The sequence below is a fragment of the Rhodococcus sp. 06-221-2 genome (assembly GCF_002258365.1).
GTDB lineage: Bacteria > Actinomycetota > Actinomycetes > Mycobacteriales > Mycobacteriaceae > Rhodococcoides > Rhodococcoides fascians.
Genome location: NZ_NOYJ01000016.1, coordinates 285,973 through 496,304, shown reverse-complemented (window position 1 = coordinate 496,304; position 210,332 = coordinate 285,973). Strand labels below are relative to the sequence as shown.

Below are 210,332 nucleotides of genomic sequence, written 5' to 3'. Positions count from 1 at the left end.
TCACCATCCCGGCAACAGGAAGCGGTGGCACACACGACGGTGCGTGCCACCGCTTCACCATGCCGTCGTTGACAGGCCGACCTCCATATGAGAGCGGCTGCGCCGCACGTGCACGGAACTTCGTAGCCCACTACGAAGTTCCACGCACGACCCTCGGACGCACATCACTGCACGCGCAGGATGACCTTCCCGATCGTCTCGGCGTCGTCGAGCATCCGATGTCCTTGTGCTGCTTCGGTTATCGGGATTTCGGCATGCACGACGGCGGTGACGCGGCCCTCGGAGATCATCGGCCACAGGTGCGCGGTCATGTCGGCGACGATGTCGGCTTTGCTCGACGGTCCGGTCTCGGGGCGTCCACGCAATCCGGCCGCGTGTACCGAGCCACGCTTGGCGATGAGCTTGCCGAAGTTCAGCTCACCCTTCACGCCGCCCTGCATTCCGATGGTGACGACGGTGCCGTCCATGGCGAGCGCGTCGAGGTTTCGGTCGAGGTATTTAGCGCCCATGTTGTCCAGGATCAGGTCGGCTCCGTGATCGTTCGTCTGTGAACGGATTTCGGTGACGAAGTCTTGGTTCTTGTAGTCGATGAGGATGTCGGCGCCGAGGTCCGCGCACATGTCCAGCTTGTACTTGGATCCGGCGGTCACGGCGACGGTGACGCCCATCTGTTTCGCGACCTGGATTGCGTGCGTACCGATTCCGCTGCCGCCGCCGTGGATCAGCAGTACTTGGCCCGAACGCATGTGCGCATCCATCACCAGGTTGGACCACACCGTGGACGCGACCTCCGGAAGTGCTGCTGCCACATGGAGATCGAGGCCCGCAGGGATCGGGAACAGCTGGGTGGCAGGCACGGCGACCTGCTCGGCGTACCCGCCACCTGCCAGAAGCGCGCAGACCCTGTCGCCGACGTTCCAACCGCTGACGCCGTCACCGAGCTCGGAAATGATTCCCGAGCACTCGAGACCGAGGATCTCGCTGGCACCCGGGGGCGGCGGGTAGTTGCCTTGACGCTGCATCAGATCGGCACGGTTGACGGCGGTAGCCGAAACGTCGACGATCACCTGTCCGCGGGCCGGTCGTGGATCGGGAACCTCGGTCCACTCCATGACGTCGGGATCGCCGAATTCTTTCAGTGTGATTGCACGCATGCATCCATGATGCGCCACCACTGTCGCAGGCGCTTTACAGGTCCCAGAGGTTGATGCCGAAGTCGCCGGCGTGACTGTCGATCTGTCCGAGTTCGGCGTCGGAGAAGTCCAGATTGTCCAGCGCCGCGACGTTGTTCTCGAGCTGCTCGACGCTCGATGCGCCGATCAGTACCGACGTCACTCGCCGGTCGCGCAGAGCCCAACTCAGCGCGAGCTGCGCCAGGGACTGACCGCGGGCCGACGCGATGTCGTTCAATGCGCGAAGGTGCCCGATGTGGTCGTCGGTGAGCCAGTCCGGGTTCAGCGACTTACCCTGTGCTGCTCGCGAATCCGCGGGAATGCCGTCGAGGTACTTGTCGGTGAGCATGCCTTGAGCGAGGGGAGAGAATGCAATGACGCCTGCGCCGATCGCGTCGAGTGTGCCCAACAGTTCGGGTTCGATCCACCGGTTGACCATCGAGTAGCTGGGCTGATGGATCAGCAACGGAACACCGGCGTCGGCGAGAAGATCCGCCATCTTCTGCGTGCCCTCGGGCTTGTACGAGCTGATACCCGCGTACAGGGCCTTCCCCTGCTGGACAGCGCTGATCAGCGCACCGGCTGTCTCTTCGATGGGAGTGTCGTGGTCGGGGCGGTGGCTGTAGAAGATGTCGACGTGGTCGAGTCGCATACGCGTCAACGACTGGTCGAGTGACGACAGCAGGTACTTGCGGGAGCCACCGAAGCCGTACGGGCCGGGCCACATGTCCCATCCCGCTTTGCTGGAGATGATCAGTTCGTCGCGGTACCCGGCGAAGTCCTCGGAGAAGATGCGGCCGAAGTTCTTCTCGGCGCTTCCGTACGGCGGACCGTAGTTGTTCGCCAAGTCGAAATGGTTGATTCCCAGATCGAAGGCGCGACGAAGAATCGCGCGCTGCTTCATCAGTGGAACGTCGTCGCCGAAGTTGTGCCACAGGCCCAGCGACACCGCCGGCAGTACCGGCCCACGCGATCCCACTCTGCGATACGACATGGATTCGTAGCGATCGGCGGCGGCAACGTACGGAGGGTCGATGTAGGGATCTGTCATAACTCGACCCTAGGTCGCATCGGCGAATCGGACCCCGAACCACGGCAAGCTACTCGTGAGTAGATTTCCTGCCTAAGATGACTCGCGTGACGGCCGAATTAGCCATTGGTCCCGGGGGGGACCCGCAGTGGCTCGACACTGCGGAAATGAGAGCTTGGCGTGCCTATGTCGACGGCGGTCAACGATTGATGGAGGTATTGAACAGGGATCTACAGGACAGGCACGACCTGTCGATGGCGGAGTACCGCATCCTGGTGATGCTGTCCGAGGCGGACGACGGCTCCATCCGCATGAGCGAGTTGGCCGACGGGGTTCTGTCCTCCCGAAGTCGCCTCACTCACCAGATCAGGCGAATGGAAGTCCAGGACATGGTGCGCCGCAGTACCTGCGCGCACGACGGCCGTGGCGTCCTCGCCGTCATCACCGAGGAAGGTCGACGACGACTGACGGAGGCAGCACCCACGCACGTCCGCAGCGTCCGGCAACATCTGGTCGATCTCCTCACCCCGGCCGAACTCGAGGTCCTGGGCGACATCTTCCAGAAGGTGGACGCCGCAATGGATGCATCGGCAGCCCGACCCCGACGCTGACAGACCGGCAACGAGGGGCGATTGGGCCGGTGCCGCCCCGGCCGTTAAGATCGCACACGGAAGCGTGGCAGAGCGGCCCAATGCACTCGCCTTGAAAGCGAGAGACGTGTAAAAGCGTCCGGGGGTTCAAATCCCTCCGCTTCCGCCATATGTCGATTGATCGAGCCCGGTACGCCCGCGAGGGTGGACCGGGTTTGTTCGTTTGCGAAGCAGCGAATTCTCGGCGTGGCATCAATACCGGTTCAGTGGGTACTACCTGCCAATGAGCGAAGAAGCGCGGCGCAACGACGGCGACAACGAGGGACCTCTGGAAGAGGAGCTCGAGGAGAGTTTCGACGCTGTCGTCACCGAAGGTGGTGAGCGATTGCACCGCACCGTACGCACCGTGCTGATCACCGGACTATTCGGCGGACTCGAGGTCGCTCTGGGGGTGATGGCGTACCTGGCGGTGCTGGACGAGACCGGCAGTCACCTGCTGGCGGGCCTGGCGTTCGGAATCGGCCTGGTGGCCATCTATCTCGCACACGGTGAGCTGTTCACCGAGGATTTCCTGATGCCGATCGCCGCGATTGTGGCCCGCAACGGCACGCCTGGACAGCTCGCGAAGTTGTGGGTCGGGACGCTGCTCGCGAATCTGCTCGGCGGTTGGTTCGTGATGTGGTTGATCGCGCACGCGTTTCCGCAATGGCTCGAAGTGTTGTCCGAGTCGGCGCATCATTTCGTCTACGCACCCTTGGATCTTCAGTCGATCTGCCTCGCTGTTCTCGGCGGCAGCACGATGACACTGCTGACCCGCATGCAGCAGGGAACCGAATCCGATGTGGCGCGGATCATCGCCGCCATGGCGGCGGGTTTTCTGTTGGCCGGATTGCAGTTGTTCCACTCGGTCCTGGATTCCCTGCTGATCTTCGGGGCCATCCACGCAGGAGCGGATGTGACCTACCGCGAGTGGATCGAATGGTTCGGCTACACAGTGCTGTTCAACATCATCGGCGGCGTCGTGTTGGTCACGGCGCTGCGCTTGGTGCGCACGAAGGAACTCGTGAAGTCCGAGCGTGACCAGAATTCTGAGTAGTGATCGGAGCCGAGAGTCATGGACTTCAGTTCTGCACCCAACGCTCCAGGCTGCGTCGAGTCTCAAAGCGTCGTACAGCTTTCGAGATCGGGTCGATGAATTCGATTGCACTGGCGAGTAATTGGAGTGGAGCTGTGAAATCGTCGACGGCTCGGCCGGTTGCCGTCGGGTAGAGATCGTCACCCAGGATGGGGATGCCCAACGAGTTCATGTGCAGACGTAGCTGGTGGGTTCGTCCCGTCGACGGTGTCAGCCGGTACCGTCCGATGCCCTCGCGGTGGTCCAAGAGTTCGACGACGGTGTGCGCGTTGGGTTCTCCGGTCACTTCGCGTGCAGTGAACTGGCCCTTGTCAGAGACGATTCGACTGCGTACCTCGGTAGGCAGAGCGAGGGTCGGTTCGTAGGCCGCGATGGCCTCGTACTCCTTGCGGACCTTTCGATCCTGAAACAACGTCTGATACGCCCCGCGAAGTGCCGGATCAACGACGAACAGCACCAGGCCGGCGGTGACGCGATCGAGTCGATGAGCAGGCACCAGTTGTGGAAGGCCGAGTTCGAGGCGCAGGCGCACCAACGCGGTCTGCAGAATGTGGCCGCCGCGCGGGATCGTCGGCAGAAAATGCGGCTTGTCGATCACCAGTACGGCATCGTCCCGGTGCACGATCGAGATATCGAAGGGCACAACGGTTTCCGTCGGCAGGTCGCGGTGGAACCAGACAGCCTCACCGGGGACGTACGGCGCATCCGCGGATAGAGGGCCGCCCATGTCGACGACCTCACCCGCAGCGAGCATCTCGTCGATGCGCCGCGGCGAGATGCGTTGCTCGGTCGCCGTCAAGAACTCGCGGACGGTGGGCCATGAGCCGTCCTCGGGCATTCGGACGCGTGCGGGGTCGAGGCCGTAGCGCTTCGCCAGGGGCGGTTGCTGGCGTCGTCTCACCGACCGAGCGTATCCGTCCGCCGAGATCGCACTTGTGCAGACAATCGACAGCGATTCACTTACACAAGTGCGAACTCGCTACTCGCAGCCGATGCCGTCGTTGTCGCGGTCGAGGTGGGGGCCGTAGCCGTACTCGTCGCGATAGACCGGTGCAGCTCCGGCGTCGCGGGCGGCGTCGCAGTTCTGGTACTGGAACCCACCGTTGGGCCGAGGTGCGGGAGCGGGCGCACCCTGAGGTGCGGGCGGGGGAGCGAAAGCAGGCGGCGGCGGAAGGATGCAGAACTGCGCCGAGCCGGCACCGCACAGGAAATCGGTGATCGGATCCGCCGAAGCGAGGGCGGGGGTGGTGACCATGGCTGCCGCAGCGATCGCGCTTCCGATGCCGATTCTGACCAGCAGATTCTTCGTCTTCATGTTGCTCCAGTTCGAGGGGGTGCGATGGAGCTTCCTCGTCGGATCCTTGAACTGTCAACGAAGTCATTCGCGCGACCGACAGCCGTACTGAGCAGGGCGGCACCGACATGCGCAGGATCGACGCGTTTGGAAACCGTCACGACGGCGTATTTACGAACGTATGAGCGAAAACGAGCAGGTCAACCAGAACCCCGAGAAGGATCCCGACGACTGGGTCACCGGCGACGAGCCGATGACCGGTCCGCAGAAGAGCTACCTGAGCACCCTCGCGCAGGAGGCAGGGGAGGAAGTTCCCGACGACCTGAACAAGGCGCAGGCGTCGGAAATGATCGACAAGTTGCAGGGCGAAACCGGCCGCGGTTGAGCCTGCTCCGTCAGAAGTCCACTCGATGTGACATTGACCCCCGAAAAGTCCACCGAATGTCACATTGAGTGCCTTCCGAAGCACCTCCCGACGGCAGCATCCGACCAGGTAGACCGTTATTTCTTCGGTACATGTAACAAAGGATTACGCAGACTTTTGTACCCGGGATTTCGCGGCTACTGTGAGCGGACCCACAGCCCTCGGCGTGTCTGCGTCGCGGTGAGTACGTTGTGGAACGGATGTTGTTTGTGTTGCGCCCGCGAGGGTGCGCCTGGGGAGGATGGCAGATCAGATGCACCGTCGTGTGTTGGCAGTAGCGGGGGCTGCGCTGGCTGTGTCCTTGCTGTCGTCGGGTATCGCCGGAGCGCAGCCGCTTCCGGGTACCGGCAGTGCCGATGGTGGCGGGGCGGCACCTGGCATACAGGCGCAGTCGTTGCCCACGGCAGCGGCTCGTATCGATCGAGTCGACATGTTGACTCCGCGTCGTGCGGCCGTGTGGGTCGATTCGCCGGCGATGGGTCGGGCGATCCAGGTGCAGGTTCTTCTTCCGGCCGCGCAGGCCGTGTCCCGTCCGACGCTCTACATGCTCGACGGGGTCAGTGCCGGCAAGGAATCCGATTACAAGGAAAGCACCTGGACGCAGAAGACCGACATCGTCGACTTCTTCGCGGACAAGCCGGTCAATGTGGTGTTGCCGGTCGGTGGATCGAGTAGCTACTACACCGACTGGAATGTGCCCGACCCCGTTCTGGGCGTCAACAAGTGGGAGACATTTCTGACTGCGGAGTTGCCGCCGCTGATCGACGCGCGGTTCTCCGGTAACGGCACCAATGCCATCGGCGGTGTGTCGATGGGTGCCCAGGCCGCGATGGATCTGATCACGCGCCACCCCGATCTCTACACCGGAGTAGCCGGTTTGAGCGGGTGCTACGACAATTCGCAGAACAACCTCAAGGACGCCGTGCGCGCCACGGTCGCCACCAACGGCGGCAACGCCACCAACATGTGGGGCGAGAACGCCGACGCGAAGTGGATCGAACACGATCCGTCACGCAACGCAGAAGCATTGCGCGGCAAGGACGTCTACGTGTCCGTCGGCACCGGCCTACCCGGCCCGTACGAGCTGGGCCCCGGCGGCGGTGGAGTGCAGGAAGCTGCGATGGGCGGACCGCTCGAAGCTGCAGCGCTGTACTGCACCACGCTCTTCGACACACGCCTGCGCTCGATCGACATACCGGCCACCTTCACCTACCGCCCGTACGGCATCCATCAGTGGCCGTACTGGCAGGACGATCTCCGGGAATCCTGGCCGACGCTCGAGCGCGCGCTAGGACTGTAGAGCGAACTTCAGAAACGCGTCGTTCTCGTGCGGGTCGCCGATGGTGACCCGCACTCCGTCGTTTCCGTAGGAACGCAACAGCACGCCCTGTTCGGCTGCGCCCGAGGCGAATTCACCCGAACGCTCGCCCAGCGGCAGCCAGATGAAATTGGACTGGGATACGCCCACGTCGTAGCCACCCGAGACCAGGGCGTCGCGTACTCGATCACGTTCGGCGATCAGCGCATCGGTCCGGGCCAGTAATTCAGCCGAGGCTTCGAGCGACGCGAGAGCCGCCTGCTGAGCAATCGTGCTGACGGCGAACGCAATTCGAACCTTCGACAGTGCCGTGATCACCTCGGGATCGGCCACCGCGTAGCCCACTCGCAGACCCGCGAGGCCGTACGCCTTCGAGAACGTCCGCAGCACGATCACGTTGCGCCGACCGCGAGCGATCTCCACCCCGTCGGTGTGATTGCCTGCCGCGTCGGGCCGGGTGTACTCGAAGTAGGCCTCGTCCAGAACGACGAGGACGTTGGACGGCACCGCGTCGAGAAAGGCCATGAGCTTGTCGCGCTGAACGACGGTTCCGCTCGGGTTGTTCGGGTTGCAGACGAAGATGAGTCGGGTGCGCTCGGTGATGGCGTCGAGCATTGCGTCGAGATCGTGCACGTGGTCCGAGGTCAGAGGCACCTGAACGGGCGTCGCTCCCGTCACCCGGACGATGATCGGATAGGCCTCGAACGAGCGCCACGCGAAGATCACCTCGTCACCGGGGCCACAGGTGATCTGGACGACCTCCTGGCACAACGCGACCGAGCCGTTTCCGGCGGCCACGTTCTCCGGAGCCACTCCGAGCTTCTTCGCCAACGACTCGACGAGCGCGGTCGCGCGGATGTCGGGGTAGCGATTGACGCCGCCGGCCGCTTCCGCGATGGCCTCACGGACACTCGGCAGAGGGCCCTGTGTCGTTTCGTTACTCGCCAGCTTGATCGCACCGGGAAAGCTGCGGCCGGGTACGTAAGCGGGGATGGCGTCGAGGTCGGGGCGGATGTGCACGGTCACGTCAGTCATTATGCGCCGACCCTGTCGGTAAGCGACTTCTGCCTGTCCGCGTCAAAGCTGTGCAGGACGGCCGCGATCGTCCTATCTTCGTACAGTATGTCGGGAACTTTCAGCGACTTCGCAGTCCTTCGGTCCGCCCCCGCGCCCACAGTCGGCGCGGACGACGAGGTGGATACGGCCGCATCGAAACCCGTCTCGCAGGAGAAAGTGCCGTTGACGGCCGTCGAGCCCGATGGGTCACCGCGCGGCGGGATCGTCGTGTTGCACGAGGCCAGGGAGATACCCGAGTCGCTGAAAGATCTCCTGCGAGCGCTCGCGTTGGAAGGGTGGCTGGCGGTAGCGCCGGACCTGTTCCATCGGGGGCACGGCGACGACAAGGAAGTGTTCGGCGACGACCTCTTCGCCGATTTCGACGCCACCTCCGACTGGCTCGTCCAGCGCGGGGTGTACTCCGATTGCATCGGCGTCATCGGATTCGACGATGCCGGAACGGCCGCGTTGATCGTGGCTACCAGCCGTCCGGTCGGAGCGGCGGTCAGTGTCGCCGCAGCAGGGATCGTGGAGCCGCTCAATTCGGACGCCATCGCATTGGTCGACGCCGCGCCCAAGCTGCAGGCGCCGTGGCTCGGCCTCTACGGCGAGAACGACCCCCACACCCCACCCGAACACATCGAAGCCCTTCGCGATGCCGCCACGCGCGCCTCAGTGGCCACGAACGTCGTCAGCTACTCCGGTGTGGAGCATCGCGCCGATCATCCTCGGGAACAGCCGGGCAGCAGCGACGACACCGACCCCGCCGAGGCCGCTCTCGTCGATGCGCAGACGCGCATCTTCGACTGGTTCGACAGCTTCATGCGTTGACGAGCAACAAGCATCTTTTACGCGAACGCCGCGCGAACCTGGGGCGTCGACCAGCCGTTTTGCCTTCTGGCCTCAGCCGTGTGTAATCTCTTTCCTCGGCGGTCCGAGAGGGCCGGCAGCCTAGGAGGCGTGCCAGAGCGGCCGAATGGGAGTCACTGCTAATGACTTGACCCTTCACCGGGTCCGGAGGTTCAAATCCTCTCGCCTCCGCCACGCTGATCCGCAAGGATCGGCACGTCGGTTCTTCGGAACCGACACAACTGAACATGCGCCCGTAGCTCAACGGATAGAGCACTTGACTACGGATCAAGAGGTTAGGGGTTCGAATCCCTTCGGGCGCACAGGAAAAAGCCCCTGATCTGCGAACATTCGCAGGTCAGGGGCTTTTTGTATGTGCTGGATGTGCCTGCAACTCAACACGAACGACCTGCACTGCGTCGAAAGTATCGAGTGATGTGGACTCGTGTGAACGTTGGTGGCCGATCGATGGATTGCTCCGTGTGGGTGCGCTTTGCCTCGGCACGAGATTTTAAAGCCCAGAGGCGTTCATACGTTCCCGGCGAACTCTGAGCGGACACATGACATCGGAACAAAAGTTTTGACGACGAAGTACTGCTCGACCGGCAGCGTCGAAGCGCGATCGAAAACTTGGTCCAGATGTTGCTGCCATAAGTTGCTTTCAGCGTCGCAGCCCGATTGACCGATGGTCGACCACGATTGCTGTGCCTGCCGTGATGAGACACGTCGCCGCGGCGTACCACGCGAAGACTGTGTAGTTCGATGAGAACGTCTCGCGCAGGCTCGGTGCCGTCCCGCCGATCGATGCAACGGCAACGGCGTAGGGCAGACCGTTACCGACCCCGCGAATCGATCGCGGAAACAGGGCGCTGATAACCGCGGGCAATGCCGCACACAGTCCCGCCAAGGCCACCGTTGCCAGCGACGTGCCTACCAAGTACATCGCCAGTGTCGCCGACGGCCGGGTCAGATACAGCACGGGCAAAGCGAATACTGCATTGGTGACCGCGGAGGCGGCGTACAGACCGGTGCGGGGTCGGTGCCGCATCAGCACTCCGGCGCAAACAACCAGTCCAGCGAAACCAACTGTCTGCACGAGAGATATTGCGACCATGGTCGATTCGCCAACGCCCAAATGTGTGACTGCATAGGGAACGGTGCCTGCGACCCAAATGTTGTAGGACAGAGTGGTTCCCGCGGTGAGCGCGCAGACTGCCGCCATTCGAGCCAGCATCGCCGAACCCCGGAGTTTCGGCGCGGTGCTCACCTCTTCGGATCGTGACCGAGCGGCGTCTGTGCCATGGGTTGCGGTTATCGCCAGCAGCGCACCTGCCACCGCTCCGGCCGCGTAGGGAATCCGCCAGCCCCACCCGGCCATCTGCTCATCACCGAGCGAGGCAATCGTCACCAGGGTGACCGTCAGTGACACCACTTTTCCACCCGCGGCCATCGTGTAGATCAACGCCGACGGGTCCAATTTCCGCCCGACAGAATGCATCTCGTACATATGCGCGTTGACCACCGCGGCCTGTCCGCCGTGTGCGGCACCCAGAATGACACGGAAGATCAACAACAACACCGGAGCTGCCCAGGCCACTCCGTCCATCGCGGGCGTGAAGGCCATTCCGGTAGTCGCGCCGACCCCGATCCACAAAGAGGCGACGAACGCCGTTGTGCGGCCTCGTCGGTCGGCGATACTCCCGAGAAGGTAAGCCCCCACGGGACGAGAGACGAACCCGGCGGCAAAGATTGCGAGGCCTACGGTCATCCCGGTTTCGTCGTCACCGAACAGCTCGCGGGTCATGTAGGGGAGCAGCGTAAGGAACGTCACCCAGTCGTAGCCCTCCACGGCCATCCCCGCCGCGACAACGGCGACCGGTCGTCGGTTCGGTGTCATCGGACCACTATGCGGGCCGAGTATGGAATCGATACGCCAGCAACACATGATGTGCGCCACTGCGAACGCCTGTGCAACAAGTCACTCGGAATTCAGCGATGTGACTTCGCACGCACTCGGTTCTCGGGCGCGACGGAACTCGTTGCGCGCGCTAATCTATTGGCAGTCCGAACAGAGTCGCTTGAGAGCCCCTTGCTTACAAGCCCGAGACCTGCCGGATCGCTTGAGACAAATCGCAGACGATCGGTGTGCAGCAACACCTCTCGTCTGTGTTTCCGTCCGAACCATCAGCAAGGGGCTCACCGTGACATCTACTCTTTACCCTCCACTTTCACATTCGACTCTGGTCCCGCGCGAACACGTGCACCGCGACGCGTTGTCGGAGGTCTATCTCACCGACATCATCTGCGATCGGTACCCCAACTTTCGCGTCGGTATTCATCTTCCGAAGTCGCACAGCTACTACAGCGATCACGTCGGGCCCGCCGCCGGCCGATACGACCCGTTGCTCGTCCTGGAGTGCTTTCGGCAGGCGTCGATCTTGATCGCCCATCGCCACGTGGGAGTCGAGTTCGACCAGTCCTTCATTTTCAATGCCGGTTCCTTCACCGTTGTTTCGGATGATGCGATGACGGTGACGCCCGCCCCTGGCAACGGTGAGCTGAGTGCGGTGATCGTCGGCGAGAAGGTCCGCGACACCACGATCATCGGCATCACACTCGACATGACGGTCACACTTGCCGGGACGACCGCGGTCACCATGACCATGTCGATTCAGTGGATGCCGAAATCTGTCTGGTCTCGGGTCCGAGCATCGGGACGGGCAAAGCTGGGGCTGGCCGAATATCGCAGCGGCATAAGCCCTTTGCCCGGACGTCACCCCCACCCGCTGGTCGGTGCGCATGAGCCGGAAGCCCTCGGCCGTAGCTTGGGTCGCAATGTTGTTGTCGGTGCTGCAAGCCACGTATCGGGCGGCTTCGACGTCGATGTACTCGTCGACCAGCATCACCCGAGTCTGTTCGACCACCCGCTCGATCACATCCCCGGAGCAGTGCTCTTCGAAGCGGTACGCCAGGCCGGGATCATCGGTGCCGACGAGTACTTCGGACTCAGTGCACGACGTCTCCGAATGCGTTCTCTGTCTGCGACATTCACCCGCTTCGGCGAGCTCGACCTACCGACCAATGCGCTTGTCCGGCCGCAGACCGACACCTGCGACCGGGGTGTCGGTTTCGACATCGACATCACGCAGGAAGGTGTAGTCATCGCCTCCTGTGGAGTGCTCTTCGATCGGTCGCACGCAGCCAGCCGCGTGGCGGTTACCCGATGACCGCCTCAGCACACGTCGGGACCGTCCCGCCGGTATCCGCCTCACCGCGATACACGACGGTTTTCCTGGACTTCGGGGGCGTGCTCTCGCCCCCCATCGAAGACCTGTTCGTCGACTACGAGCGCAAGACAGGTATCAGCCCGGCCGATCTCAAGGCCGCGATGGCGGGCGTCGCCGACGGCCTCGGGGTCGATGTGCTCGCCCCCGTCGAACTCGGCCTGCTGACCGAGGCCGAGTGGGTAACTCGTATGCACCTCTGGCTCACGTCCCGAGGGATCGACGTCTCGCGGGCGGAGATCGACTTCGGTCGACAGTGGTTCGCGGGCCATCAAGTCAACACGACGATGCGCGACCTGGTCTACGAGCTGAAGGCGCAGGGCTACCGAGTCGGGATTCTCACCAACAACGTCCGCGAGTGGGAGGCCCACTGGCGCCCGATGGTCGGACTCGACGACGACGTCGACGCGATCGTCGACTCCTACGACGTCGGGTGTCGCAAACCGGAGCCGGAGATCTTCGCGATCTCCGAGGCCCGGATCGGGGCAGCCCCTGGAACCGCCATTCTCATCGACGATCTCGAATCGAACTGTGCCGCCGCACGCAGATCCGGTTGGGGAGCAGTCCGCTTCGTCGACAACGACCAAACCCTCGCCGACCTCGCTGCGCTCCTACGCGAAGACCTCGGTGATATCGAAGACAAGGAGACCAACGAATGACCGCACCCGCATCGTCCTCGACAGTCACATCGTCGGCCAAACCCAACCTTCTCCTTGCGGCCATCCTGCTCGGCGTCGTCGTCGTACCCACCGGTGTGTCCGGAACCGGTGTGGCGCTACCGCACATCGCGGCCGATCTCGGCTCCAATCCGGCACTGCTGCAGTGGGTCGTCAACGGGTTCAATCTCACCTTCGCAGTGTTCAGCCTGGTCGCTGGATCCATCGCCGATCATCTCGGCCGCCGCCGCGGCCTGATCCTGGGCGGCGCGCTGTTCGCCGGTGCGGCGGTCCTCAGCGCTGTTGCACCGTCGTTGCTGCTGCTCGATATCGGTCGAGCGCTCGCCGGCATCGGTGCCGCGATCATCTTCGCCTGCTCTGGAGCACTGTTGGCTATCACCTTCGACGGCGCTGCCGCGGCGCGGGCATTCGCGCTGTTCGGCACCGCCGCCGGAGTGGGACTCGGTCTCGGGCCGACGATCTCCTCGACCGCCATCGCCCTGGTGGGGTGGTCAGGCATTTTTTGGTTCAACGCCGTCGTCATCGCCGTATCGACAGCCTTGGTCATCGCGTCGAAGGTGCACGACACGCCTGCCCAGTCCACCGGCAGGCTGGACTACCCCGGCGCGGTCGCGTTCGCCGCGTCACTCACGTTGGTGATTGCAGCTGTCGTGCAGTCGGATTCGTGGGGATGGCACTCGCCTGCGACACTCGGCACCCTGATCGCCGGGGTGGCACTGTTCGCGGCGTTCATCCGGATCGAACTCACCACCGCTCACCCGTTGCTCGACCTGACGCTGCTGCGATCATCCCGGCTCGTCGGTCTGCTCGCCGTCCCAGTCGCGGGCGCAGTCGGCTTCGTCACGCTGCTGACCTATTACCCGACGTTCCTGTCGACGGTATGGCAGCTGGGCACTGGGACCGTAGGTCTGGTGATGCTGATCATGACCGTGCCGGTCATCGTCGGCCCGCTCATCGCCGGTGCCATGCACACCCGTGGCGTACCGGTGTGGATCATCCTCGGCGGCAGCGTCTTGTTGTTCGTTGCCGGTGCGGCCGCACTCACTCTGGTCGGTACCGAGGAGAACATCGGCACTATCGTCGTCCCGTTCTTGTTGCTCGGCCTGGGGTTCGGGTTGGGCGTAGGGCTGGTGGACGGTCAGGCGATCGGATCGGTGCCTGCCGACAAGTCGGGCATGGTGTCAGGTCTGGTGTCCACGGTGCGGCTGGGTAGTGAGGCCGTCGTCGTGGCGGTGTTTGCAAGCGCGCTGACTGCGGGCGTCGGTGGTCAGGTCCGCGACCGCCTGCCGGCCGCCCTGGGATCCGGCGAGCGGGAGAGCATCGTGGACAAGGTCGTCACCGGGGAGATCGGAGGTATCGACAGCTCCGTGGACACCGGTCTGCTGCGAGCCGCGTTCGCCGACGGGTTCACTCCGTTGCTCTGGGTGCTCGCCGCCTTGTCCCTTGTCCTCGCGGTGACCGTCACACTCCTGTTGCGCCGCCCCGTCGATGCTTCGACGACACCCACCGCGGCCGATCCGGTCCTCGATGCCGATACCGCTCTCGATCGCGAGGAGATCCAGCAATGACCCAGACCATCCATCGACCCGACGGCACATCGACAAACCCTCTGGTGACCGACATTCCGAATCTCGACACCCCGCCGCCGTACGTCCGGGAACTCGCCAGTGACGATGGGCACCAGAGAATAGAGCTACCCAGTGGACACAGTGCGATCTGCCTGACGTCATACGAGGACGTCAAGACGTTGATGCTCGACCGGACTGCCAGCCGCACGCTCTGCAACGTCGATGGCGGTCCGTCGTTCATGCCCACCAACTGGGCACCCGAGGTGCTCATCAATCTCGACGCCCCGGTGCACGGTGTGGTGAGGGAGTTCGTGTCTCACGAGTTCAGTGCCCGCGCCATCGCGGGACTCGAACCCACCATCCTCGCCCTCACCGATGCTGCGTTGGACACGCTCGACGCGATGGCCGATCCCGACGTCATGGCTCAGGTCTTCCGTGTCGTGCCGGCGCAGATGGTGTGCACTCTGCTCGGCATCTCGCTCGACCATGCGCCGTGGATGAACGAGCTCGGTCGACGAATTCAGCTCGCTCGTCGCGACGAGATACCTCTCATCGTCGACTCGTGGGTAGAGCTGTACGGCTGGGTCCAGAAACTGGTTGCCGACGACACCGAACACGACGACACCGGACTGCTCGCCACCTACAAGCGGCGGGCCCGGCAGCCGGAATTCGCCGCCATCGACGACACCCTCATCAGCGGGACCGTGATGGGAATCGTCCTCGGAGGGGACAACAACGTCGCGACGATGCTCGCGAAAACGCTGTATGCCGCACTGGCGCATCGGCATCTGTATTCACAAGTTGTCGACGATCCCTCCCTCGTATCTGACTTGGTGGAAGAGATCATGCGGCTCATGCCGCTCGGAACGCCGGGGTCGTTCCCGCGTGAATTGACCCGTTCTCTCCACACCACGGCCGGTCGGCTTCCGATCGGGGCGATCGTCTACCCACACATCAACGCGGCCAATCGCGATCCGGCGGTGTTCGATGCACCGTTGGAGATCCGGCTGGATCGCCCGCGTGGTCGGCATCTGCAGTACGGGTATGGCATGCATCGGTGCATGGGGTCGGCGCTGGCGCAGACCGAGTTGATCGCGATACTCACCCGGGTCGTCACGCGCTACCCGGACCTGTCCCTGCGTGTGGATCCGTCGAATGTCGAATGGGATCTAGGAACCGGACTGCGGCGACCTGCCGTCCTGCCGGTGGATCTCGGTGCGAGAGGAATTGTGTAGATGTACGACGTGATCGTGGTCGGCGGCGGGCCGGTGGGGATGCTCATTGCCAACGAGCTGGCGCTGCACGACATTTCGGCGGTGGTATTGGAGAGTCGCGATGCCGTGAACGAGTACCCCAAGGCCGGGACTTATCACGCGCGCGCTATCGCGACCCTTGCGCGCAGACAGGTCGTCGCCGTCCCACGCCGGACCAACGATCACACGACCATCTCTTCGGAGCTGTTCCAGTTCGCTGGATACCCGTGGCTGACGCTGCGGTCGCGAACCATCGACGGGCCGGTCATGATGGGCATTGCTCAGGCCGAACTCGAGCGCGCGATCGCAGCGAAGGCCGAAACGCATGGCGCACAGGTGATCCGAGGCATCACGGTCACCTCCGTGCAACAGTCCGCCGACCAGGCACTCGTCATTGCACATGACGCCGATGGCACCGAGCAGCGGTACGCAGCGCGCTACGTGGTCGGTGCCGACGGCGGCCGCAGCACGGTACTGCGTTCGGGTGAGTTCACGACAACCGAATACGCGCCGACGATGCGCGCGATCCTGGGCCTCGCGCAGTTGCCGCACCCCGAGCATCTCCGTGGAGGATGGAACCGCACCGACGCCGGATGGACGCTGCTCAACCTGAACCGCTACGGACACAGCCGGATAATTGTGTTCGAGTTCGACGGTCCAGCCGCCGACCGGCATGCACCGGTCACACCGGAGGAGTTCGGAGCCGCCATCGACCGCGTGGTCGGGTCGCACGTCGAGCTCGAGTCGCCGCACTACCTCAACAGGTTCAGTGACTTCAGCCGGATCGTGCACAACTACCGAGACGGTCGACTGTTCCTGGTCGGAGACGCTGCCCATATCCATTACCCACTCGGTGGGCAGGGCCTCAACACCGGAATCTCCGACGCGGTCAACCTCGGATGGAAGCTTGCCGCTGTGGTGACCGGTGCCGCAGACGACGCCCTGCTCGACAGCTACTCCACCGAACGTCAACCTGTCGGGCAGTGGGTCATCGACAACACTCGTCTTCAGTCGGCGATCATGAATCCAGATCCTGCACAGGACCCACTGCGTCGAATGGTCTCGCAGATGTTGTGCCACAAAGATACTCACGATTGGTTGGGCGACAAGATCAACGGTCACTCCCTGCGCCACGATATCCCTGGACTGTCGGAAAACGAGCTCGACGGGTCGTTCCTGCCCGACCACGAAATCGACGTCGACGGCACACGGACGACCGTGTCGGAGCTTCTCGCCCGCGGCCGAATCGTGATACTTGTCGGTGCGCAAGCACGTTCGGCTCTCGAGGAGACGGCAGCCCTCCCGTTCGCCGACGCAGTCGTCGCCCAGGGATTGCCCGAGCTCTACCCAGAGATCGTCGTCGTCCGACCGGACGGATACGTCGCGTGGGCCGGCGATAGTTCGCAGATCACACTGATGCGCAAGGTTCTGGAGGGCCATTTCGCGCTGCGCTGGATGCAGGAGCACTGATATCGTTGCCGCCCATTGCCGATTTCGTCGACTCGGCTGGAGACTGAGGGTGTCGTGGACAAGGGCTGGTTTCTGGTCGAGACCTCGGGATCGACCCCCGCCGTGGTCATGGTCGGTGCGCGCTCCAAGCAATGGCGACCGGTCTCCAACATGTTCCGCGGCTCGGTCTATACAACGGTGCTGCAACTACTCGATACCGTCCTCAACAACCTGAAACAATCGCAGGTACTCCTCGACGTCGGCGGGCCGCGGTTGGCGCTGGCACAGCCCGTCCTCGGGCCGTCTCGACAAGTACACGCGATATTGATGTGGATCGGCGACGCCACCGAGACGCCACCACCCGAGCCCCCGGTGTGGGCATTCGCATGGGAACTGGCCGATCCGATCTCGCCGAGCTTCGTCGACGACCCGAAGACCGGCACGATGACCGACTGGCTCTCCGGATGCGCTCGACTGTCCGATATCCGTCGCACCGCCGCGGACGTCCACGGTGCCACTGTCGGCGATCGCTTCGCCGGAGACTGGATCCGCACCGATGGGACCGTCGAGCGATACACGATGCGGGTCGTGGCGACCTTCGATGGACCGGCCATCCTTGCAGTATCCGTACGCCTCCCTGAGCCGACCGCCGCCGTAGAAGACGAGCTACTTCCACGCGCCGCACTTCAGGCCACCGCTACCTACGCTGGAACCTCTACGGCGGTGCTGCACGCCGCAAGCGGGCGTGTGCTCGCGTGGCTCACAGACGGGCGCCCTGACTTCCCTCCCGAAGTCGTCTCCGGGCTGATCGCCGCCCCCACGCCATCAGCGACAATTCCGATCGACGAGACCGGACAACTGGCGCTGGGAATCTTCGACCTCGAGCGATCCGAACCGTATCCCGGTTGACCGCTGCAGCAGTGCGCTGCAGATTTGGACACTCTCGCACATCCGACGCCCGGCTGTGCCGCCGGAAATGAAATGGCCGCCGCGCGAAAATTGTTTCCACTTCTCGTGTCGTATTGCGCAGTCTGCGTATCGGCAGGTGCTGCCGGTCGCATCGATCAGCAATCGGTCACGGGGCGCGCCGAGTGTCCAACGCAGTGTTGATATCGACGATAATTTCGTTCTGCGACAGACGATTACGATATTCGGCACGGTGCACGTCGGAAGGAGCGAAGTCGGCCGGCGCACAGCCGAAGATGTCGCACAATGCAATCAACGTTGTCAGGGACACCAGCATCGGACGCCGCGCAACGAGTCTGCGAACCTGTGACTCGGTCAAGAGCACACCGCGGTCGGCCAGATGTGGAAGCAAATCGATACTGTCTCGCATTCCGCGAGCATCCATGAGCTCGGCCAAGCACGGGCTCTGTGGGCCTGTCGGTGTCATCGGTTGCCTTCCCATGCCTGTTGCTGTCGGTCGCGCCTCGGTGGTGTCACTGCTTCGAGTTCGAGAAGAAGGGACTGCACGATGATCAGGCCCGGGGAAGGGAAACGATCATCGTGCAGCCCGATCTCTCGGATTGCGTACGGTCAGAACAAAAGGCCCTTGATCGCGTAGGGGATGACACCGATCACGAGGGCTCCGAGGCCGCCGGCGAGAGTCAGGGTGGTGATGATGGGATCGAACATGTTCTTCTCCTTGTGAAGTCGCCCATCGTGATTCGATGGGACGTGTTGGTGCCCGGGTCCGGACGTCTGGTTCAGAGTCCCAACCGTCGGGTGAGCGACGTGGTGAACAGATTGTGTGGGTCGAGAGCAGCCAACGTATTTGCCGCGATCGACCACTGCGGATACACGTCGGGAATTTCGTGGCTGAGCGCGTGGGGGTCGGTCCATGCACCACCGTCTCCGTGACCCCAGCGCTTCGCCCACTCGGGTCGAACGATTCCGAGTTCGGCTGGGAAGGGCCGAAAGAAGCGCCGTTCGAGGTCCGCGTAGAAGTCCGCATGCCCAGGGGTGCCCGGCAAAGTCAGCGTGTCGAGCCACACCGCTGTATCGAAGTCGGCGCGTCCGGGTACCGGCGTAGCGGGGGAGAGGGCGGGAGCTTTGTCGACCGGGTATCGAGAATCCACCCCGGTCACCCTGATTTCCACACAGCTGTTGATGGGGTACTCGCCGCGTGTGGCGTACTCGTCGAGCATCGTGCTGATCACTTCGGTGAACTCGTGAACCACATGCTGAACATTGTCTCGACGGGTGATCACCGCATGGCTGGCCGCTGTGACGCGTAGCGTTGTGGGTCTGACGAAGTGAATGAAATCTTTGGCCGGACCCCACATGTCGCGAGCACCCGTCAGGGTGAGACCTGCATCGGTGGCAGCGATGACGGCGTCCCCGAATGCCGGCGCGAGTTCGGTATGCCCCTCGATGATCCGGCCGAGAATCTGCGGAATCGGATCGGGCAGGTTGTCGGCGAACGGGAAGTTGAACGGTCCTGTGGTCGGTCGTGATTCGGCCGGGCGAGTGGGTGAGACGGACCATTGTTGAATCCACGGTCGATCGGTGAAGGTATACCAGATGATTCCGACTCGACCTGCGTCGTCGAGCATTGTGGTCAGCGACCGCGGGCCTGCAACGCTGGGTGCTGCGAACAGCTCCCGAGTCGGAATGTCTGTGAAGGTCCGACACCGCAGGTTGTGCGTCGGCACCGTCGACAGACGAACGCGCGTGACCAAAGTACGCCCCAAATGCACGAGTAAAGAGGAACATTCGGGATCGGAACGGGTGAACGTCCTCTCGATATAGGTACCGGTGCGGCTGTCGAACACAACGGCCGAGATGGTTTCGACGAGGTCGCTCACCGAACCGAACGGCAACGACCGGTTGCCCTGTTCGGCGGCCGAAGCGACGGCGCTACCGTGCCCACCCACTGCGAGCACACCTCCGACGGTGACGTCTCCCGGTGCCGGCGCGGAAAGTACTGCGCGACCGTGCGCGTGGAGGTAGGCGAGTAGGTCCTGCATGGAGGCACCTGCCTCGACGTCGACAACGGTGTCATCGACCATCGCCATCGAGTTCAAGGTGGTCATGTCGAGAAGAAGCACTCGTGCCGACGAGGGCGTGCCGGAATCGACGACGAGCGGTGACCAATTGTGTCGAAATCCATGGGGGCGCAACGTATACGAGTTGATTCTAGCCCACTCGGCAACCCTTACCGCATCGTCGGCAGAGCCGATGGCTACTGTCCACAGATCCTCCGTGACAATTGCCTCGTCCCAGTTGCGGAATTGTGCCTTACGCAGGGACAGCCCTTCGGGGAAGGCCGGCAGCACGGTCTCTGCCCGCACCGGTGCAGAGAACCCGGCGAAGAGTAGACCCGTCACGGCAGCGGTACCCGTGAGAAAAGACCGACGGCCCAACACGCTATCGCCCGCTCGGCGCGAGTGCTTCGGACTCATTTCCGGGTGGAGGCGCAGAAAGTGAGAATGTCCTTCACCGTCGCGGGATCGTGAAAGACAACATCGTTGACCGCATACACGGGTACCTGGAGAACGTCGACGAACAACCCCTCGAGAACCTGGTATGGGGAAGCGGAGAACGTGAGAATGGACGTGACGAGAGCCGTGTTCCGCTTGATCGCAGCTTTCACGTCGTTCCCATGGTCTGTGAAATTCGCGTTCAACCAGCTGAACGTTGCGGTCGGTCCACTGCACACGGGAATCAGTGCCAGAGCTTCGTCATGGCTCGGTGCCCAGACGCCGTCTCCTGTCGGTGCAGCTTGCGTGGTGGGGCCTGTCGTTGTCGCAGGTGCTGCGGAAGCGACCGGCGACGCAATAGTTGCCGCTGAGATGGCCACAGCAGTGGCACCGATAACGGTCTTGATCGAACGTTTCATGGGAGCTCCTGAGTCGAAGATTGAGACCAGCTCGGAGAAACCGGCGTGGCCCCTGTATTCAGACACACGAGCTAATTTTGAGCAACCTCTACAGGATTACGGCTGGCACATCGATCCGTTAAAGTGCCCGCCGTATTCGATGCAAAAGGATGGATAGCGGCCGCTTACGGCTCGATTCCGCAAGGAATGCAGCCCGGAAGCTCGGTATAGCAGTGTCGTAGGTCACAGAATTACTAGGTGCTGGAAGTTAACTATCGGTCGCTGAGCCAAGGGCTTCTGTGTGTTGATTCAGTTCGCGCAGCTGTGGTCTGTCACACATCTCGCGGCCGCCAGAGGGGGTGATGCGTATGAAACACTTGCTATTGGAAATGAAATTGAGCAGTACGGGTGCGTCAATCGAGCCTCGGGCGGCAGGCTTGCCGTGCTTCTTGATTCGAAGCGTGGAAGGCGTGCGCCGCGTGTAGTGGACGTACTGCACGTTGCCGAATCATGTTGCAGCGTAAGGCTGCTGATTCGGATTGGCTCGCAAGAACGACATAGGAAGTGCCGGTGTTGGACATCACAGCATCGACGAGTAACGCGATTTACAAGAGCAGCGACACATTTTGTATTGCCGGATGTCCTATCCCGGTCGGTACCACCATCAATCAGGCGGAGGGGCAATGCGCTGCGTGAAAAAGATCGGCACGTGGTCCACGTCTGGGTGGGATCGGTGCCTGCCATGACCTCGATGGGGCGCAAGGTGGGCCTGGCGATCTGTTGTGCGGCCCTCACCTTGGGTGTCTTCGCCATAGCTGTGGCAGGCCAGACCTCGGCGGCCAGCACCATCGAAATATGCATCGGGCGGCCCGGAAAGTGTGGGGAATCGACACCCACGACGAGCAACGGTCCGACCACGACCACTGTCGAGCCGACTACGACGAGCAACGATCCGACCACGACCACTGTCGAGCCGACTACGACGAGCAACGCCCCGACCGCGACGAGCAGCGACCCGACCACGACGAGCAACACCCCGACCGCGACTTCCGCTGACACGCAGAAGACTGCAACAGCCGAGCCGAAAAGCAGTGCCGATGCCGGCCCACCGATCGCCGATGGCGAGCTGCATTCCGACACCCGCTACTCGGAACCCTCGACTGTCGGGAAAACGGTGCACCCGCTCGAACCGCGGGATGCCGAGTCGCCGGCGTCGGATGCTGCAAACTCGCCCGAGTCTTCCGCTGACCAGTCTCCCGCCGACGAGTCTCCTGGCGACGAGGCACCGACGGCTTCCTATTCGCAGACCGAAACCACGAGTACTACCGATCCGTCACCGACGCCGGCGGCGAACGTCGATGGCGTGATCGAAGAGGAGGATCCCGATACCGAATTGTCCTCGGCAACAAGCGGTCTCCATGACGTGGCTCCTCTTCCGGTTGTCGGTGGCGTCGCGGGCCTGGCGCTGGCGGGGTTCGGAGCGGGTGTCATCACCTTTCGCGGTGCGCGCGCTACCGAGGCGCGACGGTCTGCCGCGCGCGCGGAGTTGTTCCCATGATCCGTTCGCACCGCCGCGTGTCTGCCGCAGTTGACGTCGTATTCGACATTGCCTCGGACACAACAGAATTCGATCTCGATGACATAGTTTCCGCAGTCGCCAGAGAGCGGGGCAGGTCGATCGAGGTAGAGATGGCCGAGCTGCCGCCCGGCGTGTGCGGACAACGACGTGCTTTCCCCAACCATGACGTCATCGTTCTGGCCCCGGATCTACCGAACTACGAACGGACGCTGGCGCACGAGCTGGGTCACATCGTGTTTCGGCACGAAGGCACACCGGTAGAGAAATCGTTGCACGTAGTCAGTGACGAGTTGATCGCGTTCATGCTCAGTGAGCGCAGCTTGATGTCCACAGTTCTCGATGGGTCGGACGCCCTGGCAGAGTGGGAGGCGGAAACGTTCGCCGGCCAATTGCTACAGCGGCTGCGGCGGATGAACACCCGAGGCGCTCCATTGTCGGTGTTGCGTTTCGATCAGGCTCTGGGATGACATGGACTGGGTAGCGGCGCTGTTGGTGTGGCTCGCAGTCGGTGCTCGCGTCGGCCGCGTGGTGGTGCGGAGCGCGAATACCGTGCGAGTGTCCATTGTGCTCGCCGTTGGCTTCCTCGCTGTGGGGCAAACATTGCTGGTCGACGATGTCGCGCGACTCCTGACACCGTATGTCGACGTGCCGACCGTCATCGGAATGTGTTGGATCGGAGTTGCCGCAACTTCCGCTGTCATCACTCTGACTGCGCGACCGATGCTCGGCGCGGCGCGAGAGCGTCGATCGATCGCAGCAGTGGTCTTCTTCGCTGTGGCTTCTGGAATTGCCTCCGCTGTGTGGCCTACTGCTGCGTGGGTTTTCGTTCTTCTCATGTTTCCGCTACTCATTGTCACAGGTCTCGGAATGGTCGATCGAACGCCGTTGGGCCGCGCGGTAGCTCTGTTCTGTGTCGGAACGTGTGCACCGGCTTTCGTGGCGGTATCGGTTGTCTTCGGGTCTGCACCCCGACACTCGGTACTCACGGCCGGCGCGCTGCTGATGGCCGCTGCCGCAGTGTGGGTTCTGGTGACGAGCTGGGTTCGTGCGCGGATCCTGTTGTGGCGCATCAGGAACCTTCATCGCACTCTCACTCGCAGATTTCCCGAGGTGGTGGACGACAAACGGTCGGGCGCTCCGACGGTGTTGCGTGCATCGGACCACGTCTCCGAAATCATGGACGCGTTGTACCTTCAGGTCGGTGCCGGGCAATTCGACGACGGAGCGCCTGTGCCTGTGGAATCCGGTGCCCGAGCCGTTCGCGTGGCCCGCACGGTTCGGGATCCGCTTGCCGACCCAGTTATGGGTGGACATTGGATTGCTGTGCCGAGAGATGTGTCGCTGGCCAGGTGGGTGACGACGATCGCTTCGGAATTCGGGCGCTGACGCGATCCGCGACAGCGGAAGGAGTCAGTCCGATCCATCCGGGGGAACTGCGGGCAGCCCCTCGCTGGTTCGCAGCTTCTCCGCCATTGCGGTCAACAGGTTCTGCGATTCCTCGGATAGGTCGAATGCTCGCGTGGACAGTCGTCGCAGGCCATAGCCTTGGAGTTGCGACAATACCTCCAGGTCGCGGTCCACCGACGCCTCGTACACAGGATCGAAGAAGTAGTCGGGCTTGACCTTGAAGAAGCGGGCCAGCGCGGCAACTGTCTCGTTGGAGGGGTTGGTTCGATGACCGGATCTCAACTGCGAAATGTATGGCTTCGAGATCGGGTGACCAGCCGCTGCCAGGGCTTCGGCAACATCGGCATTCGTGTACGGCTTCCGTCCCGAAGGATGAATCGATTCGAACAACTTGTTCAATCGCTCCGCGAAAGACCCTTGCGTCGGCACTGCCCAAGCCCTCCTCGGTGGTGGTGATGAGCGTCGGGATAACCGCCCGATAGCTCCGGGTCGTGATGTTACCTTTTCGAGACCCCGACTTCTCCACCCGCGAGGTAAATGCTGTCGTTTCGACCAGTGGCCGGGTGGAGCGCCGCTAGTGCTGCCCGGTTCGTTTCGACTGCGGGCCGTCAGTGCGGACCGAACGCACAAGACGTCGTCGTTCTTCAGGAGAGAGGATCGAACTGTCGGTCAGTGTGAGCGCCAGGCGCAGCCGCCGCCGGTACTCATCCATTGAGATTCCGAATGTCTCCTCGATGGTCTTCTCGTCTGCCCCACCGAGTCGAGCCCAGCGTATTGCGAAGTTGACGAATGTCTCGGAGCGAATCTTCACCACCTCGATCGATGTGTCGTTCTCGCTCTCGGCACTCAGATGGCAATCGGCGGATCGGCGTCGCAACTGTTGCCACCGCTGGTGCCGTCGCAATGGTTTCGGCGAAAACGCTTGTTGCAGTACAGCTCCGAGTCGGCGATCGATATCAGAATTCCGTACGGGTCCGTTTCGGGCTCGGCAATGGCCACTCCGTAGGACACTTCGACTACATGGCCATCGACCAGCGAGGATGCCAGAGCCTCTGCTTCGGATCGACTGCAACCGGTTGTGAGAACTGCAAATTCGTCACCCCCCAAGCGAACCAACACGTCGGACGGGGCAAGCGACGTCATCCACGACCGCGCCAACTCGACGAGGATGCGGTCGCCTTCTGCATGCCCGTGGCAATCGTTGACGGCTTTGAAATCGTCGACATCGAGCACGATGACGACCAAGTTCTCGCCGCGTTTCCTGGTGCGCGCCAGGAGGTGGCTTGCCGCGTGCGCCGCACCTGCTCGATTGAGTGCACCGGTCAAGGGGTCACGCAAGGCACCATCTATCAGCGTCGCCCCCATCGCACCGAATACTTCGGCCGCCACGGATACGCTCACGAGATAGAAACCGATCCATACCAGAGGTGATGGCGTGGGGGACAGTACTGCCGATATTACGGCTGTCGCCGCCAGTGCACAGACGAGTAAGCGGGCAGTTCGAGCCGGGTAGAAGACTCGAATATATATGGCCAGGAACAGAATCGACACCAGGCCCCACATCTGGAGCATCGCGAGTCCTTGGGTGACCAGGGTGCAGGGCGGCAACGTGGCGGCACACGACAGCGCGATCGAATGGCGGGCATTTCCGGCGTTCGGCGTAGCCAGCGATGCGAGCCCGAGGATAGCGACAACGAGGGCCGCGAAAAACCACCATGAGGTGTACTCCGTGGCCTGCCTGTCGTTGGTAGCAGACCTCGCCAACGTGAGTCCGGCCCCGTTTGCGACAGCCAGCAGGGCGAGCACGGACAGTAGTATCCAGCGGCCACCCTCCCGGAAGTGGATGGTGGGTCGTAGCGTGGTCCGCACTGATTTCACTCCCTGCATATCGACGCAGCTATCGATCCGTTACCGAACATGCATGAACATCTGTCGATGTCGAGCGCCACTGTGCGAAGTAGTTTGTCTGCGAATGCACATCGTTTCATGTGTCAATGTCGCACCATGGTGTCCACATGGCAACCTACCAGCTATTTACACGTCTCAGGCTGATCGCGTGGGTGAGAGAAGGGGCCGTTGGGAAGCCTGTGACATGGAACGCCGACTGCTTGCTGTTTGCTTGCCTGGCTGACGGTGGCCAGTGTGAGGTGTGGAGCAGCCTGTCGATGAGTGTGGTCGTCGTCCGTACGTCGAGAGCGTATGTGTTCTCGACAATGGTTCAGTATGAACATCATTCGACTGGCCGGCCGGGTGCGTATCGATTACGGGCGCCAGGGCGCTTGCGAATGCAAACGAGTGTCGACAGTCGGCTGGCTGATAGCCTAGAGTTAGCTGGAGCAATTTGATTCTTCTGGAGCAAAGGTTTACCCGATGATGCCACGACAAACCGAGGATGCCGTTGTCCTGGACTTCGCCAGAAGGTGGGAGCCTTACGGCGGTGCGGACGCCTCGGAGATTCTGCTGTGCTTCGGCCTGTCTGTCGACGAGTTCCGAGCTCGGCTGCACCGCATCTTGACTCGTACCACGGCGTATGACCTGGACCCCGGCGTTTATCGGCGACTTCTGCGGTACGCGGCGACCAGGTGAGCGCTGCGCGAGGACTGTGATCCGTCCCGTGGCACCATGTAGGTGTCGCTGACTGTTAGCCCGGACCGTGGCCTCGTTGTTCAGGGCTTGGGGTGGTCTGTGCTTCGGTTGTCACACGACGAAGAGTCGGTTCTTCCGAACACAACTCTGTCACTCCGACGATCCGGGTATATCGTTTTTGGTCAGTTTATTTCGGCTACTTGCGCACCGGGTGCGAGTATCGAGACCCCGGGGGAAGGCTCCCCGCGCCCGGTGCGGCCGACGTCGTCTGCGTGTTCGACGCCGACACACATACGTTAGCGGAAAAGTAGCTGTCCGCAAACCGGGTAAGTGCGGCAAGCTGCGGTGACCCTCTTCGCGCAACGTGGAAAGACAACGGGCCGAGCGCCGACTCGTCGACCGAGGGCACGTAGAAGCGAGAGAATCTGTGGTCTCCAAATAGGTATGTGCGTAACAGGACTCGTATGTCTCTGCCGGGCCGGCTAGCGGCCGGCAACGGACGCAAAGGTCGCGTCGAGTCCGTACGGGTGTGAGATAGTCCTTCGTTTTTCACGTCCAATCGCGTTGTGTGGGAGGGCATCATGGTTGTCGTGAGGAAATTGTGGGTGTCGTGGCCGCCTGCGGGCCGCCGAGCCGCACGCGTTCGAATTGCAAAGTTGGTGGTACGAGCGCGAATCGCGTCGATCGAGCACCAAAAATTCGAGCGGAACGCGCGCACCACCGGCCGTACCGATGACTACAGCGCTGAGCCGACACCATTCAGCCCGGGTTGCGACCCGTCGATCATCTCAGCCCCCGGAACACTGTGACCGACCATTTCAATGCCATCCGTGACGGCGACGACGCCCCGATTGCGATGTCGGCCTTCCAGGCCGAAAGAGTGGCGGTCCAGCTCCGGGGGATTTCCGATGGCACGGTCGATCGCGGTGATGCCGAGCTCGCTGCTCGGTTTCTGTACTCGCTGGCTCTCGACGCCCGGCCGCACTTACGAGAGGATTTCGCATACAACCGTGCGCTCGATTCGTACAAGACCTGGGAAGCGGTCGCCTTCCTTCCTCTGCCCCCTCCGTATGGCGACCCCGATTTCACTTCGAGAACGCTGGTTTATGTGGTGACCGGTCGGCCGCGGTTCCGCTCGCGGGATTTTCATGTCCTGATCTGCACGGCGATCAACGCCGCGATGTGGCCACCGACAGCGACTCCCGGCGTCCACGTCGCCTTCCGACTGTCCGATCATGACCAGCCGATCGCACCAGGCTCTGTTGTCTCCATTCCTGGGCGCACCGTGACGAGCACGATCACCCTCTATGCCGGGTCCGGGCGGGTTGGCGACAACGCTGCTCGGGAGGTCGACGTGCTTCACAACCTCGAACGGAGCGTGCGCATCCTCGAATCGAGCGGCGATTGCTGAACAGTGTCCGATCGCAACTGGCTAGGGATCGACGGGTGTCCACCGCCATTCCGGGGGCTGTACTGCTGAGGCCCAGGAATGTGCGCGCGACGACTCAGGCGAGTGCACGGGCCAGTAATCGATCGGTGACAGTGGCGGGCGTGAGGGCCATTGCGTGGATCTGTATGCGGCTGGCAAGGTCGCATCGATAGCGGCGTCGGGGTCGTTTGTCGGTCAGTGCTCGCAGTGTTGCGTCGGCGACGCGTTCGGGGGCAACGGCACTTCGTTGCAGCAGGGGGATGAGTCGACGCATCTTGTCGGTGGCGGGCCGGTACAGGTCCTTGTCGCGGTCGGACCACTGTGCGACGGTGGCATCGAAGTCGTTCGACATGCCGGTCCAAATGTCGGTTCGTGTGGTCCCGGGCTCGATCAAGCTCACTCCGATGCTCCACCGTCGTAGTTCCATACGCAGGGTGTCGGCGAGCCCCTCGACCGCGTACTTCGATGCGGTATACGCACCATTGCCCGGTATCGCGAACAATCCACTCAGTGATGAGATGAAGACAATCCGGCCTGCATTCTCGTTTTCGTTTGCGCGTAGGTTGGGAAGCAGGGCTCGGGTCACTCTGTGGTGACCGACCACATTTGTGGCCAACTGACTCATCAGCTGGTCGGCCGATACCGTTTCGAGTGGTCCCGTCAGCGCGTATCCGGCATTGTTGATCAGCGCGTCGATTCGCGCAGGAACATTTTCTGTGAGTACCTCGCCTGCATCGTCGTCCGTGATGTCGACTCGGATCGGAACAACCCGATCCAGTTGGGACAGTTCCTGCATGTGTGCATCCGAACGAGCCGTCGCATACACCGTCCATCCCTCGCGGCACAATCGGTCGGTGATAGTCCTCCCGATTCCGCGTCCTGCTCCTGTCACTACGGCTGTTCCGGTCATTGCGTTCGCTCCTGTCTCATCTTTCCAATCGGGCTTCTACCAAAGGTTTTGGTGGGTGTGGGGCTGTGCAGCTGCTTTCATCGGGTCGTCGAGATCCCCAGGTTCGGTGGATCAGGGCTACGGTCGGTGTTGGCTTGTGTTGGTCGAATACCGCTCTCGGCGGAGGCGAAGACGTGCCGTCTCGGTTACGCGCTCGAGCACAATCCTGGGCAACTTACGGCGGTACTCCTCGCTGTCGGCCAACGACAGTACTTCTTCGTAGAACGCGGTCACCGTCATCGCATGGACAGCGGCGATGTCGCGGGCTGTTCCGCCGCCGAACGGTGCCCACTCGATAGCTGAGACCATCCGCTTGTCGAAATCAGCTTTGGCAGTGATGGGTTCGTGTTCGGCGCGAATCGGTGAGGACTCGATACTTCGATGTGGACTCGAGTGTCTACGGCGGCGTACGCTTCGATGTGCAGAATCAGGGGTGCCTCTGCGCGCGAGTACGAGTTGCTGTTCGAGAGCGCAATGCATATTTTTCTCCTCGCATTCGAGACAATGAGGGTTGTTGTCGGATGCTGGGTAGATGGGGGCGGTTGCCATGGCATCACGGGTGACCGGGATGTGCTCGGATGTGCCGGTTCTGCGCTGCTGGTGCCGAGGGCCACCAGATTCGGTTGCCGAGCAGGTGCAGTGCTGCGGGGACGATGACGGTGCGCACCACGGCTATGTCGATCAGCAGTCCGACACCGATGGTGAAGCCGGTTTGCAGCAGTAGCACCACCGAACCTGACATCAGGGCGAACATGGTGACTGCGAATACCACTCCCGCAGTGGTGATCACGCTGCCGGTGGTTCCGAACGTTCGCAGAATCCCACTGGTGGTGCCGCCGGCGCTGGCCTCGCGAACTCGTGAGGCGAACAGCATGCTGTAGTCGGCTCCGACGGCGACCAGGCACATGAACGACACCGGTAGAACCGACCAGTGCAGGCCGATTCCGATGAGGTGCTGCCACAGTAGGACGCTGATGCCGGCAGCTGTGGCGAAGGACAGCAATACGGTAGTCACGAGTAGCGCTGGTGCGACGAGACTCCTGAGGAGGCCTGCCAGGATGACGAAGACGGCGACCGCAGCAACGATCGCGATCAGCAGGAAATCGCGTTCTGCTTGATCGATGATGTCGGCCGTGATCGAGGTGAGGCCGGTGGAGCCGACCTCGGAGTCCGCTAGAGTGCTGCCCTGCAACGAGTTTCGTGCGGCCTGGGAAATGTCACCGACAGTGGCAATGTTGTCGGCGCTGTAGGGGTTTCCCTCCTGCATCACCAACATACGTGCGACGTGACCGTCCGGCGACATCAGCAACTTCGCTCCGGTGACGAATCGCTGGTCCTGTAGGGCGCTCGGAGGTAGATAGAATCCCGATCCGGGTCCGGTGGAGGTATCTCGGCTCATGGATGCCAGATAGTTCGCGGCGTCGCCGAGGCCGTCGGAGAGTTGTCCGGTCAGCGCCACGGTGGTGTCTGTGCCGTCCTTGGCCTGAGAGAGGCCACCGGCTATCTGGTCCATTCCTGTTGCCAGTGCCGACATCCCGTCCTGGAGTCGCTCGAGGTCGGACCGGATCGATTGCGGTGTGCGGCCGCCGAGAGATGCGACTAGCGAATCGATCTCGCCCAGTCCGTTGCGAAGTGTCGGCAGGACGCTGTCGATGGTGTCGACGGTGTCGGGTGGCAGCGCGGTGACGGCTTCGGATGCGGACAGGGCTGCGGTCAGTGCGCCCGAGGTTGCGGCGTCGAGCTGATCGAACAGTGCGCGCCCGGCCGTACAGCCCGGGTTCACGGCGCACTGCGGCGACGGTTCGGGAGAAGCGAACGGGGCCAGCGCATTCTGGAAGTCGTTCACCGCACCCTGGTTCGCCTGGATGGCCGAGGCCAGGGTTCCGAGCGTGCCGGTCAGCGACTGCACCTGGCCGAGTACTTGATCGAGGGTTCGGCCGTCGGCAGTGGTGGCGGTGGTCAGAGCCGTGACGGTAGGCAGCAGATCGATTACCGAATTCGAGAGCGCAACAACTTGATTGGTTCCGTCGACCAATTGGGGCAGCTGTTTCTGAGCATCGAGCGCTCCGTCTCGCAGTTCGGTGATGCCGGATGCCAATCGCTCGAGGTCGGGTTGTGCGTTGGCGATCTGGCCCTGCGCCGCACCCAGGCGGCTGCCGATCATGCCGGTTTGGTAACCGGTTGCAGACTCGGGGAGCGGTTCGCCGTTCGGCCGGGTCAACGACCGCACGTACGCAACGTTCGGCAGGTCCGCCACTGCGACGGCGGCGCGGTCCAATGCTGCGAGATCGGTAGTGGTTCGCAGGTCGTGGTCGGCGCGAATCACCAGGTATTCCGGGACGATCTCGTTGGCCGGAAAGTGTTGGTACACCGCGTCGTATCCCGCCGTGGAGTCGGCGTCGCCCATGATCATGGCGCTGTCGTCCCCGTTGGGGACCATGCCGAGCGCTGGTGCGGCCAACGCTACGAGGGCGAGAACCGACACTGCGGTGAGCGCGCCTGCGCGGCGCAGGATTCGGGTACCGCGCTTGCGCCATTGCCGCTCGTGAGAGACTCGCGGCTCTATCCATCCGCGGCGTCCGAAAATCGCGATCAACGCGGGAGTGAAGGTCACAGACACGGCGAGGGTGACCATCAAACCGATGGCGATCGCCGGCCCGGAGGTGGTGAACATTCCGTTCTTGGCGAAGACCATCGACGTTGCGGCGGCGGCGACGGTCAATGCCGATGCCGTCAGAACGGCTCCCACGTTCGAGCCCGCAGCGACGACCGAACGCAGCGGAGTCTCACCGCGACGACGCGCGTCGTGATACGCCGCCGTTTGGAAGATGGCGTAGTCCGTACCGGACGCGAGGACGAGCGCTGTCATCAATGTGACCGTCAGAGTCGAGACCGGAAGAATCGCATTCCATCCCAGTGCAGACACCACTGCCCGTGATGCCGCCAACGCGGTGCCGATGGTCAGAAGGGGAATCAGCGCAGCCACTACCGACCGGAACGCGATGACCAGCATCAACGTGATCAGCAGCACCGACACCGCCGTGATCAGGACCATCGAAGTATCGACCGCAATGAATTCGTCGACCACCGTCGGTGCCGGACCGGAGAAGTGCACATCCAACCCCTCGGGTGCCGCGACATCTGTAATCGTCGAACGGATGGCCTCGGTGGATCGATGCGCGTCGGCGGTACCGATATCGCCCTGCTCACCGACCGTCACGGTGACGGCCTTGCCGTCGGGGCTGACCGCGAAGTCTCGGGTAGCGGGATCGCCGTACATATCGAGAACGAAAGCCACATGGTCGCGGTCCGCCAACAGGCGGGCGATCAGTTCGGAGTAGTACTTCTGCTCTTGCTCACCGAACCCGTTGTCGCTGGCAAGGACGACAGCACCGACGGCCGTCGATGCCGGTGTGTCGAAGTCGTCCGCCATTCGAACCAGGGCCTGGGTCGAGGGCATATCGGAGGGAACGATCGCTGCAGACTTCTCGGTCGCCGTCTGTTCGAGCTGTGGCGCAACGACATTGAGAGCGGCGACCGCGATCAGCCAGATGCCGACGACCCACCAGGAATGCCTCGCGGCGACCGCGGTGATCGCACCGAAACCAAATTTCCCCACTGCGCGACGAACCATCTGACACCCTCCGTAGTGAGACAGTCATACGTAGTCTGTCTCAGTGTCGGTGACGCTAGCATCGAAGAACGACAGGCACAAGAAGGGCTGCCGAGGCGGTTATGTCGTCTGCTCGGCCATGTTGTCGATGGCGCAGGCCACGCCCAAGGGTGGGGTCATCGATGCGAAAAACGTGTTCAAGGCACTACTGCAGCGGGCAGGTCTACGCCTGCCCGAAGTTCGTGGACGGGCGGAACAGAGGCAGCAGATACCGCTGAACGTAGGCACGGGACGCGTCGGGTGCGGTGAAGTCGACGACGGTTTGTGGGTTGGCGATCAACGACAACGTCAGCCGGGTGGTGATCTCACTGACTGTCCGAAGATGCGTCATGACAGATTCGTCGACCGGTGCCTCGCCGTGGAGTTGGGTCTTCCATAGCTGTGCGGAGAATTCACGTCCCATTGCGATCAGGTCGTCGTCGAACAGGGCCTCCAGGAGCATTTCGCGGTCGGTTTCGCGAAGCCTGTTCAGCATGCGGTTGTCACGGACGAATTCGAGCGTAATCGCCAGTGACGAGGTCAGCGCATCCTCCACGGAGGCTGTGCTGGCCCTCGCTCGAGTAGACGCGTCCATGAAGCGGTTGACTTCCCGCAGGAAGATGGCATCGCGCAGTTCGTCTTTGGAGGCGAAGTAGCGGTACAGCGTCGCGCGTCCGATACGGCCGCGTTTGGCCACATCGCTCATCGTCATACGACGCCAACCGAGAACCGCGATCGCCTCGATCGCCTCGTCGACGATTCGCGCGGCAGCCGGATCGCTCAACGAACGCTGAGCAGTCGGATCAGCACCCAGTAGCGACCGAAACACGCACTGCACCTGCTTCACGAACATTCCTGCCCTGTCGGTTCTTCACGACCCAGACCGCGAAGACTACCCGAGCGCCCGCATCACAACAGTCGCGGCGAGATCAGCGGCGGTGCACTACTCACCGACTCTGGGCTCGGATTCCGCAGGCTCGAGGGCGTACCGGATGAGTCGCCCGTGCACATCAAGGGGGACCAGCGCCCGATCGGGCCTGCACAATCGACTGAACAAACGACGCCGATACTCATCGATGTCGATCCCGAACTCGACAAAGACATCAGCAGGCGACGCGCCCCCGAACGGCTCCCACTGCACAGCGAACGCGACCAGCGCATCGCTCAGTTCGAGACCCCCGCCCGTCACGTCGCCCCCGGCTTTCCGTCAGCAGCGACTGGATTGTGTCGCGACTGAGCTTTTATGTCGACAGAATCGTGAATGTAAGTGTTACTTCGCGTTGCAGACATATCGAAATCAAAGCAGACACCGCACCGTTTTGCCACGCGAACGGCCCAGCTGGACGGTCCGACCACATAGGAACCCGTTCGTCTCCGGTCGCTCCGCGCTTTTGACTTCGTATGCGGTGTACGTCCCGTCGGGTTCTCGGCGAGCTCATCGTCAAGACAAGGCCGCGTTGCGGCGAATGTTCGACGATCTGAGCCGTCACGGGAAGCTGCTGGTGATCGTCGACCGACCACGCAACATCGGCGCACACCCGGTTGTGGTTGCTTGCGATTGCGGAATCGATGCCGCCTACCTACCCGGGCTGCGTATGCGACGCATTGCCGACCTGTATCCCGGCAGGGGAAAGACCGACGCCAAAGATGCGTTCATCGCTGACGCGGCGCGCACACTCCCGTTGTTCTCACCGTTGGGGCCCCTGCCGCCGGTGGGGATGGAGATGCCGGTCTGACCGGTCCATCGATACGGGTCGAGAAGGTCAGGGACGCACCGGTTTCGGCCACGCTGTCGCATCCTTGGCAGTCACCTTCGGATGCGCGACGATCACCGCGATGAACGCCGCAACCGACATACCCAAACCATGCGACAACGTCGCAACCACCCTGTCACCCTCGAGCCATGCACTCGGATCCTCTTCGAGGAAATAACGAAACTGAGTATTCGACCGACCCAACAGGTGCGCAACGACACCGGGCCCGGTCGTGCCGTTCCACATCCACGCCACGCTGCCCAGGTAACGGCCGCTGCGCCACGTCCGAAACGAATCGAGCACCCCCGCTGCGTAGCCTTTCACCGCATCCTCGAACCGGCCGAACGTCACCGACCCACCCTCGAGGTTGCGCTCGTCGCCCGACATCACCGCATACCCACGCACAACCTTGCGCACCCCTTGATACCCGGTGAAGTACCCACCACGACTGCGTGGGAATTCGGTCACGACATACCCGTCACCGGAAAACACCGGGTCGGTCCACTCCACCCCGAACGCAGCAACAATCACCGACCGCAAATACTCCACCGCCGCCGTGAACTGAGCCACCTCGCCATCGGTCAACGCCCCCGCCCCGTGGGGGTTGTTCTCCTCCGCCTCACGAAGAGGGTTCCTGGTCATGTTCGCTCCTGACTGGATGTGTTTCTCACGATGCCGAACCAGCCATACCGGGTCGAAGGGTCAGGGTCGCACCGGTTTCGGCCATGCTGTCGCATCCTTGGCAGTCACCTTCGGATGCGCGACGATCACCGCGATGAACGCCGCAACCGACATACCCAAACCATGCGACAACGCAGCCCCACTCCGCCCCCCCTTCGAGCCATGCACTCGGCTCCTCGTCGAGGAAATAACGAAACTGTGTATTCGACCGATTCAACTGGTGCGCAACGACACCGGGCCCGGTCGTGCCGTTCCACATCCACGCCACACTGCCCAGCTGAGGGCCACGGTGTGGCATCCGAAACGGACGAATCACCCCCGCTGCGTAGCCTTTCACCGCATCCTCGAACCGGCCGAACGTCACCGACCCACCCTCGAGGTTGCGCTCATCGCCCGACATCACCGCATACCCACGCACAACCTTGCGCACCCCTTGATACCCGGTGAAGTACCCACCACGACTGCGTGGGAATTCGGTCACGACGTACCCGTCACCGGAAAACACCGGGTCGGTCCACTCCACCCCGAACGCAGCAACAATCACCGACCGCAAATACTCCACCGCCGCCGTGAACTGAGCCACCTCGCCATCGGTCAACGCCCCCACCCCGTGGGGGTTGTTCTCCTCCGCCTCACGAAGAGGGTTCCTGGTCATCGCTGCTCCTGAGTGGGTGTTCGGCAAGGTGCTGGTCGACGTCTCCAGCGAATAGCTCAGGTGATGACCGGCAGGTGGACCATGGAAAATGGCCCGCCTGCCGACAGGGAGCTTCCAATAGTATTGTTGCTCAACGTTTCTGGGGTCGGCGGCACTGACGGACACCGCAACATCGGAAGCCGCGACTTCGGGGTGATCGCGCTCGAGCGCGCCCGGCTCAGTCGTCGATGCGGGCAACCACAAGTCGGGTGCACGCCCGGTCGGATCGGAGCAGTCGACGAGGTCTCAGGTTCTGTAGAAAGCGTCGAGGTCGAATTCGCGGAGATGGTGCTTCGTGCGGTCGATGTCTCCGGTGGTGGCCCAATCGAAGAACAACTGCGTGGCATCGTCAGCGGTGAACACCTCTTCGGGGTACACGGTGAGGGAGCGTTTGCCGCTGAAGAAGGGGATTCCGACGGTGGGTTCGCCATGACGAGGGCCGGGTCGGCCGATGACGAACAGGCGATGAACACCGTCGATGGGAAACCTCAATTCGACCGACATCGCTCGCGCTGACCCAGCTGCTTGGATGTAGCTTTCGCTCATCGCGGTTTTCTCGTCGTCGCTGAGATCCTCGTAGTACCGGCCCTCTGGGACCTTCGAGACCGTCAACGCAGACCGCTGCATTCCATCGAACCGCGAGAGTAGCTGCCCGAACTGCCATGGAAAATCGATTCGATGTGCAATGGATTGCTGTTTGCCGCCGTTGGACACGAACAGAAACATTGAGCTCCTTGGATGTTGAGTGCCGTCTGAAAAGTGAGTGATCATCCCGCTAGGTCTTGGACTTCGACTATTTTGATCGTCTTGCCGTTCAGTGTGGCGGTTGCGGGGTTCTCCGGGGAGACGAGGTCGTCGAACGCGCGCTGGCCGGCCGTTTTACGAGCGGTTCCGCTCTTGACTTCGTACGCGGTGTACGTCCCGTCTGGGTTTTCGGCGAGCCCATCGTAGTACCTGCCGTTTCTGGCTCCATCGACAGTGGACCGGACCTGTCGCCGTTCGATCGTTTCGCCGGTTAGCTCTTCACGTTCGTCGAGTGCGGCTTGTTCGGCTTCCTTGCCGCTCCGGCCGTCGTTGCCGTCGGCGTAATGTCCGCCGAGGTCTCGTCCGTCTCCGCGGTCGAGCGCCATTCCCGCGATGAACAAGCCTCCGGCGAGGACTGCGAGTCCGATGGCGGCAGGGACTCCGATACCAGTCTCACCGGCCCCCACTGCGCCGATAGCGACAGCACCGGCGGCGCGGGAGAGGGAGTCGCTTGTCGTCGGGGCCGCGGAGAGCTGTTGTTCGACCTCGGCCTGCGTCGCAGCATCGTCAGCGGATTGCTCGGCGGTGGCTTGGTCTTCGGCCATTTGCTGATAGGTGTCGGTGGTGGCTTCGGTGGTGTACGGCAGACCGGCATCGGTGCCGGTGCCGGTGTAGCGCTTGGTGGTGCCGCCGCCTTGGTCGACGGTGAGGTCGGTACCGTCTTTGACGGTGTCGGTGGTCGGTTGGTACGGGCTGTATCCGGGGTCGGGAGCACCGACGACGGCGATACCGCCGGGTTGACCGCTGATCGCATCCTGCCCGTTGTACAACGGTGTCGCGGTGATCGATCTGCCGGTGGCTGCGTTCTCACCGCCGGACAAGGGGTCGGCCAGGATCGGATACAGAATGTTCTCGATGCCCACGGTGTCGACGATTTGGACGAGGTGTCCGTCGCGGATCTCGTAGTGCGTGGGAATCGGTGTGCCGTCGGCGTCGTACGCCCACGGCGCGGCGACCGTCGACACCGGGTTTCCGTCGGCGTCGACAACGGTCACCGAACCGTCCGGACCGACCGACATGCGTCCCCCGGGCGGCACGTCGACAGGAATCACCGATTCGTGCGAGGACGACGGGTCGTGGATGAGGAAGAACGTGCGGCGACCCCCACCCGGATCGGGGACGGTGATCTTCGACTGCCCACCAGGGGCATACGCGATCAACGGCGAAGCAACAGTGCCGACCGCTTGGGAGAGAATCGATTCCGGAGTCCGAGGGCTGAACGGTCCGGGCCGCCCACGCACTCCGATCCCGGCTGCGGTGAACGCGGCGGCACCGACCAACACGAGTTCGAGATACCTGTCACGATCTGCACCCTCCCCGGCTACCGAGGATCCAGCTTCCGAAACCGGTTGCGCTGGTGCGGTATTGGCAGGTATCGGCCCGGGGCCACGATCGGGTACCGCGGTGGGTGCAGTCGATCCAGCAGGCTGCGACGATGTCGGCGCACCACCACTGGTCGCCGTCGCAGCCGGGACGCCTGCAGGACTCTCGACACCTGGGGCTGCTGGTGCGCCGGGTGTTGCGGTCTGCGCCACCCCGGGCGCAGGCACGGGCACAGGCACGATGGGGGTGCCGTTGTAGGTGGGAAAGTTCGTCGGTGCGTTCGCCCCGACGTTCGGGCCACCGCCGGGTGCTTGCGCGCCCGGTAATCCCGCGGTGCTCGTCGGCGGAGCAGTCGTGGTCGTGGGCGGTGCGGTCAGGCACGGGTTGATGTACTCGGGCGGGATCGGAGAGCCCGGCGGTAAGGAGGCAATCAGGTTCAGGTAGATCTGATGATCCCGCGCCCGCACCGCCACACAATCTTCTTCCGGTGTCGCATACGCCGGCCCTGCTGTGAGCACGATCGCGGCACCGATCACTGAGGCGGTCCCGGTCAACAATGCTCCGGCAGCGAGGACTCCCGCCACCGACCTGCGTAGCGCCGGCTTCCTCGTTTCCGCAGGCGGTTTCGATATAGGTTCCGGTGTCATCGGTGGTCCTGGGCCGCCGTCTTCCGGACCGTGGCAACCACTCTGTCTGCGCCCCACCAGAACACCCGTCCGGCGATCGACATCCACAGAAAGAACGCCAGATACACCAGGATCGTCCCGTGATCGGCAGCCCACCCGGCGAGGTGTCCGATCACCGCGAACGCCACAATCAGCAACCCGAGCCCGAACAGTGTCGCGATCACCGCCGTCGACATCTGGTTCCGTGCTGCGCCGACGCGGCGGGTCGGTGGGGTCATCGGGTCGGCCGGTGAAGTGGTCATCGAAAGTGAATGCCTTTCTCTACCAGACAGAAACGCGGGACTCGAGATATCCGCAACCGGGAACGCCACCGACCACAGTCGTCGCTGCTGCGGCCACAGCCGCGGCTTTGTTCATACGTGCGTCGAACATGGAGTACTCCCTGTGAATGATCAGGTTCGATGGGCTCGAACACTGTTGGGTAACAGCCTCAGTGCTGTTTCGATGAAATCGAGACGTCGGTCAGAGCCAAGTGGGGTCGGAGTACACGAAAACACTGTTGTCCGAGGTCGCTGTCGACACCGCGAACTGCGCGTAGGAGCGGATCGTGACCGGTCCCAGGCAGGCATCGACCTTCACATGCACGTTCTCCGCCGTGATCGAGGCCTTGGAGGTTTCGAGATTCTTCTTGCCGAGCGGAATCGTGGTGATCGTTCCTGGAGCGATGGTGGCCTGGATGTTCGGGTTCACCGAAGCATTGACACCGATATTTGCCGAGGGAACCCCAGAGATGGACACACCCACCGACGGACCGAACGAAAAGCCAAGTCCCAAGCCGAGACCGGACGAGACATCGATCTGACACCCGATCTGCAACCCCTGCTCGATGTACCCCGTTTTCACCGCGCTATCACCGGCACCGGCGACGGTGCCGGTCACCTTTGCCGACACGAACCCCTCGCGCGTGAACGCCGTAGTCGCCAGGTTCGGAACTGGGTTCGCCGATAGTTTGCTCGCTGTGAGATCGAGGATCCATCCGTCATCGGTGACCGTGCTCGAAAACTTGTCGGCCAATGGCGTCGGGGTTGCTGCTGCACTGCCTGCGAACGCAAGCGAACCCGCGGCCAATAACGTCGAAAGAACCGCCGGAATAGCGATTCTCTTCACCGTGCGGCGGCTCCGCGCCGTCCTCGATGTGGACGTTCTGCTTGTCGTTGTTTCCATTTTGTTGTCTCCCTCGGCGGACCGGAAAGGCCAGGACTATCGATGTTGCTGAATGTTTGCTGATCATTTTGGATGGCACGCTACAACACCACACCGGCATTCGACCAGTTCGCGAGGTTCGAATGGCCCACGAATAGCCGTACTTGGAGTTACAAGAACATTTCGGCAAGTCGTGGACCAGGCGGTTTGCTTACCGGACGAGGGTGGCAGGGCTCACAATTGCCAGTCCCGAACACGGCCGAATCGCATTCACCGTGCCCGTGAGGGTGGGCTGTATCCGACGCGACCAAGATCGGTCTCAATGGCAAGCGAGGATGGGGAACGTGCGGTCACTCGCCTCGCGCCGGTGTGGGATCGCTCGGACCACCAATCCGGGGCGGGGAGAACTGCGCGCGCAGTGCGCGCCACCGATCGAGGATTTCGCGCAGACGATGCTGCGACTGTGGCTTCGCCAGCTCTACAACTGACTCACACAGCCAAGGCTCGAGATGCCGCAACGCCATGTCCGCCCGCGCCGAGCCGGACTCGTCTGCGAGTACCTCCAGCAGATTTTCGCGCAGCAGCCGTACCAGCTTTTCCTGGTCGATCAGCTCGGGCCCACTCGGTGTCGACGGGCCGGGATTTACATCGCTCCGCCGCTGCAGCTCAACGTCGAAACGACGTGCACTCGCCTCGATCACAGCCGCAACGGCATCGGAGTCCACGCCGCCCGGTAGAGCTGCGATCACCTGTGCCGCTGCAGCTTCGAAGCATGCCCATCCCTGACGGTCACTGGTGCGGTGCCACCACGCCATGGCGGCTGCCCGGTCCCATACCTCGACCAGCTCACGCTCACGCTTGGGTAGAGCCCGCATTGCGTCGCCGATCGCGAACCATTGATGCTGACACCGTCTGCGCGCTTCGTCCGCAGCCCACTGATCGTCGGCACTGCCAGTAATCTGCGCAGTCCGCGCCAATTTCTGATGCTCTATCAACGCCTTTCGCGCCTCTTCCACCACGGCTGCGATCTCTACCCGCGCGGCCCTGCGGCGCGCAGATAGCCACCACATCAGTACCTTCATCACACCACCAATGCTGCCCTCTCTCGCAACACAATTGGAGGGCCGGAAGACGGGACTATCTCACACCGACCAATCCACGGACAGGCCGCTCCGCACAGGGCGCGGGCGTTCGACAGCGGTCAGGGACAGCCCCCCAGAGGACCGAGACCCGGTCCCCTCCGAACCCAGTCCATCGGGTCGGCAGGCGATAGCTGCTGTCGTAGAACAATTCCGAGCGGCTAGTGCTCTCGCCGTGCACGAGCTCGAGTGTTGCCGCATTCGGCGGCTACCGCGTCGACAGTGAAGCGGGCGTTGCCGCCGGCTCACTCGCGGTCATCGATGTCACTGTGCCCTGACGGCGTCACCCGCGACGACATCACTGTCGTCCGCGAATACGAGCACACCCGTATCGAGTGCAACGGCCCACCGGTGTGGCTGTGCCCACTCTCGCCCGAGCTGCTCAGTGGGAATCAACGAGTCTGCGAAATCTTCGACAAGGGTCCCTTTGCTGATACCTCCTTCGCGTCGAATTTGGACTTTGTCACCAACCTTGTGGCCAATTTGTGTGTTACTCCGCGTCCCAGTCATGGCGATATTGAATCAGACAACACCCTCATGCGCCTGCGTGGAACGCCGCGATCGGACGCTGTGTGACGTATTCGTGCCCGTTTGGCGGCTTGGTGCGCAGGTTTTCAATCAGCTGGACGCCTTCCGATATGAAGTCGAACACCGATCGCCAAAACCCCTGCGGCGGTGGTCCGCTCCTGTTCGGCACCGCTGAAGCGCCAGCCGAGTGAAGCCGGAAACATCGACGCAGTGCCACGAGGCGTCTCGTGGCGCGGGTGGCCCCGAGTGCACGTGCCAAATTGCGCCAGCGCACCCGGCTCCTCGCAGTCGATACGACCTCGTCAATGTGTCCGATCACGCAGACACCTGGGCGGGCAAACGTGGTTGGACTGAGCTAGACCTTCGAGGTCGCTCGAACCCACAACCCACTCGGTTCGAATTCCTTCGGGCGCACAGAAGAAGATGCCCCGAACTGCAGCGATGCGGTTCGGGGTTTTTTCGTCGAGCATCCGAGCTGCGGCCGGCTCGGCATCTGGTCTGTCTAGAACTCGATCCCGAATTCTCGGATTTTTCGGTAGATCGTGGCCCGTGACATTCCGAGGGCATCCGCGGCGGCCTGTTTGTTCCCACCGTTTTCCTCGAGGCTGCGCACTATTGCGTCTCGGTTCATTGCCTCTATCGGGGTGAGGGTTCTGCGGCTTACCGCCCGGACGGACGGTGGCAGCTTGTCTGCCTCGACGACCCCTGAACGTTGACTCTGCACGACCTGCTGGAGCACGTCGCGGAGCTGTCCGACATTGCCGGGCCAGCTGTATTTGGTCAGCTGACGGACCGCAGCCGCGGACAGTGACAGCTCCTGGCCGCGACTGACTTGGCGCAGTAGGTAGGGAATCAACTTGTGGAGGTCTTCGATGCGGTGTCGAAGGGCGGGTACGTGCACGGTGTGGCCGAAGAAGGGAAGTATCAGTGCCTCGCTTCCGGCGCTCTGCGTACCGGTTCCGATGGTGGCTCCCATCCATCCGGCGTGTTCGCGCCCTTGAATCAGGCTCGCGATCTCTTGCTGGACAGAGTTCGGAACCAGGTCGAGGTCGCGAATGATGACGCTGAATTCGTCCTGTTCGATCTCGGTTTCGAGCGCCCGCATCCCTGCGTCCCCGTCGGCGAGTTCGGCTGCGGTGACGAAGTGTGTGCCCCTGGAAATATGCTGTTGCGCCGCAGCTTTGAGGACCGCGAATCGGCCCGAGCCGGATTCGCCTGCCACCACGGCCCATTCGTGCCTGCGAACGCACTGCGACACGTCTCGGGTCGCGCGCCTCCACGATGCGCTGTCTCCCACGATGCCGGGCAGCGACCTGATGCCCTCGATGGCTATCGCCGCCGGACCGGCTGTGTCGTTGAGGTAGGCGTGGTACACCGCCACACCGTGTCGAGGTGCAAGGGCGTCGTCGTGGAACGGCGACAACCTGACGGTCTGCCCACCGGGCAGGGTCAGCAGATACTTGCTGTTGTCGGTGTGGACGCTCAGATCGACGGCGTGCTCGAGCAAGGCGGCTTGGTCTTGCGGGGTAAGGGCATTGCGTAGCTTGCGATTGAGCAGGACGATGTCGTCGCCGAGTGCCAGAACTCCGACCTGTTGGGATCGCCGGCACGCTTTGAGATAGGTGTTGAGCAGAGCGGTCTGCTCCTGACTCGATTGGGACAGCAGTCGACCTTCGATCTGTGCCGTCGCCGATTGCGCAAGTGTCACCAGGAGTGGAGCTCCGTCGTCGATCCACCCGGTCACGTCGAGAACGCCGACGACGAGTCCGGATATGGGATGAACGATGGGGACGCCGGCGCACACCAACCCGCCCAAGCTCTCGACGTAGTGTTCGGCTCCGTAGACCAGAGTCGGTTGGCGAGTCTCGAGCGCTGTGCCGATGCCGTTGGTTCCGGCATATTCTTCCGAGTAGCTGAAGCCCGGTGCGAGATTGACGTTGTCCAAATTGTCCAGCAGTGGCTTGCTACCGGCCACGCGGTCCAACACCACACCGTCGGCCGAGGTGAGGATCACCGAGATCGGCTCGTCCACCAAACCTGTTGCGAGCTGGCGAAGTACGGGCGCTGCGGCGACGACGAGAGGGCTGTCCAAGTCGGGTTCGCGAACGAAGGGCAGGTGCAGAATGTCGGGTTGGATGTTCAGTGCGCGCGATCGTTCCCACGAGAACGAGATCTGGTCTCGGACCGCGTCGTCGAACTCGTTCTCTACGAAGAACTTGTCACGCGCTCTCGAGAGATCGCGTCCGCCCTGTCTTGCCAAAGCCGCCACCTACCCACAAACAATCGAGGAAACTCAATTACCGCCTGCGCGTGAATAATTCGGCGTAGGTGTTCTGCGGGGATCGAGTCTACCCGTCGAAAAGCGTGGCGTCTGCGGTTTTTGGTACTCGGCTGCGGCAGGCGCCTCGGGGCCGATATGAATGCCGGTCAGAACTCGCAGCACGACTCGAAGGTCGTGATCGGTCAGCTCGCGTCGCGGATTCGATGAGGACATCGTGGTTGTCTCCTTGGTGCGGCTCGGGGATCGGCGTCCTCACTGCGATGCCGACCCCCGAGTAGCGTGAAACTTGTTAGGTTTCAGTAGATGTTCGAGGGGCGGACCATTCCTTCGGCGAGATCGCCGAATCCGGGGGCCATGATCGCGCCCGGATTGCCGAATACCTCTTCCACCACTGCGGTTTCGGTGGTGATCAGCAGCGCTGCAATGGAAGCCGCACTTTCGAGCGCCGCACGCGTCACTTTGAAGGGATCGATCACTCCGTCGTCGAACATGTCTCCGTATTCGCCGGTGAGCGCATTGAAGCCATGGCCCAGTGGCAGTCCGGACACGATCTCCACGACGTCGTCGCCTTCGTAGCCGGCGTTGATGGCGATCCATCGAAGTGGTTCGGTGAGCGCTTTGCGGACCACTTCGGCACCGATCGCCTGGTCTCCGGTCAGCTCCAACTCGCCGAGGGCGCGATGGGACTGCGCCAACGCGGTACCTCCGCCGGAGACGATCCCGGATTCCAGAGCTGCTCGAGACGCCGCCAGGGCATCCTCGACACGCAGCATGCGTTCCTTGAGCTCGACACTGGTGGCCCCGCCTACCTTGACCACGGCCACCCGGCCGGTCAGTCGTGCGATCCTCTGCTCGAGGCTGTCCCGGTCACCGTCGATCTTGGAGCGCTCGAACTGCGACTCGAGCTGAGCCACGCGTGCGTCGAGCAGCTTGGGATCGCCCCGGCCACCGACAATGGTGGTCGAGTGCTCGGTGACGGTGATGCGGTCGCACGAGCCCAGTTGGTCGAGCGAGACCTCGAACAGCTCGAGTCCGGTGTCCTTGGCGATGACCTGACCCCCGAGTGACACGGCCAAATCTTGGAGTTCTGCGACGCGGCGATGTCCGAAGCCCGGTGCTCGCACCACGACGGACTGCATCGTGTTGTGCATGTTCCCACCGACCAACAGCTGCAGCGCCGGTCCATCGACGTCCTCGGCGATGACGACCAGGGGACGATCTGCTCGCTTTGCGGCTTCGATGCTCGGCATGATGTCCTGGACCTGATTGATCTTCTTGTTGGTCAACAGAATGACCGGATTTTCGTGGACGGCTTCTGCACGCTCGTGGTCGGTGATCATGTAGCCGGAAATGAACCCGTGATCGAACTCGATGCCGTCGACCACGTCGACCGACATCCCGAGAGTGTCGCTTTCCTCGGTGGTGACGATGCCCGACTTACCCACGTACTCCACGGCTTTGGCCACGCACTGGCCGATGGCGTCGTCGTCGCTGGCCGCCAGTGTCGCGATGCGCTCGAGGTCTGCATTGCCGACCACCTCGACGGCTTGAACGCGCAAGGAATCGACGACGGCCGAGACTGCGGTCTCGATGCCTCGGCGCAGACGCATCGGGTTGGCACCGGCGTCCACTGCTCGCAGCCCCTCCCGCACCATCGCTTGGGCGAGCACGGTGGCAGTGGTGGTTCCGTCGCCGACCACTCCGTTCGTCTTCATCGCCACCTCTTTGACCAGCTGCGCACCCATGTTCGCAAACGGGTTGCTGAGCTGAATCTCTTTCGCGATCGTGACGCCGTCGTTGGTGATAGTCGGTGGGCCCGTGAGCTTCTCGAGCACGGCGTTGCGCCCCTTCGGGCCCAGAGTCACCTTGACCGCGTCGGCGAGTGCGTTGACGCCTTGCTCCAGTAAAGCGCGCGCCTCGGTGTTGAACCGTAGTTCTTTGGCCATGACGTATTCCCTTCGAGTGGTGTGATGTGCGGTCGGTTCGGTTCACGGGGTCAGAGCGTGGACTATCCGGACGAATGTCGAAGCCCTCTTCGTTCTTCCGGCATCATGGGTTTGCCGCTCTCGTCCACGAAGACGCGACTGTTGGGACAGATGCTCAGCCCGAGCGCGCTCCGCCGTCGCAACAACGCTGTGGTGTGTGTTTCGCCTCTGATATCGCGGAGTGTCAGGGAACGAACACGATCGGTACCTTCTCCGGTGCGAGCCAGATGCTCAGCGATCGAACGATCCAGAACCGCGAAGTATGCGTCGAGACAGGCAGTCTCGTCGACCTCATCGGTGCCCACGGCAGCGAAGAGGTCTTGGTCGACGTCGGTTTCGTACATCTTCGAATCTCCCACTCGTGTCGGTTCGGGGCTGCGCATCGATAGCCGGCGCTCGATCGGCCGAAGCGAGATCAGGGCCGTTCGGCGAGATCGAACCCGATGTACTTGGCGGCGTCCTCGGGGCTGGCGAAGAGCATCGTCTTGTCGTCGAGGTGCACCATCCGGCCGTAATGCGTCGAGCTGATCTCCTCGAAGACCGACCCGTCGAATTCCTGGCCGAGTGCATCGGTCAGCTCGTCGTAGTCGAACGAGAGGAGTTTGGTGCCGTCGACGCGGATCATCGAGGGATACTCGGTGAGCTCGACGCCGTCCTTGTCACCCATCACCTCGGCAACCACACGTCCGACCGGCGTGTTCATCAGCGTCACACCGCACTTGTTGGAGAACTCCGTGTCCGATCCGAAATGCATGGTCATAGTGCCAACTCCTGCGGGATGTCGAGGCCGAGTGATTCGAGCAGAACGGTGAATTTGGCGATCGCCGCGTCCAAGCTGGTCGCGAACGTCACGGCCTTGTCCGCGGGCTGCGACCAGATGGGTTGCAATGCGCGTGCGGCGGCGAGACATCTCGGTACCCACAGCGACATCCACTCGCCGAACAGTGCGCGATTGGCTTCGCCGTGTTCCGGGTCGTGTGTGAGCAGCTGGAACAGCGTCCGGGTGTAGTTGAGGTCGCGGTCGTAGTCGTGCTCGCCGGTACCGACGATGGTCGGGGTGATGTAGTCGCCGTTGCGGGCGGAAATCTGCATCACCAGTTCGGTGCGGAACAGGGAGCCGACGAGCTGCTCGAAGACGATGTTGGTTGCGAAGAGCAATTCGCACCAATCCGGCACAGCCGTCAGCTGTTCCACGACCTCACGTGTCGGCTGCCACTCGGGTGCGCTCTTCCACACCTCCATGTGGGCCGAACCGTCGAAGGAGACATCGGCTTCGGACAGATCGAGATTGAACAATGCGAGATCCTGTGCGAACCGCATCTTGTGGGCGGCGTTCACCGCAACGGCCGTGTTGATCATGTTCGTCGGCCCCGAACGCTGAATGGACGTGAACACATGCAGTGCCAGTCCATTTTCCGCGTGCATCCACGCGCCGACGTTCCGCTCGATGAACTTCAGCCACGGGGTGTTCCAGCCGGCGTAGGCACGGGCCCGCTTGGCGTTGCTCAGACACAGCTCGACCTGATGCACGACCGCGGAGTTGTTGCGGAAGATCGTCTGGTCCCATTCTTCGTTGGGATCCAGAAATTGGTGCCAGTTCGAGGATTTCGCGACCGTCCACTCCTGTGGGTAACCGCCCGGGCCGTCGCCGAAGCCGTAGATCCACCCTTGCGTGAGGTGCCGATCCGGGTCCGGCTGAACGTCGACGGTCACGTCCTCGTACATCGTTGCCCGACGTTTGGCCGGTGTGTAGTAGCTGTACGTACGGCTTCTCGAACTGGGGAACTCCTTGGCTCCGGCCTCGGAGTCGGTGAATTCGATTGTGGGGAAGCTGCGTTGCTTCGGCTCCGTCGTGGCAGTCGAGTCTGTGGTGGCAGTCATGTCTGGCCTCTCGGTTGAGGTAGGGGCTGGTGTTCGTGGTGCGCGTGCCCGGTCTCGGCGGTGAACTAGTCGAAGGCAGGGCTGGTGAACTTGTCGAAGAAGATCTGGTCCGTCGGCGTTCCGCACACGTCGAGGAGGTCCAACGCAGCGTCGACCATCGGGGGAGGTCCGCACAGGTAGACCTCGGCTTTGGCGATGTCGGGTTCGAGACGACGTACGACGTCGGTGACGTTTCCCTCTTCGATCGACAAGGATCCCGAGGATGCGACTCCCGCTGCGTCGGATACGCACGCCACGAAGGTGAAGTCGACCAAACCTGCACCGAGGGAGATGATCTCGTCGACGTAGAACAAGTCGGCCGGGGTTCTCGCGCCGTAGTAGAAGTGCACGGGACGGGTGTTGCCGGACTCGCTCATGTGCCGGACCAGCGACAGGACGGGCGCCATGCCGGCACCACCGCCGATGCAGACCACCGGCAGGACGTGACCGTCCTTGAGGGTCGAGGAACCGTACGGGCCGGTCAGGGAAATGCTGTCGCCGACCGGAATTCCGTCGTCCAGCAAGGCTGCGAATACGCCGCCCGGATATTTCTTGATGAGGAACTCGACCTGGTTCGGCGTCGACGGTGTCGACGCCATGGAGAAGGATCTGAACTCGTCGGTGCCGGGGATCTGCAGATCGGCGTACTGGCCGGGTTTGAACTCGAACACCTCGGGCTCGATCGGTTCGAGGCGTAGGGCCACGATGTCGGCGGTGACCGACTCGACCGAGACTACGCGGGTGGTGACGTTCTGAATCGGAATTCCACCGAGTAGTTCGTCTTCGTCGAAATTGAGCAGCTCGATGGTGCAATCACTGTAAGCCTTTGTGCGACAGAGTAGTACGAATCCCTCGTCCTGTTCTGCCTCGTTGCACGCGAAAGTGGAGTGGCCCTCCATCTGAATGTCTCCGTCGAGAACGAACGACTTGCACGCCGAGCAACGTCCTTCGCGACAGCCGTGCATCAGGTGGATTCCTTGTCGGAAGGCCGCGTCGAGAATGTGTTCGTCCTCTCGGACCTCCATCTCGATGTCGACCGGGTCGAACGTGATTCGGTGTGTGTCGGCCACGAGGGGTTCTCCTGAATCGAAAGAAAGTGATCGTGCTGGATGCGGTGGGCAGCGCCCGTGATCGGCCGCTGCCCACCGAGTCTGTGATCAGGCAGGCATGGTCGCGCCGGCTCGGTACGCGGCGATGTGTGCGTTCCGCTCCGATTCGGTCATCTGGTTCAGCAACACGTTCGGGCTCTGGAAGGTGTTCCCGCGGACATCGTCGAGTGTCCACATCTTCTTCGGATCCAGATCGAGATGTGGCTGACCGACGAGCGTCTTGCCGTCGTCGCGGACGTAGCCGAGATCGGAGACGATGTCGGCGAGATCCTTGCCGTGGTGCAGTGTCTCCCATTCACGGAAACCGGTGAGACGACCCATGTTCGGCGTCTCCTTGCCCTCGTACTCGCCGCGGAAGGCAACGGCGTCGGTCCAGTAGCACGTCTCCGAACAGTAAGTGCGCCACTGGTTGTCGACCTTCTCGACCACCATGTCCTCACGGATGAGGGCCGGCACCATGCACGTCCAGCAGCGGTGCGGGTACTGGTAGCCGACGTCCTCGAATGCGATCGGCTTGTTGATCCCCGGGTACGCGAGCCGGTTGTACTCCTCCCACCACTTGCCGTACTTGCTGTACCAGCCGGGGTACTTGTGCTCGAACCACTCGAAGTCCGTGTCGGTCATGGTGTCGATGCGCCAGTAGTTGACCGGCCAACCGGTGGCGAAGAATCGCGCGACCTCGTGGACGTAACCCTTGTTCGTGATCCGGTTCCACGCTTCTTCGACCAAGTCGTGGGGGATCGTCAGGCCGTACTTCTCGAGCGGGATCAGGTAGCTGCGGTAGTAGTCGTCGTAGATCCACCGCTGCCACATCTCGGCGTAGCTTTCGCGGTCCTTGCGTCGATCCTTGGTGCCGTACTCGATGAACGTGCCGATGGCCGCGTCGACGACGCAGTGGTTGTTCCACCAGGCGTAACGCAGATCGCGTTCCAGGAGAGGACGATTCCGCTCGTCGGCGAGGGCCATGAGCAGAATCGAGTACCCGTTCGAGATGTGCCGTGATTCGTCGGACTGCACCGAGTGGAACACCGTCGGCAACAGGTAGTCGCCGTTGGCGGCGGCCTCGTCCGGCATGGCCACGAACAAGGTGTTGGTGAACGCCGTCTCCGCCACCACCGTCAGATAGATGTTTGCCGCCGTGATGGCATCACCGGTGATGAAGCCCTCGCCGAACTGCCTGCCGATTGTGCCCGCGTAGTTGTTCGCGAACGCTTTCTCGGTCATGTCGAAGCCGGCCGGGTCGATGTAGTTGTTCATGTACAGCTTCTTGAGATTCATCTGAATCGTCGAGTGACGCACCTCGTCGATCATTTGAACGGCAAGGCCGTTGTGGATCTCGGGGTTCGGCACGGCGTCGATCGCCATCGGCATCGCACGGGCCGCCGAAATCTCGGGGAACGGAATGATCGAGAGGAACAACTTCTGCCACTCGAGCCAGCGTTGCTGGACCTGGCGGAACATGTTGCCGCGAATGGCACCGTCCATCGCGCCGTACACGCGGTTGTCCTTCTCCTCCTCCATGGGGAAGTAGGACCGCATGATCTGCTTGAGTGGGTCCTTCTTGGGTGCTTTCTCGAACGTGTAGTCCGTGCCGAAGCGAGTAGCAGGGGTAGCGAACGTGGGTTCCCACGTCAGCTCCGAAATCTTCGCGTGTGCCTTGGTAAGGCTTTGCCTACTCAATGTGCGCCTCCTGGATGCGAGGTCGGCAGGGGTTGTCGACCTTCTCGGGAAGATGTGCACATGATTGAACACCGTGATATACGTCTCATCCGTCTCAGTTTGAGATTTGTGGCACTTAATGTGCGGCCTGGTAGACGGCGTAGAGATCGGTCGAAAGTGCACCCATAGAAACAAACCGAACGTAAGGTGTGATCGTCTCGCCGAGGAGGGCACGTGAGTTTTGGATCAGGCAGAACGGCGACTGTGAGCGAGTCGGACGCTCAGGCTTCGTCGTTGTTCATCCCGCTGTTGTTCATCTCGGTGCTCTTCGTCGGTGCGTTGCCGTTCTACGTTCGGCAACCGGTCGTCAGCGGTGAGTCGGTGTCGGGTCCGGCGTGGTTCGGCGGTGCGCACCTCGGAGAACCAGCAGCCGATGTGTACTGGCTGTGCGCTCTGCCGGTGTGCATCGGCGCCGTCGCGGTCTACTGCGTGTGGAGCGAACGTCGACGGGCGTCGCCATGCATGCTCGGCTGTGGCTTGTTGCGAGTCTCGGATTGTCGAGTGCAACAGCAGTTTTCGTGCAGAACGGAATGATGTTCTACGTGGGTAACATGACGATTCGAGGATTGTTGCCCTTACTGGCGATATCGATCGCGGTCCTGGTGTGGGGTGTCGGCCTGCGGTCGCGGTTGCTGGTGGCAATCGGTGTTGTCGCCGTTGCTGCGAGTCTGGTGTCCAACCTCTACAACGTCGAGAATCTCGTGCCGCGGGAGGGGGCACTGGACCCCCGCTTCGGTCTGTGGCCGAACATCGTGCTGACCGCAGCGGTGTTCGCGGTCGGAGCAGTGGGGTCGGGGTTTGCCGAACGGTCCCGGCGGTAAATCCTGCAACGCAGCGTGACCCGGGCGATGGGGGTCGTCGCCGGCGGTGGACACTGGCAGGATGGCCAGCCCAGGTGACCCGAAGTCGGTGTGGACGACAGTCTCGGTGATCGTCGGCACCGTGGCAGCAGGCGTCGTAGTCGCCGGTCTTCTCCACGATCCGCAACCCGACGCCGTGTCGATACCCGGCTGTGCGGAGGTCGTCCAGCCCGAGGACATGCAGAGAATCAATTACGCCATTGTCGGACCGGATTCCGCCCCGGCGGGGTTCGACGCAGCAGCCAAGTCGGCCGCTTTGGCGCGAGCCCTTCCCGCCGATCTGCCGGTCCATGTTTTGCCGGGCAGGTCGATGAGCGTCGGACACTGAGTGACGGTACAGTCGTCGATCTGAGATCATCCGAAAGAGGCAGTCGCGTAGAGGTATACGGGACCGACGGCAGCATCGTCGATGTATCCGCCGACCCTGTGTTGACGGTCCAGCAAGTGACCGACATCGCGATGACGCCCAGTCTTCGCTGGAATTCCTAGGCCCCCTTGACCGCCGTACCTTGCACGCCGGTGTCGGCACTGCCCCAACACGTCCGACCCCGCCGCAATGTCTGCGACGGGGTAGGGCACATTCGCGTGCTTCTACGCGCGGGCGACCAGCTTTCCTGCGATTCCCGACAAGATTTCGGTCGGCCTCTGCTGCTCACCCTGCTGAGCACCCAGCACCACGAGGGTTCCGGTCAGAACCGGCAATGCCCACTGGAGGTACTTCAATTGCTTCTGTGCTGCGGCGGCCTCGCGTGGGGTACCTGCTGACGGCTCGGTTGCCGAATCGATCGAATGACCCTGAGCCTTGGTCGTTTTCGCGCCGAGGACACCGCTGTACGCGGTGGCGGCGAGGGCGGCCCCGGTAACGGCGATCTTGAAGTTGGTGTTGGCGGTGACACCCTGTTGATGACGAGCACGACCGCGGTTGGCGATGAGTATGCCTGCGCCGCCGATGAGATGTGCACCGATGGCCGCGGCGTTGACCGGAGCCCATTTCGCCCACCCTGCCGCGGCAACCTGTGCGCGGTCTCGCGGATCCTGCACCGCAGTGGCAGCACCGTTCACGCCGACGGCACCCATGAGCGAGCCGCCGAACCAGGCAGCAGCACCGAGATCGTGTAGCGAACGGATGAGGGTATTTCTGTTGGACATCTGAGGATCCTTCGGTTGTGTGCGCTGCTCCGATCGCGAAACACGCGATATAACAGAGGTTTTGGCGGCCGCGTGAACGGCTCCTTGTCCATCGGTTACCCGCGTGAGCGGTTTCCACACCTGGGCCCCACGCCGACTCGAACCGGAACGCCACGGATGCGCCCTCGCTCCTCGAACCCCGTCAGGCGTTCAGGGCAGTGAGCCGACCAGTCCGCCGTCCAGGACGAGGCTGCTCCCCGTGCACCAGGACGACTGTTGCGATGCGAAGAACGCGACAGCTGCTGCTACTTCCTCCGGTGTGCCGTAGCGCCCTTGTTTGTCGGCGATGAGGGTGTCGAACCCTCCTTCCGGTAGCCCCAGAGCTGCCTCGAATTCGGGGGCTGCCTTGGTGACCAGAGCGGTATCGATGAACCCTGGCAGCACAGCGTTGACTCGAACACCCTGCGCTCTGATCTCCGTTGCGGCGGTTTCGGTCAGATTTCTCACCGCGGCCTTGCTGGCGGCGTAGGGCGCGAGCAGCGCCGAACCTGCCGTCGCGGTGATCGAGCTGATGGTGACGATGGAGCCGCCGCCGGATGCTGCGATCGCGGGTGCGGCATATCGGATGGTCAGGAACACGCCATCGAGGTTGACTGCGGTGGTACGCCGCCAATCGGCGTACGACATCTGTGCGATCGCTCTGACCTCGCCGACACCGGCATTCGGAATTGCTATGTGCAGGTTGCCGAAGTGTTCGACGGTCTGCTCGACGAGAGATCGAACCTGATCCTCGTCGGTGACGTCTGTCGCGACAGCGATCGCACCGTCGATCGAAGACGCCACCTGGCGAGCGGCGTCGAGATCGATGTCGGAGACGACCACCTGTGCGCCGTCGGAGGCCAGTCGCCGCGCTATGGCGGCGCCGAGGCCTGCCCCGGCACCGGTGACGAGTGCGACCTTGCCGTGGAGAGATTCGTCGATTGGCATTGTGTTCGGTCCTTCCGTGGGAAAGCAGAGGTAGTGCCTTCTCGCTGACGACAGAGAAGGCGAAAGGTATTGCTGTGTCGCTGTTTCAGCGCTTCAGCAGGTCATCCAGAGCTCGTCGCGCTGCATTCAGTCCCGCCATGCCGTGTGCACCGGGTCCGGGGGGAGTTGCCGCAGAGCACAGATAGAACTCCGGCGTTCCCGTGCGGTACGGGTCTCGGCCGGGCCGTGGTCCGAGGAGCAATTGTGTCGGCGACGACGTACCGCACAGAATGTCGCCGCCGACGAAATTCGCGTTTCCTTCGGCGAAGCTCTGCGGAGACGTGGTGACTGTCTCCACAATTCGCGAACGCAGGCCCGGTGCGAACTGTTCGATGCGGTCGATCACGACGTCGGTGACATCGTGGTCGAGGCCGGCGGGAACATGGGCGTATGCGTACAGCGGTACGACGTCTCCGTCCGCGCGCTGAGGATCTGCGACGAACTGCTGCCCGACGAGGACGAACGGCCGATCGGGCATTCGTCCTGCAGCGACGGCCGCCTCGGCTGCAACGGTGTCCTCGGCGCTACCTCCCACGTGCACAGTGCCGGCCTGTGCGACCCTGGGGTCGGTCCACGGGACTCCACCGCGCACCGCGAGGTCGACCTTGAACGCAGCTGGTCCGTGCCGAAACCTGTTGTAGGAGCGACGTGTACGCGTCGTGAGTTCCTGGCCGAGTACGTCGGCCACCACGGACGGCGTCGTGTCGAAGATCGTGATGTCCGACGACGGCAGATCGGCTCGTGAGGCAACCCGCGTCGAGGTCTGCACGGTTGCTCCCAGTTCGATGAGCGCGGAGTGCATCGCCCGTGTGATCGCCGCGGTTCCGCCCTCCGCCACCGGCCATCCGTTGTGGTGTCCGGCGGTCAGGATTCCCACCCCGATGGCGGAGGAGAACACTTCGGTCAACGGCCGCATCGCGTGTGCCGCTGCTCCGACGAACAGTGCCCGCGCCTGCGGCGTGGCGAACACCCGTGACAACACCGCAGCGGGCAGAGCAGTCGGCGCACCGAATCTCGCCAGCAGCAGTGGATGTCGGGGCAGGTGCACGACCGGTCCGAGTAGGTCTGCGGACAGTCTGTCGTACGACGACGACGGTTGCCCGAACAGTGCCTTCCATCGTTTGCCGTCCGCACCCAGGCCCACAGCAGTCTCGTTTATCGATCGATGGAGCAGTGCTGCCGCGTCGTCGAGAAGCGGATGAGCACAATCGATCTCGGGCCACCGCCACGTCAGTCCGTGTTGCTCGAGACCGGCCAGGGCGGGTGAACCCACCGCCATCGGATGGAAACCGGCACAGTGATCGACGAGCAGATCGACGGTGGTGAAAGGCCGGTGGCTACGGGTGCCGCCGCCGATCTCGCTCTCTGCCTCCAGCACGGTGACGTGTATGCCGTCGCGTGCCAGAGCAAGTGCAGCGGCAAGCCCGTTCGGGCCGCTGCCCACTATCGTCGCGGATCGCGTCATGATGTCGATTCTCCAGCACCGGCCGTCGCTGACGACGCCTCCGGTGCCGAGTGTCGAGCGGTTGTCGAGTCTGCGCGACGCCGCCACGTCACCGACATGGGGATGGGGCCGTCGGGTAGCCACGGCTGGGCGGACACCGCGTCGTCGACGTTCCACGTGCCGGTTTCGATCACGCCGAGGGCGGCATCGATGAGCTTGTAGGACTGCGTCTTTCGATGGATGGGCTGCGATTCGACCCAGGCCACCACGAACTCGCCCGGCTCGAAGTTGCAGCGTCGCTGAATCGCTGCGATGAGGGAGGCGTCGTGCAGGTGGCCGTCGCCGAAGTTGAAACCGAGAATCGAGTTGCAGGCGAATTCGCCTTCACGCACCGTCCATCGATCGATGTCGGGAACGTTGCGGATCAGAAGCGAGAACAATCCGCGGCCCTGACTGTGCATAGAGCGCCATGCGATGGTCTGTTGCATCGTGATCTCGGCGACGGCAGGCGGGTAACCCATGGCTTCGAGCTGTCGTACCTGATTGCGGGTGGGGCGCACGATCTGATCGAGCTTGTCCTCGGCACCCGGTGCGAACGCCCACAGACCGGAGGCCCAGTTGCCCGCGTACTGGCGCATCGAGGGCGTGAAGGCCACGAGGTCCGGTCGGAGGTTGCCCAGAACCGGGAAGAAGAACAAGCACACCAGCGCTGTCGCCACGAACCACGGGGAGGCGTCGAAGATCGAGAATCCCTGTCCTGCAGGGTGTCCGACGAAGAGAAAGACTGCTGCGTAGGCGAACAACAGATTCCACTCCAGTGGGACCGCCAGCGGGAACGTCGAAATGATGAACAGGTGGAATGCCACCATGAGAAGTGCTCCGACGAGTGCGACGGTCGTGTTGGTGGTGAGCAGCAACACGACCGGTACCGCGATCTCGACGGTGGTGCCCAATACGTGCGCGATCAATTTGGCCGTTGCCGAGGGACGAATGTCGTCCGGGAAATTCCGGTAGTGCTTGCGCCTGGCCCAGCGCGTGGGAATGCAGGGGCTGTTCGAGACCATGGGCGGAACGACGTTGGCGAAATGTGCACCGAATTTCGAGATGCCGGCCCCGACCCACACCGAGAAGATGAGCAGCTTCAGTCCGACGACGAGGTCCACGATGGCGTTGTCACCGAGAATTCCCACGAGCCCGAACAGGACTATCGCAGGACCGTACTGCTCGGCGCGGGCAGCGATGAAGATCGTCTTGTCGCGAAGGCCCACAACGATGGTGAGCAAGACCGGCGCGATCGCCCAGCGTGGATCGACGAGGTTGCCGATGCCCTCGGGCAGGATCGAGGCAAATGCACCGGGCGGTGTTCCGGGCGCGATGACGGGGACGAACAGACTCACCAGGAGAGCGAGATACAGCACGACGTCCAGCGGCGTCCTGGTGTCACCCGAGGTGAACGGCACCCTGCCCGGCCACGGAGGCATCCGAACGGTCCCCGGTTTCGCCCAGAACAGGATTCCGCCTGTCATCGGCTTGAACTTGCCGGCGATCGGTCCCCATGACCCCGCGAGTCCGACGGTTTCGAGCAGCATCGTCCAGTAGACCAACTTCTGGTAGACGATCATGTCGTCCCACCACGAGCCGACGTCCCACGGCATCCCGACGCCGGAACTCAGTGTCGCCAGAGTCAGGCCGATCCCGATGTAGAGCACCAGGAGCTTGACGACGTAGGTGGTGGGGATGACCTTCGGCGAGCCGAAGCCGTAGTCGACCCAATGCAGTGCAAGGGTTTTCACTCGTTCCAGCAGGGGCCGGTCGAGGAAGGTTTCGAGGTCGACAGATGGAAACTGTCCGTTCTTGAATCCCATGAGTGAGCTTTCTGTAGCGAGCGCTGAGGATGAAGGAGCAGGAGTCAGCCCTGTCGCCCGAGGCTCGGTCGCGGTGACGCAACCATCGGACTGTGTCCTGCACCACAGAAAGCTACGGGGTTCCTATCGGCGGTCCCAATGGTTCGCCGACCCGAGGCTCACCTTCGTTTTTGTGACGCCGACACAAAGTGCACTCTCAGGAGAGGATCCGAGACCCGAGCCACTGACATGCGGTGAGGGCAACCTCGACGGCGAGTCGGTCGTCGGACAGTGGCCGGGGGAGCAGCTTCTCGGCGTTGTCGACGCGGTAGCGAATCGAGTTCTTGTGCATCGTCATCACCGCAGCCGCCGCGGAGAGGCTCCGTTCGCACGCAAGGTAGATCCGCAACGTGGTGCGCAATCGTTCGGCATGTGTGGTGTCGGCGGCCAACTGCGGTCCCAGCACGGTCAGGACCCAGGCCTGCAATGCCGACGGGTCGCGAGCGCACAGATCCACCACGGCCAACCCGGGGTCGTCGTAGCGTTCGATCGTTCGGCCTCGGCCACCCAGAACGGCCACGTGATGGGCGCGCTGAGCCTGTCGGTGGGACGTGACGAACCCGGCCGCGTCGAGTCCGATGGCCCCGGCCGCCAACAGGGGTGCGTCCTCGGTCCGCGGACGAGTGTTGATGCGATCGAGAACGACGGCGAGCGCTGTGTCGTTCGATGGAACCTGAATCCATCCCCACGCGGTAGCGCCGTCGCGTCCGACCACCAGGGGAGGGGCCGGACTGTCCAAGTCCGCCGCCAGAGCGCGGATGGTCGTGGTGAACCTGCGCATCCGGTCGCCGCGAACGGCGGACTCACCGACCCAGGCCACGACGGCCAGGTGGCGTCCGCGCAGTCGATACCCGGTCACTCGCTCGACGACGTCCACCGACCCCTTGCCGTTCAGGAGATCGAGTACCGCATCGAGTCGAGCATTCTCGCGATCCGCCAGCCAGGACTCCCGCTCGGTCTCGTACACCGCGGCCACCCGTTGCGAGATCCAGTCGATGTAGTCGAACACCGAATCGACGATCACGCGGTGCGCCTCCATCCGAACCGGGTCCGGCGCGGCCAGCGACATCGAGGTCTCGAACGCTCGATCGAGCAGAAATTGCTGTCCGAGTCGATAGGCGCGAACCAGGGCGTTGACCGGTACGCCCCACTGAGCCAGGCGGCGCGCATATTCGATGGCCGCCGCCGGCGGCTCGAATCCGGCACCGCCGATGTCGTGCTGCAGAGCGTGCAGGATCGTGTCGACGTTGCCCTCGATACTCGATCCCAGCAGCTCGATCAGCGATGGTTCGTTGTTCAGTTCCGTGATGCGCGACGCGAGTGTCGTGCGCATCTGCGCCACGACATCTGCCAGCCGGGCATTGAGGTGCGCGGCAACCGCGGCCACGTGAGTGCGCACCGCCTCGGCGGAGGCGGGCGAGATGTCGGCAGGTGTCGGCACGGGTGTTCCTTTTCGTTTCGGGCTACAAATAATCCGCGGTTTTTGTGCTGCTGGACCGAAGTCTTTCAAATGGGCAATCCGTAACCTACGTCACATGCTGCCAATTCTCGACGCCTCCTCGCCGGTTCTGCAGGCCATGTACCGCCGCATCGACAACGACCCGGACGGCGCGTGTCTGTCCGACGACTCCACTCGGTTGAGCAATGCCGAGTTCGGGCTCGAAGTCGACGCGGTTGCCGCCGAACTCGTCGCCGCGGGGGTGGGAGCGGGTGATGTGGTTGCAGTCTTGCTTCCGAATCGCATCGACATCATCACCACGATGTTCGCGGCATGGGTGCTGGGAGCAACGTTGACTCCCGTCAATCCCGCACTCACCGACGACGAGGTGCGCTATCAACTCGAGGACTCGACCGCCCGCGTGCTCGTCGGTAGCGAGCGAGCCTGCACTCTAGGCCGCGCACAGGGTATTTCGTTCATCGACGTGGACTCCGGCGATCGTCGTCCCCGCACGCCGCAGTTGGACGGCGCGCATCGTGGATCGGGGCCTGCCGACAGCTCGGCACCGGCCTTGATCGTCTACACCTCGGGAACGACGGGGCGGCCGAAAGGCTGTGTGCTGACTCATCGCAACGTCGACCGGATGAGCGCCGCGATCGTGACGGCCTGCGAATTGACCGAGGTCGATACGAGCCTGTTGGTACTTCCACTCTTTCACTGCAACGGACTCGTCGTCGGCTCGGTCGCTCCGCTGCGAGCCGGCGGACGTGTGCACATCGCCCCACGTTTCTCGCCGGACACGTTCTGGGACAACGTGGAGACTGTCCGGCCCACCTACTTCTCCGCAGTGCCCACCATGTACTCGCTGCTTGCGGACCGTGGATCGACCGACCGCGACATCTCGTCGCTTCGATTCGTCATCTGTGGAGCAGCGCCCATGCCTGCCGGCCTGATCGCGTCATTCGAATCGATCTTCGGCGTGCCGGTCGTCGAAGGGTACGGCCTGTCGGAATGCACTGTGGCGGCAACGATCAACCCGCCGAACGGGATTCGAAAGCCGGGCACGGTCGGCATTGCGCTCCCCGGTATCGACATCGCGATCGATACACCCGACGGTCCGACCTCCCTTCCTGGCCGGACCGGTGAAGTGTTGGTGAGCGGACAGACGGTCATGCAGGGATATCTGGGCCTGCCGGACGTGACCGCTAAGACCATTCGAGAGGGGTGGTTGCACACCGGCGACATCGGAGTCCTCGACGAGGACGGCTATCTCGTCTTGGTGGATCGACTCAAGGACATGATCATTCGCGGCGGCGAGAACATCGCGCCGAGCGAAATCGAACATGTCCTGCAATCCCATCCCGACGTCCTGGAAGTGGCCGTCGTCGGCGAAGCGCATCCGGTCTACGGGGAGGTACCCGTCGCGCACGTCGTTGCACGAGCCGGTCGCAGTATCTCGGTCGACGAGCTGGACGCGCACTGCGCGCAGAGCCTGGCCAAGTTCAAGCGACCGACTCGGACAGTCGTCCACGACGCTCTACCGAAGAACTCCGTCGGAAAGATCGTGAAGAAGGAGCTCGGCGCGTAGTCCGATCCGTCCCGCCGGTACCGGGGCGGGACGGCCGCGATCACATGGACGACGCCAAGTAGGTCAGGAACACGACGAACAATCCGATGCCACCGAGCGCCGCACCGATCACGGCGTCGCGACCGTTGGACGCGTCGCCCTCGACTGCGCGGCCGAGACCGATCCAGCCACTGACCACCGCGATCACTCCGGCCGGGATGGTCACAAAGTCTCCGACGAACGGCACGAACGCGCAGACGACCGCGACGATGCCCGCAATCAACGCCAGGTTTCCGGCACCGTCACGGAACATCGACCGAGAAGGGGACTTGCGCATCACCGGCACTCCTTCTCGCATGCAGTGCGGCAGCACCGCCCCGACCTGTTTTTCTGCAGGTAACCGGCAACGACGCCTCCATAGTAGAGACTCGATCATCTCTTCATCGGCGACGGTCGGTCGGATTTCATCGGAACGGGGTGGGAGTCGCGGCCGGTTGTATGCGCTGTGCCGTCGGGCAATCGCCGTCGAGCCTTGCACCCGACCCGAATGGTCAGGGCTTGGGCGTGCTCTTGCGGACGCGGTAGTTGTGCCATGCATGTGCCGCCAGGGGCACCCCGACAACGCCGATGCAGACGACCGCTACTGCGAAAGACCACGGCACGTATGCGCTCTTCGCGGTCAACGCGACGCCGAAGACGGCCATCGGAAATCCGAAGGCCTCCAATAGGTCTACTCGCCGGGGTTCGATTGGTGGCCGACCGTTCCATGGAATTCTGTGACCAGCGTTCTCGCACAGCGTTCGCCTTGTCGACGCAACGGTCAGCGCCGCGCCTATCGCTGTGGTGCATATCCATGCGACGACCATCCATGACTGTCCGTCCTCGAACAGAATCGCGGTCAGAACAAGTCCTACAAGGACGATGCGCGCACCCCACACCTTCCATCGAGGTGCAGCCTCGCGCTCGTCCCGTTGCACGTCGACCGGCCGCATCGGCTGCAGGGGCTCCATGTCTCGACCCTCCCATACCGCGGCTCTTGACCGGTCCCTGCGACTCACCGTACCCTGACCGACAGTTGATATATCAGAAACGCAGCGGCCCGCCGAACCGAGGAATCGAAAGTATGACCACAGCGCTCAAGATCGACGGAACCGCGGTCAGCGCGATCGTCAAGGACGATCTGCGGTACCGCGTCGAACGGCTCGCCCAGCAGGGGATTCGGCCCGGCCTGGGCACGATTCTGGTGGGCGACGATCCGGGGAGCCGTTCCTATGTCGCGGCGAAGCATCGCGACTGCGCCGAGGTGGGACTGCATTCGATTCAGGTCCGGTTGCCTGCGTCCGCGAGTCAGCAGGAGATCGAAGATGCCGTGCACGCTCTCAACGAGGATCCCGAGTGCACCGGGTTCATCGTTCAGTTGCCGCTGCCCTCGCACATCGCCACCCATCGGGTGATCGAGCTGATCGATCCTCGCAAGGATGCCGACGGGCTGCATCCGACCAATTTGGGTCGGCTCGTACTCGGCATGGACGGGCCGCTGCCCTGCACCCCACGCGGGATATTGGAACTGCTTCGGCACCACGATGTTCCGATCACCGGTGCTCGCTTCTGCATCATCGGATGTGGAATCACGGTGGGTCGTCCGCTCGGCTTGATGCTGACGCGTCGCAGCGAACACGCCACCGTGACGATGTGTCACGAGGCGACGGTGGACACCGCCGCGCACACTCGGGCCGCCGACGTGGTCATCGCGGCAGCGGGTGTTGCGCATCTGGTGCAACCGGACTGGATCAGTGCCGGAGCCACGGTGTTGTCGGTGGGAATCACCCGTACCGTCGAGGGCATTCTCGGCGACGTGCACCCCAGCGTCGAGCACATTGCGGGGCGGCTCAGCGGAGCGACCGGCGGGGTGGGGCCGATGACCAGGGCGATGCTGCTGACGAACGTGGTGGAGTGTGCGGAGGCCACTCAGGCCGAGGGGATGAAGGACTCCCGGTAGCCCATTTTTTCGCTGATCTCGGCGGCGGCGGCCAGCACGTCGGGGACGATGGCCCGCATTCTGGTCTCGTCGAAGCGGTAGACCGGTCCCGAGATGCTCAGCGCCGCGGTCGTCTTGCCGGTGTAGTCGAGAATCGGGGCCGCGATGGCGTTGAGTCCGGTCTCGAACTCTTCGACGACGACGGCGTATCCGAGGGATACCGCGGCATCGAGTTCGGCAGTGAGACCGGCTTTGGTGGTGAGTGTGTGCTCGGTGTACCGGTGGAGGTCGAGTCCGTCCACGACGTCCTGACGCGTATCGGAGTCGAGGGCAGCCAGCAACACCTTGCCGCTCGCGGTGGCGTGCAGCGGTGTCTGCTCCCCGATCCAGTTGTGGGTTCCCACCGAACTCGGCCCGCGGGCCTGATCCAGGTGGACCGCTGTATTGGACCGCAGCACAGCGATATTGACCGTTTCGCCGAGCTTGCCGGCGAGGCGTTCACAGACCGCGTGGCCGTATTCGGTGATCTCCAGACGCTCGGGCACGGCCGCCGCGAGCCGGAGGACTCCGAGGCTGAGCCGGTACTTGCCGCGATTGTGCGTCTGCATCACCATGTCGTGTTCTTCGAGCGACGCCAGCAGCCTCGACACCGTGGATTTGTGCACACCGATCTCGGTGGCGATGGCGCTCACGCCGGCCTCTCCGAGCCGTGCCACGACCTCGAGCACCCGAAATGCGCGGTCGACGGACTGGACGCCACCCTCGGGGGCACGTGTCGAATCGTCGCTGGCCACCCCCGCGACTATACGTAACAGGCACTTGGCCGTGGTGTTGCCCCTCGGAGCGTGGCCCGAGCCGGCGATCTAGATGACGGCGCGCACCGCGTCGTCGAACTCGGTCACGTGTGCTCGGGCGATGGTCGCGGCTTTCTCGGCATCCCCGGCCGCGATGGCGCGCAGCAGCTCGGTGTGCGTCCCCACATGGTCGGCCAGGGGAGGCAGACGATCCATGAACAACCAGAAGATTCGCGTCGCGAGATTGTTGTAGCGAATCAATGCGTCTTCGAGAACCGGGTTGGCCGCCAGCCGGTAGACGGTGCGATGCACTTCGGCGTCCCAGTTGATCAGGTCGTGTTGGCTCGGCGGCGTCGCCTCGTACTTCTGGGTGCGGTCGGCCATGCCCAGTAGAACTTGGCGTTGGGTTGCGGTGGCCGCGGTGGCGGCCTTGGCGGCGGCAAGAGGCTCGAGCCGCTGGCGGATTTCGGAGATGTCGCCCAGATCGGCGACGTCGATGGCCGTGGCGAAAGTGCCGCGGCGGGCGTGCGAGATGACGAGGCGCTCGTACTCGAGCCGTTTGAGCGCTTCCCGCACCGGCGTGCGTCCTACCCCCAGCTCGGCGGACAACGCCGATTCGACGACGGCCTCACCCGGCTTGATGGTCAGCATGATCAGTTTGTCGCGGATAGCCGAGTAGGCGACGTCGGCCATCGTCGCTCCGGGTTCGCCCGGCACCCCCGACGATCCGGGGGCGCCCGGCGATGCGACCTCGACACTCATGGTTACCGATCCTATCGGCACCGAGTGCGGGGCAGCGTGCGGTCAGGCCTCGATGCGGTTCTTCAGCCAATCGTGGAAGATGCCGATGTGGTGTTCGCTGCCCACCAGCACTCCGCCGTCGCGGTACTTCCGTGAGCTCATGGCGGGCTGGCAGCGTTCGCACGCCTCGAAGTCCTGCAGATTGACGCGGTGGAACAACTCCACCGATTTCTGCAGATCCCGTCCCGATGCGACGACGCCGGGCAGGTACAGCCAATCGCATTCCACCAGAGTGCGATCGGCGGCAAGCGGATACATCCGATGGATGATCACGTGATCCGGGACGAGGTTGACGAACACCTGTGGCCGGACGGTGATGGCGTAGTAGCGCCGGTCCTGTTCGGGTGCGATTCCGGGAATGGAGTCGTGTCCCTCGGAACCGTCGAGCGTGAATCCCTTGACGGATTCCCCGAATTCGGCTCCGTGGCCCACGTAGTACTGGGCCGCGTAACCGTCGGCGAATTCGGGAAGTACCTCGGTCAGCTCGGGGTGGATGGTGGCGCAGTGGTAGCACTCCATGAAGTTCTCGATGATGAGCTTCCAGTTGGCCTTGACGTCGTAGCTCACGCGGCGGCCGAGACCGAGGTCTTCGATCTTGTAGCGGTCGATCGACTCGACGTCGCCGAGTCGATCACGGATGTCCTGCACCACAGTGGTGTCGAAGGAGGCCGGATTGTCGCTCAGATTGACCCAGACGTACCCGAGCCATTCCTCGACCGACACCGACGCTAGGCCGTAGCGAACCCGATCGATGTCGGGCATCTTGGTGAGATTCGGTGCTGCGATGAGCTTTCCGTCGAGATCGTAGGTCCAGGCGTGGTACGGACACTGGAACGATCGCTTGACTTCGCCCTTGTCCTCCATGCAGATTCGAGCACCGCGGTGCGCGCACACGTTCAGGTAGGCCTTGATCGCCCCGGTTCGGGTGCGCGTCACGATGACGCTTTCGCGCCCGATCTGCACGGTGCGGAAGGCACCGGGCTTGTCCAGATCGGCGGCACGGACCGCGCAGATCCACAGTTCCTCGAAGATCTTCTCCTGCTCGAGCTCGAAGATGGCCGGATCGGTGTAGTAGCGACCGGGAAGGGTGGAGATGAGGCTTTCGGGCAGGGGAAGGGAGGTTGCGGGCGGCGTGGTGTCGGGAATGGTGGTCAAGGGGTCCTCCGTACGTGGCCGATCTTGTGGATCGGTGACGAGACGTCAACTGGGGTAATGGAATACGACGGGTGGAGCAGCGGCCTGGGTGATTTCAGACCGCGCGAGCGGGAGCCGAGAGCTGTCGGCGCCAGCGGGTGAACAATCGAACTTGATTGACACCGAGTACACCGACCGGAAGTCCGTCGGATCGATACACGGCGAGGAAACTCCCGAGTTCGGGCGAACCCTCTTCGATGGTGCATTCACTGTCCGGTCCGGCGGTGCCGGCGAACTGAATACGTGACCCGTACTGGTCGGACCAGAAATACGGAGGTTTGACGTGTTGGCCGCCGTAACTGCCCGAGAGCAGGGTGGCCACTGCAACGGTGGGTCGTTCGGACGCCCCTGCCCAATGCTCGACGCGTCGGTGGACACCGGTCGAATCCAGCCATGCGGCGCAGTCGCCGACTGCGACCACTCCGGGTACGGCGGTCGCGCCGCCGCCGTCGCACAGGATTCCGTTGCCCAGCGCGAGTCCGCTGGTGCCGAGCCAGTCGATGTTCGGAATGCCGCCGATGCCGACAACCACGACGTCGGCGTCGAGGAGTCGACCGTCCGCGAGGCGAACGCCTGTCACTCGGTCGGTGCCGGTCAGGCCGTCGACGGCGATTCCGCAGATCAACGTGGTGCCGTTGTCGCGGTGCAGATTGCCCACCGCGCTACCCAATCGTGCACCGAGTGGCCCGGCAAGCGGTGACGGGGCGGCTTCGACGACGGTGACGTCGAGGCCCAACTTCCTTGCGGTGGAGGCTACTTCGGCTCCGATGAAGCCTGCGCCGATGACGACGAGACGTGCGCCGGGCGTGAGATCTGCACGCAGCCGGTCGGCGTCGTCGATCGTACGCAATACGTGCACACCGGCGAGGTGATCGGTACCGGGAAGCGATCGCGCGCGTGAGCCGGTGGCGAGGACGACGCCGTCGGAGGTCAGCTCGGCACCGTCGTCGAGAGTGACGGTGCGACGCGATGGATCGAGGGCGGTGGCCGTGCGGCCCAGAATCCAGGTGGCGTCGAGGTTTTCGTCGTCGGGTTCGAGGGCGAGAGTGCTCACGTCCACGTCGCCGGCGAGGTATTCCTTCGACAGGGGAGGGCGGTCGTAGGGTCGATGGCTCTCGGCACCGACGATGGTGACGGAGCCGTCGAACCCGGCCGCCCGCAGTGCACGCGCGGAGCACAGGCCTGCCAGGGAGGCTCCGACGATGGTGACGCTCTTCATGAATGTCCCTCGGCGGCCAACCGGCTGCGAACGTCGGGCGGAAGATTGGGGGCCGCGGTGCTCAGCTCGACATAGACGACGCCGTCCTCGACGACGACGGTGTGCGTGCGGACAGGCAACTTGGCGGGCGGAGCGTCGACAGCACCGGTACGCAGGTCGAAGGTGGACGCGTGGAGCGGGCATTCGACCGCGCACCCTTCGAGCCAGCCGTCGGCGAGCGACGCGTCCTGATGCGTACAGGTGTCATCGATCGCGAACAGCTCACCGTCCTCGGTGTGGAACACCGCCACCGGAGGGGTGGTGTCGACGCGCAGAGCTTCGCCGCCGGGGAGATCGGCCAAGGAACACACCTTGAGCATTCGGATCCTTTCTGTATCGCTATGCGGAACACGTCTTACTTCCCGCAACAACAGTGTGAACATCGCCACAAGAGTGTGTCAATAGGTGACGGCACTTTTCATACACGCGAAACACGACGTAACCGGAACCGGACAAACCACGCGTTGTACCAGCTGAGCAGGTGGTTAGCCCGTGCAATGACATGCGTGGCCGGTGTCGCATCCGCCCGACTCGATGATGCCCCCGACGTCGGAATACGTCGAGGGCACCATGAAACAAAACGCTACCGACGGGTAAAAAGGCCCATTTTGATATATCAGACGTGCCGAGCCGCAGCGCACGGGCTCGAGTCACCGGAAGCGGCCACCTTCTCGACCCGCAACTGCCCGCTCACAGGACCACCACCGAACGCAGCACCGTGCCCTGATGCATCTTCTCGAACGCCGCCTCGATATCACCGAGACCGATCCGTTCGGTCACGAACTTCTCCAGCGGCAACCGACCCTGCTCGTACAGATCGACCAACATCGGAAAATCCCGCTCCGGCAGGCAATCGCCGTACCACGACGACTTCAACGACCCACCCCGGGAAAAGAAATCGATCAACGGCATCTCCACCGTCATCTCCGGCGTCGGCACCCCGACGAGGACGACGGTCCCGGCGAGATCGCGGGCGTAGAACGCCTGCTTCCAGGTTTCCGGACGCCCGACGGCATCGATGACCACATCCGCCCCGAACCCACCGGTGAGCTCCTGGATGGCCTCGACGGCATCGACCTGCGAGGCATCGACGGTGTGCGTGGCCCCGAGATCGAGAGCCCAGTCGAGTTTTTTCTTGTCACGGTCGACGGCGATGATCGTCGACGCCCCCGCCAGGCGGGCCCCGGCGATCGCAGCATCCCCGACACCGCCGCACCCGATCACCGCCACCGAATTACCGCGGGAGACGTTCCCGGTGTTCATCGCCGCACCGAGCCCGGCCATCACCCCACACCCGAGCAGACCGACCACCGCCGGATCGGAGTCCGGGTCGACTTTGGTGCACTGGCCTTCGTGGACGAGGGTCTTGTCGGCGAACGCACCGATCCCCAACGCCGGCGAGAGTTCGGTACCGTCGGCGAGAGTCATCTTCTGCGACGCATTGTGGGTGTCGAAGCAGTACCAGGGGGTGCCTTTCTTGCAGGCTCGGCATTCCCCGCACACCGCCCGCCAGTTCAACACCACGAAATCACCGACCTCGACATGAGTGACCGCGTCGCCGATGGTTTCGACGGTGCCTGCGGCTTCGTGGCCGAGCAGGAACGGGAACTCGTCGTTGATGCCGCCCTCGCGGTAATGCAGATCGGTATGACACACCCCGCACGCGGCGATGGTGACCACGACATCGTTCGGGCCGGGATCGGGAATGGTGATCGTCTCGATCGAGACGGGCTCGCCTTTGCTCTTGGCGACGACGGCGCGGACCTGCTGCGGCATGGTTGGTACTCCTGAGTGAAGTGAAGGAGCGGCGTTCAAGGCCGCCGACGGTGGTGGAATAGGCTTAATATATCAGTTACCGGACAGTATCGAATGTTAAAAGCGAGTATCGAATTCGGACAACTTTTGGCATTTGAAATTGCGTAGATGCTGTTCAGAGGCGTTGTCCGTTTCGAAAATCCGTGATGAACGCGTCGAAATGACCAGCCATCTATTGACATAGCCCCTGGGTCGGCTCAGTCTTGTTCGAGTCCAAACAAATCGTAGTTGCGCAGAGAGCAACGAGTCGCGCACCTATCCGACCACCCACGCTGCGTGCACGGGCGACACACCTATTCGGCGAGAGCCGGAGGGAGAACGATGTGACAACGAACAGCAAACCCCGGGGCGACAAAACTCGCGTCGCTGCACCCGAGAAACATGCCCCTCATCATTACGGCCCCCTCGAGGTCTACCACCACGGAGAGGAGGGCAAGCCGCGCACCGACAAGGTGGTGTTCGGTATCACCGCCGCCATCGTGATCGCGATTCTGGCATGGGGCATCCTCGGCACCGAGAACATGAAGTCCGTCAACGCGTCGGTACTCGACTGGGTCGTGACCAACGTCGGCTGGCTGTTCATCTTCTCGGCCACCGGGTTCGTGATCTTCGCGCTGTGGCTCGCGCTCAGTCGCTACGGAAAGATTCCGCTCGGCAAAGACGGTGAGAAGCCCGAATTCAACACCGTCAGCTGGATCGCAATGATGTTCAGCGCCGGCATGGGAATCGGATTGATCTTCTGGGGAGTGGCCGAGCCCCTCACTCATTTCGTCACCCCGCCGCCCGGAATCACCGATTCCACTGTGGGAACGGCACTTTCGACAGCCATCTTCCACTGGGGACTGCATCCCTGGTCGATGTACGCGGTGGTCGGATTGTCCATCGCCTACGGCACCTACCGGATGGGCCGCAAGCAGCTCATCAGCTCCTCGTTCATTCCGCTGATCGGTCGCCGCGCCGAAGGCCCCATCGGCAAGGTCATCGACATTCTGGCGATCTTCGCCACGATGTTCGGCACCGCGGCATCCCTCGGCCTCGGCGCACTCCAGATCGGTTCCGGTATCGAGGTTCTCGGCTGGGTCAACCAAGCGGGGACGCTTCTGCTCGTGGCTGTCGTCGCCATCCTGACACTTGCGTTCGTGGCCTCGGCAGTGTCCGGGGTTTCCAAGGGAATTCAGTGGCTGTCTAACATCAACATGGTGCTGGCTCTCGTGCTTGCGATCTTCGTGTTCGTCGCGGGCCCCACAGTCCTGATCCTGAATCTGCTGCCCACCACTCTCGGCGACTACGCCGCGCACATCGCCGGCATGTCGGCGCGCTCGGCGGCATCCGGTGGCCCCGAGACCGAGTCCTGGCTCTCGTCCTGGACGATCTTCTACTGGGCCTGGTGGATCTCGTGGACCCCCTTCGTCGGTATGTTCCTCGCTCGCATCAGTCGCGGCCGCACCATCCGCCAGTTCGTCATCGGCGTCATTCTCATCCCTACGTCGGTGAGCTTGGTCTGGTTCTCGATCTTCGGTGGAGCGGCAATCGGCGAGCAGCAGAAGGGAACCGAGGATCTGGTGGCCCTGGGTAAGCCGGAGTCGCAGCTGTTCGCGGTTCTCGACCACTTCCCGTTGGCCGGCATCTCGTCGGTGTTGGTGATGGTCTTGGTGGGCATCTTCTTCGTCAGTGGTGCCGACGCTGCCTCGATCGTGATGGGCACGCTGTCGCAACGGGGCACCCTGGATCCGTCCCGTGGGGTCGTCGCCTTCTGGGGTGTCGTCACCGGCGGCATCGCGATCCTGATGCTGTGGACGGGAGGTTCGGACGCTCTCAATGGGTTGCAGACGATGACCATCATCGTGGCGGCGCCGTTCGTACTGGTGATGATCGGTACGTGTGTCTCGCTGTACAAGGACGTCACGAACGATCCGTTCATCGTCAAGAACCCCAAGGCCCCGCCGAAAGTCAAGGCCGGCAAGTGAAGTGAGCGATGGTGCGGGACGCGAAACTATGCGTCCCGCACCATCGGTATTTCGGGGGTTGACCACAACCATCCCTGCCCATACTCTTGATATATCAATCTCTGGTTAGTTGTCGTGCAGGCCGTGGACCGCTTCGGCCGAGCTCCATCTCTCCACCCCGATACGGAAGGACCACCATGGGTTCACCGAGAGTTGTCATCATCGGCGCCGGCATAGTCGGTACCAACGTGGCCGACGAGCTCACCGCACGCGGTTGGGATCGCATCACCGTGCTGGATCAGGGGCCGCTCCCTCTCACGGGTGGATCCACCTCGCACGCACCGGGTCTGGTGTTCCAGACCAATGCATCCAAGACCATGACCGAACTCGCCCGATACACGGTCGAGAAGTTCATGAACCTCGAGGTGGACGGGCAGTGGTGCTTCAATCAGCTCGGCGGCCTCGAAGTGGCCACCACCGAGGAGCGACTGGCCGACCTGCATCGCAAGCAGGGCTGGGCCACGTCCTGGGGCATCGAAGGATCGGTCATCGACCCGTCCGAATGCGCCAAACTGCATCCGCTGATAGACCGTTCGCGGGTTCTCGGCGGTCTGTACGTCGAGACCGACGGTCTTGCCAAAGCGTCCCGTGCCGTCGTGGCACTCACCCGTCGCGCAGAATCGCGCGGAGCGGTCTTCCGTGGTTCCACCAAGGTCATCGGTATCGAACAGACGGGTGGCCGCGTCACCGGTGTGGCAACCGACAACGGCGTCATCGAGGCCGACATCGTGGTGTCCTGCGCCGGCTTCTGGGGCCCCGATGTGGGCGAACTGGTCGGCATGAAGGTGCCGCTGCTGCCCTTGGCGCACCAGTACGCCAAGACCGATCAGATCCCGGAACTGGTGGGACGCAACACCGAAGCGGCCGAGGCCGGCATGCCCATTCTTCGTCATCAGGATCAGGACCTGTACTTCCGCGAGCACGTCGACCGTCTCGGCATCGGAACCTACGCCCACCGCCCGATGCCCGTCGACACCAAGACCCTGCCCGGCGGAGACGGTGTGTCCGACGAGGCGATGCCGTCCATGCTCGACTTCACGCAGGAGGACTTCGCGCCGTCGTGGGAGCAGTCCAAGCTGCTGTTGCCGTGCCTCGAGACCGCCAAGATCGACCACGGCTTCAACGGAGTCTTCTCGTTCACCCCCGACGGTGGACCGCTGCTCGGTGAGTCTCCGGACGTCAAGGGCTTCTGGATCGCCGAGGCCGTGTGGGTGACGCACTCGGCCGGAGTCGGCCGGGCCATCGCACAGTTGCTGGTCGACGGACGCTCCGAGGTCGAACTGCACGGATGCGACGTCAACCGCTTCGAGGATTTCCAGCTCGATCCCTCGTACGTCAGCGAAACCTCGCAGCAGAACTTCGTCGAGATCTACGACGTGCTGCATCCCTCGCAGCCGCGGTTGTCCCCGCGTGACGTTCGGGTCAGTCCCTTCAATGCGCGGCAGCATCAGCTCGGTGCCGTGTTCCTCGAAGGCGGCGGGTGGGAACGCCCGCACTGGTACGAGGCCAATGCCGATCTGGTGCACCAGCTTCCCGTCGAGTGGCAGCCGCCCGAGCGCGACGAGTGGGCGTCGATGTTCCATTCGCCCATTGCCGCGGCCGAGGCGTGGAAGACCCGTACGTCCGTCGCCATGTACGACATGACCCCGCTCAAGCGTCTGCGCGTTCGCGGGCCCGGTGCGCTGGCACTGTTGGAGGGATTGACGTCCGGCAAGATGGACAAGTCCGTCGGAGCTGTCACGTACACGCTGGCTCTCGACGAGAAGGGCGGCGTCCGAAGCGATCTCACCGTGGCACGGTTGTCTGCCGACGAGTTCCAGGTCGGAGCCAACGGCAATCTCGACTTCGATTACCTCCGCCGTGAAGCACCGAGTGACGGCAGCGTCACCGTCGACGACATCACCGGATCCACGTGCTGCATCGGCCTGTGGGGTCCCCACGCCCGCGAGGTCGTGGAGAAGCTCACCCAGGACGACTTCTCGAACGAGAACTTCAAGTACTTCCGCTGCAAGCAGGTTCGTATCGGGGGAGTGCCCGTTACGGCGATGCGATTGTCGTACGTGGGCGAGCTCGGGTGGGAGCTGTACACCACCGCCGATTACGGCCAGCGACTGTGGGACATGTTGTGGCAGGCCGGTTCCGAGTTCGGGATCATCGCCGGCGGGCGCGCTGCGTTCAACAGCCTGCGCATGGAGAAGGGCTACCGGTCGTGGGGTTCGGACATGACCACCGAGCACAACCCCTACGAGGCAGGCCTCGGCTTCGCGGTACGCCCACAGAAGGGCGAATTCCGCGGGCGCGACGCCGTACTCGAGATGTCCGACGACACCGTCTCGAAGAAGCTGGTCTGCCTGAAGATCGACGACGGCACGTCGGTGGTACTCGGCCACGAGCCCGTCCTGGTGGACGGTGAACCCGCCGGCTACGTCACCAGCGCCTCGTTCGGTCACACCGTCGGTGCGCCGATCGCCTACGCCTGGGTTCCTGCCGGTAGCGCAGAACCCGGTGCAGCAGTACAGATTCGATACTTCGATCGGCTCGTGTCCGCCACCGTCGTGGCCGAGCCCCTCGTCGACCCCGAGATGGCCAAGATCCGCAGCTGACGACCCACCAGTACCAGGAGATTCGATGACCGAGAACTTCACCCTCACGCTCAGCTGCGGCCAGCGGCCGGGCATCGTCCGGGCCGTCAGTGCGTTCCTCTTCGACAACGACTGCGACATCGCCGAACACCAACAGTTCGACGACTCCACGGACGGCTCGTTCTTCCTTCGCACCTCGTTCGTGGCCAGCGGTGCCACCGACATCGAGAAGCTGACGGACAGCTTCCGCGAGGTGGCCGACCGATTCGCGATGACGTACACCTTCAACGGCTGCAGCCAGCCGCGCGTGCTCGTCATGGTGTCCAAGATGGGACATTGCCTCAACGATCTCATCTTCCGTTGGCGCTCACAGAATCTCGGCGGCGAACTGGTGGCCGTGGTGAGCAATCACGAGGTGCTGCGGCCGATGGCCGAGGCCGCCGGGCTGCCGTTCGTTCACGTTCCCGTCACCCCGGGTACCAAGGCCGAGGCCGAGCAACGCCTGCTCGACCTCGTCGCCGAGTACGAGGTGGACCTGGTGGTGCTGGCCCGCTACATGCAGGTGCTTTCCGACGAGACGTGTCGAGCGCTGCACGGCAAGGCGATCAACATCCATCACTCGTTCCTGCCCGGCTTCAAGGGCGCGAAGCCCTACCACCAGGCCTTCGACCGGGGCGTCAAGCAGGTCGGAGCGACGGCGCACTACGTCACCCCCGACCTGGACGAGGGCCCGATCATCGAGCAGCAGGTCATTCGTATCGACCACACTCACGACCCGTCTCGTCTGGCCACCGTCGGACAGGACGCCGAGGCCCTCGCACTCTCGCGGGCGGTCCGCTGGCACTGCGAGAATCGCGTCCTGCTGCACGGACACCGGACGGTCATCTTCAGCTGAACCGACACAACGACGAGGGGCCCGTACCGAATCGGTTCGGGCCCCTCGTCGTTGTGTGGCGGTGGAGAAAGTTCTCGGCCTCTAGCACTCCACGCTCTAACATTCCACAAAATTCACCGGCACGTTGATCGCGAGGCCGCCGCTGGAGGTCTCCTTGTACTTCGAGTGCATGTCGGCCCCGGTGGAGCGCATCGTCTCGATCACCTGGTCCAGGCTGACGCGGTGGGTGCCGTTGCCGCGCAATGCCATCCGAGCCGCATTGATGGCCTTACCGGCCGAGATCGCGTTGCGTTCGATGCACGGAATCTGCACCAGTCCGCCGATAGGGTCGCACGTGAGACCGAGGCTGTGTTCCATCGCGATCTCGGCGGCGTTCTCCACCTGTTCGGGTGTGCCGCCCAGTACCTCGGCCAGACCGGCTGCGGCCATCGACGCCGCCGAACCCACCTCACCCTGGCAGCCCACTTCGGCACCGGAGATCGACGCCATCTCCTTGTAGAGCGACCCGATTGCGCCGGCGGTGAGCAGAAAGCGCACCGTGCTGCCGTCGGGATCGGCGACCCCGGCTGCGGTGTAGCGGGTCGCGTAGTGCAGCACGGCCGGGATGATGCCGGCCGCTCCGTTGGTGGGTGCTGTGACGATTCGTCCGCCGGAGGCGTTCTCCTCGTTGACTGCGAGGGCGACGAGATTGACCCAGTCCTCGGCGAATTCGCTCGAACGGTTCGGATCCTCGGCATCGAGCCGCAGGAACCAGTCCCGTGCTCGACGCCGCACTCCCAGCGCGCCGGGAAGGTAGCCGTCGCGGGAGATGCCGCGAACCTCGCACTCGACCATGACGTCACGGATGTGCAGCAACGCGTCCCGAATTTCCTCGTGCGTGCGGCGTTCGAGTTCGACTTCGGTCATGACGTCACTGATGCTGCAGCGTCGCCGCTCGCAGAGCTGGAGTAACTCCTTGGCCGACGCGAATCCGTTCGCGGAGGCGAGGGGTGCGACGGCCTCGACGCTTTCGGCCTCGGTCACCACGAAGCCGCCACCGACGGAGAAGTACACCTCGCTGTGCAGTTCGGTCGAATCTGCGGCGCGCGCAGTCAGTTTCATCCCGTTCGGGTGGAACGGCAGTACCGTCAACGGACGCAGCACGATGTCGTCGACCGCCAGGTCGGTCTCGCGGTGACCACCGAAGACGATTCGGCCGGTGGCCGCCATCGATGCCTGCCGTTCTTCCATGACCTCGGTCGTGATGGTCTCGGGCGCATGGCCTTCCAGCCCCAGCAGTACGGCGGTCATGGTGCCGTGGCCGGCTCCGGTCGCGGCCAGCGAGCCGTACAGATCGACCGCCAGCTCTCGAACGTCGTCGAACGCAGACATCGTCCGCAGGTCGTCGACGAATCGAGCGGCCGCGCGCATCGGTCCGACGGTGTGCGAACTCGAGGGGCCGACTCCGACGGAGAAGAGGTCGAAAACACTGATGGTCATGAGGTCGTCCGAACTGCGCCGGTCGGCTCGCGCATGGTCAGGTCGTCGAACGACGAGGCCGCAGGAGTCAGGACCGCGAACAGCCAGCCGGTATCGAGTGGATCGGCAGCGACGAGCGACGGGTCCTCGCGCACAGCGGGGTTGACGATCGTGACCATGCCGCTCGCCGGGGCGTACACCGTGACCGAGCCGGCGGAGGTGTGGATGGTGCCGCACGCATCACCGGCGGTGAGCACGGTACGTACCGACGGAAGATCGACGCCGACGATGTCGGCGGCGTCGGCCAACGCTGCCGGCGTCACCCCCACACGGCTCGGAGTCTGGGCGGGTGAGCCGAACGGGTCGACGGCCATCCAACCGTGCTCGGCGCTGAAGAGCCGACGGGCGGAGGAGAGGGATGCGGTCATGAGGTGGCCTCGGCATTCGTCGTGGATTGACCTGGGTGTGAGGGCAGTACGTCGAGCGACCGCACTGCCCGCATCACGGCCAGTGCGTCGATGGTGGCGGCGACGTCGTGAACCCGCAGGAGTGACGCCCCGTTCTGGGCCGCGATAATCGCGGCGGCGAGTGATCCGGCGAGTCGGCCGTCGACCTCTCGGCCGGTGATGGCACCGATCATTCCCTTCCGCGACAGACCCGCCATGATCGGTCGCCCGGCCGCGGTGAGCGCCCGAAGGCCCTGCAGCAGTTGCAGATTGTGTTCGAGAGTTTTCCCGAACCCGAATCCGGGATCGACCAGGATGCGGTACGCCGGGATTCCGGCCCGGATGCATTCGGCGGCCCGGTCGTCGAGGAACTGGCGGACCTCTGCCGTGACATCGCCGTACCGAGGGGAATGCTGCATCGTCGCCGGCTCGCCCTGCATGTGCGTCAGGCATACGGCAACGTCCAGTTCGGCAGCTGCGGCGAGTGCGCCCGGAAGACGAAGAGCACGAACGTCATTGATGACACTCGCCCCGGCGAGTACCGCCTCTCGCATCACCTCGGGCCGTGAGGTGTCGACCGACAGCGGTGTCGAGGTAAGCCTGGACAGGGCGTCGATCACCGGTACGACTCGTTCGATCTCCTCGTCGACGGTGGGTGGGGTTGCCCCCGGCCTGGTCGACTCACCGCCGATGTCGAGCAGTTCGGCACCCTCGTCGACCATCGACAGAGCATGCGCCACAGCACGATCCGAGTCCAGGAAGTGGCCGCCATCGGAGAACGAATCCGGGGTGACGTTGACGATCCCGCAGACGACCGGATGCGAGGTCGTCAGCCGGGTCAGCAGCCGGTCGCGGGCATCGGCTGCCCGGGTTGCCGTGGAGACGGTCGTGAGCACTGCGGTCACCTTTTCTCTCGCGTCGGGTTCGGTGGTCCGACTCAGCCGGCGTCGGTGTATTCCTCGGCCGCGTCGGTCAGCCAGGCTGCGAGATAGCGTGCGAACGACGAGCGCACCAGGATGCGATAGTCCGTTCCGGTGTCGTCACAGGCAATGAGAATCATGCCTGCCATCGCCAGCATCGTCTGTACCGTCGACCCGGCCGGGAAGACGCGGGGGTGCAGATCGATCGAGCACCCTTTCGCCAGCACGTCGCGGGCCCGGGAACCGCTCAGGCGCAGACTGGTTCGCTGTGCGGACACATCGGTTGCCGCACCGCGATGCTCACGAACGGCCGAGCCGAGACGGTGTTCGAGTTCGACCGGATCGAGGCCCGCTCCGATCACCAGCCACTCCTCCGGGCCGAGCCAGATCGCGGTGGTGTTCGTGCCCTCGGCGACGCGTCCGGGGCCGGGCAACTCGGTGCCGAGCTCGGTCGAGGCAGCGGCACCGCCCGGCCCGTTCGGGTCGACCCACAGGTCGATCCCGGCCAGGAACGGTTCCTCCACGATGCGTACAGCAGACGAGTCCGGCAGAACTGTTTCTGCGAGTGGGCTTCTGGCGGCGAGTCGGTCAGCCATCACGGCGGTTACCTTCCGGGTCGACGAGTACGGAGCCGGTGACTTCCACGGCGACGAGGGTGTCGCCCACCGGGACGTGCAGGATGTCGCCGAGTCGGTCACGCCCGGCCTCGAGCAGGGCCAGCCCGAACGGCCTGCCCAATTCTGCGCTGGCGTAACTCGACGTGACGTGGCCGAGCATCGGAACCGGAAGCTCAGGGAGGACGCCGCTCTCGGAGTGCTCGATGATCTGCGAGCCCTCGGGGAGGACGGTCTCCCGATCGACGGGCAGGAGCCCGACGAACTGCTTGCGCAACGGGTTCCGGTTCTCGGCACGGTCGAACGAGCGCTTTCCGATGAAGTCGAGCTTCTTCTTCGATACCGCCCAGCTCATACCGAGGTCCTGTGGGGTGACGGTCCCGTCGGTGTCCTGGCCGACGATCGGGTAGCCCTTCTCGGCCCGCAGTACGTGCATGGTCTCGGTGCCGTACGGGGTGATGCCGTACTTCTCGCCCGCATCGATCAGCCGCGACCACAGTGCGTGGGCGTGCCAAGAATCGATGTTCACTTCGAAGGCCAGTTCACCGGAGAAGCTGATGCGCGCCACGCGTACCGGCACACCGTCGACCGAGGCGTCACGCCAGGCCATGAACGGGAACGCTTCGTTGGAGACGTCGAGCTCGGGGAAGATTTCGCCGACGAGGTCGCGGGAGCGCGGTCCGACGACGGGGAACGTGGCCCACTGCTCGGTCACCGATGTCAGCCGAACCGCGAGGTGCGGCCATTCGGTCTGCAGCCATTCCTCCATCCAGTCGAGCATTCCTGCTGCGCCGCCCGTGGTGGTGAACACCTGGAATCGGTCGTCCGCCAACCGCATCACGGTGCCGTCGTCGATCACCATGCCGTCGGCACCGCACATCACGCCGTAGCGAACCATGCCGACCTTCAAGTTGCTCATCATGTTCGTGTAGAACATGTCCAGCACCACACCGGCGTCGGGGCCCTGTACGTCGATCTTGCCCAGTGTCGAACCGTCGAGCATGCCGACGCTTGCACGCACGGCCGCGCACTCGCGGAGCACGGCGTCGTGCATCTCCTCGCCGGGCAGTGGATAGTAGCGGGGCCGCTTCCACTGTCCGACGTCCTCGAAGACCGCGCCGCGGGCGACGTGCCAATCATGAACTGCAGTAACCCGTTCCGGGTCGAAGGCCATGCCGCGGTTGCGGCCGGCCAACGCCGCGAACGCCACCGGGGTGTACGGCGGGCGGAAGGTGGTGGTGCCCAGGTTCTCCACCGGCTTGTCGAGCAGTTCCGCCACGATGCCCGAGGACACCACACCGGAGGTCTTGCCCTGATCGTGCGCGGTGCCGATCGTGGTGTAGCGCTTGATGTGTTCCATCGACGACATGCCTGCACCGACGGCGCGGACCAGATCGGCCACCGTCGCGTCACGCTGCACGTCGACGAACTGGCTGTCGGCTCCGAAGTCGTCGCGCACCCGCCACAGCACCAGTGACTCGGTGCTCGGCACGGATTCGACTGCTGGTGGTGATGTTTCGGTGATGTCGAAGCCGAGACGGGTCAGCGCACCTGCCGCGGCCGAGTTACCGTCGCGGAGGCATCCGGCCAGCTCGAACACTCCCGAGGCCGACCCGGCGACACTGATGCCCTCGACGTCGTCCGCGGGAACGAACGCACCGAGTTCGCCGTCGTAGCGCAGCTTTCCGCGGGCCTGGCTGAACAGGTGGACGGCGGGGTTCCAACCGCCGCTGACGAGCAGCACGTCGCACGCCACGGTGTCGGTGGCACCGTCTGCACCGGTGACCAGTGCGTGGGTGACGCGGGTGTCGCCTCGGGTGCCGGATACGACGCTGCCGGTGCGCACCTCGATACCGCGCTCGCGGCACAGGCCGAGCCAGTGTTCCGGTGCCTCGGAGCGGGCATCGACGATGCGCGCGATGCGGACCCCGGCGTCGTGCAGATCGACGGCTGCCTTGTACGCGCTGTCGTTGGTGGTGAACACCACGGCCTCGGTTCCTACCGTCACGCCGTAGCGATGCAGGAACGTACGTGCACTGTGCGCCAACATTATTCCGGGTCGATCGTTGTCGGTGAAGACGACGGGACGCTCGTGGGCGCCGGTGGCCACCAGGATGTGACGCGAGCGAATACGCCAGACTCGCTGACGGCTCAGCGCTGCAGGAGCTTCCAAGCCCAGGTGATCGGTGCGGCGCTCGAGGGCGAGCACGAAGCCGTCGTCGTAGGAACCGAACGCGGTGGTGCGGCGCAGCAACGTCACGTCGGGGAAGGTCGACAACTCGGCCACCGCGTCGGCAACCCAGTCCAGGGCCGGCCGTCCGTCGATGACGTCGTCGGAGCCGAGCAGGGAGCCGCCGAACTCGCTCTGATCGTCGACGACGACCACGCGAGCGCCACTGCGGGCGGCGACCAGAGCTGCCGTCAGACCGGCCGGGCCGGCTCCGACGACCAACAGGTCGGCGTGGGCGTGCATGGCGTCGTACTTGGCGGAGTCGGAGATCTCGGCGAGTCGGCCTTGCCCGGGGATGCCGCGAGCGACCAGGCCGTCGTACAGCTCGATCGTCGTGGCGAGCAGCATCGGCTCGGGGAACGGCTCCTCGATCTGTACGAGCCCGCCGGTGTCCTCGGCCCATGCAGCGGTGAATCCACGGGGCCTGCCGAGCTTGATGCTGGTGGTGACCTGATGAATGCCGTTGGCGAGCAACGCAGATGCCAGCGTGTCGCCCGGGTGGCCCTGCAGGGCCGAGCCGCCGAACGTGAAGTCGAAGGTGCTCGTGCGGTCGATGCGGCCGCCGGATGCGGTGCGGAATGCGGTCATGGGTTCACCGGCTTCGGGTCGTCGAGGCGATAGACACTGTGGATTCGATAGGTGGCGGTGTCCCGCACGGCGTTGAACCAACGCCGACAGCCCGCGCTGTGGCTCCACCGTTCCGCGAAGAGCCCCTTGGGGTTGTCGCGGAAGAACACGAAGTGCGCCCACTGTTCGTCGGTCAGAGCCGAGGGATCTTCGGGGTAGGCGATGTGCGCCTGGCCGCCGTAGTGGAACTCGGTCTCTTCTCGACTCCCGCACCACGGGCATTCGATCAATTGCATTGCCACTCCAAGATTTCTCGTTCGGGTGCTGCGTGTGTCGGGGCGGAGAAACTAGTGCGCCACGCCTGCGGCACCGTGCTCGTCCACCAGCGCGCCGGTGACGAATCGGTCCAGACTGAACGGTGCGATGTAGTCGTGCACCTCGTCGTTGGCGATGGTGTCGGCCAGGCACCAACCGGCACCGGGGGTGGCCTTGAATCCGCCTGTACCCCAACCGCAATTGAGGAACAGGTTGTCGAACGGCGTGCGTCCGACGATGGGGGAGGCATCGGGGCAGACGTCCACGATGCCGGCCCAGGTGCGCAGCAGGTGCGCGCGAGCGAAGACGGGGAACAACTCCACCGCAGCCGCCATCTGCCGTTCGATGATGTGGAACGCACCGCGCTGGCCGTAGCCGTTGTAGGAGTCGACGCCTGCACCCATCACCAGTTCGCCCTTGTGGGCCTGAGAGACGTACACGTGCACGGCATTCGACATGACGACCGTGGGATGCACGGGCTCGAGCAACTCCGAGACGAGGGCCTGCAGCGGATGGCTCTGCAGCGGAGTCTTGATGCCGAGCATGTCCGTCAGCGTCGAGGTGTGCCCGGCTGCGCAGAGCGCGACCTGGCCGGTGGCGATGTCGCCACGCGTGGTCTTCACCCCGGTGACGCGGTTGCCGTCGGTGGTGAAGCCGGTGACCTCACAGTTCTGGATGATGTCGATACCGGCCGCGTCGGCGCGTCGGGCAAATCCCCAGGCGACGTAGTCGTGCTTGGCGATGCCGGCGCGTGGCTGGTACGTCGCACCGAGCACCGGGTAGCGAATGTCGCTGGAGATGTTGACGATCGGGCACAGCTTCTTGACCTCGTCGGGGTCGACCCACTGAGCGTCGATGCCGTTGAGTCGGTTGGCCTCGACGCGTCGCACGCTGTCGCGCACGTCCTGCAGGCTGTGCGCGAGGTTGAGGACGCCGCGCTGGCTGAACAGGATGGGGTAGTCGAGGTCGTCGGCGAGCCCTTCCCACAGTTTCAGCGAGTGCTCGTAGATGCGCGCGCTCTCGTCCCACAGGTAGTTGGACCGGATGAGGGTGGTGTTGCGCGCCATGTTTCCGCCGGCGAGCCACCCCTTCTCCAGCACAGCCACATTGGTGATGCCGTGGTTCTTGGCGAGGTAGTGCGCGGTGGCCAGGCCGTGTCCGCCGCCGCCGATGATCACGACGTCGTACGACTTCTTCGGCTCGGGGTTGCGCCACAGGAAGTCCGGGTGGTCGGGCAGATGTGCGCCCGGAGGGGTTGCGGGGGCGGTCATCGGTAGCCTTCCGTCAGGTCGGAGTAGAGGGGGAACTGCTCGGCGACGGCTTCGACCCGGATTCGCAGTGCATCGAGTCCGCGGTCGTCGGTGTCGGGACGCAACGCGTGGGCGATGACGTCGGAGACCTCGGCGAAGGCCGTGGCGTCCAGGCCGCGGGTCGCGAGGGCCGGGGTGCCGATGCGGACTCCGGAGCTCACCATGGGTGGCCGTGGATCGAACGGAACTGCGTTGCGGTTCACGGTGATTCCGACGTGATGGAGTCTGTCCTCGGCCTGCTTGCCGTCCAGTTCGGACTTGCGCAGGTCCACGAGAACGAGGTGGACGTCGGTGCCGCCCGAGACCACGTCGATGCCTGCGGCTGCTGCGTCGTCGGTCAACAGTCGATCGGCCAGGATCTTCGCGCCTTCGAGGGTGCGCTGCTGCCGTTCCCGAAAGTCCTCTTCGGCAGCGAGTTTGAAGGCGACGGCCTTGCCGGCGATGACGTGTTCGAGGGGCCCGCCCTGCTGACCGGGAAAGACCGAGGAGTTGAACTTCTTCGCCAGCGCGGCGTCGTTGGTGATGATGACGCCGCCGCGCGGTCCGCCGAGCGTCTTGTGCGTCGTCGAGGTGACCACGTGTGCGTGCGGTACCGGTGACGGGTGCAGTCCGGCGGCGACCAGGCCGGCGAAGTGCGCCATGTCCACCATCAGGTAGGCACCGACTTCGTCTGCGATGCGGCGGAATTCGGGGAAGTCGAGGTGGCGCGGGTAGGCGGACCAACCGGCCATGATCAGCTTGGGACGGTGCTCGTGGGCGAGGCGCTCCACCTCTTCCATGTCGACGCGGTGGTCGTGCTCGCCGACGTGGTAGGCCGAGACGTCGTACAACTTGCCCGAGAAGTTCAGCTTCATGCCGTGCGTGAGGTGTCCGCCGTGGGCGAGTGCGAGACCGAGAATCGAATCGCCCGGCTGCAGCAGTGCCGCCATGGCAGCGGCATTTGCCTGCGCACCCGAGTGCGGCTGCACGTTGGCGAACGACGATCCGAACAGGGCGTTGAGCCGGTCAATCGCGAGTTGCTCGATGACGTCGACGTTTTCGCATCCGCCGTAGTAACGCCGGCCGGGGTAGCCCTCGGCGTACTTGTTCGTCAGTACCGAACCCTGCGCCTGCATGACGGCCAATGGTGCGAAGTTCTCACTCGCGATCATTTCCAAGGTGTTCTGCTGGCGGCCGAGCTCGGCACTGATCGCGCGGTGCACCTCGGGGTCGAGATCGGCGAGTACTCGGTTCGTCACGCCTCTCGGGTGCGGTGCCGTCGCCGTCGGTGCGAAGTCCTGCGTCAAGATGGCCGCCCTTCTGGAAGATCAATGATCTGGAACTGATATATCAAGATGCCAATAGAGTAAGATCACAAAGCAGAGCCGTCAAGGGCGGGGCGTCGACCGGGAGTGAGCAGACAAGATGACGATCGAAATTCAGCCGGTGATGGATGCAACGCAGTTTGTCGGAACCAATGCCGATCGAGCCTACGAAATAGTGCGTGAGCAGCTGATCATGCTTGAAATTCGTCCCGGTGAACCGATCAACGACGACCGCCTGGCCGAGCAATTGGGGCTGGGGCGCACACCGATTCGTGAGGGTCTCAAACGACTCGAACGTGAGCGTCTCGTCGTCGCGTATCCCCGACGCGGAACCTTCGCGACCGCCGTCGACATGACCGACCTGGCCAACATCTCGGAGATCCGCAAGCAGCTCGAGCCGGCGGCCTCGGCTCGTGCGGCGCGGACCGCGACACGGGCGGCCCGAGACCGGCTGGCCGAGCTCGCGGCCTCCATCGCGAGCATCGACGACACCGACGATTCACGCGAGGTGCTGCGCAAAGATGTTGCGGTGCACCGAGAGATCTATCGGGCGTCGGGCAATCCTCACCTCGAAGACATTCTGGTCAGCCTCGACGCACACGCCACGCGCATCTGGTGCCTGTTTCTCGACCGACTGCCTAACGTGGCCGGCCATGTCCGTGAGCACGTCGTGTTGCTGCAGGCGATCATCGACGGCGATGCGGACACCGCGGCCGAACTGACCCTCGAACACGTCACCGGCTTCGAGAACGCCATCAGGGAACTGCTGTAGTCGCAGCTGCGATGCGCTCGGCCGCACCGCGCAATGCGGTCGAGATGGCATACATCGCCGGGGTGTACTGACGCCTGGCGAGTGACGCGATGTAGATGACGCGCGTCGGTACCCGATCCGTGTCGGGGAAGTCGATGGTGGTGACGTCGGGTCGATGGTGAATGACCGACAACCCGGGCACCATGGCGATGCCGACACCGGCAGCCACCATGGCCTCGATCTCCTGATAGTCGTGTGCCTCGTAGACGACGTCGGGCTCGAATCCTGCTACGCGACAACTGCGATAGAGAACTTCGGCAGCCGGGTGGTCGTTACTGCGGATGATCCATCGTGCGTCACGAAGATCGTGCAGCGACACATCGTGCTGCACCCGATCGTCGTCGATCGGCAGCAGCAGCACGGTCGGGTCTTCCATCAGCGGCTCGAGTGACAGTGATCGTTCGGCCTCTTCCGTCCAGGCATAGCTCCACAGCAGCGCCAGGTCGATTTCGCTCGAATGCAGCATGTCGAGCAACTGCGGGCGGACCGCCGATCGCACGCGGACGTCGACGCCGGGCCACCGCGAGTGGTAGTCCTTCAACGCGTCGGAGAGCAGCGACGCGCTGACCGTGGGAAACGAGCCGAGCCGCACCGAACCGCGTTCGAGCCCTCGGATCGCTTCGAGGTCGCCGCTCGCGGCGCGCATCTCCCGTCTGAACAAGCGGGCGCGGCTGGTGAGGATTTCGCCGGCTTCGGTGAGTTGTACGCCGCGTGGCAGGCGGGTCAACACCGGTTGTTTGATGCCGTGTTCGAGTTTGCTGATGCGCTGCGACGCCGCGGAGGGGGTCATGTTCGCCCGCTCGGCACCGGCCGTCAGCGATCCGGCCTCGGCGATGTCGAGAAGAAGAAACAACGTCACGACGTCGAAGGTGTGGTTCATGCGTCTATCTTTCAGCTGAGCTAAACGGCCAGGTAGCAAAACGATATTGTCCTAAAAGGCCGGCGTCAATAATGTGACTGGGACAACGTTCGAGTGCGGATGTAACCGAGCACCTACCAGCCACCTGAAAGACGCCCATGACCTCCATCGAGATCCTCCCGCTCATCGCATTGGTTGCGATGTTCGTGATCGCAACCTTCTTTCCGATCAACATCGGCATCCTCGGCTTCATCGGTGCCTTCGTGGTCGGATACTTCGCGCTGGGATTCGACGACAAGGAAATTCTGAACGAGTTCCCCAGCTCGATCGTGTTGACCATCGTCGGAGTCACCTACTTCTTCGGCATGGCCAAACGCAACGGCACCATCGATCTTCTGGTCAACAGCTGCATCCGAGCGGTGCACGGTCGAGTGACGGTGGTTCCGTGGGTGTTCTTCTTCGTCGCCTCGGTCCTGACTGCACTCGGTACCTTCAGCCCCGCCGCGGTGGCGCTCATCGTGCCTGCAGCCATGGCTTTCGCAGCTCGAACCGGCATGAGCCCGCTGGTCATGGGCATCATGGTCATCAACGGTGCCCATGCAGGCGCGTTCTCCCCGATCTCCGTCTCCGGTGTACTGGTTCGCGACATCGTCGAGAACAACGGCCTCGCCCTGAACCCGTGGACGCTGTTCTTCGCCAGCTACGGCATCAACCTGCTGCTCTCGGTGCTGACGGTTGTCGGCTACGCGGCCCTGGCCCGCATGAAGGGCTTCGAGTACACCGCAACGGGGTCCACCGATCCCGCTCCCGGCAGTGGCCCCGTCGGCGGAACGCCGGTCAAGACGTCCGTCCCCACCGGCGGCGGCACCGGCGGCGGCAGCTCGGCAGGAGGCAGCACCCAGGTGCTCACTCGTCCGACCACAACCACACTGGTCGACGCCCCGGCCCCGGTCACGTTCGTCCAGAAGCTCACGCTCTTCCTCATCGGCGCACTCCTGGTACTCGTTCTCGTACTGCACCTGCCGATCAGCTTCATCGCCATCGGAGCCGGAGCGGTCCTGGCGTTCACGGATCTGAAGAAGCAGAACGAAGCCATCGCAGACATCAGTTGGTCGACGGTTCTGCTGGTCGCCGGCATGGTCACCTACATCTCGATCCTGCAAGAAGTGGGCACCATCGATCACCTGGCCGAAATGGCGATCACCATCGGTGCTCCGATCATCGTGGCCATCGTGCTCTGCTACGTCATCGGCATCACCTCGGCGTTCGCGTCCTCCACCGCTCTGCTGGCCGCCGTCATTCCGCTGGCCATGCCGCTGCTGGGAACCGGTGCACTGCCGGTCGTCGGAGTCGTCGCTGCTCTGGCCATCTCGGCCACCGTCGTCGATGTCTCGCCCTTCTCCACCAACGGTGCGCTCGTGCTGGCCAACGCGCAGAACATCGAGCGCCCGCGCTTCTACCGTCAACTGCTGCTCAATGCAGGGCTCGTCGTCGCTATCGCGCCGGCCCTGTGCTGGTTGATCCTGGTGGTCGTGCCCGAGCTGTTCTGACCGGGACGCATGCGTTAAGCGCTCCTGCACGGCCTGAACATATTTCGTAATTGTGCTTGACCATCCTCTGTCGCAGGGTGGAAGCATCGGATCCTGATCGGAAGGCACACCAGATGTTCACTCTTCGTGGAACGTGGATGCGTGGAGGCACCAGCAAGTGCTGGCTGTTCAACGCGGTCGACATCGACCCGTACATCGCCGACGCCGGCGGTCTCGACAACATCCTGACCGCGGCCTTCGGATCGGGTGACCCGCGTCAGCTCGACGGTGTCGGGGGCGGCAGCTCCACCACCTCCAAGGCCGCCATCGTTCGACGCTCCAGCGCACCCGGTATCGATGTCGACTACCTGTTCGCTCAGGTCGCCATCGAGAACCGCACCGTGGAGTGGGGCAGCAACTGCGGAAACTGTGCGACGGCAATCGGCCTCTACGCCGTGCAGACCGGTCTCGTCGCCGTGGACGACCACGTCACCGTGGTCCGGATGCGCAACGAGAACACCGGCGCAATTCTGGCGGCGGAGATCGCGACCCCCGGCGGACGCATTCCTGCCGAGGGCGACGCGTCCGTCCCCGGCACCACGGCTCTCGGCGTCCCGGTGGGGTTGACCTTCACCGATCCGGCCTCGGATCGAGTGACGATGCTTCCCACCGGTGCCGAGGTCGATCGAGTCGCTCTCGGCGGCAACGAGTTCCGCGGAACATTCGTTCGAGCGGGTGCGCCCGCCGCATTGTTCGACGCCGCCGATTTCGGGCTGACCGGGTCGGAGACGAACGATGTCGTCGCCGCTCACGTCCCCACTCTTATCGCGCTACGCCGACAGGCCGCTCTGCGGATGGGGCTGAGCAAACCCGAAGAACCTGTCTCGCATGCCATTCCGAAGGTCGGGATCGTCGGCCCGCCGCGGGAGTACGTGACGACGACGGGTGAGCGCGTTGCCGCCGCCGACTACGACATCTCGGTACGCATGCTCTCGATGATGGCCCCGCACCCGGCGATCGGACTGACCTCCGCGGTGGCCGTGGCCGCAGCGGCGACGGTCATCGGTGGGGTCGTCACTGCCAACGCAGGGTCCGGCCGTCCGGGAACCATCCGAATCGGTACCGCCGCGGGAGTGCTCGAGGTCGACTACACGGTGGACGCCAACGGGTTACTGCAGTCGGTCACCCTGCACCGCGCAGTGCGACGCATCGCCACCGCAGACCTCTTCGTGGTGCCGATGCCGGCTCTGGTCGGTGCCGTCTCCGCCTGAGGTCGCGGCTTTCAGAACCGGGCGGCGACGTCCTGAAAGATTCTCAGCAGTACGGTGGCGCTCGGCGACAGCTTCTGCTCCGCCAAGTGCGCCAACAGGATTCGACGTGACGGCGCGCCCGTCAACGGGACCAATCGGACATCGTCACGGATGTTGGACAGCGCCATGCGCGGTGCGAACGAGACGCCCAGATCCACTGCCACCATTGCCTGCGCCTCCTGGTAGTCGTTCGCGGCGAACGAGACGGTGGGGGAGAAGCCCGCAGCGTGACATGCGCGCTCGAGCGCTGCACCGACCGGATGAGTGTCTTCCCGGGTGATCCACTGCTCGTGTTCCAGCTCGGTCATGTCCACCGAAGCGCGTTCGGCCAGATGGTGATTGACTGCGACGACCAACATCGGTGGGTCGACGATGAGCTGGTGCACCGTCAGATCCGAGTCGGTGATTCTGGCCCACTCGTAATCCCAGAGCAGAGACAGCTCCACCTCGCGGGTATCGAGCATTCCCCGCAGTCCTGCGAACCGCGAGCTGCGCACGGTCAATGCGACGGCGGGGTACCGCGACTTGAACAGCTTCACCACCGGAGGTAGCAAGCTGGCACCGGCCGTCGGGAATGTGCCGATTCTCAAGGTCCCGGCGCGTAGACCGGACAGATCTTCGAGTTCGTTACGCGCAGCGAGTAATTGAGTCTCGATCCGTTCGGCGTGCCGGACCAGCACTTCGCCGGCCTCGGTCAGGCGCACCCCGCGAGCGTGTCGTTCGAGCAGGGGTTGACCGGCCTCGAGTTCGAGCTTGCTCAGTTGCTGCGATACAGCAGATGTAGTGAAGCTCAATCGAGTTGCGGCCGCAGTGATGGACCCGGTGCGCACCACCTCTACCAAGAGCAGTAGGCGTCGGGTGTCGAACACGATCGAACCACCTTTAAGTGAAAGTTAAGGGATCTCGACTTTTTCGTAATTGTACTCGACGGCTGTGTGATGCAGGCTATGTACAGCAACCGCACGAGAGCTGCGTCACACGAACGCACCGCTCCCTCGAATGTTCAACTCCAAGAACCTTTTCGAGAGTAACGATCGGAAGGTATCCGAAAATGTATTCACTGCGTGGCACGTGGATGAGGGGCGGGACCAGCAAATGCTGGCTCTTCAGCTCCGTCGATGTCGAGCCACTGATCGAACAGGCAGGATCTCTTGACGAGATTCTGGTCTCCGCCTTCGGATCCGGCGACCCCCGCCAGCTCGACGGCGTCGGTGGCGGCAGCTCGACCACCTCGAAGGCGGCCATCGTCAGCAGGTCCTCCGAGGACGGAATCGACGTGGACTACCTCTTCGCGCAGGTCGCCATCGATGACCGAAAGGTGGAGTGGGGCAGCAACTGTGGTAACTGCGCCACCGCGATCGGCCTGTACGCGCTTCAGCAGGGACTGGTGGCGGTCGATCCGGTCACCACCGTCGTGCGGCTGCGTAACCGCAACACCGGTGCCGTGCTGCTCACCGAGATCGATACACCGGGGGGCGTCGTTCCGTCCGAGGGATCCGCCCAGGTTGCCGGAACGTCGGCCCTCGGTGTTCCGGTCGGACTGACGTTCGTCGACCTCGGTGCCGATCGCACTCGGTTGCTCCCCACCGGATCGGTGCAGGACACCGTGGAGCTGCACGGATCGCACTACCGCGGCACCATGGTGGTCGCCGGCGCTCCCGCTGCGCTGTTCGATGCGGCCGACGTGGGCATGACCGGAGCGGAGTCGAATGCCGAACTGATGGAACGTGTTCCGTTGCTGGTCGAACTGCGGCGCGCATCGGCTCTGCTCATGGGCCTGTCGCGCCCGGAGGACCCCATCACTCATGCAGTGCCGAAGGTCGGCATCATCGCTCCGCCGGTGGATTACCACCTCGAAGACGGAACGCTCGTCTCGGCCGGTGAGTACGACGTCTGCGTGCGGATGCTCTCGATGATGGCACCGCACCCGTCCATCGGCCTGACGTCGGCAGTGGCGGTGGCCGCAGCCGCGACCGTGCGCGGCGGGGTGGTCGATCGAGTCGTCGACGGCACCGCTACCTCGACCCTACGGCTGGGGACACCGGCAGGTGTGTTGGCCGTCGACGTCGACATCGCTGCGGACGGCAACCTCACCAGCGTGACCCTGCACCGCGCTGCCCGACGCATCGCGACGGCAGAATTGTTCGTTTCCGCTGCGGCGAGGGCACTTTCGATCGGATAGCTCGACCAGTGAACACGGCTTCGACGACTGAAGAAAAGGAAGATCATGAAGGTTAGCATCGAGAATCTGAGCCTCGCATACTCGGGAAACACTGTGGTCCGAGACCTGGACCTGGAGATCGCCGACGGAGAATCCCTGGTGTTACTGGGCCAGTCGGGTTGCGGTAAGACGAGCACGATGCGCTGTGTCGCAGGGCTGGAGACCCCCAGCGCGGGGCGTATCACCATCGGTGATCGCGTCGTCCACGACTCGCACAAGAACAAGACGATCCCACCGCACAAGCGCAACGTGGGCATGGTCTTCCAGTCCTACGCGGTCTGGCCGCACCGGACTGTCTTCGACAACGTGTCGTTCTCGTTGAAGATGCAGAAGGTGAACAAGACCGAGATGAACCAGCGCGTCCTCGAAGCCCTCGACCTCGTCGGGTTGGGCGAAATGGCCCACCGCGGAGCAAGCTTGCTCAGCGGCGGTCAGATGCAGCGGGTGGCGCTGGCTCGGTCGTTGGTGATGCGCCCCAGCGTGCTCCTCCTCGACGAGCCGCTGTCGAACCTCGATGCCCGACTGCGCGAACGACTTCGGATGGAATTGCGAGAGCTTCAGCTCCGACTCGGACTGACTACCGTCTACGTCACGCACGATCAGGTCGAGGCATTCGCCCTTGCGGACCGAATCGCGTTGATGCAGAACGGCCGAATCGTCCAGATCGGTACCCCCGAGGACATCTACACCTCGCCGATGTCCGCCTCGGTGGCCGAGTTCCTCGGTGTCGGCAACATTTTCCGCGCCACGGCTGCGTCGGGACCGCGCTCGACGATGGAGCTGACGGACTTCGGACAGATTGCAGTGTCGGTCGACGCAGCTTCGGCCGCCGAAGGGCCCGTCGTGGTGTGCTTGCGGCCCGAGGATCTGTTGGTCACCCCCTTGGATGATGTCGAGCCCGAGGGCCAGTCCTGGATGGGCACAGTCGATGTCGCCAGCTACCAGGGGGCGTCCATTCGGTACCGCGTCACACTGGACGACGGCCCCGAGATCGAAGCCGTCGCCACCGGACACGCCAGCCGAATCCTGGGAATGGGAGAACGCGCACGGGTCACAGCAGTAGCCGGCGGAGCTCAGGTTCTCGTCGACGATCGCGTCGCCTCCGAGGCGGTGCCGGTATGAGCGCTCCCACCGACAATCGGCCCGTCACCACGACGACGCCGCCGGTCGACACTCCCGCACCCCAACGCAGGCCCGGTCTGAAGAAGTGGATTCCGACGCTTCTGCAGTTGGCTCTGCTCACCGTGATCGTGCTGTTCCCGATGTTCTTCATCGTGATGGGCGCATTCACCGACAACGCCGAGCGCACCTCGCTGTTCGACTTCGGCAACTTCACCCTCGACAACTTCTCGCTGCTCGGATCCTCGACCGCGCAGAGTGCCCTGTGGAATTCGGCATTGGTGGGGATCGGGTCCTCGATCGTCGCCCTGGCGATCGGGTGCACGCTGGCTTTCCTGGCCGCCCGCACCAACGTGCCGGGGCGAAAGATGATCTACGGCATCGGTATCGCCCCGCTCTTTCTCCCGGCACTCGTCGGCGCACTGGCGTGGGCATTGCTGGCCGGACCGGCCACCGGCTACATCAACCTGGTGCTGACAGCGATCGGCCTGCCCGGGTTCATCGACATCTACAGCTTCGGCGGCATGATCTTCATCCTCGGCATCTACTACGCGCCGTACCCGTTCCTGATGGTCCACTCCGCACTGTCGTTGATGAACCCCGACCTAGAGGACGCCGCCAGCCTGCACGGTGCCAAGCTGACGAAGATGCTCAGCAAGATCACCTTCCCGCTCGTCATGCCTGCCGTGATCGGTTCGGGAATCCTGGTTTTCGCACTCACCGTGGAGAACTTCCCGGTCGCACAGGTGATCGGTGTTCCCGGTGGAGTCGACACTCTGCCGACTCTGATCTACCGGCTGATGAACGCGTCGCCGGCCCGCGGTAACGATGCCGCTGCTGTCGCCGTCGTACTGACCGTCCTGCTGGTTGCCGTCGTCGCATTCCAGCAGCGCGCGATGAGCAGCAAGGAATACACCACCGTCAGCGGCAAAGGTGTTCGGGCGCGCCAGGTTCCGCTGCGCGCATGGCGTATCCCGGCTGCAGTGTTCGCGTGGGTGTATTTCGCCCTCGCCGTTCTCCTGCCGCTCATCGCCCTGGTGTTGGCTGCGCTGCAGACGAGCCCGTACGTCGCGAACATCGGTCAGCTCTTCGACTCGGGGGCCCTGTCGTTCTGGGGACTGGGAGAAACGTTGCGCAGTGCCGACTTCCACAGTGTGATGACCAACAGTGTCATCGTCGGTGTCGCCACCGCCGCCATCGGTACCGCGTTCTGCTTCGCTTTGGCGTACACGAGGTATCGCACGAACGCTCCGGGCCGAAAGCTGTTGGAGTACCTGGCGATGCTGCCGCTGGCCGTTCCTGCCATCGTGCTCGGGCTGGGTCTGCTGTGGACGTGGCTGGCGCTCCCGCTTCCGATCTACGGAACACTGGCGGTGCTGGTGATCGCGTTTGTCGCTGTCACCATTCCCCAGGGCTATCGCGGTGTATCGGCGTCGATCATCCAGTTGGACAAGGACTTGGAAGACAGCGCCGTCATGTTGGGTGCACGACGGCATCGGGCGATCTCGTTCGTCACCGCGCCGCTGCTCAAGGTCGGACTGTCCTCGACGTTCCTGTTGCTGTTGATGCTGTCCATGCGTGAGCTCACCGCCGCGCTGTTCCTGTTCACCTCCGACACCCGGTTGCTGTCGATTGCGATCTTCGACGCCTACGACAACGGCTCGTTCCAGTCGGCGGCCGAGTTGAGTCTGCTGTACTGCGTCGTGATCGGTGTGCTCGCAATCCTCTCGCGTCGCTTCGGATCCAAGGAAACTGTCTGATGAGAAAATTGGTCACAGCAATCGCGCTGGGTGTCGCAGTGGCAACGGCCACGGCTTGCTCGCCGCCACCCGAACGGCCCGCTCTGGCTCGGGCGGCGGAGGAGATCATCACCGACAACGGTCTCGTCATCGACGGCGAACAGATCGCCGATCCGGATCTGTGGACGCGGGCCCAGGCCGAGGGTGGCATCACCCTGTACAGCGGCTACACCGCGGTCACCGAGGCGACGGTGCTGAAGAACTTCGAGAAGGACACCGGACTCGACGTCAAGCTCGTGCGACTCACCCCGAACCGGCTGTACGAGCGACTGGTGGCCGAGTACGGTGCCGGCCGTCTCGACGCGGACGTCGTGCGCATCTCCGATGCCGGCTTCGTCAGCGGACCGAGCGAACGTGGTGTGTTCCAGCCCTATACGCCGCCGACAGCTACCGAGCTGCAGGACGACGTGGTGTTCGACGGTGGGAACTACTACCGGACGTTCGACCCGATCTACACGATGGGCTACAACAGCGCACTCATCGAGGGCGACGACAGGCCGACCTCGTGGGCGAATCTTCTCGACGATCGGTGGAAGGGCAATCTCGGTATCGCTCAGGCCGGCGCCGGCGGTAGCGCACTGGCACTGACTCGGTTCCAGCGCGAGGTCCTCGGTGACGACTACCTCCGTGAGTACTCGTCGGAAGCAAGGGTGTTCGACTCGATCGGAGCTCAGCTCGATGCGCTGGCTCGAGGCGAGATCGAAGCAGGGACCGTGGTGGTGAGCAGCGTCAATATCGCCAACAACGAGAATGCGCCGGTCAACTTCGTGGTACCGGAGGAGGGGCTCACCGCCTACGACTACTACACCGGTGTCGCGTCCACTGCGAAAAACATTGCGGCCGCGCAGGTATTCATGAACTGGAACCTCTCCAAGAGGGGACAACAGGTGTTCAGCGATCTCGGTGAGTACTCGGTGCGCAACGACATCGACCCGCCGGTGATCCGCGGAATCGAGCTGCCGAAGTTCACCGACCCCAAGGTCAACCGGATCACGCAGTCGGAGTCGATCGAGAATTCGGCCGACGACCAAGAGGCCTGGAACGCGATCTTCGGTTACAACGAATAACGGGTCGTGCGCGTTTTGCGCACCTCCAGGTACGCAAAACGCGCACGACCGGAGCTACACACCACCGAGGACCGCGTCGACCAGACTTTCTGCGTAGACGCGGTCCTCGGTGTCGCCTCGATCGGCATCGGTGTGATGCGAGAAGATGACATGGCTGAGAACCGCTCCTGTCACGAGTTCGAGAATCCTGGTGGTATCGGCCGACTCGGGTAATTCGCCCCGTTTCTGGGCTCGGTGCACGATCAGCCGGGCCGCAACCAGTCGGCTTCGGTTGAGTGTGTCGATCATGTGCCCGAGTAGATCGGGGTGCACCCGCGCATCGAGGGCGACGCGCAGGCTGACGAGACCGGCCGTTCCTCGGTAGCCCTGCAAAAGCTGCACCGCCAATTCGACGAGATCCGCCCGCAGGTTGCCGAGGTCGATCGGTGTCGCGAGCGGACTTCGAGCTTCCAGCGCATCGACGACCAAGGCCCCCTTCGATTCCCAGCGTCGGTAGAGCGCCGCCCTGCCGACGGACGCGCGGCGAGCAACGGCGTCGAGCGTGAAACCCGACCAGCCTTTCTCCCAGTAGACCTCGAGCACTGCGTCGTAGACGCGGTCCTCCAGATCGGGATCACGCGGCCTGCCCCGTCGGCTCGTGGTTTTGTCGGTCACCCAGGGATTGTGGCACCTACCCGGCATTGCGGACAATCTGTGTCTGTAATAGGTTCCCGGTCATGAGTTCTGTACGCCACGAGGCGTCGACGGTGGATCCGAGACGTGTTCCGGTGATCGTGGCTATCGGTGAGACAAGCGGCCGCGGCGAACCCATGGGCGTCGAACCCATGGAACTGATCACGCGCGCTGCCACCGAGGCACTTCAGGATTCGCCGACGTCGGAGCCGTGGATTTGCAGAGCGGACAGCATCACGTTCTGCCACATCGCCAGCTGGGCTTACGCCAGTCCCGCCGCTGCGCTGGCCCGTAGATTCGGTGCCACCCCCACAGATGTGTTCGACGCGCCGATCGGTGGCCAGTGGCCCGCGCGCCTTCTCGATCGCGCAGCCTCGCGCATTGCGTCCGGGGAGTCGACGGTAGCGGTGATCGCGGGCGGTGAAGCGCAGGCCTCGATGGGCGCCTTGGTCAAGGCCGGGCGAGAGCCCGTGCGGGATGGGGGATGGAGCGCGGACCCGGGAGGTCCGCCCACCTTCGACCTCGATCAACTCGGAAGTGCCGCAATGCAAGAGGCCGGACTGATCACTCCGGTTCGGATCTATCCGTTGTTCGAGAGCCGCTTCAGATTCGAGGCCGGACTGGATCCGGAGTCTCGACTGGTCGAGTGCAGCGACGTTTATGCGGAGTTTTCCGTTGTCGCCCAGAAGAACCCGTACTCGTGGAACGGGCGAGTGCGGACGGCTGCCGACATCGGCACGCCGTCGCCGAAGAACCGCATCGTGTGCGAGCCGTATCCGTTGTCGATGAACGCCATGCCCTTCGTCGACCAGGCGGCGTGCATCGTGGTGACCAGCTTGGCCGAAGCCCGAGAACGCGGTGTCCCCGAGGGCGACCTCGTGTTCGTCTGGGGCGGTGCGGGTGCCGAGGATTCGGTCGACATTCTCGACCGCAGCGATTTCGGCCGGTCTCCAGCGATGGAGGATGCGATGGACCGAGCCTTGCGCGCCGCAGAGATCGGAGTCGAACAACTCGACGCGGTCGATGTGTACAGCTGCTTCCCGATCGTGCCGACCCTCGCCACCCGACACCTCGGAACGCCGAAATCATTGGTACCCAGTGTGACCGGTGGTCATTCGTCCTTCGGTGGTCCCCTCAGTAGTCATTCGCTGCATTCGATCACCGCATCCGTCCGCGAGATTCGCGGCGGCAAGAACTGCGCACTGGTGCACGCGAACGGTGGCTATATGACGTATCACCACTCGGTGCTGCTCGGTGGCGACCAGCACCCACAGGGCTACGTAGGAAATCCCGAACCCGCAGTGCTGACGCCGGATTCACCGCCTCGTGCACCTGTACAGGACGGGACTCTCGTGGTGGAGACAGTGTCCGTCGAGCATTCTCGGCAGCAGGAACCGAACCAGGCGTTCCTCGTCGCGAGAGACGAACGCGGGCGACGCGTCGCCGCGCAGACGGCACCCGGGGACACGGTCAGCGCCCGTGCGCTGTCTCTGTATCGAACCGACCCGGCACGCGAAATCATCGGGACCACAGTCACTGTCGACACCATCGAGGGGAACATCTGTGTCCGAAGCAGCTAGCACCGAACCTGTCGTACTGACCAGGCGGGAAGGTCACGTACTCGTCGTCACCATCAACCGACCGCGAGCTGCCAACAGCATCGACGCCCGCGTGCACACGTTGCTCGGGGAGGCGTGGGAGTCCGCCGAGGCAGATCGAGACATCCGAGCCATCGTCCTGACCGGCGCGGGATCGGCGACTTTCTGCGGCGGTGCCGATCTGAAGGCCCTCGGCACCGGAGGGCCCGGCGCGGTGACCCCGCCCGAGACCGAACACTGGGGGTTCGCCGGCATTGTGCAACACCCGATCTCGGTCCCGGTCATCGCGGCCGTGAACGGGTCGGCGATGGGAGGAGGAACCGAGATAGCTCTGGTCTCGGACATGGTCGTCGCGTCGGACACGGCAGTGTTCGGCCTGCCCGAGATCCGGCGTGGTCTCATCGCCGGTGCAGGTGGCGCTTTTCGGCTGATGTCCGCGGTGCCGGAACACATTGCCCTGGAGATGATCTTGACCGGACAGCCGATCTCCGCGCAGGAAGCCGCACGGTGGGGATTGGTCAACAGAGTTGTGGCCCCGACCGAGGTCCTCGACACCGCACTCGAACTCGCTCGGCTCTGCGCGGAAGGCGCTCCGCTGGCGGTGCGCGCATCCAAGCGTCTGGCCCGACGTATCACCGACGGTGCCATCGCGCACGAGAAAGATTCGTGGGCACAGAACCGTCAGGAATTGGATCGACTCACCACCACGCAGGACGTCGTCGAAGGAATCACCGCATTCCTGCAGAAACGCGATCCGACATGGACCGCGCAGTGAGCGCACGGCCGTGAGCGTGGGAAATCCCGCCCGTACTTAGACGGCTACAGGGCGGGAGGCACCGTCGAAAGTCGAGTGATCCTCCCGCAGTGTCCCTCTATCTGGCAGTGACCTGCTCGTGCTCGTCGCTTGTGGGATTCTCGGTCCAGGGATTGGCTTCCCAGGCGAAATTCAGTCCGAAGACGACGCCCGCACCGGCCAGCACCATCGATGCGGCTCGCCAGATCGGGATGTCTCCGCCGACGCCCCAGAGAATTGCCAGCGCGACGATGGCACCGACGACGGGGCTCAATATCGCGCGTGTGGTGGCGTTCATGAAGTGCCTCCTGATTGTTGTCGTCCGGGCGGCTCGTTCGAGCTCGATGGAGCTCTCCGTTACTGCTGGGCCGAAAGCGGAATGGAAGGCCGAGGGGCCAGTAGCTACGTACCCAGGTTCTGTGATCGCATGACCCCATGCGTACCTCGACATCCACCCGACTGATCACCGTGATCGCGGCGGCAACGTTGACGGCAGGCGTCGCGTGCTCCTCGACGGCCACTACCGAACCACCGCAATCCGCAGCGAGTACATCTCGGACCGCGACCGATCAGGCTGTGGCCGAACAGCCATATTCTCAGCTCGAGGCGAGGGACAGCGCTCGGCTCGGCGTCAGCGCACTCGATCTCACGTCCGGATCCATCCAGAGTTATCGCGGTGACGAACGTTTCGCGTTCTGCTCGACGTTCAAGGTGTATGCCGTCGGTGCCGTACTCGCTGCCGTCGACGCAGGCAGGCTGCAGCTCACCGACACCAGAACAATCGCCGCAGAGGACAAGGTGCCCGAGTCGGCCGTCGATTGGGCACCCGGCTCGGTCGTCACCATCGCAGATCTCGCCTCCGCTGCGTTGACGAAGAGCGACAACACATCCGGCAACCTGCTGATACGTGAAGCAGGTGGCACAGCGGCGCTCACCGACTTCGCGCGATCGCTCGGCGACACCGAATTCCGCCTCGATCGCATCGAGCCGGAGTTGAATACGGCCATCCCCGACGACCCTCGGGATACCACCACTCCGAACTCGATGGCCGCCGGCTATCGGACCCTGCTCGACGGCGACGCACTGACGCAGGCATCACGAGAGCAGTTGCTGGACTGGATGGCCGGCACACAAACCTCCACGGCCCGCTTCCGCGCGGGCATTCCCCCTCAGTGGACGTCGGCCGACAAGACCGGAACCGGTAGCTACGGTGTCTCCAACGACGCGGGCCTGGTGCTCGGACCCGAAGGTAAGAAGATTCTGCTCGTCGTCCTCAGTGCTACGACGTCGGGTGCGGAGGACTCACCGGCCATGAACGCCCTTGTCGCCGATACGACTCGGACGGTCGTCGAACAGCTGGATTGACGTCAGTTCTCGGATCGGCGGACGGCGTCGACGAGGGGGACGAGATCCGGTTCACGTGCTGCGTCGTCGAGGGCCTCACGCAGGGCCGCGTCGTTGGTCGGCCGCGCTGCCTCGAGCAGAGCCAGGCCTTCGTCGCTGACGTCGGTGTAGATGCCTCGGCGGTCGGTGGGGCAGAGATAACGGGTGAGTAGCCCGCGGTCCTCTAGGCGGGTGACCAGGCGGGTCGTCGCACTCTGGCTCAGTACGACGGCGTCGGCCACCTGCTTCATCTGCAGGTGTCCGCCCACGCCGTCGTGCTGACGTGCCAGGACGTCGAGCAGCCAATACTCGCGAGCGCTGAGGTTGTGGCCGGCCTGCAGAGCCTTCTCGATACGGCTCTCGATGCGACCGTGCAGGACCGACAACGCCAGCCAGTTCTGGGCCAGCGCCGTCAGGGCGGGGTCCTTCGCCGTCATTGCTGCGCCTTCCGTGCCGATGCTGGTACAGCCACCGTACAGCGCCTGCCGTTAATCGGCGTCTGCAACTACATCGGTCGGCGGGCGACGATGCGTCGAGCATGGGCCAGCACCGGTGCGTCCACCATCTGACCTCGGAAGGCGAACACCCCGCGATTGTGCTCGACGGCGTCGAGTACGGCTGTGGCCCATTCGATCTCGTCAGGCGTGGGAGCGTAGGCCTCGCGAATGACGGGGATGTGACTGGGGTGGATGGCCACTTTGCCGTCGAAGCCCACGGCCACAGCGTCGTCGGCCTCGGCGCGCACCCCGTCGAGATCGGGGATGTCGAGGTAGACCGAATCCAACGCGAACAGTCCCCGCGCCTTGGCGGCCAGCAATGTCTGCGATCGAACATGCTGTGCGACATCGCGGTAGCGGCCGTCGCCCAGTCGACTCGAATTCCCGCCCATCGCAGCGACCAGATCCTCGGCACCCCACATGGCACCGATGGCATTGTCGGCTGCGAGTGCGTCGAACACCGTCATCGCGCCGAGCGGGGATTCGATCAGTGCGACGACATTCAGTGATGCCAGAGCTGTTATCTGACCGGCAGATTCACACTTGGGCAACATGACGGTCGTGTACTCGGTGCGCTGCAACGCGTCGAGGTCGGCAGCCTGGTCTTCGGTGCCGTGCGCGTTGACTCGAACGATGGTGCGCGACGGGTCCAGCGGTGTCGACACCACGGACTCGCGAGCGCCGGCTTTGTCCGCGGCACCGACAGCGTCCTCGAGATCCAGAATGACGACATCGGCTCGGGCCGCTGCCTTCTCGTATCGCTCGGGTCGATCAGCGGGACAGAACAGCCACGCCGGGCCAGGGGGAATCCAGGTCACGACGCGTCGTCCTCGGGCCGCATCCGGACGAGAGTCTTGCGGACGGCGATCGCGACGACGTCACCGTGCTGATTTCGACCGGTGTGGGTGAACGTCACGATTCCCTCGCCGGGGCGGGACTTGGATTCGCGCTTGTCCGAGATCACCGTCTCCGCGTAGAGGGTGTCGCCGTGAAACAGCGGCTTCGGGAAGGAGACCTCGGAGAAGCCGAGGTTGGCGACAATCGTGCCCTGGGTCAGCTGCGTCACCGACAATCCGACGAGGGTGGACACGGTGAACATCGAATTCACCAGTCGTTGACCGAAAGATGTTGTCTCACTGTAGGCGGCATCGAGATGCAGGGCCTGGGTGTTCATCGTCTGCGTGGTGAACGATGTGTTGTCGGCCTCGGTTATGGTGCGGCCGGGGCGATGCTCGTAGACGGTACCGAGCTCCATCTCCTCGAACCACAGGCCGCGTTGCCGAATGCGCTTGTCGCTCATAGCCCCAAGCTCCGGGCGATGAGCATCAGCTGAACCTCGGTGGTGCCTTCACCGATTTCGAGGATCTTGCTGTCGCGGTAGTGACGGGCGACGACGTACTCGTTCATGAATCCGTAGCCGCCGTGAATCTGCGTCGCGTCGCGGGCGTTGTCCATCGCAGCCTCGGAGGCCACGAGCTTGGCGATGGACGCGGCCTTCTTGAAAGGCTTGCCCGCCAACATCAGTGCCGCCGCGTCGTAGTACGCCGTCCGCGCGGTGTGTGCGCGTGCTTCCATGCGGGCGATCTTGAACGAGATCGCCTGATTGCGCGCGATCGGAGCACCGAATGCCTCGCGCTCCTTGGCGTACTTGACGCTCTCGTCGACGCAACCCTGAGCCGCACCGACCGATACGGCAGCGATCGCGATCCGGCCCTCGTCGAGGATGTGCAGGAAGTTCGCGTATCCGCGGCCTTCCTGGCCGAGCAGGTTCTCCTGTGGGACTCGTACATCGGTGAAGCTGAGCGGGTGTGTGTCCGAGGCATTCCAGCCGACCTTGTTGTACGCCGCTTCGGCCACGAACCCGGGCGTGTCGGTGGGCACCAGGATCGACGAGATCTGCTTGCGTCCTGTTGTCTCGTCGACGCCGGTCACAGCGGTGACGGTCACGAGTTCGGTGATGTCGGTGCCGGAGTTGGTGATGAACTGCTTGCTGCCGTTGATGATCCAGTCACCGCCGTCGCGCTTGGCGGTGGTCTTGGTGCCGCCCGCGTCGCTACCGGCACCCGGCTCGGTCAACCCGAAGGCAGCCAGTGCCTTGCCTGCAGTGAGCTTGGGCAGCCACTGCTGCTTCTGCTCGTCGTTGCCGAAACGGTAGACGGGCATGGCTCCGAGCGAGACGCCTGCCTCAAGTGTCATCGCGACGCTCTGATCGACCTTGCCGAGCTCTTCGAGTGCCAGGCACAGGGCGAAGTAGTCTCCGCCCATGCCGCCGTACTCCTCGGGGAAGGGCAGACCGAACAGGCCCATCTCGGCCATCCCTGCGACCACCTCGTACGGAAAGGAGTGCTCGGCATCGTGTTTCGCCGAGACCGGCGCGACGACGGTGCGGGTGAAGTCCGCCACGGATTTGACCAGCTGCTGGTATTCGTCGGGCAGATTGGACGACGACAGATGTTCGGTCATGACTTGTCCTCTTCGGTGTCGGTGGGAACGATGCGGGCGAGGACCTGGTCGACGCGGACCTGATCTCCTACTGCGACTGTGAGTTCGACGGTGCCGTCGATGGGCGTGGTCAAGGTGTGTTCCATCTTCATCGCCTCGACGACGACGATGGCCGTGCCTGCGGTGACGGCGCTGCCGGAGGTCGTTCCGATCGCGATGATCGAACCCGGCATCGGCGAGAGGATCTCTGCGTCGCCGGACTGCGTGTCGTCCTCGCGCACATTGGGTTCGGCGATTCGAGCGATTCGCCAGGTGCCGCGTGAGCTGGATACCCAGGTGGACGATTCGTTTAGGGCTACGGTCATCGACTCGCGTCGATCGTCGAGAACGAGGTCGATGGAATCCTCGATAGCGGAGGCTCGCAGTCGGCGCGGTTCTTCGTCGTCGACGACGACCGTCGCCGCATCGAGTGTCCCGGTGATGGACACGTGCGCGGTTCGAGTGCCGGACGTCAGCCGGAGCTGGAACGGTGCGTGCGCTCCCACCCGCCATCCCGACGGCGTTCCCCAGATGTCCTGGCCCGCCTCCTGCCACGTGTCGAGCCAGGCGACGGTGGCTGCGGCGATCATCGCCTCGTCCGGGGCGTCGGCGGCAACGAAATCCTCGACGCGGCGGTCCAGTAGGCCGGTGTCGAGATTGCCGGCACGGACCTCGTTGTCAGCTAGCAGGAATCGAGCGAATTCGATGTTGGTGACGACGCCGAGTACCGAGGTATCGGCCAGCGCGCGATCCAGGCTGCGCAGCGCTGTAGTGCGATCGGGGCCGTGCGCGATGACCTTCGAGAGCATGGGGTCGTAATTGCTGCCCACCTCGGTGCCGACGGCGAGACCGGAGTCGACGCGGATGCCCGTGCCGGTGGGCTCGCGCAACCCGACGACGGTGCCGCCGGTCGGGAGGAACTCGCGGCCGGGATCCTCGGCGTAGACGCGGGCTTCGATGGCGTGTCCGGTCAGTCGAATATCGTGCTGACTCAGCGTCAGTGGCTCGCCGGCGGCGATCCTGACCTGCCACTCCACGAGGTCGATGCCGGTCACCATCTCGGTCACCGGGTGTTCCACCTGGAGTCGAGTGTTCATCTCCATGAAGAAGAAGTCGTCGGGATGGTCGGCGGAGACGATGAACTCGACGGTGCCGGCACCGGAGTAGTCGACGCTGCGAGCGGTGTTGCAGGCAGCCTCGCCGATACGCGCTCGGGTCTGCGCGTCGAGCAGTGGGGACGGCGCTTCTTCGATGACCTTCTGATGGCGTCGCTGCAGGCTGCATTCACGCTCACCGAGGTGGATGACGTTGCCGTGACCGTCGGCGAGGATCTGCACCTCGATGTGCCGGGGCCGCAACACGAATCGCTCGAGGAACAGCGTGCCGTCGCCGAACGAGGAGGCCGCCTCGCGGCGGGCACTGGCCAGCGCGGCAGGCAGATCCTCGGCGCGCTCGACCAGACGCATGCCCTTGCCGCCGCCACCTGCGGACGGTTTGACCAGGACAGGGAATCCGACGTCGGGTGCACCGGCGATCAGGTCCTCGTCGGACAGTCCCGGTCGGGAGATGCCGGGTACAACCGGGACACCGAAGGCGCTGACCGCGGCCTTGGCGGCGATCTTGTCGCCCATCACCTCGATGGCCTTCTCCGGCGGTCCGAGGAAGGCGATTCCGGCTTCGACGCAGGCCGCAGCGAAGTGGGAGTTCTCCGAGAGGAATCCGTAGCCGGGGTGAATTCCCTGTGCGCCGGTGGCTTTCGCGGCGGCGATCACCTTGTCGATGTCGAGGTAGCTCTCGCGTGCGCTGGCGGGGCCGAGTCGTACCGCGGTATCGGCCTCGCGGACGTGCCGGGCGTCGGCGTCCGCATCGCTGTAGACGGCGACGGTCCGAATGCCCATGCGGCGCAACGTTCGAGCGACGCGTACCGCGATCTCACCGCGGTTGGCGATCAGAATGGTGTCCAACATCGTGGTCATCTCTCTCACATCCGGAAAACGCCGTAGGAGACCGGCTCGAGCGGCGCATTGGCGCACGCCGAGAGTGCCAGTCCAAGAACAGTTCTGGTGTCGGCGGGGTCGATGATGCCGTCATCCCACAGCCGGGCCGTCGAATAGTAGGGGTTGCCCTGACTTTCGTACTGGTCACGAATCGGAGCTTTGAAGGCCTCCTGGTCTTGCTCCGACCACGGATTACCCGACGCATCCAATTGGTCACCTCGGACGGTGGCAAGGACGGACGCGGCCTGTTCGCCGCCCATCACCGAGATTCGCGCGTTCGGCCACATGAACAGGAAACGCGGGGAATACGCTCTGCCGCACATGGAGTAGTTGCCTGCACCGTACGAGCCGCCGATGACGACGGTGATCTTCGGAACGCGGGCGCAGGCCACTGCGGTGACCATCTTCGCGCCGTGCTTGGCGATGCCGCCGGCTTCGTAGTCTCGGCCGACCATGAAGCCGGTGATGTTCTGCAAGAACACCAGTGGGATGCTGCGCTTGTCGCAGAGTTCGATGAAATGCGCGCCCTTCATCGCAGATTCGGCGAACAGCACACCGTTGTTGGCGATGATCCCGACGGGATGGCCGTGGAGGCGGGCGAATCCGGTGACGAGTGTCTTGCCGTATTCGGCTTTGAACTCGTCGAATTCGCCTGCGTCGACCACCCGGGTGATCACCTCTCGCACGTCGTACGGGGTGCGTGGGTCGGTGGGGACTACGTCGTAGATCTCGCTCTGGTCGACGATCGGGTCGCGGGTGGGAACGACATCCCATGGCCGCGGCGTGCGGGGCCCGAGGGTGGAGACGATCTTCCGGGCGCGGCGCAATGCGTCGCGGTCGTCGTCTGCCAGATGGTCGGTGACTCCGGAGACCTTCGAGTGCAGGTCTCCGCCACCGAGTTCCTCGGCGGTGACGACCTCGCCGGTCGCAGCTTTCACCAGGGGCGGGCCGCCGAGGAAGATGGTTCCCTGATTCTTGACGATGATGGCCTCGTCGCTCATTGCAGGCACGTATGCCCCGCCCGCGGTGCAGGAGCCCATCACGGCGGCGATCTGCGCAATTCCCTTGGCGCTCATCGTCGCCTGGTTGAAGAAGATGCGTCCGAAGTGGTCGCGGTCAGGAAATACCTCGTCCTGACGCGGCAGGAATGCGCCACCGGAGTCGACGAGGTAGATGCACGGCAGTGTGTTCTGCAGGGCGATCTCCTGCGCGCGCAGATGCTTCTTCACCGTCATCGGGTAGTACGTGCCGCCTTTGACGGTGGCGTCGTTGGCAATGATGATGCACTCTCGACCGGCCACGCGACCGATGCCTGCGATCACGCCTGCCCCGGGGCACTCGTCGTCGTACAGGCCGTTGGCCGCCAGCGGTGCGATCTCGAGGAACGGGCTACCCGGATCCAGGAGTTCGTCGACGCGGTCGCGGGGGAGCAGCTTGCCGCGGGCGATGTGCCGTTCCCGGGACTTCTCGCTACCGCCGAGTGCTGCCACGGCGAGCTTCTGGGAGAGCTGCTGCGTGAGTAGCTGATGATCTGCGCGGTTGGCAGCGGTATCGATCGCCATGAGATGCACGCCTTCAGGGGTTGGACGTCGGTGTCACACAGGGTTCAGTTAATGGTTGATAACTGACATGATAGTAAACTACGATTAACCGAGAGTCCAGGTTCGAGGGGGTGACAGTGCAGGAGATCGAGGTCAAGCCGGCCACTGTGCGTGAGCAACGCAAAGCCGAACGTCGGCAGCAACTGCTCGATGCCGCGGCATCGCTGTTCGCCGAACGCGGGTTCGCGTCGGTGCGGCTCGAGGATCTGGGTGCAGCCGTCGGCATCAGTGGACCGGCCGTCTATCGCCACTTCCCGAACAAGGAGGCGGTGCTCGTCGAACTGATGGTCGGAATCTCGGAGTATCTGCTCGACGGCGGTCGCGAGGTGGTCGGCTCGCGGAAGGTCGATGAGGAGACGGTGTCGGCCCTGGTGGACTTCCACCTCGACTTCGCCTTCGAGACACCGGCTTTCATTCGGATTCAGGATCGCGACCTGCAGAGCCTCCCTGAGGGTGCTCGCCGCAAGGTGCGCCGCATGCAGCGCGAGTACGTGGAGCTGTGGGTGTCGACCTTGTGTGCCGTCGACCCGGAATTGAACGAATCCGATGCGCGCACCACGGCGCACGCAGTGTTCGGACTCATCAACTCCACGCCCTACAGCGCGGGCCGCACGCCGTCGCGCAATGCTCGACCGGTGCTTCGAGCAATGGCATTGGCGGCATTGGGGGTATTGCACTGACCTCAGCGCCCACAATTCGACTACGTAAGCGGGATTCCGCCTGCAGATACGAATAGTGGGCGCTGAGGTCACCTCTGCGCCGCGCACAGGAAGAGCAAACCGCCTAAATCGGCGACAATGATCACTATGACGACCCAACTTTCGCCCGTCGAGATCGGCCGACGGCAGAGTCGATTCACTCGTGACGAGGTGCCGCGACTGCTGGCGATGGCCGGCTTCATCGCCGCTCTGCATGTGATCGGTTGGGGGCTGTTCACCCACTACGACTCGATTCCCAGCATCCACGGCCTCACCGGAGCCGACGGCACTCTTGTCTACGCAGGAGCCGGCGTGCTGGCGTACACCCTCGGTCTCAGGCATGCGTTCGACGCCGATCACATCGCCGCCATCGACGACACCACCCGCTTCCTGCTGCAGAAGGGCAAGCGGCCGTTGGCCGTCGGGCTGTTCTTCTCGCTCGGGCATTCGACGGTCGTGTTCGTCTTCGTCGCTGCGATTGCCTTCGTCGCGTCGCAGGCGACGGCGTTTCAGGACGCGTTCGCCGGGGTCGGCGGCATCATCGGCACGTTGGTGTCGGGAACCTTCCTGTACCTCATCGCCGCGCTGAACATCGCGGTCCTCGCCGGCATCGTCGGAGTCTGGCGGCGCGCAAAACGCGGTGACGTCACCGAGGCCGGGCTCGACGAGCTGTTGGCCAAGCGCGGCTTGATGAATCGACTGTTCCGGGGCCGCTACGACAAGATGATCAACCATTCGTGGCAGATGTACCCGCTCGGCTTGCTGTTCGGACTCGGTTTCGACACCGCGACTCAGGTCGGTCTACTCGCGATCGCCGGCACCACCGCTATCGCCGGCGGACTCCCACCGATGGCGATCATCGCGCTTCCGGTCCTGTTCGCCGCGGGCATGACCACGATGGACACGATCGACGGCATCTTCATGTCCAAGGCGTACGGCTGGGCGTTCGTCACTCCGGTCCGCAAGATCTACTACAACATGACGATGACGGGCCTGTCGGTCTTCGTTGCGTTGGTGATCGGGACGGTCCAGCTGCTGACGCTGCTTGCCGAGCAGTTCGAGCTGACCGGTGGCCTGTGGGACGCACTGGCCGTCATCGACCTCAACCTCGCGGGCCAACTCGTCGTCGGCACGTTTTTCGTTGTCTGGATCGGCGCGGTCGTGTATTACAAGGTGGCGCGCATCGACGAACGCGGTGGCGCACACTCGAACGCAACGGAGACCCAGTGATCGCTCGTCGTCGGATCGGTGCCCTTGCAGTAGTTACGGCGCTGGCGTCGAGCATGGCTTCTGGCCTGCTGACCGCCCCGGCCTCCGCAGCGCCGACGATCACCCAGAGCATCGGCGACGTCGTCTCCAGTCGCGCTCTACCGCAGGAATTCTGGATCCCCGGTTCGTCCTCGGCCGAGGTGCTCACCTACGTCACCACCGATACGTTCGGCGAGAAGGCCCTGAGCACCGGCACCGTCTTCCTCCCGCAGGGCACTGCGCCCGAGGGCGGTTGGCCGGTGATCTCGTGGGCTCACGGCACCTCCGGGCTCGGTGACTCGTGTGCGCCCTCGGTTGCGGGACCGGCGCTGGCCGAACGAGATCTGCCGTACCTCGGCAACTGGCTCGCGCAGGGATACGCCGTTGTGGCCAGTGACTATGCCGGCCTCGGCACCGAAGGATTGCAGGCATATCTGGACGGGCGGACCACGGCGCACAACGTGGTCGATATGGTGAAGGCAGGCCGCAACTACAGCGATCAACTCTCGCGCAAGTGGGTGACGGTCGGTCAGTCTCAGGGCGGCGGCGCAGCGATCTACACCGCGCGCTACGCGACCGAATTCGGTGGACCGGATCTGGACTATCGCGGCGCAGTGGGCACCGGAACTCCCGCATACATCGAGAAGCTCGTCTCGATCGGTGGACCGGGGATGCCGCCGGTGGCGCTCCCGGCCGGTCTGACCGCGTACGTCGCGTACATCGGTGCGGCTCTTCGCTATTCGCACCCGGAGCTGGGCCTGGACAATATCCTCACTCCCGTCGGAAAGAAGTACGCTGATCTTGCCGAGACGGCCTGTGTCGCGGACCTCGAGGAGCAGCTCGAGGGTGTGAAGGTCGGTGATTTCTTCACTGCGCCGCTGGCCAGCCTGCCGAATTTCACCGCAGTTCTCGACGACTACATGGCCATGCCCGAGGCCGGCTTCGACAAGCCGTTCTTCATGGGCCACGGACTGCGGGACACCGATGTCCCGTTCCCGACGACCGCCGCGTACGTCGCCAGGCTCACTGCCAACGGTCAGCCGGTCACCTTCCGGCCCTACGACGCCGATCACAGCGGAGCGCTCGTGCAATCACAGGCCGACACGATCCCGTTCGTCGCAGGGCTGTTCCGTTAGGTCACCGGTCGCTTGGTGGGCAGTCCGTACGCCCGGGCGGTGAACTTTTCGAGCACGGTGCGCGGCAGCAGTCGCTGCGCCATGAACACCGCGGGAGCGTTGCTGCCGACGGCATAGAGGGGTCGAGTCTTCTTGTCCTCGACGGCTTTCAGGACCGTTTCGGCCACGGTGTCCGCGGAGATACCCTGTGCCTCTTTGGCGTCGAGGTGCGAGATCACCGTTGTGAAGTCGCGGAGGTACGGCGAATGCGGTCCGCAGTACTTGGTGCGGCGGGCGGAGAGTCCGGTGGCGATGGAGCCGGGTTCGACGGTGGTGATGTCCACCCCGTAGGGCGCGAGCTCGAAGCGGGCCGCCGTCGAGAAGCCCTTGATCGCTGCCTTGGTCGCGGCGTACGACGAGCGATAGGCCAACGGGAAGCTGGCCAGCATCGAGCCGATGTTGACGACCTTGCCCCGACGGCGTTCGCGCATCCCCGGCAGTACGGCTTGCATGAGCTCGACGGCACCGAACACGTTGAGCTGGAACAGCCGGGTGACCGCCTCGATCGGGAGTTCCTCGACGGGGCCGCACTGGCTTTCGCCCGCATTGTTGATCAGAACATCGATCTCCACGTCGGCAAGTCCGTCGACGAACGTCCGGATGGAGGCCGGGTCGGTCAAATCGAGATCTCGGTACTCGACCCCGGGGATGGGGTCGACCACGGTGGAACAACTGCGGCTCGTGCCGATGACGCGGTAGCCGCGAGCGAGCAGTAGTTCGGCGACGGCTTGGCCGATACCGGACGTGGCTCCGGTGACAAGTGCGGTGTTCATCTACGCCTCTTCGTTGCGGTGCTTCCGGTTCTCGGGGTGGCTACTGCCGCCGTGGGAGTGGTTCGATCGATTCTTCGCAACCTGGTGCTCGGAACTCGGGTGTGCAAGGCCGGCACCGACTTACCCGCCGCCATGACGGTTCGGTCCGGTCGTACGACAGCCGCTACCGCGTGACCGCGCCGCAACCACAGTCCGAGCTCGGAGGAGGCCGCGACCTCGACGACGACAGCGCCACGACGATCGACCTCGCGTCGCTGTTCGACGGTCAACGGGGTCGTCGAGACGAAGAGAAACTGTCCCGGCGCGATGCTGTCCAGTCGGGCGCCGTTGTCCAGGGAGCTGTTGGGGCACAGCGCGCCTACCACCGAACGGATCTGCGTGGTCGGACGCTGGACGAAATCGGAACGGGTGAGCGGAGGAGTGGCGCTGTCGGACACCTTCGCTCCGATGAGGGGCAGGTGGCCGAGAGCCGGTGCGAGCGTGGTGCGCAGAATTCCTGTCAGTCGACTGCCGCCGGTCATCGCCCAGCCCATGGCGACGGCCAGGCGAATCATGGCTGTCGCATGGGCCTTTCGCTCGATTTCGTAACTGTCGAGTGCCGAATCGGAGACGTGGCCGTCCAGGGCTCCGACGATTTTCCAGACCAGGTTGCGCGCATCACGCAGACCCGCGCCCATTCCCTGCCCGATGAAGGGTGGAGTCAAGTGCGCCGCGTCGCCGAGGACGAACACGCGTCGATCTCGCCAGCTATCGGCCACCTGCGCCCGAAATGTGTACTCGGCGCTCCGAATCAGCTCCATCGACGGGTCGTCGACGTGCCGCAGCCACGGCGCAATGAGCGGCCGGACGGCGGCGAGATCCTCGAACTCGTCGAGGGTTTCGCCGTCGAGCATCCGAAATTCCCAGCGGTAGCGGGTGGAGCCGATCCGCATGTACGTGGCGGATCGTTCGGAGTCGCACACCTGGTGAACGCCGTCCCACTGATCGAGTTCGGCATCGGTGGCGATATCGATCACCAACCACCGTTGCGCGAACCCGAGGTCCTCCATCTTCGACCCGATAGACCGGCGCACGATGCTGTTGGCACCGTCGCAGCCCAGTACGTAATCCGCGGTCACCCAGTGTGGGGTTCCGTCCTCGGTGGATGTGTACGAAACTCGGGCGGCATCTTTCAGGTTCTGCACGTCGGTGATCTCGCACCCGCCGCGCATCTCGATCGTGTCGTATCGGGCGACGTGCGTGCGCATGAGGCGCTCGAGGTCCGGTTGATCGAACATGTTCGCCTGGGGGTAGCCGTGCGGTCTGTCGTCGGGATCGCGCTCGAACTCGGCCAGGGTGCGCAGATCTTTGGTGCACAGTCGCAGCCCGCGGCCGGGACGTGAGATGCCGGCGAAATCCTCCGCGACACCGATGTCGTGCAGAATTCGGTACACCTCGTCGTCGAGATGTACTGCGCGCGGCTGCGGATAGACGTCGGCCCAGCGATCGAGCACCAGGCAGGGGATGCCGTACTGCGCCAACAGCAGAGCGGCCGTCATGCCCGTCGGGCCGGATCCGACGATGACCACCGGGTGGTGCGTGCCGTCGGATTCGCGTTCGGTCATCGGTAAGAGACCCGGGTGCGCTGCACTCCCAGGTCGAGGGATCCGTCGGGGGTGGAGCACGTCAGTTCGAGAACGTCGCCGTCCTGCAGGAAGTCGGGATTCTTGGCCTGCTTCTTGAAGAACACCTTCCACTTGAGCGCCGGCGGGATCAGAGATCCGATCATCTCGATCGGCTTGGCCGGAGCCTTCAGCGCAGTACCACCGGGAGTGCCGGTGAGCAGCAGATCGCCCGCGTCGAGCCGCTGGAAATTGCTCAGCGCCTTCAGCGATTCGACCGGCCGGTAAATCATGTCGGCCACGGTACTGTCCTGTCGCACAGTCCCGTTGACGCGCAGTGTCAGAGTCAGCTCGCCGAACCGGTCGAATTCTCCGGCCTCGAGAAGGAGCAGTCGTGGGCCGACCGGCGTGAACGTGGGGTACGACTTGCCCTCGTAGAACTGGGTTTTCGGTAGTTGGACGTCTCGCGCAGACACGTCGTTGGTGATGACGAGTCCGGCGACGTACTCGGCCACGTTGCTGGCGTCGATCTTGGTGCCGACGGTCAGCGTCTTGCCGAATACCAGGCCGATCTCGATTTCGTAGTCGAGGAGTTTCACGTGCGTCGGCTTGACGATGTCGTCGGTGGGGCCGCTGATCGAACCGGACGTCTTCCGAAAGAACGTCAGTGGCACCGTGTCGGGGTTCATACCCGAGTCCTTGACGTGTGAGACGAAATTGGTCATGTTCGCCACTACCCGGCATGGTGCGGTGACCGGGGAGACGAGCGAAAGCGTCTCCACTGCAACCACATCGGTGCCGGTACGCGCTGCGTCCACAGCGGCGCGATCGGCGAGAAGCTCGGCGGTCGTGGTTGCCGACGTGTCGATGCGCGACGCCCCGGCCGGGGTCTCGACCCACCAGGCGTCGGCGGTGCGTAGTACAGCGATGCTCATGAGGAAGCCACTTTCATCAGGCCGCGAAGGCGTTCGGTGTCGAACTCGTTGTCGGTGCGTAGGGAGGACAGGATCGATTTGAGCTCGTGCAGAGAGGCTTTGCTCGGGGCGATACCGAGAAAGTCCTTCGATGCCGGTGGGCCCCACTGGGCGAGGCCGGATGCCGTCATCGGTGCCCAGCCGGGTTCGAGCGAGCTGTCGAACATGTCGCCGTCGCTGAAATGCTCTACCAGGAAACCGTCGGGATCACGCCAGTAGTCGAAGATCTGACTGCCCTGGATGTGTCTGCCGATGCCCCAGGAGTGCTTGTACCCACGCTCGGTGAGGAATTCGCCACCGGCGGCGATGGCGTCGATGTCGGTCACCTGGTACGCCGAGTGCACGTAGCGATTCGACGGGCCGAGAGTCATCGCGAGCGTGTGGTGATCGGACGGGATGCTGCCCCGATCGCAGCGGATGAAGCTCATCACCGGTCCACGGTCGCGTTGGCCGTCGTAGTAGAGGAAATCGCTGACGATCAGACCCAGGTGGTGCAGGTACCAGTTCAGATTCTCCAGATAGTCCACTCGCTGCAGCACCACGTGCCCGAGCCGTTGGACGCGCGCAGGCTGACGCGGGGGCCTCTGGGTGGCGTTGATCCGGTTGCGTGGATCGCCGAAGTTGTAGGTGTGCGCGTCCTGGCCCGGGAGTTCGGGATGTTCGGTGTAGCCCGACACGATCTGCACAGGCTGTCCGCCCGGATCGGTCAGAGTGACGGCGATGCCGCCGAGTGTGTCGGGTAGCCGGTGCACCTGCTGCCCGGTGGCATCGGCGAGGCGGACGACGTCGGCGTCCTCGGCGGCAGCGAACGCCGCGCCGACGAACCGCGTTCGTCTGCCGCGTCGGATGATCACGCACGGCGACCCGACGTGCGTGCCGCGCAGGTGAATCTCCTCGGACGTGCGCAGTGAGACGGTGAAACCGAACGCCACCGCGAATGCCTCGGCCTTGGCCAGGTCGGGTTTGCGGAACTCGAGCCACGCGATGTCGCGCACCTTGATGATCGGGTCGGCGGCTTTTCCCGGGTGTTCGCCTGGAAGCGCGCCCTGATCCACATGCATGTTCTTGTGGCCGTCGACGTCGTGTCCCATCAGCCCTCCCTCGTTGGTGACACTATCGTCACCTATGACTAATCGGTCAGTCAAGAGTGTTGACAAATTCGTCAGCGGTGAGGAAGGGTCAAGTCGGCGACAAATGCACTCAGGAGTAGGGACCATGACCGAAACCCCGAACCGCCTCGAGCGACGCAAAGCGCGCACGCGCGGTGCCCTGATCTCTGCCGCGCAGAGCTTCATAGCCCGCGGCGAATTGCACGTGCCGATTGCCGAGATCACTCAGGCCGCAGACGTCGGCATGGGTTCGTTCTACAACCATTTCGAGAGCCGAGAGCAGCTGTTCCAGGCTGCAGTCGACGGTGCCCTCGAGCTGTTGGGCATCTACCTGGACTCGTTGAGCAACGACGAGGACGATCCCGCAGAAGCGTTCACCCGGTCGTTCCGCATCGCCGGCCGACTGTTCCGGCAACAACCGGATCTGAGCCGAGTACTCATCCATTCCGGGCCGGAGTTGATCACCTCGAAGCACGGTCTCGGTCCGCGGGCCTCGCGTGACATCGAAGCCGGAGTACTGAGCGGGCATTTCCGCGTGCAGGACACCCAGCTGGCTCTGGCCCTGGCAGCGGGGGCACTGCTGGGCATGGGGCAACTACTGCTCGAACAGCCGGAACGAAGCGACGTCGATGCCGTCGACAACATGGCGCACAGCGTGCTGCTCGCCCTCGGAATGTCCGACGCGGATGCGCGCGAGCTGTGTTCGCGAACCCTGCCTCCGTTGGACGCGGTTCCGAGCGTCGACGCGTAACGGGCCCGTGCGGGTGTCAGCGCGCCCGGCTGTGTTCGAGGTCGCGGATGATATCGCCGACTGCGTTGTCACGCAGTAGCTTCCACTCCAGGATCGGGTTGAGGATCCCACGGAACCAGAAGTACGGTGCCCACACTGCGGGGGCGATCAGCCGTGCTCGACGCGTACGGATCGCGTCGACCAGGAGGTCCGCCGCCTGTGGGGATGGGAGTCGACGGCTCAACGGCCAGGGGAGAAATGCACCGATCCGCTGCCCCATCGGATCGTTGTCGAGGGTGTGGCGCGCCAGATCGGTGTCGACCACCCCGAAGTACGCCAGACCGGCCGATGCACCGACCGCGGCGAGTTCGATGCGTAGCGCGCGGCCCAGTTGTTCCACGGCTGCCTTACTGACCATGTAGGCAGACCCGCCCATGCCGGGAGTGAATGCAGCACAGGACGATACGAGCAAAATGTGTCCACCACTGGTCACGATCTCGTCCGCCGCGGCGCGGACGATGGTGAGCACACCGCCGAAGTTGACCGCCATGACGGAGTCGAACACCGCGCGGTCGACGGTCCTGATGGTGGCAGGCGGCGGTGTGATGCCGGCGTTGGCGATCACGATGTCGATCCCGCCGAAGGCGCGCACCGTCGCCTGCACGCACTCCGTCATCGCCTCCGGATCCGTGACGTCCCCGGTCAACAGCAACACCCGTGCAGCACCAGCCGCGTCGGTCGGGAAATCTCGATCCACCACTGCCACGGACGCACCGGCGGTCACCAGTTTTGCTACGGTCGCGGCACCGATGCCGCGTGCGCCGCCGGTCACCAGTGCGACCTTGCCGGTGAGGTCCATGTGGTTCTTCATACCGACTCCTTGGTGACGGCGAGTGTGCCCGGCACATCGACAGTGGCACTGCGGCAGGAATAGTGGTCGAGTTCGATGGCCGACATACGACGGGTGAAGTTGCGTACCGAACCCGGCCAGTAGGTGACGTTGCGGCCCGATGGGCTCAGGTAGTAGCTGCTGCACCCACCCGAGTTCCACACCGAACCGGCCAACCGTTCGTCCGTGTAGTCCGCGAATTCCGTTTGTGCAGTGCGGGTGACGTCGATTGCGGCCAAGCGCTTGTCGTCCATCGCCCGCAGTGCTGCGAGAACGTAGTTCACCTGTGCTTCGATGGTGACGACCTGCGAGGTGTACACCACCGAATTGGGGCCGAGCACCATGAAGAAGTTCGGAAAGCCGTGCACCGTCGTCCCTCGATACGACGACATCTCTCCGTCGGGCCAGGTCTGCGCCAACGACCGTCCGCCTCGACCGACGATGCGCCGAAAGCCCGAATGCCCGGCGACGGTGAAACCTGTTCCGAGAACGATGGTGTCGACCTCGTGGACCGTTCCGTCGGTCGTGACGACGCCCTCGGGCACGACGCGGGAGATGGCGGTGGTCTCGACGGTGACGTTGTCGCGGCACAGGGCGGGGTAGAACTTGTTCGAGAACGTCGGCCGCTTGCAGCCGAATGTGTAGGTGGGAGTGAGCTTCTCGCGGAGTACGGGATCCTTCACCTGTCTGCGTAGGTGAGCCCGGCCCAGTGCGGTCAACGGCGTCAGCAGGGCGCGGTGCCGAATCAGGCCGGGTACCAGAGCTTCCTGGAACAGATCGAACGTACGACGCATGGCGCGCTGAGCCGCCGGAAACTTCCTGAGCGCGGATCTGCCGGACTCGGAGATGGGACGGTCCGGGTGGGGAAGGATCCACGTGGGCGTGCGTTGAAAAAGCGTCAGATGTGCGGCCGACGGAGCGAGTCGGGGTACGAACTGTACCGCCGATGCGCCGGTGCCGATGACGGCGAGACGCTTACCCTCGACCGAATGCTCGTGGTTCCACCGAGCCGAGTGAAAGATGCTGCCCGCGAACGAGTCCAGACCGTCGATACTGGGAGTGGCGGGTTCACTGAACGGGCCGAGGGCTCCGATCAGAATCCGAGAAGTCCATGTTCCGCCGCTCGTTCGCACGATCCAACGCTCCCTGGCGTCGTCCCACGTCGCGTCGAGCACCTCGTGTCCGAAGCGGATTCGATCCCGGATACCGAACCGGTCGGTGCAGTCGTTGAGGTACTGCTCGATCTCGGGCTGCAGCGGATACAGGCGGGTCCAGTCCGGGTTGGGTGCGAACGAGAACGAATACAGCGCCGAGGGAATATCGCACTGGGCGCCGGGATAGGTGTTCACGTGCCACGTCCCGCCGACCGCGCTGTCACGCTCGAAGATCAGAAAGTCGCCGCGGCCTTCCTGTTCGAGCCGTATTCCAGCTCCGAGACCGCCGAAGCCGGCACCGATGATGGCGACGTCGATGTGCGCCGCGGCAGAGTCGTTGTCGGTCATGATGTGTGGCTCCTTCTACAGATCGAGAACGACGACGTCGCCGTCGACCGCGGCGCGTGACACGCACAGGGTGAGTGAGTTCTCGCGTTCGGTGCTGCTCAGCACGCGATCGCGATGGTCGATGCGTCCGCCGGTGAGGCCGACGACGCAGGCACCGCAGAAACCTTGGCGGCACGAGAACGGCTGATCGGGACGGACTCGTCGGAGGGCGTCGAGGGCGGTCTCCTGTGCACCGACTTCGACGGTGTCGCCGGACCGTGCGAGCTTCAGCACGAACGGACGGCCGTCGACCACGGGGGCGGGCGCGAACAGCTCGGTGTGGAACTCTCGAACCGCGGTACTTCGGGCGGCCTGCTCGCGCAGCCGGCGCGAGAGTGCCGCGGGGCCGCAGACGTACAGGGCCGAGGATCCCGTCCCGAGATCGACGATGTCCGAGGGACTCGGAAGTCCGTCCACGTCATCGGTTTTGATGATCACGTGACCGCGGGAGGTGAGCGCCAGATGCTGCAGTTCGGCGACGAACGGCAGGCTCGCGCGAGATCTCCCGTGGTAGTAGAGGGTCCACCGTGTGCGGTCGGCGACGGCTCGCTCGATCATGGACCGAATGGGCGTGATGCCGATGCCGGCCGCGACGAACAAGTAGTGCTCGGCGGCGGCCATGGGAAATGCGTTGCGGGGTCCGCGGACTCGGAGGGTGTCTTCTGGAACGAGACCGTGTATCTCGGTGGAGGCCGTGCCGCCGGGGATCCTGCGGACACCGATGCGATATCGATCTCCTCCTGCCGGCCGACCTGCGAGCGAATACTGCCGAACCGAGCCTGCCGGTGTGGTCACGTCGATGTGTGCACCGGGCAACCAGGTCGGCAATGCGCTTCCGTCGCTGCGACGCAGTAGAAGTGAGCGCACGTCCTCGGCCTCGTCGACGATCTCGTCGATGGTCGTCTCGAATTCGTAGCCGACGCATCGGCGCGGTCGCGCCGGGGAGAGGGCGGTGACGACGGACGAGTCGGTGACCAGTCTTGCGTACACCCGAGACGCCGCAGCGATGGCTCGGAGACCACGGCCGGGGTCGGTCACCGTGATCTCACCCAGATGGCTGTGTCTCGGGGCTGTTTCGGTGGTCACTGCTGTGCCGCCAGTGCCGCGGGTGACGTCGCCAGGTATCGCACGGCCTTGTCGATGTCGCCCATCTTGGATGGGTGAAAACCCGGTCGGATGTACAGGGCGAGTTGGACGAACAGAAACGACAGGCCCGGTATCAGTTGCTTGCGGGATGCTCGTGCGAAGGCGAGAGGCCAGGGGGTGCGAAGTCGGCGCTTCCCGGTGCGCGGAGTGGCCTCCGAGTTCTTGTACAGGTACGCGGCGGTGCTGAACCAGAGCACGGCCAACCCCGCGCTGGCTATCACCGCGGTGCGGGCGCGGCGAAACGCACCCCCGTCGACGTACTGGAATGCGTCGAAGGCAACGTTGCGGTGTTCGAGTTCCTCGGCCCCGTGCCAGCGAAGCAGGTCCAGCATCGTCGGATCGACACCGAGGCGATCGAATTCGGTGTTGTCCAAAAGCCATTCGCCCACTACTGCGGTGAAATGTTCGGCTGCGGCGTAGATCCCGAGGCGCTCGTTCAGCCACGCTTTGCCCGCGCGGCCGGTGAGGCCGTGATCGCCGAACACCACGCCCACCGCGAATCGAATGCGCTGCAGGATCGGCTCGATGTCGACGCCGTGCGCGACGAGGTACGTACGAAAGCTCTCGTGGGAGGACGCGTGCGTGGCTTCTTGTCCGACGAATCCGACGACCTCCTCGTGCAGTCTGCGGTCGTCGATGTACGGAAGCGCGAGGGCGAACACGTCGGCCATCGCCCGTTCGCCCTCGGGCAAAACCAGATGCATGACGTTCCAGAAGTGCGTGGCGTACCACTCGTGCGGAATGTACTGCAGCGGAACGCCGGTCCAGTTGAACGTCACCGCGCGAGCCACGATCGCGTAGGACTCGTCCAGGTGGCGCGCGTTCGGGTCGATCGCTCTGTCACGAGACATTCGAGCTCCATTCGTCGAAATGCTGATGCGGTGATGCTACATAGCAACAGATGGTGTTGCAATGTTGCATTCAGTCATCGAGGGTGCCGTTAAGATCGGACGATGCATCCAGACGGTGACGACGGGCCGATCCTTGATGCCGCGTTGGAGTTGTTCGGCGAGGTCGGCATCCCCAGAACGACCATCGGGGACGTGGCCAAGCGCGCCAAGATCAACCGGGTGACTGTTTATCGCCGCATCGGATCCAAGGACGAGCTGGTACGGGCGGTCATGGCCCGTGAGTCGACGAGACTGTTCGTCGCGGTGGCGGCAGCGGCGGCCGAACAATCGTCACGGGCGGATCGTGCCGCACACGGATTCGCGACGACGATCGAGTCGGTGCGAACCAACCCCGTCCTGCTCAAGATGTTCGACTCCGAGAGTGCGCTGGTACTCGAACAGTTGACGACCAATGCGTCGACCCTGCTCGCGTCCGCAATAGACGCTGCCGCCCAGATCGCCCGGGGAGGGCTGGACTCGGACAGTTTCGCAGTACCCGACGCCCCGGAAATCGTGGTCCGCGTCGTACATTCGATTCTGCTGACTCCGGCAGCCGGCGCTGCACTCGAGACGTACGACGATCTGCTGGCCTTCGCGCACCGCAGCATCGTGCCGTTGCTGGTCAGCGGTGACCACCGCAGCACGTAGTTAGGCTAGGCTGCCCAGTCATGCCTCGATTCTTCGTGTTCCACGGCCGCGCGACCGGCCCGTCCAGACGTTCCGCCGGTGCGCGGCTGTACACGCTCGGCGGCGCTCTTTGCCTGGCCGCGATCGCTCTGGTCGGATGCTCGACCGCCACCACGGAACCGTCGAGTCCAGGCGAGACTGCGAGCACCAGAACTGTGCTGGACTACTTCGGCCCGGTCGAGGTTCCCGACCGACCCGCCCGGGTCGTCGCCGCCGACCCCATCTCACTGGCCCTGATGCTGTCGCTCGAAGTGAATCCCGTGGCCGCGTCCTTCAACCCGCTGGCGCTACCCGCGCACGTCGACGAGCGCATCGGCGACATCGCGAACATCGCGGGTGAGGGTGGCGGCTTCGATCCCAACGTCGAGGGAATCCTGGCTCAGGACCCCGACCTGATCGTGGTGGTCGCCGGGTACGACGGCGAAGGCGAGAAGGCGTGGAACAAGGAGATCTACGACAAGCTCGCCGCCAGCGGAGTGCCGACCTACGGCTTCGCCTACAACGACGGGGTGTCGCTCGAGGATGTCTCGCACGGGGTAGCGGCCGTAGGGGATGCGCTCGGAAAGCAGAGCCAGGCAACGGACCTCATGCAGGGGCTGACCGATCGCATGGCCGCGCTGAAGCAACGGGTTGCCGACGCGGGCCTGGCCGACAAGCCGGTCTCCGCTGTTCGATTGAGCGAGCGTGGGGAGTACTCGATTCGCGTCGGCACGGGTGAGAGCATCGCCTTCCGCGGTGTGGGCATGGCGCAGCCCGAGGGCCAGCAGGATCCCAGTGTGTTCCGTATCGACATCACCGACGAGACGCTGAACATTCTGAACTCCGCCGACACCCTGTTCGTGTACACCGACCAGGGTGCCGACAGTGAACGGGACGCGATCAGTGCTGCACCGCTGTGGTCGACACTGCCTGCGGTGCAGCAGAATCGGGTGCACTGGGTCTCGGCGAGCGTGTGGAATTCGTCGGACCCGATCGGCCTGAACAGGATCATGGACGACATCGAAACGATGTTCGTCGAGCCGGCAGAGCAGAGCTGAACGCCCTGTCATGGCCGGTCGACGTGACGAGGGTGGATATCTCACCGCACGGGTAGTCCAATCGAAACGATTGTCACCGTCGCTGATTCGCGTCGTGTTCGATGCTTCCGCTGCACGCGGGTTCGAGTCGAGCGGAGTGCCCGACGAAATCGTGCACCTGTACTTTCCGGCCGACGGAGAGGACGTACCGCCCGAGATGACCCGACGCGACGGCGTTCTCGCGCACCATGACGACGTGGTTCGTGAATGCCGCAACTACACCGTCCGGTGCTGGGACGAGAACCGGATCACGATCGACTTCGTGGACCACGTCGGCGGCGTGGCCGCGGACTGGGCTCGCTCGGCCGAGCCGGGTACGGAGCTGGGGATGTGGGGAACACGGTCGTGGTACGAGCCGCCCGCCGACACGGAGTGGATGTTGTTGATCGCCGATCTGCCGGGGCTACCCGCTCTGTGCCGTGCTCTCGAGCAGCTGCCTGCCGGACTCCGCGCGCATGCGATCGTCGAGGTGGCTCACGACGACGACGTGTTGGACGTTCGATCGGCGGCCTCGGTGACGATGGACTGGAGGGTGGCCGGAAACGGGCGCGCACCATCGCAACTCGTCGATGCTGTGCGCACGTTCCGAGTTCCGGCAGGAAACGGGTACGTCTGGTTCGGCGGGGAGGCGTCGGCGGGTAGAGGCGTACGTAAGTACTTCCGCTGTGAGGTCGGCTTCCCTGCTAGCCGCATGGCCATCGTCGGCTACTGGCGAGACGACAAGGAAGCATGGATCGAACGCTATGAGAGAGTGGCCGATTCACTGATCGACGACTACGAGCGCATCGCGTCCGCTGGCATGGGTGAGGCCGAGGCCGAGATCCACTGGGACGAGATTCTCGAGCGCGCCGGACTGTGACTCAGGGACTCGTCGGACAGCATTGACCGTCGCGTGATCACAGAACTGCGTCGGCCGCTTCCTTGGCGACGTAGGCGTCACGCAGGTCGCGCTTGAGGATCTTGCCTGCTCCGCTCATGGGTAGCGCTGTCACGAACTCGATGGTGCGGGGAGTCTTGTACCCGGCAACGTAGGTGCGAGTGTGCTCGCGTAACTCGGCTGTCGTGGGTGAGAGTCCCTCGGCCAGAACGACACACGCATGAACTCGTTCACCCCACTCCTCGTCCGGAACGCCGATCACGGCACAGGCTAGAACGGCGGGATGACGACTGAGCGCGCTCTCCACCTCGGCGCTGTAGACGTTCTCGCCGCCGGTGATGATCATGTCCTTCAAGCGGTCGACGACGAACAGGAATCCGTCGGAGTCGAGGTAACCCACGTCGCCGGTGTGCATCCAGCCGTCTCGAACGGCGGCCGCGGTCTCCTCCGGCTTGTTCCAGTAGCCCAGCATCACATGACCGCCGCGGACGCAGATTTCGCCGACGTCACCGGTGGCGAGCTGCTCGTCATCCGGGCCGAGGATGCAGATCTCCGAGTGTGGGGCTGCGCGTCCCGCCGACCCGATACGTTGTCCAACATGATGTTCCGGCCACAGCAGAGATGCGACCGGCGCGAGTTCTGTCATGCCGTAGGCCTGCGTGAGGCGGGCCTGCGGAAGCTTGGCGAGGGTCCGTTCGAGAACACCGGCGGAGATGGGGGATCCTCCGTAGAGCACACGGCTCAGTGACGAGGTGTCGAACTCGCTCAACGTGGGGTGGTCGACGAGCAGCTGAATCATGGTGGGGACCAGCAACACATCGGTGACGGAGTGCTGTGCGATCGCGCCCAGTACCGCTGTCGGTTCGAAGAACGGAACCATGACATGGGTGCCACCGAGCATGACCTGCCCTACCCATGCAGCCAGATCGGCGAGGTGGAACATCGGTGCGGCGTGGAGCAATACCGACGCGTCGTCGAGCAGCTGTCCGGTGGCCACCGTCCCCAGGCCGGAGGTCACCAGATTCGCGTGGGAGAGCATGACGCCCTTGGGGAATCCGGTGGTGCCGCCGGTGTAGAAGAGACCGGCCAGGGCGTCGCCGCTGCGTCGTACATCGGGAACGGGACCGTGGGATGCCACCAGATCCTCGTACGACACCATGCCGTCAGGGGTGGAGCCGTCCCCGCAGTAGACGACGGTGGCCAGGTCGGGACACGACGCGCGTAGAGCCGGAACCATCGCCCCGAAGGTGTCGTCGACGATGAGTACCTTGGTCCCGGAGTCGTTGAGTGCATACGCAACTTCGACGGGTGACCACCGAATGTTGACGGGATTGAGCACGGCATCGGCCCACGGGACCGCAAGCAGGTACTCGGAGTAGCGGTCACTGTTGAACGCCAGCATTGCCACTCGATCGCCGCTCTCGACTCCGACGGAATGCAGACCGGCCGCGAACCTCGCCACACGATCGATCTGTTCCGAGAAGGTGCGCACGCGATCGCCGAACACCGTTGCAGCGCGATCGGGCGTGGTGACTGCGGAGCGATGGAGGCCTTGAGTGAGATACATGGCGAGGTCCCTTGTGCGAGAGGGGGCGCGGTACGCCCGAGTGAATACGGTCACAGTTCCACCTTGTTGGCGTGGTGTCAATAGCGAAGCCGTGGGTGATCGACGGGATGTGAACCGTGAAAAGGATTGCCCAGCTACCGTTCTGGGGCGTTGTCGAGAGAGCGTGCGGTGGAGAGAACGGTGACGAGCACGTCTGTCAGAAGTGTTTCCACCTGGTCCCGGGTCAGCGTGCCGCGCACCAGCCACTCGCGACCTGCCGCCTTCACCATGCCGCCGAACGCCCGCACTGCCGACGTTGCGATGCGTCTGTCGCCGCGGTGTGTCTCGAAAGCCGTTGCGTCCAAGACGCGCTCGGCGGCAAGGTCGTCCGCCTCGTCCAGAATCTGCGCCACCTGCTGGTCCACGCCCGAGCCGCTCGCCACCGACACCCACGCCGTTCCGTGTGCCTCGATGACGCCCACCAGCCAGTGCACACTCCCGCGAGCCCTCTCCTCGACCGAGCCCGTGGGCAAGTGCACGTCCTCGATCGGCGGCACGGTGACCAGGAAACGAACACACTCGAGGTACAGATCCCGTTTGCTGCCGATGTAGTGATGAATGAGCCCGCGTGCAACACCCGCAGCCGCAGCCACGTCGGCCATGGAGACCTCGGCGTACGGCTTGTCGCCGAACAAGCGAACGGCGGCGGCCAGGATCTGGGTCCGTCGCTCGTCCGGTTCCAGTCGATTCCACTTGGGTGTGCTTGCAGCCGGCATGGTTGTCATGATCGCACCGAACCGAGCGAGCGCGATCTCAGAGGTACCGCTCGGTGCGCGCTCGCAGCGATGCCGGTACGACGAACCTGTCGCCGTATCGCGCCCGCAACTCGTCGGCTCGGCGCACGAATCCCGGGAGACCGCCGTCGAACTGATTGACGAACTGCAGCACACCGCCGGTCCAGGCGGGGAAGCCGATACCCAGAATGGAACCGACATTGGCGTCGGCGACGGTTCGGAGAACGCCCTCGTCGAGGCATGCGACCGAATCCAGTGATTGGGCGACGAGCATGCGATCCATCATGTCCTCGAACGGAATTCCGTGATCGGGGCGGTGGTAGTGCTCCACCAGGCCCGGCCAGAGCCGGACCTTGCTGCCGTCCTCGGCGTACTCGTAGAACCCGCGCTCCGCCTTGCGGCCCGGACGGTCGAACTCGTCGACGAGGCGATCGACCAGGGCGTACGAATTCGAGACGATCCAGGGGCGACCGTCGGCGCGAGCGGCCTCGGCCATGCCCTCGCGGATGTGCCGCGACAGGGTCAACGAAATCTCGTCCATCAGAGCCAGTGCGCCGGACGGGTAGCCGGCCTGGAGTGCGGCCTGCTCGACGGTGGCCGGATGCACGCCCTCCGCGACCAGCGAGATCGCCTCGTCCATGAATCGGCCGATGACGCGGGTGGTGAAGAAGCCGTGACTGTCGCCGACGACGATGGGTGTCTTGCCGATCAGGCGGACGAAGTCGAATGCGCGGGCAAGAGCGGAATCGCTGGTGTGTTCTCCCACCACTATCTCCACCAACGGCATCTTGTCGACGGGGGAGAAGAAGTGCGTGCCGATGAAGTCGCCGGTCCGCGAAACAGACTGCGAGAGTGCGGTGATGGGGAGGGTGGAGGTGTTCGAGCACAGCAGCGCGTCGGCGGTCAGGTACTTGTCGACGTCCTCGAAGGCACCCTGCTTGACGGCGGGATCCTCGAACACTGCCTCGACGACCAGGTCGCAACCCTCGGCGTCCGCCGCGTCGGAGCTGGGGGTGATGAGCGCGAGCACCGCATCGGCATCGGCCTGGGTCTTTCGTCCCTTCGCGACAGCTTTGCCGAGAATCGAACGCGCGTAATCTTTTCCGCGCTCAGCAGACTCGATCGAGACATCGCGGAGGATCACTGGAACCTGCGCCGAGGCGACGACGTAGGCGATGGCGGCACCCATCATTCCGGCCCCGATCACCAGCACTTTCTCGGGAACTCGATGTGGTTCGGCCGGAGGGCGGGAAGCGCCTTTGGTGATGGAGCCGAGATCGAAGAACATCGACTGGATCAGGTTGCCCGAGATCGGCCCGCAGGCGAGCGACGTGCAGTAGCGGGTTTCGACGAGGGAGGCGGCCTCGAAGTCGAGTACCGATCCTTCCACTGCCGCGGCAACCACTGCGATGGGGGCAGGCATCGGCGCGCCCTTGACCTGTTCACGCACTGTTGCCGTGAGTGCCGGCAGCTGCGCGGCCACAGCCGGTGCTGACGCCGTACCGCCGGGGATCGTGAATCCCGCCCTGTCCCAGGGCTGGAGGGCCTCGGGATTGGCGGTGATCCATGAACGTGCCTGCGCCATCATCTGCTCGTGGGTGTCGACGACCTCGTCGATGAGTCCGAGTTCGAGGGCCTGCGCCGGCCGATATCGCTGGCCCTGGCCAACCACCTGTGTCAGAGCCTTGACGATGCCGAACATCCGAACCGTTCGGGTGACGCCACCGGCCCCGGGCAGCAACCCGAGTGTCACCTCGGGCAGCCCGAATCGAGCCGTGCTGTTGTTCAGGGCAATTCGATGATGGCAGGCCAGGGCGATCTCGAAGCCGCCGCCGAGCGCGGTGCCTCCCAGTGCGGCCACCACCGGCTTGCCCAGCGTCTCGAGACGGCGGAATTTGTCCTTGGTGAAGTCGAGAGCGTCGGCGATCGTCGCGTGGTCGGACGGATCGGCGTCGCGCAGCAATTCGAGGTCGCCACCGGAGAAGAACGAATCCTTGCCTGACGTGACGATGATGCCGTCGTACGCATCGAGTTCGGTCTCGAGCCAGTCGACGGTCTGCTCGAGCGATTCACCGAATGCCGCGTTCATCGTGTTCGTGGAATGCGCAGGATCGTCGATCGTCAGCACGACGATACGGTCGGTACCGATCTCGCCGGTGATGGTGGAAGTGTGCAGTGCGGCTGGGCTGTTCATCGGATCCTCGGGTCGGTGCGGGTTCTACAGAGAGCGAGAGATGAGGTCTTTCATGACTTCGTTGGCACCGGCGTAGATGCGGGCGATGCGACCGTCGACGAACATCCGGGCGATGGGGTATTCCTCCATGTAGCCGTAGCCGCCGAAGAGTTGCAGGCAGCGGTCGACCACCTCGAATTGTCGATCGGTGGTCCAGTACTTGACCATCGCAGCCGTCGTCACGTCCAGTGAACCCGAAATATGTTGGGCCACTGCGTCGTCGACGAAGGTGCGGACGACGCGTCCGATGGTGGCGCATTCGGCGAGCTCGAACTTGGTGTTCTGCAGGTCGAAGAGTGTCTTTCCGAAAGCGTTGCGCGACTTGGTGTAGTCGACGGTCTGTTGGACGGCGGCCTCGATCATCGCAGCGGCGGCAATACCGCAGATCAACCGTTCCTGGGGAAGCTGCTGCATCAACTGCGCGAAGCCGCGACCTTCTTCACCCAGGAGGTTGGCAGCCGGAACGCGTAGACCGTCGAAGCTGAGTTCTGCTGTGTCCTGGCCTTTCTGGCCGATCTTGTGCAGTACCCGTCCGCGGTGGAAGCCTTCGGTGTCGTCGGAGACCTCGGCCACGAGCAGCGATAACCCGCGGGCTCCGGCGGTTGGATCTGTCTTGGCGGCGATGATGATCAGATCGCAGTGAGCTCCGTTGGAAATGAACGTCTTTCCGCCCGTGACCACGTACTCGTCCCCGTCGCGCACCGCGCGGGTGGTGATGCCCTGGAGGTCCGAGCCGGTTCCCGGTTCGGTCATCGCGATCGCGCCGATCCACTCGCCGGAGCACAGCTTCGGTAGCCAGCGCTGCTTCTTCTCCTCGGTTGCGTACGCAAGGATGTAATGCGGAACGATGCCGCTGTGCACACCCAACTGCATGGCCGAGTCGCCTGCGCGGACCTGCTCCTCGAACAGCACCGCCTCGTGGCGGAAGTCGCCGCCGCCTCCGCCGTACTGCTGGGGTATCGACATTCCCAGGAGTCCATGGTTGCCCGCACTCCGGTAGACCTCGCGGCTGGGGCGTCCTGCCGTCGCGAATTCCTCGCGGTGCGGCGCGACCTCCTTCTCGAAGAAGCTGCGGGCGAGCTGTCGGACGTCGGCGAGCTCGGTGGTGACGTCGTCGGTGCGGTCTGCGAGTGCAGTCATGGAGGGTCCTCGGGTCGGAGCGTACGACGCGTTGTTGGCGCTGTGCCAATAACGATGCACCGACGTGGCCACGGATGTCAACCATGTGCTGTGGCGGGTGAGTTCTCTAGCTGTCCGCGGAGCGGAGTAGCGCTACGTCCGAGACGAGGCGGATGTGCTCGGCCATCGCGCGTCCGGCCTCGATCGAATTCTGTTGTCGCACAGCGTCGGCGATGCGGCGGTGGTGTTCCAATGAAGTCTGCGGACGGTTCGACTGCGACAATGATTCGATTCGAGTTTCGCGGATCAGGCCGGCGATTTCGCCCATGAGGCGGGCGAGTAGCGGCGAGTGTGCGGCCTCGGTGATGGCGTGATGGAACAGCTCGTCGCCGGAGTCGCCGCGATTTCCGTCGGTGATCTCCGAGGCCATCACCGACAGGGCGTGGTCGATCGCCGCCATTTCGGCGTCGCTGCGGCGGATTGCGGCGAGCTCGGCGAGTTTGACCTCGAGTGCCTCACGGGCTTCGATCACCTCGGGCAGGCGATCGGCGTGCTCGCGCAGGGCGCGAATGGCCATGTCCCCCACGGGCCGTCGCACGAGTACCGCTCCGTCGCCGTGGCGCACGGCCAGTATGCCCTGTACTTCGAGTGCGACGAGGGCCTGACTCAGTGAGGCTCTGCTGACGCCGAGGTGACCCGCCAGTTCACGCTCGGGCGGGAGTCGATCGCCGGGCTTCATGTCGCGATCGGCGATGTGTTTGCACAGCTGCTCCACGATGACCTCGTACAGCCGTGGTCGGGTCACCGGGCGAATTTGCTCAGCCACTGTGTCACTCGCTCTCTGCTCCTCTGGACCCCCACCTTAACCGTCGGGTAGGCAGTGGCCCGGTTCATAGCAACTGTTGACAAGTGATCCACTTCACTGGTTCAGTCTGTAAAGACTCAGTGGCTAGTCCAATTGGCCACGGAACCCGAGCGCCCGCTCGGGGGACAACCTCTGACGAACCGGAGACCTTCGATGTCGACCGAGTTGATACCCATCATTGCGCTCGTCGTCATGTTCCTCGCTGCGACCGTGTTCCCGGTGAACATGGGCGCGCTGGGGTTCGTGGCGGCGTTCTTCGTCGGAACCATTGCCGTGGGCATGGGCACCGACGACATCATCGCCGGCTTCCCGAGCAGCTTGTTCCTGACGCTGGTCGGTATCACCTATCTCTTCGCGATCGCCCAGAACAACGGCACGGTCGACCTCCTGGTCCGCGGTGCGGTGCGGCTGGTCGGTGGCCGGGTCGCCCTGATTCCGTGGGTCATGTTCGGTATCACCGGCGTGCTGACCTCCATCGGAGCGCTGGGACCGGCAGCCGTGGCCATCGTCGCACCGATCGCACTCGGCTTCGCGGCGCGGTACAAGATCAATGCCCTGCTCATGGGCATGATGGTCATTCACGGCGCACAGGCGGGCGGGTTCTCGCCGATCAGCATCTACGGCGTCACGGTCAACAACATCGCTCAGAAGGCGGGTCTGGTCAACAGCCCACTCACCTTGTTCCTGGGCAGCATGCTGTTCAACGCCGCAATCGGTGCGTTGCTGTTCATGTTCCTGGGCGGACGTGCACTTCTCGGTCGTAGCGTGCACGACGAGGACGGCACTCGCCCCGAGGGAGATTCGGGCGGAGTAGGCGGGGGCGGCTCGAGAACTGTGATGCGCGGCTTCGGATCGTCGACGCCCAAGCCGTCCGGTCAGACGGTCACGGTCGAGAACGCGCCACCCCTGGCCACCGCCGTCAAGGCCATCACGTTCGATCAGATCCTCACGCTCGTGGGGCTGGCCTCGCTGGCGCTGTTCTCACTCGTCCTCGATCTCGATGTCGGCTTCGTGTCCATGACGGTCGCCGTGGTCCTCGCCCTGGCGTCGCCCAAGGCTCAGAAGGGTGCGATCAACCAGATCAGCTGGTCGACGGTATTGCTCATCGGTGGCGTGTTGACGTTCGTGGGCGTGCTGCAGGAAGCCGGCACGGTCGAGTACGTCGGTGATGCGGTTGCCGGCATCGGTATTCCGCTGCTCGTGGCTCTGTTGCTGTGCTACATCGGTGCCATCGTCTCGGCGTTCGCGTCGTCGACGGCCATCCTCGGTGTCACCATTCCGCTGGCCGTTCCGTTCCTGCTTGCCGGTGAGGTCGGTGCCATCGGTGTGATCGTGGCCCTGTCCATCGCCTCGACGATCGTCGACGTCAGTCCCTTCTCCACCAACGGCGCCCTGGTGCTGGCCAACGCCCAGGACATCGACCGGGACGTCTTCTACAAACAGATTCTGAAATACAGCGCGTTGGTCGTCGTCATCGGCCCGTTGATCGCCTGGGCGGTACTGGTCGTGCCCGGCTGGCTCTAGCTCTCGAGCTGCGCGGACGTCCGAGAACGCGATCTTGACTTCCCCTCGGATCACTGGTCCAATGAAATTGGCTAGGCCACTGGCCCAATGGGCCAGTGGCGATCCACCCCTTTCGACGTAAGGATCAATTCGATGCCCCTCAACACGACAGGCAGAACCGGACCGCTCGACGGCACCGTGGTGGTGGATCTGACGCGCGCCCTGGCCGGCCCGCACGCGGCGATGATGCTCGGAGATCTCGGTGCGGACATCATCAAGGTCGAGACCCCCAAGGGCGGCGACGACACTCGGGTGTGGGGCCCGCCGTTCGTCACCCCGCGTGACGCGGAGCGCGAATCGACGTATTTTCTCTCGGCCAACCGCAACAAGCGGTCGATCGCGCTCGACCTCAAAACCGACGATGGCCGAGAAGCGTTGGAGCGCATGATCGAACGCGCGGATGTTCTGCTCGAGAACTTCCGCACGGGAGTGCTCGATCGGCTCGGCTTCTCGCCCGAGCGCATCGCCGAGATCAACCCGCGCACGGTCGTGCTGTCGATCAGCGGATTCGGCCACGACGGCCCCGAGGGTGGCCGATCCGGCTACGACCAGATCGCTCAGGGCGAGGCCGGCTTGATGTCGTTCACCGGCTCCGGCCCCGACGATGTTCAGCGCGTGGGGGTTCCGATCGCGGACCTGCTGGCCGGAATGTACGGAGCGTTCGGCGTTCTCGCTGCGCTGCGCGAGCGCGACCGCACCGGCCGCGGCAAGGTGGTTCGAACGTCGTTGCTGGCCAGCGTCGTCGGGGTGCATGCATTCCAAGGCACCAAGTGGACCGTCGCAGGCGAGATCGGTGAAGCGCAGGGCAACCACCACCCGTCGATCTGTCCGTACGGCCTCTTTCCCACTTCCGATGGAGCCGTGCAGATCTCGGTGGGCAGCGAAGGACTGTGGCATCGCTTCTGTGAGGGCTTCGGTATCGATCCCGACCTCGAGGGTATGGCGACCAACCCACAACGCGTCGACAGTCGCGACGACGTCGTCGAACTCGTGTCCAAGATCTTCCGCACCTACGAGACCGAGCCGTTGTTGTTGCTTCTCGACGAAATCGGCGTTCCGGCAGGCAAAGTACGCAACGTGCAGGAAGTGTACGAGTGGGAGCAGACCAAGTCTCAGGGACTGCTCATCGACGTCGAGCACGAGACGCTGGGCACGGTGACCCTGCCCGGGCCGCCGCTGCGATTCTTCGAATCCGACGGCACGGAGGTCACCGAGAACCGGCATCTGGCACCGCCGGTCCTCGGAGCCGACGACGAACTCGTCCGCGACTGGTTGAAAGAAGCGATCCGATGACGAGGATGACCGCGCTCGAACTCCTCGATCTGGTGATCGATCCCGGGAGTTTCGAGTCGTGGGACAGCCCGGCTGCCGACTACGTCATCGACGACGAGTACGCGAACGAACTGGCTGCGGCGCGTGAGAAGACCGGATTCGACGAGTCCGTTCTCACCGGATCCGCCACCGTGCGCGGACGTAAGGTGGCAATCCTGTTGGGCGAGTTCGCCTTTCTGGCCGGTTCCATCGGAGTGGCCGCCGGTGAACGCTTGGTCAGTGCGGTGCACCGATCCACCGATGAGCGGCTTCCGTTGCTCGCGTTGCCGACCTCGGGTGGAACGCGCATGCAGGAGGGCACTGTCGCGTTTCTGCAGATGGTCAAGATCACCGCGGCGATCACCGCACACAAGGCGGCGAATCTGCCGTACATCGTCTATCTGCGGCACCCCACCACCGGCGGCGTCTTCGCATCCTGGGGATCGCTCGGTCACGTCACCGTTGCCGAGCCCGGTGCGCTCGTCGGGTTCCTCGGCCCCCGTGTCTACGAGGCGTTGTACGACGCGAAATTCCCCGCCGGCGTGCAGACCTCGGAGAACCTGCAGGCGCACGGACTCATCGACGCCATCCGTCCGCCCGAGCAACTCGGTGAGATCGTCGACCGTGCACTACGCATCATGACCGATGTGCCGTCGTGTCGCGTCCGGCATTCCGATGCCCTCGAGTGGGAGATCGAGGACGTGCCGGCATGGACCTCGATTCTGGCCTCGCGCAGGAGCGATCGGCCGGGGGTGCGCGAATTGCTGTTCAACACAGCGGCAGACGTGTTACCGCTCAACGGAACCGGTCAGGGCGAGTCCGATCCGGGCCTCATTCTGGCGCTCGTCCGGTTCGGCGACATGCCGTGCGTTCTGCTCGGCCAGGACCGGAGGAGCCAGACGACGAAGACGCCACTCGGCCCCGCGGCTCTGCGTGAGGCCCGACGCGGCATGCGGCTGGCGCAGGATTTGAAGCTTCCCCTCGTCACCGTCATCGATACTGCAGGCGCAGCGCTCTCGAAGGAGGCGGAGGAAGGCGGCCTGGCCGGCGAGATAGCACGGTGCATCGCAGACATGGTCGACCTCGAAACCCCCACGCTCTCCTTGCTGTTGGGGCAGGGAACCGGCGGCGGTGCCCTTGCGTTGGTGCCCGCGGATCGAGTTCTCGCTGCTCAGCACGCCTGGCTCTCGCCGTTGCCGCCCGAGGGTGCCTCGGCCATCGTGCATCGCGACACCACCCACGCCGCCGAGATGGCGACCAAGCAGGGAGTGCGCTCGCTCGATCTCTTCCGGGCCGGTGTCGTCGACATCATCGTTCCCGAGTTGCCCGACGCCGCAGATGAATCACAGCAGTTCTGCGATCGAGTGGGCGCGGTATTGCACCGAGAACTTGCCGAGCTGATCGCTCAGGACCCCTCGATGCGGATGATCGCGCGCGAAAAGCGTTTCAATCGAATCGGTTTTGCGGCTGCCGCTGTGTGATATCCGCCGAGCTCGAAGTTATGGACGGATTTCAGGCCGAATGTGTCCATAACTTCGAGTTCGGCGAGAATCAGGACTCGAGCCAGGCGGCGAAAGTAGTAGTGGACAGTTCGGCCCCATCGCCTGGAACCAGTTCACGGCCGTGCAACAGTGCGCCGAAGTACGGAGCCTGGTCGTCGGCGACGACGGTTCTGCTGTCGCCGCGTGCCTTCAGACCTCTTTCAACGAACTCGTTGAGCCCGAACGCTTCCGGGCCTCCGATCTCGATCGTCTCGTTACGCGGTGCCTCGAGAGCGACACGAGCGACAACGGTCGAAACGTCGTGTGCCGCGATCGGCTGGACGAGACCCGAGCTCAACCGGACTTCGTCGCCCGTCGTCGCGCCCTGTGCGATGGCGGAGAAGAACTCGAAGAACTGCGTTGCGCGCACGAGGGTGTACGGAATCGACGATGCGCGAATCAGTTTCTCTTGAGCCACCTTTGCGCGCAAGTAGCCGCTGGCGGGCAGTCGGTCGTTGCCGACCACGGACAGTGCAACGTGGTGCTGCACGCCCGCACTCGCTTCGGCTGCGAGGATGTTGGTCGTCGCGCGTGTGAAGAAGTCCAACACGGCCGCGTCCTCGAACGACGGTGAATTCGAGACGTCGACAACGATATTCGCACTGACGAGAGCATCGGCCAGGCCCTCGCCGGTCAGAGTATTCACACCGGACTTGGGCGACGCCGCTATCGCATCGTGACCGTGCTCGGTCAACATGCTCACAACTGCAGAACCTATGAGGCCGGTTCCGCCGATGACAACGATCTTCATGAGAATCCTCTCTTCGCCGCAGGAGGGGTGCCTGCGAGACGAGCCGGTCAACTCTTGTCTGCTGCCGGTCGCAGTGTTGACAGGGCAGCGCTCCGATCTGTGACACCTAGCGCGGCAGCGCGTGCAGCTTGTCCGGATTCATCACCCACAGGACGGTCCCGATCCCGTCCTCGGTGGCATCGATCGTCAGCAGCGTGGTCACCGTCGACTCACGAACGATCAGTACGGCAGCCCTTCCGTTGACCTGGATGAACGACGTCGTGGTTCCTATCCAGAAATGCGAGGAGAACGCCGCAACGAATGCGGCGACTCGGCTGCGTCCGACAATGGGTATTCGGGCTGCAGCCTTCACCTTGCCGCCGCCGTCGGACAGGCTCACTACGTCCTGCGCAAGAATCTTTTCCAGAGCGGCCAGATCGCCCCCCTTGGCTGCGGCGAGAAAGGCGTCGAGCAGTCGATGATGGCGGTCGGAATCGACAGGGGTCGGACGAGCGTCGGCCACATGTCTGCGGGCGCGCGTCACCAGTTGACGCGCGTTGGCTTCGGTTGTCTCCACTATGTCGGCGATCTGGCCGTACGGATAGTCGAATGCTTCCCGGAGAACGTACGCGGCTCGCTCACGAGCCGGAAGTCGTTCCAGCACAACAAGAACGGCAAGCTCGACCGTGGCGTCGTTGTCTGCCACCGTCGCCGGATCGGCTCGGGTGTCGATCGGTTCGGGCAGCCACGGGCCGACGTACGACTCCCGCCGCACCCGCGCCGACTGCGTGACGTTGATGGCCAGGCGTGTCGTGACGGTGGTGAGGAAGGCGAGTGAATTACGGACGGTGGTGCGGTCGGTGGCGTGCCACTTCAGCCAGACATCCTGCACCACATCTTCGGCCTCGGCGGCGCTGCCCAGCATGCGATAGGCAATCCCGAACAATCGCGGGCGTGCCAGCTCGAATGCGGCGGTGCCGTCGTCGGTCATCGGCGTGGTCTCACTCTCTGTCTCGTGGGGACACTATCGTCCATGTCATGGCTGGCAATGCTCGGGACCCCGGAGTCTCGGTGGCTGCGCGCCTGCTGGCCCTGCTCGGTGTGTTCGACGAGAAGGCTCCGTCGCTGACCTTGACCGACCTGGCCGCCGGTGCCGACCTACCCATCGCCACTGCGCATCGGCTGGTGCGAGAACTGGTGGAGTGGGGCGCGTTGGTCCGGGGCGACGACGGGCGCTACGTCGTCGGTAGGCGGTTGTGGAAACTGGGCTTGCTCGCACCCGATCAGTCCGATCTTCGCGACATCGCATCACCGTTTCTGCACGACATCTACGGAGCGACCCTTGCGACGGTGCACCTGGCCATCCGCGACGGGTGCGAAGTGCTCTATGTCGACAGGTTGGCCGGCCACGCATCGGTTCCCGCGGTCAGTCGCGTCGGCGCTCGGCTGCCGCTGCACGCCACCGGCGTCGGCAAGGTGCTGCTGGCGTACGCGCCGCGGGAGGTGCAGGAACAGGTGATGCGCTCACTGGATCGCCTCACCCCGTACACGGTGACGCATCCTGGGCAGCTGGAGAGCGAGTTGCGTCGAGTGCGTCGCGAGGGTTTCGCGCAGACGGTCGAGGAGATGACACTCGGTGCGTGTTCGGTGGCTGTGCCGGTCCATGCCGGCGACAGTGTGGTCGCCGCATTGGGAATCGTGGTTCCCAAGCTGGGCCGCGATCGAGTGAGACTGGTTGCCGCGCTTCAGATTGCGGCCCAGGGGATCGGACGAAGTCTCGGCGGGTAGTCGGCCGTTTTCACTCAGTGGAAGTGCGGTCTTGTTTGGGTCCAGATCCCGGGGTCTACTGCTTGCATGCGTACACAGGTTGCCATCATCGGTGCAGGGCCCGCGGGTCTGCTGCTGTCCCACCTGCTCGACGAGCAGGGGATCGACTCCATTCTGATCGAGTCACGTACTCAGGAATACGTGCTCTCCCGAATCCGGGCCGGAGTCCTCGAACACTCGACGGTCCAGTTGCTCGACGAACACGGACTCGGTGAGCGCCTGCACCGCGAGGGCGACGAGCATCGAGGCATCTACCTGCAATGGCCGGAAGAGCGGCACCACATCGACTTTCGAGATCTCGTCGACCGGAGTGTCTGGGTGTACGGGCAAACGGAGGTCACCAAGGACCTCGTCGTGGCACGCGAGAAGGCCGGCCAACAGATCTACTACGACGTCTCGGACACGGCGTTGCACGACGTCGAATCCGACGCCCCCTACGTCACGTTCACCGACGCGTCGGGCAACGCGGTGCGAATCGACGCGACAGTCGTTGCGGGATGCGACGGTTCCTTCGGACCGAGCCGGGCGGCCATGCCCGATTCGGTGCGCAACACCTGGGAAAGGGTCTATCCCTACTCCTGGCTCGGTGTGCTCGCCGATGTCGCCCCCTCGACCGACGAACTGATCTACGCCTGGCACCAGGACGGCTTCGCGATGCACTCGATGCGGTCGTCGACGGTCAGCCGGCTGTATCTGCAGGTGCCGAACGGAACCGATATCGACACGTGGTCCGACGACCGCATCTGGGATGCCCTGGCGTTAAGGCTCGGTCACGGTCAGGACGGGTGGACTCTGAACCCCGGCCCCATCACCGAGAAGAGCGTGTTGCCGATGCGCAGCTACGTGCAGACACCGATGAGACACGGCAACCTGTACCTGGCCGGCGACGCCGCGCACATCGTGCCGCCCACCGGAGCGAAGGGCCTCAACCTCGCGGTAGCCGACGTGGCTCTGCTCGCGCCTGCCCTGGCGCAGAAGCTGAAGGGGAACGATTCGCGGGCCGCAGACAGCTACAGCGACGACGCACTTCGGCGCGTCTGGCGCTGCACCCACTTTTCGTGGTGGATGACCACGATGCTGCATACCGGCGACGACCCCTTCGACGCGCAACTGCAACTCTCGCAACTGAAATGGGTGGCGTCCAGCGAGGCGGGTGCCATGGGACTGGCGGAGAACTACGCCGGATTGCCGATCGGATTCTGATCGGCGGGCGGCGTGTGCACCGCGAGGAATTGATCGCTCCGACTTATCAATGAGCTGCAAATAGGTCTTTGTCATCAATGGATTGCGGGCTTACTGTGGGCAGGGTCACGCCTGAGCGTGATACGAACCGACAGGAGGCAATCGATGGAACTGAGGCATCTTCATCAGTTCGTCGCCGTGGCCGAGACCTGTCACTTCGGTCAGGCAGCCAAACGCCTGCATCTGGCGCAGCCGGCATTGTCTCAGTCGGTCCGACAGCTCGAGGCCGAACTGGGCGTCACCCTGCTCACCCGAACCACGCGTCAAGTGAGCCTGACTCCGGCGGGGGAGTTCTTCTACCGCGAGACCGTCCGCAACCTCGACAATCTCGAACGCAGCAACCGCGGTGTCCGACGCATCGCCGATGGCCGGTACGGGTTGGTACGTATCGGCTTCACCGGCACGGCGGCATTCGATCAGTTGCCGCCGATCGCCCGTGCGATCAAGCAGCGCCTTCCCGGGATCGCGCTCGAAATTCACGGGGATCTGTTGACCCCCGCTCAGGTGGAGGGATTGCGGTCGGAGCAGCTCGACGTCGCGGTTCTGCGGCCACCCGTGGCAGGTGACGACCTCGTCGTACGCACCATCACCACCGAGTCGCTGCTGCTTGCGGTGCCCGTCGATCACCGGTACGCCACCGAGGCAGCGCTCGGCATGGCCGACCTCATGTACGAGGACTTCGTGATGTATGCGGACACGCACTCGGTGATGAACGACGCCGTGGTGCGTAGTTGTCGCGCAGCGGGTTTCAGTCCTCGTCGTGAACACGAAGCCCCGGACACCTCGGTTCTGCTGGCGCTCGTCGCGGCCGGGTTGGGTGTGGCATTGGTTCCCGAATCCGTCCGCGCTCTGCAGTTGAACGGCGTCGTGTTCCGCGACATCGCCGGAGCGAGCACGATCGACCTGGCATTGGCGTGGCACCGCGACCGACCGTCGGCACTCGTCGATGCGCTGGTCGCAGCGTTGGAGGACGCGGGAGTGCTCCCTCCGCTCGAACTATCCGTACCGCCTGCTCAGTCGAAGGGTGCGTTGTGAAAATCGTTGCTGTGGAGGCTATCCCGTACTCGATTCCGTATCGAAAGCCGCTGAAGTTCGCCAGCGGCGAGGTCGATGCGGCCGACCACGTTCTCGTACGCGTTCATACCGACGACGGTGTCGTCGGAGTCGCCGACGCTCCGCCTCGGCCGTTCACGTACGGCGAGACCCAGCGCGGGGTGGTGGCGGTAATCGAGACCCTGTTCGCGCCGGCCGTCGTGGGACTGCCGCTCGCCTCGAGGGAGGTGGTCAATGCCAAACTTGCTCGTACAGTGGGTAACCCGGTTGCCAAATCTGCCGTGGACATGGCCATCTGGGATGCGCTCGGGCAGACACTCGACCTACCCGTCACCGAACTCCTCGGCGGCTACACCGACCGTATGCGAGTGAGCCACATGCTCGGATTCGACACGCCTGCAGCGATGGTCGACGAGGCGAGTCGGATGCGAGAGACATACGGCATCGGAGTCTTCAAGGTCAAAGTCGGGCGACGGCCCGTAGAGCTCGACACCGCCGTGGTCCGCGCACTGCGAGAGGGGCTCGGTGAGACGGTCGAACTGTACGTCGACGGCAATCGCGGATGGACCGCTGCCGAATCTGCGCGTGCCATGAAAGAGATGTCGGATCTGGGGCTCACTCTTGCCGAGGAACTGTGCCCGGCCGACGACGTCCTCGGGCGTCGTTGGCTGGTACAGCAACTCGATGTTCCGTTCGTTGCCGACGAATCGGCGACGACCCCGGCGGAGGTCACTCGCGAGATCCTCGGTGGGTCCGCAACGGCCGTCAGTATCAAGACCGCTCGCACCGGATTCACCCGCTCGCTCCGCACTCATCACCTGTGCGAAGGGCTCGGTGTCGACGTGGTGATGGGAAACCAGATCGACGGCCAGCTCGGCACAGCCTGCACCGTCGCCTTCGGCGCGGCCTTCGACCTCACCTCACGCCGAGCAGGCGAGCTGTCGAACTTCCTCGACATGAGCGACGACCTGCTGACCGAAAGCCTCGTCATCCGCGACGGCGAACTGCACGTACTGCCGGGCTCGGGCCTCGGCGTGCGTATCGACCCCGACAAACTCGCGAAATACCGCACCGACAACTGATCTTCAGCACCGAAGAACGCAACTGTGAGCCAAGGAGTTCTCCATGAGCATCGACCACGCACCCTCGACGGAATCCGCTACCGAGGTGGCCACCGCAGCCGCGTCGGGGGCGAACGCCACCGAGCGTTTCACCTCCGACAAGCAGGCAGCCGCCGACACCCCGCCGGAGCGAGTCAGTCTGCTTGCTCGACAGGTCATTTCGGCAGTCCATGACACGATTCGCGAACACAAGGTCACTTACGACGAGTACAACGCCCTCAAGGCCTGGCTGATCAACGTCGGTCAGACCGGTGAGTGGCCGCTGTTCCTCGACGTCTGGGTAGAGCACGTCGTCGAAGAAGTTGCCGGCGAAACCCGTGAAGGCAGCAAGGGCACCATCGAAGGTCCGTACTACGTTCCGAATGCCCCGGAACTCGGGTCGGCCGCGATCCTGCCCACTCGCGACGGCGAACAGGGCACACCGCTGCTGTTCCAAGGTCAGGTCACGAGCGTCGACGGTAGCCCACTGCCGCATGCGGTCATCGAGATCTGGCACGCCGATTCCGACGGCTTCTACTCGCAGTTCGCGCCCGGAATCCCGGAGTGGAATCTGCGCGGCACGGTCACGGCAGACGATCAGGGCAACTTCTGGATCCACACGATGAAGCCCGCCCCGTACCAGATCCCGACCGACGGGGCCTGCGGCAAGCTGATCTCCGCGGCCGGCTGGCACCCGTGGCGTCCTGCACACCTGCACCTCAAAGTTGCGGCTGCCGGGCATCAGCAGATCACCACCCAGCTCTATTTCCCGGGCGACGCACACAACGACGACGACGTCGCCAACGCCGTCAAGCCCGAACTGATCCTCGATCCTCGGGAAGTCGACGGCGGCCAAGAAGTGACGTACAACTTCGTACTCGACAAGGGCTGAGCCACATGCTTTTTGCCGTGAAGATGCACGTCGCATTGCCGCAGGACCTCGATGCGGACGTACGAGCGGACACCCTCTCCAGGGAGAAGGCGTACTCGCAGCAACTGCAGCGGGACGGGGAGTGGGTGAGCATCTGGCGCATTGTCGGCCAGTACTCCAACCTCAGCATCTTCGATGTCCGGGACAACGAGCGGCTACACGAAATCCTGTGGAATCTCCCGCTGTTCCCGTACATGACGATCGAGGTGTCCCCGCTCGCGCAACACCCGTCGGACATTTCCGCGGGGTGATCGACCCCGCCGAACTCGAAGTTGGGGACGGAATTTCCGCGGAATCCGTCCCTAACTTCGAGTTCGCGGGAAGATCCGGTCGACGACGCGGTGGGCGATCAGCTCATGCGTCGACTGGTCGGGGTGCAGCCTATCCGGCAACGGGTGGTCCTCGACATCGTTGTCTCCGTACAGTTCTCGGCCGTCCAGGTATTGAAGATGGGGGTCCGCGGTGGCGCGCTCGGACACGATGCGGGCGAGTTCCTCGCGGATCACGGTCAGAGTCAGCTTTCCGGCACGCACCTCGGCGGGATCACCCGTCGCTGCGAATTTCACCGTGCCCGACGCCAATGCCGCCGGATCGAATGCACCTGGGCCGGGGGTGTTCTCGTGGATGGGGCACAGCAGCGCGGAGATCACGAACAGTGGGGTGTGGGGGTGACCGTCGCGGATGGTGTCGAGAAATCCGTGCACCGCGGAGGTGAATGCGCGTAGCCGCATCACGTCGGAGTTGACGAGGTTGATTCCGATCTCGAGGCTGATGAGGTCGGCGGGCGCGTCCCGAATGGCCGTCGCTACGAAGTGATCGAGCAGTGCGCTTCCGCCGAAACCCAGATTGCGCAGTTGCACACCGGCTGTCGCGGCGGCGAGGGCCGTCCAGGTGGTGCTGGGCCCTGTGGCGTTGGACCCCTGACTGATGGAGCTGCCGTAGTCGATCCAGATCGGTCGGGTGTCGATAACGGGTGAGACAGCGGCGTCGGTACGCAGCGCGACCAGTTCGATGATTTCGTTGTGCGGCAACCAGATTTCGACGTGTTTGTCGATTGCGGACAGCCCGGAGAACCGCGCGACACCAGTCGGCTCGACCTGATCGGTGACCGACCCCGTCGCCATGTCGATGGTCGTGGTGATGCCACCCGTCGTCGAAACGCGCTCGATGAGGACGCCGTCGATTCGCAGGTCGAACAGCCCGTCCGGCCGCGGCGGGAGGCCCAGGAATGTGCGACGGGTCGCCACTGCCTCGATCTCGATGATGGTGGCGGTCGTGGTGAAGACCAACCGAACTCCGGACGGCTGAGATTCCGCCATCGTGAGCTGGGGGTCGGTGAAGCGCTGACGAGCTCCGCGTGGCAGTCGATGAGGAAGCACGCCGTTGTCGGTTCGTTCCAGCTCGGCCGCGCCGTGCAGAAGTGTGTCGGAGATGTCGGTAGTGATCATGGTGGTCTCGATCTCTGGAGTGTCGGGCTGAGGTAAGGGCAGCTGGCGCACCTGCCTTCCTATATGAACCGTATATTTGCCTAATGCATTTAGGCAAACCGTTTCGCACACGGATGGGCCGCACGTAATTAAGGTGGCCACATGCGCATCGACGAGTATCGGACGTACGACGGCCTCGGGCTGGCCGAGTTGGTCTCCACAGGCGATGTCACCCCGCGTGAACTTCTCGATTGCGCACTGGAGCAGGCGAAGTCGGTGAACCCGGGTCTGAACGCGATCGTGCGTCCGATGCGCGAGGAGGCCGAGCAACGGCTGGCCGGAACGCTGGAAGGTCCGTTCGCCGGGGTGCCGTTTCTGATCAAGGACCTGTCGCAGGATTACGCGGGGCTGCCCACGTCCAGTGGTTCGCGTGCACTCACCGAGCTGCCGATGCCAGAACACGCGACGGTGGTGCAGCGCTGGCTCGACGCAGGCCTGGTCATCTTCGGTAAGACGAACACCCCGGAATTCGGTGCCAAGGGAATCACCGAGCCGGCAGTGTTCGGCCCGGCTCGAAACCCGTGGGACCGCAGCAGAACTCCCGGTGGTTCGTCGGGTGGCTCCGCCGCGGCGGTCGCGGCCGGGATCGCGCCGGTGGCGGGAGCGAACGACGGCGGCGGCTCGATCCGCATTCCGGCGGCCTGCTGTGGACTCGTCGGGCTCAAGCCCGGCCGCGGGCTGGTGCCGTCGGGACCGACGTTCGGCGAGCCGATGCACGGGGCCGCAGTGCAGGGCGTGGTGTCGCGGTCGGTCCGCGACACCGCCGCGATGCTCGATGTCCTCGCCGGTGGTGAGCCGACGTCGGGATACTCGTCCACGCCGCCGCCCGACGGGTTCCTGTCTCGGATGGACACCGACCCGCGGCCGTTACGGATCGGCATGTACGCCGCGACCTCGGTGAATCCGTCTCCGGCCCCGGAGGCGATCGCTGCGATGGAATCGGCGGCGACCACGCTCGGCGAACTGGGCCATACCGTCGAACTCCTCGAGGCCCCGCCGTTCGACGACGCAGCGCTCAACCGCGAATTCCTGCTCGCCTGGTTCACGTACCTGGCGTGGGAAATGGAAGAGGTCAAGCGCAGAACCGGGTGCGGTGACGACGCATTCGAGCGGGACACCCGAATCATGGCCGCGCTCGGCCGATCCGCGAGCGGAGTCGACTACCTCGATGCGGTGGAGGGCCGACACGTGCACGTGCGGGCCCTGGCCACCTACTTCGAAACGTACGACCTGCTGCTGACCCCGACTCTGGCCGAGCTGCCCCCGAAGATCGGGGCGTTCGAGCTGGCGAAGCCGCTGCAGTTGGCATCGGACTTGCTGTTGCGCAGCCGAACTGCGGGAATGCTCAAGTACACCGGCATCGTGGATCAGATGATCGACGAGAACATCTCGTGGATCCCGTACACCCAGACCGCCAACGTCACCGGGCGTCCCGCCCTGTCCGTTCCGCTGCACTGGACGAGCTCAGGATTGCCCATGGGCGCACACTTTCTCGCCCCGCTGGGGGGGGAGGGGCTGCTCGTCCAACTCGCAGCGCAGTTGGAACGAGCAGTGCCCTGGGCTCATCGCTACAGCGACATCAGCTGACAGACAGCGACACCGGCTAGCGGGTCGCTCCGAGCTGGACCTTGCCTGCGATGCCGGACGGACGCTGTCGCACGGTGCCGTCGACGATGTCGACGACTCCGCCTGCCCAGTCGGGATCGGTGTCGGCTGCGGCCTGAGGATCGGCGTGTGCGTCCGTACCTTCCTCGGCTGCCACCGTGATGGAGCGTTCCAAGGCCTCCCGCACACTGAGCAACGTCGTATCCGGTTCTGCGAACACGTCCGTCGCGGCATTACCGCGTCGCACGACCATGTCGTGGGTCAGGCTCTCCACCAAAGAGATCACGGTGCCGGGCGGCATCGCGGTGATGACTGCGACCGCGCGGCCGACCAGCCCCGTCGGCAGCAGTGGCACCGGAATCTGTGCTCGGCGCAGACCGGCGACGCTGCCGTACGCCTGCAGGAGTTCCGGGTAGCTCATCGTCTCGGTGCCGCCGATGTCGAACGATCCGGGACGGGCTGTATCGCCGAGGGCGCGGGCGATGATGGCGACGACGTCCACGACGGCGATCGGCTGCACCTGCCTCCGCATCCACGTCGGAATCGGCGTCACCGGCAGTCGCTCGGTCATGCGTCGCACCAACTCGAACGACGTCGATCCGGAACCGAGGATGATGGCGGCCCGGAGGACGGTGGCATCGACGGAACTGTCAAGGAACGCCTCCTCGACCTGCAGCCGTGAGCGCAGGTGATCCGACAGTGGAGTGCCGTCGTCGGGAATCAGACCGGACAGGTAGACGATTCGTTGGAGCCCGTTGCGTTCCGCGGCAGCGGCCATCGACTGCGCGGCGTGGCGATCCTTCTCGACGAAATCGCCCTCGTCCATCGAGTGGACCAGGTAGACCACCGCGTCGACATTCTCGGTAGCGGAGTCGAAGCTGTCGTGGTCGTCGAGGTCGAAGTGCACAGCCATCACGTGCGCACCCCAGGCGAAGCGCGACTTCTTCTTGGGGTCACGCATCGCGGCGTGTACCTCGTGGCCCTGTTCGAGAAGCACGGGGATCAGCCGAGATCCGATGTATCCGGTTGCGCCGGTGACCAGCACTCGCATGAGATTCTCGTTTCTGTAGACAGGGGTCATACCCTGTCCGGGCAGTCTCACTCCCCGCTTCCGGTGCCGGATGACACACTGTGCAGGTGAGTGCGCGTATCAGGAACAACGTGAAAGTCGTCGGAGCTGCCGACGGCCCGGTCGTGATGCTGGCGCACGGCTTCGGCTGCGACCAGACGTTGTGGCGAGGCGTCACCGAGATCCTGGCTTCGCGATTCCGGATCGTCCTGTTCGACCACGTGGGGGCCGGGGCAGCGGACCCGGCGGCCTGGGACGCCGAGAGATACGCCCACATGAGCACGTACGCCGCCGACATCGTGGAGATAGCGCAGGAACTGGACCTGACCGACGTCACGTTGGTCGGTCACTCGGTGGCGTCGATGATGGGGGTGCTGGCCGCCACCGCTGCGCCCGATCGATTCACCAAGCTGATTCTGCTGACTCCGTCCCCCCGGTACATCGACGACGGCGACTACCGCGGCGGCTTCAGTGCAGAGGACATCGACGAACTGCTCGAATCGCTGGACAGCAACTATCTCGGTTGGTCCGCATCGATGGCATCGGTGGTCGTGAACGCACCCGATCGACCGGAACTCGAGAACATGTGGACCGCGAGCGTGTGCCGAACCGATCCGGCGTGCGCACGGGTGTTCGCCCGCACCACCTTTCTGTCCGACAACCGGGCGGATCTGCCTGCAGTACCGGTGCCGACGTTGATCATCGACAGTGCGCGCGACTCGCTCGCACCGCCTCAGGTCGGCCGGTTCGTGCACGAACAGATCCCGGGGAGCGTCCGCATCACGCTCGACGTCAGTGGCCATTGCCCGCAGATCACCGCACCCGAACTGACGGCCGAGACCATCGCGGACTTCGTGAGACCGTCGTGATCGATGACCTCGATGTCGAGGACCTGTACGAGAATGCGCCATGCGGGTACCTGTCCGTACGCCCCGACATGCGGATCGCGCGACTGAACTCGACGCTGGCAACCTGGCTGGGCTTCGAGGTCGACGCGCTGGTCGGTACCGATTTCGGGGAGCTGCTCACCGTCGGTGGACGCATTCACTACGAGACCCACTTCGGGCCGATGCTGTTGATGAACGGCAAGCTCGACGGCATTGCACTGGACCTGGTGACGGCGGATCGTCGACGGCTGCCGGTGTTCATCACGGCGAACGTCAAGATCGACGCAGAGGGCCGGCCGGTACTGATCCGCATCACGGCGCTCGACGCTCGCGATCGCCGTACCTACGAGCGCGAATTGCTGCAATCACGCACGCGTGCAGAACTGTTGGCCAAGACGCTGCAGCGGTCGCTCTTGCCGCCCGCACTGCTACCGCCGTCGGGGATGACCGCCGCGGCGCACTACCGGGCAGCGTCCCGCGACGAGGTGGGTGGCGACTTCTACGACCTGTTTCCGTTGTCCGACGACTGCTGGGGCTTCTTTCTCGGCGACGTCTGTGGCAAAGGTGCATCGGCGGCCGCTGTGACGTCGCTGACGCGGTACACGTTGCGCGCGGCAGCGGTGTACGACGAGAACCCCGTCGCGGTGCTGCAGAATCTGGATTCTGTTCTGCGGCAAGAGTTTCGGGACGCCAATGCGCAGTTCTGCACCGCAGTCTTCGGCATTCTGAGCCGAACGGACACCGGATTCGAGGTATCGATGGCCAGTGGCGGGCACCCCCCACCGCTGGTCCTTCGTGCCGACGGAACCGCCCACTACGTGCCCATGACGGGCGGCCAGCTGATCGGAATACTTCGGCACGCTCGCTTCGTTCCGGCGACCGTCACGCTCGAAGCAGGGGACACCCTGATGCTCTACAGCGACGGTCTCACCGAAGCGCGAGTCGGCCGGGGCCGATACGACGACGACGGTGCTCTCCTGGAATTCGCGACGGCACACGCTCCGGCGACTCCGGCAGCCATCGTCGACGATCTGCGGTTGCTGCTGCGCAGTTTCGGCGACGGTCTGGCCGACGACGCCGCCGTCATGGCACTGGGCGTATCCCCGGCCCCCGACTCAGTCGAGGGCAGCGAGGGCTGACGGCAGGTCGGCGTGCAGGGTGAATTCCTGATCCAAGCCCATCAGTTTGATCGGCCGGCTGGTGGTCGGTCCGTCGGCGACGACCGAGAACGACAGGGAGTCTCCGTGATCCTGTTGCGCCGTCGCGAGAACGGTCATGGCCGCCGAGGCCAGAAACGACACTCCGCTCAGGTCGACGATCAGTGCAGCCGGGCCGGTCGCGGTCTGTGCGGTGATGGCCTCGGACAGTGCCGGAGCGGTGGTGACATCGAGCTCGCCCGCTACCGAGATGACGGCCGCGCGCCCGTCGTTGGAGGACTGGATCGAGAATCCTGCGGCGTTCGTGTCGACTGGCATCTGTACTCCTGAATCGTTACCCGCCGCGCTCGTCGACGGGGGATGCGGACCATTCAATCAGGCGGTGTCAGCGGAGCGTGACCTGAGTTCCTCGAAGCGCAGGCGCGCCCACCGTCGTGGTCCAGGAGGGGACGGCCTCCGGTGCGATTCCGGTGGCACCGCCGTAGATGACGGCCAGGGTCTGCTGCTCGGTGACCGAGCCCGCATACGAGGCGGGTACGGGGGAGAGCTGTGGAGCCGAGAGCACCGGGATGTTCTGCTCGCCCGGGTTTCTGGTTGGCACCTGGTACGAGCCGTCGTTGGGTGACCCACCCGGGTACTGCGGGAAGTATTCGCCCGCATTGCGGTCGAGCGGGGTGTAGCAGCTCGGTCCGCGGGTCTGCTCGAACAGCCGTGGCTCGTCCTGGTTCGGCAGGTATCGACCCTTCGGATTGACGAACGGCATCGAGACGTTGATGCCGGGATACTCGTCGCCGACGCCGGTGACGATCCTGCCGCGTCGGGCCCCTTCGGCGAACTGCGCGACCGTGCAACCCAGGGCGGGGGAGAACTCGGCCAGCACTTCGAGTGCCTCGCGCGAATTCGCGGCGAGACCGATCAGCTGCGTCGAGTTCGCCTCGAGAAAGCCCGCCGTCGTGTTCGAGGCGGATGACACCGACGTGTACAGCGTCGCGAGCGCGGATTGCTTCTCGACGACGGTGTTGCCGGTGGTCCGCAGATTGTCGAGAGCGCTGACCAACTCGGGAGCTGCATCGGCGTAGGTCTGGGAGAAGTCCGCCAATCCGCGTAGGTCCTGCTGGATGGCGGGGAGTTCGGTGTTCAGTCCGGAGAAGATGTTCTCCAGCCGATCGATCGTCAGGCCCAGCTGTTCTCCGCGGCCGCTGAGCCCCTGTGCCAGTGCGCCGAGGGTGTTCGAGAGATCCTGTGGCGGCACGGCTTGGAGCAACGGCAGCAGGCCGTCGAGCAATTGCCCCACCTCGATGGCATTTCCGCTGCGATCCTGCTTCAGCACGGTGCCCTCGGTGATGGGCGAACCGGGCTTGCCGTCCGGCGGAATCAACGCGACGTACCGCTCACCGAAGAGAGTCTTGGGCAGCAGGCGAGCCGTGACGTTCGAGGGGATCATCGGCGCTTTGTCCGGCTCGATCGCCAGTTCCGAGGTGACGACGCCGTCGGTGGTCGTAGCCGATCGGACCTCGCCGACGATCATGCCGCGCACCTTGACGTCGGCATTGCGGGGCAGCGCGTTGCCGACGCTGTCGGTCTCGAGGGAGACGGTCACGACGTCGACGAAGGTCTTGTTGTACGAGGTGACACTCCACCCGACGAACACCACGATGAGCACGACCAGTCCGATTCCGAGGAGACGGTTCTGCGCCGGCGAAGGGGCGCCGGTCATGCGACGGTCTGTGCGACAACAGCAGTCATGACGCGAACCTTAGTGCTACATAGAGTCACACTTACTGCTCCGACGCCCCTTCTGAGATGCACCTATCAGTGCCCGGGTGATGCGATACAGATCACACTTGGCCGGTGTGTCAGTCCGCGATCAGTTGCGTCGACGAGAACCAGCCGTCTCCGCCGCGTTCGCGCTGACGCCCGATGACGTATCGGCCGGGTGCAATTCCGGTGGCTCCGTGTTCGGGGTGAATGAGGTAGGCGGTCTCCGAATTGCTCAGGATGCCCAGAGCAAGGCGTCGAACGTCGTGCACCGGACTCGACCACGTGCACCCGCGGCCGTCGGCGACGAGGCTGTGCGGATTGCCGCCCGCCGCACTGCGGAGCAGTTCGATGCCGGACAACGGCACGGTCTCGTGTCGTGTCCGTTCGGTGGTGACGACGATGCCGTCGAGTACGGCGAGCGGGACGACGATCAGATCTCCCTGGGCCTGCGACCCGTTGACGACGGGCACCGATATCTCCTTGTCGAGGTAGTCGAAGACATCCAGACCGGTGCGGCTGGTGAGAGTGGACAGCGTGATGTTCGAGTTCATGGGGTCACCTGTGGTTGGTCGTCGGGGTGGGTAGTTGTGGGGTGGGTATCGATGGAGGTCGTGCGGAGTCACGTACGGCGGAGGAGCCGGGCATAGTCGGCTCCGGCAAGACCGTAGGTCCAGCCTGCCGCGTCGACGGCGGAGGTGAAGGCAGCGGGGACCCGCAGCCCGTAGCGGCGCCGTCGACCGTCGCGTTCACGAGAACCGTTGACGGCAAGCAGAATTCGTCCCCCGTCCTGCCAGCCCTCCGGTGCTGCGTACAGCTCCAGGGTGCAGCCCGGGTTCCCCGGATCCTGGCCGGTGTCGACGAGGCGTAGACCGGCCTGCTCCAGGTAGGTGTCCCAGCCGATTCGTTCGATGGCGCTTCGTCGCACTTCGACGTTGCGTTCGACAGTGATGCGGTCGACCGTCGGGTCGCGGATGACCCAGCTCGGAACGACGGTGCCGCTCAGTACGTGGACTGCGCTGCCGTCGGCGAACTGCACGGCCGGGCCCTCCGAATTGTGCAGCCGCACTTCACCGTGCGGTGAATCGGGTAGCGGTTCGACGTGTACGGCGGTGGGCCGTTCTGCCATCACTGCGATGTTCTCGAACGCCCACCACCAGCCCGTCGACTCGATGAGGGCGGTTTGGACGTCGAGTAGTTCGACGTCTTCGAAGGAGAACCGGGCGAGGCCGTGGCGACGGAAAGCGTCGTAGTAGGCGACGCGATGGGCTTCCTGTTGGCCGTACCAGGTGATGGAGCCGAACGGGCGGGGAGTGGTCGTGCGGATGGAAGTGGCAATTCCGTCGAACAGGCTGGTGTGCAACGACGTACGGACGGTCCGGTCGATGATGGGATCCGGGCTGATACCGGCGAGGGCCGCCTCGATCGGGGTGCCGCGGGCGACGATGCCGCGGACTCGAAAGTCGTTGCTGCCGTTGGTTGTGCTCCACCGGTCTTCCCGCGGCCATTCGATGTGGCGGCGCTCGATGATGCGGTCCATACGGTGCCGGGAGTCGGACAACATGGTCGCGATCGCGGCGTCCACCTCGGTGCCGGCGGTGGATATCGACGGTGTTCTCGCCAAGTGTCTGCCGGCGATGAAGGTCGCTGCAGCCCGAGGCGACGGCACCCAATGGAACTCGGGCTCGTCGAACCCGGCAGATCGATACAGTTGTGCCACAGCATGTTCCGCGACAGATCTGTCGGCTGGGCCGGCTTTCAGTCCGTAATCGAGCCACCGGTCGCGTTGCGCACAGACCGCGCGGATGTCTTCGGCGTAGGAATCGGGATCTTCGGAGAATGTGCCTCGACGGGGGAATGTCGACGGCATCGGCACGGCGCTCACTTTGGTGAGGCGGTGTCCGCCTTTCCTGTTGTCATGAACCAAGAGTGACACGAGATTCGGCCGAGCGCAAGGGTTGCCCACGTGCGCGGAAGTTCGTAGCAGGGGTCGAGTTTCCACTCACATGGGTCAGCGCGAGCGCAACACCAATTTCGCGGCGCTGATGTCGTCGATCACCAGATCGGTGATCAGGCCACCGCGCAGTGCGGCGGTAAGGGCGTCGAGTTTGGACTCTCCCGCCACGATGGCGACTCTGCGCGGGACGGCCTTGAGCCGATCGAGGCTCGGACCACTCGATCTGTCGTTCAACGCAATTCGGTTGTAGCTGCCGTCGGATCGGAGGAACACCGTGGCGATGTCGCCGACGACGCCGTCACGTTGCAGCTCGGCTCTGTCCTCGCGTTCGAGATAGCCGGCGCTGTAGACGTGACTCGGAACGGCTCCACTCATGACGCCGATGCTGAAGACGGCGAGGTTCATGCGATCCTGAAGTTCGAGCACGCGCCTGATGCTGCGCTCGCGCCACAGGTGCTGCCTCGTTTCCGGATAGTCGAAGAATGCGGGGACCGGAAATCCCTGTGCCGCAGCCCCGTACGCGTCGGCGAACGTCCGGATGATGTCGGTGGCATACGAGACCCCCGTGGTGCGCATGTTGGCTGCCCCGTTCAGTTGCACCACGCTCGAGTTGTGGGTTCGTTTGGGGGCGAGCTTGCGGCTGACGGCGCTGACGGTGGTTCCCCAGGCGACGCCCATCACCATGTCCGACTCGAAGAACGACGTGAGTAGTCGGCCGGCGAAGGTCGCGACCCGATCGAGACGCTGCAGTTCGTCGACCGTCTCCGCGACCGGCACCACGTGTGCACGAATGTCGTACAGATCGGCGAATGCACGCTCGATCCGCGGTGCCTGACCGAGTGGGGTGGAGATCTTGATTTCCACCAGTCCCGACGCCCGCGCGAACGTGATGAGTCGTGAGACTGTCGAACGAGATACGCCCAGCTCACGGCCGATGGCCGCCATCGTCATGTCCTGGAAGTAGTACAGCCGCGCCGCCTGGGTGGCATGGCCGGTCCGCAGGTCGGATTCGGGAGTGATGCCGGTGTCCGTCACCGGCACCAGTGTACGACCGAATTGCACATATGTGCATCAGCTGTGAAACGCAGTGCAGGCCGTCTACCGTGGCAAATGGCACGCAATGTGGCGTGTATCACTGACTGTGTGGAGGCTGGAAGATGGCACGTAAGGAACCGGAATGGGGGCTACCGGCGCACATGGCCGCGGAGTTCGCCGGAACCATGATTCTCATTCTGTTCGGTGTCGGCGTCGTCGCTCAGGTGGTCTCGGGTGGTGAGTCCGGCAGCCTCGGCGGTCACGACTCGATCGCCTGGGCGTGGGGGCTGGGCGTGATGTTCGGTATCTATGTCGCGGGCCGTATCACCGGCGCGCACCTCAATCCCGCGGTGACCATCACGTTCGCACTCTTCCGCGGATTCAGCTGGAAGATGGTTGCGCCGTACATTCTCGCGCAGACCGCAGGTGCCTTCGTGGCCGCGCTGCTGGTGCGCTGGAACTACAACGACATGATCAACGCGGTCGACCCAGGGCACACCACCGCCACCCAGACCATCTTCTCGACACTGCCCGGTAACGGGACACTGCCGGTGAGTGTGTCCTCGGCGCTGATCGACCAGATCATCGGTACCGCCATTCTGCTGTTCCTCATCGTGGCCGTGACCGATTCGCTCGGCACCGCACCGATGGCCAACATGGCTCCCCTGATCGTGGGCCTCATCGTCGTCGCCATCGGATTCGCCTGGGCCACCAACGCTGGCTACGCGATCAACCCGGCTCGAGATTTCGGACCTCGCCTGGCGTCGTACATCACGGGCTACGGTGGAGCGTGGCGAGATCAATACGGCGGCCTGTACTTCTGGGTGCCGATCGTCGGACCTCTCGTAGGTGGACCGATAGGAGTGTTCCTGTACGACCTGTTGATCGGGAAGAACCTACGCAAACAAGAAGGTTCGACGCCCGAGCCGCCATCACGACTCCCAGCAGACACCCAGACCACAGGAGAGAAGCCATGACCGAGTTCGCAGGAAAGTACGTCGCCGCGATCGATCAGGGAACCACGTCCTCACGCTGCATGATCTTCGATCACGCGGGCACCGTCGTCGCCGTCGATCAGAAGGAACACCAGCAGATCTTCCCGCAGGCCGGTTGGGTCGAGCACGACGCGTCGGAGATCTGGGACAACGTGCGCGCCGTCGCGGCCGGTGCCATGGCCGCAGCGGATCTGACGCGCGAGGACATCGCCGCAGTCGGTATCACCAACCAGCGTGAGACGGCACTGGTGTGGGATCGCGAGACGGGCAAGCCGATCTACAACGCCATCGTCTGGCAGGACACCCGTACCGACCGCATCGCGACCGCACTCGGCGGCGGCGATGCCAACAAGTACACCGCCAAGACCGGTCTCCCGTTGGCCACCTACTTCTCCGGGCCGAAGATCAAGTGGATTCTGGACAACGTCGACGGTGCACGGGCCAAAGCCGAAGCAGGAGAGCTGTGTTTCGGCAACATGGACACCTGGGTGCTGTGGAACATGACCGGGGGAACCGACGGCGGATTGCACTACACCGATCCGACCAACGCCTCGCGCACGCTGTTGATGGATCTCGACACCCTGCAGTGGGACGAGGGCATCTGCGCCGACATGGGCATTCCGATGTCGATGCTGCCCGAGATCAGGTCGAGTTCCGAGGTGTACGGAACGGGCCGTGAACGCGGACCGTTCCGCGGTGTGCCGATCTCCGGAATTCTGGGCGACCAGCAGGCGGCCACGTTCGGACAGGCCTGCCTGTCTCCCGGTGAGGCCAAGAACACTTACGGCACAGGCAATTTCGTGCTGCTCAACACCGGCACCGAGAAGGTCATGAGCAAGAACGGCCTGCTCACCACCGTCTGCTACAAGATCGGCGACCAGCCGACGGTGTACGCGCTCGAAGGCTCGATCGCGGTGACGGGTTCGCTCGTGCAGTGGCTGCGGGACAACCTCGGCATGATCTCCTCGGCTGCGGACATCGAGACCGACGCGCGTTCGGTGGACGACAACGGCGGCGCGTACTTCGTGCCCGCGTTCTCGGGTCTGTTCGCTCCGCACTGGCGTGCCGATGCTCGCGGTGCCATCGTGGGATTGACGCGATTCGTCAACAAGGGCCACCTGGCCCGTGCCGTACTCGAAGCCACTGCGTACCAGACGCGTGAGGTCATCGAGGCCATGAACGCCGACTCCGGCGTCGACCTCGAGGTGCTCAAGGTCGACGGCGGAATGGTCGTCAACGAACTGTTGATGCAGTTCCAGTCCGACATCCTGAACGTCGACGTGGTGCGGCCCGTCGTAGCCGAAACCACCGCTCTCGGAGCGGCATACGCGGCAGGCCTCGCCGTCGGGTACTGGGCGAGCGAGGACGACATTCGCCAGAACTGGGCCGAGGACAAGACATGGACACCGTCCATGGACGAAGACCAGCGGGCAAAGCTGTACGCCGGCTGGAAGAAGGCAGTGACACGTACTCTCGATTGGGTTGATGAAGAATGAGTTCCACCACAACGGCTTTGAGTCCAACCGCGCGCGCCGAGGCGATCGCACGGATGGAAGCCGAAGAGCTGGACATCCTGGTGATCGGCGGCGGCGTCGTCGGCGCGGGAACGGCTCTCGACGCGGTGACGCGTGGTCTGAAGGTCGGACTGCTCGAAGCACGCGACTATGCGGCCGGCACGTCCAGTCGCTCGAGCAAGCTGTTCCACGGCGGTCTGCGGTACCTCGAACAGTTCAACTTCTCGCTGGTGTTCGAGGCCCTCAAAGAGCGCTCGCTCGTGCTGAACACGTTGTGCCCGCACCTCGCTCGGCCGGTCCCGTTCATCTATCCGCTCGAAAAGGTGATCGACCGTCCGTACGTGGGGCTCGGCATCGGCGTGTACGACGTCATGGGTGCCGGACGCGGCGTCCCGAGTCATCACAAGCATCTCGGTAAGAAGAAGACGCTCGAATCCTTCCCTTCCGGTAAGCGGTCGGCGATTCGCGGTGCGGTGAAGTTCTACGAGGGCCAGGTCGATGACGCTCGGCACACGATGATGATTGCGCGGACCGCAGCCGCCTATGGTGCGTTGTGCGCCAACAGCACTCGCGTCACGGGCTTTCTTCGGGAGGACGACAAGGTCGTCGGTGTCGTGGCGAGCGATCTGGAAACGGGTCGTTCGTTCGAGGTGCGTGCCAAGCAGGTCATCAACGCCGCGGGTGTGTGGACCGACGAGGTCCAGCAGATGGTCGGCGGGCGTGGACAGTTCCAGGTTCGCGCATCCAAGGGCGTGCACCTGGTGGTGCCCCGCAACCGCATCAACAGCGCCACGGGCATCATCACGCGCACCGAGAAGAGCCTGCTCTTCGTCATCCCGTGGGGAAGCCATTGGATCATCGGCACCACCGATACCGACTGGAAGCTCGATCTCGCTCACCCGGCCGCGAGCCAGAGCGACATCGACTACATCCTGGGGCACGTGAACAAGCTGCTGGCCGATCCACTGGACCGCGCCGATGTCGTCGGGGTCTACGCAGGTCTGCGGCCGTTGCTGTTCGGAGAATCCGACTCCACCAGCACGCTCTCCCGCGAGCATGCGGTGTCCAGCCCGGTGCGAGGACTGACCGTCATTGCCGGTGGCAAGTACACCACCTACCGCGTGATGGCCAAGGACGCAGTGGATGCCGCGGTGCACGGGCTCGAACGCACAGTGCCCAAGTGTGTCACCGAGAACATCCCACTCGTCGGGGCCGACGGCTACCTCGGGGCGTACAACTCCCGCAATCTGACGGCCGAACGTACCGGCATGCGGGTCTCACGCGTCGAGCATCTGTTGGGTCGGTACGGCACCCTGATGGGTGAGGTGCTGGATCTGATCGACGCCGATCCCGAACTTGGTGAGCCTCTCGACAGCGCACCGGAGTACCTCAAGGCAGAGGTCGTCTATGCCGCGAGTCATGAAGGCGCCCAGCATCTCGAGGACATCCTGACCCGGCGGACCCGTATCTCCATCGAGGTTCCCGATCGTGGTGAAGCAGCAGCCGAGGAAGTGGCTCGGCTGGTGGCTCCGATTCTGGGCTGGGACGATCAGCACCGGGCCGAGGAGATCGAGCACTACCGTCTTCGTGTTCTGGCAGAACGGGATTCACAGCAACAGCCCGACGACGAGACCGCCGACGCGGCCAGGCTCGGGGCACCGGACGTGCGCGCCGGGGTGAGCTGACGCCTCACAGCGGTTCGGTGAGGTAGCGCCGCAGGGTCGGGATCGGTGGTTGTGTTTTCCGATCCTCCGGCCGCGTTCCTCATCGGACTGCGTGACGAGTTGTGGCGGAAATCGTCTGTCTTCCTGGGCGCTACGGGCCGTTCATGTCGATGCTGGACGGTGGAGGGTATGCAGCTCACCCGTCGATCCCTCCTCAGATATGCCGCTCTCGGTGCCGCTGCCACGCCCGTGCTGGCGTGCAGCCCGGCGTTGGTTCGCACCCGGCCGATGCTGACACACGGCGTCGCCAGCGGTGATGTGCGTGCCGACGGAGCGCTGGTGTGGGCACGTTCCGATACTCCGGCGACGATGATCGTCGACACGTCCGCGACCGACTCGTTCTCCTCGGTGACGACGATGCGCGGGCCACTGCTGACCCCGCAGTCGGACGGCACGGGAGTGCTGCGCCTGACCGGATTGCCTGCGGGACAGAAGGTTCATTATCGGGTCACGCTCGAGGGCGAGGACGGCGCGACGTCGGAACCCGTCACCGGAATGTTCTCCACAGCTCCTGACGGCCCATCCGACATCCGCCTGTTGTGGGGTGGCGACACCGCAGGCCAGGGTTACGGCATCAACCCCGACATCGGCGGTATGACGGTCTTCTCGGCGATGGCCGACAGGCAGCCGGATCTGTTCCTGCACAGCGGCGATGTCATCTATGCGGACGGCCCGCTCGAGGAGCGCGTGACACTTCCCGACGGTCGAATCTGGCGAAACACCATGAGCGAGGCCAAGTCCAAGGTCGCCGAGACGCTCGAGGAGTACCGCGGCCAGTACGCCTACAATCTCACCGACGACAACTACCGCCGCTTCAATTCGTCTGTCGCTCAGATGGTCCAGTGGGACGATCACGAAACCGTCAACAACTGGTATCCCGGTGAGATCCTCGACCTGGAGCAATACACGGTGAAGGATGTGGACCTGCTGTCGCAGAGAGCGTTGCAGGCGTTTCACGAGTGGTTGCCCATCGCGCCCACAGAAGCCGTCGACGGCCGGGTGTACCGCAAGATCGCCTACGGGCCGCTGCTCGACGTCTTCGTCCTCGACATGCGCACGTACAAGGATGCGAACGGTGCGAACACCGCTGCGTCAGGGGAGATCCTCGGCTCGGCGCAGCGTCAGTGGTTGATCGACGAGCTGTCCCGCTCCACCGCGACGTGGAAGATCATCGCGAACGACCTGCCCCTCGGACTCGTCGTTCCTGATGGGAAGGTCGCGCAGGAAGGCGTCGGCAACGGCGACCCCGGTGCGCCGTTGGGCCGTGAGACCGACATCGCGCAGGTGCTCACCGCGATCGACCGGAACGACGTCACCGGCACCGTCTGGCTCACCGCCGACGTGCATTACACAGCAGCGCATCACTATTCGCCGGAGCGGGCGGCCTACCAGGAATTTCGCGAGTTCTGGGAATTCGTCAGTGGGCCGCTCAACGCCGGCGCGTTCGGCCCCAACGACTTGGACGGCACCTTCGGCCCGGAGGCAGTGTTCGTGCACGCGCCACCAGAACCGAACGCGTCGCCACTCGACGCGTTTCAGCATTTCGGTGAAGTGCTCATCGACGGGGACTCGCGCGATCTGACCGTCAACCTCTGCGACGCGACCGGGGCCGTGCTGTTCACGAAGGTACTGCCTGCCGCCTGATCGCTCGGGTCCGTCGGTCACAGAGGTTCGGTGAGATAGCGCCGCAGCGTCGGCCCCACCCACCGAACCAGCTGATCGTGGCTCATGTCGACCAGTGGTGGAATGGTCAGCACGTAGCGAGCAAAGACCAGACCGAGTATCTGAGATCCGACGAGCGCCGCGCGCTCGTCGTGCCGGTCCACCGCGATGGCGGCCAGAGCGGGCGCTACCTGTGTGGCGAACACCTGTTGCATCGTCGACGCTGCCGCCGCGTTCGTGGCCGCAGCGCGCATCAGGGCGAGGAAGGTCCCGTCCTCCTCCCAGACCTGGAAGAACCTGGGCATCAACACTTCTGCAATGTCGTCGAGCGCAATTGCGGTGAGATCCGGAAGATCGAGCTCGAACGTCGCGGCCTCGGCGAACAACGCTTCCTTGGTTCGGAAGTATCGGACGACCATCGCCGCGTCGACGCCGGCGACGGCAGCTACCGATCGCATCGTCGTGCGGTCGTAGCCGTCGGCAGCGAACTGCGCGCGGGCCGCGTCGAGAATGCGGGTGCGCGTGGCGGATGCGGATCGGAGGGGTCTGTCGGCCATGTACGTACTCTAAGTCAACGACCGTTGACCGCTGCGCTCGACGGGTCTATCGTCGGAAGTCAACAACTGTTGACCGTAAAATCGAAAGCCTCGGGAGCGCGCCATGAATCAGTCGGATGTCCTCGTCGTCGGAGCCGGGCCTGCCGGTTGCATGCTGGCCGGCGAACTGGCCCGGTCCGGTCGGTCGGTGACGGTGCTGGAGAAGCATGCCGCGCTCTCGCCGTTGTCGCGAGCCTTCGGCGTGCACGCACGCACCCTCGAGATTCTCGACAGCCGAGGGTTGGCGGATGCGGTGCTGACGACGGGCATTCGTGCCTCGGGCCTGAAACTGTGGAATGGACTGGAGCTCGATCTCGGTGTGCTCCCGTCGTCGTTCCCCTTCCTCCTGGTCACACCTCAGAGCAACGTCGACGGTGTGCTCGAATCGCATGCACGTGATCACGGTGCCCGCATCCTGCGCGGGGTGACGGTGAGCGGCCTGGTGCAGGGCAGCAACGGTGTGACCGTGCACGGCCAGGACGCCGACGGCCGCGAACAGCAGTGGACGGCCCGGTACGTGGTGGCTGCCGACGGAGTGCACAGCACCGTACGCACCGCAATCCGTATGGACTTTCCCGGCAGGAAATTGCTTCGCTCCATCATGCTGGCGGACGTGCGGCTGACGGACCCGCCCAACGGTCTGATCAACGTCGACGCAGGTAGGGATTGTTTTGCATTCGTGGCGCCGTTCGGAGACGGGTGGTTCCGCGTCATAGCCTGGGATCGCACGGATGATGCCGCGGAAAGCGATCCGGTCGACGAATCGACGCTGCGCGGAGTCCTGCACCGTGCATTCGGCACCGACTACGGCTGGAGCGAGATTCGCTGGAGCTCGCGATTCTCCTGCGACGAACGGCAGGTATCGCGATATCGAGAGGGCCGGGTCTTTCTGGTCGGCGATGCGGCGCATGTGCATTCACCTGCCGGCGGGCAGGGAATGAACACCGGTATCCAGGACGCGATGAACCTCGGCTGGAAACTGGCGGCCGTTCTGAACGGTGCCGACGAGTCGCTCCTCGACACCTACCACGACGAACGTCATCCGGTGGGGCGGATGGTCGTGCGCAGCAGCGGCGCGACAATCCGAATGTTGTTGCTGCGCTCGGCGATTGCACGCTCGGTACGCAACACTATCTCGGCTCGGGTGCTTCGGCGACCACGGGCCGTCGGCAAGATTGCCGGCATGTTCTCCGGCATCGGGATCTCGTACGGTCACCGGCGCGGCGAGCACCCGTTGGTAGGCACCCGAGCCGTGCAGATTCCGCTGACCGAGGGCACGGTCACCAGTGCACTGCGCGAGGCTTCGTTCCTGATCATCGGCGAAAACGACTGCAAGCGAACGGGCATCGTCCGCCGTACCGACAGCGGCCCCGCCGTCCTCGTCCGGCCCGACGGATACATCGCGTGGGCCGGACGCTCCGAATCGGAGGAGTGGCTACAGATTCTCGAACAACGGACCGATCAGCCCTGCAGCAACGTGAACGAATGCTCGCGAATCAGAATGGACGGTCCGCCCGCCTCGTACGCCTGATCCGGATCACTCGACGTCGACTGACTCCACTTGCCCTCCGGCAGCGTGAATTCGACTGTCGCAGGTGAGGCGTTGACCATCCAGGCGAACGCCGCGTCTCCCTCGCCCGCACGCATCAGGATGAGAATGCTGTGCGCGTTTCCGTCCGACCAATCCTCGTCGATCAGTTTCTGACCGTCGGCGCGGTAGAAGTCGACCGTATCGGGTCCTGCCCCGTCCTCCTCGGAATCGCTGTCGTGCCGGAACCAGGTGGGACGCAACGCCGGATGCTCGTCGCGCAGCGAGATCAGGTGGGTGGTGAAGTCGACGAGATCCTGATCGACCGTGCTCCAGTCGAACCAGGAGACCTCGTTGTCCTGGCAGTACGCGTTGTTGTTGCCGTTCTGCGTTCGGCCCAGTTCGTCGCCGCCGAGGATCATCGGGACGCCGGCCGAAAGGAGCAGTGTGGCAAGGTGATTACGCTGCTGGCGGGCGCGGAGTGCGTTGACACCCTCGTCGTCGGTCGGGCCCTCGGCACCACATCCCCACGAACGGTTGTCGGATTCGCCGTCCTGGCTGTCCTCGCCGTTCTCCTCGTTGTGCTTCTCGTCGTAGGAGTTGAGGTCGGCCAGGGTGAAGCCGTCGTGGGCGGTGATGAAGTTGACACTCGCCAAGGTTGGGCGCCGGGTGCTCTCGTACACGTCGGGGCTGCCGGTGACACGTTGCGCAAGAGCAGACAACGCGCCGTCCTCGCCGCGCCAGAAGTCACGAACGTCGTCGCGGAACTTACCGTTCCACTCCGACCACCGGGCCGGGAACCCGCCCACCTGGTAGCCCTGGGTGTCCCATGGCTCGGCGATGAGTTTGACCGGCGCGAGCGTCGGATCCTGGTGTACGAGATCGAGGAACGCGCTGTGGACATCGAGGCCGGAGTCCTGACGGGTGAGGGTGCTCGCGAGATCGAAACGGAATCCGTCGACGTGCATCTCCGTGACCCAGTACCGCAGCGAGTCCATGATCAGGCCCAGCGCCGCGGGATGTCCGACGTTGAGGCTGTTGCCGGTGCCGGTGGTGTCGTAGTAGGCGCTGCGGTCGTCGTCGACGAGTCGGTAGTGCGAGCCGTTGTCGATTCCTTTGAGCGACAACGTCGGTCCCAGGTGGTTGCCCTCGGCTGTGTGGTTGTAGACGACGTCGAGGATGACCTCGATACCGGCCTCGTGCATCGCCTTGACCAGTGCCTTGAATTCGTCCACCTGGCCGCCGGTGTCGCCGGTGCTGGCGTACTCGTTGTGCGGGGCGAAGAAGCCGATGGAGTTGTAGCCCCAGTAGTTTCGGCGGCCCTCTTCGAGCAGGTGCGAATCCTGGACGAACTGGTGGATGGGCAGCAGCTCCACTGCGGTGACGCCGATACGCTTCAGGTGCGCGATCGCGGCGGGGTGGGCCAGCCCGGCGTATGTTCCTCGAATGTCCTCGGGAACATCGGGATTGGTGGCGGTGAAGCCCTTCACGTGGACCTCGTAGACGACGGTGCGGTCCAGCGGAGTGCGCGGTGCCTCGTCGCCGGTCCAATCGAAGTTCGATTGCACTGCAACGGAATACGGCATGTGCGGTGCGGAGTCCTCGTCGTTGCGGGTCTCCGGCTCTGCATGCAGATGCGAGAACACCGACTCGTTCCAGTCGACCTGGCCGGTGACGGCCGTGGCGTACGGGTCGAGCAGTAGCTTCGCCGGGTTGTGACGCAGTCCCGAGGCGGGATCCCACGGGCCGTCGACGCGGAGACCGTATCGCGTTCCCGGCGTGACATCGGGCACCAGATCGTGGAAGACGTGACCGGTGCGAAGCGTCAACGGTGTTGTACTGCGCTCTGTTCCGTCGTCGTTCATCACGACGACGGACACCGAGTCGGCTGTTTCGGAGTAGACGGCGAGGTTGGCACCGTCGTCGGACAGACGCGAGACGCCCAGGGGATACGGGAGACTGGATGAGGTGGGCATGAGCGGTCGATTACCCCCGGCGCAGGTGAGCGAAACGCTTGCCCACCTGGCGCTCGGATAGAATCGACGAGGAGTTTGCGCCCGTCCTTGACCTACGGCCGCATGTGACTAAGGACGAGGCCATGAATCCCGCAGTACCCGATCCCGGTTCGGCTCGGCTCGACGAGCTGTTTCCCGGTGACAATGCCACCGAGGCTCGGTTTCGCGAGCTGGATTGGAGCTCCACGGAGCTGGGACCGGTGGAGCAATGGCCGTACGAATTGATCGCGGCCATCCGCACGGTCATGCCGTCGACCATCCCGATGTTGATCTGGTGGGGGCCGCACCTGGTCCAGATCTTCAACCACTCGTACACCGATTTTCTCGGTGACAAGTTTCCCGCCGCCGCAGCGCAGCCGGCCAGGGACTGCTGGGCAGAGATCTGGGACGAGATCGGCGCATTGGCTCATCAGGTCGTCGACGGCGGCACTGCGGTGCACGGTGCTCGCCAACGGTTCATGATGAATCGGTACGGGTTCCTCGAAGAGACGTACTGGACATTCTCGTACAGTCCGATTCACGGCCCCGAGCGCGCGGTCCTCGGCGTGTTCGTCGCGACGTCGGAGGTCACCCAACAGCTGCTCGGCGAACGCCGCATGCAGGCGTTGCTGAGTCTGGGCACGCTGACGGGCAACGACACCGACGGTGCCGTGGATATCTGCCGTGCGGCAGTGGGCGTGCTCGCGGCCGAAGCATCGGAGTTTCCCCTCGTCGCCGGTTACCTCCGCGAAGATCTGAATGCGGACGGCCCGGTGGAGTGTGTCGTGACCGGCGGCGACGCCGGGTACCAGGCTGCGACGTGGGAGTGCGCCGACATCTCTCGAGTTGCCGACGGTACGGTCGCCTGCGCGACCGTGCAGGTGGACGGCAACGTTCCGCAGGCCGTCGTCGTGCCGTTGACGATGGCCGGTCGGGTACAGCCGGTCGGGGCGCTGTTGATCGGAGTGAGCAGCCATCGGGTGATCGACGATGCCTTCACCTCGTTCTGCGTCGTCGTCGCCGAACGCCTGTCCACCGCACTGACGGCCTCGCACGCGTTCGAGATGGAGCGCAGCCGGGTGGCCGCCTTGGCCGACGCCGATGCTGCGAAGACTCGGCTGCTCGAGAACGTCGGGCACGAATTCCGCACCCCGCTGACGTTGCTGACGGGCCCGCTCGATTCGGTACGCGAGAACGCTGCTTCGGTGCTGGACGCGAACGACCGCGAATCACTCGACGTCGTTCATCGCGCGTCGATGCGGCTGCGCAGGTTGGTGGACGACCTGCTCGACATCGTCAACGCCGAGGCCGGCCGACTCGTCTCTCGACCCGAGCCGGTGAACCTCGGCTCGGTGACACGCGATTGCGCGACGATGTTCTCGGCCGTCGCGTCGGCGCAGGGGCTCGAGCTCGTCGTGGATGCGGCCGAGGACGTCGTGGTCCTGACCGACGCCGAAATGTGGTCGAAGGTGGTATTCAACCTCGTCGCCAACGCCGTCAAGTACACCCCGGCCGGACGGGTGTCGGTTCGTTTGGTCGCGGACGAGACCACCGTTCGGCTCGTGGTCGCAGACACCGGACTGGGAATTCCGGCCGAGGACCTGCCTCGAATCTTCGACCGGTTCCACCGCGTCGAGAGAGAAGGCGCGCACAGCATCGAAGGGTCCGGAATCGGGCTTGCCCTGGTGACGGACTTGCTGACCGCCTTGAACGGGCGCATCGACGTCGACAGCGACGTGGGCCGGGGGACTACCTTCACCGTGCAGGTGCCGCGGTTGCCCGCAGAAGCTGCCGCTGTCGATCGACCCGGCGCTCCGGCCGATCCGATCTCGGCGATCTTCCCCTCGATCGAGCCCGTTCCCGAGACGACCGATCGCGCCGACGTCCTGCTCGTCGAGGACAACGTCGACATGCGCAACTACCTCGCGCGCCTGCTGACCGACGAAGGGTGGTCCGTCTCGACAGCGGGGGACATCGAGACCGCTCTCGATCGTGCCCGAGCGATGCTGCCGGGGCTCGTGCTCTCCGATGTCATGCTGCCGGGGCGCAGTGGTCTCGATCTGGTGGACGACATCCGCGGCGACGCCGATTTGAGGCGAGTACCGGTCATCTTGCTGACCGCTCGTGCGGGAACCGACTTTGTGCTCGACGGACTCGGACGCGGTGCCGACGATTACATCGTCAAGCCGTTCCACGACCGAGAACTCGTCGCGCGCGTTCGCGTGCACCTCGAACTGTCACGGATGCGCGAGCAGCTGATCGCGGAGAGCGGCAATCAGGCCGCAACACTGCGTACGGCGCTCGAGACCCGCGGCACGATCGGCCGAGCCGTCGGCATCCTCATGTCGGTGTACCGCATCGACGCGGACGCCGCGTTCACGCAATTGACCGAACTCTCACAGAACACCAACCGCAAGACGCGGGATCTGGCCGTCATGATCGCCGACGACTTCACCGCCGGCCTCGCCCGCGAGCACTGACCGGCCGGTCAGTGGTTGCGGCGGTAGTTCTCGCGTTCGCGTTCGAGTTCCGCCGTCTTCTTCTCGCTCTTCAGATCGGCGGGCAGTCCGTGAATCTCGAGACGACGAGCGCGGTTCTGGTCCATGTATGCGGCGGTGTAGAACAGCGCGAGCAGCAGGGCCAACAGGACCATCGAGGCACGTAACCAGATCGCGCCGGGAAAGAGCACGAAGAACCCGATGAAGATGGGCAGGAACGGGATCATCGAGCGCAGGATGTGACGCGGTGTCGCGCCGGGGCCGACGAGGTCGCGTCGAACCCAATCCTGCATCGAGTCGGGGAGTTTGCGGCCCAGGACGGCGTAGCCCAACCATTGGCCGGCGTTCGGACGGGTGCGCTGGGGTCGTGCGCTCATGTCAGTGCTCCTGCTGCGATCGCCGCGTCGTTGACGCGAGTGAGGACGCGGCGCAACTGCTCCAGTTCGTCGAGTGACGCACCGAGTCTCGCCACGACCGCGGATGGAATCTTTTCGGCTTCGGCGCGGAGAGCGGCTCCGGCGGGGGTGAGGGATACGAGCAGAATGCGCTCGTCTTCCGTGCTGCGTGTGCGAGTGAGCAGGCCCATCGATTCCAGACGCTTCAGCAGCGGGGACAGGGTGGGCGAGTCGAGTTGCAGCGCTGAGCCGATCGCTTTGACCGACATCGGCGACTCGCCCCACAAGGCCAACATCACGAGATACTGCGGATGGGTCAGGCCCATCGGTTCGAGCAACGGGCGATACACCGACAGCACAGCCCGGTTGGTGACGGCCAGGGCGAAGCAGACCTGGCGATCGAGCGCGAGTGGATCCTCGGTGGTGGTCACGATGGCCAGAGTAGCAGAATTGATTAGTGCACGAATTGTTCGTGTGCGACTCAAGGGACTAAAGAGGGCGGAGGTACAGGTTCGCCACCTCGATCGGGTATCGAGTCTGCGTCAGTGGTGAAAGTTTGCCCACAACGTGTTACCGGGCGCGCAATTGTGCAATGCTGCACCTCGATTCACCCTTACCGTGATAATCCCGAGAGGATCGCCATGCGTCGCCGACGCATCTCCACCACTGTCTTCGTCGCAGCGTTGTCCCTGTCGATCGCCTCGGGAGGTATCGCATCCGCCGAGCCGGCTGCCCCCTCCGCCCGCATCGTCGACACCGTCCTGACATCCGACACGCTGCGCACGCTGAAGGTCGACTCACCCGCTATGGGGGCCGTCGTCGAAGTGCAGGTGCTCACACCCGCGGCGAAAAGCGGACCGCGTCCGACGCTGTACATGCTCAGCGGCATCGGCGAAGAAGATCCGCACAACAGCATGTGGTTGCGGAAGGGGCAGGCAGCGGAGTTCTTCGCCGACAAGAACGTCAACGTCGTCCTGCCGTTGGCCGGGCCAGGCAGCTTCTACACCGACTGGCAGCGCGACGACCCGAAACTCGGCCGGTACCAGTGGGAAACGTTTCTCACCGAGGAACTGCCTCCGCTGATCGACGCCGCCGTGGATGGCAACGGCCGCAACGCGATCGCCGGACTGTCGATGGGCGCACAATCGGCGATGATGCTGGCCGCACGTAACCCGGATGTGTACTCCGGCGTGGCGTCGTACAGCGGCTGCTTCGCGTCCGCCGAACCGTTGGGCCAGGCCAGTATTCGAGCCATCGTCGGAGCATTCGGCGGCAATGCCGACAACATGTGGGGCGGACCCTTCGATCCTGCGTGGGCCGAACATGATTCGGTGGCCAATGCCGAAAGTCTGCGCGGTACCGATGTCTACGTGTCGGTGGGAACCGGCGCTCCCGGACGTCACGAAAGCTTCGACACTGCAGCGGGATGGGACAGGGTGGTGGTCGGTGGCCTCATCGAGGTCGGGTCCAACTACTGCACACACCGACTCGCGGATCGGCTCGGCCAGTTGAACATTCCTGCAACGTTCGACTTCACCGAGACCGGAACGCACTCGTGGCCGTACTGGGTGGAGCAGCTACCGAAGAGTTGGCCGACCCTCGCCGGATCCCTCGGTATCTCGGGCTGATACTCGGTATCTCGGGCCGATTGCTCAGTGGGTCCATGGGCAGTCGAGAGGCTTCGTCAGGCCGAGGTGCTTCTCGACTAGCGTCACCGACTGGTCTCGGAGGCGGTCGTAGATCCGGTACGGGTCGTGCAGGGTCCGTCCCAGAACGCTTTCCATCGCCTCCGCATCGAAGGCTGCCGCGGTATTGTCGGAATTGCGGGTGCCGTCGGATTCGAGATTGGACCTGAAGATGCCCGCCGCCGACTTGGGTAGGAAGTCCTCGTACACGATCGGGTCGGCCGCGAGAACACCCGACCTGACCAGTTCGACGAGGCCACCGTCCCGGTCTGCAGCGGACGGGTTGGTCCCAGTGACTCGAAAGGTGAAGTAGGCGAGGTCTTCTGCCATCCACTGTGTCTCGTCGCCCGGCACCAGCGACGACCACAGTGCGGACGCGTCCTCGGGTTCCTCGGTATCGAGTCGATCCAGATACTCGTCGTAGCGACGTCGTCCGAGTGCGGTAGCTGCCGCGCCCCTGGCTTCGACCTCGCCGAACCGCACCCGTAGATGGCCGGGTTCGACGTTGCCGTTCTCGTCGAGAAACATCCGCTGCTCGTCCAGCGCTCGGAACGACGTCTGGCGCAACAACAATCCAGGACCGGACGTACGAGGAGGCCCCTGGATGGTGTCGATCATTGCCACCCCGCGCTCTCCCATACGGCGATGCAGAAGATCGATGTCCAGAACCCTCGGTGTCAGATGGTTGATGTGGGTGGAGGAGACACCACCGATGTCGGCGGCTACCGCCGAGACTGCCTCGAGTTCGCGATACCACGCTCTGTCGACAGGGTCGGTCGACAACGCGAACGCCGCCGTCGCGAGGTCCAGAAAGGTAGCGGACTCCTCCGCTGCGAGGCCGTTGTCCCTCTCGCACGTGGCTGCCAGCTCGAGCAGTAGCGGAGGGAACAGTGTTCTGCGGTCGAGGAATTCCGTCAGGCGACGGCCGAGATCCGGGTCGAAGAACCGTCGATCCGACGCCACCAGCATCGAGGTGAAGATCCGGAACGGGTTGATCGCCAGCTCGGCCGGATCGATCGGCCGGAACGCTGTCGACACCACCGGAATCGAACTCGACGCAGTGTCACGCAGATCGTAGAAACCCACCGGATACATGCCCATGGCACCGAATATCAGTGCCACCTGCGACATCTCACGTGCATTGCCGACACGAATGGCCCCGTGTCGCTCGGCGGTGACGCGATCGATGGAGCCGAAACGTTCCGCATCGGCACCGCTGGTGCGCATCGTCTCGGCATTGATCGACGCGGTGACATCCAACAGCGTCGTGTACGCGGGAACCTCCCGCCCGTACAGAGCCGACAGACGAAGGGCGAACTGCGCTCGCAATTGCGTCGGTGTCACGTTCACCACCTCATACTGCGCCTTTCGGTGCCGGCACGGAACCCGTTCGGCTGCCTGCTGCACTCTCGCGACTGTGCGCATCTACCGCACAATGTGTGCGCGATCACACAAGACCGGCGCGTTCGCCTGCGCGCAGTCTGGAGCAGACATGCGAGAGGTGCCTGCACACGGCACCGAGAAGGAGCGAAAACACATGACCGCAGTACAGGAATCGGCCGCACCGTCGCTGCCGACCGGCACCGCCACCGAGCTCTACATCGCGGGGCAGTGGCACGGTGCATCCGACGGAGGCACCTTCACCAACTTGAACCCGACCACCGAACAGCCGTTGGCCGAGATTGCCGCAGCCACGGCGTCGGACGTCGATGCAGCGGTGTGTGCGGCCCGTGCCCAGCTCGGTGGTGAGTGGGGTGCTACCCCCGGAGCAGTCCGGGGCCAGCTGCTCAATCGGGTGGCCGATCTGATCGAGCGGGACGGTGACGTGCTCGCTCGGCTCGAAGCTCTCGACGTCGGCAAGCCGGTGGGTCAGCCCGCGATGCTCGACATCCCCAATGCTGCAGCCACTTTCCGACACTTCGCGGGCTGGGCCGACAAGATCACCGGCAGTTCCATCCCTACCGCGGGCTACTTCGGGCAGCCGACGCACTCCTACACCGTTCGCGAACCCGTCGGCGTCATCGGCATGATCGTTCCCTGGAATACCCCGCTGATGATCGCGGCATGGAAGCTTGCTCCCGCTCTGGCCGCGGGGAACACCGTCGTCGTCAAGCCGCCGGAGGACGCGCCACTGTCCATCCTGCATCTGGCTCGACTGATCGACGAGGCAGGCGTACCTGCCGGAGTGGTCAATGTTGTTCCAGGACTGGGCGAAGTGACGGGCGATGCCTTGGTCGGCCATCCGGACGTCGACAAGATCAGCTTCACCGGCAGCCCTCGGGTCGGCAGAATCATCGCCAAGAAGGCAGCCGACACATTCAAGCGGACGACGCTCGAGCTCGGCGGCAAATCCCCTCAGATCATCCTCGAGGATGCGAATCTCGACGCGGCGATCAACGGAACCGCGATGGGACTGTTCTTCAACCAGGGACAGGTGTGTGCGGCCGGAACCCGAGTGTTGGTGCATCGCTCGCTGTACTCGCAGGTGGTCGACGGTTTGGCCGCAGCGGCCTCGGCTCAGGTGCTGGGCGATCCGTTCGATCCGTCGACGACGATGGGTGCCCTCGTCAACGCGACGCAGCGTGACAGCGTGCTGGGGTACATCCAGGCGGGACGCGACGGCGGAGCTCGAGTCGCGGCCGGTGGCGGACGTCCCGACGGTGCCGGCTATTTCGTCGAGCCGACGATCTTCGCCGATGCCGACAACGACATGAAGATCGCCCAGGAGGAGATTTTCGGACCAGTCGGAACGGTGATTCCGTTCGATACGGCCGACGAGGCGATCTCCATTGCCAACGACACCGTGTACGGGTTGGCCGCCTCGATCTGGACCCGCGACGTGTCGAGGGCGCACATACTGGCCGGGCAGGTCCGTTCCGGCGCGGTGTGGGTGAACGGCTGGGCTGCAATCGATCCCGCTCTCCCCTGGGGCGGCATGAAGTCCAGCGGCACGGGCCGGGAACTCGGGTGGGCCGGTATCGAGGCCAACACCGAAGAGAAGGTCGTCACCGTAGTTCTGTAGCCCGCCTCCCTCGTGCAGCAACGAAACAGCAAGGACTGACATGCCGAAGAAATCGACCGACTACGTCGTCGTCGGAGCAGGATCAGCAGGAAGCGTCATCGCCAGGAGGCTCCTCGACGCGGGACACACCGTCCACGTGATCGAAGCCGGTCCCGTGGACACCGATCCGGCGATCCACTCACCGCAGGGCTGGCCGACGCTGTTGGGCGGACCGCAGGACTGGGGACTGTTCACCACCCCGCAGAAGCACGCCAACGATCGGCGAATCTTCTGGCCACGCGGACGCGTCCTCGGTGGCAGCTCGTCCCTCAACGGAATGATCTACGTACGTGGGCATTCCAGCGACTACGACGGGTGGGCATCGGCCAGCGGTGACGCCGGATGGTCGTGGGAGAACGTGCTGCCGCTGTTCAAGCGTTCGGAGTCACACGAGCTCGGTGCCAACGAGTTCCACGGCGGTGACGGGCCACTGCCGGTGTCCATCATGGGTACCCCGCATCCGCTGGCGGCAGCCTTCGTCGACGCGGCCGTCGAGCACGGGCACAAGCTCATCGACGACTTCAACGCCGACGAGATGGTCGGTGCCGGCTACAACCACACCACCACACGCGACGGTGAGCGGATGAGTGCCTGGAAGAGCTTCGTCGGCCCGGTGCTCGACAATCCCGACCTGACGTTGACCACCCGTGCTCTCGTGCACCGAGTGGTGCTCGAGAACGGCCGAGCGGTGGGCATCGAATACAGCCGCGGAGATGGCGAGCTGGAGCGAGCGTTCGCCGATCACGAGGTCATCCTGTGCGGCGGAGCCCTCGGCTCTCCGAAGACCCTGCTGCTCAGTGGAATCGGGCCGTCCAGACATTTGGCTGAACTGGAAATCGCCACCGTCGTCGACCTGCCGGGCGTCGGCGAGAACCTGCACGACCATTTGCTGCTCAGCAACATCTACGAGTCCCTCGAGCCGCTCGCAGCCGGTACCAACAACCTGCTCGAAGCGCAGCTGTACGCCCGCAGTACCGGATGGGCCGGCGCTGCACCCGATCTGCAGCCCCTGTTCATGCACATCCCCTACCCCGCCGACGGATACCCGGTGCCGGAGAACGGCTACACGATCGCACCGGGAATCGTGGCTCCGCGTTCACGCGGCACGCTGCGACTGGCGTCCTCGGATCCGAATGAACTGCCGCTGGCGGATCCGAACATCCTGGCCGATCCGTACGACCTCGAAGCCATGGTCGACGCGGTGGAAATCTGCCGGGAGATCGGTGCCTCCGATGCCTTCGCGCCGTGGCGTAAGGCGGAGGTGGTTCCGGGACCGAGCGCCCGCACCCGTGACGACCTGCGGGCGTATGTCCGACAGACTGCCGGTACGTACCACCACCAGGTCGGCACCTGCAAGATGGGAGCCGAGTCGGACTCCGATGCCGTTGTCGGAGCGGACCTTCGGGTCCGCGGGGTCGATGGATTGCGGGTGGCGGACGCGTCGATCATGCCCACGGTGCCGTCGGGCAACACCAACGCGCCGTCCATCATGGTCGGTGAGCGGGCCTCGGATCTGGTCCTCGGAAAGTAGTTCGTGGTCGGGTGAGGGCGGCGTGCGCTCTCACCCGGCGCGATACTCCCGCGGAGACATACCGTACGTCTCCTTGAACAGCTTCGAGAAGTTCGAGGAATCGATCAAACCGTGACGCGCACAGACGGTTCCGATACTGTCTGCGGCGAAACGAGGGTCACGCAGATCGCGGTGGCACCTCTCCAGTCGCCTGGATCTGATCCAACCGGCCACCGTGCGACCGTCCTGCTCGAAGAGCTTCTGCAAGTAGCGCGTCGAAATATGCAGGTGCGCAGCGAGAGTCGCCGTGGACAGAGTCGGATCGGACAACTGAGATTCGACGAGACTCTTCGCCTCGATCAGGAGTGTGGATCCCGGCGCGTCGTGGGGAGCAGCGTCGTCGAGAGCGGCGCAGAGCAAATCGAGGACGGCGTTCTCGAGCATCGGTGTCGTCGGCAATGTGCCGTCGGCGGCGTTGCGACGCAAATTGAACAGGAACGGCGACACCAGCGCACCGACGCCGTGATCGCCCTCGATGCAACGCGCGGCAACGGTCGTCAAGTCACGGGAATCGATGCGGAGCGCGTCGCGTGGAAACATCACCACGAACATCTCGAAGTCCCCGGCGAAGTGCAGATCGTAAGGGGCACTGGTGTCGTAGACCGCGAAGTCGCCAGGATGGAGCACGGCCTCGCGCTCGTTCTGGACGATCGTGCCGCACCCCGTCAGCTGCAGACCCACCTTGATCAACCCGGGGTCGGACCGCCGGATGGTCGCGCGTGTGCGCCTGACGTCGACCTCCCGGCCGGTCACCTCGCTCAGTTGCAGCGCCCCGAGCGTCGACGACACCAGCGTGCCCTGGAACGACGACGGCCCGGTGGACACAGCGTCGAGCGGCACGAACGCCGTCGAGACGTTCTCGCGCCATTGCTCGAAATCCTGTGCCACCGGGCTCATGTCATACGGTCGGACGGTTGTCGATCAGACGGCGGGCCTTACCGATGGAACGCTCGAGGGCCGCCGGTGCAACGACGTCAACCGCGACGCTGACGCCGATCCGGTCCTTGACCAGCTTCTTCAGCGTTGCTGCGGCAATCGGATGCGTGTCGAGCGCGGCATCGGGTCGGGCTTCGACGAGGACGGTCAGTGAGTCCATGCGTCCGGCACGCTCGAGCACGCACTGGAACTGCGGTGCCAGAACGGGAACCGTCAAGATCAGCTCCTCGATCTGAGTCGGGAAGAGATTGACTCCGCGCAGAATGATCATGTCGTCGGTGCGGCCGGTGACCTTCTGCATCCGACGCATCGTGCGAGCCGTGCCCGGCAACAGTCGCGTCAGATCGCGGGTGCGGTAGCGGATGATCGGCATCGCTTCCTTGGACAAGGACGTGAACACCAATTCACCCTCCTCGCCGTCGGGCAGAACCTCGCCGGTCACCGGGTCGATGACCTCCGGGTAGAAATGATCCTCCCAAATATGGAGTCCGTCCTTGGTTTCGACGCATTCCATCGCGACACCCGGTCCCATGACCTCGGACAGGCCGTAGATGTCGACGGCGTCCATGTCGAGGGTCTTCTCGATCTCCTTGCGCATCTCCTCGGTCCACGGCTCCGCGCCGAAAACTCCGGTCTTCAGCGAGGTCTTGGCCGGATCGATGCCCTTCTTGACCATCGCGTCCACGATCGTGAGCATGTAGGACGGCGTCACCATGATGGCGTCGGGCTCGAAGTCCTCGATGAGCTGGATCTGACGATCGGTCATACCACCGGACATCGGAATGACTGTGCAGCCCAGTCGTTCTGCGCCGTAGTGTGCGCCGAGACCGCCGGTGAAGAGGCCGTACCCGTAGGCCACGTGCACCTTGTCCGACGGCTTGACGCCGCCGGCGCGGAGGCTGCGGGCGATGAGATCGGCCCAGTTGCTGATGTCGTTCGCGGTGTAACCGACGACAGTGGGACGTCCGGTGGTGCCCGAGGACGCGTGGATGCGCGAGACCTTGTCCTGCGGCACCGCGAACATGCCGAACGGGTAGTTCTCCCGCAGGTCCTTCTTGGCGGTGAACGGGAACTTCGCCAGATCCGACAGATCTTTCAGATCGGTCGGATGCACCCCGGCGTCGTCGAATGCCTTCGTGTAGTGCGGAACGTTGTCGTACGCGTGCTGCAGCGACCATCGCAGGCGCTCCAACTGCAGCGTGGAAATGCGGTCCCGAGAGGCGAACTCGATGTCGGGGGTATCGGTGGGGGCGGACAGCACACTGGTCATGATCGGTCTCTCGTGGTCTCAGGCGTCGAAGTCGACGGTGACGGTGTCGCTGAGTGGGAAGGTTTGGCAGGTGAGCACGAAGCCGGCATCGACCTCGTTGTCTTCCAATGCATAGTTACGACGCATGTCGACCTCTCCGAAGGTCACCTTCGCGCGGCAGGTGCCGCACACTCCGCCCTTGCATGCGAAGGGGAGGTCCGATCGCAGCTGCTCGGCCGAATCGAGAATCGACTCGTCCTGCGGCAAAGCGCCTTTCACCTCGCGGCCATCGAGGATGATCGTGACCTCACTGCTGGGGCCGGTGATACCGGGCTCGCGGTGCTGCTCCTGCGGCGGCGGTACGTCGTCGACGTAGAACAGTTCGTGGTGAATGCTGCTCTTCGCGACGCCGAGTTCCTTCAGAACGTCCTGGGCATCGTTCACCATCCCGAACGGACCGCACAACCAGAAGTGGTCGATGTCCGGGGTTGCGACGACGGTGTCGAGTATCTCGCGTAGCCGGCCGGCATCGAGCCTGCCGCTGAACAATTCGACTTCCCGTGGCTCGCGAGACAGCACGTGAATGACGTCGAATCGACTGCCGTACTGATCCTTCAGGTCGGCGATCTCCTCGGCGAACATCACCGTTCGCGTCCGTCGATTGCCGTACAGCAGAACCACTTCGGAGTCGGGATTCGCCAGAACGGACGCCGCAATCGACAACATCGGGGTGATACCGGAACCGGCGGCGATGAGCACGTGCCTGCCGGCCTGGGCCGGATCGGCGTGAAAGGTGCCGCTCGGGCCCTGCACGTCGATACGGTCGCCTGCTTTGACGTCGTGAACGAGCCAGGAGGAGAACAGACCGTCGGACACCTCACGGACACCGACGCGGGGACGCGCACCGGCCGGGGCGCAGATGGAGTAGGAGCGGCGGTGCTCGACGCCGTCGACGGTGCGGCTGAGCATCAGTGACTGGCCCGGGCGAAAGTCGAACTCTTCGCGCAATTCTTCCGGGACGTCGAACGTGACAGCAACGGCGTCGTCGCAGAGGGATTCCACGTCGGCAACGGTCAATGAATGAAAAGGCTTGTTGCGTACATTCTTCTGAACGGGCTCGGCGGTGACGGTCATCAGATTTCCTTCACGTGGTCGAAGGGTTCGAGGCAGTCGTCGCACCGGTACTGGGCTTTGCAGAGGGTGGCACCGAACTCGGACGTGAGCCGGGTGTTGCGCGAGCTGCACTGCGGGCAGGTGAGCTGACGGGGTTTGACGGTCAAGGTCAGCGGCACCGGGCCGGATGTACGTTCCGGGGCCGGACCTGGAGTGGAGTAACCGGTCTCGCGCAGCTTGCGCAGGCCCTCCTCGGAGATCCAGTCGGTACTCCATGCCGGCGTCAGGCTGGTGACGATCTCGACATCCGCGTAGCCGTGGTCCTGAAGCTTGTGAGCGATGTCGTCCCGCATCGTCGCCATGGCGGGGCAGCCGGAGTACGTCGGAGTGATGGTGACGAGCACGCTGCCGTTCTCGCGTACCTCGACGTCGCGCAGAACGCCGAGGTCGTCGAGGGTGAGCAGCGGCATCTCCGGATCCATGACGGTGGCGGCAATCTCGCGGGCGGTTTTCTCGAGTGTGGTCACCAGACTCCCTCCGGATGGGCCCTCGCCACGACCTGCATCTCGGCGATCAGTGGACCGAATGCTTCGGTGTGAATGCCGCGACGACCACCGCGGCCGCCGATGGTGCCCACGGACTTCCCCTCGGGCGCTTCGAGTTCTGCGGCGTGAAGGACCTGTGCGAGAACCGAATCGAACTCCACGCGGACGTCACGGGGATCGACGGCGACACCGACCTTCGCGAGTGCGATCTCCTCGTCCGTCGGGATGAACAATTCCGAGACGTACGGCCAGATCCGGGTCACGGCGTCGCGGACGCGTCGCTTCGATTCGTCGGTTCCGCAGCCCAGGGTGACGACCCAGCGTGCCGCGTAATCGCGGTGGTACGTCAGCTCTTTGACGCCCTTGTTCGCAACTGCGGCAAGAACGGGATCACGGGATTCCTGCAGGCGAGTGAAGACGGCGAGCCGCCACGTCGAGAACACGAGGAGCCGAACCAGCGATTTCGCGAAGTCGCCGTTGTCGAGCTCGGTGAGTCTGACGTTGCGGAAGTCGGCCTCGTCGCGAAAGAACGCCAGCGCATCCTCGGCGGGTGCGGGTGAAGTGTCCGAGATGAACGGCACCACCGTCGGATCGGCTTTCGCGGCGCGAGCCAGTAGCAGCCGGGCCTGGCCGAGGAGATCGAGGCCTACGTTGGCCAGCGCCACCTCTTCTTCCAGTTCCGGTGCGCGAGTGCTCCATTCGGCGAGGCGCTGGGAGCTGATCAGCGCATCGTCGCCGAGCATGAGGCAGTACGCGGCAAGGGCTTTCAGGTCGACGTCGTCGGGAACGGTGGTGTCGACTCCGGCGAGCGGGTCGTCGAAGCTCGTCCCGAATGCCCACTGCCCGTGCGAGTCCTCGTCGACGAGGCCCTCGTAGGCGCTGTCGTGATCGGTCATGAGTGCTTGTCCTCTGGGAGTATGGGTCTCACATGTGGGGAACGTTGTCGGGGATCTCGTAGAACGTCGGGTGGCGGTACACCTTGTCGCCACTCGGTGCGAAGAACGGATCCTTCTCCGACGGCGACGACGCGACGATCGAGTTGGACGGAACCACCCAGATGCTGACGCCTTCGTTGCGGCGGGTGTAGACGTCGCGAGCATGCCGCAGGGCCATGTGGTCGTCGGCAGCGTGGAGCGATCCGACATGCACGTGGTTCAGGCCGCGCTTGCCGCGGAGGAACACCTCGTACAACGGCCAATCGGCTTTGACCGCTTCCCTTTTTGGCTCGACCGGAACACCCTCGGTGGGAACTGCGCCGTGGCCGCCCTCGGCCGTGAATTCTGTCATGATGCTGCGTTCCTTTCGGCGAATGCGGTTGCGGCCTCACGGACCCAGGCTCCGCCGTCGTGAGCTGCTCGACGGTTCGCGATGCGCTCGACGTTGGAGGCACCGTTGCCCTTGATCACCTGCATGAACTCGGACCAGTCGGGCTCACCGAAATCGTGTGACTTGCGCTCCTCGTTCCACTTCAGGTCCGGGTCGGGGAACGTGACTCCGAGTGCCTTCGCCTGCGGGATCGACATGTCGACGAAGCGTTGGCGCAGTTCGTCGTTGGTGTGGCGCTTGATGCCCCACTTCATGGACTGCTCGGTGTTGGGGGACTCGTCGTCCGGCGGGCCGAACATCATCAGTGCCGGCCACCACCATCGGTTGACCGATTCCTGAACCATGGCACGCTGTTCGTCGGTGCCGCGCATCATCGTGGCCAGCAGCTCGTAGCCCTGGCGCTGGTGGAAGGATTCTTCTTTGCAGACGCGGATCATTGCGCGCGCGTAGGGCCCGAAGCTGCTGCGGCACAAAGGAACCTGGTTGCAGATTGCTGCGCCGTCGACGAGCCAGCCGATGGTGCCCACGTCTGCGTACGTCAGGGTGGGGTAGTTGAAGATCGAGGAGTACTTCTGCTTGCCCTCGATGAGCTTGACCGTCAGGTCGGCGCGGTCCGCTCCGAGCGTTTCCGCGGCGGAGTAGAGGTAGAGGCCGTGACCGGCTTCGTCCTGCACCTTGGCCATCAGGATCGCCTTGCGGCGCAGCGACGGTGCGCGGGTGAGCCAGTTGCCCTCCGGCTGCATGCCGATGATCTCGGAGTGCGCGTGCTGGGCGATCTGGCGGATGAGCGACTTGCGGTAGCCGTCCGGCATCCAGTCGCGAGGCTCGACGCGCTGCTCGTGGGCAATGGTCTCGTCGAACCCGCCCTGCAGCGTCTCGGTGGACAGGGTGTTTGACGTGGTCATAAGTCCTACTTTCATTACCGAATGATCGGTTGGTAACCAGTATGCATCGAAGTGACCCCGGGCACAAGAGCGGCTGCGCCGCACGTGCGTGAAAGTTCGTAGCAGGGGTCGAGTTTCTGTTCACATGGGTCGTTCCGCAGGCTCCACTCCCGCTCACATGGGTCGTTCCGCAGGCTCCACTCCCGCTCACATGCCGACGAAGGAGGCTCTCTTCTTCGCCAGGAAGGCATCGACGGCGGCCTTGTGGTCGGCGGTCTGTCCCAGAGCGGTCTGTGCCTGCGCCTCGCGGTCCAGGGCGTCGGACAGTCCGGACCGCGCGATCAGCGACTTGACCTGCTTGTACGCCAGGGTGGGTCCCGCAGCGAGCGTTGTGGCCAGCGTGCGCGCGGTCTCGAGAACGTCGGCATCGTCGACGACGCGATGCACCAGACCCCAGTCGAGGGCCTGCGGGGCGGTGACCTTGTCTCCGAGCAGCATCAGTCCCGCGGCCCGGCTCGCGCCCAGTGCGTCGACCAGCGTGTAGCTCAACCCCGAGTCGCTGGCCAATCCGATGCCGGTGAACGCCGTGGCGAACGACGACTTGGTGCCGGCGACGCGGATGTCTCCGGCGAGTGCGATCCCGAGACCCGCACCGACACACGCGCCGGGGATGGCCACGACGATCGGCACCTCGAGCGCTGCGAGCCCTCGGATGACCGGGTTGTAATGCTCGCCGACGGTATCCATCGCCGTGGCCGGGTCGGCCTCGAGCGCGGTGACGTGCTCGCCGAGGTCCTGGCCGACGCAGAAGTTCTTGCCCTCCGCGGTGATGAGCACCGCGCGCACGCTGGGTGCGGCGGCGTTCTGCACTGCAGACATCAGGCCGACTTTCGTCATGACGTCCAGGGCGTTGTGTGCCTCGGAGCGCGCGAGGGTGATGGTCGCCAGGCCGTCGGTGACATCGAACCGTACCGTCATGCGTTCGTCCAATCGTGAAAGCCGCGACCGGACTTGCGTCCGATGTCGCCGCGAGCAACCATGTCTCGCAACAACTGCGGGGGAGTGAACCTGTCGCCGAGGGTCGACGCCAGGTGTTCTGCGATGGCGAGCCGAACGTCCAACCCGACGAGGTCGGTGGACCGCAACGGACCCATCGGATGCTTGTAGCCGAGTTCCATGGCGCGGTCGATCGATTCGGCGTCGGCGACGCCTTCCTCCAGCATCCGGATGGCCTCGAGTCCGAGGCACACGCCGAGCCGGGAGGTAGCGAACCCGGGGGAGTCGTTGACGAGCACCTCGGTTTTGCCGAGCAGCGACACCCACTGTTGCACTCGCTGCACGACGTCCGTAGAGGTCGCCGGAGCGCGCACGATCTCGACGAGAGTCGACGCCGGAACCGGGTTGAAGAAGTGCATCCCGATGAAGCGGCTCGGATCGCTCAGTGCTGCGCCGAGTTCCGCGATGGAGATCGAGCTCGTGTTCGACGCGATGACCGTGTCGGGCCCGGCGATCTTGTCGACGAGAGCCAATACCTCGACCTTGAGCGACGGAATCTCGGGCACCGCTTCGACCACCAGGTCCAGGTCGGCAGGAAGATCCGCGGGGCCGGCGACGGTGGAGACCCGGGCGAGAATCGCAGCGGGGTTCTCGCTGAGTTTCCCGCGTTCGTGTGCTCGAGTTAAGCCCGTCTCGACGCGGCCCAGCGCGGCCTGTTGGTCGGCTGCTTCGGCGATGACGACGATGGAGCCGAGGGCCGCGAAGACCTGCGCGATACCCGCGCCCATCCGTCCGCCACCGACGACACCAACTGAGCGGGGAGCTGTCATTTCTTCTTCTCCAGAAATGCCGTCATGCGGCGTTGTTTGTCTTCGGTCTCGAACAGGACGGCCTGCGCGATGTCGTCGGCCCACGGGTGCGAACCGGGCGCATCGAGGATCTTCTTGGTGAGTTTCAGTGCCAGTGGTGCTTGCTTGGCGATGCGATCCGCGAGTGAATGCGCTGCAGCCAACGGCTCGTCGACTACCTCGAGCACCAGGCCGCACCGAAGTGCCACCTCTGCGTCGAGTGTCCGGCCACCGAGAAGCACCTGCTTCGCGACGGACACGCCCACCAGCGTCGGCAGCCGGTAGCTGGCTCCGGCGGCAGCCATGATGCCCAGTCCCGGTTCGGGATTACCGAACACGGCAGTCGGCGACGCGATGCGGATGTCGCAGGCGTAGGACAGTTCGGCTCCGCCGCCGAGTGCGTATCCGCGGACGGCTGCGATCGTCGGCAGGGGGAGTGCGGCGATGCGATCGAACAGGTTTCGGTTGATGCCGCGCAGTGCGTCGTCGCGAGTGCGGGCCCGCAACTGGTTGATGTCGGCACCGCCGGCAAAATGCTCGCCTGCTCCGGTCAGGATCACGATCCTGGGATCCTGCTCCACGAGCGCGCACACCTCGTGCAGCTCGCCGATCATGTCGGAATCGATCGCATTGCGCTGCGTCTCGCGACTCAGGGTGACGACAACGCGGTCCGTCGACTCCTCGACGATGAGCGTGTTCACGGTGCCTCGATCAACATCGACACGCCTTGCCCGACGCCGACGCACAGTGTCGCAAGGCCACGGGAGGCCTTCTCGCGTTCCATCCGGCCCAACAGCGTCAACAGAATTCGAGCTCCCGACGAGCCGAGGGGGTGGCCGAGGGCGATGGCCCCGCCGTCGGCGTTGACGATGTTCTCGTCGAGCTTCAGCTGGCGGATGACGCCGAGGGACTGTGCCGCGAAGGCCTCGTTGAGTTCGACGGCACCGAGGTCGTCGATCGACCATCCCGCGCGAGTGAGCGCCTTCTGCGTGGACGGGACCGGCCCGAGTCCCATGATGTGGGGCGCGATGCCGGCGCTCGCGCTGGTGACGATGCGGCCGCGAACCTCGAGGCCGTACGTGCGCACGGCTTCTTCCGAGGCCACCACCAATGCCGATGCCCCATCGGTGAACGGTGACGACGTGCCGGCGGTGACGATTCCGCCCTTTCGGAACACGGTCTTCAGGGTGCCGAGCTTGTCCAACGTGGTCCCGCGCCGCGGCGTCTCGTCCTCGGTGACCTCGCCGTTCTTGGTGCTGACGGGCACGATCTCGTCGGCGAAGCGCCCGGCATCCTGGGCGGCGACGGCACGCTGCTGACTGCGGAAGGCGAAGGCGTCGGACTCCTCACGGGTGATGCCCTCGCTGAGCGCGACCTCTTCGGCGGTCTCGCCCATCGACAGGGTGATCTTGGGGTCGGTACCCGCGTCGTGCGCTGCGAAAGTCGGGTTGGTGAATCGCCAGCCGAGGGAGGTATCGAAGATCTCGCCGGGCTTGGCCCACGCCGTCCCGGGCTTGGCCATGACCCATGGCGCGCGCGTCATGGACTCGACGCCACCGGCGACGATGATGTCGGCCTCACCGCTGCGAATGGTGCTCGCGGCGTTGGCCACTGCGGTCAGTCCGCTCGCGCACAGGCGATTGACGGTATATCCCGGCACCGACTGGGGCAGACCTGCGAGCAGAACCGCCATTCTGGCCACATCGCGATTGTCCTCGCCTGCCTGGTTGGCCGCACCCAGAATCACCTCGTCGATTCGATCGACGGGTACGCCCGCTCTGCGGACCGCCTCGGCCACGACCAGCCCGGCGAGATCGTCGGGGCGCACCGAGGCCAGGGCACCGCCGTAGCGCCCGTGCGGGGTACGTGCGCCGGCCACGAGAAATACTTCGCCCACTTCGAAACTCCTTCGTCGGTTGCGTCATTAATAACCGAACATTCGGTCGTTTGGCAAGGTCTGCTGCCCGTGGTGCTGTGGAATCGTCCGCCGACTGCGAAGATGTGGCAATGACAACCGCACGCGCGCCGCGCAAGACCGGACAGCCAGGGCGGCCGGGATACGACCTGGATTCCCTCTTGGCCGTGGCGGTCAAGGTCTTCAACGACCGTGGGTACGACGGCACCAGCATGGAGATTCTGGCGAAGCGGCTCGGTATCACCAAGTCGTCGATCTACCACCACGTATCGGGCAAGTCCGAGTTGCTCGAACTCGCGCTGTCGCGGGCTCTCAACGCACTGTTCGCCGTGACGACCGAGGATCGGGCGACCACCGGGCGGTACATCGATCGCCTCGAATACCTGGTGCGTCGCAGCGTCGACATCTTGTGCGCGGAACTGCCCTACGTGACGCTGCTGCTGCGGGTGCGGGGCAACACCGACGTCGAGCGGCGCGCTCTCGCCCGCAGGCGCGAATTCGACACGTTCGTCACCGGGCTCGTCGTCGCCGCCGCCGAGGAGGGCGACCTGCGTCCCGGTGTCGACCCGGCTCTGGCGTCCAAGCTCGTCTTCGGCACGGTCAACTCGCTCATCGAGTGGTATCGCCCGCGCACCGGCGGATCCGTCGAGGAATTGGCCGACGCCGTCGTGGCTCTGACCTTCGACGGCCTGCGCCGCACGTAGCAACGCAAGTCTTGACTTCTCGGCGTTCGACGGCGATGGTAATTACCGACCGAACGTACGGTGAGATGGAGGCGTTGTGAGCAGACTTCTGGAAAGCTATGCCCAGGGCACGTGGTATTCCGCGACCGACGAGGGAACGCCGTTGCTGAGCGCCGTCGACGGCAGTGAGATCGCCCGGGTGTCGTCCAGCGGTCTCGACGTCGCAGGCATGATCGATTACGCCCGCACCGTCGGCGGCCCCGCGCTCGCAGCCCTGACGTTCCACGAGCGTGCAGCCCTGCTCAAACAACTGGGTCTGACGCTGCTGGCCGGCAAGGAGGAGTTCTACCAACTCTCCCGGCACACCGGAGCTACCACCCGCGATTCCGGCGTCGACATCGACGGCGGTTTCGGCACCGTGCTGAGCTACGCGAGCAAGGCTCGACGTGAACTCCCGAACGAGACGGTCTATCTCGACGGTGCCATCGAGCAGCTCGGCAAGAAGGGCACCTTCCTCGGTCAGCACATCTACACCTCCCGGCGCGGCGTCGCCGTGCAGATCAACGCGTACAACTTCCCCGTCTGGGGCTTCCTCGAAAAGCTGGCACCCGCGTTCATCGCGGGCGTGCCCTCGATCGTCAAGCCCGCCAGCCAAACTGCGTACCTGACCGAGCTTGTCTTCCGTCGGATCATCGAGTCGGGGTTGCTGCCCGAGGGGTCGGTTCAGTTGCTGTGTGGCAGTGCCCGTGGTGTCCTCGACCACCTCGGCGGCCAGGACTCGGTGGCCTTCACCGGATCGGCCGATACCGCTGCGACCCTGCGCTCACACCCCAACGTCGTCGGCGAGGGACTCCATTTCACGGCGGAAGCCGATTCTCTCAACGCGTCCATCCTGGGTTCCGATGTGGCACAGAGCGATCCGGAGTTCGATCTGTTCGTCAAAGGTGTCTTCACCGAGATGACATCCAAAGCCGGCCAGAAGTGCACGGCCATCCGCCGCGTGCTGGTGCCGCAGGACTCGGTCGAACCCGTCATCGAGGCGCTCAAGGCCAAGCTCGACAAGGTCGTCGTCGGTGACCCGCAGGACGACGGCGTCACAATGGGTGCACTCGCCAGCATCGACCAGCGCGACGAGGTCCTCAAATCCATTCGTGGACTGATCAAGTCGGCCACCGTCGTCTTCGGTGATCCCGACTCCGTGGATTCACGGCCTGGTGCCTTCATGGCGCCGGTCCTGTTGAAGGCCGGCGACAAGAGCGCACCCGAACCGCACGAGATCGAGGCATTCGGGCCCGTCTCCACCGTCATCGGTTACGACAGCACCGCGGACCTGCTCGACCTCGTCGCCCGCGGAAAGGGCTCTCTGGTCGCATCTCTGGTGACCAAAGATTCGGCCATCGCGCGCGAGATCGTGCTGGGCACCGCTCCGTATCACGGGCGCATCCTGGTCCTGAATTCCGAGGACGCGAAGGAATCGACCGGTCACGGTTCGCCGCTACCGGTACTGGTGCACGGCGGACCCGGCCGCGCAGGCGGTGGTGAAGAACTCGGCGGTATCCGCGGCGTCCTGCACCACATGCAGCGCACCGCAATCCAGGGAACCCCGGACGTGCTGACGGCCATCGGCAACAAGTGGGTCACCGGGGCGAAGCAGACGACCGGGGACGTTCACCCGTTCCGCAAGAACCTCGGCGAACTGCGACTGGGCGATACCATCGTCGGTGGCCCACGACAGGTCACCCGCGCCGACATCGATCACTTCGCCGAATTCACCGGCGACACGTTCTACGCGCACACCGATCCCGAAGCGGCAGCGGCAAATCCGTTGTTCGGCGGCATCGTGGCGCACGGCTACCTGGTGGTCTCGCTGGCCGCGGGGCTGTTCGTCGACCCGGCACCGGGCCCCGTCCTGGCGAACTTCGGCGTCGACAGCCTGCGCTTCCTGACGCCGGTCAAGGCCGAGGATTCGCTGACGGTCACGTTGACGGCCAAGCTCATCACACCGCGCCAGAGTGCCGACTACGGCGAGGTGCGGTGGGACGCAGTGGTCGTCAACCAGGACGGTGACCCCGTCGCCACCTACGACGTACTCACTCTGGTCGCGAAGCCCGAGGCCGCGTCATGAGCGTGCGAGTAGCCGTCTGTTACGGAATACCCGAGGACCCTGCCGCCTTCGATCGGCACTACACCGAGGTGCACGTGCCCCTCGCTCGCGCAGTTCCCGGCCTGGTCGACTTCACCTGGGGCACGCTCGACTCGCTCGACGAGTCCCCGCCGCCCTACTACGCAATCGCACGTCTGTACTTCGCGGACGAGGCATCGCTGAAGGCAGGGTTGGCTTCGCCCGAGATGACAGCGGCAGGCAAGGATCTGCGGAACTTCGCGACCGGTGGCGTCACGATGTTCACCCAGAACGAGCGTTCGGTGCTGCAGCCGTGAGCGATTCGCCTATTGCGCGGGAGATGTTCGAGGTCGATGCCGCGTCCCGCAAGCTCGGTATCGAACTGATCGAGCTGTCACCCGGTCACGCGAGAATGTCGATGGTCGTGACCGAGGACATGGTCAACGGTTACGCCATCACGCACGGCGGATACGTCTTCCTGCTTGCAGATACGACGTTCGCTATGGCCTGCAACTCGCACGAGGACTCGGCCGTCGCTGCCCGATGCGACATCCGGTACCTCCGTCCGACGAAGGTCGGTGACGTCCTCGTCGCCGACGCCGTCGAGCGTGCGAGGTTCGGCCGCAACGGTATCTACGACGTGTCGGTGACGTGCCGAGACGAGCTGATCGCCGAATTCCGAGGCGACAGTCGCACGATAGCGCGCTAGCGATCCGGCGCGTGGAAGTACTGTGAGTCGGTGACCACTGCAGACCTGTCGGCGCTGGCAGACGCCACCGCCACTGCGGTGGGTGGTGCTGTGTCGGTGATGGATCCGCAGGGCTATGTGGTGGCGTATTCGTCGGTGCCGGGGCAGCCGATCGACGACGTGCGACGCGACGGCATTCTGGGCAAGCAGGTCCCGGCTCGATACATGGTGCATCACATCGATCCGGACTTCCGGCGCAGCTCGACCGTGCACGTCGTCGATGTGGCCGGTGCGCTACCCCGTCTGGCAGTAGCGGTTTCGGTCGACGGTGAGTACCTCGGCTCCATCTGGTGCATTGCGTCCGGTGCCGGCATCCGTCCGCCGGCCCCTGCGGCAGTGGCTGCATTGACGCGTGCGGCCGCGGCTGCAGTGCCGTTGTTGTCGGCCCGACATCATCCGGCCGATGCCGACAATCCCAGGGTGCGTGCGTTACTGACCGATCCCGAGGTCGTCACTACGCCGGGAAAGCACTACGCCGTTCTGGCCGCAGAAGTGGAGTCGCCGCGAGCGCAGAAAATGTTGGTGCAGCTCGCTGGTCTGCTGCAGCTCACGTTCGGCAACGCGGGCGACTCCGGATGCATCGTCGACGGGAACACCGTCCTGCTGGTGGTGGAGTCCGACGACGAACGCGCATTCGCTGCGGAGGCAGAGGAGGTTCGACGACGGGCGGAGACGGCCTTCGGTGCTGCGGTGAGCTTCGCGATCGGTGGCCCGGACGCCCGTCCCGCGATAGCGCTCAAGCATGCTTACTGGGTACTCGACGCGATCGAAACGGGCGCAGAGACAACGACATTCGAGCATAATCGCGTATCGGTCACTCTTCGGAGAGCGGGTGAGGCGCTGTCGGAGGTGTCGCTCGCCTTGCCTGCCGTCGAACGGATGCTGTCCTGCGATGCCTCGGAAGGTACGGAATACGCTGCGACGGTGCTGGCGTTGTTGGCACACGAATCCAACGTCGCTGCCGCGTCTGCGTCGCTGTACCTGCACCCCAATACCTTTCGCTATCGACTTCGGCGTACCAAGGAGTTGTTCGGTCTCGATCTCGACGACGTGGACACCCGGTTGCTGGTGTGGATGTCGCTGCGGCTCACGACCGGGCGGTGAGGACCTTCCCTGGGTTGAGCAGGTAATGCGGGTCGAGCAGTTCCTTGATGCCGCGCTGCAGTTCCGCTGCAACAGAGTCGAGTTCGGTTTCGAGAAGATCGCGTTTGAGCAGGCCGACGCCGTGCTCACCGGTAATGGTCCCGCCCAGAGAGAGGGCGAATGCCGCGATCTCGTCGAACGCGCGGTGTGCCTTGACCAACGATGACGGGTCCATCGGGTCGACGATGACTGTCGGATGGATGTTGCCGTCCCCTGCGTGGCCGACGACGCCGATGACGATGCCGATGCGCTCGGCGATGCGTCCGACCTCGTCGATCATCGCGGCGAGCTGCGAAATAGGAACGGACACATCGTCGACCAACGGTGAGCCGAGACGCTCGAGTGCCGGGTACGCCAGTCGACGGGCCTGCACGAGCTGTTCCGATTCGACCTCGTCCTCGGCAACGGCCACATCGGTTGCCCCGGCTGCGGTGCACAGTGCGGCGATGGCTTCGAGCTCCTGCACAGAGCCTGCGCCGATATCGGACTGAGCGATCAGCACGGCCGCGGCGTCGGTGCCGAAGTCCATCCGGGCGTAGGCGTCGATCGCGGCGATGGTGGTGCGGTCCAGCAACTCGAACAGGCTCGGGGTGATGCCGACGGCCCGGATCTGCGTCACCGCTTCACCGGCCGCGACAGTCGACGGGAAGGTCGCGGCCATGGTCAACGGAGTGGCAGCCGGAAAGTCGAGACCTACGGTTGCCTCGGTGATTATTCCGAGTGTGCCTTCGGAGCCGACGAACAGTTCGGCCAGAGAAAGCCCGGCCACGCCTTTGACAGTGCGTCGACCGACGAACGTGGCACGCCCGTCGGCGAGTACAACGCGCAAGCCACGGACGAACCGTGCTGTGACGCCGTATTTCACGCAGCACAGACCACCGGCGTTGGTGGCGATGTTGCCGCCGATGGTCGACGCCTCCCAGCTGGACGGGTCGGGGAGGTACGTCAATCCTTGCTGCAGGGCAGCATCTTTCAGCTCTTTGTTCGTGACACCGGGTTGCACGACGGCGGTGCGGTTGACGACGTCCAACTCGACGATCTTGTTCATCCGCCGGGTGTTGAGGGCAATGGCTCCGACGCTGGCGTTCGCGGCTCCCGCCAGGCCGGTCAATGCGCCCTGCGGTACCACGGGAATGCGATGTGCCGATGCGATTTTCATGATCGCCTGTACGTCCGATTCGGTGCTCGGTAACACTGCCGCCAGGGGTAGCGCGGATTCGCACAGAGCGGCGGCGTCGTGCCGGAAGCTCTGCAGAATGTCCGGGTCGGTCACCACCGCGTCGGCACCGAGGGCGCGCATCAGTTCGTCGATGACCGGCGAATGGAGAACGAGGGTGGTCGGAGCAGCCATGGATTCGAGTATGTCGGGCGGCGCTGTCGATGTCTGCGTCGTTTCGGACGAAGCACGAGGTCTCGATCGGTAGTTTCCGACGAAGTGTGGGCAGGGCCTTGTTATGCACGCGACCACCTTGACAAACTACGGTGGCGCCGGTCACAGTAATTACCGACCGAATGGACGGTGAGTTTTATCCGGTTCGTCGGTTACCTGAATCTGCCGCTGTTCATACCCCACGTCACTCCGAACTGTCGCTCGCTCTCACGAGCGCCGGAGCCCGAACGAAACGAGATCGTCGATGACAACACAGGTCGAGACGCCCACCGGGGTGTCGCGTGAGCATCGCCGCGCCGCGATGGCCAGCATGGTCGGAACCACCGTCGAGTGGTACGACTTCTTCATCTACGCGCAGGCCGCGTCGTTGATCTTCGCTCAGCTGTTCTTCGCGCCCATGGGCTCGTCCGGACAGCTGGTCGCCTACGTGACCATCGGTATCAGCTTCGTGTTCCGTCCTCTCGGGGCCATCGTCGCGGGGTACTTCGGCGACAAGATCGGTCGCAAGAAGGTCCTCATCGCGACCCTCACCCTCATGGGCGCGGCCACCGTCGGAATGGGACTGCTGCCCACGTACGCGACCATCGGCATCTGGGCTCCGATCATCCTGATCGTGTTGCGCATCCTGCAGGGATTCTCGACCGGCGGCGAATGGGGCGGCGCGGCATTGATGGCCGTCGAGCACGCCCCGAAGGGCAAGCGCGGAATCTACGGTGCCGCAACTCAGATGGGTGTTCCGCTCGGCATGCTCATCGCGGTGGGAACGTTGGCACTGTGCACCGGTTTGCTCAGCGAAGAGCAGTTCGAGGCCTGGGGCTGGCGTATTCCGTTCCTCATCAGCTTCGTGCTGATCCTCGTCGGCTTCTACATCCGACGCCGCGTCGAAGAGACCCCGGTGTTCAAGGAGCTCGCAGAACGCAAGGAGCGCAACCACACTCCCGTTCGTGCACTGTGGCGCACCAACAAGAAGCAGGTCATGCTCGCCGCGCTGTCGTTCGTGGGTAACAACGGCAACGGTTACATCATCGTCGGTGGCTTCATCGTCGCGTACTCGACGAGGGAGCACGGGCTCGCCCGTGTGGACGTGTTGGTGGCCAGTTTGTTCGCCGCTCTCGTGTGGGGTGTGTTCACCCTGCTCGGTGCGTATCTGTCCGACCGCTACTCCCGGACCGCCATCATGAACCTGGGCAACGCGTCGATGGTGTTGTGCGCCATCCCGTTCTTCCTGCTCGTCGATACCGGTGAGCTGCAGTGGATCTACGTGGCCCTCGGTCTCTTCGCCGTCGGACTCGGCCTCGCCTACGGACCACAGCCGGCGCTGTACGCCGAAATGTTTCCCGCAGCAGTTCGATTCAGTGGAGCATCCATCGGCTACGCCATCGGCACCGTGCTCGGTGGGGCCTTCGTCCCGACGATCTCCGAGGCACTGTTCAAGGGAACGGGTACCTCGATGTCGATCTCGATCTACCTGATGATCCTGGCGGCGATCTCGTTCATCGCGACCTCGCGCATCAAGAACCGTAGGGACGAGGATCTGAACGTCTGACCCAACGACGACGACAGGCCCGCAACCAGCCGAGTTGCGGGGCTGTCGTCGTGTCCGTGGCCCAGTGCGAGCGTCACCGTTCCGGCCCTGACCGGCGTTCGAATCTGCGGGTTAGTATCGCTCCATGGCCACCGAATCAACCGTCGTGGTCGACGGGCGAACTCTGCGACATCAGCATCGCCGCCCCGAGTTGCTGGCTGCCGTGACCGAGTACGTACTCGACCACGGCCTTGCCGATTTGTCGTTGCGTCCCTTGGCTCGCGAGCTCGGGGTCACCCACGCGACTCTGATCCGGCATTTCGTGTCGAAGGACAAGCTGATCGCCGAGGTCGTCGATCGAATGCGTGTGGACTTTCTCGAGACGTTGCAGACCGACGACGAGACCAGCGGTTCCGTCGAATTTCTCGAGATGTCTTGGGAGAAACTGCGGCAGCCTCGGGAGCAGCGCCAATTTCGCGCGCTGTTCGAGATCGCGTCCCGGGCACCGCAGAACCGCTACGTGCCCGGTGACGTGACCGCCCGAATCCTCGGACAGTGGCGCATCCCGCTCGAGCAGCGTCTGGTCGCCGAAGGGCGGAGCTCGACCGAGGCCACCGAAATCGCCACTCTCGTGCTGGCTCAGGTCCGCGGACTGCAACTGGACCTTCTCATCACCGGTGAGCGCGAACGCATCGATGCGGCATTTGCGCGCGCCATCGACCAGCTTCGCCGAACAGTAGACGGCGGCCCGTCACAGTCGTGACTGCGACGGGCCGCGGCATTCACACCTGAGCGAGCGCCCTGACGAAGCAGACGTTCTCCTCGTTGCGGTTGGTCGCCTCGTCCGGGGCAGTGCCGTACGCACGATTGGCCGACAATTTCACCACGACGCGGCGTCGCGCTGGATTGACGTAGACGAGCTGGTTGTAGACGCCGATGGCGCTGAACTCGCCCTCGTCGCCTGCCGGGATCCACCACTGGTATCCGTAGCCCAAACCGATCTGCTCGCCGGCGGACACCGGCACACCGGGTGCGCGCATGGGGTCGTCGTAGTGGGTGGCGTCGCGGACCCACTGCTCCGATACGATCTGGCGACCGTCGATCTTACCTCCGTTGAGGAAGAGGTCACCGAGCCTGGCGAAGTCTCGGGCCGTGGCGTTGAGGCAGGCGTAGGCCTGCTCGATGCCGACCGCATCGATCAGCCAGTAACTGGGTGCCTCGAAGCCGAGAGGCTCGACGAGCTTTTCGTGCATGTAGTCCGACAGAGTCCGGCCGGTCGCCTTGATGACGAGCAGTCCCAGTGCCTGTGTTTCTCCCGAGTTGTACCGGCAGACAGTACCGGGCTCGGATTCACGCACCATGTTGGCGACGAAGTCTTCGAGCGCCCCAATACCTGCCATCGCTGCCGTAAGGCCGAAGATGTCGGACTCGGGATTCGAGTAGTCCTCGTTCCACCGGGCCCCCGAGGACATCCGCAGCACGTCCTTGATCGAGACTCCGTCGTAAGCGGAGCCCGGCCGAACCTTGATGTAGTCGCTGATCGGCTGCTCGAGGCTTTCGATGTGCCCCTCTTCCAGGGCGATACCGACCAGCGTGGACACGAAGCTCTTCGCTACCGACATCGAAATCCACGGCACGTCGACACCACCGGTCAACGCGTAACGCTCGTAACGGATTTCACCGTCCTCGATCATGAGTAGAGCGGCCGTGTCGGTCTCGACGAAGAACTCCTCGAACGATTTCGTCTCACCGTCCCACAGGAAGGATTCCGGCGCGGATACCTGCGCACCCGTCTTCCACGGTCGAGGAGATCCGGAGGGCACCATCCGCATCGATGGCAGCAGCTGCGCCATTCGGTTGAAGTTCTCGTGCTGGGGCACTCCGGTGAACAGTCCGATGGACTGTAGGGCGGTCAGCGGGTCGGTTGTCTGAGGTTCGGTGGTCATGTGGTCTCCAAGCGTCAGGGCCTCGAAGGGCAGTTCGATCGCCGTCACTTTATGCGTACCGATCGGTTAGCACAATGGGTTTGCACCCCCGATTTCGTTCGCCTGAAACTCTTGTCCTAACCGATCGGTACGTATACATTTCAGCTCATGCCCGCTCTCCCCACGTCGACAGCGACGAACTTGGCCCACCTGCTCGAGGCGTCTGCGGCCGCCTACGGAACTCGCACCGCGATCGTTGTGGCGGGAGAATCGCTGACGTACGCAGAGCTCGACGGTCAGGCCAACCAGGTGGCCAACCTGCTGGCGGCGCGGGGGGTGCGACCTGGCGATCGGGTCGCGCTGTCGTGCCCGACCATCCCGTCGTTCACGGTCGTCTACTTCGCGATCCTCAAGGCCGGGGCCGTCGTGGTTCCCCTGAACATATTGCTCACGCCGCGCGAGATCGCTTATCACCTCGACGATTCGGACGCCGAGATGCTCGTGGCCTTCGAAGGCACTTCCGAGTTGCCGATCGGCGCGAACGCTCGTGCAGCATTCGACGCCGCGCCCAAATGCAAGCACCTTCTGTTGATCGAGCCGGACCCCGGGAATGCGACGGCTACGACGATCCGGGAAGCCGACGGAGCCACTACCCCGACGCACTCGAGCACGTTCGCTCCTGTGCCGCGCGGCACCGACGATGTGGCCGTCATGTTCTACACCTCGGGTACGACGGGCCGGCCGAAAGGGGCCGAGCTGCGTCACCGCAACATCATCGACAACGTCATGCTCGGGCGAGAGCTGTTCCGCTCGGACGCTGACGACCCCGACACCTACTTGTGTCTGCTGCCACTGTTTCACGCCTTCGGCCAGGTCGTGATTCAGAACGGGGCGCTGGCATTCGGCGGGACGCTGGTGATGCTGCCGCGGTTCGAGCCCAATGCTGCGCTCGACCTGATGACCGAGCACCGCGTCACGTTCTTCGGGGGTGTTCCGACGATGTACTGGGGGATGCTCGCAGCACTCGACGACAGCGTCGATGTCGAGCGAATCGCTGCCCACCTCCGGGTTGCGGTGTCCGGTGGTGCTGCGCTGCCAGGAGAAATCCACAAGCAGTTCAGGGAGCGCTTCGGCGTGACGATCCTCGAGGGCTACGGCATGTCGGAGACGTCACCTGTCATCGCGTTCTCGGTGTTCGGCGAGGAACCCCACGTCGGGTCGATCGGAAAGCCGATACCCGGAGTGCAGATGAAACTGATCAACGACGACTGGTCCGATGTCGAGCCCGAGCCGACCGCGATCGGAGAAATTGCGATCAAGGGCCACAACGTGATGAAGGGCTACTACAACCGCCCCGAGGCCACGACCGAGGCCATCCGAGACGGATGGTTCCGCTCGGGCGACCTGGGCAAGAAGGATGAGAACGGCTTCTACTACATCGTCGACCGCAGCAAGGACATGATCATCCGCGGCGGCTACAACGTCTACCCGCGTGAGATCGAAGAAATCTTCATGACGCACCCGGCGGTCTCGCTCGTCGCGGTCATCGGCATTCCGAACGACCAGCACGGCGAGGAGGTCAAGGCCGTCGTGGTCAAGAACCCCGGTCATGACGACGTCTCCGAGGCCGACCTCGTCGCATGGGGCAAGGACCAGTTCGCGGCCTACAAGTATTCCCGCCTGGTGCAGTTTCTCGATCAGTTGCCGATGACGTCGACCGGCAAGATCCTCAAGCGCGAGCTCAACTGAGCGTTACCCGCCCACCCCAACCGAGAACGGACACGTCATGACCTTGACCCTGGAATCGAGTCTCGCGCGGTTCTCGCAGCGGTTCTCCAGCTCCGCCGAGCTCGCCGAGGCTGGTACGAAGATCGTGCCGGGCGGCTATTCCCGCAGCTCGTTCAACTTCGGACCACACGCGATCTACGTCGAGCACGGCGACGGCGCGTACATCACGACCGTCGAAGGCCACCGCCTGCTCGATCTGAACAACAACTTCACGACCAACGTTCTCGGACACAACCCGCCCACGGTGCGGGCGGCTCTGCACCGTGCCATCGACACCGGAGTGTCGTTCGGCAACCCTGTGGAGGCCGAGACCGAGTTGGCGCGAATGATCTCCGACCGAATCGCGTCGATCGACAAGGTCAAGTTCTCGTGCTCGGCGTCGGAATCGGCACTGACTGCGGTCCGCATCGCGCGCGCTTACACCGGGCGTACCGCGATCGCGAAGTTCGAGGGCGGCTATCACGGGTTCACCGATGCACTTCAGGTGTCGTGGCATCCGAGCAGTGGGGGTGACGCCGGTCCCGATGCGTATCCGACGCCCCTGCCCGACAGCGCGGGCATCCCGCAGGTGGACGTCGACAACATCGTGCCCCTCACCCAGAACGATTGGGAGGGAACAGAAGCCATCCTGCGCGCTCGAGCATCCGACGTCGCCTGCGTCATCCTCGAACTCGAAAGCGCCTCCGGCGGTTTGGTGACACTCGACGACGATTTCGTCTCCCGACTCCGGGACTTGACGACCGAGCTGGGGATCGTGATGATCGTCGACGAGACGGTCACGCTGCGGGCGGGCGTGGGTGGCATGCAAGCCGATTACGGTGTGCTGCCCGATCTGACGATCATGGGCAAGATCATCGGCGGCGGGTTCCCGCTCGGTGCCGTCGGCGGCTCGGCCGAGGTGATGTCGGTGCTCGACAGCGGCCTGGTCTCGATCTCCGGGACTCACCACGGCCACAAAATCTCCGTGGCCGCAGGCATCGCAACGCTCGAGCAACTCGACGAGGCGGCGTTCGAGCGTCTCAATGCGATGGCGGCCAGGGTACTGCGGGATCTCGACGACTGGAGCCGCGCCCGAAACAGCGCGTTCACGGTGTACGGTCGGGGGATTTCCCATCTGGCGTACGGCTACATGAACGAGCCAGGGCTCGTAGTCCGCACCCACCGTGATCACTGGCGTCACCTCGACGGCGACCGGACCCAGACCATCTCGCTCGAGCTCGCCAACCGGGGCTTCTTCCCCGTTGCCCGCGGCGACTTCTCACTGTCCCTGGCCATGGGCGTCGACGACATCTCGGCCTTCATCGAGGTGACCAAGGAGATCGTCCGCGACATCGAAGGTTGATCGGGAGTAGCGCCCGCTATCGCGAATCGATTTGTGGTGCAGCTTGTTTGCCCCAGTGCTCGAGTGCGGAAATTGCGTCACGCAGGGCGAGACCTCTTTCGGTCAGCCCGTACGCGCGAGTGTTGTGCCGAAGGGGAAGACGGGTCAACACTCCTGCCGCTTCGAGTTCGCGCAGCCGGGTAGCGAGCATGTTCGTCGGTACTCCGAGGTCGCGCTGCAGATCGCCGTACCGTTGCGGTTCCTCGAGCAGTCGCTCGACAATGAGAAGTGCCCACCGGGCACCGACGATGTCGAGGGCGGCGGCGAGGTCGCTCATTCGGCCGTATCGGTGTCCGGCTTCATCCAGAACGGCGAGTAGTGGTAGCCGTCGAGGTCGTCGAACTGACGTTGATACATGAAGGCGTAGTCATCGATGTCTCCGATGCGTCCACCGGCAGCGCCGGCCCGCTCGGTGAGCTCGTCGACCGCCTCGCGGCTACCGAGGTCGAACGAGACCGTGACCTTCGATGGGGTGTCGGGTCCGCCGATCAGCTCCTCGGTGCCGCCCACGCTCGCATACATCTCGCGGCTTCCGAGCATGACGTACTGCCCCGGTGTGATGGCGAAGCACGACACGTTGTGGTCGGACATCTCGGGGTTGAGCGTCCAGCCGAGGGCTGTGTAAAAGGCGGTTGCGCGCTCGACGTTCTCGACGGGACAGGTGATGAACAGGCTCATGCCCTCATGCTTGCAAAATGCAAGTGCGGCGTCAAGGGCTGAACTCGCCGACCGTTCCAGCACTTCACCGAGCTGTCCCCTGGGTGATCAGTGATGCAGTGTCAGTGGCGAATCGTCAATACAGCTTTTCCGCCGGGCAATTCGCGTCGTGTCATCAGTTCGATGACATGAGTGAGTTCCGACCAATCGACGCAGTACCCGGGTGTCGGATCGAGACGGCCGTCGGCGGCCAATCTCACGAGCAATTCGAGGTCCTCGTGTTCGGGGTACTCGACTGCATACGACATGTAGTTGGTGATCGTCGCGCCCTCGTGACCCATGAACGAGAAGACATCGAGCTCGGCCTTGGTGCAAGAACTGTTGCCGATCATGACCAGCGTGCCACGGGGTGCCAGCACGGACAGTGCCGCTTCGAGTACTGTGCCGCCAACGGATTCGATGATCAGATCGAAGGGACCTGATGCATCCGACGGGGTAGTAGTGACCTCGGTTGCTCCGAGTTCGATCAGTTCGCTGGCTTCGTTCTCGCCGGCTGTCGTGGTCGCTGTGACCGACGCACCTGCGGCACTTGCCAATTGGATCTGAAATCGACCCACGCCGCCGTTGGCACCGGTCATCAGGACCTTGCGTCCCAGGAGGTCGCCACCCATACGCACAGTGCGTAGCGCGGTCAGCCCCGCCATCGGTAGAGCGGCAGCGATGTTGGTGCCCAACGTATCCGGGAGGACTGCCATTCGGTCGGTGCGCACGGCCGCGAGTTCGGACCATCCGGCTCCGTCGACCATTCCGACGATCGGTGTGCCTGCTTGGGGTCCGCTCCCGTTTGCGGCCGCCTCGATCACGACGCCACTGATGTCCTGGCCGGGTCGCCAGCCGTGGTCCCTCGCGGCCATGAGGGACAGTTCCCCGCGGTTGACTGAGAACGAATGGATCTGCACCAGAGCCTCATCGGCGGCCGGCTTCGGATCTTCGGCTTCGACGCGTTGGACGGGGGTATCAGAGTCAGGGGTATTGATCGTCGTGTACATCGGCGTATCCGATCTCGTCGTGTGGTCACACCGAAAGGGTGTGAATCTGTACGACGACGAGTCAACGCCGATCCGTCGGTGTGAACCAGAAGCAATTCGTGCACTCAGCGTTCACGAAAAACAATCGGAGGTCAGATGCGGGCGCACGCTTCGGCCAGGGCGTCGACGAGTGTGGTCCGTTCTCGTACCGCCAGCCACATCTGCACGGCCATGCCAGGATCGGTCACGGGCCGGAAGGTGACGCGTTCGGCCGACAGCGCTTGTGCTGAGCCCTCGTACATAGCTGTCCACGATGGTGGTCCCGAGCCGAGTTCGAGCACTGTCGCTTGTAGATCTCGGAATGGAATTCCCGTGGCCGGCTCGAACCCGGCGTCCGCACAAGCACGGAGCACGGTGGCGGCGAAGGCGGGGTTCTGCTCGGACGGAATCAGACGCAGCGGAAGGTCCGCCAGATCAGATAGCGTGAGATCGGGTTTGGAAGCCAGTGGGTGGCGGGTGGGAATCGCAACGACGATCCGGTCGAACCACGCCGGAATCATCTCCAGATCGTGATCGTTCCTGGGCAGGCGAACAAGTGCGGCGTCGAGTGCTCCCGAACGAACAGCGTCGAGTTGCTCCCACACCTGCCCGATTTCCAGTGTGACGAGCAGATCGGGAAACTGAGTTCCAAGGTGGTCCAGCACCAAATCGACGCGAGTGCCCGAGCCTCCAGCTATTCCCAGTCGCAGGTGTGGTGGCCCGTCCGGCTCATCGGAGCGAGATTGCACAGTCGCCGCGGCGTGTGCCACCGCGTCGAGCACTGCATGAGCCTCTGGGACCAGCCTGCACCCGGCGGGGGTGAGTGTCACCTGACGTTTGGACCTGTCGAACAGCGGCTGACCCAGCTCGTGTTCGAGCCTTCGTATCTGTTGACTGACCACGGCCTGGACCACGTGCAGTCGCTCCGCCGAACGGGCGAAATGCAGTTCTTCGGCGACCACTAGAAAGTACCTGAGCTGCTTGATCTCCATGTCGAAAGCGCCCCCTGCTCGGACCCCGCGTTCATAGAACCTACCGATCAGTATCCAGTGTGAACCGCTCGTCCGCCGGATGGAGAGACATCACCACCAATGCTCAGCTGTGCGCATGCAACGGCCTACCCGACAGCGCCATCATTGCCTCACCAAGTGCTTCGTTCTGCGTGGGGTGGGCGTGCACGAAGCTGCCGACCTCGGACGGCAGTGCTTCCCATGCCACCGCGAGTTGCGCCTCGCCGATCAGCTCGCCCACGCGGTCACCGACGAGGTGGACACCCACAACAGGGCCGTCCTCACGTGCGCGAATAACCTTGACTCCGCCCGCGGTGGAGAGAATGCGGCTCTTGCCGTTGCCGCCGAGGTCGTAGACCACCGACGTCACGGTGCCGTACTTCTCCTCCGCTGCCTTCTCGGTGAGTCCCACCGATGCCACCTCCGGATGCGAATACGTCACGCGCGGAACGAGATCGCCGTCGATACGTGCCGGCGCGAGTCCGGCAATGTGCTCGGCGACGAACATGCCGTGTTGGAATCCGCGGTGAGCCAACTGATAGCCCGCCACGATGTCGCCGACGGCATAAACGCCCGCCGCGGTGGTGAGCAGGTTGTCGTCCACAGTGACGAAGCCCCGTTCGGTGTCGATGCCCTGTTCGGCCAGGCCGAGGCCGTCGGTGTGAGGTCCGCGTCCGACGGAGACCAGCACGAGATCGGCGTCGAGGGTGTCCCCGGACGACAATGACACAGAGACTGCGTCGGCGGACTCGGTGACGGTCTCGACCTTGGTGCCGGTACGAATGTCGATGCCGCGTTTGCGCAATGCCTTGGTCAGCTGCTTCGAGGACCATTCGTCCTCACCCGGAACGATGCGATCGAGGGCCTCGACGACGGTGACCTTGGCGCCGAAAGAGGCCCAGATGCTGGCGAATTCGATGCCGATGACTCCGCCGCCCAGCACGACGACGGACTCCGGTACTCGGTCGAGCGCCAATGCGTCGTCGCTGGTGAGAACGCGAGGTCCAAGCTCGATGCCCGGAATGGTGCGCGAATACGACCCGGTCGCGAGGACCAGCGAAGACCCGGTGATGCGTCGCCCATCGACTTCGACGGTACGAGGACCGACCACCTGACCCCGGCCCGAGACGATCTCGATGCCCGGTCGCTTCAGCAAGCCCTGCAGTCCTGAGTACAGGCCGGCGACCACGCTGCGCTGATACTCCAGTGCCGCAGGCATATCCACACCCGTCAACGATGCCGTGACGCCGACGTGCGCCGCACCGCGGACCGCATCGGCAACCTCCGCCGTGTGCAGCAGAGCCTTGGTGGGGATGCACCCGCGATGGAGGCACGTGCCGCCGAGCTTGTCCTCCTCGACCAATGCGACCGTCAGGCCGAGTTGCTCGGCGCGCAGGGCGCAGGAGTACCCACCTGATCCGCCACCGAGGATGAGAACGTCCACGTCGCTCATCGAACGGATCCCAGTGCCACGACGGGGTTCTCGACGAAATCGGCCACGGTGCGCAAGAAACCGCCGGCCACTCCGCCGTCGCACACGCGGTGATCGAACGCCAATGACAGCTGCGCAACCTTGCGGACGGCCAATTGGCCGTCGACCACCCACGGGCGGTCGATGATGCGTCCGATGCCCAGGATCGCGGCTTCGGGATGGTTGATGATCGCGGCCGAGCCGTCTACCCCGAACACTCCGTAGTTGTTGAGGGTGAACGTTCCGCCGCTCAGTCGAGCTGCGGGCAGGGAGCCGGTTCGAGCGAGCTCGGTCAGCTCGGCCAACCGCTCGGAGAGCTCCTTCAGATCGGCTTTGTCGGCCTGCGGCACAACAGGAACCATGAGTCCGCGATCGGTCTGCGCGGCAATGCCGAGTCCGACGTTCTCGTAGCGCAGAATCTCGCCCGCCGCAGTATCGACCGTGCTGTTGAGCTCGGGGAACTTGGACAGCGCGATCATCGTCAGCTTTGCCAGCACCGCTAGCAGCGTCACCTTCACGCCGTCGATGGAGGCGTCGAGGTCACGTCGGGCTTGCAGCAGAGCCGTCGCGTCGACGTCGACCCAGACGGTCGCCTCGGGAATTTCCGCACGACTGCGAGAGAGTTTGTCGGCGATGGTCTTACGGATCCCGGTGATGGGTATTCGCGTGACGCCCTCCGACGAGGAAGCAACGGGCGAACCGGCCAAGGCACGCTCGACATCGGCGCGGGTGATGACGCCATGACTGCCGGCGACATCGATAGACGCCAGATCCAGCCCACCCTGCAGTGCCATGCTCCGAACAATGGGGGAGAGCACCTTCGGTGCATGTGAGTGGAAATTCGTAGTCTGGGTCGAGTTTCCACTCACGTGCGAAGCTCTTTTTCGACGGCCGGTCGGGCCGTGTCCCGTGCCATAGCCGATCAGCACATTTCCTGAGCCGGCGCGTTCTTCTTCGCGGTATCGCTCGTGGGCTGCAGGCGTATCGGCGACGGCACCGCCGGTGATGCTGATGAGCGGTGCGCCGACGGCGAGTGAGGTGCCCTCGGCCGCATGCAGTTCGCCGACAACGCCCTCGAACGGGCAGGGCACCTCGACGGAGGCTTTCGCCGTCTCGACCTCGACGACGACCTGATCGATGGTGACGGTATCGCCGGGCTTGACCTTCCACTCCACGATCTCGGCCTCGGTCAGTCCTTCACCGAGGTCGGGGAGCAGGAATACCTGCATGCTCATACCGTGACCGCCTTGCTGAGGTCGGGCGCATCGTTCCACTGCAGTCGGTCGATGGCATCGAGCACACGGTCGGCGGACGGCAGGTGGAAGTGTTCGAGTTTCGGTGCCGGGTAGGGAATGTCGAGTCCGGTCACCCGCAGTACCGGCGCGTGCAGGTGGTGGAAGCAGCGCTCGGAGACGCGCGAGGCGATCTCCGCCGCGACGCCGGAAAACCCCTGCGCTTCCTGAATCACGATGCAGCGTCCGGTCTTCCGTACCGATGCTGCGACGGTCTCGTCGTCGAACGGATTGATCGACCGCAGATCGACCACCTCGACGCTCCGGCCGTCTTCGGCCGCGAACTCAGCGGCCTGCATAGCCACCGACACGGTGGGGCCGTAGGCGAGAAGCGTGACGTCGGTACCGGCACGGCGCACGACGGCGGTGCCGATCGGCTCGGTCTTGGTCAGGTCGATGTCGTCCTTCGAAAAGTACAGCCGCTTCGGTTCGAGGAAGATCACCGGATCGGGATCGGCGATGGCGTCACGCATCAGCGAATACGCGTCGGCCACGGTGGACGGGGAGACGACCTTCAGGCCCGGGGTGTGGGCGTAGTAGGCCTCGGACGAGTCGCAGTGATGCTCGACGCCGCCGATACCTCCCGCGAACGGGATTCGGATGACCATCGGCGCGGTGAGTGATCCGCGAGTTCTGTTGCGCAGCTTGGCAACATGGGACACGATCTGCTCGAAAGCCGGGTAGGCAAAGGCGTCGAACTGCATCTCGACGACGGGCTTGTAGCCCGACATCGCCATGCCGATCGCGAATCCGACGATGCCGGACTCCGCGAGCGGGGTGTCGAAGCAACGATCGTCACCGAAGTCTCGGGTCAGTCCGTCGGTGACACGAAAGACGCCGCCGAGCGTGCCGACATCCTCGCCGAACACGACGACCTTCTCGTCCTCGGTCAACGCGTCGCGCAGGGCGGCGTTGAGGGCTCCGGCCATGGTCATCGTGGTCATGACAGTTCTCCTGCTGCGATCTCGGCGGCGACCTGATTTCGCTGTTCGATCAGGCCGGGGGTGGGGGAGGAGTAGACGAACCGGAACAGATCCTCGGGGTCGACGTCCTGCTCGACGTTCATGCCCGCGCGAAGTGCCGCGGCATCCGCGTCGGCGGATACCGTCATCTGCTCGCGCAGGTCGTCGGTGAGCAGACCCTGGGCTTCCAGGTAGGAATCGAGGCGCGAGAGCGGATCTCGGGCCAGCCACCCTTCCACCTCGTCTGCCTTGCGGTAGCGCGTGGCGTCGTCGGCATTGGTGTGGGCGTCCATGCGGTAGGTGTGCGCCTCGACGACCACCGGTCCCTTGCCTGCTCGGACGTACTTCACGGCCTCGTCCATCACGGCCATCATCGCGATCGGGTCGTTGCCGTCGACCTGCTCGCTGCCGATGCCGTAGCCGACACCCTTGTGCGACAACGACGGAGCTGCAGTCTGACGCGCGAGGGGAACGCTGATGGCGAATCCGTTGTTCTGGACCAGGAAAATCACAGGTGCGCGGAACACCGCGGCAAAGTTCAGGGCCTCGTGGAAGTCGCCCTCACTGGTTGCTCCGTCACCGCAGAACGCGAGGGCGATGGTGTCTCGTCCCTGCTTGGCCTCGGCGTAGGCGAAACCGGTCGCGTGCAGCAATTGTGTTGCCAGAGGAGTGCATTGGGGAGCGACCTTGTAGGCGGTGGGATCGTAGCCGCAGTGCCAGTACCCGGCGAGCATGCCGAGCAGCTCCACCTGGTCGACGCCTCGCGCCGCGAGAGCCATCGAGTCACGGTACGTCGGGAACATCCAGTCCTGTTCACCCAGGCAGAGGGCTGCGGCGATCTGGCAGGCTTCCTGGCCGCGCGAGGACGGGTAGACCGCAAGCCGACCCTGTTTGGTCAATGCCGTTGCCTGCTGGTCGAATCGGCGGCCGTGCACCATCGAGCGGTACATCTCGAGCAGGCGCTCGTTCGACGGGTGTGCGTAGCGGGCGGCACTGTCCACGCCCGTCCCATCGGGTGCGAGGTACTGCACGGGACGGTCGGCAGGCATGAACTGTTGGTAGGACGTTGCCGGAACCTTCTCGACGGTCGTCATGGGGCATTCTCCTGAGATCGGCTTGTACGGTGATTCTGGCCGAATCGGTGAGGAGGAAGTCCAATGGTCGTAGGATTGCAGACATATTGCCGACATTTCAGGTACGAACTGACTATCTGTCGGATCGGCGTAGCGAACCACCAGGTAGGAGCGGACGAATGGACGACGTCTCGAGACGTGTGGAATTGGACGACACGGATCGTCGCATCCTCGCCGAGCTGACTGCCGACGGGCGGGTCTCGATGCGGGTGCTGGCCGATCGATTGAATCTCTCTCGGGCACATACCTATACACGGGTGGACAGGCTCAAGGATGCGGGTGTCATCGAACGGTTCACCGTGCAGGTGGATCACGGGGCGTCCGGGCTAGGGACCTCGGCGTTCATCGCGTTGTCGATCCGTCAGGATTCGTGGCGCAGTGTGTCCGAGGGGTTGCGGTCGATGGAATTCGTCGACCACTTCAGTTTGCTCGGAGGGGATTTCGACGTGCTGGTACTCATCAGGACTCCCGACAACGAGAGCCTGCGGCAAGTCGTGCTGGAGGGCCTGCAATCGCTCGACGGCGTCCGGGCGACGCGCACGTGGTTGATCTTCGACGAGGACCGAGGTGGTCTGGGACGAACTGCGCCGCCCACCGATCGCTGACAGTGGGCGGCGTCGTTCGGGGTACGGGTCAGAAGTTGCCGCGAGCGTCCTGCTCACGTTCGATGGCCTCGAACAGTGCCTTGAAGTTGCCGATGCCGAAGCCGAGCGAGCCGTGGCGTTCGATCATCTCGAAGAACACCGTCGGGCGATCGACCAGCGGCTTGGTGAAGATCTGCAGTAGGTACCCGTCCTCGTCTCGGTCGACGAGAATTCCGCGCTTCTGCAACTCTTCGATCGGCACTCGGACCTTACCGATACGGGCTCGCAGTGCGGGATCCTCGTAGTACGAATCAGGAGTGGCGAGAAATTCGACGCCCGCCGCGCGGAGCGCATCGACCGAAGACAGGATGTCGTTGGTCGCCAGCGCCAGATGCTGTGCGCCCGGGCCGCGGTAGAAATCCAGGTACTCGTCGATCTGTGAGCGCTTCTTCGCGATGGCCGGCTCGTTCAGCGGGAACTTCACTCGGTGGTTGCCGTTGGAGACGACCTTGCTCATCAAGGCCGAGTAGTCGGTGGCGATGTCGGCCCCGACGAACTCGGCCATGTTCGTGAAGCCCATGACGCGGTGGTAGAAGTCGACCCACTCGTCCATCTTGCCGAGCTCGACATTGCCGACCACGTGATCGAGAGCCTGGAAGATGCGCTTGGGAGCGCCCTCCGGTCGCTGCAACGTCGACGTGCGTGGCACATAACCGGGGAGGTAGGTGCCGGTGTAGCGGGATCGGTCGACGAGCGTGTGTCGGGTGTCCCCGTAGGTCGCGATGGCCGCGGTGCGGACCGTGCCGTGCTCGTCGGACATGTCGGTCGGTTCTTGTAGTACGCGCGCGCCCTGGGCTCGCGCATGTTCGATGCACCGGTCCACGTCCGGCACGGCCAGCGCAATGTCGACGACGCCGTCGCCGTGGCGCGTGTGGTGTGCGACCAGTTCGCTGTCGGGGTCGACGGCTCCCTTGATGACGAAACGCACTGCGCCGGACTTGAGCACGTACGCGTGGTGGTCGCGTTGGCCAGTGGTCGGGCCCGAGTACGCAACGAGCTCCATGCCGAAGGCGGACTGGAAGAAGTGCGCGGTCTGCGTCGCGTTGCCGACCACCCACACGATGGCGTCCCAGCCACTGACGGGAAAGGGATCTCGCTTGTCGTCGTACTCCACGAGTCCGACTAGCTGCCGCAGCTGATCGGCGTCGAGATCGGCGAGCTTCTCGTCGTCGTTGAGGATGTTGTCGAGGCTCATGAAAGCTCCTGGTTGGTCCGAGTGAGGCACACTGTTCCGCCCAGCCCAACATCGCGGTGCTGGGGAGTCAATCGACGCCTGAATAGCTGTCCGTGCTGTGCAGATAGGGCAGGTTGTTCCGCACTTTGCTATACGATTCGTATAGCAAAGTGGAGGTGCGTCATGGAATCGACGTTGGACGAATTGGACCGGGCGATGCTCGCTGCGCTGCATGACAATTCGCGGATCGGCGTGCTCGAGCTGTCGCGAACGCTCGGTGTTGCACGTGCGACTGTGTCGGCCCGCCTGCAGCGATTGGAGGACAGCGGTGTCATCACCGGCTATCAGCCTCGAATCGGTTTGGCAGCAGCCGGTTACGGCGTGCAGGCGTTCGTCACATTGGAGATTGCCCAGGGTGCGCTCGGCGACGTCGTCGCCGTCCTGGAGCAGATACCCGGAGTGTTGGAGGCATTCGCGACAACCGGCGTCGGCGATGTGTTGTGCCGGGTCGCCGCGGCGTCTCATGATGATCTGCAGCGAACGTTGATCGCGCTCAATCAATCTCGCACGATCGCGCGGTCGACCAGTGTTGTCGTACTCTCGGAATTGGTCGAGTTCCGCGCACTGCCACTGCTCAACAGCGCCGAGTCCGATCGAACCCCCAGAGCCCCCGCATACAGACGGACGCGCGAGTGATAGGCCTCAGGCCGGAACGATCCGGCCACGTACGTCGCCGAACCCGATGCGCGCACCGTTCGGCCCCGGAGCGCTGGCGGCGATAACGACCTCGTCGCCGTCTTCGAGGAAGGTCCGAGTCTCCGCGCCGAGTGACACCGGTTCCTTTCCGCCCCAGGTGAGTTCGATGAATGCGCCGCGTTGATTCTTCTCGGGTCCCGAGATGGTGCCCGACGCGAACAGATCACCGGTTCGGGATGTCGCGCCGTTGCTGGTCTCGTGAGCCAGCATCTGGGCCGGCGACCAATACATCGAACTGTACGGCGGACGGGATACGACGTGGCCGTTCCACGTGACGGACAGATCGATATCGAGTGCCCAGGAACGAGATTCGCGGAGGTGTTCGAGTGGCGCGGGGTCCTGAGTCGGCGTCGACACCCGAGCCTGTTCCAACGCGAGCAAGGGGACCACCCACGGTGAGATGGACGTCGCGAAACTTTTGCCGAGGTTCGGGCCCAGCGGCACGTACTCCCAGGCCTGGATGTCGCGAGCAGACCAGTCGTTGACGATGACGGCACCGAACACGTGCTCGGAGAACTGATCCGGCGAGATGGGGCCATCTGCCGGAATGCCGACGACGAAGCCCATCTCGGCTTCGATGTCCAGTCGCCGACTCGGACCGAAGGTGGGCGATGGCTCGTCGGGTGCCTTGCGCTGACCGCAAGGCCGGGTGATGTCGGTGCCGGAGACGACAACCGTGCCTGCCCGGCCGTGATACGCCACGGGCAGGTGCTTCCAATTCGGTAGCAGCGGTTCGGCATCGGGCCGGAAGAGTCGGCCGAGATTGGACGCGTGGTGCTCGGACGCGTAGAAGTCCACGTAGTCCGCAACTTCGAACGGCAGGTGCATCGTGACATCGGAAACCGAGACGATCGCTTCCGCGGTGGTCGTGTCACTGACGATCATGGCGGTGACGGACTCGCGGACCTCGACCCACCGACTGCGGCCGCGCGCCATGAAAGCATTGAGGCTGGGCGAGGCGAAATCCGAATCGTTCAGAGCGACAAACAGATCGATCACATTGTCGCCGTACCGGACTCCGACTCGAGCGTCCGAACCAGGAGTACTGAAAATGCCGTAAGGAAGGTTGTCGATTCCGAACTCGGAGTCGGCGGGGATGTCGATGTGCGTCATGAACGGCGCGCTCCTTGGTTCACTGAGGTGGGACGAGTCCGAGGCGGACGAGGTCGTCCAGGGGTTCGCGGATGCTGCAGGTGCCGAACGATGCGAAGGCGCGTTGACCCTCGATCCCGGCGACGAGACCGGCGAGGACGTCGGCGTCCCGGATTGCCAGGATCTTCTCGAGCTCACCGACGCGTGCGCCGCTGTGTGCGGCCTGCGCCGCGAGGATCACGTTGAGGAAGCCGTGTTGCTCGAAACCGTTGTGGGGATCGGTGTTACGGGCGGCATGGTGCAGACCCGCGGTGGCTTTGAAGTGGACCTCGCGTTGTGCCGCCTCGTAGATGGACGCGGCAAGCTCCCGCTCGTCCGGGTACTCGTCGGCCGTGACGCCGCCGGTCCTGAATTTGGCGCGATACCCGAACTCGTCGACTGCGTCGAAGATGTCGTCTCGTCGGGAGTCTCGGGGGATTTCGACATAGATGTCGATGTCCTGAGTGATGTTGCGCAAGGCGTCGATGTTCGTGCCGTCGGGTACGGCCACTTCGACGGCAACGACCGTCACGCCGGCGGTGCGGTCAGCGACCCGCAGGCCTGCCTCTACGCTGCCCGGGCCTGCAGGTGCGGTCAGCGCGACCTCCATCCGAGCGCCCAGGACGAGCTCGTTCACCCGGTCCATCGGAACGACCAACGGGCCGACGAGGTCTGCGAAAGAACTCGCCCGGTACTCGAGATGTTGTGCTGCAGCAACATCGAGTGGTGCATTGCCGGGAGGGAAGGCAGCGGCGTCGTCGCACAGGCGATGGAAGAACTTCGGGATCATCGGTTCGGCCCCCGGCCTGCCCACGTCCACGCGTACCCGGTGTCCTCGCACGCGAGCGCTCCTTCACCGAGTTCGAGGGGGCGGAAGGTATCGACCATGACGGCCAGTTCGTCGAAGAACTCGGCACCGATACTGCGTTCGTAGGCACCGGGTTGCGGACCGTGAGCATGACCGCCCGGATGCACCGAGATCGATCCCTGGCCGATTCCGGAACCCTTGCGGGCCTCGTAGTCGCCGCCGACGTAGAACATGATCTCGTCGGAGTCGACGTTGGAGTGGTAGTACGGCACCGGAATTGCTAGCGGGTGGTAGTCGACCTTGCGCGGAACGAAATTACAGATCACGAAGTTGGCCCCCTCGAATGCCTGATGCGCAGGCGGCGGTTGATGCACACGGCCGGTGATCGGTTCGTAGTCGGAGATGTTGAACGTGTACGGATACAGGCAGCCGTCCCACCCCACTACGTCGAACGGGTGTTGCGGGTAGACGTAGCGGGTTCCGACGATGCCCGTCGAACCACGGTGCTTGACAAGCACTTCGATGTCTTCGCCGTCGGCGAGTAGAGGCTCGGTGGGGCCGTGCAGATCGCGTTCGCAGTAGGGAGCGTTCTCGAGCAATTGGCCGTACTTCGACAGGAACCGCTTCGGTGGAGCGATGTGACTGTTGGCCTCGATGGCGTAGGCGCGCAGGGTGCCGTCGGGAATCCAACGGTGCGTCGTCGCGCGCGGAATGAGCACGTAGTCACCCTGCCGTGCCTGCAGCGCCCCGAACACCGTTTCGACGGTGGCAGAACCGGATTCGACGTAGACCATCTCGTCACCGATCGAATTGCGATACAGCGGAGAGGCTTTCGAGGCGACCACATACGAGAGTCGAACATCGGCGTTGCCCAGAACGAGGCGTCGGCCGGTGACGACGTCGGTGTCCGCCAACGTGGATTCGGGAAACAGCTCGTGCAACTTCAGGTGCCGCGGCACGAGCGGATGGTTGGGCGTCGTCGATTGATCGGGGAGGTCCCAGACCGTGGCATCGACGATGGCCGACGGTATGTGGCGGTGGTACAGCAGAGACGAATCCGAGGAGAAGCCCTCTTCGCCCATCAGCTCCTCGTAGTAGAGGTTGCCGTCGGGAGTTCGGTGCTGGGTGTGCCGCTTCGGCGGAACCGATCCGAGCTGCCGGTAGTAGGCCACGTGCTCTCTCCTGAGTTCTGTCACCGCTTGTAGTAAAGACATTAACTACTTTGACGTGATCTACGCAACCTTCAGTTGCGCCCCCGGATGTCGAACTGGCTGCGGTTGGTGATCAGTTTGGTCAACAGCATCACCAGGATTCGCTGTTCGGGTTCGGTGAGCGCGCTGGCCCATGCGTTCTCCCGTTCGTTCTGTTCGGCGAACGCCTCGACCATCTCGTCGTGCCCCAGTGCGGTCAGGGCGAGGCGCACCGAACGCCCGTCCTTCTCGTCGGGCGTACTGGCGAGCAGGCCGCCGGAGATGAGTGTCTTGGACAGGTTCGACACGGCGGCGCGGCTCATGCCGGTCAATTCGGCTGCTCGTCGTGGCTCGATCGGGCCGGCGAGCCACGTGACGAACATCAGCCGAAACGATGACCACGACCAGCCTCGCGGGCGATGAACCGTCGACTCGAGGTCGTACGTGACAATGTTCGACGCTCGGTTCAATGTCAGCAGAACCTCGGTGGCCAGCTGATGCTCGAACCCGTACTCCCGGGCCAGCGTGGTGTTGGCGGTGTCGATGAACGACCAGAAATCGGGCTCGGGTGCGTCGGTCACGGATTCACTGTAGCCACGAACTCATCTGATCAACACCTGTATCACTTCAGTACGCGCAATTCATGTCTCATCCCGGAGGGGTCATGATGGACCCATGAGCTCGAAGAACCTGTTCGGCGGTCCCCGCACCCTGCTCATCGTGGCAGCAGTGGTCATCGTGATCGCACTCGTCGCTGCCGCCGCGACGCTGATCGTTCGCGCCGTGCTCGGACCGCCCGAGGGCGAGAACAAGTTCGAGATCAAGGGTTACTCCGTCGTACAGGTCGACCCCCAGGTCAGCGACCTCGCGCTCGCCACACGCTAGCCGACTCTGCACCGACCTGCGGGTCGTGTGTCTGCTGAAAGTTCCGCCCGCCGCGCGCGAATGTGCGTAGCGTCGCGGCGGGTACCTCGTGTTCGGGAACAGGCTTGCTGATCCACTCGCAGTTACGGACGAAGATCATGTTCGACGCCACCGCGTCGGCGCTGTGATCTTCCCGCAGAGGGCCGGAAATTCGGCCGAGGAAGTACTCGCCGTGCTTGGTTCGCGTCCAGACGAAAGATCCGTCCGCGACCTGCTCGAAACGCTCGACCCGTCGTAGCGAGCGTTCGTCGTCGGCCGACATGCCGCAGAGTCCGTAGGTGAGGGCACGCTCGACGCCATTCGGCATCGGGGCGCGATAGACATCCGGCATACAGCCGAGCCTAGGACCCGAGGGGTCTACATACCGCTTGGTCCGTTGCAGGATGTTCTCGAACAGCGGACGAATTCGACGAAATGGGGAGCATCGTGTTTTCGAGAAATAGAGTCCTTCGCCTCGTGGCGGCACCATTGGTGGCGGGAGCCCTGACGCTGGGGTCGGCGGGCATCGCGTCGGCCGCAACCACCACGGAGCTCAGGCCGGTACAGGCATTCGTCTTCTTGCAACACGGCGTCAGTTTCGGGTCGGGGCCGGTCGAGGCAACGGCGACGGTGATCGAGGCAGGGGAGGTCACGGTGACGACAGTGAGCAAGATTTCTGGTGCGGGTGACATGGGCTCGTCAGCGGTCGGCCTGCTGCCGGTTCCGGTGACCGTGGTGTGGACGAACATCGACAACGGCCGATCCGGTTCGGCGGGTGGGATATCGACCGAGCCGATCACTCTCGCTACCGGTGCGGGCCGTGTCGATCTCACGATCACGACGGACACGCCCAACCTTCCCGGTGGTGGCCGCGTCGTCGTGGAGTAGCCGTGTCCTCGGCGTGGAGCACTGACGTGAGCGTCCACAATTCGCTCTCACAAACGGGAAAAGGTATTTCAGCACTAATAGTGGGCGCTGAGGTCACCCACAGTGTGGTTCGGTCCAGACCGGCTGGTCCGATGTTGTCGTGATTGGACTCGAGTGGTAGGTTGAAGGTTCAACTTGAGCACTCGAAGGACCCGCCATGACTTCTGTGATGAACCCGCCCGTCGCGGGTGCCGCATTCGATGCGTTTCTCGCCGACGCAGCACCCACGAGCCGGTCGCAGCAGATGTGGACCCCACACGATGGGCCGATGCCCGCGCTGTACATCAGTCACGGTGCACCACCGGTGTTCGACGACGCGCTCTGGATGAACGAACTCTTCACCTGGTCGCAGTCGATGCCCAAGCCGAAGGCGATCCTGATCGTCAGCGCACACTGGGAAGAGGCCCCGTTGAGCCTGTCCGCGACGGCTGCGGCGACACCACTCGTCTACGACTTCGGTGGATTTGCGCAGCGTTACTACTCGATGGAATACCGGACTCCTGACGCTCAGGCGCTGGCTGCACGGGTGGCCGCGGCCATTCCGGCGTCGGAGAACCTGCATCGGCACACCGCGCGCGGACTCGATCACGGTGCCTGGGTCCCGCTGAAGGTCATGTATCCCTACGCCGATGTCCCGGTTCTGCAATTGAGCCTGCCGACGCACGCGCCCGATCGGCTGATGGCGATAGGCGCTGCGCTGAAGGAACTTCGGGCCGAGGGTGTGTTGGTCATCGGTTCCGGGTTCATGACCCACGGACTGCCGTTCCTGTCCCGGGAGAATTTCGCTACGAACACCGTGCCGACGTGGTCCGAGGACTTCGACCTCTGGGCTGCCGACGCCTTGTCTCGCGGTGACGTCGGGACTCTCGCCGACTTCCGCAGTGCCGCACCGGGAATGCCGTACGCGCACCCCACTGTCGAACATTTCACGCCGTTGTTCGTCACCCTCGGTGCCGCCGAGAATCCGGAAGCTCCGGTGACGACGGCCATCACCGGCTTCCAGTTCGGTTTGGCGAAGCGATCTTTCGCCGTCGCGTGACGAACGGGAACTACTCCGTGCAATTGGGCTCGATTCAGTTCTGAATCTTTTTCGGTTCGGGGATTGTTATCCACGCCACTTCGCTCTACAGTTCTGAGCACCATCTCGGACATCGGTGTCCAAGATCGTCGGATGCGCTGTACGAAATGTCGCCGGGCGCGCGTCCCGTGGACCCCGTTGTCCGGCGCGAAGGAGTACAACCGTGTCTTCTGCCCGATCTTGGACGCTGCGGGTAGCGATCGGTGTGGCGACCGTAGCCGCCGCCGTTGCCGCTACGACCAGCCCCGCTTCCGCTGCACCCGAATCCAGCGGTCCGGCCGGTGTGGAGGTTCAGCCGCCTCTGCCGCCGCTCACGTGGCCGAAGATTCCCGAGTTCGACACCGACTTCTACCTTCCTCCCGCCGACGTGGTGGCAGCGGCCGCGCCGGGCCAGATCATCGCCGCACGGCCCGTCGAGCTGGCTACTCTCAACGTCATTCCCACGCAGGTCGACGCCTGGCAGTTGTCGTTCCGGTCCAACAACGGGCGCGACGAGCCGATCGCCGCCGTGACCACGGTCATCAAGCCGCGGGGAGTACCTGCGGCACCGCGTCCGTTGATCTCCATCCAGGTAGCCGAGGATTCTCTCGCGGCCTACTGCGCTCCGTCGTACGCGATGCGAGCGGGTGCCATCCCCTGGCCGGTGACCGGCGCGGTGACGTCGGGCGCTCAATTCCTCGAAGTGCAGGCGGCGTTGGCGCAAGGATGGGCGGTGTCGGTACCCGATCATCAAGGCCCGAACAATTCGTTCGCCGCCGGGCCGGTCGCCGGCCGGATCACACTCGACGGCATCCGAGCTGCCGAGAACTTCGCGCCGATGCAGTTGGCCGGGGAGGCCACCAAGGTGGGGATGAGCGGCTACTCCGGTGGCGCGATCGCCACCGGGCACGCAGCAGAACTGGCCGAAAACTACGCCCCTGAGCTCGATATCGTCGGAGTCACCGAGGGCGGCACCCCGGCCGAACTCGGGGCATTGGTCGACAACGCGAACAACACCCTGGGATCGGGCATCGTGGCAGCCGGCATCATCGGTGCCAGCCGCGAGAGTCCCGAGTTGGCCGCCTTCATCGACGGACACGTCGACCCGTTCGGTAGGACGTTGTTCGCGGCCAAGGACAACCTCTGTGTCGGCTACTCGTCGGCGTTGCTGCCGTTCGTCAACCTGAAAGGCTTGCTGCACACCGACGGCGACCCGATCCAGCAACCGGTGGTGAAGAAGGCCCTGTCCGCGATGCAGCTCGGCCGCTCCACTCCGAACATGCCGCTCTACGTCTACCATTCCAACCCGGACTGGCTGGTGCCGATCGGGCCGGTCAACGCGATGGTCGAGTCGTACTGCAGCCGTCCGGGTGCCGACGTCACGTACACCCGCGATCATTTCAGTGAGCACATCAGCTTGGAGCTGATCGCTTTTCCGAGTGCGGTGTTGTGGATGCGCGACCGATTTGCCGGTGTTCCGGTGGAACCGGGTTGCCGGACGAACGATGTCGGCTCGATGGCGCTCGACACGCGTGCACACCCGACGTTCGTCGCGGCCGTCGGCGAGATAATCGCCGGATTGTTCGGGAAGCCGATCGGGTCGTGATGGAACCGATCAGCGGGGCTGCGAGCGGTGCGTCGCCTGTAGACTCCCTCGGTGACTGTCGCCGATGATCAGGGCCGCATCTACGCCGGACGATCCTCCGCTGTTCGGAAAGCCGATCGTCGAGCTCGGTTCTTGCACGCGGCTATCGAGGTCATCGGGGGACGCGGATACGCCGCCACCTCGGTGGCGGACATCTGCGCCGCGGCCGGCCTCGCACGCAGTCAGTTCTACAGTGAGTTCGCCAACCGTGAGGCGCTGCTCGTGGACGTCTACGACCTGATCCAAGACGACGCGCTGGCCGCCGTCGTCGCCGCACTCGACGAGCAGGTCGACCGCGACCGTCGCTCTCTGGTCGTCGCAGCGATGACGGCCCTGGTCGGGTCGATCGGTGGTGACCCACGTCGGGCGCGCATCTCCTATCTGGAGATGCTGGGTGTCAGCGATGACGTCGAACAGCATCGGACGCGCCGACGTGCGCAGTGGGTGGAGTTCTTCGAGAACACCCTGCGCTCGGAAGTCGGTTCCGATTTCGTTCCCCCGGGTGGATACCGCTTGGCCGCAACGGCATTCCTCGGTGCGCTCACCGAGATCGTCTCCGACTGGTCCCGCACTGCTCCGCCTCGTCCACCCATCGAGCAGATCGTGGACACGATGGTTGCCGTCCTGGCAGCGTTCGTTCCGGACCTGAACTGAACTGCAGCCGGCCGCGCAATACAGTGGACCGATGACAGACGCCACCGGTCCGCTCGCAGGCCTCGTGGTCGCGGACTTCTCTCGTGTGCTCGCCGGACCGTACGCGACGATGATGCTCGGCGACATGGGCGCAGACGTGATCAAGATCGAGCGGCCCGGCAGCGGCGACGACACCCGATTTTGGGGTCCGCCGTACGATTCTGCCGGTACCGCAACGTATTTCAACTCGGTCAATCGAAACAAGACGTCTCGGTTCATCGACCTGCAGTCCGAGAGCGGTGTGGCCGAGGCCCGTGAGATCGTCGCGGGCGCAGACATCGTGATCGAGAACTTCCGCGCCGGAACGATGGACCGGCTCGGTCTCGGCTATTCGGCTGTCGCGCAGACGAACCCTGGCCTGATCTACTGCTCGATCACCGGCTTCGGAACCGGCGGCGGCGCTGCTCTCCCTGGATACGATCTGGTGGTCCAAGCCGTCGGCGGGCTGATGAGCGTCACCGGCCCCGACGCATCCACGCCGACGAAAGTGGGCGTGGCGATGGTCGATATCGTCACCGGTCTGCATGCGCTGAGCGGAATCCTTGCCGCACTGCACCATCGATCGAACACCGGTGCGGGTCAGCAGGTGCACACCTCGCTGATGGCGTCGGTACTGTCCGCACTCAGCAATCAGTCGGCGGCATATCTCGGGGCGGGCACCGTGCCGGTTCCGATGGGGAACAAGCATCCTTCGTTGGTGCCGTACGAGGTGTTCGAGACCGCCGATCGACCGCTCGCGTTGGCCGTGGGCAACGATCGGCAATTCCAGGCGTTGGTCGACGTGCTGGGTACCCCGGATGTGGCTGCGGATCAACGCTTCTCGTCCAATTCTGCTCGCGTCGAACATCGAGATCAGTTGGTCGACCTGCTCAACACGGCGTTGCAGACGCGTACTGCGGACGAATGGTATCGAGAACTGATGGCCCGCAACGTACCCGCCGGGCCGGTCAATTCCATCGAGGAGGCATTCGCGTTCGCGGAATCACTTGGTCTCGAACCACGCATTGAGGTTCCCGGGGCAGCGGCCGAGGGCGTCCGAAATCCGGTGGATTTCTCGGCGACCCCGGTGAACTACCGGTTGCCGCCCCCGCCGGCCGGCTGAGCCCGTGCGTGGGGGTTTTGCAACTCGTGCTCCACTCCCGGGCTCGAGTCGGCGAATCTCCGGTATGCAACCTCTTCAGTGGAGCAATAGTTGCAGCGGCAGTAACTCGCTGCGCTAGTTCAGCGCCCACTTCACCGACACGGACACGCTGACGGTCTGCTGTCCCGGTTCGATGGGCACTGCCGTGTCGAACGAAGCGGAGTCGCGAAAGCTCGTCGGCTGCTCCTGACCGGTGATCGACTCGGTGATCGACAGAACGTCACCGAGTTCGCCGCCTGCGAGCGACGCATACTGCTCGGCGCGATCGCGGGCGTCGGCGAACGCCCTGGATCGGGCATCGGTGATCAGCTCGGAATCGTCGTCGATCTTGAACGAGACCCCGGAGATTCGGGTCACGTTGCCACCGGCGGAGGTGGCGTCGCCCAGGACTGCAGACGCCTTCGACAGGTCGCGCACCGTGACCTGCAACGTGTTGGTGGCCTGATATCCGGAGATGGCCGAGGTGCCGCCCGGCAGTGCTCCGGAGTACTGCGGATCGATCGACACCTGCTGCGTCTGAATGTCCTCGCGTGCGACGCCGGCGGCAATCACTGCGTCGGTCACCTCAGTTACCGCAGCATTGGCCTGTTCGATGGCGGCAGTGACGTCCTCGGCTGTGGCCTGAACGCCGATCTGAGTCGTCAACGTGTCCGGTGCACCCTGGACTTCGCCCACTCCGTTGACGTTCACTCCGGGAGGTCCGTCCGGGGACGTGGTCGCCGGACTGCTGCAGCCTGCGGTCAGGGCTGCGGCCAACACCAGGGCCGATGCGCACGATCCGATCGTCCATCGATTTCGGTTCACCGCCGTAGTGTCCACCATTGCAGGTG

At 64.1% G+C, this 210,332-nt stretch carries 194 protein-coding genes, 3 tRNA genes and 1 pseudogene; 84 read left to right on the top strand and 114 right to left on the bottom strand.

The genetic code is table 11. The annotated features are described in order from the left end of the window. Nucleotides 1-164 precede the first annotated feature (164 nt). Both CH281_RS09915 and mgrA read right to left on the bottom strand, forming a co-directional pair. Complete coding sequence (locus CH281_RS09915) at nucleotides 165-1,154, bottom strand: NAD(P)H-quinone oxidoreductase (protein ID WP_032366525.1); 990 nt, start codon at nucleotides 1,152-1,154, stop codon at nucleotides 165-167. A 34-nt stretch (nucleotides 1,155-1,188) separates the two neighbouring features. Further along, nucleotides 1,189-2,223 (bottom strand): L-glyceraldehyde 3-phosphate reductase, encoded by a 1,035-nt coding sequence (gene mgrA / locus CH281_RS09910; protein ID WP_094693973.1) that lies wholly within the window; start codon nucleotides 2,221-2,223, stop codon nucleotides 1,189-1,191. 77 nt (nucleotides 2,224-2,300) lie between these two features. Here mgrA and CH281_RS09905 point away from each other — a divergent pair, with 77 nt between their 5' ends. The 3 genes from CH281_RS09905 to CH281_RS09895 all read left to right on the top strand — a co-directional run bounded on the left by CH281_RS09905 (nucleotide 2,301) and on the right by CH281_RS09895 (nucleotide 3,888). Then, nucleotides 2,301-2,813 (top strand): MarR family winged helix-turn-helix transcriptional regulator, encoded by a 513-nt coding sequence (locus tag CH281_RS09905; protein WP_052068638.1) that lies wholly within the window; start codon nucleotides 2,301-2,303, stop codon nucleotides 2,811-2,813. Nucleotides 2,814-2,871: 58 nt separating this feature from the next. Then, a tRNA-Ser gene (locus CH281_RS09900) sits at nucleotides 2,872-2,961 on the top strand. Between the two features lie 114 nt (nucleotides 2,962-3,075). Continuing rightward, nucleotides 3,076-3,888: a formate/nitrite transporter family protein gene (locus CH281_RS09895; RefSeq protein ID WP_094693971.1), complete on the top strand. Its 813-nt coding sequence runs from the start codon at nucleotides 3,076-3,078 to the stop codon at nucleotides 3,886-3,888. Between the two features lie 25 nt (nucleotides 3,889-3,913). On the opposite strand, the gene CH281_RS09890 is transcribed toward CH281_RS09895, so the two are convergent. Then, the gene (locus CH281_RS09890) at nucleotides 3,914-4,828 is read right to left on the bottom strand and encodes a pseudouridine synthase (protein ID WP_179274157.1); all 915 of its coding nucleotides are present in this window, start codon (nucleotides 4,826-4,828) and stop codon (nucleotides 3,914-3,916) included. Between the two features lie 78 nt (nucleotides 4,829-4,906). Beyond that, nucleotides 4,907-5,242: an excalibur calcium-binding domain-containing protein gene (locus CH281_RS09885; RefSeq protein ID WP_027494767.1), complete on the bottom strand. Its 336-nt coding sequence runs from the start codon at nucleotides 5,240-5,242 to the stop codon at nucleotides 4,907-4,909. A gap of 160 nt (nucleotides 5,243-5,402) precedes the next feature. On the opposite strand from CH281_RS09885, the gene CH281_RS09880 reads away from it, so the two are divergent. Both CH281_RS09880 and CH281_RS09875 read left to right on the top strand, forming a co-directional pair. Then, a complete protein-coding gene (locus CH281_RS09880; protein ID WP_027494766.1) occupies nucleotides 5,403-5,606 on the top strand; it encodes a DUF3072 domain-containing protein in 204 nt (67 codons plus the stop codon). Nucleotides 5,607-5,898: 292 nt separating this feature from the next. Then, nucleotides 5,899-6,945 (top strand): alpha/beta hydrolase, encoded by a 1,047-nt coding sequence (locus tag CH281_RS09875; RefSeq protein WP_032388159.1) that lies wholly within the window; start codon nucleotides 5,899-5,901, stop codon nucleotides 6,943-6,945. Here the strand turns inward: CH281_RS09875 and hisC are convergent. After that, nucleotides 6,934-7,989 carry a histidinol-phosphate transaminase gene (gene hisC / locus CH281_RS09870; protein ID WP_094694026.1) on the bottom strand — a complete coding sequence of 352 codons (1,056 nt, stop codon included), beginning with the start codon at nucleotides 7,987-7,989 and terminating at the stop codon, nucleotides 6,934-6,936. The genes CH281_RS09875 and hisC overlap by 12 nt on opposite strands. A gap of 96 nt (nucleotides 7,990-8,085) precedes the next feature. Here hisC and CH281_RS09865 point away from each other — a divergent pair, with 96 nt between their 5' ends. The 3 genes from CH281_RS09865 (at nucleotide 8,086) to CH281_RS09855 (ending at nucleotide 9,191) form a co-directional block, all read left to right on the top strand. Then, nucleotides 8,086-8,850, top strand: a complete 765-nt coding sequence (locus tag CH281_RS09865; protein WP_027494763.1) for a dienelactone hydrolase family protein — start codon at nucleotides 8,086-8,088, stop codon at nucleotides 8,848-8,850. 123 nt (nucleotides 8,851-8,973) lie between these two features. Further along, nucleotides 8,974-9,063, top strand: a tRNA-Ser gene (locus CH281_RS09860). 55 nt (nucleotides 9,064-9,118) lie between these two features. Next, nucleotides 9,119-9,191: transfer RNA gene (locus tag CH281_RS09855), tRNA-Arg, on the top strand. 338 nt (nucleotides 9,192-9,529) lie between these two features. Here CH281_RS09855 and CH281_RS09850 read toward each other — a convergent pair. Continuing rightward, complete coding sequence (locus tag CH281_RS09850; RefSeq protein ID WP_179274156.1) at nucleotides 9,530-10,765, bottom strand: MFS transporter; 1,236 nt, start codon at nucleotides 10,763-10,765, stop codon at nucleotides 9,530-9,532. Between the two features lie 304 nt (nucleotides 10,766-11,069). On the opposite strand from CH281_RS09850, the gene CH281_RS09845 reads away from it, so the two are divergent. The 6 genes from CH281_RS09845 to CH281_RS09820 are packed head-to-tail and all read left to right on the top strand — an operon-like array spanning nucleotide 11,070 to nucleotide 18,008. Continuing rightward, complete coding sequence (locus tag CH281_RS09845) at nucleotides 11,070-12,095, top strand: AfsA-related hotdog domain-containing protein (protein WP_179274155.1); 1,026 nt, start codon at nucleotides 11,070-11,072, stop codon at nucleotides 12,093-12,095. After that, a complete protein-coding gene (locus tag CH281_RS09840; protein ID WP_094693963.1) occupies nucleotides 12,092-12,811 on the top strand; it encodes an HAD family hydrolase in 720 nt (239 codons plus the stop codon). Before CH281_RS09845 ends, CH281_RS09840 begins: the two co-directional genes overlap by 4 nt. Beyond that, the gene (locus tag CH281_RS09835) at nucleotides 12,808-14,397 is read left to right on the top strand and encodes an MFS transporter (RefSeq protein WP_094693961.1); all 1,590 of its coding nucleotides are present in this window, start codon (nucleotides 12,808-12,810) and stop codon (nucleotides 14,395-14,397) included. Before CH281_RS09840 ends, CH281_RS09835 begins: the two co-directional genes overlap by 4 nt. Continuing rightward, nucleotides 14,394-15,632 carry a cytochrome P450 gene (locus CH281_RS09830; protein ID WP_032366518.1) on the top strand — a complete coding sequence of 413 codons (1,239 nt, stop codon included), beginning with the start codon at nucleotides 14,394-14,396 and terminating at the stop codon, nucleotides 15,630-15,632. The genes CH281_RS09835 and CH281_RS09830 overlap by 4 nt, the downstream gene beginning before the upstream one ends. Continuing rightward, the gene (locus CH281_RS09825; RefSeq protein ID WP_032366517.1) at nucleotides 15,633-17,120 is read left to right on the top strand and encodes an FAD-dependent monooxygenase; all 1,488 of its coding nucleotides are present in this window, start codon (nucleotides 15,633-15,635) and stop codon (nucleotides 17,118-17,120) included. Between the two features lie 54 nt (nucleotides 17,121-17,174). After that, a complete protein-coding gene (locus CH281_RS09820; RefSeq protein WP_032392934.1) occupies nucleotides 17,175-18,008 on the top strand; it encodes a GAF domain-containing protein in 834 nt (277 codons plus the stop codon). Between the two features lie 166 nt (nucleotides 18,009-18,174). Here the strand turns inward: CH281_RS09820 and CH281_RS09815 are convergent, their stop codons facing one another. The 3 genes from CH281_RS09815 to CH281_RS09805 form a co-directional block, all read right to left on the bottom strand. Next, nucleotides 18,175-18,450: a helix-turn-helix domain-containing protein gene (locus CH281_RS09815; protein ID WP_256983434.1), complete on the bottom strand. Its 276-nt coding sequence runs from the start codon at nucleotides 18,448-18,450 to the stop codon at nucleotides 18,175-18,177. 355 nt (nucleotides 18,451-18,805) lie between these two features. Next, nucleotides 18,806-20,428 (bottom strand): cholesterol oxidase substrate-binding domain-containing protein, encoded by a 1,623-nt coding sequence (locus CH281_RS09810; protein ID WP_052053685.1) that lies wholly within the window; start codon nucleotides 20,426-20,428, stop codon nucleotides 18,806-18,808. A 71-nt stretch (nucleotides 20,429-20,499) separates the two neighbouring features. Beyond that, nucleotides 20,500-20,940, bottom strand: coding sequence for a hypothetical protein (locus CH281_RS09805; protein WP_032392932.1), 441 nt, complete (start codon nucleotides 20,938-20,940; stop codon nucleotides 20,500-20,502). A gap of 712 nt (nucleotides 20,941-21,652) precedes the next feature. On the opposite strand from CH281_RS09805, the gene CH281_RS09800 reads away from it, so the two are divergent. The 3 genes from CH281_RS09800 to CH281_RS09790 are packed head-to-tail and all read left to right on the top strand — an operon-like array spanning nucleotide 21,653 to nucleotide 23,884. Next, nucleotides 21,653-22,477, top strand: a complete 825-nt coding sequence (locus CH281_RS09800; protein ID WP_143544782.1) for a hypothetical protein — start codon at nucleotides 21,653-21,655, stop codon at nucleotides 22,475-22,477. After that, nucleotides 22,474-22,965 carry an ImmA/IrrE family metallo-endopeptidase gene (locus CH281_RS09795; RefSeq protein WP_032366511.1) on the top strand — a complete coding sequence of 164 codons (492 nt, stop codon included), beginning with the start codon at nucleotides 22,474-22,476 and terminating at the stop codon, nucleotides 22,963-22,965. The genes CH281_RS09800 and CH281_RS09795 overlap by 4 nt, the downstream gene beginning before the upstream one ends. Nucleotide 22,966: 1 nt before the next feature. Then, the gene (locus CH281_RS09790) at nucleotides 22,967-23,884 is read left to right on the top strand and encodes a hypothetical protein (protein WP_052073808.1); all 918 of its coding nucleotides are present in this window, start codon (nucleotides 22,967-22,969) and stop codon (nucleotides 23,882-23,884) included. Nucleotides 23,885-23,908: 24 nt separating this feature from the next. Here the strand turns inward: CH281_RS09790 and CH281_RS09785 are convergent, their stop codons facing one another. Both CH281_RS09785 and CH281_RS09775 read right to left on the bottom strand, forming a co-directional pair. Further along, nucleotides 23,909-24,334: a helix-turn-helix domain-containing protein gene (locus tag CH281_RS09785; protein ID WP_032366510.1), complete on the bottom strand. Its 426-nt coding sequence runs from the start codon at nucleotides 24,332-24,334 to the stop codon at nucleotides 23,909-23,911. Between the two features lie 417 nt (nucleotides 24,335-24,751). Continuing rightward, nucleotides 24,752-25,774 (bottom strand): GGDEF domain-containing protein, encoded by a 1,023-nt coding sequence (locus CH281_RS09775; protein WP_162247544.1) that lies wholly within the window; start codon nucleotides 25,772-25,774, stop codon nucleotides 24,752-24,754. A 501-nt stretch (nucleotides 25,775-26,275) separates the two neighbouring features. Here CH281_RS09775 and CH281_RS09770 point away from each other — a divergent pair. After that, nucleotides 26,276-26,491, top strand: coding sequence for a DUF3263 domain-containing protein (locus CH281_RS09770; protein ID WP_032366508.1), 216 nt, complete (start codon nucleotides 26,276-26,278; stop codon nucleotides 26,489-26,491). 805 nt (nucleotides 26,492-27,296) lie between these two features. Then, complete coding sequence (locus tag CH281_RS09760) at nucleotides 27,297-27,902, top strand: hypothetical protein (protein WP_032366506.1); 606 nt, start codon at nucleotides 27,297-27,299, stop codon at nucleotides 27,900-27,902. 94 nt (nucleotides 27,903-27,996) lie between these two features. On the opposite strand, the gene CH281_RS09755 is transcribed toward CH281_RS09760, so the two are convergent. The 4 genes from CH281_RS09755 to CH281_RS09740 all read right to left on the bottom strand — a co-directional run bounded on the left by CH281_RS09755 (nucleotide 27,997) and on the right by CH281_RS09740 (nucleotide 33,368). Further along, nucleotides 27,997-28,830, bottom strand: a complete 834-nt coding sequence (locus tag CH281_RS09755) for an SDR family oxidoreductase (protein WP_032366505.1) — start codon at nucleotides 28,828-28,830, stop codon at nucleotides 27,997-27,999. Between the two features lie 117 nt (nucleotides 28,831-28,947). Next, nucleotides 28,948-29,178 (bottom strand): hypothetical protein, encoded by a 231-nt coding sequence (locus CH281_RS09750; protein WP_094693953.1) that lies wholly within the window; start codon nucleotides 29,176-29,178, stop codon nucleotides 28,948-28,950. 244 nt (nucleotides 29,179-29,422) lie between these two features. Continuing rightward, nucleotides 29,423-32,503 (bottom strand): MMPL/RND family transporter, encoded by a 3,081-nt coding sequence (locus CH281_RS09745; RefSeq protein WP_094693951.1) that lies wholly within the window; start codon nucleotides 32,501-32,503, stop codon nucleotides 29,423-29,425. A gap of 202 nt (nucleotides 32,504-32,705) precedes the next feature. After that, nucleotides 32,706-33,368, bottom strand: a complete 663-nt coding sequence (locus CH281_RS09740; protein ID WP_179274154.1) for a TetR/AcrR family transcriptional regulator — start codon at nucleotides 33,366-33,368, stop codon at nucleotides 32,706-32,708. Between the two features lie 601 nt (nucleotides 33,369-33,969). On the opposite strand from CH281_RS09740, the pseudogene CH281_RS09730 reads away from it, so the two are divergent. Continuing rightward, a pseudogene (locus CH281_RS09730) lies at nucleotides 33,970-34,203 on the top strand (IS110 family transposase); the annotation flags it as partial. A gap of 81 nt (nucleotides 34,204-34,284) precedes the next feature. Here the strand turns inward: CH281_RS09730 and CH281_RS09725 are convergent. The 6 genes from CH281_RS09725 to CH281_RS09700 form a co-directional block, all read right to left on the bottom strand. Further along, nucleotides 34,285-34,917 carry a hypothetical protein gene (locus tag CH281_RS09725; protein WP_094693949.1) on the bottom strand — a complete coding sequence of 211 codons (633 nt, stop codon included), beginning with the start codon at nucleotides 34,915-34,917 and terminating at the stop codon, nucleotides 34,285-34,287. Nucleotides 34,918-34,942: 25 nt separating this feature from the next. Further along, complete coding sequence (locus CH281_RS09720) at nucleotides 34,943-35,776, bottom strand: hypothetical protein (RefSeq protein WP_143544781.1); 834 nt, start codon at nucleotides 35,774-35,776, stop codon at nucleotides 34,943-34,945. A 120-nt stretch (nucleotides 35,777-35,896) separates the two neighbouring features. Further along, complete coding sequence (locus tag CH281_RS09715; protein WP_052053680.1) at nucleotides 35,897-36,376, bottom strand: hypothetical protein; 480 nt, start codon at nucleotides 36,374-36,376, stop codon at nucleotides 35,897-35,899. A 41-nt stretch (nucleotides 36,377-36,417) separates the two neighbouring features. Next, nucleotides 36,418-38,424: a hypothetical protein gene (locus CH281_RS27270; protein WP_230598440.1), complete on the bottom strand. Its 2,007-nt coding sequence runs from the start codon at nucleotides 38,422-38,424 to the stop codon at nucleotides 36,418-36,420. Then, nucleotides 38,421-38,705, bottom strand: a complete 285-nt coding sequence (locus CH281_RS09705; protein ID WP_052053679.1) for a hypothetical protein — start codon at nucleotides 38,703-38,705, stop codon at nucleotides 38,421-38,423. The genes CH281_RS27270 and CH281_RS09705 overlap by 4 nt, the downstream gene beginning before the upstream one ends. A gap of 220 nt (nucleotides 38,706-38,925) precedes the next feature. Continuing rightward, nucleotides 38,926-39,477, bottom strand: a complete 552-nt coding sequence (locus tag CH281_RS09700) for an MspA family porin (RefSeq protein ID WP_371828552.1) — start codon at nucleotides 39,475-39,477, stop codon at nucleotides 38,926-38,928. On the opposite strand from CH281_RS09700, the gene CH281_RS27265 reads away from it, so the two are divergent. Beyond that, a complete protein-coding gene (locus CH281_RS27265) occupies nucleotides 39,449-39,679 on the top strand; it encodes a hypothetical protein (protein ID WP_230598449.1) in 231 nt (76 codons plus the stop codon). The genes CH281_RS09700 and CH281_RS27265 overlap by 29 nt on opposite strands. A gap of 277 nt (nucleotides 39,680-39,956) precedes the next feature. Here the strand turns inward: CH281_RS27265 and CH281_RS09695 are convergent, their stop codons facing one another. From CH281_RS09695 to CH281_RS09655, 7 genes are all read right to left on the bottom strand, one after another. After that, nucleotides 39,957-40,691 (bottom strand): hypothetical protein, encoded by a 735-nt coding sequence (locus CH281_RS09695; RefSeq protein ID WP_143544780.1) that lies wholly within the window; start codon nucleotides 40,689-40,691, stop codon nucleotides 39,957-39,959. A gap of 1,084 nt (nucleotides 40,692-41,775) precedes the next feature. Next, nucleotides 41,776-43,542, bottom strand: coding sequence for a sigma-54-dependent Fis family transcriptional regulator (locus CH281_RS09685; protein ID WP_032392920.1), 1,767 nt, complete (start codon nucleotides 43,540-43,542; stop codon nucleotides 41,776-41,778). A gap of 308 nt (nucleotides 43,543-43,850) precedes the next feature. Further along, nucleotides 43,851-45,500: a chaperonin GroEL gene (groL, locus tag CH281_RS09680; RefSeq protein ID WP_032392919.1), complete on the bottom strand. Its 1,650-nt coding sequence runs from the start codon at nucleotides 45,498-45,500 to the stop codon at nucleotides 43,851-43,853. Nucleotides 45,501-45,954: 454 nt separating this feature from the next. Beyond that, the gene (gene mimD / locus CH281_RS09670) at nucleotides 45,955-46,299 is read right to left on the bottom strand and encodes a propane 2-monooxygenase effector subunit MimD (protein ID WP_027494759.1); all 345 of its coding nucleotides are present in this window, start codon (nucleotides 46,297-46,299) and stop codon (nucleotides 45,955-45,957) included. Next, entirely contained in the window at nucleotides 46,296-47,420 is a 1,125-nt protein-coding gene (locus CH281_RS09665; RefSeq protein ID WP_032366493.1) for an aromatic/alkene monooxygenase hydroxylase subunit beta, read from the bottom strand. The genes mimD and CH281_RS09665 overlap by 4 nt, the downstream gene beginning before the upstream one ends. A 65-nt stretch (nucleotides 47,421-47,485) precedes the next feature. Beyond that, nucleotides 47,486-48,529, bottom strand: a complete 1,044-nt coding sequence (locus tag CH281_RS09660; protein WP_032392917.1) for an FAD-binding oxidoreductase — start codon at nucleotides 48,527-48,529, stop codon at nucleotides 47,486-47,488. An 87-nt stretch (nucleotides 48,530-48,616) separates the two neighbouring features. Next, entirely contained in the window at nucleotides 48,617-50,248 is a 1,632-nt protein-coding gene (locus tag CH281_RS09655) for a methane monooxygenase (RefSeq protein ID WP_027494756.1), read from the bottom strand. Nucleotides 50,249-50,461: 213 nt separating this feature from the next. On the opposite strand from CH281_RS09655, the gene CH281_RS09650 reads away from it, so the two are divergent. From CH281_RS09650 to CH281_RS09640, 3 genes are all read left to right on the top strand, one after another. Further along, a complete protein-coding gene (locus tag CH281_RS09650) occupies nucleotides 50,462-50,821 on the top strand; it encodes a hypothetical protein (protein ID WP_143544779.1) in 360 nt (119 codons plus the stop codon). Nucleotides 50,822-50,838: 17 nt separating this feature from the next. Beyond that, entirely contained in the window at nucleotides 50,839-51,108 is a 270-nt protein-coding gene (locus CH281_RS09645) for a hypothetical protein (RefSeq protein WP_143544778.1), read from the top strand. Nucleotides 51,109-51,169: 61 nt separating this feature from the next. After that, complete coding sequence (locus CH281_RS09640; protein ID WP_052053677.1) at nucleotides 51,170-51,475, top strand: hypothetical protein; 306 nt, start codon at nucleotides 51,170-51,172, stop codon at nucleotides 51,473-51,475. A 263-nt stretch (nucleotides 51,476-51,738) separates the two neighbouring features. On the opposite strand, the gene CH281_RS09635 is transcribed toward CH281_RS09640, so the two are convergent. The 5 genes from CH281_RS09635 to CH281_RS09615 all read right to left on the bottom strand — a co-directional run bounded on the left by CH281_RS09635 (nucleotide 51,739) and on the right by CH281_RS09615 (nucleotide 58,090). Beyond that, nucleotides 51,739-52,296: a hypothetical protein gene (locus CH281_RS09635; protein ID WP_094651547.1), complete on the bottom strand. Its 558-nt coding sequence runs from the start codon at nucleotides 52,294-52,296 to the stop codon at nucleotides 51,739-51,741. Nucleotides 52,297-52,485: 189 nt separating this feature from the next. Next, nucleotides 52,486-53,262 (bottom strand): glucose 1-dehydrogenase, encoded by a 777-nt coding sequence (locus tag CH281_RS09630; RefSeq protein WP_094693939.1) that lies wholly within the window; start codon nucleotides 53,260-53,262, stop codon nucleotides 52,486-52,488. Nucleotides 53,263-53,347: 85 nt separating this feature from the next. After that, nucleotides 53,348-54,766 carry a phytoene desaturase family protein gene (locus tag CH281_RS09625; RefSeq protein WP_032393015.1) on the bottom strand — a complete coding sequence of 473 codons (1,419 nt, stop codon included), beginning with the start codon at nucleotides 54,764-54,766 and terminating at the stop codon, nucleotides 53,348-53,350. Beyond that, the gene (locus CH281_RS09620) at nucleotides 54,763-56,610 is read right to left on the bottom strand and encodes a DUF3556 domain-containing protein (RefSeq protein WP_094693937.1); all 1,848 of its coding nucleotides are present in this window, start codon (nucleotides 56,608-56,610) and stop codon (nucleotides 54,763-54,765) included. Before CH281_RS09620 ends, CH281_RS09625 begins: the two co-directional genes overlap by 4 nt. Nucleotides 56,611-56,806: 196 nt before the next feature. Further along, a complete protein-coding gene (locus CH281_RS09615; protein ID WP_052053676.1) occupies nucleotides 56,807-58,090 on the bottom strand; it encodes a PucR family transcriptional regulator in 1,284 nt (427 codons plus the stop codon). A 94-nt stretch (nucleotides 58,091-58,184) separates the two neighbouring features. On the opposite strand from CH281_RS09615, the gene CH281_RS09610 reads away from it, so the two are divergent. Further along, a complete protein-coding gene (locus CH281_RS09610) occupies nucleotides 58,185-59,675 on the top strand; it encodes a class I adenylate-forming enzyme family protein (RefSeq protein WP_094693935.1) in 1,491 nt (496 codons plus the stop codon). Between the two features lie 40 nt (nucleotides 59,676-59,715). Here the strand turns inward: CH281_RS09610 and CH281_RS09605 are convergent, their stop codons facing one another. Beyond that, nucleotides 59,716-59,991 carry a hypothetical protein gene (locus tag CH281_RS09605; protein ID WP_032368915.1) on the bottom strand — a complete coding sequence of 92 codons (276 nt, stop codon included), beginning with the start codon at nucleotides 59,989-59,991 and terminating at the stop codon, nucleotides 59,716-59,718. Nucleotides 59,992-60,205: 214 nt separating this feature from the next. Next, the gene (locus tag CH281_RS09600) at nucleotides 60,206-60,664 is read right to left on the bottom strand and encodes a hypothetical protein (RefSeq protein WP_094693933.1); all 459 of its coding nucleotides are present in this window, start codon (nucleotides 60,662-60,664) and stop codon (nucleotides 60,206-60,208) included. A gap of 113 nt (nucleotides 60,665-60,777) precedes the next feature. Between CH281_RS09600 and CH281_RS09595 the strand changes: the two genes are divergently transcribed. Continuing rightward, entirely contained in the window at nucleotides 60,778-61,653 is an 876-nt protein-coding gene (locus CH281_RS09595) for a bifunctional methylenetetrahydrofolate dehydrogenase/methenyltetrahydrofolate cyclohydrolase (RefSeq protein ID WP_094693931.1), read from the top strand. On the opposite strand, the gene CH281_RS09590 is transcribed toward CH281_RS09595, so the two are convergent. The 6 genes from CH281_RS09590 to CH281_RS09565 form a co-directional block, all read right to left on the bottom strand. Further along, entirely contained in the window at nucleotides 61,623-62,426 is an 804-nt protein-coding gene (locus tag CH281_RS09590; RefSeq protein ID WP_027494743.1) for an IclR family transcriptional regulator, read from the bottom strand. The genes CH281_RS09595 and CH281_RS09590 overlap by 31 nt on opposite strands. A 69-nt stretch (nucleotides 62,427-62,495) precedes the next feature. Continuing rightward, entirely contained in the window at nucleotides 62,496-63,188 is a 693-nt protein-coding gene (locus tag CH281_RS09585; protein WP_094693929.1) for a GntR family transcriptional regulator, read from the bottom strand. Nucleotides 63,189-63,230: 42 nt separating this feature from the next. Beyond that, nucleotides 63,231-64,382, bottom strand: coding sequence for an aromatic ring-hydroxylating oxygenase subunit alpha (locus CH281_RS09580; protein WP_027494741.1), 1,152 nt, complete (start codon nucleotides 64,380-64,382; stop codon nucleotides 63,231-63,233). Nucleotides 64,383-64,476: 94 nt separating this feature from the next. Beyond that, nucleotides 64,477-65,640 (bottom strand): NAD(P)/FAD-dependent oxidoreductase, encoded by a 1,164-nt coding sequence (locus CH281_RS09575; protein ID WP_179274151.1) that lies wholly within the window; start codon nucleotides 65,638-65,640, stop codon nucleotides 64,477-64,479. Then, nucleotides 65,637-65,999 carry a bifunctional 3-phenylpropionate/cinnamic acid dioxygenase ferredoxin subunit gene (locus CH281_RS09570; protein WP_027494739.1) on the bottom strand — a complete coding sequence of 121 codons (363 nt, stop codon included), beginning with the start codon at nucleotides 65,997-65,999 and terminating at the stop codon, nucleotides 65,637-65,639. The genes CH281_RS09575 and CH281_RS09570 overlap by 4 nt, the downstream gene beginning before the upstream one ends. A 370-nt stretch (nucleotides 66,000-66,369) precedes the next feature. Next, nucleotides 66,370-67,455 (bottom strand): S-(hydroxymethyl)mycothiol dehydrogenase, encoded by a 1,086-nt coding sequence (locus tag CH281_RS09565; protein WP_094693927.1) that lies wholly within the window; start codon nucleotides 67,453-67,455, stop codon nucleotides 66,370-66,372. A 362-nt stretch (nucleotides 67,456-67,817) separates the two neighbouring features. Between CH281_RS09565 and CH281_RS09560 the strand changes: the two genes are divergently transcribed. The 3 genes from CH281_RS09560 to purU all read left to right on the top strand — a co-directional run bounded on the left by CH281_RS09560 (nucleotide 67,818) and on the right by purU (nucleotide 72,977). After that, entirely contained in the window at nucleotides 67,818-69,461 is a 1,644-nt protein-coding gene (locus CH281_RS09560; RefSeq protein ID WP_080729038.1) for a BCCT family transporter, read from the top strand. A gap of 176 nt (nucleotides 69,462-69,637) precedes the next feature. Then, complete coding sequence (locus CH281_RS09555; protein WP_094693925.1) at nucleotides 69,638-72,103, top strand: GcvT family protein; 2,466 nt, start codon at nucleotides 69,638-69,640, stop codon at nucleotides 72,101-72,103. A gap of 25 nt (nucleotides 72,104-72,128) precedes the next feature. Continuing rightward, nucleotides 72,129-72,977, top strand: a complete 849-nt coding sequence (gene purU, locus CH281_RS09550) for a formyltetrahydrofolate deformylase (RefSeq protein ID WP_032367897.1) — start codon at nucleotides 72,129-72,131, stop codon at nucleotides 72,975-72,977. Between the two features lie 96 nt (nucleotides 72,978-73,073). On the opposite strand, the gene CH281_RS09545 is transcribed toward purU, so the two are convergent. The 8 genes from CH281_RS09545 to glyA are packed head-to-tail and all read right to left on the bottom strand — an operon-like array spanning nucleotide 73,074 to nucleotide 82,075. Beyond that, nucleotides 73,074-74,456 (bottom strand): L-serine ammonia-lyase, encoded by a 1,383-nt coding sequence (locus CH281_RS09545; protein ID WP_094693923.1) that lies wholly within the window; start codon nucleotides 74,454-74,456, stop codon nucleotides 73,074-73,076. Then, nucleotides 74,453-74,863, bottom strand: coding sequence for a glycine cleavage system protein H (locus CH281_RS09540; RefSeq protein WP_057472455.1), 411 nt, complete (start codon nucleotides 74,861-74,863; stop codon nucleotides 74,453-74,455). The genes CH281_RS09545 and CH281_RS09540 overlap by 4 nt, the downstream gene beginning before the upstream one ends. Continuing rightward, complete coding sequence (folP, locus tag CH281_RS09535; RefSeq protein WP_256983426.1) at nucleotides 74,860-75,777, bottom strand: dihydropteroate synthase; 918 nt, start codon at nucleotides 75,775-75,777, stop codon at nucleotides 74,860-74,862. The genes CH281_RS09540 and folP overlap by 4 nt, the downstream gene beginning before the upstream one ends. A gap of 41 nt (nucleotides 75,778-75,818) precedes the next feature. After that, nucleotides 75,819-76,397 carry a sarcosine oxidase subunit gamma gene (locus CH281_RS09530; RefSeq protein WP_094693921.1) on the bottom strand — a complete coding sequence of 193 codons (579 nt, stop codon included), beginning with the start codon at nucleotides 76,395-76,397 and terminating at the stop codon, nucleotides 75,819-75,821. Further along, complete coding sequence (locus tag CH281_RS09525) at nucleotides 76,390-79,233, bottom strand: 2Fe-2S iron-sulfur cluster-binding protein (RefSeq protein WP_094693919.1); 2,844 nt, start codon at nucleotides 79,231-79,233, stop codon at nucleotides 76,390-76,392. Before CH281_RS09525 ends, CH281_RS09530 begins: the two co-directional genes overlap by 8 nt. Further along, nucleotides 79,230-79,508, bottom strand: a complete 279-nt coding sequence (locus CH281_RS09520; RefSeq protein WP_027494732.1) for a sarcosine oxidase subunit delta — start codon at nucleotides 79,506-79,508, stop codon at nucleotides 79,230-79,232. The genes CH281_RS09525 and CH281_RS09520 overlap by 4 nt, the downstream gene beginning before the upstream one ends. Nucleotides 79,509-79,559: 51 nt before the next feature. After that, the gene (locus CH281_RS09515; protein WP_094693917.1) at nucleotides 79,560-80,798 is read right to left on the bottom strand and encodes a sarcosine oxidase subunit beta family protein; all 1,239 of its coding nucleotides are present in this window, start codon (nucleotides 80,796-80,798) and stop codon (nucleotides 79,560-79,562) included. Next, a complete protein-coding gene (gene glyA, locus CH281_RS09510) occupies nucleotides 80,795-82,075 on the bottom strand; it encodes a serine hydroxymethyltransferase (RefSeq protein WP_094693915.1) in 1,281 nt (426 codons plus the stop codon). Before glyA ends, CH281_RS09515 begins: the two co-directional genes overlap by 4 nt. A gap of 166 nt (nucleotides 82,076-82,241) precedes the next feature. Between glyA and CH281_RS09505 the strand changes: the two genes are divergently transcribed. After that, a complete protein-coding gene (locus CH281_RS09505) occupies nucleotides 82,242-82,913 on the top strand; it encodes a GntR family transcriptional regulator (RefSeq protein WP_027494729.1) in 672 nt (223 codons plus the stop codon). On the opposite strand, the gene CH281_RS09500 is transcribed toward CH281_RS09505, so the two are convergent. Then, nucleotides 82,897-83,832 (bottom strand): LysR family transcriptional regulator, encoded by a 936-nt coding sequence (locus CH281_RS09500; protein ID WP_027494728.1) that lies wholly within the window; start codon nucleotides 83,830-83,832, stop codon nucleotides 82,897-82,899. The two genes, CH281_RS09505 and CH281_RS09500, sit on opposite strands and share 17 nt — an antisense overlap. Before the next feature lie 137 nt (nucleotides 83,833-83,969). On the opposite strand from CH281_RS09500, the gene CH281_RS09495 reads away from it, so the two are divergent. Together CH281_RS09495 and CH281_RS09490 are read left to right on the top strand one after the other, a co-directional pair. Continuing rightward, nucleotides 83,970-85,361 (top strand): SLC13 family permease, encoded by a 1,392-nt coding sequence (locus tag CH281_RS09495; RefSeq protein ID WP_094693913.1) that lies wholly within the window; start codon nucleotides 83,970-83,972, stop codon nucleotides 85,359-85,361. 113 nt (nucleotides 85,362-85,474) lie between these two features. Beyond that, entirely contained in the window at nucleotides 85,475-86,611 is a 1,137-nt protein-coding gene (locus CH281_RS09490) for a PrpF domain-containing protein (protein ID WP_094694020.1), read from the top strand. Nucleotides 86,612-86,622: 11 nt separating this feature from the next. Here CH281_RS09490 and CH281_RS09485 read toward each other — a convergent pair whose 3' ends face one another. Beyond that, on the bottom strand, nucleotides 86,623-87,519 hold the full coding sequence (locus CH281_RS09485) for a LysR family transcriptional regulator (RefSeq protein WP_094693911.1): 897 nt from the start codon (nucleotides 87,517-87,519) through the stop codon (nucleotides 86,623-86,625). Nucleotides 87,520-87,701: 182 nt separating this feature from the next. Between CH281_RS09485 and CH281_RS09480 the strand changes: the two genes are divergently transcribed. From CH281_RS09480 to CH281_RS09465, 4 genes are read left to right on the top strand one after another with little or no spacing between them, the layout of a single operon-like run. After that, nucleotides 87,702-88,832, top strand: coding sequence for a PrpF domain-containing protein (locus tag CH281_RS09480; RefSeq protein WP_048317095.1), 1,131 nt, complete (start codon nucleotides 87,702-87,704; stop codon nucleotides 88,830-88,832). 45 nt (nucleotides 88,833-88,877) lie between these two features. Next, nucleotides 88,878-89,993: an ABC transporter ATP-binding protein gene (locus CH281_RS09475; RefSeq protein ID WP_094693909.1), complete on the top strand. Its 1,116-nt coding sequence runs from the start codon at nucleotides 88,878-88,880 to the stop codon at nucleotides 89,991-89,993. Then, on the top strand, nucleotides 89,990-91,750 hold the full coding sequence (locus tag CH281_RS09470; RefSeq protein WP_080966139.1) for an ABC transporter permease: 1,761 nt from the start codon (nucleotides 89,990-89,992) through the stop codon (nucleotides 91,748-91,750). Before CH281_RS09475 ends, CH281_RS09470 begins: the two co-directional genes overlap by 4 nt. Beyond that, nucleotides 91,750-92,856, top strand: a complete 1,107-nt coding sequence (locus CH281_RS09465; protein ID WP_094693907.1) for an ABC transporter substrate-binding protein — start codon at nucleotides 91,750-91,752, stop codon at nucleotides 92,854-92,856. The genes CH281_RS09470 and CH281_RS09465 overlap by 1 nt, the downstream gene beginning before the upstream one ends. Before the next feature lie 54 nt (nucleotides 92,857-92,910). Here CH281_RS09465 and CH281_RS09460 read toward each other — a convergent pair whose 3' ends face one another. After that, on the bottom strand, nucleotides 92,911-93,510 hold the full coding sequence (locus CH281_RS09460) for a TetR/AcrR family transcriptional regulator (protein WP_032367890.1): 600 nt from the start codon (nucleotides 93,508-93,510) through the stop codon (nucleotides 92,911-92,913). Nucleotides 93,511-93,572: 62 nt separating this feature from the next. Here CH281_RS09460 and CH281_RS09455 point away from each other — a divergent pair, with 62 nt between their 5' ends. Together CH281_RS09455 and CH281_RS09450 are read left to right on the top strand one after the other, a co-directional pair. Continuing rightward, a complete protein-coding gene (locus CH281_RS09455) occupies nucleotides 93,573-95,108 on the top strand; it encodes an acetyl-CoA acetyltransferase (protein ID WP_256983424.1) in 1,536 nt (511 codons plus the stop codon). Further along, nucleotides 95,092-95,901, top strand: a complete 810-nt coding sequence (locus CH281_RS09450) for an enoyl-CoA hydratase/isomerase family protein (protein WP_032382313.1) — start codon at nucleotides 95,092-95,094, stop codon at nucleotides 95,899-95,901. Before CH281_RS09455 ends, CH281_RS09450 begins: the two co-directional genes overlap by 17 nt. Nucleotides 95,902-95,998: 97 nt before the next feature. Here the strand turns inward: CH281_RS09450 and CH281_RS09445 are convergent, their stop codons facing one another. Then, entirely contained in the window at nucleotides 95,999-96,217 is a 219-nt protein-coding gene (locus CH281_RS09445) for a hypothetical protein (RefSeq protein ID WP_094693903.1), read from the bottom strand. Nucleotides 96,218-96,354: 137 nt separating this feature from the next. Between CH281_RS09445 and bla the strand changes: the two genes are divergently transcribed. Then, complete coding sequence (bla, locus tag CH281_RS09440; RefSeq protein WP_094693901.1) at nucleotides 96,355-97,284, top strand: class A beta-lactamase; 930 nt, start codon at nucleotides 96,355-96,357, stop codon at nucleotides 97,282-97,284. 2 nt (nucleotides 97,285-97,286) lie between these two features. Here bla and CH281_RS09435 read toward each other — a convergent pair whose 3' ends face one another. The 6 genes from CH281_RS09435 to CH281_RS09410 all read right to left on the bottom strand — a co-directional run bounded on the left by CH281_RS09435 (nucleotide 97,287) and on the right by CH281_RS09410 (nucleotide 103,839). After that, nucleotides 97,287-97,739 (bottom strand): MarR family winged helix-turn-helix transcriptional regulator, encoded by a 453-nt coding sequence (locus tag CH281_RS09435; RefSeq protein WP_094693899.1) that lies wholly within the window; start codon nucleotides 97,737-97,739, stop codon nucleotides 97,287-97,289. A 68-nt stretch (nucleotides 97,740-97,807) separates the two neighbouring features. Next, nucleotides 97,808-98,617: an HpcH/HpaI aldolase/citrate lyase family protein gene (locus CH281_RS09430; RefSeq protein ID WP_032368720.1), complete on the bottom strand. Its 810-nt coding sequence runs from the start codon at nucleotides 98,615-98,617 to the stop codon at nucleotides 97,808-97,810. Continuing rightward, the gene (locus CH281_RS09425) at nucleotides 98,614-99,099 is read right to left on the bottom strand and encodes a MaoC family dehydratase (protein WP_027494718.1); all 486 of its coding nucleotides are present in this window, start codon (nucleotides 99,097-99,099) and stop codon (nucleotides 98,614-98,616) included. Before CH281_RS09425 ends, CH281_RS09430 begins: the two co-directional genes overlap by 4 nt. Beyond that, nucleotides 99,096-100,262, bottom strand: coding sequence for an acyl-CoA dehydrogenase family protein (locus CH281_RS09420; protein WP_027494717.1), 1,167 nt, complete (start codon nucleotides 100,260-100,262; stop codon nucleotides 99,096-99,098). The genes CH281_RS09425 and CH281_RS09420 overlap by 4 nt, the downstream gene beginning before the upstream one ends. Then, entirely contained in the window at nucleotides 100,259-102,256 is a 1,998-nt protein-coding gene (locus CH281_RS09415) for an acetyl/propionyl/methylcrotonyl-CoA carboxylase subunit alpha (RefSeq protein ID WP_094694018.1), read from the bottom strand. The genes CH281_RS09420 and CH281_RS09415 overlap by 4 nt, the downstream gene beginning before the upstream one ends. Nucleotides 102,257-102,261: 5 nt before the next feature. Further along, nucleotides 102,262-103,839, bottom strand: coding sequence for a carboxyl transferase domain-containing protein (locus CH281_RS09410; protein ID WP_094693897.1), 1,578 nt, complete (start codon nucleotides 103,837-103,839; stop codon nucleotides 102,262-102,264). A 110-nt stretch (nucleotides 103,840-103,949) separates the two neighbouring features. On the opposite strand from CH281_RS09410, the gene CH281_RS09405 reads away from it, so the two are divergent. The 3 genes from CH281_RS09405 (at nucleotide 103,950) to CH281_RS09395 (ending at nucleotide 106,960) form a co-directional block, all read left to right on the top strand. Beyond that, on the top strand, nucleotides 103,950-104,558 hold the full coding sequence (locus CH281_RS09405; RefSeq protein ID WP_094693895.1) for an SACE_7040 family transcriptional regulator: 609 nt from the start codon (nucleotides 103,950-103,952) through the stop codon (nucleotides 104,556-104,558). A gap of 126 nt (nucleotides 104,559-104,684) precedes the next feature. Further along, a complete protein-coding gene (locus CH281_RS09400; protein ID WP_051365299.1) occupies nucleotides 104,685-105,806 on the top strand; it encodes a HoxN/HupN/NixA family nickel/cobalt transporter in 1,122 nt (373 codons plus the stop codon). 53 nt (nucleotides 105,807-105,859) lie between these two features. Continuing rightward, the gene (locus CH281_RS09395) at nucleotides 105,860-106,960 is read left to right on the top strand and encodes an alpha/beta hydrolase family protein (RefSeq protein ID WP_143544785.1); all 1,101 of its coding nucleotides are present in this window, start codon (nucleotides 105,860-105,862) and stop codon (nucleotides 106,958-106,960) included. Here the strand turns inward: CH281_RS09395 and CH281_RS09390 are convergent. The 4 genes from CH281_RS09390 to CH281_RS09375 are packed head-to-tail and all read right to left on the bottom strand — an operon-like array spanning nucleotide 106,957 to nucleotide 111,438. Continuing rightward, on the bottom strand, nucleotides 106,957-107,772 hold the full coding sequence (locus CH281_RS09390; protein WP_094693891.1) for an SDR family oxidoreductase: 816 nt from the start codon (nucleotides 107,770-107,772) through the stop codon (nucleotides 106,957-106,959). The genes CH281_RS09395 and CH281_RS09390 overlap by 4 nt on opposite strands. Further along, complete coding sequence (mhpA, locus tag CH281_RS09385; RefSeq protein ID WP_094693889.1) at nucleotides 107,769-109,376, bottom strand: bifunctional 3-(3-hydroxy-phenyl)propionate/3-hydroxycinnamic acid hydroxylase MhpA; 1,608 nt, start codon at nucleotides 109,374-109,376, stop codon at nucleotides 107,769-107,771. The genes CH281_RS09390 and mhpA overlap by 4 nt, the downstream gene beginning before the upstream one ends. After that, the gene (locus CH281_RS09380; protein ID WP_032367881.1) at nucleotides 109,373-110,308 is read right to left on the bottom strand and encodes a fumarylacetoacetate hydrolase family protein; all 936 of its coding nucleotides are present in this window, start codon (nucleotides 110,306-110,308) and stop codon (nucleotides 109,373-109,375) included. The genes mhpA and CH281_RS09380 overlap by 4 nt, the downstream gene beginning before the upstream one ends. Further along, a complete protein-coding gene (locus CH281_RS09375; protein ID WP_032368715.1) occupies nucleotides 110,305-111,438 on the bottom strand; it encodes a VOC family protein in 1,134 nt (377 codons plus the stop codon). The genes CH281_RS09380 and CH281_RS09375 overlap by 4 nt, the downstream gene beginning before the upstream one ends. 124 nt (nucleotides 111,439-111,562) lie before the next feature. On the opposite strand from CH281_RS09375, the gene CH281_RS09370 reads away from it, so the two are divergent. Then, complete coding sequence (locus CH281_RS09370; protein ID WP_094693887.1) at nucleotides 111,563-112,207, top strand: TetR/AcrR family transcriptional regulator; 645 nt, start codon at nucleotides 111,563-111,565, stop codon at nucleotides 112,205-112,207. A 16-nt stretch (nucleotides 112,208-112,223) separates the two neighbouring features. Here CH281_RS09370 and CH281_RS09365 read toward each other — a convergent pair whose 3' ends face one another. Genes CH281_RS09365 through CH281_RS09350 form a run of 4 tightly spaced genes read right to left on the bottom strand, consistent with a single transcriptional unit; the run spans nucleotide 112,224 to nucleotide 116,613 of the window. After that, on the bottom strand, nucleotides 112,224-113,057 hold the full coding sequence (locus CH281_RS09365; protein ID WP_094693885.1) for an SDR family NAD(P)-dependent oxidoreductase: 834 nt from the start codon (nucleotides 113,055-113,057) through the stop codon (nucleotides 112,224-112,226). Continuing rightward, a complete protein-coding gene (locus tag CH281_RS09360; RefSeq protein WP_094693883.1) occupies nucleotides 113,054-114,577 on the bottom strand; it encodes a flavin-containing monooxygenase in 1,524 nt (507 codons plus the stop codon). Before CH281_RS09360 ends, CH281_RS09365 begins: the two co-directional genes overlap by 4 nt. Before the next feature lie 15 nt (nucleotides 114,578-114,592). Beyond that, nucleotides 114,593-115,702, bottom strand: coding sequence for a PDR/VanB family oxidoreductase (locus CH281_RS09355; RefSeq protein ID WP_256983422.1), 1,110 nt, complete (start codon nucleotides 115,700-115,702; stop codon nucleotides 114,593-114,595). Then, on the bottom strand, nucleotides 115,699-116,613 hold the full coding sequence (locus CH281_RS09350; protein ID WP_032385877.1) for a metal-dependent hydrolase: 915 nt from the start codon (nucleotides 116,611-116,613) through the stop codon (nucleotides 115,699-115,701). The genes CH281_RS09355 and CH281_RS09350 overlap by 4 nt, the downstream gene beginning before the upstream one ends. A 102-nt stretch (nucleotides 116,614-116,715) precedes the next feature. Between CH281_RS09350 and CH281_RS09345 the strand changes: the two genes are divergently transcribed. The 3 genes from CH281_RS09345 to CH281_RS09335 are packed head-to-tail and all read left to right on the top strand — an operon-like array spanning nucleotide 116,716 to nucleotide 119,274. After that, nucleotides 116,716-117,300 carry a TetR/AcrR family transcriptional regulator gene (locus CH281_RS09345; RefSeq protein ID WP_032385878.1) on the top strand — a complete coding sequence of 195 codons (585 nt, stop codon included), beginning with the start codon at nucleotides 116,716-116,718 and terminating at the stop codon, nucleotides 117,298-117,300. Between the two features lie 20 nt (nucleotides 117,301-117,320). Next, a complete protein-coding gene (locus tag CH281_RS09340) occupies nucleotides 117,321-118,376 on the top strand; it encodes an ABC transporter substrate-binding protein (RefSeq protein WP_094693881.1) in 1,056 nt (351 codons plus the stop codon). A 10-nt stretch (nucleotides 118,377-118,386) separates the two neighbouring features. Beyond that, nucleotides 118,387-119,274 (top strand): siderophore-interacting protein, encoded by an 888-nt coding sequence (locus CH281_RS09335; protein ID WP_094693879.1) that lies wholly within the window; start codon nucleotides 118,387-118,389, stop codon nucleotides 119,272-119,274. A gap of 37 nt (nucleotides 119,275-119,311) precedes the next feature. Here CH281_RS09335 and CH281_RS09330 read toward each other — a convergent pair whose 3' ends face one another. The 5 genes from CH281_RS09330 to CH281_RS09310 all read right to left on the bottom strand — a co-directional run bounded on the left by CH281_RS09330 (nucleotide 119,312) and on the right by CH281_RS09310 (nucleotide 125,810). Next, entirely contained in the window at nucleotides 119,312-120,859 is a 1,548-nt protein-coding gene (locus CH281_RS09330; protein WP_094693877.1) for an acyl-CoA synthetase, read from the bottom strand. A gap of 134 nt (nucleotides 120,860-120,993) precedes the next feature. Next, complete coding sequence (locus CH281_RS09325; RefSeq protein ID WP_306427547.1) at nucleotides 120,994-121,623, bottom strand: TetR/AcrR family transcriptional regulator; 630 nt, start codon at nucleotides 121,621-121,623, stop codon at nucleotides 120,994-120,996. A gap of 28 nt (nucleotides 121,624-121,651) precedes the next feature. Continuing rightward, nucleotides 121,652-123,826, bottom strand: coding sequence for a 3-hydroxyacyl-CoA dehydrogenase NAD-binding domain-containing protein (locus CH281_RS09320; protein WP_094693875.1), 2,175 nt, complete (start codon nucleotides 123,824-123,826; stop codon nucleotides 121,652-121,654). A 24-nt stretch (nucleotides 123,827-123,850) separates the two neighbouring features. Continuing rightward, the gene (locus tag CH281_RS09315; RefSeq protein ID WP_032400642.1) at nucleotides 123,851-125,005 is read right to left on the bottom strand and encodes an acyl-CoA dehydrogenase family protein; all 1,155 of its coding nucleotides are present in this window, start codon (nucleotides 125,003-125,005) and stop codon (nucleotides 123,851-123,853) included. Nucleotides 125,006-125,111: 106 nt separating this feature from the next. Next, the gene (locus CH281_RS09310; RefSeq protein WP_032384194.1) at nucleotides 125,112-125,810 is read right to left on the bottom strand and encodes a FadR/GntR family transcriptional regulator; all 699 of its coding nucleotides are present in this window, start codon (nucleotides 125,808-125,810) and stop codon (nucleotides 125,112-125,114) included. Between the two features lie 192 nt (nucleotides 125,811-126,002). Here CH281_RS09310 and CH281_RS09305 point away from each other — a divergent pair, with 192 nt between their 5' ends. From CH281_RS09305 to CH281_RS09295, 3 genes are all read left to right on the top strand, one after another. Beyond that, nucleotides 126,003-127,373: an SLC13 family permease gene (locus CH281_RS09305; protein ID WP_094693873.1), complete on the top strand. Its 1,371-nt coding sequence runs from the start codon at nucleotides 126,003-126,005 to the stop codon at nucleotides 127,371-127,373. 132 nt (nucleotides 127,374-127,505) lie between these two features. Continuing rightward, nucleotides 127,506-128,705, top strand: a complete 1,200-nt coding sequence (locus CH281_RS09300) for a CaiB/BaiF CoA transferase family protein (RefSeq protein WP_094693871.1) — start codon at nucleotides 127,506-127,508, stop codon at nucleotides 128,703-128,705. Next, nucleotides 128,702-130,204, top strand: coding sequence for a carboxyl transferase domain-containing protein (locus CH281_RS09295; RefSeq protein WP_094693869.1), 1,503 nt, complete (start codon nucleotides 128,702-128,704; stop codon nucleotides 130,202-130,204). Before CH281_RS09300 ends, CH281_RS09295 begins: the two co-directional genes overlap by 4 nt. A gap of 70 nt (nucleotides 130,205-130,274) precedes the next feature. Here CH281_RS09295 and CH281_RS09290 read toward each other — a convergent pair whose 3' ends face one another. Both CH281_RS09290 and CH281_RS09285 read right to left on the bottom strand, forming a co-directional pair. Beyond that, nucleotides 130,275-131,015: an SDR family oxidoreductase gene (locus CH281_RS09290; RefSeq protein ID WP_027494691.1), complete on the bottom strand. Its 741-nt coding sequence runs from the start codon at nucleotides 131,013-131,015 to the stop codon at nucleotides 130,275-130,277. Between the two features lie 106 nt (nucleotides 131,016-131,121). Further along, entirely contained in the window at nucleotides 131,122-131,985 is an 864-nt protein-coding gene (locus tag CH281_RS09285; RefSeq protein ID WP_032392891.1) for an RNA polymerase sigma-70 factor, read from the bottom strand. A 47-nt stretch (nucleotides 131,986-132,032) separates the two neighbouring features. On the opposite strand from CH281_RS09285, the gene CH281_RS09280 reads away from it, so the two are divergent. The 6 genes from CH281_RS09280 (at nucleotide 132,033) to catC (ending at nucleotide 137,398) form a co-directional block, all read left to right on the top strand. After that, complete coding sequence (locus CH281_RS09280) at nucleotides 132,033-132,782, top strand: IclR family transcriptional regulator (protein WP_094693867.1); 750 nt, start codon at nucleotides 132,033-132,035, stop codon at nucleotides 132,780-132,782. A gap of 66 nt (nucleotides 132,783-132,848) precedes the next feature. Beyond that, entirely contained in the window at nucleotides 132,849-134,024 is a 1,176-nt protein-coding gene (locus tag CH281_RS09275) for a 4-hydroxybenzoate 3-monooxygenase (protein ID WP_027494688.1), read from the top strand. Nucleotides 134,025-134,168: 144 nt separating this feature from the next. Further along, entirely contained in the window at nucleotides 134,169-135,098 is a 930-nt protein-coding gene (locus tag CH281_RS09270) for a LysR family transcriptional regulator (RefSeq protein ID WP_094693865.1), read from the top strand. Then, nucleotides 135,095-136,198 carry a mandelate racemase/muconate lactonizing enzyme family protein gene (locus CH281_RS09265; RefSeq protein ID WP_094693863.1) on the top strand — a complete coding sequence of 368 codons (1,104 nt, stop codon included), beginning with the start codon at nucleotides 135,095-135,097 and terminating at the stop codon, nucleotides 136,196-136,198. The genes CH281_RS09270 and CH281_RS09265 overlap by 4 nt, the downstream gene beginning before the upstream one ends. Before the next feature lie 43 nt (nucleotides 136,199-136,241). Continuing rightward, on the top strand, nucleotides 136,242-137,108 hold the full coding sequence (gene catA, locus CH281_RS09260) for a catechol 1,2-dioxygenase (protein WP_032367867.1): 867 nt from the start codon (nucleotides 136,242-136,244) through the stop codon (nucleotides 137,106-137,108). Nucleotides 137,109-137,113: 5 nt separating this feature from the next. Beyond that, entirely contained in the window at nucleotides 137,114-137,398 is a 285-nt protein-coding gene (gene catC, locus CH281_RS09255) for a muconolactone Delta-isomerase (RefSeq protein WP_032385893.1), read from the top strand. Between the two features lie 51 nt (nucleotides 137,399-137,449). Here the strand turns inward: catC and CH281_RS09250 are convergent, their stop codons facing one another. Further along, nucleotides 137,450-138,595, bottom strand: a complete 1,146-nt coding sequence (locus tag CH281_RS09250) for an SGNH/GDSL hydrolase family protein (protein ID WP_094693861.1) — start codon at nucleotides 138,593-138,595, stop codon at nucleotides 137,450-137,452. Nucleotides 138,596-138,736: 141 nt separating this feature from the next. Between CH281_RS09250 and CH281_RS09245 the strand changes: the two genes are divergently transcribed. After that, entirely contained in the window at nucleotides 138,737-140,221 is a 1,485-nt protein-coding gene (locus CH281_RS09245; protein WP_094693859.1) for an amidase, read from the top strand. A gap of 16 nt (nucleotides 140,222-140,237) precedes the next feature. On the opposite strand, the gene CH281_RS09240 is transcribed toward CH281_RS09245, so the two are convergent. Beyond that, on the bottom strand, nucleotides 140,238-141,290 hold the full coding sequence (locus tag CH281_RS09240; protein ID WP_179274150.1) for an NAD(P)H-binding protein: 1,053 nt from the start codon (nucleotides 141,288-141,290) through the stop codon (nucleotides 140,238-140,240). Between the two features lie 86 nt (nucleotides 141,291-141,376). Here CH281_RS09240 and CH281_RS09235 point away from each other — a divergent pair, with 86 nt between their 5' ends. Together CH281_RS09235 and CH281_RS09230 are read left to right on the top strand one after the other, a co-directional pair. Next, nucleotides 141,377-142,177, top strand: coding sequence for an alpha/beta fold hydrolase (locus CH281_RS09235; RefSeq protein ID WP_032368041.1), 801 nt, complete (start codon nucleotides 141,377-141,379; stop codon nucleotides 142,175-142,177). Then, complete coding sequence (locus CH281_RS09230) at nucleotides 142,177-143,334, top strand: PP2C family protein-serine/threonine phosphatase (protein WP_370878755.1); 1,158 nt, start codon at nucleotides 142,177-142,179, stop codon at nucleotides 143,332-143,334. Before CH281_RS09235 ends, CH281_RS09230 begins: the two co-directional genes overlap by 1 nt. On the opposite strand, the gene CH281_RS09225 is transcribed toward CH281_RS09230, so the two are convergent. From CH281_RS09225 to CH281_RS09205, 5 genes are all read right to left on the bottom strand, one after another. Further along, nucleotides 143,311-143,670, bottom strand: a complete 360-nt coding sequence (locus tag CH281_RS09225) for an STAS domain-containing protein (protein ID WP_032368699.1) — start codon at nucleotides 143,668-143,670, stop codon at nucleotides 143,311-143,313. The genes CH281_RS09230 and CH281_RS09225 overlap by 24 nt on opposite strands. Before the next feature lie 67 nt (nucleotides 143,671-143,737). Then, nucleotides 143,738-145,069: an MCE family protein gene (locus CH281_RS09220; protein WP_032368698.1), complete on the bottom strand. Its 1,332-nt coding sequence runs from the start codon at nucleotides 145,067-145,069 to the stop codon at nucleotides 143,738-143,740. A gap of 139 nt (nucleotides 145,070-145,208) precedes the next feature. Beyond that, complete coding sequence (locus tag CH281_RS09215) at nucleotides 145,209-145,664, bottom strand: hypothetical protein (protein ID WP_032368697.1); 456 nt, start codon at nucleotides 145,662-145,664, stop codon at nucleotides 145,209-145,211. Nucleotides 145,665-145,732: 68 nt separating this feature from the next. Beyond that, the gene (locus tag CH281_RS09210) at nucleotides 145,733-146,980 is read right to left on the bottom strand and encodes a DUF6745 domain-containing protein (protein ID WP_094694014.1); all 1,248 of its coding nucleotides are present in this window, start codon (nucleotides 146,978-146,980) and stop codon (nucleotides 145,733-145,735) included. 141 nt (nucleotides 146,981-147,121) lie between these two features. Next, the gene (locus tag CH281_RS09205) at nucleotides 147,122-148,102 is read right to left on the bottom strand and encodes a sugar-binding transcriptional regulator (protein ID WP_027494675.1); all 981 of its coding nucleotides are present in this window, start codon (nucleotides 148,100-148,102) and stop codon (nucleotides 147,122-147,124) included. 122 nt (nucleotides 148,103-148,224) lie between these two features. Between CH281_RS09205 and CH281_RS09200 the strand changes: the two genes are divergently transcribed. From CH281_RS09200 to CH281_RS09185, 4 genes are all read left to right on the top strand, one after another. Further along, nucleotides 148,225-149,079 (top strand): MIP/aquaporin family protein, encoded by an 855-nt coding sequence (locus tag CH281_RS09200; protein WP_027494674.1) that lies wholly within the window; start codon nucleotides 148,225-148,227, stop codon nucleotides 149,077-149,079. After that, on the top strand, nucleotides 149,076-150,593 hold the full coding sequence (glpK, locus tag CH281_RS09195; RefSeq protein WP_032367858.1) for a glycerol kinase GlpK: 1,518 nt from the start codon (nucleotides 149,076-149,078) through the stop codon (nucleotides 150,591-150,593). Before CH281_RS09200 ends, glpK begins: the two co-directional genes overlap by 4 nt. Further along, nucleotides 150,590-152,296 (top strand): glycerol-3-phosphate dehydrogenase/oxidase, encoded by a 1,707-nt coding sequence (locus tag CH281_RS09190; protein ID WP_032368695.1) that lies wholly within the window; start codon nucleotides 150,590-150,592, stop codon nucleotides 152,294-152,296. Before glpK ends, CH281_RS09190 begins: the two co-directional genes overlap by 4 nt. A 168-nt stretch (nucleotides 152,297-152,464) precedes the next feature. Further along, nucleotides 152,465-153,979, top strand: a complete 1,515-nt coding sequence (locus CH281_RS09185; RefSeq protein ID WP_094693857.1) for an alkaline phosphatase D family protein — start codon at nucleotides 152,465-152,467, stop codon at nucleotides 153,977-153,979. A 17-nt stretch (nucleotides 153,980-153,996) separates the two neighbouring features. Here CH281_RS09185 and CH281_RS09180 read toward each other — a convergent pair whose 3' ends face one another. Continuing rightward, nucleotides 153,997-154,554 carry a TetR/AcrR family transcriptional regulator gene (locus CH281_RS09180; RefSeq protein ID WP_032367856.1) on the bottom strand — a complete coding sequence of 186 codons (558 nt, stop codon included), beginning with the start codon at nucleotides 154,552-154,554 and terminating at the stop codon, nucleotides 153,997-153,999. A gap of 103 nt (nucleotides 154,555-154,657) precedes the next feature. Between CH281_RS09180 and CH281_RS09175 the strand changes: the two genes are divergently transcribed. Further along, entirely contained in the window at nucleotides 154,658-156,124 is a 1,467-nt protein-coding gene (locus tag CH281_RS09175) for an FAD-dependent oxidoreductase (protein WP_094693854.1), read from the top strand. Here CH281_RS09175 and glgX read toward each other — a convergent pair. Then, nucleotides 156,055-158,097 (bottom strand): glycogen debranching protein GlgX, encoded by a 2,043-nt coding sequence (gene glgX / locus CH281_RS09170; RefSeq protein WP_094693852.1) that lies wholly within the window; start codon nucleotides 158,095-158,097, stop codon nucleotides 156,055-156,057. The two genes, CH281_RS09175 and glgX, sit on opposite strands and share 70 nt — an antisense overlap. A 122-nt stretch (nucleotides 158,098-158,219) precedes the next feature. Between glgX and CH281_RS09165 the strand changes: the two genes are divergently transcribed. Further along, the gene (locus CH281_RS09165; RefSeq protein WP_032392879.1) at nucleotides 158,220-160,595 is read left to right on the top strand and encodes an ATP-binding protein; all 2,376 of its coding nucleotides are present in this window, start codon (nucleotides 158,220-158,222) and stop codon (nucleotides 160,593-160,595) included. An 8-nt stretch (nucleotides 160,596-160,603) separates the two neighbouring features. Here CH281_RS09165 and CH281_RS09160 read toward each other — a convergent pair whose 3' ends face one another. Both CH281_RS09160 and CH281_RS09155 read right to left on the bottom strand, forming a co-directional pair. Continuing rightward, nucleotides 160,604-160,990, bottom strand: a complete 387-nt coding sequence (locus CH281_RS09160) for a DUF5313 family protein (RefSeq protein ID WP_032367853.1) — start codon at nucleotides 160,988-160,990, stop codon at nucleotides 160,604-160,606. Continuing rightward, nucleotides 160,987-161,439, bottom strand: coding sequence for a MarR family winged helix-turn-helix transcriptional regulator (locus CH281_RS09155; RefSeq protein WP_027494667.1), 453 nt, complete (start codon nucleotides 161,437-161,439; stop codon nucleotides 160,987-160,989). Before CH281_RS09155 ends, CH281_RS09160 begins: the two co-directional genes overlap by 4 nt. A 210-nt stretch (nucleotides 161,440-161,649) precedes the next feature. On the opposite strand from CH281_RS09155, the gene CH281_RS09150 reads away from it, so the two are divergent. Continuing rightward, nucleotides 161,650-162,636: an alpha/beta hydrolase gene (locus CH281_RS09150; protein WP_027494666.1), complete on the top strand. Its 987-nt coding sequence runs from the start codon at nucleotides 161,650-161,652 to the stop codon at nucleotides 162,634-162,636. Nucleotides 162,637-162,660: 24 nt separating this feature from the next. On the opposite strand, the gene hglS is transcribed toward CH281_RS09150, so the two are convergent. Further along, nucleotides 162,661-164,046 (bottom strand): 2-oxoadipate dioxygenase/decarboxylase, encoded by a 1,386-nt coding sequence (gene hglS, locus CH281_RS09145; RefSeq protein WP_256983417.1) that lies wholly within the window; start codon nucleotides 164,044-164,046, stop codon nucleotides 162,661-162,663. A 184-nt stretch (nucleotides 164,047-164,230) separates the two neighbouring features. Between hglS and styD the strand changes: the two genes are divergently transcribed. Together styD and CH281_RS09135 are read left to right on the top strand one after the other, a co-directional pair. After that, complete coding sequence (styD, locus tag CH281_RS09140; protein WP_094694012.1) at nucleotides 164,231-165,715, top strand: phenylacetaldehyde dehydrogenase StyD; 1,485 nt, start codon at nucleotides 164,231-164,233, stop codon at nucleotides 165,713-165,715. Between the two features lie 40 nt (nucleotides 165,716-165,755). Beyond that, nucleotides 165,756-167,285 (top strand): GMC family oxidoreductase, encoded by a 1,530-nt coding sequence (locus CH281_RS09135; protein WP_094693848.1) that lies wholly within the window; start codon nucleotides 165,756-165,758, stop codon nucleotides 167,283-167,285. 30 nt (nucleotides 167,286-167,315) lie between these two features. Here CH281_RS09135 and CH281_RS09130 read toward each other — a convergent pair whose 3' ends face one another. The 11 genes from CH281_RS09130 to CH281_RS09080 all read right to left on the bottom strand — a co-directional run bounded on the left by CH281_RS09130 (nucleotide 167,316) and on the right by CH281_RS09080 (nucleotide 177,118). Continuing rightward, a complete protein-coding gene (locus tag CH281_RS09130; RefSeq protein WP_094693846.1) occupies nucleotides 167,316-168,221 on the bottom strand; it encodes a helix-turn-helix domain-containing protein in 906 nt (301 codons plus the stop codon). A 1-nt stretch (nucleotide 168,222) separates the two neighbouring features. Continuing rightward, nucleotides 168,223-169,530 (bottom strand): phenylacetate--CoA ligase PaaK, encoded by a 1,308-nt coding sequence (gene paaK / locus CH281_RS09125; RefSeq protein ID WP_027494661.1) that lies wholly within the window; start codon nucleotides 169,528-169,530, stop codon nucleotides 168,223-168,225. A gap of 18 nt (nucleotides 169,531-169,548) precedes the next feature. After that, complete coding sequence (gene paaE / locus CH281_RS09120) at nucleotides 169,549-170,643, bottom strand: 1,2-phenylacetyl-CoA epoxidase subunit PaaE (RefSeq protein WP_094693844.1); 1,095 nt, start codon at nucleotides 170,641-170,643, stop codon at nucleotides 169,549-169,551. Continuing rightward, nucleotides 170,643-171,104, bottom strand: a complete 462-nt coding sequence (gene paaD, locus CH281_RS09115; RefSeq protein WP_052055184.1) for a 1,2-phenylacetyl-CoA epoxidase subunit PaaD — start codon at nucleotides 171,102-171,104, stop codon at nucleotides 170,643-170,645. The genes paaE and paaD overlap by 1 nt, the downstream gene beginning before the upstream one ends. Nucleotides 171,105-171,145: 41 nt before the next feature. Then, nucleotides 171,146-172,063 carry a 1,2-phenylacetyl-CoA epoxidase subunit PaaC gene (gene paaC, locus CH281_RS09110; RefSeq protein WP_094693842.1) on the bottom strand — a complete coding sequence of 306 codons (918 nt, stop codon included), beginning with the start codon at nucleotides 172,061-172,063 and terminating at the stop codon, nucleotides 171,146-171,148. 28 nt (nucleotides 172,064-172,091) lie between these two features. Continuing rightward, nucleotides 172,092-172,454 carry a 1,2-phenylacetyl-CoA epoxidase subunit PaaB gene (gene paaB / locus CH281_RS09105; protein ID WP_032404451.1) on the bottom strand — a complete coding sequence of 121 codons (363 nt, stop codon included), beginning with the start codon at nucleotides 172,452-172,454 and terminating at the stop codon, nucleotides 172,092-172,094. Further along, nucleotides 172,451-173,398 (bottom strand): 1,2-phenylacetyl-CoA epoxidase subunit PaaA, encoded by a 948-nt coding sequence (paaA, locus tag CH281_RS09100; protein ID WP_094693840.1) that lies wholly within the window; start codon nucleotides 173,396-173,398, stop codon nucleotides 172,451-172,453. The genes paaB and paaA overlap by 4 nt, the downstream gene beginning before the upstream one ends. Before the next feature lie 186 nt (nucleotides 173,399-173,584). After that, nucleotides 173,585-174,355 carry an enoyl-CoA hydratase/isomerase family protein gene (locus CH281_RS09095; protein ID WP_094693838.1) on the bottom strand — a complete coding sequence of 257 codons (771 nt, stop codon included), beginning with the start codon at nucleotides 174,353-174,355 and terminating at the stop codon, nucleotides 173,585-173,587. Beyond that, on the bottom strand, nucleotides 174,352-175,203 hold the full coding sequence (locus CH281_RS09090) for a 3-hydroxyacyl-CoA dehydrogenase family protein (RefSeq protein ID WP_094693836.1): 852 nt from the start codon (nucleotides 175,201-175,203) through the stop codon (nucleotides 174,352-174,354). Before CH281_RS09090 ends, CH281_RS09095 begins: the two co-directional genes overlap by 4 nt. Then, nucleotides 175,200-175,922 carry an enoyl-CoA hydratase/isomerase family protein gene (locus CH281_RS09085; protein WP_094693834.1) on the bottom strand — a complete coding sequence of 241 codons (723 nt, stop codon included), beginning with the start codon at nucleotides 175,920-175,922 and terminating at the stop codon, nucleotides 175,200-175,202. Before CH281_RS09085 ends, CH281_RS09090 begins: the two co-directional genes overlap by 4 nt. Next, entirely contained in the window at nucleotides 175,919-177,118 is a 1,200-nt protein-coding gene (locus tag CH281_RS09080; protein ID WP_094693832.1) for a thiolase family protein, read from the bottom strand. The genes CH281_RS09085 and CH281_RS09080 overlap by 4 nt, the downstream gene beginning before the upstream one ends. 110 nt (nucleotides 177,119-177,228) lie before the next feature. Here CH281_RS09080 and CH281_RS09075 point away from each other — a divergent pair, with 110 nt between their 5' ends. From CH281_RS09075 to CH281_RS09055, 5 genes are all read left to right on the top strand, one after another. After that, nucleotides 177,229-177,840, top strand: a complete 612-nt coding sequence (locus CH281_RS09075) for a TetR/AcrR family transcriptional regulator (RefSeq protein WP_027494651.1) — start codon at nucleotides 177,229-177,231, stop codon at nucleotides 177,838-177,840. A 76-nt stretch (nucleotides 177,841-177,916) separates the two neighbouring features. Then, nucleotides 177,917-179,944 (top strand): phenylacetic acid degradation bifunctional protein PaaZ, encoded by a 2,028-nt coding sequence (gene paaZ, locus CH281_RS09070; RefSeq protein WP_057472494.1) that lies wholly within the window; start codon nucleotides 177,917-177,919, stop codon nucleotides 179,942-179,944. Beyond that, nucleotides 179,941-180,258: an EthD family reductase gene (locus tag CH281_RS09065; protein WP_094693830.1), complete on the top strand. Its 318-nt coding sequence runs from the start codon at nucleotides 179,941-179,943 to the stop codon at nucleotides 180,256-180,258. Before paaZ ends, CH281_RS09065 begins: the two co-directional genes overlap by 4 nt. Nucleotides 180,259-180,281: 23 nt before the next feature. Further along, nucleotides 180,282-180,650 (top strand): hydroxyphenylacetyl-CoA thioesterase PaaI, encoded by a 369-nt coding sequence (paaI, locus tag CH281_RS09060; RefSeq protein WP_045841663.1) that lies wholly within the window; start codon nucleotides 180,282-180,284, stop codon nucleotides 180,648-180,650. Nucleotides 180,651-180,680: 30 nt separating this feature from the next. Beyond that, nucleotides 180,681-181,793 carry a PucR family transcriptional regulator gene (locus CH281_RS09055; RefSeq protein ID WP_094693828.1) on the top strand — a complete coding sequence of 371 codons (1,113 nt, stop codon included), beginning with the start codon at nucleotides 180,681-180,683 and terminating at the stop codon, nucleotides 181,791-181,793. Here CH281_RS09055 and CH281_RS09050 read toward each other — a convergent pair. Next, nucleotides 181,777-183,183, bottom strand: coding sequence for an FAD-binding oxidoreductase (locus CH281_RS09050; protein WP_094693826.1), 1,407 nt, complete (start codon nucleotides 183,181-183,183; stop codon nucleotides 181,777-181,779). The genes CH281_RS09055 and CH281_RS09050 overlap by 17 nt on opposite strands. A gap of 283 nt (nucleotides 183,184-183,466) precedes the next feature. Here CH281_RS09050 and CH281_RS09045 point away from each other — a divergent pair, with 283 nt between their 5' ends. Both CH281_RS09045 and CH281_RS09040 read left to right on the top strand, forming a co-directional pair. Beyond that, complete coding sequence (locus CH281_RS09045) at nucleotides 183,467-184,768, top strand: MFS transporter (protein ID WP_027494645.1); 1,302 nt, start codon at nucleotides 183,467-183,469, stop codon at nucleotides 184,766-184,768. A gap of 124 nt (nucleotides 184,769-184,892) precedes the next feature. Next, nucleotides 184,893-185,510 carry a TetR/AcrR family transcriptional regulator gene (locus tag CH281_RS09040; protein ID WP_057472498.1) on the top strand — a complete coding sequence of 206 codons (618 nt, stop codon included), beginning with the start codon at nucleotides 184,893-184,895 and terminating at the stop codon, nucleotides 185,508-185,510. Between the two features lie 19 nt (nucleotides 185,511-185,529). Here CH281_RS09040 and CH281_RS09035 read toward each other — a convergent pair whose 3' ends face one another. Then, nucleotides 185,530-186,693 carry a serine hydrolase domain-containing protein gene (locus CH281_RS09035; RefSeq protein ID WP_057472888.1) on the bottom strand — a complete coding sequence of 388 codons (1,164 nt, stop codon included), beginning with the start codon at nucleotides 186,691-186,693 and terminating at the stop codon, nucleotides 185,530-185,532. A 147-nt stretch (nucleotides 186,694-186,840) separates the two neighbouring features. Between CH281_RS09035 and CH281_RS09030 the strand changes: the two genes are divergently transcribed. Together CH281_RS09030 and CH281_RS09025 are read left to right on the top strand one after the other, a co-directional pair. Continuing rightward, nucleotides 186,841-188,421, top strand: coding sequence for a long-chain-fatty-acid--CoA ligase (locus CH281_RS09030; protein ID WP_094693824.1), 1,581 nt, complete (start codon nucleotides 186,841-186,843; stop codon nucleotides 188,419-188,421). Nucleotides 188,422-188,458: 37 nt separating this feature from the next. Further along, nucleotides 188,459-189,802 (top strand): aspartate aminotransferase family protein, encoded by a 1,344-nt coding sequence (locus tag CH281_RS09025; protein ID WP_057472500.1) that lies wholly within the window; start codon nucleotides 188,459-188,461, stop codon nucleotides 189,800-189,802. A 16-nt stretch (nucleotides 189,803-189,818) separates the two neighbouring features. Here CH281_RS09025 and CH281_RS09020 read toward each other — a convergent pair whose 3' ends face one another. The 8 genes from CH281_RS09020 to pdhA form a co-directional block, all read right to left on the bottom strand. Then, nucleotides 189,819-190,118, bottom strand: coding sequence for a winged helix-turn-helix transcriptional regulator (locus tag CH281_RS09020; protein ID WP_094693822.1), 300 nt, complete (start codon nucleotides 190,116-190,118; stop codon nucleotides 189,819-189,821). Next, nucleotides 190,115-190,519 carry a VOC family protein gene (locus CH281_RS09015; RefSeq protein WP_032373306.1) on the bottom strand — a complete coding sequence of 135 codons (405 nt, stop codon included), beginning with the start codon at nucleotides 190,517-190,519 and terminating at the stop codon, nucleotides 190,115-190,117. Before CH281_RS09015 ends, CH281_RS09020 begins: the two co-directional genes overlap by 4 nt. 101 nt (nucleotides 190,520-190,620) lie before the next feature. Beyond that, on the bottom strand, nucleotides 190,621-191,412 hold the full coding sequence (locus tag CH281_RS09010) for a zinc-binding dehydrogenase (protein WP_162247510.1): 792 nt from the start codon (nucleotides 191,410-191,412) through the stop codon (nucleotides 190,621-190,623). Nucleotides 191,413-191,678: 266 nt separating this feature from the next. Next, nucleotides 191,679-192,557 (bottom strand): LysR family transcriptional regulator, encoded by an 879-nt coding sequence (locus CH281_RS09005; RefSeq protein WP_057472503.1) that lies wholly within the window; start codon nucleotides 192,555-192,557, stop codon nucleotides 191,679-191,681. A 103-nt stretch (nucleotides 192,558-192,660) separates the two neighbouring features. Next, nucleotides 192,661-194,028, bottom strand: coding sequence for a dihydrolipoyl dehydrogenase (gene lpdA, locus CH281_RS09000; RefSeq protein WP_094693820.1), 1,368 nt, complete (start codon nucleotides 194,026-194,028; stop codon nucleotides 192,661-192,663). Continuing rightward, nucleotides 194,025-195,281, bottom strand: coding sequence for a dihydrolipoamide acetyltransferase family protein (locus CH281_RS08995; RefSeq protein WP_094693818.1), 1,257 nt, complete (start codon nucleotides 195,279-195,281; stop codon nucleotides 194,025-194,027). The genes lpdA and CH281_RS08995 overlap by 4 nt, the downstream gene beginning before the upstream one ends. Continuing rightward, on the bottom strand, nucleotides 195,278-196,282 hold the full coding sequence (locus CH281_RS08990; RefSeq protein WP_032392861.1) for an alpha-ketoacid dehydrogenase subunit beta: 1,005 nt from the start codon (nucleotides 196,280-196,282) through the stop codon (nucleotides 195,278-195,280). Before CH281_RS08990 ends, CH281_RS08995 begins: the two co-directional genes overlap by 4 nt. Then, a complete protein-coding gene (pdhA, locus tag CH281_RS08985) occupies nucleotides 196,279-197,394 on the bottom strand; it encodes a pyruvate dehydrogenase (acetyl-transferring) E1 component subunit alpha (RefSeq protein ID WP_032388016.1) in 1,116 nt (371 codons plus the stop codon). Before pdhA ends, CH281_RS08990 begins: the two co-directional genes overlap by 4 nt. A gap of 158 nt (nucleotides 197,395-197,552) precedes the next feature. On the opposite strand from pdhA, the gene CH281_RS08980 reads away from it, so the two are divergent. Continuing rightward, nucleotides 197,553-198,038, top strand: coding sequence for an Lrp/AsnC family transcriptional regulator (locus CH281_RS08980; RefSeq protein ID WP_094693816.1), 486 nt, complete (start codon nucleotides 197,553-197,555; stop codon nucleotides 198,036-198,038). Nucleotides 198,039-198,066: 28 nt separating this feature from the next. Here the strand turns inward: CH281_RS08980 and hppD are convergent, their stop codons facing one another. Next, nucleotides 198,067-199,272, bottom strand: coding sequence for a 4-hydroxyphenylpyruvate dioxygenase (gene hppD, locus CH281_RS08975; protein ID WP_048316976.1), 1,206 nt, complete (start codon nucleotides 199,270-199,272; stop codon nucleotides 198,067-198,069). 162 nt (nucleotides 199,273-199,434) lie between these two features. Here hppD and CH281_RS08970 point away from each other — a divergent pair, with 162 nt between their 5' ends. Continuing rightward, nucleotides 199,435-199,947: an Lrp/AsnC family transcriptional regulator gene (locus tag CH281_RS08970; protein ID WP_032367826.1), complete on the top strand. Its 513-nt coding sequence runs from the start codon at nucleotides 199,435-199,437 to the stop codon at nucleotides 199,945-199,947. A 6-nt stretch (nucleotides 199,948-199,953) separates the two neighbouring features. Here the strand turns inward: CH281_RS08970 and fahA are convergent, their stop codons facing one another. The 4 genes from fahA to CH281_RS08950 all read right to left on the bottom strand — a co-directional run bounded on the left by fahA (nucleotide 199,954) and on the right by CH281_RS08950 (nucleotide 203,717). Then, on the bottom strand, nucleotides 199,954-201,120 hold the full coding sequence (gene fahA / locus CH281_RS08965) for a fumarylacetoacetase (RefSeq protein WP_094693814.1): 1,167 nt from the start codon (nucleotides 201,118-201,120) through the stop codon (nucleotides 199,954-199,956). 19 nt (nucleotides 201,121-201,139) lie between these two features. Next, nucleotides 201,140-201,979, bottom strand: coding sequence for a hypothetical protein (locus CH281_RS08960; RefSeq protein WP_306427546.1), 840 nt, complete (start codon nucleotides 201,977-201,979; stop codon nucleotides 201,140-201,142). After that, complete coding sequence (locus CH281_RS08955; protein WP_094693810.1) at nucleotides 201,925-203,118, bottom strand: homogentisate 1,2-dioxygenase; 1,194 nt, start codon at nucleotides 203,116-203,118, stop codon at nucleotides 201,925-201,927. The genes CH281_RS08960 and CH281_RS08955 overlap by 55 nt, the downstream gene beginning before the upstream one ends. 71 nt (nucleotides 203,119-203,189) lie before the next feature. Continuing rightward, nucleotides 203,190-203,717: a MarR family winged helix-turn-helix transcriptional regulator gene (locus tag CH281_RS08950; protein ID WP_094693808.1), complete on the bottom strand. Its 528-nt coding sequence runs from the start codon at nucleotides 203,715-203,717 to the stop codon at nucleotides 203,190-203,192. A gap of 94 nt (nucleotides 203,718-203,811) precedes the next feature. Between CH281_RS08950 and CH281_RS08945 the strand changes: the two genes are divergently transcribed. Then, nucleotides 203,812-204,021: a hypothetical protein gene (locus CH281_RS08945; RefSeq protein WP_094693806.1), complete on the top strand. Its 210-nt coding sequence runs from the start codon at nucleotides 203,812-203,814 to the stop codon at nucleotides 204,019-204,021. Here CH281_RS08945 and CH281_RS08940 read toward each other — a convergent pair. Further along, nucleotides 203,993-204,391, bottom strand: coding sequence for a hypothetical protein (locus CH281_RS08940; protein ID WP_032367821.1), 399 nt, complete (start codon nucleotides 204,389-204,391; stop codon nucleotides 203,993-203,995). The genes CH281_RS08945 and CH281_RS08940 overlap by 29 nt on opposite strands. Nucleotides 204,392-204,516: 125 nt before the next feature. Between CH281_RS08940 and CH281_RS08935 the strand changes: the two genes are divergently transcribed. From CH281_RS08935 to CH281_RS08915, 5 genes are all read left to right on the top strand, one after another. Further along, nucleotides 204,517-204,927, top strand: a complete 411-nt coding sequence (locus CH281_RS08935) for a hypothetical protein (protein ID WP_032367820.1) — start codon at nucleotides 204,517-204,519, stop codon at nucleotides 204,925-204,927. 196 nt (nucleotides 204,928-205,123) lie between these two features. After that, entirely contained in the window at nucleotides 205,124-206,005 is an 882-nt protein-coding gene (locus tag CH281_RS08930; RefSeq protein WP_094693804.1) for a dioxygenase family protein, read from the top strand. Nucleotides 206,006-206,207: 202 nt separating this feature from the next. Then, nucleotides 206,208-207,629, top strand: a complete 1,422-nt coding sequence (locus tag CH281_RS08925; RefSeq protein ID WP_256983410.1) for a lipase family protein — start codon at nucleotides 206,208-206,210, stop codon at nucleotides 207,627-207,629. A 51-nt stretch (nucleotides 207,630-207,680) separates the two neighbouring features. Then, nucleotides 207,681-208,322 (top strand): TetR/AcrR family transcriptional regulator, encoded by a 642-nt coding sequence (locus CH281_RS08920; RefSeq protein WP_094693802.1) that lies wholly within the window; start codon nucleotides 207,681-207,683, stop codon nucleotides 208,320-208,322. A gap of 31 nt (nucleotides 208,323-208,353) precedes the next feature. Further along, nucleotides 208,354-209,463, top strand: a complete 1,110-nt coding sequence (locus CH281_RS08915; RefSeq protein WP_032388010.1) for a CaiB/BaiF CoA transferase family protein — start codon at nucleotides 208,354-208,356, stop codon at nucleotides 209,461-209,463. Between the two features lie 114 nt (nucleotides 209,464-209,577). On the opposite strand, the gene CH281_RS08910 is transcribed toward CH281_RS08915, so the two are convergent. Continuing rightward, the gene (locus CH281_RS08910; RefSeq protein WP_256983408.1) at nucleotides 209,578-210,306 is read right to left on the bottom strand and encodes an SIMPL domain-containing protein; all 729 of its coding nucleotides are present in this window, start codon (nucleotides 210,304-210,306) and stop codon (nucleotides 209,578-209,580) included. Between the last annotated feature and the right edge of the window lie 26 nt (nucleotides 210,307-210,332).

What these genes read in the sequence shown, in the direction of transcription:
- CH281_RS08915 (WP_032388010.1), top strand. Translation starts at nt 208,354, where the DNA reads ATGACAGACGCCACCGGTCCGCTCGCAGGCCTCGTGGTCGCGGACTTC.
- CH281_RS09045 (WP_027494645.1), top strand. Translation starts at nt 183,467, where the DNA reads ATGACAACACAGGTCGAGACGCCCACCGGGGTGTCGCGTGAGCATCGC.
- CH281_RS09375 (WP_032368715.1), bottom strand. Translation starts at nt 111,438, where the DNA reads ATGGGACACGACGTCGACGGCCACAAGAACATGCATGTGGATCAGGGC.
- styD (WP_094694012.1), top strand. Translation starts at nt 164,231, where the DNA reads ATGACCGCAGTACAGGAATCGGCCGCACCGTCGCTGCCGACCGGCACC.
- CH281_RS09295 (WP_094693869.1), top strand. Translation starts at nt 128,702, where the DNA reads ATGACGAGGATGACCGCGCTCGAACTCCTCGATCTGGTGATCGATCCC.
- CH281_RS09315 (WP_032400642.1), bottom strand. Translation starts at nt 125,005, where the DNA reads ATGACTGCACTCGCAGACCGCACCGACGACGTCACCACCGAGCTCGCC.
- CH281_RS08970 (WP_032367826.1), top strand. Translation starts at nt 199,435, where the DNA reads ATGGAATCGACGTTGGACGAATTGGACCGGGCGATGCTCGCTGCGCTG.
- CH281_RS27270 (WP_230598440.1), bottom strand. Translation starts at nt 38,424, where the DNA reads ATGACACCGGAACCTATATCGAAACCGCCTGCGGAAACGAGGAAGCCG.
- CH281_RS09275 (WP_027494688.1), top strand. Translation starts at nt 132,849, where the DNA reads ATGCGTACACAGGTTGCCATCATCGGTGCAGGGCCCGCGGGTCTGCTG.
- CH281_RS09705 (WP_052053679.1), bottom strand. Translation starts at nt 38,705, where the DNA reads ATGACCACTTCACCGGCCGACCCGATGACCCCACCGACCCGCCGCGTC.
- CH281_RS09490 (WP_094694020.1), top strand. Translation starts at nt 85,475, where the DNA reads ATGTTCACTCTTCGTGGAACGTGGATGCGTGGAGGCACCAGCAAGTGC.
- CH281_RS09240 (WP_179274150.1), bottom strand. Translation starts at nt 141,290, where the DNA reads ATGCGAGTGCTGGTCACCGGCGCAACCGGATACATCGGATCTCGGCTG.
- CH281_RS09345 (WP_032385878.1), top strand. Translation starts at nt 116,716, where the DNA reads ATGCATCCAGACGGTGACGACGGGCCGATCCTTGATGCCGCGTTGGAG.
- CH281_RS09815 (WP_256983434.1), bottom strand. Translation starts at nt 18,450, where the DNA reads ATGGATGCTCGCGGAATGCGAGACAGTATCGATTTGCTTCCACATCTG.
- catC (WP_032385893.1), top strand. Translation starts at nt 137,114, where the DNA reads ATGCTTTTTGCCGTGAAGATGCACGTCGCATTGCCGCAGGACCTCGAT.
- CH281_RS09840 (WP_094693963.1), top strand. Translation starts at nt 12,092, where the DNA reads ATGACCGCCTCAGCACACGTCGGGACCGTCCCGCCGGTATCCGCCTCA.
- CH281_RS09320 (WP_094693875.1), bottom strand. Translation starts at nt 123,826, where the DNA reads ATGAACAGCCCAGCCGCACTGCACACTTCCACCATCACCGGCGAGATC.
- CH281_RS09050 (WP_094693826.1), bottom strand. Translation starts at nt 183,183, where the DNA reads ATGGCTGCTCCGACCACCCTCGTTCTCCATTCGCCGGTCATCGACGAA.
- CH281_RS09010 (WP_162247510.1), bottom strand. Translation starts at nt 191,412, where the DNA reads ATGGCCGCGAGGGACCACGGCTGGCGACCCGGCCAGGACATCAGTGGC.
- CH281_RS09400 (WP_051365299.1), top strand. Translation starts at nt 104,685, where the DNA reads ATGACGACCCAACTTTCGCCCGTCGAGATCGGCCGACGGCAGAGTCGA.
- CH281_RS09175 (WP_094693854.1), top strand. Translation starts at nt 154,658, where the DNA reads ATGAATCAGTCGGATGTCCTCGTCGTCGGAGCCGGGCCTGCCGGTTGC.
- CH281_RS09620 (WP_094693937.1), bottom strand. Translation starts at nt 56,610, where the DNA reads ATGGGATTCAAGAACGGACAGTTTCCATCTGTCGACCTCGAAACCTTC.
- CH281_RS09420 (WP_027494717.1), bottom strand. Translation starts at nt 100,262, where the DNA reads ATGACCGAACATCTGTCGTCGTCCAATCTGCCCGACGAATACCAGCAG.
- CH281_RS09595 (WP_094693931.1), top strand. Translation starts at nt 60,778, where the DNA reads ATGACCACAGCGCTCAAGATCGACGGAACCGCGGTCAGCGCGATCGTC.
- CH281_RS09210 (WP_094694014.1), bottom strand. Translation starts at nt 146,980, where the DNA reads ATGCCGTCGACATTCCCCCGTCGAGGCACATTCTCCGAAGATCCCGAT.
- CH281_RS09285 (WP_032392891.1), bottom strand. Translation starts at nt 131,985, where the DNA reads ATGACCGACGACGGCACCGCCGCATTCGAGCTGGCACGCCCGCGATTG.
- CH281_RS09160 (WP_032367853.1), bottom strand. Translation starts at nt 160,990, where the DNA reads ATGAGCGCACGACCCCAGCGCACCCGTCCGAACGCCGGCCAATGGTTG.
- CH281_RS09570 (WP_027494739.1), bottom strand. Translation starts at nt 65,999, where the DNA reads ATGCTCAAGGTGTGTTCCTTGGCCGATCTCCCCGGCGGCGAAGCTCTG.
- CH281_RS09040 (WP_057472498.1), top strand. Translation starts at nt 184,893, where the DNA reads ATGGCCACCGAATCAACCGTCGTGGTCGACGGGCGAACTCTGCGACAT.
- CH281_RS09715 (WP_052053680.1), bottom strand. Translation starts at nt 36,376, where the DNA reads ATGTTTCTGTTCGTGTCCAACGGCGGCAAACAGCAATCCATTGCACAT.
- CH281_RS09250 (WP_094693861.1), bottom strand. Translation starts at nt 138,595, where the DNA reads ATGATCACTACCGACATCTCCGACACACTTCTGCACGGCGCGGCCGAG.
- CH281_RS09635 (WP_094651547.1), bottom strand. Translation starts at nt 52,296, where the DNA reads ATGTCCAACAGAAATACCCTCATCCGTTCGCTACACGATCTCGGTGCT.
- CH281_RS09600 (WP_094693933.1), bottom strand. Translation starts at nt 60,664, where the DNA reads ATGGAGCCCCTGCAGCCGATGCGGCCGGTCGACGTGCAACGGGACGAG.
- CH281_RS09505 (WP_027494729.1), top strand. Translation starts at nt 82,242, where the DNA reads ATGACGATCGAAATTCAGCCGGTGATGGATGCAACGCAGTTTGTCGGA.
- CH281_RS09480 (WP_048317095.1), top strand. Translation starts at nt 87,702, where the DNA reads ATGTATTCACTGCGTGGCACGTGGATGAGGGGCGGGACCAGCAAATGC.
- CH281_RS09415 (WP_094694018.1), bottom strand. Translation starts at nt 102,256, where the DNA reads ATGACCACGATGTTGGACACCATTCTGATCGCCAACCGCGGTGAGATC.
- CH281_RS09755 (WP_032366505.1), bottom strand. Translation starts at nt 28,830, where the DNA reads ATGACCGGAACAGCCGTAGTGACAGGAGCAGGACGCGGAATCGGGAGG.
- CH281_RS09225 (WP_032368699.1), bottom strand. Translation starts at nt 143,670, where the DNA reads ATGCCAGTCGACACGAACGCCGCAGGATTCTCGATCCAGTCCTCCAAC.
- CH281_RS08930 (WP_094693804.1), top strand. Translation starts at nt 205,124, where the DNA reads ATGACTTCTGTGATGAACCCGCCCGTCGCGGGTGCCGCATTCGATGCG.
- CH281_RS09365 (WP_094693885.1), bottom strand. Translation starts at nt 113,057, where the DNA reads ATGAAGAACCACATGGACCTCACCGGCAAGGTCGCACTGGTGACCGGC.
- CH281_RS09665 (WP_032366493.1), bottom strand. Translation starts at nt 47,420, where the DNA reads ATGACTGCCACCACAGACTCGACTGCCACGACGGAGCCGAAGCAACGC.
- CH281_RS09915 (WP_032366525.1), bottom strand. Translation starts at nt 1,154, where the DNA reads ATGCGTGCAATCACACTGAAAGAATTCGGCGATCCCGACGTCATGGAG.
- CH281_RS09020 (WP_094693822.1), bottom strand. Translation starts at nt 190,118, where the DNA reads ATGAGCGACCTCGCCGCCGCCCTCGACATCGTCGGTGCCCGGTGGGCA.
- CH281_RS09220 (WP_032368698.1), bottom strand. Translation starts at nt 145,069, where the DNA reads ATGACCGGCGCCCCTTCGCCGGCGCAGAACCGTCTCCTCGGAATCGGA.
- purU (WP_032367897.1), top strand. Translation starts at nt 72,129, where the DNA reads ATGACCGAGAACTTCACCCTCACGCTCAGCTGCGGCCAGCGGCCGGGC.
- CH281_RS09525 (WP_094693919.1), bottom strand. Translation starts at nt 79,233, where the DNA reads ATGACCGCATTCCGCACCGCATCCGGCGGCCGCATCGACCGCACGAGC.
- CH281_RS09065 (WP_094693830.1), top strand. Translation starts at nt 179,941, where the DNA reads ATGAGCGTGCGAGTAGCCGTCTGTTACGGAATACCCGAGGACCCTGCC.
- CH281_RS09805 (WP_032392932.1), bottom strand. Translation starts at nt 20,940, where the DNA reads ATGAAACGTTCGATCAAGACCGTTATCGGTGCCACTGCTGTGGCCATC.
- CH281_RS09540 (WP_057472455.1), bottom strand. Translation starts at nt 74,863, where the DNA reads ATGACCGCATCCCTCTCCTCCGCCCGTCGGCTCTTCAGCGCCGAGCAC.
- CH281_RS09585 (WP_094693929.1), bottom strand. Translation starts at nt 63,188, where the DNA reads ATGAGTGTCGAGGTCGCATCGCCGGGCGCCCCCGGATCGTCGGGGGTG.
- CH281_RS09885 (WP_027494767.1), bottom strand. Translation starts at nt 5,242, where the DNA reads ATGAAGACGAAGAATCTGCTGGTCAGAATCGGCATCGGAAGCGCGATC.
- paaE (WP_094693844.1), bottom strand. Translation starts at nt 170,643, where the DNA reads ATGACCGTCACCGCCGAGCCCGTTCAGAAGAATGTACGCAACAAGCCT.
- CH281_RS09190 (WP_032368695.1), top strand. Translation starts at nt 150,590, where the DNA reads ATGAGTTCCACCACAACGGCTTTGAGTCCAACCGCGCGCGCCGAGGCG.
- CH281_RS09025 (WP_057472500.1), top strand. Translation starts at nt 188,459, where the DNA reads ATGACCTTGACCCTGGAATCGAGTCTCGCGCGGTTCTCGCAGCGGTTC.
- CH281_RS09475 (WP_094693909.1), top strand. Translation starts at nt 88,878, where the DNA reads ATGAAGGTTAGCATCGAGAATCTGAGCCTCGCATACTCGGGAAACACT.
- paaI (WP_045841663.1), top strand. Translation starts at nt 180,282, where the DNA reads ATGTTCGAGGTCGATGCCGCGTCCCGCAAGCTCGGTATCGAACTGATC.
- CH281_RS09575 (WP_179274151.1), bottom strand. Translation starts at nt 65,640, where the DNA reads ATGAAGAGCGTCACCATCGTCGGAGCCTCCCTGGCAGGCCTGTGCTCC.
- CH281_RS09725 (WP_094693949.1), bottom strand. Translation starts at nt 34,917, where the DNA reads ATGACCAGGAACCCTCTTCGTGAGGCGGAGGAGAACAACCCCCACGGG.
- CH281_RS09380 (WP_032367881.1), bottom strand. Translation starts at nt 110,308, where the DNA reads ATGAGCATCGCTGTACTACGCACCGCCGACGCCTGGTGGGTCGAGACC.
- CH281_RS09875 (WP_032388159.1), top strand. Translation starts at nt 5,899, where the DNA reads ATGCACCGTCGTGTGTTGGCAGTAGCGGGGGCTGCGCTGGCTGTGTCC.
- CH281_RS09630 (WP_094693939.1), bottom strand. Translation starts at nt 53,262, where the DNA reads ATGCCAATCGACGAATCTCTCCACGGCAAGGTCGCACTCGTCACCGGT.
- CH281_RS09095 (WP_094693838.1), bottom strand. Translation starts at nt 174,355, where the DNA reads ATGACGGTACGGTTCGATGTCACCGACGGCCTGGCGACCATCACCCTC.
- CH281_RS09445 (WP_094693903.1), bottom strand. Translation starts at nt 96,217, where the DNA reads ATGAACGCCACCACACGCGCGATATTGAGCCCCGTCGTCGGTGCCATC.
- paaA (WP_094693840.1), bottom strand. Translation starts at nt 173,398, where the DNA reads ATGACCACGTCAAACACCCTGTCCACCGAGACGCTGCAGGGCGGGTTC.
- CH281_RS09435 (WP_094693899.1), bottom strand. Translation starts at nt 97,739, where the DNA reads ATGACGGCGAAGGACCCCGCCCTGACGGCGCTGGCCCAGAACTGGCTG.
- CH281_RS09770 (WP_032366508.1), top strand. Translation starts at nt 26,276, where the DNA reads ATGATGCCACGACAAACCGAGGATGCCGTTGTCCTGGACTTCGCCAGA.
- CH281_RS09565 (WP_094693927.1), bottom strand. Translation starts at nt 67,455, where the DNA reads ATGCCGCAGCAGGTCCGCGCCGTCGTCGCCAAGAGCAAAGGCGAGCCC.
- CH281_RS09425 (WP_027494718.1), bottom strand. Translation starts at nt 99,099, where the DNA reads ATGAGCGACAAGCGCATTCGGCAACGCGGCCTGTGGTTCGAGGAGATG.
- CH281_RS09215 (WP_032368697.1), bottom strand. Translation starts at nt 145,664, where the DNA reads ATGAACTCGAACATCACGCTGTCCACTCTCACCAGCCGCACCGGTCTG.
- CH281_RS09835 (WP_094693961.1), top strand. Translation starts at nt 12,808, where the DNA reads ATGACCGCACCCGCATCGTCCTCGACAGTCACATCGTCGGCCAAACCC.
- CH281_RS09370 (WP_094693887.1), top strand. Translation starts at nt 111,563, where the DNA reads ATGACCGAAACCCCGAACCGCCTCGAGCGACGCAAAGCGCGCACGCGC.
- CH281_RS09180 (WP_032367856.1), bottom strand. Translation starts at nt 154,554, where the DNA reads ATGGCCGACAGACCCCTCCGATCCGCATCCGCCACGCGCACCCGCATT.
- CH281_RS09090 (WP_094693836.1), bottom strand. Translation starts at nt 175,203, where the DNA reads ATGACAGCTCCCCGCTCAGTTGGTGTCGTCGGTGGCGGACGGATGGGC.
- CH281_RS09500 (WP_027494728.1), bottom strand. Translation starts at nt 83,832, where the DNA reads ATGAACCACACCTTCGACGTCGTGACGTTGTTTCTTCTTCTCGACATC.
- CH281_RS09200 (WP_027494674.1), top strand. Translation starts at nt 148,225, where the DNA reads ATGGCACGTAAGGAACCGGAATGGGGGCTACCGGCGCACATGGCCGCG.
- CH281_RS09825 (WP_032366517.1), top strand. Translation starts at nt 15,633, where the DNA reads ATGTACGACGTGATCGTGGTCGGCGGCGGGCCGGTGGGGATGCTCATT.
- CH281_RS09640 (WP_052053677.1), top strand. Translation starts at nt 51,170, where the DNA reads ATGGCCAGCCCAGGTGACCCGAAGTCGGTGTGGACGACAGTCTCGGTG.
- CH281_RS08995 (WP_094693818.1), bottom strand. Translation starts at nt 195,281, where the DNA reads ATGAGCATGCAGGTATTCCTGCTCCCCGACCTCGGTGAAGGACTGACC.
- CH281_RS09625 (WP_032393015.1), bottom strand. Translation starts at nt 54,766, where the DNA reads ATGACGCGATCCGCGACGATAGTGGGCAGCGGCCCGAACGGGCTTGCC.
- catA (WP_032367867.1), top strand. Translation starts at nt 136,242, where the DNA reads ATGAGCATCGACCACGCACCCTCGACGGAATCCGCTACCGAGGTGGCC.
- CH281_RS09895 (WP_094693971.1), top strand. Translation starts at nt 3,076, where the DNA reads ATGAGCGAAGAAGCGCGGCGCAACGACGGCGACAACGAGGGACCTCTG.
- CH281_RS09270 (WP_094693865.1), top strand. Translation starts at nt 134,169, where the DNA reads ATGGAACTGAGGCATCTTCATCAGTTCGTCGCCGTGGCCGAGACCTGT.
- CH281_RS08945 (WP_094693806.1), top strand. Translation starts at nt 203,812, where the DNA reads ATGAGCTCGAAGAACCTGTTCGGCGGTCCCCGCACCCTGCTCATCGTG.
- CH281_RS09245 (WP_094693859.1), top strand. Translation starts at nt 138,737, where the DNA reads ATGCGCATCGACGAGTATCGGACGTACGACGGCCTCGGGCTGGCCGAG.
- CH281_RS09150 (WP_027494666.1), top strand. Translation starts at nt 161,650, where the DNA reads ATGCGTCGCCGACGCATCTCCACCACTGTCTTCGTCGCAGCGTTGTCC.
- CH281_RS09865 (WP_027494763.1), top strand. Translation starts at nt 8,086, where the DNA reads ATGTCGGGAACTTTCAGCGACTTCGCAGTCCTTCGGTCCGCCCCCGCG.
- bla (WP_094693901.1), top strand. Translation starts at nt 96,355, where the DNA reads ATGCGTACCTCGACATCCACCCGACTGATCACCGTGATCGCGGCGGCA.
- paaD (WP_052055184.1), bottom strand. Translation starts at nt 171,104, where the DNA reads ATGGATCCGGAGATGCCGCTGCTCACCCTCGACGACCTCGGCGTTCTG.
- CH281_RS09750 (WP_094693953.1), bottom strand. Translation starts at nt 29,178, where the DNA reads ATGGTCTCAGCTATCGAGTGGGCACCGTTCGGCGGCGGAACAGCCCGC.
- CH281_RS08980 (WP_094693816.1), top strand. Translation starts at nt 197,553, where the DNA reads ATGGACGACGTCTCGAGACGTGTGGAATTGGACGACACGGATCGTCGC.
- CH281_RS09360 (WP_094693883.1), bottom strand. Translation starts at nt 114,577, where the DNA reads ATGACCGACAACGACTCTGCCGCGGCGCACATCGACGTCGCCATCATC.
- CH281_RS09340 (WP_094693881.1), top strand. Translation starts at nt 117,321, where the DNA reads ATGCCTCGATTCTTCGTGTTCCACGGCCGCGCGACCGGCCCGTCCAGA.
- CH281_RS09130 (WP_094693846.1), bottom strand. Translation starts at nt 168,221, where the DNA reads ATGAGCCCGGTGGCACAGGATTTCGAGCAATGGCGCGAGAACGTCTCG.
- fahA (WP_094693814.1), bottom strand. Translation starts at nt 201,120, where the DNA reads ATGACGCACATCGACATCCCCGCCGACTCCGAGTTCGGAATCGACAAC.
- mgrA (WP_094693973.1), bottom strand. Translation starts at nt 2,223, where the DNA reads ATGACAGATCCCTACATCGACCCTCCGTACGTTGCCGCCGCCGATCGC.
- CH281_RS09850 (WP_179274156.1), bottom strand. Translation starts at nt 10,765, where the DNA reads ATGACACCGAACCGACGACCGGTCGCCGTTGTCGCGGCGGGGATGGCC.
- CH281_RS09410 (WP_094693897.1), bottom strand. Translation starts at nt 103,839, where the DNA reads ATGGCGATCGATACCGCTGCCAACCGCGCAGATCATCAGCTACTCACG.
- CH281_RS09305 (WP_094693873.1), top strand. Translation starts at nt 126,003, where the DNA reads ATGTCGACCGAGTTGATACCCATCATTGCGCTCGTCGTCATGTTCCTC.
- CH281_RS09830 (WP_032366518.1), top strand. Translation starts at nt 14,394, where the DNA reads ATGACCCAGACCATCCATCGACCCGACGGCACATCGACAAACCCTCTG.
- CH281_RS09395 (WP_143544785.1), top strand. Translation starts at nt 105,860, where the DNA reads ATGGCTTCTGGCCTGCTGACCGCCCCGGCCTCCGCAGCGCCGACGATC.
- CH281_RS09390 (WP_094693891.1), bottom strand. Translation starts at nt 107,772, where the DNA reads ATGAACACCGCACTTGTCACCGGAGCCACGTCCGGTATCGGCCAAGCC.
- CH281_RS08940 (WP_032367821.1), bottom strand. Translation starts at nt 204,391, where the DNA reads ATGCCGGATGTCTATCGCGCCCCGATGCCGAATGGCGTCGAGCGTGCC.
- CH281_RS09455 (WP_256983424.1), top strand. Translation starts at nt 93,573, where the DNA reads ATGAGTTCTGTACGCCACGAGGCGTCGACGGTGGATCCGAGACGTGTT.
- paaC (WP_094693842.1), bottom strand. Translation starts at nt 172,063, where the DNA reads ATGACCGATCACGACAGCGCCTACGAGGGCCTCGTCGACGAGGACTCG.
- hppD (WP_048316976.1), bottom strand. Translation starts at nt 199,272, where the DNA reads ATGAGCCTCGACAACATCCTCAACGACGACGAGAAGCTCGCCGATCTC.
- groL (WP_032392919.1), bottom strand. Translation starts at nt 45,500, where the DNA reads ATGGCCAAAGAACTACGGTTCAACACCGAGGCGCGCGCTTTACTGGAG.
- CH281_RS09790 (WP_052073808.1), top strand. Translation starts at nt 22,967, where the DNA reads ATGGACTGGGTAGCGGCGCTGTTGGTGTGGCTCGCAGTCGGTGCTCGC.
- CH281_RS09325 (WP_306427547.1), bottom strand. Translation starts at nt 121,623, where the DNA reads ATGACAACCATGCCGGCTGCAAGCACACCCAAGTGGAATCGACTGGAA.
- CH281_RS09165 (WP_032392879.1), top strand. Translation starts at nt 158,220, where the DNA reads ATGAATCCCGCAGTACCCGATCCCGGTTCGGCTCGGCTCGACGAGCTG.
- CH281_RS09530 (WP_094693921.1), bottom strand. Translation starts at nt 76,397, where the DNA reads ATGGCTGACCGACTCGCCGCCAGAAGCCCACTCGCAGAAACAGTTCTG.
- CH281_RS09905 (WP_052068638.1), top strand. Translation starts at nt 2,301, where the DNA reads ATGACTCGCGTGACGGCCGAATTAGCCATTGGTCCCGGGGGGGACCCG.
- lpdA (WP_094693820.1), bottom strand. Translation starts at nt 194,028, where the DNA reads ATGAGCGACGTGGACGTTCTCATCCTCGGTGGCGGATCAGGTGGGTAC.
- CH281_RS09465 (WP_094693907.1), top strand. Translation starts at nt 91,750, where the DNA reads ATGAGAAAATTGGTCACAGCAATCGCGCTGGGTGTCGCAGTGGCAACG.
- CH281_RS09290 (WP_027494691.1), bottom strand. Translation starts at nt 131,015, where the DNA reads ATGAAGATCGTTGTCATCGGCGGAACCGGCCTCATAGGTTCTGCAGTT.
- CH281_RS09645 (WP_143544778.1), top strand. Translation starts at nt 50,839, where the DNA reads ATGACGATTCGAGGATTGTTGCCCTTACTGGCGATATCGATCGCGGTC.
- CH281_RS09035 (WP_057472888.1), bottom strand. Translation starts at nt 186,693, where the DNA reads ATGACCACCGAACCTCAGACAACCGACCCGCTGACCGCCCTACAGTCC.
- CH281_RS09470 (WP_080966139.1), top strand. Translation starts at nt 89,990, where the DNA reads ATGAGCGCTCCCACCGACAATCGGCCCGTCACCACGACGACGCCGCCG.
- CH281_RS09005 (WP_057472503.1), bottom strand. Translation starts at nt 192,557, where the DNA reads ATGGAGATCAAGCAGCTCAGGTACTTTCTAGTGGTCGCCGAAGAACTG.
- pdhA (WP_032388016.1), bottom strand. Translation starts at nt 197,394, where the DNA reads ATGACGACCGTCGAGAAGGTTCCGGCAACGTCCTACCAACAGTTCATG.
- CH281_RS09495 (WP_094693913.1), top strand. Translation starts at nt 83,970, where the DNA reads ATGACCTCCATCGAGATCCTCCCGCTCATCGCATTGGTTGCGATGTTC.
- CH281_RS08990 (WP_032392861.1), bottom strand. Translation starts at nt 196,282, where the DNA reads ATGACCACGATGACCATGGCCGGAGCCCTCAACGCCGCCCTGCGCGAC.
- CH281_RS09795 (WP_032366511.1), top strand. Translation starts at nt 22,474, where the DNA reads ATGATCCGTTCGCACCGCCGCGTGTCTGCCGCAGTTGACGTCGTATTC.
- CH281_RS09015 (WP_032373306.1), bottom strand. Translation starts at nt 190,519, where the DNA reads ATGAGCCTGTTCATCACCTGTCCCGTCGAGAACGTCGAGCGCGCAACC.
- CH281_RS09555 (WP_094693925.1), top strand. Translation starts at nt 69,638, where the DNA reads ATGGGTTCACCGAGAGTTGTCATCATCGGCGCCGGCATAGTCGGTACC.
- paaK (WP_027494661.1), bottom strand. Translation starts at nt 169,530, where the DNA reads ATGACCAGTGTGCTGTCCGCCCCCACCGATACCCCCGACATCGAGTTC.
- CH281_RS09330 (WP_094693877.1), bottom strand. Translation starts at nt 120,859, where the DNA reads ATGTATCTCACTCAAGGCCTCCATCGCTCCGCAGTCACCACGCCCGAT.
- CH281_RS09605 (WP_032368915.1), bottom strand. Translation starts at nt 59,991, where the DNA reads ATGCGCAAGTCCCCTTCTCGGTCGATGTTCCGTGACGGTGCCGGAAAC.
- CH281_RS09335 (WP_094693879.1), top strand. Translation starts at nt 118,387, where the DNA reads ATGGCCGGTCGACGTGACGAGGGTGGATATCTCACCGCACGGGTAGTC.
- mimD (WP_027494759.1), bottom strand. Translation starts at nt 46,299, where the DNA reads ATGACCATGCATTTCGGATCGGACACGGAGTTCTCCAACAAGTGCGGT.
- glgX (WP_094693852.1), bottom strand. Translation starts at nt 158,097, where the DNA reads ATGCCCACCTCATCCAGTCTCCCGTATCCCCTGGGCGTCTCGCGTCTG.
- CH281_RS09280 (WP_094693867.1), top strand. Translation starts at nt 132,033, where the DNA reads ATGGCTGGCAATGCTCGGGACCCCGGAGTCTCGGTGGCTGCGCGCCTG.
- glpK (WP_032367858.1), top strand. Translation starts at nt 149,076, where the DNA reads ATGACCGAGTTCGCAGGAAAGTACGTCGCCGCGATCGATCAGGGAACC.
- CH281_RS09300 (WP_094693871.1), top strand. Translation starts at nt 127,506, where the DNA reads ATGCCCCTCAACACGACAGGCAGAACCGGACCGCTCGACGGCACCGTG.
- CH281_RS09515 (WP_094693917.1), bottom strand. Translation starts at nt 80,798, where the DNA reads ATGACCGCCCCCGCAACCCCTCCGGGCGCACATCTGCCCGACCACCCG.
- CH281_RS09135 (WP_094693848.1), top strand. Translation starts at nt 165,756, where the DNA reads ATGCCGAAGAAATCGACCGACTACGTCGTCGTCGGAGCAGGATCAGCA.
- CH281_RS09545 (WP_094693923.1), bottom strand. Translation starts at nt 74,456, where the DNA reads ATGACCATCAGTGTTTTCGACCTCTTCTCCGTCGGAGTCGGCCCCTCG.
- CH281_RS09520 (WP_027494732.1), bottom strand. Translation starts at nt 79,508, where the DNA reads ATGCAATTGATCGAATGCCCGTGGTGCGGGAGTCGAGAAGAGACCGAG.
- mhpA (WP_094693889.1), bottom strand. Translation starts at nt 109,376, where the DNA reads ATGACCGAACGCGAATCCGACGGCACGCACCACCCGGTGGTCATCGTC.
- CH281_RS09880 (WP_027494766.1), top strand. Translation starts at nt 5,403, where the DNA reads ATGAGCGAAAACGAGCAGGTCAACCAGAACCCCGAGAAGGATCCCGAC.
- CH281_RS09030 (WP_094693824.1), top strand. Translation starts at nt 186,841, where the DNA reads ATGCCCGCTCTCCCCACGTCGACAGCGACGAACTTGGCCCACCTGCTC.
- paaB (WP_032404451.1), bottom strand. Translation starts at nt 172,454, where the DNA reads ATGACAGAATTCACGGCCGAGGGCGGCCACGGCGCAGTTCCCACCGAG.
- CH281_RS09610 (WP_094693935.1), top strand. Translation starts at nt 58,185, where the DNA reads ATGCTGCCAATTCTCGACGCCTCCTCGCCGGTTCTGCAGGCCATGTAC.
- CH281_RS09350 (WP_032385877.1), bottom strand. Translation starts at nt 116,613, where the DNA reads ATGTCTCGTGACAGAGCGATCGACCCGAACGCGCGCCACCTGGACGAG.
- CH281_RS09185 (WP_094693857.1), top strand. Translation starts at nt 152,465, where the DNA reads ATGCAGCTCACCCGTCGATCCCTCCTCAGATATGCCGCTCTCGGTGCC.
- CH281_RS09745 (WP_094693951.1), bottom strand. Translation starts at nt 32,503, where the DNA reads ATGGTTCGTCGCGCAGTGGGGAAATTTGGTTTCGGTGCGATCACCGCG.
- CH281_RS09075 (WP_027494651.1), top strand. Translation starts at nt 177,229, where the DNA reads ATGACAACCGCACGCGCGCCGCGCAAGACCGGACAGCCAGGGCGGCCG.